This window comes from Streptomyces sp. NPDC047042 (assembly GCF_040644035.1).
In the GTDB taxonomy this organism is placed as follows: domain Bacteria; phylum Actinomycetota; class Actinomycetes; order Streptomycetales; family Streptomycetaceae; genus Streptomyces.
In genome coordinates, this window is the sequence record NZ_JBEYVP010000021.1 from 1 (window position 1) to 191,821 (window position 191,821).

At 69.9% G+C, this 191,821-nt stretch carries 182 protein-coding genes and 2 pseudogenes; 70 read left to right on the forward strand and 114 right to left on the reverse strand.

Going from position 1 to position 191,821, the window contains the following annotated elements:
- Nucleotides 1-96 precede the first annotated feature (96 nt).
- Entirely contained in the window at nucleotides 97-1,104 is a 1,008-nt protein-coding gene (locus ABZ855_RS24475; protein ID WP_360810131.1) for an SDR family oxidoreductase, read from the reverse strand.
- Nucleotides 1,105-1,293: 189 nt separating this feature from the next.
- On the opposite strand from ABZ855_RS24475, the gene ABZ855_RS24480 reads away from it, so the two are divergent.
- Nucleotides 1,294-1,842: a hypothetical protein gene (locus ABZ855_RS24480; protein WP_360810133.1), complete on the forward strand. Its 549-nt coding sequence runs from the start codon at nucleotides 1,294-1,296 to the stop codon at nucleotides 1,840-1,842.
- Between the two features lie 3 nt (nucleotides 1,843-1,845).
- Here the strand turns inward: ABZ855_RS24480 and ABZ855_RS24485 are convergent, their stop codons facing one another.
- Nucleotides 1,846-3,297 carry an alpha/beta hydrolase gene (locus ABZ855_RS24485; protein ID WP_360810135.1) on the reverse strand — a complete coding sequence of 484 codons (1,452 nt, stop codon included), beginning with the start codon at nucleotides 3,295-3,297 and terminating at the stop codon, nucleotides 1,846-1,848.
- 183 nt (nucleotides 3,298-3,480) lie between these two features.
- Entirely contained in the window at nucleotides 3,481-3,633 is a 153-nt protein-coding gene (locus tag ABZ855_RS24490) for a hypothetical protein (protein ID WP_360810137.1), read from the reverse strand.
- 719 nt (nucleotides 3,634-4,352) lie between these two features.
- Here ABZ855_RS24490 and ABZ855_RS24495 point away from each other — a divergent pair.
- On the forward strand, nucleotides 4,353-5,048 hold the full coding sequence (locus ABZ855_RS24495) for a response regulator transcription factor (protein ID WP_360810139.1): 696 nt from the start codon (nucleotides 4,353-4,355) through the stop codon (nucleotides 5,046-5,048).
- 14 nt (nucleotides 5,049-5,062) lie between these two features.
- Here the strand turns inward: ABZ855_RS24495 and ABZ855_RS24500 are convergent, their stop codons facing one another.
- Nucleotides 5,063-6,010: a hypothetical protein gene (locus ABZ855_RS24500; protein ID WP_360810141.1), complete on the reverse strand. Its 948-nt coding sequence runs from the start codon at nucleotides 6,008-6,010 to the stop codon at nucleotides 5,063-5,065.
- A 412-nt stretch (nucleotides 6,011-6,422) separates the two neighbouring features.
- A complete protein-coding gene (locus ABZ855_RS24505) occupies nucleotides 6,423-6,905 on the reverse strand; it encodes a MarR family winged helix-turn-helix transcriptional regulator (RefSeq protein WP_360810143.1) in 483 nt (160 codons plus the stop codon).
- 125 nt (nucleotides 6,906-7,030) lie between these two features.
- Between ABZ855_RS24505 and ABZ855_RS24510 the strand changes: the two genes are divergently transcribed.
- Nucleotides 7,031-7,855 (forward strand): NAD(P)H-binding protein, encoded by an 825-nt coding sequence (locus tag ABZ855_RS24510; protein ID WP_360810145.1) that lies wholly within the window; start codon nucleotides 7,031-7,033, stop codon nucleotides 7,853-7,855.
- Between the two features lie 213 nt (nucleotides 7,856-8,068).
- On the opposite strand, the gene ABZ855_RS24515 is transcribed toward ABZ855_RS24510, so the two are convergent.
- From ABZ855_RS24515 to ABZ855_RS24535, 5 genes are all read right to left on the reverse strand, one after another.
- Nucleotides 8,069-9,454 (reverse strand): FAD-binding oxidoreductase, encoded by a 1,386-nt coding sequence (locus ABZ855_RS24515; RefSeq protein ID WP_360810147.1) that lies wholly within the window; start codon nucleotides 9,452-9,454, stop codon nucleotides 8,069-8,071.
- Between the two features lie 186 nt (nucleotides 9,455-9,640).
- On the reverse strand, nucleotides 9,641-10,552 hold the full coding sequence (locus tag ABZ855_RS24520; protein ID WP_360810149.1) for an alpha/beta fold hydrolase: 912 nt from the start codon (nucleotides 10,550-10,552) through the stop codon (nucleotides 9,641-9,643).
- On the reverse strand, nucleotides 10,549-11,169 hold the full coding sequence (locus tag ABZ855_RS24525; protein WP_360810151.1) for an NAD(P)H-dependent oxidoreductase: 621 nt from the start codon (nucleotides 11,167-11,169) through the stop codon (nucleotides 10,549-10,551). The genes ABZ855_RS24520 and ABZ855_RS24525 overlap by 4 nt, the downstream gene beginning before the upstream one ends.
- Nucleotides 11,170-11,210: 41 nt before the next feature.
- Nucleotides 11,211-12,029, reverse strand: coding sequence for an NAD(P)H-binding protein (locus ABZ855_RS24530; protein ID WP_360810153.1), 819 nt, complete (start codon nucleotides 12,027-12,029; stop codon nucleotides 11,211-11,213).
- Nucleotides 12,030-12,088: 59 nt separating this feature from the next.
- Complete coding sequence (locus ABZ855_RS24535; protein ID WP_360810155.1) at nucleotides 12,089-13,816, reverse strand: hypothetical protein; 1,728 nt, start codon at nucleotides 13,814-13,816, stop codon at nucleotides 12,089-12,091.
- Between the two features lie 191 nt (nucleotides 13,817-14,007).
- On the opposite strand from ABZ855_RS24535, the gene ABZ855_RS24540 reads away from it, so the two are divergent.
- The gene (locus ABZ855_RS24540; protein WP_360810157.1) at nucleotides 14,008-15,495 is read left to right on the forward strand and encodes an MFS transporter; all 1,488 of its coding nucleotides are present in this window, start codon (nucleotides 14,008-14,010) and stop codon (nucleotides 15,493-15,495) included.
- Between the two features lie 39 nt (nucleotides 15,496-15,534).
- A complete protein-coding gene (locus ABZ855_RS24545; RefSeq protein WP_360810159.1) occupies nucleotides 15,535-16,278 on the forward strand; it encodes a TetR family transcriptional regulator in 744 nt (247 codons plus the stop codon).
- A 7-nt stretch (nucleotides 16,279-16,285) separates the two neighbouring features.
- Here the strand turns inward: ABZ855_RS24545 and ABZ855_RS24550 are convergent, their stop codons facing one another.
- From ABZ855_RS24550 to ABZ855_RS24625, 16 genes are all read right to left on the reverse strand, one after another.
- Nucleotides 16,286-17,302, reverse strand: coding sequence for an acyltransferase domain-containing protein (locus ABZ855_RS24550; protein WP_360810161.1), 1,017 nt, complete (start codon nucleotides 17,300-17,302; stop codon nucleotides 16,286-16,288).
- A 19-nt stretch (nucleotides 17,303-17,321) separates the two neighbouring features.
- On the reverse strand, nucleotides 17,322-17,516 hold the full coding sequence (locus tag ABZ855_RS24555; RefSeq protein ID WP_360810163.1) for an acyl-CoA carboxylase epsilon subunit: 195 nt from the start codon (nucleotides 17,514-17,516) through the stop codon (nucleotides 17,322-17,324).
- The gene (locus ABZ855_RS24560; protein WP_360810165.1) at nucleotides 17,513-19,057 is read right to left on the reverse strand and encodes an acyl-CoA carboxylase subunit beta; all 1,545 of its coding nucleotides are present in this window, start codon (nucleotides 19,055-19,057) and stop codon (nucleotides 17,513-17,515) included. Before ABZ855_RS24560 ends, ABZ855_RS24555 begins: the two co-directional genes overlap by 4 nt.
- A 1-nt stretch (nucleotide 19,058) precedes the next feature.
- Nucleotides 19,059-20,018 carry an ACP S-malonyltransferase gene (fabD, locus tag ABZ855_RS24565; protein WP_360810166.1) on the reverse strand — a complete coding sequence of 320 codons (960 nt, stop codon included), beginning with the start codon at nucleotides 20,016-20,018 and terminating at the stop codon, nucleotides 19,059-19,061.
- 38 nt (nucleotides 20,019-20,056) lie between these two features.
- Nucleotides 20,057-22,375: an SDR family oxidoreductase gene (locus ABZ855_RS24570; protein ID WP_360810168.1), complete on the reverse strand. Its 2,319-nt coding sequence runs from the start codon at nucleotides 22,373-22,375 to the stop codon at nucleotides 20,057-20,059.
- Nucleotides 22,372-23,601, reverse strand: coding sequence for an FAD-dependent oxidoreductase (locus ABZ855_RS24575; RefSeq protein WP_360810170.1), 1,230 nt, complete (start codon nucleotides 23,599-23,601; stop codon nucleotides 22,372-22,374). The genes ABZ855_RS24570 and ABZ855_RS24575 overlap by 4 nt, the downstream gene beginning before the upstream one ends.
- Nucleotides 23,598-24,941: an FAD-dependent monooxygenase gene (locus ABZ855_RS24580; protein WP_360810172.1), complete on the reverse strand. Its 1,344-nt coding sequence runs from the start codon at nucleotides 24,939-24,941 to the stop codon at nucleotides 23,598-23,600. Before ABZ855_RS24580 ends, ABZ855_RS24575 begins: the two co-directional genes overlap by 4 nt.
- A 71-nt stretch (nucleotides 24,942-25,012) precedes the next feature.
- On the reverse strand, nucleotides 25,013-25,228 hold the full coding sequence (locus ABZ855_RS24585) for a ferredoxin (RefSeq protein ID WP_360810174.1): 216 nt from the start codon (nucleotides 25,226-25,228) through the stop codon (nucleotides 25,013-25,015).
- A gap of 59 nt (nucleotides 25,229-25,287) precedes the next feature.
- On the reverse strand, nucleotides 25,288-26,472 hold the full coding sequence (locus tag ABZ855_RS24590) for a cytochrome P450 (RefSeq protein WP_360810176.1): 1,185 nt from the start codon (nucleotides 26,470-26,472) through the stop codon (nucleotides 25,288-25,290).
- A gap of 51 nt (nucleotides 26,473-26,523) precedes the next feature.
- Nucleotides 26,524-27,468: an aromatase/cyclase gene (locus tag ABZ855_RS24595; RefSeq protein ID WP_360810178.1), complete on the reverse strand. Its 945-nt coding sequence runs from the start codon at nucleotides 27,466-27,468 to the stop codon at nucleotides 26,524-26,526.
- A 42-nt stretch (nucleotides 27,469-27,510) separates the two neighbouring features.
- Nucleotides 27,511-28,293: a 3-oxoacyl-ACP reductase FabG gene (gene fabG / locus ABZ855_RS24600; protein ID WP_360810180.1), complete on the reverse strand. Its 783-nt coding sequence runs from the start codon at nucleotides 28,291-28,293 to the stop codon at nucleotides 27,511-27,513.
- Between the two features lie 37 nt (nucleotides 28,294-28,330).
- Nucleotides 28,331-28,591, reverse strand: coding sequence for an acyl carrier protein (locus ABZ855_RS24605; RefSeq protein WP_360810182.1), 261 nt, complete (start codon nucleotides 28,589-28,591; stop codon nucleotides 28,331-28,333).
- A 41-nt stretch (nucleotides 28,592-28,632) separates the two neighbouring features.
- Nucleotides 28,633-29,847: a ketosynthase chain-length factor gene (locus ABZ855_RS24610; protein WP_360810184.1), complete on the reverse strand. Its 1,215-nt coding sequence runs from the start codon at nucleotides 29,845-29,847 to the stop codon at nucleotides 28,633-28,635.
- A complete protein-coding gene (locus tag ABZ855_RS24615) occupies nucleotides 29,844-31,112 on the reverse strand; it encodes a beta-ketoacyl-[acyl-carrier-protein] synthase family protein (protein ID WP_360810186.1) in 1,269 nt (422 codons plus the stop codon). Before ABZ855_RS24615 ends, ABZ855_RS24610 begins: the two co-directional genes overlap by 4 nt.
- A complete protein-coding gene (locus ABZ855_RS24620; protein ID WP_360810188.1) occupies nucleotides 31,109-31,447 on the reverse strand; it encodes a TcmI family type II polyketide cyclase in 339 nt (112 codons plus the stop codon). The genes ABZ855_RS24615 and ABZ855_RS24620 overlap by 4 nt, the downstream gene beginning before the upstream one ends.
- A gap of 57 nt (nucleotides 31,448-31,504) precedes the next feature.
- Complete coding sequence (locus tag ABZ855_RS24625) at nucleotides 31,505-32,971, reverse strand: FAD-dependent monooxygenase (protein WP_360810190.1); 1,467 nt, start codon at nucleotides 32,969-32,971, stop codon at nucleotides 31,505-31,507.
- A gap of 487 nt (nucleotides 32,972-33,458) precedes the next feature.
- On the opposite strand from ABZ855_RS24625, the gene ABZ855_RS24630 reads away from it, so the two are divergent.
- Nucleotides 33,459-33,734, forward strand: coding sequence for a hypothetical protein (locus ABZ855_RS24630; protein WP_037678561.1), 276 nt, complete (start codon nucleotides 33,459-33,461; stop codon nucleotides 33,732-33,734).
- Nucleotides 33,731-34,138, forward strand: a complete 408-nt coding sequence (locus ABZ855_RS24635; RefSeq protein WP_360810192.1) for a PIN domain-containing protein — start codon at nucleotides 33,731-33,733, stop codon at nucleotides 34,136-34,138. The genes ABZ855_RS24630 and ABZ855_RS24635 overlap by 4 nt, the downstream gene beginning before the upstream one ends.
- On the opposite strand, the pseudogene ABZ855_RS24640 reads toward ABZ855_RS24635, so the two are convergent.
- Nucleotides 34,125-34,362: pseudogene (locus ABZ855_RS24640) on the reverse strand (transcriptional regulator); the annotation flags it as partial. The gene ABZ855_RS24635 and the pseudogene ABZ855_RS24640 overlap by 14 nt on opposite strands.
- Here ABZ855_RS24640 and ABZ855_RS24645 point away from each other — a divergent pair.
- On the forward strand, nucleotides 34,312-34,470 hold the full coding sequence (locus ABZ855_RS24645) for a hypothetical protein (protein WP_360810194.1): 159 nt from the start codon (nucleotides 34,312-34,314) through the stop codon (nucleotides 34,468-34,470). The pseudogene ABZ855_RS24640 and the gene ABZ855_RS24645 overlap by 51 nt on opposite strands.
- 380 nt (nucleotides 34,471-34,850) lie before the next feature.
- Here ABZ855_RS24645 and ABZ855_RS24650 read toward each other — a convergent pair whose 3' ends face one another.
- From ABZ855_RS24650 to ychF, 12 genes and pseudogenes are all read right to left on the reverse strand, one after another.
- Nucleotides 34,851-35,831, reverse strand: coding sequence for a hypothetical protein (locus ABZ855_RS24650; protein WP_360810196.1), 981 nt, complete (start codon nucleotides 35,829-35,831; stop codon nucleotides 34,851-34,853).
- Nucleotides 35,832-35,933: 102 nt separating this feature from the next.
- Entirely contained in the window at nucleotides 35,934-36,857 is a 924-nt protein-coding gene (locus ABZ855_RS24655) for an aldo/keto reductase (protein ID WP_360810198.1), read from the reverse strand.
- 137 nt (nucleotides 36,858-36,994) lie between these two features.
- Nucleotides 36,995-37,555, reverse strand: a complete 561-nt coding sequence (locus ABZ855_RS24660; RefSeq protein ID WP_360810199.1) for an SDR family NAD(P)-dependent oxidoreductase — start codon at nucleotides 37,553-37,555, stop codon at nucleotides 36,995-36,997.
- Nucleotides 37,556-37,717: a hypothetical protein gene (locus tag ABZ855_RS24665; RefSeq protein WP_360810201.1), complete on the reverse strand. Its 162-nt coding sequence runs from the start codon at nucleotides 37,715-37,717 to the stop codon at nucleotides 37,556-37,558.
- Nucleotides 37,718-37,730: 13 nt separating this feature from the next.
- Entirely contained in the window at nucleotides 37,731-38,162 is a 432-nt protein-coding gene (locus ABZ855_RS24670) for an SDR family oxidoreductase (protein ID WP_360810203.1), read from the reverse strand.
- Nucleotides 38,159-38,392 carry an SDR family NAD(P)-dependent oxidoreductase gene (locus tag ABZ855_RS24675; protein WP_360810205.1) on the reverse strand — a complete coding sequence of 78 codons (234 nt, stop codon included), beginning with the start codon at nucleotides 38,390-38,392 and terminating at the stop codon, nucleotides 38,159-38,161. Before ABZ855_RS24675 ends, ABZ855_RS24670 begins: the two co-directional genes overlap by 4 nt.
- A gap of 82 nt (nucleotides 38,393-38,474) precedes the next feature.
- Complete coding sequence (locus tag ABZ855_RS24680) at nucleotides 38,475-39,455, reverse strand: aldo/keto reductase (RefSeq protein WP_360810207.1); 981 nt, start codon at nucleotides 39,453-39,455, stop codon at nucleotides 38,475-38,477.
- A 137-nt stretch (nucleotides 39,456-39,592) separates the two neighbouring features.
- A complete protein-coding gene (locus tag ABZ855_RS24685; protein ID WP_360810209.1) occupies nucleotides 39,593-39,922 on the reverse strand; it encodes a carboxymuconolactone decarboxylase family protein in 330 nt (109 codons plus the stop codon).
- Nucleotides 39,923-39,963: 41 nt separating this feature from the next.
- A complete protein-coding gene (locus ABZ855_RS24690; RefSeq protein ID WP_360810211.1) occupies nucleotides 39,964-40,290 on the reverse strand; it encodes a hypothetical protein in 327 nt (108 codons plus the stop codon).
- Nucleotides 40,290-40,523, reverse strand: a pseudogene (locus ABZ855_RS24695) (aldo/keto reductase); the annotation flags it as partial. The pseudogene ABZ855_RS24695 and the gene ABZ855_RS24690, both read right to left, overlap by 1 nt.
- A 214-nt stretch (nucleotides 40,524-40,737) precedes the next feature.
- On the reverse strand, nucleotides 40,738-41,625 hold the full coding sequence (locus ABZ855_RS24700) for a helix-turn-helix transcriptional regulator (protein ID WP_360810213.1): 888 nt from the start codon (nucleotides 41,623-41,625) through the stop codon (nucleotides 40,738-40,740).
- Nucleotides 41,626-42,176: 551 nt separating this feature from the next.
- Nucleotides 42,177-43,265, reverse strand: coding sequence for a redox-regulated ATPase YchF (gene ychF / locus ABZ855_RS24705; protein ID WP_319213401.1), 1,089 nt, complete (start codon nucleotides 43,263-43,265; stop codon nucleotides 42,177-42,179).
- A gap of 188 nt (nucleotides 43,266-43,453) precedes the next feature.
- Between ychF and ABZ855_RS24710 the strand changes: the two genes are divergently transcribed.
- The gene (locus ABZ855_RS24710; RefSeq protein WP_360810215.1) at nucleotides 43,454-44,020 is read left to right on the forward strand and encodes a DUF6542 domain-containing protein; all 567 of its coding nucleotides are present in this window, start codon (nucleotides 43,454-43,456) and stop codon (nucleotides 44,018-44,020) included.
- Between the two features lie 80 nt (nucleotides 44,021-44,100).
- On the opposite strand, the gene ppgK is transcribed toward ABZ855_RS24710, so the two are convergent.
- Nucleotides 44,101-44,847 (reverse strand): polyphosphate--glucose phosphotransferase, encoded by a 747-nt coding sequence (ppgK, locus tag ABZ855_RS24715; RefSeq protein ID WP_360810217.1) that lies wholly within the window; start codon nucleotides 44,845-44,847, stop codon nucleotides 44,101-44,103.
- A gap of 29 nt (nucleotides 44,848-44,876) precedes the next feature.
- A complete protein-coding gene (locus ABZ855_RS24720) occupies nucleotides 44,877-45,911 on the reverse strand; it encodes a 4-hydroxy-3-methylbut-2-enyl diphosphate reductase (RefSeq protein WP_360810219.1) in 1,035 nt (344 codons plus the stop codon).
- A 227-nt stretch (nucleotides 45,912-46,138) separates the two neighbouring features.
- Here ABZ855_RS24720 and xseA point away from each other — a divergent pair, with 227 nt between their 5' ends.
- The 3 genes from xseA to ABZ855_RS24735 all read left to right on the forward strand — a co-directional run bounded on the left by xseA (nucleotide 46,139) and on the right by ABZ855_RS24735 (nucleotide 48,335).
- Nucleotides 46,139-47,347, forward strand: coding sequence for an exodeoxyribonuclease VII large subunit (xseA, locus tag ABZ855_RS24725; RefSeq protein ID WP_360810221.1), 1,209 nt, complete (start codon nucleotides 46,139-46,141; stop codon nucleotides 47,345-47,347).
- Nucleotides 47,348-47,356: 9 nt separating this feature from the next.
- Entirely contained in the window at nucleotides 47,357-47,596 is a 240-nt protein-coding gene (locus ABZ855_RS24730) for an exodeoxyribonuclease VII small subunit (protein WP_360810223.1), read from the forward strand.
- Between the two features lie 148 nt (nucleotides 47,597-47,744).
- The gene (locus ABZ855_RS24735; protein ID WP_360810225.1) at nucleotides 47,745-48,335 is read left to right on the forward strand and encodes a malonic semialdehyde reductase; all 591 of its coding nucleotides are present in this window, start codon (nucleotides 47,745-47,747) and stop codon (nucleotides 48,333-48,335) included.
- Between the two features lie 90 nt (nucleotides 48,336-48,425).
- On the opposite strand, the gene ABZ855_RS24740 is transcribed toward ABZ855_RS24735, so the two are convergent.
- On the reverse strand, nucleotides 48,426-48,956 hold the full coding sequence (locus tag ABZ855_RS24740; protein WP_360810227.1) for a DUF4245 domain-containing protein: 531 nt from the start codon (nucleotides 48,954-48,956) through the stop codon (nucleotides 48,426-48,428).
- 127 nt (nucleotides 48,957-49,083) lie between these two features.
- Between ABZ855_RS24740 and glpX the strand changes: the two genes are divergently transcribed.
- Complete coding sequence (gene glpX / locus ABZ855_RS24745; protein WP_360810229.1) at nucleotides 49,084-50,118, forward strand: class II fructose-bisphosphatase; 1,035 nt, start codon at nucleotides 49,084-49,086, stop codon at nucleotides 50,116-50,118.
- A 174-nt stretch (nucleotides 50,119-50,292) separates the two neighbouring features.
- On the opposite strand, the gene ABZ855_RS24750 is transcribed toward glpX, so the two are convergent.
- Together ABZ855_RS24750 and ABZ855_RS24755 are read right to left on the reverse strand one after the other, a co-directional pair.
- Complete coding sequence (locus ABZ855_RS24750; protein WP_319213410.1) at nucleotides 50,293-50,664, reverse strand: WhiB family transcriptional regulator; 372 nt, start codon at nucleotides 50,662-50,664, stop codon at nucleotides 50,293-50,295.
- Nucleotides 50,665-50,951: 287 nt separating this feature from the next.
- On the reverse strand, nucleotides 50,952-51,692 hold the full coding sequence (locus tag ABZ855_RS24755) for a DUF1707 domain-containing protein (protein ID WP_360810231.1): 741 nt from the start codon (nucleotides 51,690-51,692) through the stop codon (nucleotides 50,952-50,954).
- A gap of 231 nt (nucleotides 51,693-51,923) precedes the next feature.
- On the opposite strand from ABZ855_RS24755, the gene ABZ855_RS24760 reads away from it, so the two are divergent.
- The 4 genes from ABZ855_RS24760 (at nucleotide 51,924) to ABZ855_RS24775 (ending at nucleotide 58,621) form a co-directional block, all read left to right on the forward strand.
- Nucleotides 51,924-53,597 carry a fumarate hydratase gene (locus ABZ855_RS24760; protein ID WP_360810233.1) on the forward strand — a complete coding sequence of 558 codons (1,674 nt, stop codon included), beginning with the start codon at nucleotides 51,924-51,926 and terminating at the stop codon, nucleotides 53,595-53,597.
- A gap of 222 nt (nucleotides 53,598-53,819) precedes the next feature.
- Nucleotides 53,820-55,220 carry a class II fumarate hydratase gene (locus ABZ855_RS24765; RefSeq protein WP_360810235.1) on the forward strand — a complete coding sequence of 467 codons (1,401 nt, stop codon included), beginning with the start codon at nucleotides 53,820-53,822 and terminating at the stop codon, nucleotides 55,218-55,220.
- A gap of 73 nt (nucleotides 55,221-55,293) precedes the next feature.
- Nucleotides 55,294-55,986, forward strand: a complete 693-nt coding sequence (locus tag ABZ855_RS24770; RefSeq protein WP_360810237.1) for a DUF402 domain-containing protein — start codon at nucleotides 55,294-55,296, stop codon at nucleotides 55,984-55,986.
- A gap of 280 nt (nucleotides 55,987-56,266) precedes the next feature.
- Nucleotides 56,267-58,621, forward strand: coding sequence for a SpoIIE family protein phosphatase (locus ABZ855_RS24775; protein ID WP_360810239.1), 2,355 nt, complete (start codon nucleotides 56,267-56,269; stop codon nucleotides 58,619-58,621).
- Nucleotides 58,622-58,694: 73 nt separating this feature from the next.
- Here ABZ855_RS24775 and ABZ855_RS24780 read toward each other — a convergent pair whose 3' ends face one another.
- On the reverse strand, nucleotides 58,695-61,148 hold the full coding sequence (locus ABZ855_RS24780; RefSeq protein ID WP_360810241.1) for a transglycosylase domain-containing protein: 2,454 nt from the start codon (nucleotides 61,146-61,148) through the stop codon (nucleotides 58,695-58,697).
- A gap of 275 nt (nucleotides 61,149-61,423) precedes the next feature.
- On the opposite strand from ABZ855_RS24780, the gene ABZ855_RS24785 reads away from it, so the two are divergent.
- The 5 genes from ABZ855_RS24785 (at nucleotide 61,424) to ABZ855_RS24805 (ending at nucleotide 66,394) form a co-directional block, all read left to right on the forward strand.
- A complete protein-coding gene (locus ABZ855_RS24785; protein ID WP_360810243.1) occupies nucleotides 61,424-62,371 on the forward strand; it encodes an SPFH domain-containing protein in 948 nt (315 codons plus the stop codon).
- Nucleotides 62,368-62,649: a hypothetical protein gene (locus tag ABZ855_RS24790; protein WP_360810245.1), complete on the forward strand. Its 282-nt coding sequence runs from the start codon at nucleotides 62,368-62,370 to the stop codon at nucleotides 62,647-62,649. Before ABZ855_RS24785 ends, ABZ855_RS24790 begins: the two co-directional genes overlap by 4 nt.
- Nucleotides 62,650-62,841: 192 nt before the next feature.
- Nucleotides 62,842-63,366, forward strand: a complete 525-nt coding sequence (locus ABZ855_RS24795; RefSeq protein WP_319211361.1) for a PadR family transcriptional regulator — start codon at nucleotides 62,842-62,844, stop codon at nucleotides 63,364-63,366.
- Between the two features lie 11 nt (nucleotides 63,367-63,377).
- A complete protein-coding gene (locus ABZ855_RS24800; RefSeq protein WP_360810445.1) occupies nucleotides 63,378-64,067 on the forward strand; it encodes an ABC transporter ATP-binding protein in 690 nt (229 codons plus the stop codon).
- On the forward strand, nucleotides 64,064-66,394 hold the full coding sequence (locus tag ABZ855_RS24805) for an FtsX-like permease family protein (protein WP_360810247.1): 2,331 nt from the start codon (nucleotides 64,064-64,066) through the stop codon (nucleotides 66,392-66,394). Before ABZ855_RS24800 ends, ABZ855_RS24805 begins: the two co-directional genes overlap by 4 nt.
- 89 nt (nucleotides 66,395-66,483) lie before the next feature.
- On the opposite strand, the gene ABZ855_RS24810 is transcribed toward ABZ855_RS24805, so the two are convergent.
- The 4 genes from ABZ855_RS24810 to ABZ855_RS24825 form a co-directional block, all read right to left on the reverse strand.
- Nucleotides 66,484-66,897, reverse strand: a complete 414-nt coding sequence (locus ABZ855_RS24810; RefSeq protein ID WP_360810249.1) for a hypothetical protein — start codon at nucleotides 66,895-66,897, stop codon at nucleotides 66,484-66,486.
- Between the two features lie 23 nt (nucleotides 66,898-66,920).
- Nucleotides 66,921-67,319 carry a roadblock/LC7 domain-containing protein gene (locus tag ABZ855_RS24815; protein WP_360810251.1) on the reverse strand — a complete coding sequence of 133 codons (399 nt, stop codon included), beginning with the start codon at nucleotides 67,317-67,319 and terminating at the stop codon, nucleotides 66,921-66,923.
- Nucleotides 67,320-67,379: 60 nt separating this feature from the next.
- The gene (locus tag ABZ855_RS24820; RefSeq protein WP_360810253.1) at nucleotides 67,380-68,480 is read right to left on the reverse strand and encodes a MarR family transcriptional regulator; all 1,101 of its coding nucleotides are present in this window, start codon (nucleotides 68,478-68,480) and stop codon (nucleotides 67,380-67,382) included.
- A 172-nt stretch (nucleotides 68,481-68,652) separates the two neighbouring features.
- The gene (locus ABZ855_RS24825; RefSeq protein ID WP_360810254.1) at nucleotides 68,653-69,615 is read right to left on the reverse strand and encodes a LysR substrate-binding domain-containing protein; all 963 of its coding nucleotides are present in this window, start codon (nucleotides 69,613-69,615) and stop codon (nucleotides 68,653-68,655) included.
- Between the two features lie 99 nt (nucleotides 69,616-69,714).
- On the opposite strand from ABZ855_RS24825, the gene ABZ855_RS24830 reads away from it, so the two are divergent.
- Complete coding sequence (locus ABZ855_RS24830) at nucleotides 69,715-70,248, forward strand: carboxymuconolactone decarboxylase family protein (protein ID WP_360810256.1); 534 nt, start codon at nucleotides 69,715-69,717, stop codon at nucleotides 70,246-70,248.
- A gap of 175 nt (nucleotides 70,249-70,423) precedes the next feature.
- The gene (locus ABZ855_RS24835; RefSeq protein WP_360810258.1) at nucleotides 70,424-71,362 is read left to right on the forward strand and encodes a M56 family metallopeptidase; all 939 of its coding nucleotides are present in this window, start codon (nucleotides 70,424-70,426) and stop codon (nucleotides 71,360-71,362) included.
- A gap of 186 nt (nucleotides 71,363-71,548) precedes the next feature.
- Here the strand turns inward: ABZ855_RS24835 and ABZ855_RS24840 are convergent, their stop codons facing one another.
- The 4 genes from ABZ855_RS24840 to ABZ855_RS24855 form a co-directional block, all read right to left on the reverse strand.
- Entirely contained in the window at nucleotides 71,549-73,075 is a 1,527-nt protein-coding gene (locus ABZ855_RS24840) for an AI-2E family transporter (RefSeq protein ID WP_360810260.1), read from the reverse strand.
- 188 nt (nucleotides 73,076-73,263) lie between these two features.
- The gene (locus ABZ855_RS24845) at nucleotides 73,264-73,977 is read right to left on the reverse strand and encodes a transglycosylase SLT domain-containing protein (RefSeq protein WP_360810262.1); all 714 of its coding nucleotides are present in this window, start codon (nucleotides 73,975-73,977) and stop codon (nucleotides 73,264-73,266) included.
- Nucleotides 73,978-74,373: 396 nt separating this feature from the next.
- Nucleotides 74,374-75,699, reverse strand: a complete 1,326-nt coding sequence (locus ABZ855_RS24850) for a PhoH family protein (RefSeq protein WP_319211343.1) — start codon at nucleotides 75,697-75,699, stop codon at nucleotides 74,374-74,376.
- A gap of 335 nt (nucleotides 75,700-76,034) precedes the next feature.
- A complete protein-coding gene (locus ABZ855_RS24855) occupies nucleotides 76,035-76,811 on the reverse strand; it encodes an isoprenyl transferase (RefSeq protein WP_360810265.1) in 777 nt (258 codons plus the stop codon).
- Nucleotides 76,812-77,527: 716 nt separating this feature from the next.
- On the opposite strand from ABZ855_RS24855, the gene ABZ855_RS24860 reads away from it, so the two are divergent.
- The gene (locus tag ABZ855_RS24860) at nucleotides 77,528-77,884 is read left to right on the forward strand and encodes a DUF192 domain-containing protein (protein WP_360810267.1); all 357 of its coding nucleotides are present in this window, start codon (nucleotides 77,528-77,530) and stop codon (nucleotides 77,882-77,884) included.
- 338 nt (nucleotides 77,885-78,222) lie between these two features.
- Here the strand turns inward: ABZ855_RS24860 and ABZ855_RS24865 are convergent, their stop codons facing one another.
- Complete coding sequence (locus tag ABZ855_RS24865; RefSeq protein WP_360810269.1) at nucleotides 78,223-79,002, reverse strand: class I SAM-dependent methyltransferase; 780 nt, start codon at nucleotides 79,000-79,002, stop codon at nucleotides 78,223-78,225.
- 102 nt (nucleotides 79,003-79,104) lie between these two features.
- On the opposite strand from ABZ855_RS24865, the gene ABZ855_RS24870 reads away from it, so the two are divergent.
- On the forward strand, nucleotides 79,105-79,593 hold the full coding sequence (locus tag ABZ855_RS24870; protein WP_360810271.1) for a DinB family protein: 489 nt from the start codon (nucleotides 79,105-79,107) through the stop codon (nucleotides 79,591-79,593).
- Here ABZ855_RS24870 and ABZ855_RS24875 read toward each other — a convergent pair.
- From ABZ855_RS24875 to ABZ855_RS24905, 7 genes are all read right to left on the reverse strand, one after another.
- Nucleotides 79,588-80,097: a GNAT family protein gene (locus ABZ855_RS24875; protein WP_360810273.1), complete on the reverse strand. Its 510-nt coding sequence runs from the start codon at nucleotides 80,095-80,097 to the stop codon at nucleotides 79,588-79,590. The genes ABZ855_RS24870 and ABZ855_RS24875 overlap by 6 nt on opposite strands.
- Before the next feature lie 47 nt (nucleotides 80,098-80,144).
- Entirely contained in the window at nucleotides 80,145-80,723 is a 579-nt protein-coding gene (locus ABZ855_RS24880; RefSeq protein ID WP_360810275.1) for a dihydrofolate reductase family protein, read from the reverse strand.
- A 414-nt stretch (nucleotides 80,724-81,137) separates the two neighbouring features.
- Entirely contained in the window at nucleotides 81,138-81,797 is a 660-nt protein-coding gene (locus tag ABZ855_RS24885; RefSeq protein ID WP_360810277.1) for a hypothetical protein, read from the reverse strand.
- A 39-nt stretch (nucleotides 81,798-81,836) separates the two neighbouring features.
- On the reverse strand, nucleotides 81,837-82,430 hold the full coding sequence (locus tag ABZ855_RS24890; RefSeq protein ID WP_360810279.1) for a hypothetical protein: 594 nt from the start codon (nucleotides 82,428-82,430) through the stop codon (nucleotides 81,837-81,839).
- A 96-nt stretch (nucleotides 82,431-82,526) separates the two neighbouring features.
- Complete coding sequence (locus tag ABZ855_RS24895; RefSeq protein WP_360810281.1) at nucleotides 82,527-82,652, reverse strand: hypothetical protein; 126 nt, start codon at nucleotides 82,650-82,652, stop codon at nucleotides 82,527-82,529.
- 59 nt (nucleotides 82,653-82,711) lie between these two features.
- Nucleotides 82,712-82,834, reverse strand: a complete 123-nt coding sequence (locus ABZ855_RS24900) for a hypothetical protein (RefSeq protein WP_360810283.1) — start codon at nucleotides 82,832-82,834, stop codon at nucleotides 82,712-82,714.
- Nucleotides 82,835-83,052: 218 nt separating this feature from the next.
- Nucleotides 83,053-83,319 (reverse strand): GntR family transcriptional regulator, encoded by a 267-nt coding sequence (locus ABZ855_RS24905; RefSeq protein ID WP_360810285.1) that lies wholly within the window; start codon nucleotides 83,317-83,319, stop codon nucleotides 83,053-83,055.
- A gap of 155 nt (nucleotides 83,320-83,474) precedes the next feature.
- On the opposite strand from ABZ855_RS24905, the gene ABZ855_RS24910 reads away from it, so the two are divergent.
- From ABZ855_RS24910 to ABZ855_RS24920, 3 genes are read left to right on the forward strand one after another with little or no spacing between them, the layout of a single operon-like run.
- Entirely contained in the window at nucleotides 83,475-83,927 is a 453-nt protein-coding gene (locus ABZ855_RS24910) for a hypothetical protein (protein ID WP_360810287.1), read from the forward strand.
- Entirely contained in the window at nucleotides 83,924-84,124 is a 201-nt protein-coding gene (locus ABZ855_RS24915; protein ID WP_360810289.1) for a hypothetical protein, read from the forward strand. The genes ABZ855_RS24910 and ABZ855_RS24915 overlap by 4 nt, the downstream gene beginning before the upstream one ends.
- A complete protein-coding gene (locus tag ABZ855_RS24920) occupies nucleotides 84,121-84,489 on the forward strand; it encodes a hypothetical protein (RefSeq protein ID WP_360810291.1) in 369 nt (122 codons plus the stop codon). The genes ABZ855_RS24915 and ABZ855_RS24920 overlap by 4 nt, the downstream gene beginning before the upstream one ends.
- Before the next feature lie 47 nt (nucleotides 84,490-84,536).
- On the opposite strand, the gene ABZ855_RS24925 is transcribed toward ABZ855_RS24920, so the two are convergent.
- From ABZ855_RS24925 to ABZ855_RS24990, 14 genes are all read right to left on the reverse strand, one after another.
- The gene (locus tag ABZ855_RS24925) at nucleotides 84,537-84,914 is read right to left on the reverse strand and encodes a hypothetical protein (protein WP_360810293.1); all 378 of its coding nucleotides are present in this window, start codon (nucleotides 84,912-84,914) and stop codon (nucleotides 84,537-84,539) included.
- A gap of 108 nt (nucleotides 84,915-85,022) precedes the next feature.
- The gene (locus ABZ855_RS24930; RefSeq protein WP_360810295.1) at nucleotides 85,023-85,652 is read right to left on the reverse strand and encodes an OmpA family protein; all 630 of its coding nucleotides are present in this window, start codon (nucleotides 85,650-85,652) and stop codon (nucleotides 85,023-85,025) included.
- A 2-nt stretch (nucleotides 85,653-85,654) separates the two neighbouring features.
- Nucleotides 85,655-86,251, reverse strand: coding sequence for a hypothetical protein (locus ABZ855_RS24935; protein WP_360810296.1), 597 nt, complete (start codon nucleotides 86,249-86,251; stop codon nucleotides 85,655-85,657).
- A gap of 15 nt (nucleotides 86,252-86,266) precedes the next feature.
- Nucleotides 86,267-86,878 carry a pilus assembly protein TadG-related protein gene (locus tag ABZ855_RS24940; RefSeq protein ID WP_360810447.1) on the reverse strand — a complete coding sequence of 204 codons (612 nt, stop codon included), beginning with the start codon at nucleotides 86,876-86,878 and terminating at the stop codon, nucleotides 86,267-86,269.
- Nucleotides 86,875-87,075: a hypothetical protein gene (locus ABZ855_RS24945; protein ID WP_360810466.1), complete on the reverse strand. Its 201-nt coding sequence runs from the start codon at nucleotides 87,073-87,075 to the stop codon at nucleotides 86,875-86,877. The genes ABZ855_RS24940 and ABZ855_RS24945 overlap by 4 nt, the downstream gene beginning before the upstream one ends.
- A gap of 108 nt (nucleotides 87,076-87,183) precedes the next feature.
- Nucleotides 87,184-87,969, reverse strand: coding sequence for a response regulator transcription factor (locus tag ABZ855_RS24950; protein WP_360810298.1), 786 nt, complete (start codon nucleotides 87,967-87,969; stop codon nucleotides 87,184-87,186).
- Nucleotides 87,956-89,371, reverse strand: a complete 1,416-nt coding sequence (locus tag ABZ855_RS24955; RefSeq protein ID WP_360810300.1) for a histidine kinase — start codon at nucleotides 89,369-89,371, stop codon at nucleotides 87,956-87,958. Before ABZ855_RS24955 ends, ABZ855_RS24950 begins: the two co-directional genes overlap by 14 nt.
- Nucleotides 89,372-89,394: 23 nt before the next feature.
- The gene (locus tag ABZ855_RS24960; protein WP_360810449.1) at nucleotides 89,395-90,285 is read right to left on the reverse strand and encodes a DUF5936 domain-containing protein; all 891 of its coding nucleotides are present in this window, start codon (nucleotides 90,283-90,285) and stop codon (nucleotides 89,395-89,397) included.
- A gap of 17 nt (nucleotides 90,286-90,302) precedes the next feature.
- Entirely contained in the window at nucleotides 90,303-91,244 is a 942-nt protein-coding gene (locus ABZ855_RS24965) for a type II secretion system F family protein (RefSeq protein ID WP_360810302.1), read from the reverse strand.
- A gap of 112 nt (nucleotides 91,245-91,356) precedes the next feature.
- Complete coding sequence (locus tag ABZ855_RS24970; RefSeq protein WP_360810304.1) at nucleotides 91,357-92,709, reverse strand: CpaF family protein; 1,353 nt, start codon at nucleotides 92,707-92,709, stop codon at nucleotides 91,357-91,359.
- 1 nt (nucleotide 92,710) lies between these two features.
- Entirely contained in the window at nucleotides 92,711-93,112 is a 402-nt protein-coding gene (locus ABZ855_RS24975) for a TadE family protein (protein ID WP_360810306.1), read from the reverse strand.
- Nucleotides 93,112-94,740: an AAA family ATPase gene (locus tag ABZ855_RS24980; RefSeq protein ID WP_360810308.1), complete on the reverse strand. Its 1,629-nt coding sequence runs from the start codon at nucleotides 94,738-94,740 to the stop codon at nucleotides 93,112-93,114. The genes ABZ855_RS24975 and ABZ855_RS24980 overlap by 1 nt, the downstream gene beginning before the upstream one ends.
- 84 nt (nucleotides 94,741-94,824) lie before the next feature.
- Complete coding sequence (gene cpaB / locus ABZ855_RS24985) at nucleotides 94,825-95,544, reverse strand: Flp pilus assembly protein CpaB (protein ID WP_360810310.1); 720 nt, start codon at nucleotides 95,542-95,544, stop codon at nucleotides 94,825-94,827.
- 78 nt (nucleotides 95,545-95,622) lie between these two features.
- Nucleotides 95,623-96,519, reverse strand: coding sequence for a hypothetical protein (locus ABZ855_RS24990; RefSeq protein ID WP_360810312.1), 897 nt, complete (start codon nucleotides 96,517-96,519; stop codon nucleotides 95,623-95,625).
- 351 nt (nucleotides 96,520-96,870) lie between these two features.
- On the opposite strand from ABZ855_RS24990, the gene ABZ855_RS24995 reads away from it, so the two are divergent.
- Entirely contained in the window at nucleotides 96,871-97,146 is a 276-nt protein-coding gene (locus ABZ855_RS24995; RefSeq protein ID WP_360810314.1) for a hypothetical protein, read from the forward strand.
- Between the two features lie 61 nt (nucleotides 97,147-97,207).
- Here ABZ855_RS24995 and ABZ855_RS25000 read toward each other — a convergent pair whose 3' ends face one another.
- The 3 genes from ABZ855_RS25000 to ABZ855_RS25010 are packed head-to-tail and all read right to left on the reverse strand — an operon-like array spanning nucleotide 97,208 to nucleotide 103,026.
- The gene (locus ABZ855_RS25000) at nucleotides 97,208-97,630 is read right to left on the reverse strand and encodes a hypothetical protein (RefSeq protein ID WP_360810316.1); all 423 of its coding nucleotides are present in this window, start codon (nucleotides 97,628-97,630) and stop codon (nucleotides 97,208-97,210) included.
- Nucleotides 97,631-97,632: 2 nt separating this feature from the next.
- Entirely contained in the window at nucleotides 97,633-98,376 is a 744-nt protein-coding gene (locus tag ABZ855_RS25005; protein WP_360810318.1) for a hypothetical protein, read from the reverse strand.
- 21 nt (nucleotides 98,377-98,397) lie between these two features.
- On the reverse strand, nucleotides 98,398-103,026 hold the full coding sequence (locus tag ABZ855_RS25010; protein ID WP_360810320.1) for a DUF6531 domain-containing protein: 4,629 nt from the start codon (nucleotides 103,024-103,026) through the stop codon (nucleotides 98,398-98,400).
- A gap of 326 nt (nucleotides 103,027-103,352) precedes the next feature.
- Between ABZ855_RS25010 and ABZ855_RS25015 the strand changes: the two genes are divergently transcribed.
- The 4 genes from ABZ855_RS25015 to ABZ855_RS25030 all read left to right on the forward strand — a co-directional run bounded on the left by ABZ855_RS25015 (nucleotide 103,353) and on the right by ABZ855_RS25030 (nucleotide 107,086).
- On the forward strand, nucleotides 103,353-104,015 hold the full coding sequence (locus tag ABZ855_RS25015; protein WP_360810322.1) for a hypothetical protein: 663 nt from the start codon (nucleotides 103,353-103,355) through the stop codon (nucleotides 104,013-104,015).
- 92 nt (nucleotides 104,016-104,107) lie between these two features.
- Nucleotides 104,108-105,052 carry a hypothetical protein gene (locus ABZ855_RS25020; protein WP_360810451.1) on the forward strand — a complete coding sequence of 315 codons (945 nt, stop codon included), beginning with the start codon at nucleotides 104,108-104,110 and terminating at the stop codon, nucleotides 105,050-105,052.
- Nucleotides 105,053-105,184: 132 nt separating this feature from the next.
- Nucleotides 105,185-105,697: a SigE family RNA polymerase sigma factor gene (locus ABZ855_RS25025; RefSeq protein ID WP_360810324.1), complete on the forward strand. Its 513-nt coding sequence runs from the start codon at nucleotides 105,185-105,187 to the stop codon at nucleotides 105,695-105,697.
- Between the two features lie 75 nt (nucleotides 105,698-105,772).
- Entirely contained in the window at nucleotides 105,773-107,086 is a 1,314-nt protein-coding gene (locus ABZ855_RS25030) for a hypothetical protein (RefSeq protein WP_360810326.1), read from the forward strand.
- Between the two features lie 15 nt (nucleotides 107,087-107,101).
- Here ABZ855_RS25030 and ABZ855_RS25035 read toward each other — a convergent pair whose 3' ends face one another.
- The 3 genes from ABZ855_RS25035 to ABZ855_RS25045 all read right to left on the reverse strand — a co-directional run bounded on the left by ABZ855_RS25035 (nucleotide 107,102) and on the right by ABZ855_RS25045 (nucleotide 111,775).
- Nucleotides 107,102-108,472 carry an Nramp family divalent metal transporter gene (locus ABZ855_RS25035; protein WP_360810328.1) on the reverse strand — a complete coding sequence of 457 codons (1,371 nt, stop codon included), beginning with the start codon at nucleotides 108,470-108,472 and terminating at the stop codon, nucleotides 107,102-107,104.
- A 95-nt stretch (nucleotides 108,473-108,567) separates the two neighbouring features.
- Nucleotides 108,568-109,080, reverse strand: a complete 513-nt coding sequence (locus ABZ855_RS25040) for an ATP-binding protein (RefSeq protein ID WP_360810329.1) — start codon at nucleotides 109,078-109,080, stop codon at nucleotides 108,568-108,570.
- A 190-nt stretch (nucleotides 109,081-109,270) separates the two neighbouring features.
- Entirely contained in the window at nucleotides 109,271-111,775 is a 2,505-nt protein-coding gene (locus ABZ855_RS25045) for a LuxR C-terminal-related transcriptional regulator (RefSeq protein ID WP_360810331.1), read from the reverse strand.
- A gap of 288 nt (nucleotides 111,776-112,063) precedes the next feature.
- Here ABZ855_RS25045 and ABZ855_RS25050 point away from each other — a divergent pair, with 288 nt between their 5' ends.
- Complete coding sequence (locus tag ABZ855_RS25050) at nucleotides 112,064-113,428, forward strand: M14 family metallopeptidase (protein ID WP_360810333.1); 1,365 nt, start codon at nucleotides 112,064-112,066, stop codon at nucleotides 113,426-113,428.
- Nucleotides 113,429-113,496: 68 nt separating this feature from the next.
- Here ABZ855_RS25050 and ABZ855_RS25055 read toward each other — a convergent pair whose 3' ends face one another.
- The 4 genes from ABZ855_RS25055 to ABZ855_RS25070 form a co-directional block, all read right to left on the reverse strand.
- Complete coding sequence (locus ABZ855_RS25055; RefSeq protein WP_360810335.1) at nucleotides 113,497-114,024, reverse strand: hypothetical protein; 528 nt, start codon at nucleotides 114,022-114,024, stop codon at nucleotides 113,497-113,499.
- A gap of 91 nt (nucleotides 114,025-114,115) precedes the next feature.
- Complete coding sequence (locus tag ABZ855_RS25060; protein WP_360810337.1) at nucleotides 114,116-114,529, reverse strand: RidA family protein; 414 nt, start codon at nucleotides 114,527-114,529, stop codon at nucleotides 114,116-114,118.
- A complete protein-coding gene (locus tag ABZ855_RS25065; RefSeq protein ID WP_360810339.1) occupies nucleotides 114,526-115,296 on the reverse strand; it encodes an IclR family transcriptional regulator in 771 nt (256 codons plus the stop codon). The genes ABZ855_RS25060 and ABZ855_RS25065 overlap by 4 nt, the downstream gene beginning before the upstream one ends.
- On the reverse strand, nucleotides 115,293-116,375 hold the full coding sequence (locus ABZ855_RS25070; protein WP_360810341.1) for a sugar kinase: 1,083 nt from the start codon (nucleotides 116,373-116,375) through the stop codon (nucleotides 115,293-115,295). The genes ABZ855_RS25065 and ABZ855_RS25070 overlap by 4 nt, the downstream gene beginning before the upstream one ends.
- A 164-nt stretch (nucleotides 116,376-116,539) precedes the next feature.
- On the opposite strand from ABZ855_RS25070, the gene ABZ855_RS25075 reads away from it, so the two are divergent.
- Together ABZ855_RS25075 and ABZ855_RS25080 are read left to right on the forward strand one after the other, a co-directional pair.
- Complete coding sequence (locus ABZ855_RS25075) at nucleotides 116,540-117,892, forward strand: amino acid deaminase (RefSeq protein ID WP_360810343.1); 1,353 nt, start codon at nucleotides 116,540-116,542, stop codon at nucleotides 117,890-117,892.
- Between the two features lie 26 nt (nucleotides 117,893-117,918).
- A complete protein-coding gene (locus ABZ855_RS25080; RefSeq protein WP_360810345.1) occupies nucleotides 117,919-119,544 on the forward strand; it encodes a D-aminoacylase in 1,626 nt (541 codons plus the stop codon).
- 97 nt (nucleotides 119,545-119,641) lie between these two features.
- Here ABZ855_RS25080 and ABZ855_RS25085 read toward each other — a convergent pair whose 3' ends face one another.
- The 3 genes from ABZ855_RS25085 to ABZ855_RS25095 form a co-directional block, all read right to left on the reverse strand.
- On the reverse strand, nucleotides 119,642-120,529 hold the full coding sequence (locus tag ABZ855_RS25085; protein ID WP_360810347.1) for a serine protease: 888 nt from the start codon (nucleotides 120,527-120,529) through the stop codon (nucleotides 119,642-119,644).
- A gap of 128 nt (nucleotides 120,530-120,657) precedes the next feature.
- Nucleotides 120,658-121,233, reverse strand: coding sequence for a YdeI/OmpD-associated family protein (locus ABZ855_RS25090; RefSeq protein ID WP_360810349.1), 576 nt, complete (start codon nucleotides 121,231-121,233; stop codon nucleotides 120,658-120,660).
- A gap of 68 nt (nucleotides 121,234-121,301) precedes the next feature.
- Nucleotides 121,302-122,462 carry a hypothetical protein gene (locus ABZ855_RS25095; RefSeq protein WP_360810351.1) on the reverse strand — a complete coding sequence of 387 codons (1,161 nt, stop codon included), beginning with the start codon at nucleotides 122,460-122,462 and terminating at the stop codon, nucleotides 121,302-121,304.
- 250 nt (nucleotides 122,463-122,712) lie between these two features.
- On the opposite strand from ABZ855_RS25095, the gene ABZ855_RS25100 reads away from it, so the two are divergent.
- The 6 genes from ABZ855_RS25100 (at nucleotide 122,713) to ABZ855_RS25125 (ending at nucleotide 129,434) form a co-directional block, all read left to right on the forward strand.
- On the forward strand, nucleotides 122,713-123,924 hold the full coding sequence (locus ABZ855_RS25100) for a pyridoxal phosphate-dependent aminotransferase (protein ID WP_360810353.1): 1,212 nt from the start codon (nucleotides 122,713-122,715) through the stop codon (nucleotides 123,922-123,924).
- A gap of 94 nt (nucleotides 123,925-124,018) precedes the next feature.
- Nucleotides 124,019-124,453 carry a hypothetical protein gene (locus ABZ855_RS25105; RefSeq protein ID WP_360810355.1) on the forward strand — a complete coding sequence of 145 codons (435 nt, stop codon included), beginning with the start codon at nucleotides 124,019-124,021 and terminating at the stop codon, nucleotides 124,451-124,453.
- 404 nt (nucleotides 124,454-124,857) lie between these two features.
- Nucleotides 124,858-125,943 carry a substrate-binding domain-containing protein gene (locus ABZ855_RS25110; protein WP_360810357.1) on the forward strand — a complete coding sequence of 362 codons (1,086 nt, stop codon included), beginning with the start codon at nucleotides 124,858-124,860 and terminating at the stop codon, nucleotides 125,941-125,943.
- A 17-nt stretch (nucleotides 125,944-125,960) separates the two neighbouring features.
- Nucleotides 125,961-127,214, forward strand: coding sequence for a toxic anion resistance protein (locus ABZ855_RS25115; RefSeq protein WP_360810359.1), 1,254 nt, complete (start codon nucleotides 125,961-125,963; stop codon nucleotides 127,212-127,214).
- Nucleotides 127,215-127,216: 2 nt separating this feature from the next.
- Nucleotides 127,217-128,776 carry a substrate-binding and VWA domain-containing protein gene (locus ABZ855_RS25120; protein ID WP_360810361.1) on the forward strand — a complete coding sequence of 520 codons (1,560 nt, stop codon included), beginning with the start codon at nucleotides 127,217-127,219 and terminating at the stop codon, nucleotides 128,774-128,776.
- Between the two features lie 40 nt (nucleotides 128,777-128,816).
- On the forward strand, nucleotides 128,817-129,434 hold the full coding sequence (locus ABZ855_RS25125) for a hypothetical protein (RefSeq protein WP_360810453.1): 618 nt from the start codon (nucleotides 128,817-128,819) through the stop codon (nucleotides 129,432-129,434).
- A 111-nt stretch (nucleotides 129,435-129,545) separates the two neighbouring features.
- Here the strand turns inward: ABZ855_RS25125 and ABZ855_RS25130 are convergent, their stop codons facing one another.
- Nucleotides 129,546-131,393: a phosphoenolpyruvate carboxykinase (GTP) gene (locus ABZ855_RS25130; protein WP_360810363.1), complete on the reverse strand. Its 1,848-nt coding sequence runs from the start codon at nucleotides 131,391-131,393 to the stop codon at nucleotides 129,546-129,548.
- 326 nt (nucleotides 131,394-131,719) lie between these two features.
- Between ABZ855_RS25130 and ABZ855_RS25135 the strand changes: the two genes are divergently transcribed.
- Both ABZ855_RS25135 and ABZ855_RS25140 read left to right on the forward strand, forming a co-directional pair.
- Nucleotides 131,720-132,439: a hemolysin III family protein gene (locus tag ABZ855_RS25135; RefSeq protein WP_319211233.1), complete on the forward strand. Its 720-nt coding sequence runs from the start codon at nucleotides 131,720-131,722 to the stop codon at nucleotides 132,437-132,439.
- Nucleotides 132,440-132,473: 34 nt separating this feature from the next.
- On the forward strand, nucleotides 132,474-133,106 hold the full coding sequence (locus ABZ855_RS25140) for a TetR family transcriptional regulator (RefSeq protein WP_360810365.1): 633 nt from the start codon (nucleotides 132,474-132,476) through the stop codon (nucleotides 133,104-133,106).
- A 136-nt stretch (nucleotides 133,107-133,242) separates the two neighbouring features.
- On the opposite strand, the gene ABZ855_RS25145 is transcribed toward ABZ855_RS25140, so the two are convergent.
- Nucleotides 133,243-135,273 carry a thioredoxin domain-containing protein gene (locus tag ABZ855_RS25145; RefSeq protein WP_360810367.1) on the reverse strand — a complete coding sequence of 677 codons (2,031 nt, stop codon included), beginning with the start codon at nucleotides 135,271-135,273 and terminating at the stop codon, nucleotides 133,243-133,245.
- A gap of 227 nt (nucleotides 135,274-135,500) precedes the next feature.
- On the opposite strand from ABZ855_RS25145, the gene ABZ855_RS25150 reads away from it, so the two are divergent.
- Both ABZ855_RS25150 and ABZ855_RS25155 read left to right on the forward strand, forming a co-directional pair.
- Nucleotides 135,501-138,878, forward strand: coding sequence for a S8 family serine peptidase (locus ABZ855_RS25150; protein ID WP_360810369.1), 3,378 nt, complete (start codon nucleotides 135,501-135,503; stop codon nucleotides 138,876-138,878).
- 182 nt (nucleotides 138,879-139,060) lie between these two features.
- Nucleotides 139,061-142,303, forward strand: coding sequence for a tetratricopeptide repeat protein (locus ABZ855_RS25155; protein ID WP_360810371.1), 3,243 nt, complete (start codon nucleotides 139,061-139,063; stop codon nucleotides 142,301-142,303).
- Nucleotides 142,304-142,356: 53 nt separating this feature from the next.
- Here ABZ855_RS25155 and ABZ855_RS25160 read toward each other — a convergent pair whose 3' ends face one another.
- Together ABZ855_RS25160 and mca are read right to left on the reverse strand one after the other, a co-directional pair.
- On the reverse strand, nucleotides 142,357-142,599 hold the full coding sequence (locus ABZ855_RS25160; RefSeq protein WP_360810373.1) for a hypothetical protein: 243 nt from the start codon (nucleotides 142,597-142,599) through the stop codon (nucleotides 142,357-142,359).
- On the reverse strand, nucleotides 142,592-143,452 hold the full coding sequence (mca, locus tag ABZ855_RS25165; protein ID WP_360810455.1) for a mycothiol conjugate amidase Mca: 861 nt from the start codon (nucleotides 143,450-143,452) through the stop codon (nucleotides 142,592-142,594). Before mca ends, ABZ855_RS25160 begins: the two co-directional genes overlap by 8 nt.
- Nucleotides 143,453-143,598: 146 nt before the next feature.
- Here mca and ABZ855_RS25170 point away from each other — a divergent pair, with 146 nt between their 5' ends.
- A complete protein-coding gene (locus ABZ855_RS25170) occupies nucleotides 143,599-143,997 on the forward strand; it encodes a DUF4307 domain-containing protein (RefSeq protein ID WP_360810375.1) in 399 nt (132 codons plus the stop codon).
- A 186-nt stretch (nucleotides 143,998-144,183) separates the two neighbouring features.
- A complete protein-coding gene (gene greA, locus ABZ855_RS25175; protein WP_319211220.1) occupies nucleotides 144,184-144,681 on the forward strand; it encodes a transcription elongation factor GreA in 498 nt (165 codons plus the stop codon).
- Nucleotides 144,682-144,766: 85 nt separating this feature from the next.
- Here greA and ABZ855_RS25180 read toward each other — a convergent pair whose 3' ends face one another.
- From ABZ855_RS25180 to ilvA, 3 genes are all read right to left on the reverse strand, one after another.
- Entirely contained in the window at nucleotides 144,767-145,546 is a 780-nt protein-coding gene (locus ABZ855_RS25180; RefSeq protein ID WP_360810457.1) for an ABC transporter permease, read from the reverse strand.
- Between the two features lie 17 nt (nucleotides 145,547-145,563).
- Complete coding sequence (locus ABZ855_RS25185; RefSeq protein ID WP_360810377.1) at nucleotides 145,564-146,571, reverse strand: ATP-binding cassette domain-containing protein; 1,008 nt, start codon at nucleotides 146,569-146,571, stop codon at nucleotides 145,564-145,566.
- A gap of 229 nt (nucleotides 146,572-146,800) precedes the next feature.
- Nucleotides 146,801-148,039 carry a threonine ammonia-lyase gene (ilvA, locus tag ABZ855_RS25190; RefSeq protein WP_360810379.1) on the reverse strand — a complete coding sequence of 413 codons (1,239 nt, stop codon included), beginning with the start codon at nucleotides 148,037-148,039 and terminating at the stop codon, nucleotides 146,801-146,803.
- A gap of 164 nt (nucleotides 148,040-148,203) precedes the next feature.
- Here ilvA and ABZ855_RS25195 point away from each other — a divergent pair, with 164 nt between their 5' ends.
- The 3 genes from ABZ855_RS25195 (at nucleotide 148,204) to ABZ855_RS25205 (ending at nucleotide 149,604) form a co-directional block, all read left to right on the forward strand.
- A complete protein-coding gene (locus ABZ855_RS25195; RefSeq protein ID WP_319211214.1) occupies nucleotides 148,204-148,710 on the forward strand; it encodes a MarR family transcriptional regulator in 507 nt (168 codons plus the stop codon).
- 145 nt (nucleotides 148,711-148,855) lie between these two features.
- Entirely contained in the window at nucleotides 148,856-149,359 is a 504-nt protein-coding gene (locus tag ABZ855_RS25200; protein ID WP_360810381.1) for a sigma factor-like helix-turn-helix DNA-binding protein, read from the forward strand.
- Nucleotides 149,356-149,604 (forward strand): hypothetical protein, encoded by a 249-nt coding sequence (locus tag ABZ855_RS25205; RefSeq protein ID WP_360810383.1) that lies wholly within the window; start codon nucleotides 149,356-149,358, stop codon nucleotides 149,602-149,604. The genes ABZ855_RS25200 and ABZ855_RS25205 overlap by 4 nt, the downstream gene beginning before the upstream one ends.
- Before the next feature lie 7 nt (nucleotides 149,605-149,611).
- On the opposite strand, the gene ABZ855_RS25210 is transcribed toward ABZ855_RS25205, so the two are convergent.
- Nucleotides 149,612-150,766 carry a cystathionine gamma-synthase gene (locus tag ABZ855_RS25210; RefSeq protein WP_360810385.1) on the reverse strand — a complete coding sequence of 385 codons (1,155 nt, stop codon included), beginning with the start codon at nucleotides 150,764-150,766 and terminating at the stop codon, nucleotides 149,612-149,614.
- A gap of 132 nt (nucleotides 150,767-150,898) precedes the next feature.
- Between ABZ855_RS25210 and ABZ855_RS25215 the strand changes: the two genes are divergently transcribed.
- The 3 genes from ABZ855_RS25215 to ABZ855_RS25225 all read left to right on the forward strand — a co-directional run bounded on the left by ABZ855_RS25215 (nucleotide 150,899) and on the right by ABZ855_RS25225 (nucleotide 154,892).
- Nucleotides 150,899-152,017: a hypothetical protein gene (locus ABZ855_RS25215; RefSeq protein WP_360810387.1), complete on the forward strand. Its 1,119-nt coding sequence runs from the start codon at nucleotides 150,899-150,901 to the stop codon at nucleotides 152,015-152,017.
- A 197-nt stretch (nucleotides 152,018-152,214) separates the two neighbouring features.
- Nucleotides 152,215-153,777 (forward strand): M48 family metallopeptidase, encoded by a 1,563-nt coding sequence (locus ABZ855_RS25220; protein WP_360810389.1) that lies wholly within the window; start codon nucleotides 152,215-152,217, stop codon nucleotides 153,775-153,777.
- Entirely contained in the window at nucleotides 153,774-154,892 is a 1,119-nt protein-coding gene (locus ABZ855_RS25225) for a hypothetical protein (RefSeq protein WP_360810391.1), read from the forward strand. The genes ABZ855_RS25220 and ABZ855_RS25225 overlap by 4 nt, the downstream gene beginning before the upstream one ends.
- Before the next feature lie 36 nt (nucleotides 154,893-154,928).
- Here ABZ855_RS25225 and msrA read toward each other — a convergent pair whose 3' ends face one another.
- Nucleotides 154,929-155,441: a peptide-methionine (S)-S-oxide reductase MsrA gene (gene msrA, locus ABZ855_RS25230; RefSeq protein ID WP_360810393.1), complete on the reverse strand. Its 513-nt coding sequence runs from the start codon at nucleotides 155,439-155,441 to the stop codon at nucleotides 154,929-154,931.
- 132 nt (nucleotides 155,442-155,573) lie between these two features.
- A complete protein-coding gene (locus ABZ855_RS25235; protein WP_360810395.1) occupies nucleotides 155,574-156,239 on the reverse strand; it encodes an NAD(P)-binding domain-containing protein in 666 nt (221 codons plus the stop codon).
- Between the two features lie 102 nt (nucleotides 156,240-156,341).
- Here ABZ855_RS25235 and ABZ855_RS25240 point away from each other — a divergent pair, with 102 nt between their 5' ends.
- Nucleotides 156,342-156,725, forward strand: coding sequence for a helix-turn-helix domain-containing protein (locus tag ABZ855_RS25240; RefSeq protein WP_360810397.1), 384 nt, complete (start codon nucleotides 156,342-156,344; stop codon nucleotides 156,723-156,725).
- 97 nt (nucleotides 156,726-156,822) lie between these two features.
- Here the strand turns inward: ABZ855_RS25240 and ABZ855_RS25245 are convergent, their stop codons facing one another.
- Nucleotides 156,823-157,374: a DUF3455 domain-containing protein gene (locus ABZ855_RS25245; protein ID WP_360810460.1), complete on the reverse strand. Its 552-nt coding sequence runs from the start codon at nucleotides 157,372-157,374 to the stop codon at nucleotides 156,823-156,825.
- Between the two features lie 312 nt (nucleotides 157,375-157,686).
- Nucleotides 157,687-159,753: a restriction endonuclease gene (locus ABZ855_RS25250; RefSeq protein WP_360810399.1), complete on the reverse strand. Its 2,067-nt coding sequence runs from the start codon at nucleotides 159,751-159,753 to the stop codon at nucleotides 157,687-157,689.
- 353 nt (nucleotides 159,754-160,106) lie between these two features.
- Here ABZ855_RS25250 and ABZ855_RS25255 point away from each other — a divergent pair, with 353 nt between their 5' ends.
- From ABZ855_RS25255 to ABZ855_RS25265, 3 genes are all read left to right on the forward strand, one after another.
- Nucleotides 160,107-160,781: a class I SAM-dependent methyltransferase gene (locus ABZ855_RS25255; protein ID WP_360810401.1), complete on the forward strand. Its 675-nt coding sequence runs from the start codon at nucleotides 160,107-160,109 to the stop codon at nucleotides 160,779-160,781.
- An 85-nt stretch (nucleotides 160,782-160,866) separates the two neighbouring features.
- Nucleotides 160,867-161,562, forward strand: a complete 696-nt coding sequence (locus tag ABZ855_RS25260; RefSeq protein ID WP_360810403.1) for a 1,4-alpha-glucan branching protein — start codon at nucleotides 160,867-160,869, stop codon at nucleotides 161,560-161,562.
- 97 nt (nucleotides 161,563-161,659) lie between these two features.
- Nucleotides 161,660-162,649, forward strand: coding sequence for a DUF5829 family protein (locus ABZ855_RS25265; RefSeq protein ID WP_360810462.1), 990 nt, complete (start codon nucleotides 161,660-161,662; stop codon nucleotides 162,647-162,649).
- A gap of 88 nt (nucleotides 162,650-162,737) precedes the next feature.
- Here the strand turns inward: ABZ855_RS25265 and ABZ855_RS25270 are convergent, their stop codons facing one another.
- Nucleotides 162,738-163,781 carry an NAD(P)-dependent alcohol dehydrogenase gene (locus ABZ855_RS25270; RefSeq protein ID WP_319211189.1) on the reverse strand — a complete coding sequence of 348 codons (1,044 nt, stop codon included), beginning with the start codon at nucleotides 163,779-163,781 and terminating at the stop codon, nucleotides 162,738-162,740.
- Nucleotides 163,782-163,951: 170 nt separating this feature from the next.
- Between ABZ855_RS25270 and ABZ855_RS25275 the strand changes: the two genes are divergently transcribed.
- Nucleotides 163,952-164,908 carry a helix-turn-helix transcriptional regulator gene (locus ABZ855_RS25275; protein WP_360810405.1) on the forward strand — a complete coding sequence of 319 codons (957 nt, stop codon included), beginning with the start codon at nucleotides 163,952-163,954 and terminating at the stop codon, nucleotides 164,906-164,908.
- Nucleotides 164,909-164,986: 78 nt separating this feature from the next.
- On the opposite strand, the gene ABZ855_RS25280 is transcribed toward ABZ855_RS25275, so the two are convergent.
- The 5 genes from ABZ855_RS25280 to ABZ855_RS25300 all read right to left on the reverse strand — a co-directional run bounded on the left by ABZ855_RS25280 (nucleotide 164,987) and on the right by ABZ855_RS25300 (nucleotide 173,077).
- On the reverse strand, nucleotides 164,987-168,346 hold the full coding sequence (locus ABZ855_RS25280) for a S8 family peptidase (protein ID WP_360810407.1): 3,360 nt from the start codon (nucleotides 168,344-168,346) through the stop codon (nucleotides 164,987-164,989).
- A gap of 223 nt (nucleotides 168,347-168,569) precedes the next feature.
- Entirely contained in the window at nucleotides 168,570-169,253 is a 684-nt protein-coding gene (locus tag ABZ855_RS25285; RefSeq protein ID WP_360810409.1) for an ABC transporter ATP-binding protein, read from the reverse strand.
- Between the two features lie 261 nt (nucleotides 169,254-169,514).
- Nucleotides 169,515-171,002 carry an ABC transporter permease gene (locus tag ABZ855_RS25290; protein WP_360810411.1) on the reverse strand — a complete coding sequence of 496 codons (1,488 nt, stop codon included), beginning with the start codon at nucleotides 171,000-171,002 and terminating at the stop codon, nucleotides 169,515-169,517.
- A 168-nt stretch (nucleotides 171,003-171,170) separates the two neighbouring features.
- On the reverse strand, nucleotides 171,171-172,442 hold the full coding sequence (locus tag ABZ855_RS25295; RefSeq protein WP_360810413.1) for an Ig-like domain-containing protein: 1,272 nt from the start codon (nucleotides 172,440-172,442) through the stop codon (nucleotides 171,171-171,173).
- 284 nt (nucleotides 172,443-172,726) lie between these two features.
- Nucleotides 172,727-173,077, reverse strand: coding sequence for a hypothetical protein (locus ABZ855_RS25300; protein ID WP_319211178.1), 351 nt, complete (start codon nucleotides 173,075-173,077; stop codon nucleotides 172,727-172,729).
- A gap of 110 nt (nucleotides 173,078-173,187) precedes the next feature.
- Between ABZ855_RS25300 and ABZ855_RS25305 the strand changes: the two genes are divergently transcribed.
- Nucleotides 173,188-173,607: a cell wall protein gene (locus tag ABZ855_RS25305; RefSeq protein WP_360810415.1), complete on the forward strand. Its 420-nt coding sequence runs from the start codon at nucleotides 173,188-173,190 to the stop codon at nucleotides 173,605-173,607.
- Between the two features lie 50 nt (nucleotides 173,608-173,657).
- Here ABZ855_RS25305 and hutH read toward each other — a convergent pair whose 3' ends face one another.
- The 3 genes from hutH to ABZ855_RS25320 all read right to left on the reverse strand — a co-directional run bounded on the left by hutH (nucleotide 173,658) and on the right by ABZ855_RS25320 (nucleotide 177,322).
- Complete coding sequence (hutH, locus tag ABZ855_RS25310; protein WP_360810464.1) at nucleotides 173,658-175,196, reverse strand: histidine ammonia-lyase; 1,539 nt, start codon at nucleotides 175,194-175,196, stop codon at nucleotides 173,658-173,660.
- Between the two features lie 77 nt (nucleotides 175,197-175,273).
- On the reverse strand, nucleotides 175,274-176,437 hold the full coding sequence (locus ABZ855_RS25315) for a GGDEF domain-containing protein (RefSeq protein ID WP_360810417.1): 1,164 nt from the start codon (nucleotides 176,435-176,437) through the stop codon (nucleotides 175,274-175,276).
- A 78-nt stretch (nucleotides 176,438-176,515) separates the two neighbouring features.
- A complete protein-coding gene (locus tag ABZ855_RS25320) occupies nucleotides 176,516-177,322 on the reverse strand; it encodes an enoyl-CoA hydratase-related protein (protein WP_360810419.1) in 807 nt (268 codons plus the stop codon).
- Nucleotides 177,323-177,534: 212 nt separating this feature from the next.
- On the opposite strand from ABZ855_RS25320, the gene ABZ855_RS25325 reads away from it, so the two are divergent.
- Nucleotides 177,535-178,356 carry a hypothetical protein gene (locus ABZ855_RS25325; RefSeq protein WP_360810421.1) on the forward strand — a complete coding sequence of 274 codons (822 nt, stop codon included), beginning with the start codon at nucleotides 177,535-177,537 and terminating at the stop codon, nucleotides 178,354-178,356.
- Between the two features lie 285 nt (nucleotides 178,357-178,641).
- On the opposite strand, the gene ABZ855_RS25330 is transcribed toward ABZ855_RS25325, so the two are convergent.
- Nucleotides 178,642-179,751, reverse strand: coding sequence for an adenylate/guanylate cyclase domain-containing protein (locus ABZ855_RS25330; RefSeq protein WP_319211386.1), 1,110 nt, complete (start codon nucleotides 179,749-179,751; stop codon nucleotides 178,642-178,644).
- 212 nt (nucleotides 179,752-179,963) lie between these two features.
- Entirely contained in the window at nucleotides 179,964-180,854 is an 891-nt protein-coding gene (locus ABZ855_RS25335; RefSeq protein WP_360810423.1) for a biotin--[acetyl-CoA-carboxylase] ligase, read from the reverse strand.
- Nucleotides 180,855-180,974: 120 nt separating this feature from the next.
- Here ABZ855_RS25335 and ABZ855_RS25340 point away from each other — a divergent pair, with 120 nt between their 5' ends.
- The 4 genes from ABZ855_RS25340 (at nucleotide 180,975) to ABZ855_RS25355 (ending at nucleotide 183,691) form a co-directional block, all read left to right on the forward strand.
- On the forward strand, nucleotides 180,975-182,579 hold the full coding sequence (locus ABZ855_RS25340; protein WP_360810425.1) for an acyl-CoA carboxylase subunit beta: 1,605 nt from the start codon (nucleotides 180,975-180,977) through the stop codon (nucleotides 182,577-182,579).
- Between the two features lie 12 nt (nucleotides 182,580-182,591).
- Entirely contained in the window at nucleotides 182,592-182,801 is a 210-nt protein-coding gene (locus tag ABZ855_RS25345; protein ID WP_360810427.1) for an acyl-CoA carboxylase epsilon subunit, read from the forward strand.
- A gap of 105 nt (nucleotides 182,802-182,906) precedes the next feature.
- Nucleotides 182,907-183,035 (forward strand): hypothetical protein, encoded by a 129-nt coding sequence (locus ABZ855_RS25350; protein ID WP_319211166.1) that lies wholly within the window; start codon nucleotides 182,907-182,909, stop codon nucleotides 183,033-183,035.
- A 41-nt stretch (nucleotides 183,036-183,076) separates the two neighbouring features.
- On the forward strand, nucleotides 183,077-183,691 hold the full coding sequence (locus ABZ855_RS25355) for a nucleoside triphosphate pyrophosphatase (protein ID WP_360810429.1): 615 nt from the start codon (nucleotides 183,077-183,079) through the stop codon (nucleotides 183,689-183,691).
- 47 nt (nucleotides 183,692-183,738) lie between these two features.
- Here the strand turns inward: ABZ855_RS25355 and ABZ855_RS25360 are convergent, their stop codons facing one another.
- Nucleotides 183,739-184,248, reverse strand: coding sequence for a hypothetical protein (locus ABZ855_RS25360; RefSeq protein ID WP_360810431.1), 510 nt, complete (start codon nucleotides 184,246-184,248; stop codon nucleotides 183,739-183,741).
- A gap of 386 nt (nucleotides 184,249-184,634) precedes the next feature.
- Here ABZ855_RS25360 and ABZ855_RS25365 point away from each other — a divergent pair, with 386 nt between their 5' ends.
- Complete coding sequence (locus ABZ855_RS25365) at nucleotides 184,635-186,407, forward strand: biotin carboxylase N-terminal domain-containing protein (RefSeq protein WP_360810433.1); 1,773 nt, start codon at nucleotides 184,635-184,637, stop codon at nucleotides 186,405-186,407.
- 539 nt (nucleotides 186,408-186,946) lie between these two features.
- Nucleotides 186,947-187,522 carry a helix-turn-helix domain-containing protein gene (locus ABZ855_RS25370; RefSeq protein WP_360810435.1) on the forward strand — a complete coding sequence of 192 codons (576 nt, stop codon included), beginning with the start codon at nucleotides 186,947-186,949 and terminating at the stop codon, nucleotides 187,520-187,522.
- 24 nt (nucleotides 187,523-187,546) lie between these two features.
- On the opposite strand, the gene ABZ855_RS25375 is transcribed toward ABZ855_RS25370, so the two are convergent.
- Both ABZ855_RS25375 and ABZ855_RS25380 read right to left on the reverse strand, forming a co-directional pair.
- Complete coding sequence (locus ABZ855_RS25375; RefSeq protein WP_360810437.1) at nucleotides 187,547-188,551, reverse strand: DeoR/GlpR family DNA-binding transcription regulator; 1,005 nt, start codon at nucleotides 188,549-188,551, stop codon at nucleotides 187,547-187,549.
- A gap of 180 nt (nucleotides 188,552-188,731) precedes the next feature.
- Complete coding sequence (locus ABZ855_RS25380) at nucleotides 188,732-190,180, reverse strand: NAD(P)H-quinone dehydrogenase (RefSeq protein ID WP_360810439.1); 1,449 nt, start codon at nucleotides 190,178-190,180, stop codon at nucleotides 188,732-188,734.
- Between the two features lie 162 nt (nucleotides 190,181-190,342).
- On the opposite strand from ABZ855_RS25380, the gene ABZ855_RS25385 reads away from it, so the two are divergent.
- Both ABZ855_RS25385 and ABZ855_RS25390 read left to right on the forward strand, forming a co-directional pair.
- Nucleotides 190,343-190,780: a gamma-glutamylcyclotransferase gene (locus tag ABZ855_RS25385; RefSeq protein WP_360810441.1), complete on the forward strand. Its 438-nt coding sequence runs from the start codon at nucleotides 190,343-190,345 to the stop codon at nucleotides 190,778-190,780.
- Between the two features lie 116 nt (nucleotides 190,781-190,896).
- Nucleotides 190,897-191,721, forward strand: a complete 825-nt coding sequence (locus tag ABZ855_RS25390; protein ID WP_360810443.1) for a purine-nucleoside phosphorylase — start codon at nucleotides 190,897-190,899, stop codon at nucleotides 191,719-191,721.
- The last annotated feature ends 100 nt before the right edge of the window (nucleotides 191,722-191,821 follow it).

A 191,821-nucleotide genomic window follows, 5' to 3' on the forward strand; every position in this document is an offset into this window, starting at 1 on the left:
TGGAGGCCGAACCACGGAGCCTTTAGACCCTCGTGCATCGCGTTGAGCCACAGCGACACCTCGGCCAGCTCGACTGCGGTGTGGTTGAGCCGCCGCTCAGGCGGTCGTCGCGCCCCGGCTCATCCGGCGGCCGGCCGTCACCGCCGCTCCCGCCAGGGCCGCGACGGTGGCCGTCCTGCGCATCGCCGTACGCCGGCGGCCGTGCCAGCCGCCGTGCACCGCTCCCTCGCCGGGGGCGGGGACGTGCAGCACGCCGTGCGTGGCCGGGGCCTCCTCGTCGTGGTCGAGGTGGCCCTTGTCCGTCTGCCGTGCCATGGCCCGTTCGGCGAGTCCCGGCGCCATACGTGACTGACGTACCAGCGCGCGGCCCGCCGGGCCGACCACCACCTCGCGGCGGGGATGGCGGGCGAGGTCCACGACCGCCTTGGCGACCCGCTCCGGGCTGTACACCGGGGGCATGGCGATCACCTTGCGGCCGGTGTAGTTCGCCGCGTGCTCGAAGTGCGGGGTGTCGATGGTCGCGGGCATCACCGTGCACACGTGGATGCCCTTCGTGCCCTCCACCCGCAACTGCTGCCGCAGACTCTGCCCGAGCCCCTGTACCGCGTGCTTCGACATGCTGTACGGATGGCTGTACGGCTGCGAGACGGCACCCACGATGGACGAGATGTTGATCAGCGTCCCGGTGCCGTTCCGCCCGGCGGGGCCGTTCTCCCGCATGGCGCGCAGCGCCGCCCGGGCCCCGTGCACATAGCCCATGACGTTGACGTCGAGGACCCTGCGGAAGTCCTCCAGCGGTACGTCCTCGAAGCGGCCGAAGGCGTTGACCGCGGCGTTGTTGACCCAGACGTCGATCCGGCCGAACTCCTCGACCGCCCGCCGTGCCAGGTCGTCGACCGCCTTGACGTCCGTCATGTCGGTCGGCACGACCAGGGCCCGGGCCCCACGATGCCGCCTGCACTCCTGAGCGGTCGCCTCCAGCGCCTCCTCGCGGCGCGCGGCGAGCACGACGGCGCATCCCTTGCGTGCGAAGGCCTCGGCCGTGGCGCGTCCGATGCCGCCGGACGCGCCGGTCACCACCACGACCTGGTTGCGCAGTCCCATTCCGTACCTCCTCGGCTGCCGAGCCGGACGTCCTGTGTCCGCCTCCGTGGCGCACCGGGTACCCGCGAGCGCCCGATCGGCTCAGCGGAGAGCGACCGGATTCGGGGCAGTGGGACCGGCTCGCCGGGGGTACTCGGCCACCCGACTCCGTCGATCTCCGCTCGATTCCAAGGGAAAAGGAGTGGTCCCATGTACGACCGTCCGACCCCGACCGACACGGACCTGCTCGGCATCTACCTCAACGACCATCTCGCCGGAGCCACCCTCGGTACGGACCGGGCCCGGTCGCTCGCCGAGGCCGAGGCCGAGCGGGACCCGGCGCTCTCCGACGCCGTGGGGCCGATCGCCGACGAGATCGCCGAGGACCGCGCCGCCCTGCTGCGGATCATGCGGTCCCTGGACGTCCCCGTACGCCGCTACAAGCTCGTCACCGGCCGGCTGGCCGAGCGGATAGGCCGGCTCAAGCCCAACGGCCGGGTCGTACGGCGTTCCCCGCTCGCCCCCATGCTGGAGCTGGAGCTGCTGCGGCTGGGCGTGGAGGGCAAGGCCGCCGCCTGGCGGACGCTGCGCCGACTGGCCGACGCCGACGACCGCCTCGACCCCGGACGACTCGACGGCCTGCTCCAACGCGCCGAAGGGCAACTGGAGACGCTGGAGCAGCTGCGCACACGGCAGGTCACCGAGACGTTCCAGCCCTGGGGCGAGACCTCGGCCTCGCCCCAGGGGGCACGCGCCTGAAACCTACTTTTTGTACGAGTCGTGCGCCTTGTACGCCGAGGCGTCGCGGCCGACCGACAGGTTCGCCGGACGGTACGGGACGTACGCCGCCCCGTCCAGGCCGAGCGCGGTGGCCGACTTCTGGAGCGCGGCCGGGGTCGCCACGTCGTCCCACCGGCCGGTTTCGACACGGTGTTCGAGGGCGTGCAGGGCGGCCACCGTCTCGGCGGTGGTGAACACGCAGTGGCCCTGCCGCTCGACGTAGGCCTGCCGCAGCAACGCACCGTCTCCCGAGGCGCGCACACGGGCGGCGAAGCGGTTCTCCTGCTCCACCGGGACCAGGTTGTCGGCGGTGGTGTGGATGTCGAGCAGGGGCACCTCGAGCCCCTGGCCCGCGGAGGAGGTCCGTTGCGCCGTGCGGACAGCGGCGGGATCGGCGGTGATGGTCGCACCCGAGGTCAGTGTGCGCAGGTCGGCGCGCAGATCGAGGCCGGCGGCCCGGTAGAGGGCGTGAACCTGCGGCGCGTGCTGCGAGTCGGCGAGCAGACGGGCGTAATCCACCCCCTTGTTCCAGGAGTTGTTGCCGCCGACGGACTGCTCGATGGCGTACCGCCCGCCCTCGACGAACGTCAGGATGCCCTGCGCGAACCACGCGTACTGCTGCTCCTGCTGACCCGCCCAGTCGGTCGGGGCCGGCCGGTCCTTGCCCGGCGCCCAGGCGGGCAGGTTGAGGAAGGCGGCGGCCAGCGCGACACGGGCCCGGCCCTGGGGTGTGGCCTGGGCGGCGGTGACCGCCTTGGTGAGCAGATCGGCGGTGGCGGCGGCTTCGGCGGGCGTGCCGAACCGTACGAGCTTCACGTCCTGCTCGGGCAGCAGCAGGCGGGCGATCGTGTACTCGGCGTCCAGCTGGTAGTTCTCCAGGTCGTTCGCTCCCGCGACCAGCCCGCACTGGCCGAGCGCGCCGTCGATGATCCCGCCGCCGTCCCGGGCCAGCTGCGCGTTGACGAGGCCGCCCATCGACTGGCCGATGGCCAGCGTGCGCGTCGGCTCGCCGATCTTCGCGGCGACGGCGTCGATGGTGGCGAACTGGTCCCGTGCGGCGCTGTTCAGGGCCCACATCGAACCGTTCGGGTCGTACGACGACCCGGCCATCGCATAGCCCTGGGCGAGCAGCGCGGTACGTACGGCGTCGCTGGGGGCGTTGCGCGCGACCAGCGGGCCGAAACCGTGACTGAACACGAGCAGAGTCCCGTTCCAGTCGTCGGGCACATCGGCGACCCAGGTGGCGCCGTCGGAAAGGGTGCCGGTGAGGCGCCCGGTGACGGCGGCCTCCGGCTGGGCGGCCGAGGAGGGAAGCGTGGTGAGGGCCGCGGAGGTCAGCGCGACCAGGACGGCGAGGGCGACACGCGAGCGGGTACGGCTGGTGGGGCGGGTGAAGCTGGTGGGGCTGGTGGGGGGACGGGTGTCTGCGGGCATGGAGCGGCTCCTGGATTGGGGGGCGGGTTACGGAGCGGGACCGGACAGACGCTCAGTGCACTGAACGAAGACGTGCAGGAATGTAGGGCTTATTTCTTGCGGCCGTCAAGATAATGCACAACTTTGCCGGTGCAGCCCGAAGCACCGCGGGGAGAGGCAAGCGCCGCAGGGAGAGGCAGGGGATCAGTCGATGCCTCGCACGATGTGCGAGTCCGAGGCCACCGCCTCCTCGTCGTCCTCCCCCGCGAGCAGCAGGGGCGGGATCCGGTCCGGCTCGGTGACGGAAGCCTGCGCGGCGAGCGGCAGGACGCCTTGGTCGAAGACAGCAGTCATCATTCCTCCTCTGTGGGGCGGGGCGTCAGATGTCACGCGGATTACCGACAGTCGACGTCGAATTTCTCAGGCCTCAGACTCGCCCGACTCGGCCAAGAGCCTCGGGGTACAAGTGAGCCATAATGTGGTCCATATTCTTCGTTGCCCCCAAGCAGGTCAAGGGTGCCCACAACGGCCGGATCACGCCCTTGAACTGACCAGCCCACTGCGCACAGCGCAACGTCGGCCACTCTCATCCGCCGCCGGAGCGATCCATCAAAAGGTTACAAACCCGAGCAAGGCCCAACATGGCACCACGGAAGGTGATTCATTTTTTTCGCCAAATGACAGGTGGTAGTTGAATATACGCACGCCACTCACCAGAATGAGGCAGGAATGTTCGATGAAACGACTTGAAAGCACGCTGCCGCTGGTGCCAGCTGCTTGACCGATTGACACCAAAGGCTGAGGGTGACCTGTTCATGTTGATCTGCCGCGTTGCATCCGACGCCAGGACGGACATATGCCGGGGCGGTAGTCGCTCCACCCGCTCTGACCTGCATTTATCAGCCTCCTGTCGCTGACAGGGGTTGCGGACGGGCACAACAGCCCGAGCGGTTGACCATCTTTTTCATGGTCGGTGTCGATCTCGCCGAACATGCCTTGCCTGCGAGTTCCGGGAAATGTGGCCCATTCCCGCCCCCCCACACGTGCTGCGCTTCTGAACTGACGAGGGACTTTCCATGCGGGTACTTGTAATCGAGGACGAGGCGGCGACTGCGGAATCAATCGTGAGCGGCCTGCGTCGCCACGGTTTCGAAGCCGATTGGGTGGATTCAGGAAAACGAGCTCTCGAGAATCATCAGAAAGCCGATTTCATCGTGCTCGACCTCGGTTTACCGGACACCGACGGCCTGGAAGTCTGCCGCCGGATAAGAAATGTGAGCGACACCCCCATCATCGCCGTCGCCGAGAGACAGAACGAGTTGGAGCGGGTACTCGGACTACAGGCCGGATCCGACGACTGCATCGATCGTTCCTATGGAATACACGAGTTGGTGGCACGTATCCAGGCCATTATGCGGCGCATCAGGCCGGCGAACAGCACGGCGGGCGGCCTCATCACCCACGGCCCCCTGAGCATCGACATCTCCTCACGTGAGGTGCGGCTCCACGACGAGCCGATGTCCCTCACCCGCAAGGAGTTCGACCTGCTCCGCGCGCTCACCTCGCAGCCGGGCACCGTGCTGACCCGGCAGGACCTGATGGCCCAGGTCTGGCACGACACCTGGGCCAAGGGCCGCACCATCGACACACACGTCAACAGCCTGCGCGGCAAGCTCGGTTGCAGCGACTGGATCGTCACCGTCCGCGGCGTGGGCTTCCGGTTCGTCCCGTGGGAGGACGTCCACACCCGGTACGGGAGGGAGTCGGCGTAGCACGCGAGCCCCGGTCAGCTCTCCGGCGTACCACGGCGGGCCCGTCCACGACCGCGCTCGGCGAACGTGCCGCGCACGTCCTCCGCGTGGTAAAAGGTTCGCCCCGCCCGGCTGCGACGGCGCCAGCGCCGCTCGCTGGCGAGGCGGTAGACGGTGCCGGTGCTCACCTCCCACAGGCGGGCGATGTCCCCGGCGGCCAGCCACAGCACCGTGGCGGGCGCCGGGCCCGGCGCCGACTCGTCCACGGCGGCCGGGAGAACCGGGGTGCCGGTCGGGGCCAGCCGGGACCGGAGTGCCACCCATTCCCACGGCGCCCAGGCATGGCCGTCGTTCCTCGAACAGACGATTCCGGCACCCCGCCCCGTCCGCTTCCCCCCACCGTGCCCGAGCTCGGCGCCGGTCCTACGGGGGTCGTCACCCGCGGGACCTCCCGGCACCGGACCCCGCTCCCCTTCGCCGGCTCCCCCCGGGCCGTGGGCCACGAGCGTGCCCGCGCAGTCCTCGATGAGGCAGGGGCCGACCGGTACGCCCGGTGTCGGAGGGGGTTCGACGACCCCGCGCGCCCGCCGGGCCAGCCGGCCCGCCTCAGTGGTCAGATCGGCGACCGCGTCGTGCGCGGCCAGCCAGTCCACGTGCCGCAGCAGGAACCCGGTGAGTTCGGGGACCGTGCGCCGAGGCGCGGCCACGCCTCGTTCATCGACCACCAGTCCGCTCCATGACGCGAGCATCCGGAGCATGGCGGAACGCGCGTCCGCCGCAGCCGTGTTGAGCGGGATCCCCCGCAGGGCGCCGCCACCCGAGGGGCGTTCCTCCCACCGTCTGGTGCGCGTGCCGCTGAGGACCCGGCCGCACTCCTCGTACAGCCCTGGCAGGGAGACGAGCGTGGCGGTGAGGGCGAGCAAGCAGTCCCCGCACAGCTTGCTCCCGGGTATTCGGTCGCCGAAATCACGGGGTGCCTGCATCGCCTTTCCGGTGCAATGGGATTCCGCAATCCGGACCTGGCGGCCAGTTTCCGCGAGGGTAGCGGGTAACATCGACTGCTTTTTCTCGGAACACCACGCCCCCTCGCATTCGGCGCGCGTTTGTCGCCATCGGCTCGGCTGCTGCCGCATCGCCATCGCAGTTCCTCTCGGTGGGTACCGGGTGTACAGGGAAATCATGCGTACACGGGCTTCCAGCGAATCCTGAGGAGGCGTCTTGTGACGTGATTCTGGCGGTTCTCTTGGCTACGGCCGACTTCCTTGGCGGGTTACCTGCGGTTCACTGTTGCAACTGATGCGCTACTGACCATCCGCTCGCATTCTGGTCACGGATCTGACCCTCCCCTGACACGAGCAGAGCCGCGCTGACCGGTCCGGCCGCGCGACGGGCCGGTCAGCGGGACGGGGTCGCCGGGGGCTGCTCCTGGGCCACGGCGTGATCGAGGACGCGCCCCAGGAGAGCGGTCAGCTGCTCCCGTTCCTGGGGGGAGAGGGGGGCGAGCAGGTCACCCTGGGCGTCGTCCAGCGCCTCGCCGATCGAGCGGAGCCGGGCCCGGCCCTCCCCGGTCACGGTGACCGTGTTGCGCCGCCGGTCGGCCTGGTCGACGACCCGCACCACCAGGCCGGCGGCAGCGAGCTCATTGACCGCCTCGACGATGTAGCTGCGGTCGATGCCACAGCGCCGGCCCAGGTCGGCCTGGCTGGCGGGCCCGAACTCGTCGAGGGCCGCGAGCAGCGCGAAGTGGTAGCGGCGGGCACCGACGCCTGCCAGCGACTGGCTGACCAGCCGCGCGGCGCGAGTGGCAATCTGCGTGACGAGCCAGCTCGGCGTCGCACGCAGCCTGGCCGGGGCCTTCGAGGCAACTGTGAGGTCCACCTGGCCAAAATATCAGCTCTGTTGGCCTGACCCACGATCGTGCTACGTTGGCCTGACCAACGTTTGCGGGTCCGGGGGGCGCCACGGGTACCCGTACGCCTGCCCAGTAGGGAGCCAACTCCGCCATGATTCTCGTCACCGGAGCCACCGGAAATGTCGGACGAAATGTTGTCCAACAGCTTCTGGAAGCGGGAGAGAAGGTCCGGGCCGTCACCCGCAACCCGGAGAATTCTGGATTACCGGACGATGTCGAGGTGATTGCCGGCGACTTTTCGCGCCCCGAGACCCTGTCCGAATCACTGAAGAGTGTCGACCGCGCTTTCCTCTTCCCCGTCTTCGGTCAGCTCGGCGGATTTCTCGACGCCGCCACCGCGGCAGGCGTCGAGCACATCGCGATGCTCTCGTCGTCGGCCATCGAATTCGAGGACCCGGGCTTCATCGGCCAGGTGCACCTCGAGTGTGAGAACGCGGTGACGGGCTCAGGCATCTCGAGGACCTTCGTCCGCGCGGGTCTGTTCATGCTCAACGACCTCGGCTGGGCCGGGCAGATCAACAACGGCGGGGTCGTGCGGACCGCCTACGGCACCGCCGCCGCGGCTCCGGTGGACGAGCGGGACATCGCGGCCGTGGCCGTCGCCTCGCTCCTCTCCCCCGAGGACGGTGCGGTGCACAGCCTGACGGGTCCGCAGTCGCTCACCCAGATCGACCGCGTCCGGATCATCGGCGAGACGCTCGGCCGGCCCGTGGAGTTCGAGGAGCTGCCTCGGGAGGCCGCGCTCGGTCACCTCAGCCGGCACATGCCGCCGGACGCGGCGGAGTACCTGCTCGACCAGCTCGCCTCGTGGCAGGGCATCACCGCGGAGGTCCTGCCGACCATCGAGCAGGTGACCGGTCGGCCGGCCCACACCTACGCCCAGTGGGTCGCCCACCACGCGGCGGATTTCTCCTGAGTGGCTGATTTTCACGCATCGCCTGTCGTGTGGCCCGGAGCTTTTCATGCTCCGGGCGGCGCGGCGGGCCGCTCGTGCTGCCGCGATACAGAAAAGCGGCACACGGGGCGGGAACAAGGCACGCGGAGGGAAAAACAACCGGGCCGGATTTCCCCTGCGGATTCCACGGAATCGTATGGGGGAAATCTGACCCGGTCCTGTCCTTCGGCCGGTCTACGCCGTGGCCGGAGGAATGTTGTGATTGATACGGAAGATGTTCCCCGAGTCATACACGGCCTTGATTTTCCGTAGCCGTTCGTGGTCCTCCGGGCGGTAGCCGCGGGAAACGTCCTCGGGTGTGCGGTCCAGGCTGAACATGAACGTGGGCAGCAGCGCTCCCGTGTCCCACTTCGCCAGCCGGTCGAGCACCAGCTGCTCCGCGGCCCGGGAGCGCTCGGCGGCCTCTGTCCCGGGCGGTGCGGGCATGCTCATGAAGACGTGAAAGGCGCCCTCGGGCAGTCCCAGCGCGGACGGTACGGCCCCGGGCCGCGCCAGGGCACCACCCAGGTGACGGATCTCGACCCCGCCCGGCGGCAGCTGACCGTGGTCGTGACCTGCCACGTCGAGCAGCGCGGCGACCGCCTCGGCGTCGAGTTCGCGCAGCAGGGCCGTCCGGCACCAGGCATAGGTCGGCCGGAAGGGGTCGTGGTAGATCTCGCCGACCCGGGTGTACGGCATCTCGGCGACCTCGTCCCGCTCCGGGCCCAGCCCGCGCAGGGGGGCGACCAGGCGTTCCCCCTCCTCCTCCGAGCCGGTGAAGGCGATCCGCACATGGACGACGAACCGGCCCCGGTTCTGCTCCGGCACCGCCGGGTGGTCGGGGAAACGCAGCAGGATGATCGAGGAGTTCATCTCCTCCGGCAGTCCGTTCAGCCAGGAGAAGTAGGCGGGCACGACCCGGTCGGCCTCCTCGCCAGGGAAGAAGAACCCGCCGCCGTACAGCCGGGTGACGGGCACCAGATCGATCTCGGCCGCCGTCACCACGCCGAAGTTGCCACGCCCGCCGCGTACCGCCCAGAACAGGTCGGGCTCGGAGTCCGGTGTGACGGTACGCAGGGTGCCGTCGGCGGTGACCAGGTCGAACGACCGTACCCGGTGGGTGGCGAAGCCGAAGGTACGGCCGAGGACCGGCAGTCCCCCGCCCGTCAGGTACCCCATCACGCCGACGTCCGGCGAGGAGCCGTTGAGCGGAGCGAGGCCCGACTTCGCGGTCTCCGCGACCACCTGGCCCCAGCGCAGGCCGGCCCCCACCCGCGCGGTGCGCGCCTCGGGGTCCACGGTCAGTTCGGTCAGCTCACCGGTGTGGACGAGGACGGCCCCGTCGGCCGGCAGCACGGCGCCGTGGCCGGTCGACTGGACGGCGACCGGCAGATCGTGCGCGACGGCGTACCTGACGGCGGCGGCCACGTCCCGCGCGGAGGACGGGACCACGATCACCGAGGGCCGGTGGTCGACCGTCAGATTCCACCCGCTGCGCAGCTCGTCGAATGAATCGTCGCCGGGGAATAAGATCCGTCCGGCCACGGAGGAACGTAGCTCCTCGGCAGGGTTCGTTGGCACATCTTCGCCTTTCTCAGCGCACTCGTCGGCCCGTCCTTAAACGGGGCGCGCGACTCCCTTCGGGGAATCATCCATCAATAGTAGTGGGTGTTTGTTAAAGGCCTATAGCGGGTGTGCGTAATCATGGGGCTGATTTCCGGGAATCCGATCCCGACCCTTCCCGATTTCCACCTGAGACCGAAAGAATCAAGCCATCTTCGTCGGGCGGAGGGTGTCGCCCCAGAGGCACTCCTCCAAAAAGCCGAGCATCCTCAGGTGGTACGAGCGCGCGGCCCAGCCGAGGCTGATGTTGTGGCCCGCATGCGGCTGCCGCTCGGTGGAGACCACGGCCCTGGGGAACATCCCGCGCAGCTCGCCCAGCGCCCGCGGATCGTGCCGCCAGCGGCGTTCGTGCTCGGCGAAGGTGAACCGTACGGGCAGCCGTACGCCCGCCGCGAGTTCCGCCAACGTCCGTTCCCAGTAAGGGAGTTCGGCCACCTCGCGGGGCGGTGCGGGGGTGGTGAGGGCAGCGGCCAGCCGGAAGGTGTCCGGCGGGTACAGGCCCAGCGGCCCCCAGTTGTTCATGCGCGACGCCGCGCTCCACCGGCCGGGCGGGAGGCCCGCCGCACCCTGGGCGAAGCGGTGGCCGCAGCCGGAGACCGCCAGCCCGCGCAGCGGAAGTTCGCCGTGCCGGGCGGCCAGGGTGAGGGCGACCTTGCCGCCGTACGAGTGCGCCAGGACGAAGTAGCCGGCACCCAGCGGGTGGGTGTCCGCGAACGCGGCCAGGGCGGTGGCGAGCAACGCCGTCTGCTCGGCGAGGGGTAGGCCCTCCGGCAGTGCCCCCGCGGACCGGCCGTAGCCGGGGCGGTCGACGGCCAGGACCTGGTGGCCGAGGCTCGCGGCCAGGGTGAGCAGGGAGAGGTCCCGGTGTGCGGCGCCATGGAAGTAGCCCGCGCGCATCCCGCCGCCGTGGACGGCGACCACGGTGGCCCGGGGCGGGGTCCGCGGGTCCCCCGCGAGCAGCCCGGAGAGCCGGATGCCACCGCCGGCGTCCAGCAGGACCTCCCGTACGGAGGTGTCGGCGCCCGGGGCCGGGACGCTCGGCGCCGCCGTCCTCATCCGCCCGCCCCGCCGGTGAGCGCGGGCCGCGCCCCGTGCAGGTACGGATGGCGTGTCCGGCCTTCCCTCAGGACCGTTCCCCACCAGGCGAGCTGGTCGAGCAGGGCCTTCGCCGCGACGGCACACCCCTCCCGGTCCCGTGGGTTGCCCTCCGAGTCGAACAGGTCCCACACACCGTGGAAGCTGACCGTGTCGCGGACCGCCACGGCGTGGAGTTCGCCGAGGACCTGTCGGAGGTGTTCGACGGCGCGCAGGCCTCCGGAGCGCCCGCCGTAGGAGACGAAGCCGACCGGTTTGGCCTGCCATTCGCTGTCGTGCCAGTCGATCAGCGCTTTCAGCGAGGCCGGGAACGAGCGGTTGTACTCGGGCGTGACCAGCACGAACACATCGGCGAGGGCCAGACGCGGGGTCAGGTCGGCGAGTTGGGCGGCGACTTCGGGCGACGTGGCCGCCACCGGCTCGGCGGGCAGCGTGTACGCGGCCAGATCGACGATGTCCGTGCGCAGACCGCCGTACCGCCGTGCTTGGCCGGCGAACCAGTGAGCGACGGTCGCCCCGGTACTGCCCGGTCGGCCACTGCCGGCCACGACGGCCAGCCGTAGGGGGTCGTGCGCCATGGAAGCTCCCATCGGGTGGCGGGACATCAGGTGGCGGGACATCAGGTGAAGTCGGCGACGTGGTCCTCGGCCCAGCGGCGGAAGGTACGGCCCGGCCTGCCGAGGAACCGGTCCACGGGGGAGATCGGGTGCGGGGCGTCGACCAGCTGCGCGAACATCCGCAGACGGGCCTCGATCGCGCCCGGAGGGATGCCGACCTCGGCCATCTCCTTGCGCGCCTCGTCATGGGTGATCTCCTCGAACCTCACCGGCCTGCCGACCGCCTCGCCGATGAGACGGGCTCGGTCCGCGTAGGTGATCGACTCCGGGCCGCTGAACAGCGGCTTCGTGCCGAGCAGTTCGTCGGTGAGCAGTGCGCGGGCGCCGATCTCGGCGATGTCCCGCTCGTGCAGCGGGGCGGAGTGCGCGCGGGCGTACGGGCCCCGGGCCACGCCCGTCGCCCTGATCTGCTCGCGCCATTCGAGGGCGGTGACGGCCAGGCCGCCCGCCGGGTGCAGGGCCGTCCACTCCAGGCCGGACTCCTCGATCCGGCGTTCCAGGTCGCGGTGGCGCACGGCGATGAAGTTCTTCGGATCGTCGTCAAGGGCCGTGTAGGACGACAGGGCGACGATGCGCCGGACACCGTGTTCGCGGGCGCGGCGGATCAGTTCGGCGGGGCCCTCCGGGAAGGCGGCGAGGACGAAGAAGACGGCGTCGATCCCGTCGAGGGGCAGGTCTTCCGTACGTGCGGCCTCCACCCCCTCGGGCAGGCCGGCGCGGGAGGGGTCGCGGGTCAGGCCCCGTACCCGCTGTCCCGCAGCCAGCAGCAGATCGACGAGGGGGCGGCCGACGTGCCCGGTCGCACCGGTGACGAGTATCACGATGGGTCTCCCAAAGGGGCGTTCAGATGTCTGGGCAAGGGTGTGCGGTGCCGCGCGGGTCAGGCCGTGCTTCCCCGGGTGTAGTCGAGTGCCGCCGGTTCGAACTGCATGACGGCGTGGCTCGCGACCGAGCGGATGTCGCGCCAGAAACGCTGGAGCGGGTGGTGGTCCTCCTGAGCGCGGGTGCCGCCGGTGCGCAGGAGGAGGTCGGCCGCGTCGGTGAGGAGTTCCAGGGCCAGGGCGGCGTCCCGGCGGCTGCGCCGGACCAGGGCCGGGGTCAGCACCGCGCGGTCCGCGGTGTCGGCGACGCGTTCGACCAGGAGCCCGGCCGCGTCGACGAGGCCGGCGGCGCGGGCGTAGCCGACCTGGTAGGCCTGTGCGGCCTCGGCACGGGGGCCGCCCGGCGGGACGGAGAGACCGGTCGCCGCCGCGTTCAGCGCGCCGTGCGCGGCGCCCAGGGCCGGCGCGACGAAGGTCAGTCCGTTGACGGCGAGGGTCGGCAGCGGCGGCCCGGGAACACCGACGGTACGGCCCTGCATGGCGTCTGCACGAACGCAGGTCCGGTACTCGGGGACGAACACGTCCTCCAGGACGAGGGTGTGACTCCCGGTACCGCGCATCCCCAGGGAGTGCCAGGTGTCGCGGTACGAGAAGTCACTACGCGGCACAAGAAAGAACCGGGGCCCACCCTTACCACCCCCGGCCCCACCCGGTCCCCCGGCACCGGGCCCACCAGAGCCGAGCCCACCAGAGCCGGGCCCACCTGCCACGGCACCGGGCCGGCCCATGCCCGGGACACCGGCAGCGCCCGCGCCAGGCCCGGCTGGCGCGGCGCCGGGCCGGGCCGTAGCCGGGACTCCGGCAGCGCCGGCGGTGCCGGGGTCGGCCGGACCCGGCATCGCAGCACCCGGCATCGCAGGGCCCGCCAGAAGGGCCCAGTCGGCGTACTCGACGCCGCTCGCGAAGGTCCACTCGCCGGTCAGCCGCCAGCCGTCCTCCGTGCGTTCGGCGGCGCCGAGGGGTTTGTTGACCACGACCACGCGGGCGTCGGGGCCGGCCGCCCAGACGTCGGACTGGGCCTGCTCGGGGAGGCAGGCGACGTATCGGGGCCCGAAGGCGAACAGGGAGGCGAGCCAAGCCGTCGCGGAGCACTCCTCGCCGAGCGCGGCCACAGCCCGGGTGAGGCCGGCGAAGGTGCCCGGGTCACCGCCGTGGGCGCGCGGCACGAACCAGCGCGCGAAGCCCACGTCGGTCAGCGCCTGGATCACCTCGGGCTGCACCCGCCGTTCGCTGTCGGCCTTCTCCGCCTGCGCGCCCGCCAGCGCGGCGGCCTCACGCACTGCCCGCGGTGCGGACGCCAGCGGGGAGGAGCCGTCGGCCAGCAGGTCCGGCCAGGTCTCGGTGCGCAACTCCGCGCTGGTCTCGAAGGTGGTGCGGTGCACGACCGTGCCGTCAGGCGTGTGGACCTCCGCGGGTCCGGAGCCGGTGTAGATGCTGCCGGAGCGGCGGGCCCGTACGACGACCTCGACATAGCCCGGCCGGCCCGTCTCGGGGGCGAGCGTCTCCCTGAAGACGTACATGAACCCGTCCTCCGTCGGTTCCCAGGTACCCCGCCCGGTGCTGATGGGCGTGACCAGGGTCAGCTCGCCGTCGGGGGCGAAAGAGATCGTGAAGGTCTCCGTCCGGCCGTCGTGGACGGCCGTACCGGTCCAGAGGCCGACCGGCGTCGAATGCCCGAAATCGTCCCTCGCGGGCGCGTCCGGACCGTCGTTCAGAGGTGTGACCATTTTTCGTCCCTCCAGAAAAAGTGACCGTGTGCTTATTTGTGATCGCTTGTATATTTCTTGTGCCCCGGCCGGATGCGGCCGGGCTGAGGCCACCCCGCGTGAAAGTCCGGACCGGGGCCCCGAGCCGCTCCCCGTGCGGAGATCCCGCAGATCGCGCGACCCCACCGACCGCACCGTTGACAGGAGTCGTCATGTCCGTCGAAGAACGGCCCGTCGCCGCCAGAGGAGCGACGCCCTCCCCCGAACACCAGGGCCTCGCCCTGACCGTGCTCGCGACCGCCCAGCTGATGATCATCCTGGACAGCACGATCATGAACATCGCGCTGCCCAGCCTTCAGGAAGACCTCGGCATCGACAGCGGCCGACTGGCTTGGGTCGTCACCGCGTACGTGCTCGCCTTCGGCGGTCTGCTGCTGATCGGCGGCCGGGCAGGCGACATCTTCGGCCGCCGCCGGGTGTTCCGGGCCGGGCTCACCGTGTTCACGCTCGCCTCGTTAGTCGGCGGCCTGGCGCCCAACGAGACCGTGCTGATCGCCGCCCGCGCTCTGCAGGGCGCCGCCGGTGCCGTCGTCGCTCCCTCCACGCTCGCCCTGATCGTCGCCACCTTCGCCGAAGGACCCGCCCGCCGCCGGGCGATGGGGGTCTACGGCTCGATGAACGGCGTGGGCTCCACCCTCGGCCTGCTGCTCGGCGGCATCCTCACCGCGTCCCTGAGCTGGCGCTGGGTGCTTCTGGTGAACGTGCCGATCGGTGTCGCCGTCCTGGCCGGCACCCGACTGCTGAAGGACGCCGGCCACAATCCCGGCCGCCTCGACGTCCGCGGCGCGCTGACCGGCACCGTCGGCATGACGTCGCTGGTGTACGGCATCGCCCGGGGCGGCGAGGAGGGCTGGGGCGACCCGCTGACCCTCGGCACACTGCTGCTCGGGGTCGTCCTGCTCGGAGTGTTCCTGGTCCTCCAACGGAGCACCCCGCAGCCGATGATGCCGCTGCGCCTGCTGAAGGACCGCAACCGCGGCGGCGTGTACGGCGCCATGCTGCTCATCGGCGCGGGCATGTTCGCCATGTACTACTTCCTCACCCTGTACATGCAGCAGATCCTCGGCTGGTCGGCCCTTCGCACCGGGGTGTCCTATCTGCCGCTCAGCCTCGGCATGTTCGTCGCCGGCGGCTTCCTCGCGCCCCGTCTCGCGGCGCGCTTCCCCACCCGCGCGGTGACCGGTCCCGGTCTGGCCCTCTCCGTACTCGGGGTGCTGTGGCTCGCCATGCTGACCCCGGACTCGTCGTACGCGTTCCATCTGGCGCCGGCCATGCTCCTGACCTCGGTGGGGCTCGGCCTGTGTTTCGTCCCCCTGACCATCCGGGTCGTCGGCAGCGTCGATCCCCGGGAGACGGGCATCGCCTCGGGGGTGCTGCAGACCACCACGCAGGTCGGCGGCGCCCTCGGCCTGTCGCTTCTACCGGGTATCGCCGTCGGCGCGGCCGACAGCCGGCTCCCGGCGGCCTCCGAATCGTTCTTCCGGGCCGTGGCCGAGGACGACGGCGCTCTGCGGGCGCGGGCTGCCGACGCCCTGACCCACGGGTACGGTCAGGCGTTCCTGGTCGTGGCGTGCCTCTACGCGGTGGCCATGGTGACGGTCCTGGCCGCCGTGAACGCGACACGGCCCCGGCAGTCCTAGGCGGGGGTCGGTGTGAGCATGCGAAAGGAAGAGGTCGTCATGACGCACAGCCGAACGGGGCAGGCCGCTCCGGTCCTGCCGAGGCCGGACGGCAAGGGCGACCGCACCCGGCGCCGCATCCTTGTGGCCGCCCGCAGGACCTTCGCCCAGTACGGCTACGAGCGGGCGACGATTCGGCTGATCGCCGACGCCGCCGAGGCGCACAAGTCGTCGGTCATGCAGTACTTCGGGACGAAGGAGCAGCTCTTCAAGGAGGCCGTACGCTTCGACATCCCGATCGACGAGCTGACCACTCCCGACCCTGCTTCGACCGCCGAGAACTATCTGCGGACCATGCTGGGCAGGTGGGCGTCGAGTCCGGACAGCCCGATGGCGGTCCTCGTGCGAACCAGCATGACCAGCGAGGAGGCCGCGGAGGAACTGCGCACCCTGGTGACCACCCAGTCCGTGGACGCCATCGCCGAGCACATCGACCTGCCCGACGCCCGGATCCGGGCCGGTCTGTTCTCCGTGATGATGCTGGGCATCGCCAGCGGCCGCTATCTGCTGCGCGTGCCGGACGTCAGCGAGCCGGACCTGGAGGACGTGGTGCGGGTGGCGGCACCGGTGATCCGCGCCCTGATCTCGGGCGAGCCGGAAGGGCGGGGGTGCGCCGAAACGGCCCTCGGACAGGCGGAGAAGGCGGAGACGGACGATGCGGAACAAGGGGAAGGGGAAGGGGAAGGGGAAGGGGAAGTGACGGTGAAAGGGGGAGCGGGCGCGGGCGCCGGGAACGGCGGCTGAGCCGGCCTCATACGCGCGCCCCTCCTCCGCGCACGGCCTCCAGACGACGCAGGGCCGCCGTCCAGGTGGCCCAGCAGTCCCCCCGCTCCGTGGGCAGCATGCACACCACCTCGGTGGCCCCGGAGCGTACGGACCGGTGGCGGCGGGCCGGAGCCGACAGGGAGTTGCCGGGGCCCGTTTCGACCAGGACGTACTCGCCGTCGTCGAGGAGTCCCGCCAGTGCCTGCCAGTACATCACCGGCTCGGCCATCTGCCGGGCCCAGAACGCCGGATCGACCGCTTCCTCCGCCCGGACCGGGAGACCGGTGCGGGCGGAACGGACCGTGATCCTCGGCGGGGCCGGCGACTCGGCGGCGACGGCCTCCTCGAAGACGAGCGCGGCCTCGTCGAGCACGGGCGAGTGGAACGGCTCATGCGCCCGCACCCGCCGTGTCACCAGTCCGGCGTCCCTGAGGGCGAGGTCGACCGTGCCGAGCAGTGTCTCCGGGCCTGCGAGCACGGTCTGCGCGGGGGCGTTGACCGCGCCGACGACCAGGCCCCGCTCCATGAGGTCGGGGTCCAGCCGGGACTCCACGTGCTCGGGAGTGGCGGCGACCGCGAGCAGTCCCCCGGCGGGCGCGGTCTCCAGGACCCGGCAGCGGGCCAGCATGATGCGGGCGGCTCCCGGCAGGTCGAACACGCCTGCCAGGGTGGCCGCCGCGAGTTCGCCGACGCTGTGTCCGAGCAGCACCGCGGGTCGCAGGCCGCGCTGCTGGAGCAACAGGCCCACCGCATAGCCGACGGCGAAGAGCAGCGGCTGTGCGCGCCGTCCCGCGTCGATGGGGAGGAGAGGGTCCGGCCCGAGCCAGTCGGCCCGGATCCGTCGTCCCTCCTCCCCCATCAGCTCCAGGAACTCGTCAACGATCACCCGGAAGTCGGGCTCCCGCTCGTACAGCGGTACGGCCATCCGCGCGTACTGGGCACCCTGCCCCGGCAGCAGCAGGGCGACGGGCCGTTCGTCTCCGAAGCGGTCGGCATCGGTCATCGGTCAGCTCTCCTGGGGGTCATCTGCGCCAGCTGCGGGACGGGCTGAACAGGGCCTGCCGTTCGGGGCGGCGCCAGCGGACCCGGGAGCGGTTCGGGGGGCCGTGGTCGTCCGCCGCGCGGGACAGGGCTGCCAGCAGGACCGCGGTCACCGCGGCGATCTCCTCCGGGGCGGCACGGCCCCGTACGACCAGCACCGCACGCCGGTCGCTCATTGCGGCGGGTTGCCGTGCTTGCGGTGGGGCAGCTCGGCGTGTTTCGCGTGGAGCATCGCCAGGGAGGCGATGAGGACCTGTCGTGTGCGGACCGGGTCGATGACCTCGTCGACCAGGCCTCGTTCGGCCGCGTAGTACGGATGCATGAGCTCGGACTTGTACTCCTTGACCTTGCGGGCCCGCACGGCCTCGGGGTCGTCGGCCTCGGCGATCTGGCGGCGGAAGATGACGTTGGCGGCACCTTCGGCGCCCATCACGGCGATCTCGTTCGTCGGCCAGGCGTAGGTGAGGTCGGCGCCGATGGACTGGCTGTCCATGACGATGTACGCGCCTCCGTACGCCTTGCGCAGGATCAGTGAGATCCGGGGCACGGTCGCGTTGCAGTAGGCGTAGAGGAGCTTCGCGCCGTGGCGGATGATGCCCCCGTGTTCCTGGTCGACGCCGGGGAGGAACCCGGGGACGTCCAGGAGCGTGACGATCGGGATGTTGAACGCGTCGCACATCTGCACGAAACGCCCGCCCTTTTCGGAGGCGTGGATGTCCAGGACGCCCGCCATGCTCTGCGGCTGGTTGGCGACGATGCCGACCACCTGACCGTCCAGCCGGGCCAGCGCGCAGATCAGGTTGCGCGCCCAGCGCTCGTGGATCTCGAGGTACTCGCCGTCGTCGACGAGTTCCTCGATGACCCGGGTCATGTCGTACGGCCGGTTGCCGTCCTCCGGCACCAGGGTCAGCAGGGACTCCGTCAGCCGGTCGGCGGGGTCGTCGCAGAACACCGACGGCGGGTTCTCACGGTTGTTGGGCGGCAGGAGGGAGAGCAGATGGCGCACGTCAGCGATGCAGGTCTCCTCGTCGTCGTACGCGAAGTGCGCCACGCCGCTGGTCTCGGCGTGCACGTCGGCGCCGCCGAGGCCGTTCTGGGTGATCTCCTCGCCGGTGACCGCCTTCACGACGTCCGGACCGGTGATGAACATCTGCGAGGTCTCGCGGACCATGAAGACGAAGTCGGTGAGGGCGGGCGAGTAGGCCGCGCCGCCGGCGCACGGGCCCAGCATCACGCTGATCTGCGGGATGACCCCGGACGCCTTGGTGTTGCGCTGGAAGATGCCCCCGTACCCGGCCAGGGCCGAGACGCCCTCCTGGATCCGGGCGCCCGCGCCGTCGTTCAGCGACACCAGGGGCGCCCCGGCGGCCAGCGCCATGTCCATGATCTTGTGGATCTTCGTGGCGTGGGCCTCGCCCAGCGCGCCGCCGAAGATGCGGAAGTCGTGGGCGTACACGAAGACCGTACGGCCCTCCACCATGCCCCAGCCGGTGATGACACCGTCGGTGTACGGCTTCTTGGTGTCCAGGCCGAATCCGGTGGCCCGGTGCCGGCGCAGGGACTCGACCTCGTGGAAGGACCCGTCGTCGAGAAGCAGTTCGATGCGCTCCCGGGCGGTCAGTTTCCCCTTGGCCTTCTGCGCCTGGGTCGCCTGTTCGCTCGGGCCGCGCAGGACCCGCTCCCGCAGTGCGTGGAGTTCGGCCACTCGTGCAAGCATGTCAGGCCGCTCCTTCGGCTCGCAGGACGGCCTCCACGGTCTGCTGCACCTGCTGGGCGTCACCGCTGCGCAGGGTGGACACGCCCGGCGCGATCCGTGCGCACAGACCGCCGAGCGCCTTGCCCGGCCCGACCTCGATGAACCGGTCCACACCGTCGGCGGTCATCCGGCGGACGGCGTCGGTCCACAGCACCCGGCCGGTGAGCTGGCCGAGCAGGAGCTCCTTCGCGTGCTCCGCGCCGCGCACCAGGACGCCACCGCTGCCGGAGTAGACGGGCAGCTCGGGATCGTGGAACGGGACGGCGTCGAGGGCCTCGGCGAACGCGTCGGCGACCCGGCCCATGAGGCTGCAGTGCGCGGGGCCGCCGATCCGCAGCGCGATCACTCTGTCCGCCCCGGCTCCGCCGACGAGTTCGCAGAGCCGGTCCACGCCGGCGAGCTGCCCGGAGACCACGACCTGGGTGGGATCGTTGTGGTTGGCGATCTCCACCACGTCACCGGTCTCGGCCGCGGCCCGCAGGCAGAACTCCTCGACCTGGGGCAGGGTCAGGCCCAGCACGGCGGCCATCCGGCCCGGGACCTGCTCGGTGACCGAGGTCATCAGCTCACCGCGGGTGCGCACCAGCCGCAGCGCGGACCGCCAGTCGAGGACACCCGCGCACACCAGCGCGGAGACCTCGCCGAGGCTGTGGCCCGCCACGGCGTCCGGGGTCAGCCCGTGGTGGCGCAGCACGTCGAGCGCGGCCACGCTGCACAGCAGCATGGCCGGCTGGGTGATCCGCATGTCGGCCAGCGCTTCGGCCGGCCCTTCCCAGCACAGGGCGGAGAACGGGAAGCCGAGGATGTCGTCGGCGGGCCCGTAGTACGTGTCCTGCAGGTGCGGCCACTGTTTGACGAGATCGAGACCCATGCCGACGCGCTGCGAACCCTGGCCGGGGAACACGAAGGCGGTTCTGCCCATGGGAATCCCTCCTTCCTTGTCGGGGTGCCGGACCCGGCTCACAGGAGCGTGCCGCCGGTGGCGTCGAGGAAGGCGCCGGTGATCCAGCGAGCGTCGTCGGAGGCGAGGAAGGCCACCACACCGGCGATGTCCGCGGGCCGGCCCACCCGGCCGAAGGCGGACAGCTGCGCCATGAACTCCACCGCCTGCGGGTTGGCGAAGATCTCGCCTCCGTTGTCCGTGATGCCGGGGGCGACGCTGTTCACGGTGATGCCACGGCCGGCCAGGTGCTTGGCGTAGTGGCGGGCCAGGGTCTCCACGGCGCCTTTGGTCATCGCGTACGCGATCTCCTCGGGGTTGGCGAAGCGGGTGAGCCCGGAGGAGATGTTGATGATCCGGCCGCCGTCGCGCATGTTCGCCACGGCCCGCTGGATCACGAAGAAGGGGGCCTTGGCGTTTACCGCGACCAACCGGTCGAAGAGGTCGGGTGTGGTCTCCTCGGGGGTGACGCCGCCCATGATTCCCGCGTTGTTGACGACGATGTCGAGTTCGATGCCGCCGGTGTGCTCCTTCAGTCCTTCCTCGACGCCGTCGAACAGCGCGTCGACGTCGCCGGGCACACCGAGCGTGGCACGGACGGGGAAGGCCAGGCCGCCCGCCGCCCTGATGCCCGTGACGGTCTCCTCGGCCGCCTCCTTGTTCCGGGCGTAGTGCACGGCGACCAGCGCGCCCTCGGCGGCCAGCCGCTCGGCGACGGCCCGTCCGATGCCTCGGCTCGCGCCGGTGACCAGGGCGGTCTTGTTCGTCAGGGTTCCCATGTCGTTCCTCCTGAGGGTCGTTCGGGTCACGGGAGTGGAGCCTTCGGGGCGGGAGTCTTCGGGGCGGGAGGTGGCTCCGAACCAGCTCCGCAGTGCCTCCTCCAGCCCGTCGGTCGTGCCGGACTCGGACGTGGACGCCGTGTCTGCCCAGACCGTGTGTCCGTCCGGACGCACCAGCAGCGCACGGACCCCGGCGAGCGGGCCCTTTGTCGGGGCGTGTGCGATCACCACCCGCACCCGGTCCGCCCGGCGTGCCGCCCGTGCCCGCAGCTCCGTGTGGCCGGGCGCGTCCGGGTCGAGGTCGAGCAGCAGCCCCCGGGCCGGATGGAGCAGTCGCGCGGTGGAGAACGCCGTGCCGAGGCCGGTGCCCAGCTCCGTGATCGGCAGCCGGGCACCCAGCCAGGGCCGGCCGGGGTCTCCCTCCGGCTGGCGGACGTCCAGGCCGCTGATCATGTTCGCGAGCAGCTCCCCGGCCGAGTCGTGGCTGAGCAGTTCGCCCAGCACCGCGCGCAGGGGAGCCGTCTCCTCGCCGCCGAGCAGGACCGAGGCCTGGGCCGCGATGTTGCCGAGGACCCGGCGTCCGACCCGGTGCCGTTCGTCGTGGTAGCTGTCCAGCAGCCCGGGCGGAGCCCAGCCGCGGACCTCGGCGGCCAGTTTCCAGCCCAGGTTCACGGCGTCCTGCAGGCCGAGGTTGAGGGCTTGGCCGCCGACCGGCATCTGTGCGTGGGCGGCGTCCCCGGCAAGCAGCACCCGGCCCTGCCGGTAGCGTGCGGCCTGCCGGCCGGCGTCGCCGAAGGCGTTCACCCACAGCGGTGTGCCGGCCGAGAGGTCTTCGCCGGTGACCTCCCGCCATACGGCGGCGACCTCCGCGAACTCCGGTTCCGTGGCCCGGACCCGGGCGGGCCGTCCGAAGCGGTGGACCATCACCCGGGTCGCTCCGTCGGGGCGGCGGCCCGCGATGGCCAGGCCCTTGGGCAGCCGTTCGAAGCGGCGGTCCGGGATGTCGATGCCCGCGACATCCGCGCGCAGCAGCTCCCGGGTGGCGTCGTGGCCCGGGAAATCGATGCCGGCGAGCCGCCGTACGGCACTGTTCTCACCGTCGCAGCCCACGGCGTACCGAGCGGTCAGCCGGACCGTGCCGCGCGCGGCCCGTGCCGTGACCTCGACGCCGTCCGCCGACTGCCGTACGCCGGTGACCTCGTGGCCCGTGCGGACGTCGGCTCCCAGCTCGGTCGCCCACTCCAGCAGCAGCTCCCGCAAACGGGGCTGGGGCACCTTCCACTGACCGGGGTACGGGCTGTCGGTGGCGCCCAGGCCCAGCGGGAGGCCGCCGAAGTGGCCGCGCGGTTCGTTCGGGGGCGGTTGCGAGCCCAGGCGTTCCAACAGGCCGCGCTGATCGAGAAGTTCCATGGTGCGTGCGTGCAGGGTGGTGGCACGGGACTCCTGCGACGGTTCGGCGAGTTGTTCCAGGACGGTCACCTCGGCGCCGCCCAGGCGCAGTTCGCCCGCGAGCAGCAGGCCCACCGGGCCTCCGCCGACGACGATCACCTGTACGGTCACGGTCTCACTCCCACGGTCATGGCCGTCGCCTCGCGGCGGGCGGCGAAGTCCAGCGCCTCGCGCCAGCCGGCGCGGCGACGCAGCAGCTGCCGGTACTTGGTGGTGTCACCGCGCCGGTTCACCAGGAGCACTCCGGTGAGCCGGTCCCCCGAACCCGACAGCGCCACGAAACGGTGGCCGTCGACATCGCCGAAGATCTCGGTGTGCTCGGCATCCGGCACGCCGAGAAACTGGATCCGCACCCCGTACCAGTCCGACCAGAAGTAGGGGACGGTGGCGCACGTCTCGTTCGCGCCGAGCGCGTTGCGGGCGGCGATCCCGCCCTGTTCGGCGGCGTTGGTCCAGTGCTCCAGCCGCATCACACGCTCGAACAGCGGGTTGTACCAGCCGGCGGCGTCGCCCGCGGCGTAGACCCCCGGCAGGGAGGCGGCGAGGTCCGGGCCGCACACCACACCGTCGTCCAGGCGCAGTCCGGACCCGGCGAGCCATTCCACGGCGGGCCGCGCGCCGATCCCGGTGACGACCAGGTCGGCGTCGAGCGCGGTGCCGTCGGAGAGCACCACCCGGTCGGGCGCCACCTCGGCGACGCCCACCCCGCAGCGCAGGCCGGCACCGTGCGTGGTGTGCATCCGGGAGAGCAGCAGGCCGAGTTCCGGGCCCACGGCGCGGGCCAACGGGGTGGGCGACGCGTCGATCAGGGTGGTCTCGGCGCCCCGGGCGCGGGCCGCCGAGGCCACCTCCGCGCCGATGAACCCGGCGCCCACCACCACGACCCGGCGGGCACCGGCCAGCCGCTCACGCAGTGCGCGGGCGTCGGCCACCGTGCGCAGGCTCAGCACACCGCTTCGGTCCTCGGCGCCGGGCAGCCGCAGGGGCCGTACCCCGGTCGCGACGATCAGCCGGTCGTACGGCACCTGCCGACCGCCCGCCGCTACGGTGCGGGCCCTTGCGTCGAGCCCCTCGGCGGGCGCGCCGAGCAGCAGACGTACCCCCAACTCGTCTGTGAGCTCTGCTCGTTCGCGATAGTGCGGAACGGGAGGATCGAGGTCCGTGTGGTCGAGGAAGGACTTGGAGAGCACCGTACGGTCGTACGGCAGGTGGTTCTCCGCGCCGATCAGGGTGATCTCGCCGGTGAAGCCGGCCGTGCGGGCGCCCTCGACCGCGCGCAGGCCGGCCAGCGACGCACCGACCACGACCAGCCGTCGAATCCCGTGATGCCCCGTCACCGAGGTTTTCCCGCAAGGGCGTTGCTCAGGACGCGCAGCAGTATCCGAGGACGCAGCAGCGCGGTGCCCGGGTCGGCGAGGGAGAGCACCCGGATGAGAGCGTGGCTGACCACGGCGTCCTGTGCGGCGGCTCGCTGCACCAGACCGCTGTACGCCTGGATGAACCTGGTCTTCGGGGTCCGGTGGCCCTTCACCCCGGGAAAGCGCAGGTCGTTCACGGAGTTCGTGTCCCAGCAGGGGGCGATGGCCTCGCGGGCGAGGTCGCGCAGATAGGGCAGCGGGCGCGGTTCGGTCCCGTCGCGCAGATGACCGCGCAGGGTCAGGGCGCCCAAGGCGGCCATCGTCATCCCCTGCGCGTACACGGGGTTGAAGCTGCACACCGCGTCCCCGACGAGCAGCAGACCGTCGGGGAAGCGGGACAGTTTCTCGTAGCGGCGGCGCACACTCGCCGGGAAGCGGTGTGCCACCGGATCGCCCAGCGGCTCGGCCTGTTGGGTCACCTCGTAGAGGTCGGGTACCGGAAGGGACTTGGCGTACGCCTCGAACTCGCCGGGGTCGGTCGGCGGCATGTCGCCGAGCACACCGTTGACGGTGAGCTGGATCCGTCCCCGCTCGATCTGGGCGCAGATGCCGCCCCGCGGGTTCTCCGGCGAGGCGATGACGATGATCGCCCGTCCGTCGTAACGGGCCCCGGGCCGCACCCGGTACTCGCGGGTCGCGTATCCCACGCCGATCTCCAGCCTGTCCTCCTGGACCTGGGGATAGCCCAGCGCGGTGAGCCAGGACGGGGTGCGGGTGCCCCGGCCCATCGCGTCGACCACGAGATCGGCCTCGATCTCCCGCTCGGTGCCGCCTGTCGCCCGGTCGCGGACCCGGGCACCGTCGACCCGGCCGTGGCCGGGCGCGGTGGTCAGCGCGGTGACCTCGTGGGCCTCCAGGAGGGTCACCCCGGGCAGCTCCCGCACCCGTGCGCGAATGCGGGACTCCAGGAAGGGGCGGCTGGACGCCACCGTCACCAGGGTGCTGGGGGCCTTCCTCAACGGTCGGGCGCCGAAGAACCAGTCACCGCGCGCCACGGTGTCCTCGACCGGGGCGCCCTCCCCGGCCATCTGTTCGGTGAAGCCGGGGAACAGCTCTTCCAGAGCCTGCTGGCCCCGGGGCGACAGACCGTGGATCTGCCGCCCCTGCGGGACCCCTCGGCGTGGCCCCGGTCCCCCGGACAGCTCGTCGCGGTCGACCACGGTCACCCGCGTGTACGCCTCCGACAACACCCGCGCGGCCAGCAGCCCCGCGATACTGCCGCCCAGCACCAGGGCATGGTCGCCGACCCGGTCCGCCATGGCGGTCACCTCCTCGCTTCGCGTGTGGAATCCCGGGACCCGAGGGCCCGTTGTGGGCCCGACGGGCCCGGTCAGCCGGCCTGGGAGTGGTCGCGGCGCAGCAGCGCCCCGACGGGGCAGACCCGCACGGCCCGTTCGGCGGCCGGTTCCTGCCCGGACGGAACCTCTGCGGACGGGTCGTAGAGCACGACGAGATCGCCCTCGTCGTCGAGCCGGAACAGCTCCGGTGCGGCCTCCTCGCACAGGCCATGCCCCTCGCACCGGCCGAATTCGACAGACAGCTTCATGCGTCGGCGCTCCTCGTGATCATGTGTCGGCGCTCCTGTGCCGTGCGGGAGCCGGGTTCTCAGGGGTGCAGCACGACGGGCAGGGTCTCGATGCCGCGGATGGTGTTGTGCAACCGCCAGGTCGGCGCACCCACCTCGATTCGCCGCACCTTGCGCAGCAGCGCGTCCAGCAACGAGAGGCCCTCCAGCCGCGACAGCGCCTGGCCCACACAGCCGTGGATGCCGTGGCCGAAGCCGAGGTGCTCGGCGGCGTTGGGGCGGGTGATGTCGAAGGTCTCCGGGTTGTCCCACTGCCGTTCGTCGCGGTTGGCGGAGCCGTACAGCAGGAGCATCCGCGAGCCCGCCTTGAGCTCGGCTCCGCCGAGGACCCGGTCCCTGGTCAGGAGCCGGGTGAAGCCGCGCAGCGGGGATTCGCTCCGGACGATCTCGTTGAACGCGTTGCCCGCCAGGGACGGTTCCGCCTTCAGCAGGTCCCACTGGCCGGGATGTTCACCGAACAGCCACAGCATGCTGGAGAGCGCGCTGACCGAGGTGTCCATCGAAGGGGCGAGGAAGTCGCCGAGCAGGGCGGGCAGCAGCTCGCCCGCGATCTTCCCGGCCTGGGCGTCCTCGACGAGCTGCGCTCCCCAGGAACCGGGACGCAGATTGCCCGGCACCGACATCCGGTGCAGGAACTCGCCCATCTCCTTCAGCAGCGGGAATCCCGCCATGGTGCGCTCGTTGAGCGGGCCGAAGGCGTTGAAGCCGGCTGCCGCCCAGTCGAGGAGCCGCTCCCGGCCCTCCTCGACCGGCCAGCCCAGCAGGTCGGGCACGATGGCCAGCGGGAACGCCTGCCCGAAGTCGGTGACGGCGTCGAACTCCCCGCGTGCGATCAGCTCGTCGACCAGCCGGTTCGCCCAGTCCTCCACGTACCCCTGGACCTCGCGCAGCGCCTTCGGGGTCAGATGGCGGGCGACCAGGCCCCGCACCAGGTCGTGGTACGGCGGGTCGCTGGTGAGGCTGCTGCCGTGCTGGGCCTTGTTCAGCTGTTCGGTGATGCCGACGCCCTCGCCGGAGATGAACGACTCGTGGTCGTGCAGCGCCTCGTAGACCTCCTGGTAGCGGGCGGCGACCGACACACCGTACTGGTCGAGCCGGACCACGGGCCCCAGGTCGCGCAGGGTGCGGTAGGCGTCGTAGGGATTGAGGATCGACTCGTCGGTGTACGGATCGATGTCGGACGCGGGTATCTGGGTCAACAGCATGAGGGACTCCTGGTGGAGAAGCTCCTGATGAGGGGCTGGGGCGGCGGTGGATCAGCGACGGCTCTCGGCGTACGCCTTCGCGTGGCCGAGGGTGGCGCGGCTGTTGCCGCTGAGGGCCGCGCGGATGAATTCGTGTGCCTCGGCGATGCCCGCGTCGGGGCCGAGGATGGAGGCGATGTTCGCGGTGTTGACCGCGACCGTGTGCTGAGAGGTGGCGCGCACGCCGTTCCCGTCCTCCTCGAGAAGCCAGTAGCCGGTGTGCAGGGTCATCAGGGCCGGCAGGGTGGTCTGCTTGTAGACGATCCGCTGGTGCGGGAAGCAGACCCGGACGGAGGCGGTGGTGTGGGTCGAGCCGTCCTTGGTACGGGTGTCCATCTCCAGGGTCTGCAGGCCGGGCGCCGGTTCGCCGAGCCGGACCGAGGCCACGTGCGGCAGCCGCTCCTGCCAGAGATTCGCCTCGTTGAGAAAGTCGTAGACGTCCTTGGCCGATCCGTCGATCGGCACGCTGTCCTCGAACGACAGCAGGACCCCGCTGTCGCCGGCCACCAGTTCCACGTTGGTCTTGAGGGCGGCCAGCTCTGTCCGGGAGTTGCGGTCCACCGCCTGGTCGATCCAGGCGAGCGCCTCGGGGTCGTCGCCGACCGCCCGGTAGTCGTGCAGCAACCGGACCCGGCTGGTGTCGGCCGACAGTTCCTCGATGATCCAGCTGCCGCCCATGGCGGCGACGGGGGGTGCGGAGACCTCCTGCCGGAAGTCGATGCGCAGCGTGTCCGGATGGAGGGTGCGGCGCGAGGTCCAGTTCTTGGGCTCGCCGTTGGCGGTGGCCCAGATACGGATGCGTTCGTCGGCGCCGTGGCGTTCGAGCTGCTCGGCGTGGACGGTCGGGGGGAAGATCCGCGGCCAGTTGGCCACGTCGGCGATGAGCCGGTGGACGTCGGCGGCCGGGGCGGACACGGTGATCTCGTGTTCGACCTCGCGCAGGCCTTGCTGGGGCATGGGGGTTCGACTCCTCGCTGGGAACGGTGGCTGACGTCTGGCTCAGAAGTTGCCGAGGCCGCCGCAGACGTTGAGGGCCTGCGCGGTGATGGAGGCGGCCACGTCCGAGGCCAGATAGCCGACGAGGCCCGCCACCTCCTCGGGAGTGGAGTAGCGGCCGAGCGGGATCTTGGCCTGGAACTTCTCGAGGATGGCGTTCTCGGTCGTGTCGTACGCCGCCGCGTAACCGGCGCGCACCCGCTGCGCCATGGGCGTCTCCACGTACCCGGGGCAGACGGCGTTGACGGTGATGCCGGTGGGGGCGAGTTCGTTGCCGAGGGCCTTGGTGAAACCGACGACACCGTGCTTGGAGGCCGAGTAGGGGGCGGCGAGGACGACGCCCTGCTTGCCGGCGGTGGAGGCGATGCTGATGATGCGGCCGCGGTCCTTGTGGCGCATGCCGCCGGTGGTGAGGGCCTCCCTGGTCATCCGGAAGACACTGTTGAGATTGGTGTCGATGACATCGGCCCACAGCTCGTCGGCGAGGTCGGCGGTGACCCCGCCGCCGCTGCGGCCGGCGTTGTTCACCAGCACGTCGACCGTGCCGAAGGTGTCGACCGCACTCCGCACGAAAGCCCGTATGTCGTCCGCCGACCGCACGTCGCAGGCCCTGCCGTCGACGGTCAGGCCCTCCTCGTTCAGTTCCTTGACGGTGGCCGTGACGGATTCCTCCGTCCGTGCGCAGAGGTAGATCCGGTGGCCCTGCGCGCCCAGCGTCCTGGCCACGGCGAGGCCGATACCACTGGTCGCACCGGTGACCAGGGCGACCCGCTGCTGCTCGGTCATGTTCACTCCAGACTTCTCTTATGGGTGAGGGGGTGCCTCAGGCGCGGGTGGCCAGCAGCAGCGCGTTGACGGCGTCGACCAGACGGCGGGGGGTCTCGGCGTCGATGAGGGTCTCGTCCTCCAACTCGATGCCGTACTCGCGGCTGATGCGCGCGCCGGTCTCCAGCAGGGCCAGCGACTCGTAGCCGAGGTCCACGAACGTGACATCGTCGATGTCGCTGTCGAGGTCGAACTCCTCACCCGCGCCCTCACGGAGGATGCGGCGGAGGTCGTTCAGGGTGAACATGTTGGCGGTCATGAGGACCGGTCCTTTCGTCGAGCGGGTCGTCGGGCGTCGGATCAGTCGGCGGCGCGCACCAGGAGGGCCGAGTTGAACCCGCCGTAGCCACGGGCGATGACCAGGGCGGTGCGGATCGTGGCGGCGCGGGGGGCACCGGTGACGAGGTCGAGGCCGTACGCGGGGTCGGCGGTCACGTTGACGGTGGGCGGGATCAGACCGTCCCGGATGGACAGCAGGGCCGCCGTCACGTCGAGCGAGCCCGCCCCGGAGTAGAGGCGGCCGGTCATGGTCTTGGGTGCGGTCACCGGGACCAGGCCGGTGCCGAACACCTCGTTGATCGCGGCGGCCTCGGCCCGGTCCAGGTCGGGCACGCCGGCCGCGTCCGCGAAGACCAGGTCCACCTCGTCCGGCGCCACGCCCGCGTCGTCGAGGGCAAGACGCAGGGCGCGGGACAGCGCGGGCGGACGCCCGCTGCCGGGCCGGGGGTCGGTGGTCGCGCCGTAGCCCGCGATCTCGCCGTAGACCTCGGCGCCCCGCTCCCGGGCGTGCTCGGCGGCCTCCAGCACCAGCAGGGCACCGCCCTCGCCGGGCACATGGCCGCGCGCTCCGCGGTCGAAGGGCAGATAGGCCCTGCCGGGGTCGGTCGCGGTGCTCATCCGGTCGGCGGCCATCTGGGCCACCCACCCCCAGGGGCAGATGGAGCCGTCGACACCACCCGAGACCACCAGCTTGGTGCCCTTGCGGATCTGCCTGCGGGCCTGGGCGAGCGCGTCGAGTCCGCCCGCCTGGTCGCTGACGACGACCCCACTGGGGCCCTTCATGCCGTGCCGGATGGAGATCTGGCCGGTGTTGACGGCGTAGAACCAGGCGTACGACTGATAGGCGCTGACGTACTTGCCGCCTTTGCTCCACAGGTTCTCCAGCTCGCGCTGGCCGAACTCGAAGCCGCCGGCGGAGGCCGCGGTGATCACCCCGGCGTCGAATTCGGCGAGGTCTCCCTCCTTGACCCCGGCGTCGGCCAGCGCCCAGTCGGCGGCGGCCAGCGCGAGCCGGGTCATGTGGTCGGTCTGCGGGATGAGCCGGCTCTGCAGATGCTCCTTGGCGACGAAGCCGGGCACCTCACCGGCCAACCGCGCGGGGTACTGGGAGGCGTCGAACCGGCCGACCGGCCGGATACCGCTGACGCCCTGCCTGGTGGCCTCCCAGTAGGCGTCGGTGCCGAGGCCGTTGGGCGCGGTCACTCCCAGTCCTGTGACGACGACGGACGTGCTCATACGGTCCTCCTGTCGGGCCGAGCCAGGACCATCGCGCTCTGGAAGCCGCCGAAGCCGCTGCCCACGGTGAGCACGGAGTCGGTGCGCCACTCACGGGCGTTCAGCGGCACGTAGTCGAGGTCGAGGTCCGGGTCCGGGTTGTGCAGGTTGGCGGTCGGGGGCACCACGTTGTGCTCGATGGCCAGTGCCGACGCGGCGATCTCGACCGCGCCGATGGCGCCCAGCGAGTGGCCGATCATCGACTTGATGGAGCTGACCGGGACGCGGTACGCGTGCTCGCCGAGGGTGGTCTTGAACGCGGCCGTCTCATGGCGGTCGTTCTGCTTGGTGCCCGAACCGTGGGCATTGACGTAGTCGATGTCATCGGGGTTCATCCGGGCCTCGTCGAGCGCCACCCGGATCGCCTCGGCCATCTCCGCGCCGTCCGAGCGGAGCCCGGTCATGTGGTACGCGTTGCACCGGGAGGCGTAGCCGCAGATCTCCGCGTAGATGTGCGCGCCGCGCGCCCGGGCGCTTTCCAGTTCCTCCAGGACGAACCCGGCCGAGCCCTCGCCGAGCACGAAGCCGGTACGGCTGCGGTCATACGGTCGGGAGGCGTGCTCGGGGTCGTCGTTGTAGGTGGAGGTCGCCTTGATGGCGTCGAAGCAGGCCACGGTGATCGGCGAGATGGGGGCCTCGGTCGCGCCGGTGAGCGCGATGTCGGCGGCGCCCTCCCGGATCAGCTCGGCCGCGTACCCGACCGAGTCGATCCCGGAGGTGCAGCCGGTTGAGACGACGCTGCTGGGGCCCTCCGCGCCCACCGCCCAGGCGACCTCGGTGGCGAACGAGCTGGGCACCAGGTGGTTGTAGAGGTACGGCGGGGCGTAGGTGTGGTCGACGAGGGTGAGGCGGCCGTCGTCGCTGACGGCGCGGTACTCGTTCTCCAGACTGATGGTGGCCCCTACCGCACTCCCGATGGTGACCGCGATCCGGGCCGGGTCCACGGCAGCCAGGTCGATACCGCTGTCGGCGACCGCCTCGCGGGCGGTGACGACCGCGAACTGCGCGGCCCGGTCCATCCGGCGGATCTCCTGCGCCTTGAGGCCGTGCTGCGCCGGGAAGAAGTCCACTTCGGCGGCGACCCGGGACCGGTAGCCCGTCGGGTCGAACGAGGACAGCGTGCGGGTGGCGGTGCGCCCGGCGGTCAGCAGGGACCAGAAGTCCTTCGCGCTGGTCCCGCCGGGTGCCACCACGCCGATGCCGGTGATGACTACACGTCGGCTCACTGGGAATCGCCCTCCTTCGGGTTCCACAGGTAGAAGCGCCGGGCCATCGCGTCCGACGGGGTCTGCCACGCGGGGTCGTACGGGTCGATGAAGGGCCGCAGGTCGGCGCTGATCCGCTGGAACCGGGGGTCGGTCCTGGCTTCCTCGATCGCCTCACCACCTCCGTCGTGGTCGAAGTCCTGGAGGTGGAAGTAGAGGCCCTGGTAGGAGAAGAGCTGGCGACGCCGGGTCCCCATCCGGTGGGGCATCTCGGTGGCGTCGAACGCGCCGAAGAGCTGGGCCACTTCGGCGGACGATTCCGGAGACATCCGGGCGACGATCAGAGTGCTGTGCATCCGTGTCCTCTTCGTGTTGTCCGTCGGGAATTTCCTGTGGGGGCGGAGCGGAGCGGATCAGCGCGGTGCGCCGAACCAGCGGTAAAGCTCCCGGGAAAGCTCACCGGCGCCCGGCGACACCCAGGCGACATGGCCGTCGGGGCGTACGAGCACGGCGTCGGCACCCGAGAGGGGGCTGCCCGGCTCCGGCTCGTGCGGGCTGCCGCTGAAGACGTCGACGCGCCCTGCCCAGCCGGATGCCGTCCTGCGCAGGGCGGCGCTGTCGGCGAGATCGAACAGAACCCCGCGGGCGGACCGCAGCAGTTCGGTGGTGCTGGTCTTCACCCCGCCGTCACCGGCGACCAGTTCCTGATGCGGGACACGGCGACCGAGCAACGGATGCTCGCCGGGCCCCACCTCGTAACGGATCTCCAGACCGGTGACCATGCGGGCCAGCTGGAGGGCCACCTCGGGCAGCGCGATCAGTTCGCCGAGCACATCGCGCAGCGGCTGCACCTCCTCGCCGCCGAGGAAGAGCAGCCCCTGGGCCCGGGTGTTCATCAGCAGCCGCTCACCGACCGGGTGCCGCTCCCTGTGGTAGCTGGAGAGCAGGCCGGGCGGGGCCCAGCCGCCGACGACGGAGGCGAGCTTCCAGCCGAGGTTGACGGCGTCCTGAAGACCGACGTTCATTCCCTGGCCGCCGGCCGGCAGATGGATGTGGGCGGCGTCCCCCGCCAGCAGCAGCCGTTCCCTGCGGTAGCTGGAGGTCTGGCGGCTGGCGTCGCTGAACGAACTGGCCCACACCGGGGTCGCCCCGCTGATGTCCTGCCCGGTGATCCGCTGCCAGGCCGCCGCCACGGCCGGGAAGTCGGCGGGCTCGCCGCGCACCGGGACGCCGTGCTCCTTGACGATGATCCGCTGCACACCGTCACCCAGCGGTGCGGCCATGGCGACCCCGCCGGTCAGCCGCTCGCCGAACGGCCGGGCCTCGATGTCGCAGTCCTTCAGGTCGGCGAGCATCATCTCGTACGTTCCGGATGTGCCCGGGAAGTCGAACCCGCCGAGTCGGCGGACCGTGCTGCGGCCACCGTCACAGCCGACGACGTAGGAGGTACGCAGCGACACAGGGCCGTCGGGGCCGACGGCGCGGACCTCGACGCCGTAGGGGTCCTGCTCGATCCCCACGACTTCGTGGCCGCGCCGGATGTCGGCGCCCAGTTCGGCCGCCCATTCGCCGAGCACCTCCTCGGTGCGGGACTGGGGAATGCCGTGGGAGGTGCGGTGCCGGCTGTCGAGCGGGCCGAAATCGACGAGCAGACCGCCGAAGTGCCCCATCGGGCTGGTCTGCACCTCGCCGAACCTCGGCAGCAGGCCCCGCTGGTCGAGCACCTCCATGGTCCGCACGGTGAACCCGAGTGCCCTCGACTGCCCGGTCGGCCCGGCCAGCCGCTCCAGTACGACGACAGGCACGCCGGCCAGTCGTAACTCACCGGCAAGCATCAGCCCGACAGGGCCCGCGCCCACCACGATCACCGCGCTGTCCATACGTCTGCCTCTCCTTCGGGTCCTCGGGAACTCGGTCACGGCGGGCCCGGCCCCCACGGCGGCACGACAACAGCCCCGAACGGTGAGGACCGTTCGGGGCTGCGCGGGGTCGTATGTGCGGGGCGGAGATGCCGAGGGATGCGGCGCCGCGAGAGGGGGGCCGCGCGGGCTGCGAAGACACAGCACCGGACTCTGGTATCCAGCTTCTTCGCATCCGGCCCGGGATACAAGATCGGTTCCGTCAGGGATCGGGCAGGGCACTGTCAAGGAATTCGCACGAATGACAGGGCCACGCAAATTACGCTGCCGACGCTGCGGGCCGCACGGCACCGCGTGAAGGAGCCCGCGGCCGGGTCCCTGGTGCTCGACGCGCAGGCGTGCCGGTCCTCGTGTCGGCCCTGAGGGTGATGGAGGCCGTCTGCCGGAAGGGGTCAGACCCCGAAGAGTCGAACCCCCTATGTAATAGTTTCTGTACTAGACTGGCTGCATGAAGTCATCCCGCCCCGGCGGCACGGAGAACATCTCCGTCTCGATGCCATCGGAACTCCTCGGCGCTCTGCGGACGCGCACCGGCAAGCGCGGCGTGTCCGCGTACGTGACGGCGGCGGTCCGGCATCAGCTGGCGATGGACGGCCTCGCCGAGATCGTCGCGGCCTACGAAGCCGAGCACGAACCATTGAGCGAGGCCGAAGTCCAGGCCGCGCAGCACGAGTTGTTCGGTGACGCACCGGCGCCGTACGCATCCGGCGACAGCGCCGCATGAAGGCACCCGCAGCCAGGTCTCTGGTTCTGGACTCCCAGGCTCTGTCGCTGCTCCTGCGCAACGACCGCCAGATGGTCACCCGGATCGAGGCCGCTCGGCGTGTAGGCGTGCCTGTCCTCGTGTCACCCCTCACCGTGGTGGAGGCCGTCTACGGCAAGACGGACACCGCCCGGCTCCACTGGGTTCTCTCCCGGCTTCAGGTCGAAGGCGTCACACAGGCGGACAGTCTCACCGCGGTGCAGCTGCTGAGCGACGCCGGTGGCCTGCACGGCCACAAGTACGCCATCGACGCTCTCGTCGCCGCGATGGCGCTCCGCTCCCCGACGCCTGTCCTCGTGCTGACCTCGGACCGCGACGACTGGTCGAACCTGTGCGGCGACCGCGTACAGATCAAGGACGTCTGACCGAGCGCGCGGGTGCGGTGGCCCCCTGGGTGGCGGCCCAGGAAGCGAGCAGGCGCAGGCCCCTCCTCGGAGGGCGAGCCTGGTTCAGCCGTGTAGACGGTGAGGGTGAGGCCGGGTTCGGCGGCCATCTCCAGGCCCTCGAAGGCGAGGGTGAACTCGCCGACCGTCGCGTGGTGGAAGCGCTTTACCCCGGTGCCGCGGTAGCGGACGTCGTGGGCGGCGAACTCGACCGCCGCCAGGCCGAATCGGGCCAGGCCATCGACCGGATCGGAACCACCGATGAGATCGCCCAGGCCGTCCTGTGGCTGAGCGGCCCCGGCGGCATCGGCTAAGTCATCGGCGTCGCCCTGCCCGTCGATGGCGGCTACGTCGCCCAGTTACCACCCGTCATTGCGCCGCGCGGACACCCGCGGCGCACGCCCCCGCACCCCTCACGTAGCACCCATATGAACCACCCGAACCCGCTGCCGTACCGATGTCGGCGCCTCCCGTTCCGCCCGGCCCTGCTCATCGGTGCCGGCGCCGCAGCCTTCGCCGCGATCGCCTACGCCGACCACCGCCCCGCAACCACCCGACCGACCGGACAGTCGTGCAGGACCGAGTCCACCCAGCCGGTCGCCGAGCAGGTCTTCCAAGACCCCGGCCACCGCGCCGCGGCCCACGATCATCCCCGCAGGCCACGCCCTGTGAATTGCTGTGAGCTGCCGGGTGCTCAGTGTGAGAGCAGCGCGCCGAGGTCGATCTTCCCGCTCTGCACTTGCGCGTCGTGGGGCTCGTTGAGTCCGCCGTCGGTGATGTACAGCCGCTTTCCGCGCACCGCGGTGGCGGTGGGCGAGGCGAGGCCGTCCGAAGCGGTCAGCACGGTCCTGGTGGTGCCGTTCGGGTAGACGACCGCGATCTGGTTCTGCGTGTTCAGCGCGGCGAACACGACGTTGGAGTGATCGCTGAGGAAGTTGAAGTCATCGATGCCGGTGAGGCCGCTGGCGACGGCGTGGACCCGGCCCGCAGCTCCGGTGGCGGTGACGGGGATCCGCAGCAGGGTTGCCTTGCTGAGGTTGGAGACCCATACGGCGCCGTTGTGGAAACGGAGTCCGTTCGCACCGTACGGCACGGGCGCGGATGCCTTGATCGCGAGGGCCGGGTGGACCAGCCACGCGGTCGCAAGGCCGCCGGAGACCGGCACGGACCAGACGGTGCCCATCTGGCTGTCGGCGACGTACAAGGTGCGCCCGGCCGGATCGATGGCCAGACCGTTGGGGACTCCGCCCGCGGGCAATGCCGCGATGCGGTGAGGAGTGCCGCCGGGCGGCAGTTTCCACACTCCGTTGCGGGAGGCGTCGGAGGACCACACGTTGTAGTAGACGGTGCCGTCGTGGCCGCGGGTGTTGCCGGTGATTCCGTCGCCCTTTTGCCCGGTGACCAGCACCGTGCGGTGCCCGGACGGTGCGATCCGTACCAGTGCCGGCCGTTCGCCCGCGGGGGTGCCCACCATGGAGACGGTCAGTGAATTGTCCGGGGCGACAGTGATGTTCTCGGGCACGTCGCCGGTGGCGAAGTCGAAGGCGGCCACGGTCTTCACGTGGGTGACGGCGGGCTGCGCGTCCGCGTGTCCGGTCGCGGCGGACGCGTACGGTGCCGAGACGATGATGGCTGCGGTCGCGGAGATCGCCGCGAGCTTGAATGGCTTCTTCATGGATTTGTCTTTCGTGTTCATTGCGCTCTTTCGTTCCTTGCGTCGGTGCCGCACGGGTATCGAGGTGTTCCGGGACTTGGTGGGCCCGGCCGGAGTGGGGCGTCAGTGGCGCTGACGACGTGCCTGATCGGCTGGGAGCCCCTGGTCGGGGATCGGGAAGCCGGCGTTGTCCAGGTTGAGCGAGTCCGGGTCGGGTCCGCCGCGTACGCCGGTGTCGAGGGCGTCGATCGCGGCCACCTCGTCGGGTGTCAGGGCGAAGTCGAAGACGTCGAAGTTCTCGGCGATGCGATGGGCTTTGACGGACTTGGGGATCGCGCAGAAGCCGTGGTCGAGGTGCCAGCGCAGTACGACCTGCGCGGGTGTCTTCGCGTACTTGTCGGCCAGGGCGGTGATGACGGGGTCTTCGAGTGGGTTGGTGTCGGCGCCCCGGTAGACGTAGGAGCCGCCGATGGGCGACCACGACTGGGTCAGGATGCCGTGGCTTTCGTTCGCTGCGCGCCACTCGCCCTGGGTGTAGTAGGGGTGCACCTGAATCTGGTTGACGGCCGGCACGATGTCGGTGCGGGAGATGAGTTCGTCGAGCTGTTTGGGCGTCTGGTTCGACACGCCGATCGCACGGACGCGCCCTTCGGCGAGGAGCTTCTCCGCCGCCTTGTACGCCGCGATCGTCCTCTCGAAGTCGGACGGCAGCGGCTGGTGCAGCAGCCACAGGTCGAGCTGCTCGATGCCCAGCTTGCGCAGACTCACGTCGAAGGCCCGCAGCGCGGAGTCGTAGCCGTAGTCGCTGATCCACACCTTGGTCGTCACGAAGATCTCGGAACGGTCCACGTCGGAGCGGGCGATCGCCTCGCCGACCTCCCGCTCGTTGAAGTAGGCGGCGGCGGTGTCGATCAGCCGGTAGCCGTCGTGCAGCGCGGTCAGGACCGCGTCGGTGGTCTCCTCGGGGGCGCTCTGGTAGACGCCGAGTCCCAGGGCGGGAATCCGTACGCCGTTGTTCAGGGTGATGAGTGAGTTCGTTGCGGTCATGGTTCGGTCCAATCGTGGTGGGTGCGCGCAGCCCGCATGCGGACGCGAGGGGGACGCGGGCTCAGTCGGCAGAGACCGCTGTGGGCAGTTCGACGTCTGTGAGATCGGCGCAGTACGTCAGCAGCCGGTCCTGCACCTCAAGCGACTGCGTCGCCGGGTGCGGAGGGCGGGGCTGCTGGTGGTGGAAGTAGCGGCCGGTGACCGCCGCCGCGTCGTCGCCGGCCGCCGGCCAGGCCTGGGTACGCGTGGGAGCCTTGCCACGGCCGTGTCGTCCATTGCGGGTCCCGCAGTGTGGCTTCGCCGCTGTGGTGCATGCCGGAGCTGAGAGAGACGAGCCGTCGGGGCGGGGTGATCAGCGCCGTGAGGAGGTAGGGCGCCAGCACGTTGACTGCGAAGACGTCCGAGGGGCCGTCCTCGGTCTCCACCCTGCCTCGCCCGTAGTAGCCGACGCCGGCGTTGTGGATGACCGCGTCGAAGGTGCCCAAGTCGTTGACCTGGGTGGCAACATCGCGGGTCTGGGCGATGCTGGAGAGGTCACCGACGGCGACGCCCGCGTTGTCCGGGAGCGCGGCGTGTGCGTCGCGGGCCCGGGTGTCGTTGCGTGCGTGGAGCGCCACCGTGTGGCCCTGCCGCAAGAGCAGTTGGGCGGCCATCAGGCCGAGGCCGTCGGTGGAACCGGTGATGAAGATGCGAGCCATTCACGTTCGGGTGCGCGGCGTGTTCCGCGACGGCTTCGGGCGAGGCCCAGCGTCGACGATGTAGAAGGTGTCGGGCTCGTCCGACTGCTGGTAGAGGTCGTAGTAGAGGCATCCGGCCTCGGCGCAGATGATGTGGCGCTCTGCCGACTTGACCGTGGTCATGTGGATTCCTCCGTCAGTTCTGGCCGGCGTAGACGCGGGTCATGCCGCCGTCCACGACGAGGTCGATGCCCGTGATGTAGCGGCTGGTGTCCGAGGCCAGGAAGACGAGGGCGTCGCCGATGTCCTCGGCCGTCCCTACGCGTCCCGCCGGGATCTCCTTCGCGACGCGCTCGACGTAGGCGGCGATGTCGTTGTCGCTCAGCTTCTGTTCGTGGCTGTAGCCCTCGGTGGGCACCACTCCGGGGCTGATCGAGTTGACCCGGATCCCACGGTCCTTGAGGTCCGTCGTCCAGCTGCGGGCCAGGGAGCGTACGGCCGCCTTCGACGAAGCGTAGACGGCGAACCCGGGCAGCCCCATGTCGGCGGTGATCGACGCGTTGAGGACGATGGACGCGCCGTCGCGGATGTTGATGCCGAGCTCGCTGTCGATCTGTTCCTCGGTCAACTCGGCCAGGGGCGTGGCGTGTCCGCCGCCCGCGTTGCCGAAGAGTATGTCGAGGTGGCGGTGGCGGACGGGCCGAGGTTCTCCGCGGCGGCGTCGAGTACGTCCTTGCGCCGGCCTGTGACGTAGACAGTGGCTCCCTCTTCGATCAGACGCTTGGCGGCGCCCAAGCCGAGTCCGGTCGTGCCGCCGGTGACCAGGGCGATCCGCCCCTTGAGTGCCTGCGATTCCATGTGAACTTCTCCTGATGGGCAGGGCCTTTCTGACGAAGCGCCTCGAACGACGCTTCGTCAGGAACGGGCCGAAGCTGGTGACTTACCGGTTGACGGTCTTCTGCTGCGCCGCGGTGTACCGCTCGCCCTTGATCTGCACCTGGGCCACGGCCTCTTCGATGCGCTTGAGGTCCTCGGAGGTCAGTTCCACCGTGTCGGCGCCGATGTTCTCTTCGAGGCGGTGCAGCTTCGTCGTGCCCGGGATCGGTGCGATCCACGGCTTCTGCGCCAGCAGCCACGCGATGGCGGTCTGAGCCCGGGTCGCCTGCTTGGCGTCCGCGATCTCACCCAGCAGCGCGATCAGTGCGAGGTTGGCCTCACGCGCCTCTTCCTCGAAGCGCGGCAGCACGTTACGGATGTCGTTGGCCTCGAACTTCGTGTCCTGACCGATCGCGCCGGTGAGGAAGCCCTTGCCGAGCGGGCTGAACGGCACGAAGCCGATGCCCAGTTCTTCCAGGGTCGGCAGGATGATCTCCTCGGGCTCGCGCCACCACAGCGAGTACTCGCTCTGCAGGGCCGTGACCGGCTGGATGGCGTGGGCCCTGCGGATGGCGTCCGCGCCCGCTTCGGACAGGCCGAAGTGCTTGACCTTGCCTTCCTGGATGAGGTCCTTGACCGTGCCGGCGACCTCTTCGATCGGCACGTCGGGGTCCACCCGGTGCTGGTAGAACAGATCGATGCGGTCGGTCCCCAGACGCTGCAGGGACTGCTCGGCGACCAGCCGGATCCGCTCCGGCCGACTGTCCAGACCCGCCGTGGGGTTTCCGTCCTTGAACCCGAACTTCGTGGCGATCGAGACCTGGTCGCGCACCGGAGCCAGGGCCTCGCCCACCAGCCTTTCGTTCGCTTCTCCGTACCCCTCCGCGGTGTCGAAGAGCGTCACACCGCGCTCGGCGGCCGCCCGGATCAGCTTGATGGCCTCACCCGGGTCCGCGGCCTGGCCGTAGCCGAAGGTCATTCCCATGCAGCCGAGCCCGATCGACGACACTTCGAGCCCACTGTTTCCCAGTTCACGCTTCTTCATTTCGTTCTCCTTTCGAGTGGCCACGAGCGACGACAACGCCGCGGCCGGTGTGGGGCCTGATGGTCGTGAGATGTGCCGGACGTGTGGTCAGTCCGCGTCGTCGCATGGGGTGTTGCTCCCGGCGGGTCGGCGCGGGGTCAGCTCGCGTCGGCGCCCTCGACGATGTTCTTCAGCTGTGTGATCGCGGACATCGCATTGGGCCAGCCGGCGTAGAACCCGATGTGGGTGATGGCCTCGACCAACTCGTCCTTCGTCACCCCGTTCTCCAGCGCCTTCGGCAGGTGGAAGGCGAGCTGGTCGGCGCGGTAGAGGGCGACCAGGGTGGCAACGGTGATCAGGCTGCGGTCCCGCTGGGACAGGCTCTCGCTCGCCCACACCTCGCCGAACAGGACGTCGTCGGTGAGCCGGACCAGTTCGGGCGCGAAGTCGCCGAGCAGCTTCTGCGCGGCGGTCTGTTCTTCAACCATGGCGTTGAGTCCTTTCTATGTGTTTGATCTGTGTCCCGGAGTCAGGCCGCCTCGCGGTGGGCCTGGGCCTCGTGCGAGGTCTCCTCGTCCGTGGCGGGCAGGGACACTTCAGGCACGGCGGTCCGGGTGGCGCGCATCGCGGCGAGGACGAGCGGGGGAATCAGGCCCAGGCCGGCCATGACCGCGCCGACCACCTCCAGTCCGGTCACGCCCAGGGAGGTGTCCAAGGTTGTGCCCGCGAGCCAGGAGACGAGGGCGATCCCCGGGTTGAAGGCCGACACCGTCAAGGCGGCGGCGAGGGCGGGCGAGGAGTGTCCGAAGCGCACGGCCAGCGGGGTGGCGATCGATGTGATGCCCAGGCCCGTCACACCTTGGTGGTCACGAAGACCTCGCCGCGGTCGACGCCGGAGGCGACGATGCCCTCACCGACCTCCTTCTCGTTGCCGTAGACGGCGGCGGTGTCGATCGGTCGGTAGCCGTGCTGGAGCGCGGTCGTGACCGCGGTGGCAGTCTCCTCCGGCGAGCTCTGGAAGACGCCCAGGCCGAGCGAAGGCATCCGCACGCCGTTGTTCAGCGTGATCATCGTGCTCTTGCCGGTCATGGTGGTTCCTTGCATGAGCGGGGACGGACCGATACGAGGTTCGATACCGGTCGGCCCCAAAGCGGGGCACCAACCATGCAACCGGGAACGGACACGATGAGGGAGTCTCCGCTGTGAGGGGTAACAGCAGGGACCCCCAGCGGCATATGCGCAGGCCACAGCCCCGCCCTTGCTGTCGGCGGCAGCCGCAGGAGGCGGGGCTGTGGACGTCGGTTCAGTTCTCGGAGTCCGCCTCGGCGGCCTGCACATCCGCGGCCTCGGCCGTGGCGGACCAGCTCGCCAGCAGGTTCAGCGCGTCCGCGGCCGCGGAGCCGGGGGCCGCGTTGTACAACGCCACGACCAGCCCCGACCCGTCCGGCAGGTGCATCGATTCGAAGTTGAGCTCCAGCTCGCCGACGACCGGATGCCTGAGGCGTTTCGTCCCCTCATGGAAGACGTGTACGTCGTGGGCGCCCCACATCACGCGGAAGGCGTCGCTGCGGGTCGACAGCTCACCGATCAGGTTCGACAACTCGCGGTCGTAGGGGTTCTTGCCCGCCTCGATCCGCAGCGCGCCCACAGCGCCCCTGGCGATGCGTTCCCAGTCGACGTAGAACCGCCGGGCCGCGGGGCTGAGGAACACGAACCGCACGGTGTTCGCCCCGCAGACCGGATCGGCGTACATCTCCGAGAACAGTGCGCGACCGAGCGGATTGGCGACCAGAATGTCGAATCGGTGGTTCTTCACGAACGCCGGCATGCCCGGCATCCCGTCAACGATGCGCTGCACGCTGGCCCGCACAGCCGGCCGGGCCGTCCGGCGCCGCACACGGGCCGGCGTCGTGTTCGCCGCTCGGGCCAGGTCGTACAAGTGCGTGCGCTCCGTGTCGTCGAGCCGCAGAGCCTGGGCCAGCGCCTCCAGGACGCTGTCGGAGACACCGCTGAGATTGCCGCGCTCCAGACGCGTGTAGTACTCGACGCTGACGCCCGCGAGCGTCGCGACCTCGTTCCTGCGCAGCCCCGCCACCCGGCGTTGGCCGTACACGGACAGACCGGCCTGCTCGGGCGTGATCTTGTCACGACGGGACTTCAGAAACGCACTGATTTCGGCGCGGTTGTCCATGAGGTCAGGGTAGGTTCGCCGCACACGGGCTGAGAGACCCTGTCATTACCCCTCACAGCGGTACCCCCCAGCGCCAGCCCCTTCCGGTAGCGCGGAGTCGAAGGTCAGAGGGGTTCAGTGCAGAGGAACACCATCCGCCCGGTTCCGGACATCAAACCCCCTGGAAGCCGACCAGCAACAGCGGTGCCTCAGGCAGCCGACCAACCAACACGCTCCAGGCCGGATCAGCCCCGAGGGAGCCGGTGTGACGGTCTTCGGCGGTGAGCGCCGCGTCCCCGGGCTGCGCCGCGAGGAGGTCCCCAGCTCGCCGGCGTGAGCACCGTTTACTACGCCCGGATGAAACCCGGGAACCTGCGAGGCGTCTCCGGGAGCGTCCTGTGCTCACTCGCCCGCACCCTGCGCATGGACGAAGCCGAGACTTCTCATCCCATCCCAGCAACATCCCAGCACCATCCCAGCACGGGAAAGAATTAAGGGGCCCGCCCCCGAAGAGTCGAACCCCTTCTGACCTGCATGTTTTCCAGATCAGCGAAGTGGTGTTACGTCACCCGCTACACATTGAAGCGGAACTCCACCACATCCCCGTCCTGCATCACATACTCCTTGCCCTCCATACGCGCCTTCCCCTTGGCGCGGGCCTCCGCCACCGAGCCCGTTTCCACCAGGTCGTCGAAGGAGATGACCTCCGCCTTGATGAAGCCCTTCTGGAAGTCGGTGTGGATGACTCCGGCGGCCTCGGGGGCGGTGGCGCCCTTCTTGATGGTCCAGGCTCGGGATTCCTTGGGGCCTGCCGTCAGGTAGGTCTGCAGGCCCAGGGTGTCGAAGCCGACGCGGGCCAGGGTCGCCATGCCGGGCTCCTCGACGCCGACCGACTCCAGGAGCTCCATCGCCTCCTCCTCGTCCAGCTCGGCGAGGTCCGCCTCCAGCTTGGCGTTGAGGAAGATCGCCTCGGCGGGGGCGACCAGGGCGCGCTGCTCGTTCTTGAAGTCCTCGTCGGTCAGCTCGTCCTCGTCGACGTTGAAGACGTAGAGGAAGGGCTTGGTGGTGAGGAGGTGCAGGTCGTGGAGGAGTTCCTCGTTGCCGGAGCCCTGGACGATGCCCGCGGAGAACAGGGTGTCGCCCTTCTCCAGGATCTCCTTCGCCGCCTCGACCGCCGCGACCTTCGGACCGATGTCCTTCTTGATGCGCGACTCCCGCTGGAGACGCGGCAGGACCTTCTCGATCGTCTGGAGGTCGGCGAGGATCAGCTCGGTGTTGATCGTCTCGATGTCGTCCTTCGGCGAGACCTTGCCGTCGACGTGTACGACGTTCTCGTCCTGGAAGGCGCGGATGACCTGGCAGATCGCGTCGGACTCGCGGATGTTCGCGAGGAACTTGTTGCCCAGGCCCTCACCCTCCGAGGCGCCCTTCACGATGCCCGCGATGTCGACGAAGTCGACGGTCGCCGGAAGGATCTTCTGCGAGCCGAAGATCTCGGCCAGCTTCGCGAGGCGCGCGTCCGGGACGCCGACCACGCCGACGTTCGGCTCGATCGTGGCGAACGGGTAGTTGGCCGCCAGCACGTCGTTCTTGGTCAGGGCGTTGAACATGGTCGACTTGCCGACATTCGGCAGACCGACGATTCCGATCGTGAGCGACACGTTGCGACTTCCCGTACGAGAGGAGGGTGTGGAGGAGAGTGTGAGGGTGGAGACGATCCCTCAGTCTACGGGCTGCCGTGGACCCCGCCCGGCGCCGTATCGAACAGATGGCCAAGGTCTGTAGGTCGGTCTGTACGTCGGCGTGTCTGAGGGGCTGTCGGGTGCGGAGGCCCACCTAGGTTGGTCCAGTGGAGCAACACAGGATCCGACATCGTCCTCAGCAATCCGGCCCGGCCCGGCCCGGACGTGGCGCCCCGCCGGCCCCCCGCGGCGGCCGTACCGCAGGCCAGGTGCCCGCCGGATCCCGGCGCCCCGCTGCCACCGGCGGACGGCCCGTCCCACCCGTCGTGCAGACCCTGCGACGGATGCCGAACCCCCGGCTCACCGGTCTCGGCGCCGGCCTGTTCTGCGCCGCCGTGATGTTCGCGCTCGGCTGTCTCGACCAGTTGCTGTTCGGGGCGTCCGTGACGGCGTACGGAGTGCTGTTCCTGCCGGTGTGCGTGCTGACCGCGGCCTGGGTGCGCGGCGCCGACCTCGTGACCGCGCCCGTCGTCGTCCCCATCGCCTTCACCGTGGGCGTGCTGCCCCTGGCGGACGGCGACGGGATCCCCTCCCGCCTGATGGGCGTCGTCACCGCCCTCGCCACCGAGGCCGGCTGGCTGTACGGGGGCACGCTCGTCGCGGGCGTCATCGCGACCGTACGGAAGATCCGCCTGATGAACCGGCGGCCGGGACGGACCCGCACGCCCGCGTGAACCGCTGGGCCGGGACGGACCCGTACGCCCGTGTGAGGCGCCGGGTCCCACGGCCCAGGTCGCTTGCCCCCTGCTACGTGTTACGCCTTCTCGGCCGCCCGCATCGCCGCGCCCACGATCCCCGCGTTGTTCTGCAGCTGCGCCGGGACGATCTCCGCCCTGATCCCCTCGATCAGCGGCAGGAACTTCTGGGCCTTGCGGCTGACGCCGCCGCCGATGATGAACAGGTCGGGGGAGAACAGCATCTCCACATGCGCCAGGTACTTCTGGACTCGGTGCGCCCAGTGCTCCCACGTCAGTTCGTGGTCGTCCTTGGCCTTGGTGGACGCCTTGGTCTCCGCGTCGTGGCCGTTCAGCTCCAGGTGGCCCAGCTCCGTGTTCGGGACCAGGACGCCCTCGCTGAAGAGGGCGCTGCCGATACCCGTACCGAAGGTGAGGAGGAGCACCGTGCCCTTGCGGTCGCGGCCCGCGCCGAACTGCATCTCGGCGACACCCGCCGCGTCCGCGTCGTTCAGTACCGTCACCGGGAGGCCGCCCAGCCGCTCGCTCAGCAACGCGCGCGCGTCCGTGTCGATCCAGTTCTTGTCGACGTTCGCCGCCGTACGGATCGTCGAGCCGTCCGTGACCACGCCCGGGAAGGTGATCCCGACCGGGCCCGTCCAGCCGAAGTGGCCGACGACCTCCTTCACGCCGTCCGCCACCGCGTCGGGTGTGGCCGGGTGCGGGGTGAGCACCTTGAAGCGCTCCTCCGCGAGGTCGCCCCTGTCCAGATCCACAGGGGCGCCCTTGATCCCTGACCCGCCGATGTCCACGCCGAAGATGTGCATGGCTCTACGTTACGGCGTACGACTGACAGTCACTCACCCGAGGGGGGCGTAGCCGTCTTGACGGCCGTACCGGTACGGCCGGCCACCAGCTCCGCCGCCTCCGCGCGCAGGTCGCGGCGCAGCTCCTTGGGCAGCGAGAAGGTGATGGACTCCTCGGCCGCCTTGACGATCTCCACGTCCTCGAAGCCGCGCTGCGTCAGCCACTCCAGGACCTGCTCGACCAGGATCTCGGGGACCGACGCGCCCGAGGTGACGCCGACCGTCGACACGCCCTCGAGCCACGCCTCGTCGATCTCGTCGGCGAAGTCCACGAGGTATGCCGCGCGGGAGCCGGCGAGCTTCGCGACCTCGACCAGCCGGACCGAGTTGGAGGAGTTCTTCGAGCCGACGACGATCACCAGTTCCGCCTCTTCGCCCATCTGCTTCACCGCGAGCTGGCGGTTCTGGGTGGCGTAGCAGATGTCGTCGCTGGGCGGGGAGATCAGCTGCGGGAACTTCTCCTTGAGGGCGTCGACGGTCTCCATCGTCTCGTCCACGGAGAGGGTGGTCTGGGACAGCCAGACGACCTTCGACTCGTCGCGGACCTCGACCTTGGCGACGTCCTTCGGGCCGTCGACCAGGGTGATGTGGTCCGGGGCCTCGCCGGACGTGCCGATGACCTCTTCGTGGCCCTCGTGGCCGATCAGCAGGATGTCGTAGTCCTCGTTCGCGAAGCGGACGGCTTCCTTGTGGACCTTGGTGACGAGGGGGCAGGTCGCGTCGATGGTCGCGAGTTTGCCGACGGCGGCCTCCTCGTGGACGACGGGGGCGACGCCGTGCGCCGAGAACATGACGATGGATCCCTCGGGGACCTCCGCGGTCCGCTCGACGAAGATCGCGCCCTTCTTCTCGAGGGTCTGTACGACGTATTTGTTGTGGACGATCTCGTGGCGGACGTAGATGGGGGCCCCGTACTGTTCCAGGGCCTTCTCGACGGCGATCACGGCGCGGTCCACGCCCGCGCAGTAGCCTCGGGGGGCGGCGAGCAGGACACGGCGGCGAGGCGAAGCGGTCATGTGAACCATCGTAAGGCCGGGGTCGGGGTGGCGGTGATTGGGTGTATTTCGCCCCCGCCGCCCCTACCCGTCCCATCCTGTCCCTGGGGGCTGCACCCCCAGACCCCCCTACGGCCCTGAACGGGCCTTGTCCTCAAACGCCGGACGGGCTGGAAATGCGGGCCGGTGCCTGAAAGTGCGGGACGGGCTGGAGGTGGGCGCCGGGCGTTGTCGGTGGTGGCCGTTAGTCTCGCGGTATGGGTCTCAATACGTCCGCTGATGCTCCGCTGCCTGTCGGTGAGGTGTCGCGGCTCATCGGGGGGTGGATCGAGCGGCTCGGTGCCGTGTGGGTGGAGGGGCAGATCACCCAGTTGTCGCGTCGGCCGGGTGCCGGTGTGGTGTTTCTGACGCTGCGTGATCCCTCGCACGACATCTCCGTCGCCGTCACCTGTTATCGCCAGGTGTTCGACGCCGTCGCCGACGTGGTGAGCGAGGGAGCCCGCGTCGTCGTACTCGCGAAGCCCGAGTGGTACGCGCCCCGGGGGCAGTTGTCGCTGCGGGCCACCGAGATACGGCCGGTGGGGATCGGGGAACTGCTCGTCCGGCTGGAGCAGTTGAAGAAGGCTCTCGCCGGTGAGGGCCTGTTCGCCGCCGACCGGAAGAAGACGCTGCCCTTTCTGCCCCACCTCATCGGGCTCGTGTGCGGACGGGCGTCCGCCGCCGAGCGGGACGTCCTGGAGAACGCCCGCCGTCGCTGGCCGGCCGTCCGTTTCGAGGTGCGCAACGTCGCCGTGCAGGGCGTGCACGCGGTGTCGCAGGTCGTCCAGGCGGTGAAGGAGCTGGACGATCTCGAGGAGGTGGATGTGATCGTCGTGGCTCGCGGCGGCGGGAGCGTGGAGGATCTGCTGCCCTTCTCCGACGAGCAACTCGTCCGCGCGGTCGCCGCCTGCCGTACGCCCGTCGTCTCCGCCATCGGGCACGAGCCCGACCAGCCGCTGCTCGACTTCGTGGCGGATCTGCGGGCCTCCACACCCACCGACGCCGCCAAGAAGGTCGTACCGGATGTGGGCGAGGAGTACGAGCGTGTGCGGCTGCTGCTCGACCGGGCCCGGCGGTGCGCCCACGCCTTCGTCGAGCGGGAGGAGCGCGGGCTCGCGCACGCCCTCGCGCGGCCCGTCATGGAGGACCCGCACCGGATGATCGACGAGCGGGCCGACCAGGTCGCCTCTCTCGCCGACCGGGCGCGGCGCACCCTGGGTCATCTCCTCGACCGCGCCGACTCCGAGCTGTCCCACACCCACGCGCGCGTGGTGGGCCTCTCCCCCGCCGCGACCCTGCGGCGGGGGTACGCGGTGCTGCAACACGCCGACGGGCACGTGGTCCGGGATCCGGGTGAGGTGGCGGCCGGTGAGGCGTTGCGGGCGCGGGTCGCCGAGGGTGAGTTCACTGTCCGAGCCGATGTCTAGGGTGGGCGCATGACCAGCAACGTAAGTGAGGCGCTCGGCTACGAGCAGGCGCGGGACGAGCTGATCGAGGTCGTACGGCGACTGGAGGTCGGCGGTACGACGCTGGAGGAGTCCCTCGCCCTCTGGGAGCGCGGCGAGGAGCTCGCCAAGGTGTGCCGGCAGTGGCTGGAGGGGGCCCGCAAGCGGCTCGACGCGGCGCTCGCCGGAGAGGATGCGGAGGAGGCGGGGGAGGGTGGCGAGGAGGGGTAGCCCCCTCCCCTCCCCCTTCCCTTCTTCCTGTGTTTGTGAAGCGGGTCACCATCCCCTGGCATTTGTTGAACTTTGAACTTCATCTTTGTACTGTCGACTTCGTCAGCCGATCCCGCCGGATCCGACGTACGTCTACAGAAGGTTTGCCATGTCCCTCGTTCTTGACCCCGCCGCCCAGGACCTGCTGTTCCGCGAGGCCCGTACCGCGAACACCTTCACCGACGAGCCGGTGTCGGACGAGCAGATCCAGGCGATCTACGACCTGGTCAAGTACGGCCCCACCGCCTTCAACCAGACCCCCCTGCGCATCACGCTGGTCCGCTCCGCCGAGGCCCGCGAGCGCCTCGTGCAGCACATGGCCGAGGGCAACCAGGCGAAGACCGCCACCGCGCCCGTGGTCGCGATCCTCTCCGCCGACAACGAGTTCCACGAGGAGCTGCCGACCCTGCTCCCGGCCTTCCCCCAGGCCAAGGACCTCTTCTTCAGCGAGCGTTCCGCCCGTGAGAGCGCCGCTGGGCTGAACGCCGCCCTCCAGGCCGCCTACTTCATCATCGGCGTGCGCGCCGCCGGTCTCGCCGCCGGCCCGATGACCGGTGCCGACCTCGCGGGCATCCAGAAGGAGTTCCTGGACGACGACCACACCCCCCTGATGGTCGTCAACATCGGCAAGCCGGGCGCCGACGCCTGGTACCCGCGCTCCCCGCGTCTCGCCTACGACGACGTCATCACCACCGTCTGAGACACCGTCACGGTGTGAGACATCATCACGTGTGAGTGCGACTGAGGCCCCCGGCTCCTGCCGGGGGCCTCAGTCGCGTTCGCCTGGTATTTACGTCGTCCGCAGGGCCTGGGCCATCTTCGTCAGGCGGTCGAACGACGCCGTGCCCGTCACCACCGTCGTGGAGCCCTTCTCACGCAGGACGAGCGCGTCGTACTGCCCGCCCTCGTACCGCGTCCACGTCGCGTCCCCTATCCGCTGGGTGACCTTCGTCTCGCGGGCGCCCTGCGTCGCCTCGCCGATGAAGACGGACGGCTTCTGCGCGGACTGCTCCACCGCCACGTAGTCGCCCTCGGCGTCGTGGAAACCGAGGTGCCACGCGTCGAAGTTCGCCCCCGAGAAGCGCACCGAGGTCGCCTTCCAGTCGGCCGACAGGCCCTGGGGCGCGGCCACCGGATAGCTCGCGGCGCGGCGAGCCGTCAGCAACTCGACGCGGTAGTCGACCCGTTTGAGGTCGGGAGCGGAGTCGTCGTGCGGGAGGAAGAGATAGATGACTCCCGCCGCGAGACTGATGACGCCCAGGGAGAGAATCATGTCCCTGACCGTCTTCTGCTTGCCGTTCTTGCCGTTCGAACCTGCCACGCCCCCTATCGTCGCAGGTGCACCGGCCGCTCATCCGTGGGGCCCCCTGCTCATTTTGTCTGCCTAACGATAGAGTCGGGGCCAACACCCTCATCCGGCCGTCGCCGTATCAGAAAGGTGCGTCTCGATGACCGAGCATCACGATCTGCCGCCCGAACTCGAAGTCCCCTCCGAGGCTCCCGACCGCAACCTCGCCCTGGAACTCGTCCGGGTGACCGAGGCCGCCGCGATGGCCGCGGGCCGTTGGGTCGGCCGCGGCGACAAGAACGGCGCCGACGGTGCCGCGGTGCGCGCCATGCGCACCCTCGTCTCGACCGTCTCGATGAACGGCGTCGTCGTCATCGGTGAGGGCGAGAAGGACGAGGCACCCATGCTCTTCAACGGGGAGCAGGTCGGCGACGGGACGGGGCCCGAGTGCGACATCGCCGTCGACCCCATCGACGGTACGACCCTGACCGCCAACGGCATGACCAACGCCATCGCGGTCCTCGCGGCGGCGGACCGCGGGTCGATGTTCGACCCGTCCGCCGTCTTCTACATGGACAAGCTGGTCACCGGCCCGGACGCCGCCGACTTCGTCGACATCAACGCGCCCGTCGCCGTGAACATCCGCCGGGTCGCCAAGGCCAAGCGCGTCACCCCCGAGGACGTCACCGTCGTCATCCTCGACCGGCCGCGCCACGTCGGCATCATCAAGGAGATCCGGGAAACCGGCGCCCGCATGAAGCTGATCTCCGACGGCGACGTGGCCGGTTCCATCCTCGCCCTGCGCGAGGGCACCGGCGTCGATCTGCTGCTGGGCATCGGCGGTACGCCCGAGGGCATCATCTCGGCCTGCGCCGTGAAGTGCCTCGGCGGCACCATCCAGGGCAAGCTGTGGCCCAAGGACGACGCCGAGCGGCAGCGGGCGGTGGACGCGGGGCACGACCTCGACCGCGTGCTGACGACCGACGACCTGGTCTCCGGGGAGAACGTGTTCTTCGTCGCGACCGGGATCACCGACGGTGAGTTGTTGCGCGGGGTTCGCTACCGGTCGGAGACGGCTACGACGGAGTCGATCGTGATGCGGTCGAAGTCGGGGACGGTGCGGCAGATTTCGTCCGAGCATCGGCTCAGCAAGCTGAGGGCTTACAGCGCGATTGACTTCGATCGCGCCAAGTAACCCTGGTGCGCCAAGTAACCCGGTGCGGGGGAACTTGGAGTTTGTGGGTGGGTGCGGGTTCGCTGTGGCTTGTCGCGCAGTTCCCCGCGCCCCTATCAGGCGGTAAGGGGGCGCCCTCTGTGCGGAGAGGGGCCCCCTTCCCATGGCCATCTATGTGTATGTGGCCCTGTGAGGTCAGCCGGCCGCGGCTATCGTGCCGTGGGCCGTCTTCTTGAGCTCCATTTCGCGGCGGCGCCGCCTGGCCAGGACCACGCGGCGCTCGGCGGCGGTCAGGCCGCCCCAGACGCCGTACGGCTCGGGTTGCAGCAGGGCGTGTTCGCGGCACTCGACCATGACCGGACAGCCACCGCACACACGCTTGGCCGCCTCCTCCCGGGAGAGCCGGGCCGCGGTCGGTTCCTTGGAAGGGGCGAAGAAGAGACCCGCCTCGTCGCGCCGGCACACCGCCTCGGTGTGCCACGGGGCGTCCTGGTCCCTCTCTCGCACTGGCACCCGCTGGGGCGGAACGGCAGCGACCTGCAGGGACGAATGCGGCGGTTGCAGCACGGTCTACTCCTGACGACGGCTTCTTCGCGAGCTGGAGGGAGTCGTGGGGCCCACGTGGACCGGGGCGACGGGTCCGGGGCGTCCGGGACGTGCGATCGCAAGGTGCGCGCGTGCCGGGCGTACCGGGTTCCGCGTGAAGCCCACGGCACCCTCCAAGAGACGATGCAGCAAGCCCTACCCGCTGTGCGCGCGCCTATGCACTGAGTCCCCGACCGCTGGGGCTCCAGGCATGACCGAACCGTCGCGACCTGACCGAATCCCTTCGGGTGCGACCGAATTCACAACCGTCAACGATCCAGGTGCTTGCGCAAACTCCGGTCGACCTTGCGGGAGACCCGGTCGAGGATGTCCTCGACCAGCTTGCCCCGCTTGGGTTTCGCGTCGACGGTTCCGAGTATCGCCAGTCCGTCCACATAGACCACGGGCGCGTCGGGTTCGCCCGAGTCCAAGGTGCGTACCTCGAAGGTGCCGAGCACACCGCCGCCGGTGCCGCGCAGCGACACGTTCTCCGGGACGCGGATGTCGACGCTGCCGAACACCGAGATCGCCTTGATCACGACCTGCTGGTACTCGAACACCGCCTCGCTGAGGTCGATCTCCACACTGCCGAAGATCGCGTACGCGTGCACCCGGCGACCCGCGCGCCAGCGGCCCCTGCGGACGGCGGAGCTGAAGACCGCCACCACGTTCTCGTCGGGGTCGAGCGGGATCGCGCCCGGGGTGGGGCGGTTGGGCGCGGACGCGTGCCCCCATCCCGCGGCCCCGGACGCGTGCGGCCGGTAGGGCGAATAGGGCGGATAGGACTGCCGGCCGGCGGGCAAGTCGCGTACGAAGACCTCCAGTTCACCGACCGTCTTGGCGCTCAGCACCCCCTCGACGCGCTCGGCGTGCTCGTCGGGCGTGAGGCGTCCCTCGGCCAGCGCCTCGCGCAGGACGTCGGCGACACGGTCGCGGTCGGCGTCCGAGGCGCGCAGTTCCGAGGGACGGGGTTCGTCGACGCGCGGTTCGGTGTGCTTCTGAAGGTCCACGGAAACAGCGTACCCAAACGCGATAGATCGCGACTAGGGGTGTGGACGGACGAGTGAAGGGACCGGAAGGGAAGAGGGACGGAGGGGAAGAGGGGCAGGCGGCCTCGTTCGAGCCGCCCTCCTCTCAACTGAGTCATACCTAACAAGCTGTTCCCTCCCGCCAGGTCATACGCTGGTGGGCGCCCGCCATGACGGCAGGCCGCTGTCTTCGTCGAGTGAGGAATGGGCGAGATGCCTGAGTTCGCGTACACCGATCTGCTCCCCATGGGAGAGGACACCACCCCGTACCGGCTGGTGACCTCCGAGGGTGTCTCCACCTTCGAGGCCGACGGGCGCACGTTCCTCAAGGTCGAGCCGGAGGCGCTGCGCAAGCTCGCCACCGAGGCCATCCACGACATCCAGCACTATCTGCGCCCGGCCCACCTGGCACAGCTGCGCCGGATCATCGACGACCCCGAGGCGTCAGGCAACGACAAGTTCGTGGCGCTCGACCTGCTGAAGAACGCCAACATCGCGGCGGCGGGCGTGCTTCCGATGTGCCAGGACACCGGCACGGCGATCGTCATGGGCAAGCGCGGGCAGAACGTCCTGACGTCGGGCGCGGACGAGGCGGCCCTCTCCCAGGGCATCTACGACGCCTACCTGAACCTGAACCTGCGTTACTCGCAGATGGCTCCGCTCACCATGTGGGAGGAGAAGAACACCGGGTCCAACCTGCCGGCCCAGATCGAGCTGTACGCCACCGACGGCGGCGCCTACAAGTTCCTCTTCATGGCCAAGGGCGGCGGCTCGGCCAACAAGTCGTTCCTCTACCAGGAGACGAAGGCCGTCCTCAACGAGGCCTCCATGATGAAGTTCCTGGAGGAGAAGATCCGTTCGCTGGGTACGGCCGCCTGTCCGCCGTACCACCTGGCGATCGTCGTCGGCGGCACGTCCGCGGAGTACGCGCTGAAGACCGCGAAGTACGCCTCCGCGCACTACCTCGACGAGATCCCGGCGGAGGGCTCCGAACTCGGGCACGGCTTCCGGGACAAGGAGCTCGAGGAGAAGGTCTTCGAGCTGACGCAGAAGATCGGGATCGGCGCCCAGTTCGGCGGCAAGTACTTCTGCCACGACGTACGGGTGGTACGGCTGCCCCGGCACGGCGCCTCGTGCCCCGTCGCCATCGCCGTGTCCTGCTCCGCCGACCGTCAGGCCGTCGCGAAGATCACGGCGGAGGGAGTCTTCCTGGAGCAGTTGGAGACGGACCCGGCGCGGTTCCTGCCGGAGACGACGGACGAGCACCTGGACGAGTCCGGTGAGAGTGACGTGGTCCGGATCGACCTCAACCAGCCGATGGACGACATCCTCGCCGAGCTGACCAAGTACCCCGTGAAGACGCGGCTTTCGCTGTCCGGGCCGCTGGTCGTGGCGCGTGACATCGCGCACGCCAAGATCAAGGAACGTCTTGACGCGGGCGAGGAGATGCCGCAGTACCTGAAGGACCACCCGGTGTACTACGCGGGGCCGGCGAAGACGCCCGAGGGGTACGCGTCCGGTTCGTTCGGCCCGACCACGGCCGGGCGCATGGACTCCTACGTCGAGCAGTTCCAGGCGGCCGGCGGGTCCAAGGTGATGCTGGCGAAGGGGAACCGGTCGGCTCAGGTCACCAACGCGTGTGACACGCACGGGGGGTTCTACCTCGGGTCGATCGGGGGACCCGCGGCGCGGCTGGCGCAGGACTGCATCAAGAAGGTCGAGGTCGTCGAGTACGAGGAGCTGGGGATGGAGGCGGTGTGGAAGATCGAGGTCGAGGACTTCCCGGCGTTCATCGTCGTTGACGACAAGGGCAACGACTTCTTCAAGGATCCGGCGCCGGCGCTTACGTTCACGTCGATTCCGGTGCGGGGGCCTGGGCTGGCGTAGCCCCCTGCGGGCGGCGGGCGGATTGGTTTCGCCCCCGCCGCCCCTACCCGTCCCATCCCCAGGGGCTCCGCCCCTTCGACCCCGCCAGGGGGCTGTGCCCCCTGGACCCCCCTTCGGCCTAACGGCCTCGTCCTCAAACGCCGGACGGGCTGGAAGGCCGGACGGGCTGAAAACGGGAATACGTTTCTCCGGACCCACGCTGTCACCCCCGGAGGTACGACCATGACTACGCCCGAGCAGCAGCAGTACCGCATCGAACACGACTCCATGGGCGAGATCCGCGTCCCCGTTCACGCCAAATGGCGGGCCCAGACTCAGCGGGCCGTCGGGAATTTTCCGGTGTCGGGGCAGGGGATCGAGCGGGCCCATATCGAGGCGCTCGCCCGGATCAAGGGGGCCGCCGCCAAGGTCAACGCCGAGCTCGGGGTGGTCGACAAGGACATCGCCGGTGCTATTCAGGAGGCCGCCGACGAGGTGGCCGGCGGGCAGTGGGACGAGCACTTTCCGGTTGACGTGTTCCAGACCGGGTCCGGCACCTCGTCCAACATGAACGCCAACGAGGTCATCGCGACGCTGGCGAGCGAGCGGCTCGGCAGGGACGTACACCCGAATGATCATGTGAACGCCTCGCAGTCGTCCAACGACGTGTTTCCGTCGTCCATTCACATCGCCGCCACCGCCGCCGTCACCCGGGATCTGATCCCCGCCCTCGATCACCTGGCCGACGCGCTCACCCGTAAGTCGGAGGAGTTCGCCGACGTCGTGAAGTCGGGGCGTACGCATCTCATGGACGCCACGCCCGTGACGCTCGGGCAGGAGTTCGGGGGGTACGCCGCGCAGGTGCGGTACGGCGTGGAGCGGCTGCGGGCCTCGTTGCCGCGGCTTGCCGAACTGCCGCTCGGGGGTACCGCCGTCGGGACCGGGATCAACACGCCTCCCGGGTTCTCCGCCGCCGTGATCGAGGAGGTCGCCCGGGCTACCGGGCTGCCTCTCACCGAGGCCCGTGATCACTTCGAGGCCCAGGGGGCGCGGGACGGGATCGTCGAGGTCAGTGGGCAGTTGCGGACTGTCGCCGTCTCGCTCACGAAGATCGCCAACGATCTGCGCTGGATGGCCTCCGGACCGCGCACCGGGCTCGCCGAGATCAGCCTGCCCGATCTCCAGCCGGGGTCGTCCATCATGCCCGGCAAGGTCAACCCCGTGATCCCGGAGGCCGTGTTGATGGTCTCCGCACAGGTCATCGGCAACGACCTCACCGTCACCACCGCCGGTGCCGCCGGGAACTTCGAGCTCAATGTCATGTTGCCCGTTATCGCCAAAAATGTCCTGGAGTCCGTGCGGTTGCTCGCCAACGTCTCGCGGCTGCTCGCCGATCGGACCGTGGACGGGATCGTCGCCCATCGCGAACGCGCGCGTGAGTACGCCGAGTCCTCGCCCTCCGTCGTCACTCCGCTCAACAAGTACATCGGGTACGAGGAGGCCGCCAAGGTCGCCAAGAAGTCGCTCGCCGAGCAGAAGACGATCCGCCAAGTCGTCCTGGAAAGCGGGTACGTGGAGCGCGGTGATCTCACCGTCGAGCAGCTGGACAGCGCGCTTGATGTCCTGCGGATGACGCGCCCGTAACGTCATCCGGCCACCGGCGTGAACCGTGACACGCACCGCACCGTCGTATGCCCGGGGCACCTAATATCTCTCCATGACAGACGACGGAGCGGTGAGACGAGTGGAAGCGGGCGGATCAGCGGCGTACTGGTCCCCCGGGAGTCAGATCCTGTGGCGGTACCGGGAGAACTCCGGGGACCGCTTCCACATCGTGCGTCCCGTCACCGTCGTACGGGACGACGCCGAACTGCTCGCGGTGTGGATGGCTCCCGGCACCGAGTGCGTCAAGCCCGTACTGGCGGACGGCACACCCGTGCACGTCGAGCCGCTGGAGTCGCGGTACACCAAGCCCCGGACCGTGCAGCGCGACCGCTGGTTCGGTACCGGGGTGCTCAAGCTGGCGCGCCCGGGTGAGCCCTGGTCGGTGTGGCTTTTCTGGGAGCCGGGCTGGCAGTTCAAGAACTGGTACGTGAACCTGGAGGAACCGCTGGTCCGTTGGGCCGGCGGTGTCGACTCCGAGGACCACTTCCTCGACATCACCGTGAATCCCGACCGGACTTGGGAGTGGCGCGACGAGGACGAGTTCGCGCAGGCCCAGCAGGCCGGGCTGATGGACGCGCAACTCGCCGAGCGGGTAAGGAAAGCGGGGCGTTCCGCGGTCGCGGTCATCGAGGCCTGGGGGGCTCCGTTCGCGGATGGCTGGCAGCACTGGCGCCCGGATCCGTCCTGGGCTGTACCGTCACTGCCGGAGGACTGGGACCGTACGCCCGCGCACATGTCGTCATGAGACCCTTGATGCGCCCCCGGTGCGCAACCGTAGGATCGTCCTCCGCAAGGGCGCACAACCGTAACTCCCGGAACATGCGCTGAGCCTGACCATACGTCACCGAGGGGCGGCAGGACGTGAGCGAGGGGTACGAGGGCAACACCGGTCCGGGCCGACCAGGGCTCGCCGGTGCGTCAGGAACAACCTCTGACCACGCCGGTTTTCCGTTCCTGGGGCACGTATTCCGGGTATCGGGAAGTCGGCGGGACCAACTGCGTGCACAACGCGCAGCCCCGGACGGATGGATTCGACACGCGTGACGGAGCAACCCACCTCGCACGAGCACCGTCGGCCGGACAACGGCCGGCCGGACATCCCCGCGGACACCCGCGGGGCGCTTCTGCGTTCCCCGGAGGCGGCGGCCCTGCCTCTGCCGAAGCAGACAACAGGGCAGGCAGGGACGGCCGGTGGACTGGAGGCCGCCGCCTGCCCTGTGACAGGCTCGGACAGCCCCGAGACCGTCGGCGGCGCCACCAGGGCCGCGCACGACGCGGGAACAGAGGCGGGAACAGGCGCGATGGCATCCAGCTCGGGTACTGGAACCGGTACCGGTACGTCCGGCTCCACCGGCCCCGACTCCGCCGGTCCGCCGGCCACCCCGGGCCCCGAGCACTCGCAGCCCGACCAGCCGTCCTCGACCGAGCCCGACGCGCACCGACCGCGTCCGGCGCCGGACGGCATCCCGGTCCAGCCGGACGGTGAGACGGCCCGCCCGGGCGCGGAGAACCACGCGGCCGAGAACCACGCCGCGGACCTCCACGCGGGCGTGAGCGGCTCCGCCGACGCGCATGTGCCCCTGGACGGCGCCGAACCGGCCGCGGACGCTCTCACGGGCAAGGAGCGGCGTTCCGGGCAGGGCAGCCCGTCCGGTGCTCCCCTGCCGATGCGGCGCGACGGCGACCGGCTGCGGTTCGTCGGGGCCGCGACCCGGCGGATCGCCCGGGGCATCGACCTCGACGAGATCGTGATGGGGCTGTGCCGGGCCACCGTGCCAACGTTTTCCGACACGATCCTCGTCTATCTGCGCGACCCCCTGCCCGTGGGCGACGAGCGGCCCACCGGCCCCCTGGTGCTGCGACTGCGCCGCACCGACCGGCTGCCGCAGGAACGGGACACCGAGAACAGTTTCCTGGCCACGTCCGCCGTGCCGCAGCCGCCGCCCGAACCGTCCCCGGTGAGCGCGGAACTGTGCGAGGTGCGTCCCGGCGGCGCGCTCGCCGAGGTGCTGCGCGGCGTCCGCCCGGTCTTCGCGGACGCGCCCGCCGCCCGCGCCGCCCTGCCGGAACTGCTCGGCGAGACCTACGACTTGGAAGTACCGGACGGACAGCGCGCGATCCTCGCCCCGCTGCGCGGCCGGCGGCGGGTCATCGGGGCGGCGCTGTTCCTGCGCCGACCGGAGCGCATGCCGTTCGAGACGGACGATCTGCTGGTCGCCGCCCAGCTCGCCACCCACAGCGCCCTCGGCATCGACAAGGCGATGCTGTACGGCCGCGAGGCCTACATCGCCGACGAGTTGCAGCGCACGATGCTGCCGGAGACCCTGCCGCGCCCGACGGGTGTGCGGCTCGCCTCGCGCTATCTCCCGGCCGCCGAGACCGCCCGCGTCGGCGGTGACTGGTACGACGCCATCCCGCTGCCCGGCAGCCGGGTCGCGCTCGTCGTCGGCGACGTCATGGGGCACTCCATGACCAGCGCGGCCATCATGGGCCAGCTGCGGACGACCGCGCAGACCCTCGCCGGGCTCGACCTGCCCCCGCAGGAGGTCCTGCACCACCTCGACGAACAGGCCCAGCGCCTCGGCACGGACCGCATGGCGACCTGCCTGTACGCGGTGTACGACCCGGTGTCGCACCGGATCACCATCGCCAACGCCGGCCATCCGCCGCCCGTCCTGCTGCACCTGGGCGGCCGGGCCGAGGTCCTCAAGGTGCCTTCCGGCGCGCCCATCGGCGTCGGCGGTGTCGACTTCGAGGCCGTGGAGCTGGACGCGCCCGCCGGCGCCACCCTCTTCCTCTACACGGACGGGCTCGTGGAGTCCCGGCTGCGGGACGTCTGGACCGGCATAGAGCAGCTGCGCGAGAAGCTCGCCGCGACCGCCCAGCTGACCGGGCCGGACCATCCGCCGCCCCTCGAAGCGCTCTGCGACGAGGTCCTCGACATGCTCGGCCCGGGCGACCGGGACGACGACATCGCGCTGCTCGCGGCCCGCTTCGACGGCATCGCGCCGAGCGACGTCGCGTACTGGTACCTGGACCCGGAGGACGCGGCGCCCGGCCGGGCCCGCAGGCTCGCCCGGCGCGCCCTGTCCCGCTGGGGTCTCGAGGACCTGACGGACTCGGTGGAACTGCTGGTCAGCGAGGTCGTGACCAACGCGGTGCGCTACGCGTCGAAGCCGATCACACTGCGGCTGCTGCGGACCGACGTACTGCGCTGCGAGGTCGGCGACGACGTGCCGCAGCTGCCGAGGCTGCGGCAGGCGCGGGCCACGGACGAGGGCGGGCGCGGGCTGTATCTCGTCAACCGGCTGGCCCGGCGCTGGGGCGCGACCCGGCTGAGCACGGGGAAGGTGGTCTGGTTCGAACTGAACCGGACATGAGGGCGCGGGACGCGTACGAGGAGGGGCTCCCGGTGATCACCGGGAGCCCCTCCTCTTATGCGCCGCCTGCCGGCTACTGCCCGTCTTCCGGGGCGGGCGGACTGAAGGTGATGCCCCCCGCCCCGCCCGGCCCGCCCGTCGGGGTCGGCGTGGGAGTCGGCGTCGGAGTCGGGGTCGGCGTGGGCGTCGGGGTCGGCGTGGGAGTCGGGGTCGGAGTCGGGGTCGGCGTGGGCGTCGGCGTCGGAGTCGGGGTCGGCGTGGGCGTCGACGTGGGAGTCGGGGTCGGCGTGGGCGTCGGCGTCGGTGACGCCGTCGGCTTCACGCCCGCGCCCAGCTTGGTGTCCAGGTCGAACTTGGCCACCTTGCCCATCGTGCCGAACGTGTACGTCGCCCAGATCTGCGCCGGGTAGCCACCGCCGTTGATACGGCCGCCGCCCACCTTGATGAGGCCCGTCGCGCCCGTCAGGGTGACCTGGTTGTGGGTCTTGGCGTCCTCGCCGAACAGGCCGACCGAGGTGACCATATTGGGCGTGTATCCGGTGAACCAGGCCGACTTGTTCTCGTCGGACGTACCCGTCTTGCCGGCCACCTGCTGGCCCTTGCGGTTCTTCGCCTGGGCCACCGAGACGCGGGCCGTACCGTCGTTGACCACGCCCGTCAGCACCGACGTGACCGCGTCGGCGGCCTCGCGGGTGATGATCTGCTCGCCGAGCGGCGAGGGCATCTCGACCGTACGGTCCTTGTGCTCGGCCGACCCCACGATGGCCGGGGTGACCTTGCGGCCGTGGTTGTCGATGGTGGCGTAGACGCCGGCCATCTCCATCGGGCTCGCGCCCATCGTGCCGAGGGTCTGCGCGGGCACCGCCTGCAACCCCTTGGTGTCCAGGCCGAGTTCGTCCGCGACCTCCATGACCTGGGACATCCCGACGTCGACGCCCATCTGCGCGAACACCGAGTTGATCGACTTGTTCATCGCGATCTGGACGGTGACGTCGCCGTAGTCGGCGTCGTCCTCGTTGGGCGGGCCGAAGCCGACCTTCTTGCCGTCGGACACCACCTGCCGGCCGCTCGTGCCGTCGTAGATCGTGTCCGGGTTGATCAGGTCGCCGTCCTGTGTGCGTGCCTGCTTCTCCATGGCCGCCGCGAGGATGATCGGCTTGAAGGTGGACGCGGGCTGGTAGTCCCGCCGGGTCGCGTTACTCAGGTAGTGGTCAAAGTAGTCGACCCCGCCGTACAGCGCGAGCACTCGCCCGGTCTTCGGGTCGACGGACACGGCACCGGCCTGGACGTTGCCGTCGACCTTGCGCTTCTTCGCGTCGAGCTTGCTGGTGAGCTGGCTCTTGACGGCCTGCTCCAGCGCGACCTGCTTCTTGCGGTCGATGTTGAGCGTGATCGTCCAGCCGCCCGCGTCGACCTGCGCCTTGGCGTCCTCGGCGTCGTCGGCCGTGCCCTCCGCGACGAGCTGCTTGGCCAGCTCGCTCTTGGCGGCGTCGACGAGGTAGCCGGTCTGGCCCTCGAGGCCGGGGGCGCCCTTGGGGTCCTTCGGGTACGGGAACTTCATGGCGGAACGCGTGGCCTGGTCGAGCCAGCCCTCCTCGACCATGTTGTCCAGCACGTAGTTCCAGCGGGCGGTCACCAGCTTCTTGCCGGTCTCGGAGGCCACCGCCCAGTCGTACTGGCTCGGCGCCTGGAGCAGCGCGGCGAGGTACGCGCCCTGCTCGACGGTGAGCTTCTTCGCGTCGACGCGGAAGTAGGCCTGCGCTGCGGCCTGGATGCCGTAGGAGTCGCGGCCGTAGTAGTTGGTGTTGATGTAGCCGGCGAGGATGAAGTCCTTGGTCTTCTCGCGGTCCACCTTCAGCGAGATGACCAGTTCCTTCAGCTTGCGCGTGACGGTCTGGTTCTGGTCCAGGTAGTAGTTCTTGACGTACTGCTGGGTGATCGTCGAACCACCCTGCTTGCCCTTGCCGGACAGTGTGTTGATCAGACCTCGGGCGGTGCCCTTGAGGTCGACGCCGGCGTCCTTGTAGAAGGACTTGTTCTCGGCCGCGACAAAGGTGAGCTGGACCTTCTTGGGTACGTCGGACAGGTCGACGATCTCGCGGTTCACCGTGCCGGTGCGGGCGAGGACCGTGCCGTCGCTGTACTTGTAGATGTTGCTCTGGAGTTTCGCGGCCTCGTTGCCCGCGGCGGGCACGTCGATCATCAGGTACAGCACGATGAAGCCGCCCATGCCGAGCAGGACGAAGCCGAAGAACGCGCCGAGGATCTTCTTCCAGGTGAACAGCCGGCGGATGAAACTCTTACCTTCTTTTCCGCCCTTTGCGCCTTTGGCGCCCTTGCCGCGCGCCGCCGCTCTGGCCGCCGCCCTGCCCTGGGGCAGGGTCGCGGTCGCGGTGCCGGCCGCGGTCCCGCTCTCGGCTCCGGTCGTGTCGTCGGTACCGGTCGACACCGGCTGGGTCGAACGCTTGGGCGCCGCGCGGCGGCCACCGCGTTGCTGCCGCGCTCGTCTCTCGTCCGCTCGTCCCATGGGTCGCTTCGCTCCGGTTCCTTCTTGCGTTCCGTCTCGTACGGCACACAAGTTCGTGGGTCAGGTCAGCTCAGAAAAATAACACCGACAGATATGACGACGAGATTCCGATCCCGTCTTTCCGGGACGTGACAATCAGCACCCGTCCCAATGCAACCGACCACTGGAGGGTGCGGAAGGTTGCCGGGCGCGCTAAAGTGATATCACTTAGATAGGCCGCCGCTAGCGCCGCAGCGGTGCCCGGCGGCACCAGCCACGAAACGGGGGAACCATCCATGACCACGAACGACTCCACTCCGGCCACCGACCCCGGCATCGATCTGCCCGACATGCCCGAACCCCAGATCCGGGAGACCCCGGCGCACAGCATCGGCGGCGGACTCGCCCTCCTGCTGGGGCTGCTCGGACTCGCGCTCGGCGTCGGCATGGCCATCAGCGCGACAGCCGTGTCCGACGGCGCCGCCAAGGCCGCGCTGATCGTCCCCGGCATCCTGATCGGCCTGGCCGCCTTCATCGCCATGTGCGGGCTGAACATGGTCGCGCCGGGCGAGGCCAGGGTCGTCCAGCTCTTCGGGCGGTACCGGGGGACGATCCGGCAGGACGGGCTGCGCTGGGTGAATCCGCTCACTTCCCGCACCAAGATCTCCACCCGGGTCCGCAACCACGAGACGGCCGTCCTCAAGGTCAACGACGCCTACGGCAACCCGATCGAGCTCGCCTCGGTCGTGGTGTGGAAGGTCAAGGACACCGCGCAGGCGACGTTCGAGGTGGACAACTACGTCGAGTTCGTCGCCACCCAGACCGAGGCCGCCGTCCGGCACATCGCCATCGAGTACCCGTACGACGCCCATGAGGAGGACGGGCTCTCGCTGCGCGGCAACGCCGAGGAAATCACCGAGAAGCTCGCCGTCGAGCTGCACGCGCGCGTGGCGGCGGCCGGGGTGCAGATCATCGAGTCGCGCTTCACGCACCTCGCGTACGCTCCCGAGATCGCCTCCGCGATGCTCCAGCGGCAGCAGGCGGGGGCGGTCGTGGCCGCGCGGCGGCTGATCGTCGACGGCGCGGTGGGGATGGTCGAGGCCGCGCTCGCCCGGATCACCGAGCAGGACATCGTGGAGCTGGACTCCGAACGGAAGGCGGCGATGGTGTCGAACCTGCTGGTGGTGCTGTGCGGTGACCGCGCGGCCCAGCCGGTCCTGAACACGGGGTCCCTGTACCAGTGAGCGATTCCCCCGGGGGCCCGGCGCCCGAAGAGCCCGAGCGCGCCCCGCGCCGGCCGCAGCAGCAGCGCAAACAGGTGCTGCTGCGGCTGGACCCCGCCGTGTACGAGGCGCTGGCCCGGTGGGCGGGGGACGAGCTGCGCTCGGCCAACGCGCAGATCGAGTTCGTACTGCGGCGGGCGCTGGCGGACGCGGGGCGGCTGCCGGGGGACGCCGGGCCGATCCCTCGGCGCGGGCGTCCTCCGGGGAGTTCCGCCCCCGGACCACCCCCGTCGGCCTGAAGGGCACGCGCGCGAGTGCCGGACGGTTGGAGACACCCGTCCGGCCCCGACAAGGCGGCCGTGACAGAACCGTGACAATCGGCCCCCACCTGCGCACTCACCCGCCCGCCGCCCCCTTCGTCCCACCCTCCTCCACGACCTATACACGGCACGTATAAACACCACGTATACCCCGTGCGTATAGTCCTTCCCATGTCCATCGGTCACACCCTTCTGGGACTCCTGGAGTCCGGCCCCCGACACGGTTACGACCTGAAGCGGGCCTTCGACGAGAAGTTCGGGCACGATCGCCCGCTGCACTACGGGCAGGTCTACTCGACGATGTCCCGGCTGCTGAAGAACGGGCTCGTCGAGGTCGACGGGATCGAGGCCGGCGACGGGCCCGAGCGGAAGCGTTACGCGATCACCGACGCCGGAGTCACCGACGTACAGCGGTGGCTCGCCACACCCGAGAAGCCCGAGCCGTATCTGCAGTCGGTCCTCTACACGAAGGTCGTCCTCGCGCTCCTCACGCACCGGAACGCCGGCGAGATCCTCGACACGCAGCGCTCCGAGCATCTGCGGATGATGCGCATGCTGACCGAGCGCAAGCGCAAGGGCGGCCTCGCCGACCAGCTCATCTGCGACCATGCCCTGTTCCATCTCGAAGCCGATCTGCGCTGGCTGGAACTGACCGCCGCGCGGCTCGACAAACTCGCCCAGGCGGTGACGGCCTGATGACCGCTCCCATGGCCGCGCCTCCCGGTTCCCTGCTCGTCGCGACCGAGCTGCGCAAGACCTACGGTTCGACGAACGCACTCGACGGCGCCGACTTCTCGATACACCCGGGCGAGGTCGTCGCCGTGCTTGGCCCGTCCGGGTCCGGCAAGTCGACCCTGCTGCACTGTCTCGCCGGGATCGTGCTGCCCGACTCCGGGTCCATCGCGTACGACGGGCTCGAGCTGGCCGGGATGAGCGACACGCGGCGCAGTCAGCTGCGGCGCTCCGAGTTCGGGTTCGTGTTCCAGTTCGGGCAGCTCGTCCCGGAACTCACCTGCGTCGAGAACGTGGCGCTGCCCCTGCGTCTCAACGGGGTCTCCCGCAAGGAGGCCGCGCGGACCGCGCTGTCCTGGATGGAACGGCTCGAGGTCGACGACCTCAAGGGCAAGCGGCCCGGCGAGGTCTCCGGCGGCCAGAGCCAACGCGTCGCCGTCGCGCGGGCGTTGGTCACCGGCCCCCGGGTGCTGTTCGCCGACGAGCCCACCGGCGCCCTCGACTCGCTCAACGGCGAGCGCGTGATGGAGCTGCTCACCGAGGCCGCCCGCTCGACCAACGCGGCCGTCGTGCTCGTCACGCACGAGGCACGGGTGGCCGCCTACTCGGACCGCGAGGTCGTCGTACGGGACGGGAAGTCCCGGGACATGGAGCGCGTCGTATGAGCGTGCGACAGTCGGCACGGGACCTGGGCCTGGGGATCCGGTTCGCCTTCACGGGCGGACGCGAGGGCTGGGGGCGGGTCATGCTGACGGCTGTCGGCGTGGGGCTCGGGGTGGCGCTGCTGCTGCTGACGACCGCCATTCCGAGCGCGCTGGCGGCCCGGCACGAGCGCGAGAGCGCCCGTACGGACGTCGTGTTCGTCGACAAGCAGCCACCGAAGGCAGACAACACCCTGGTCGTCGCCAGAGTCGACACGACCTTCCGCACGGACGACATACGCGGGCGGGAACTGGAACCCGAAGGGGCACGGGCACCCCTGCCGCCAGGGGTCGACAGGTTCCCCGCGGTCGGGGAGATGTTCGTCTCCCCCGCTCTAGAACGGCTGCTGAAGTCCGACGACGGCAAGCTGCTGCGGGAGCGGCTGCCGGACCGGATCGTCGGCACCATCAAGGACAGCGGGCTCGTCGGACCGGCCGAACTCACCTTCTACCGGGGTGGCGAGGGGCTGTCGGACCATTTCTCCGGCGGTGTGGTGGCGCGGCTCAACCGGTTCGGGGATCTGAATCCGGCGATCGAGGGTATGGATCCTGTACTGATCCTGCTCACCCTCGTCGCCTTCGTGGTGCTGCTGATGCCGGTCGGCGTCTTCATCGCCACGGCCGTACGGTTCGGCGGTGAGCGGCGCGACCGGCGGCTGGCCGCGCTGCGGCTGGTCGGGGCCGACAGCATGATGACCCGGCGGGTCGCCGCGGGCGAGGCCTTCGCCGGTGCCGCGGTCGGGCTGGTCCTCGGCACCGTCTTCTTCCTGATCGGCCGTCAGGCAGCGGCATACATCTCCATTCTCAACCTGAGTGTGTTCCCCAGCGACCTGAATCCGGCGCCGGCGCTGGCCGTCCTCGTCGGGGTCGTCGTGCCGGTGGCCGCCGTGCTGGTCACCCTGTTCGCGCTGCGCGGTGTGGTGATCGAACCTCTCGGCGTGGTGCGTACGGCCCGGCCCCCGCGCCGTCGCCTGTGGTGGCGGCTGCTGCTGCCGCTGGGCGGGGTCGCGGCGCTGTACCCCATGATCGGGCAGGGCAACGACTCCGGGAACTTCAACGACCTCCTCGTCATCGTCGGTGTCTCGCTGCTGCTCATCGGGGTGACCGCGCTGCTGCCCTGGGTCGTCGAGGCGTCGGTCGCCCGGCTCGGCTCCGGCGGACTTTCCTGGCAACTGGCCGTCCGACGGCTTCAGTTGAGCAGCGGCACGGCGGCCCGCATGGTGAACGGCATCGCGGTGGCGGTGGCCGGCGCGATCGCGCTGCAGATGTTCTTCTCCGGGGTCTCCGGCGCCTACGAGACCCCGTCGAAGCGGAATGTCGAGCGGGCCCAGATGGAGGTCGGCGTACCCGAGAACGTCCCGCTCCTCCCGGCGGGCCGACAGATCGCTGAAACCGAGGGCGTTTCGAAGGTCACCGTTCTCTTCTACGGTTCGCTGGGCGAGAAGGCCAAGTCCCCGCAGAAGTACACCGAGGTGACCATCGGCGACTGCACGGCGCTGCGTGAGGTGGGCAGGCTCCCCTCCTGCCGGGACGGCGACGTCTTCGCCGTTCAGGGTGCCGACTACGGGACGGACACGGCCCTGCCGGTCGAACCGGGCCTGAAGGTGTGGATCAGCCCGCGCAGTCTGGAGTCCGAGAAACCGGCGGTCGCCTGGACGGTGCCGGCGGGCCTCAGGCGGGCCGACTCGCGCGAGGACCCGGCCGGGGGCGAGAACGGTGGCCTCCTCGCCACGCCGGGCGCCCTGCCCAAGGAGATCGTGGCGCAGGCCGCCGGACGCGTCTTCGTCAGCCTCGATCCCCGGGTGGCGGACGCCCCCGACCTGGTCCGCAACACAGCGGCGCGGATCGACCCCCTGGCGGATCCCCAGACCTGGACGGCCACCAACCGCACGAAGCAGTTCAACTCGATCCGAACCGGCCTGTTCGTCGGCTCCGCCTGCGTCCTGCTGCTGATCGGGGTGAGCCTGCTGGTCTCCCAGCTGGAGCAGTTGCGCGAGCGCCGGAAGCTGCTGTCGTCCCTGGTCGCCTTCGGCACCCGGCGGCGCACCCTGAGCCTGTCGGTGCTGTGGCAGACGGCGATCCCGATCGGGCTGGGGCTGCTGCTGTCGACGGCGGTGGGGCTGACCCTGGGTGTCGTGCTGCTGAAGATGACGAGCAGGTCGGTCGGCGTCGACTGGGCCGCCGTAGTCACGATGGCCGGCATCGGCGCGGGTGTCGTCCTGCTGGTGACGGCGCTGAGCCTGCCGCCGCTGCTGCGGCTGATGCGACCGGACGGCCTGCGGACCGAGTAGCCCTCCTCCCCCGCATCCGGCTTCCCCGGTGCGGCCGGCGCGCGGGCCCCTCTCCAGGACCTCGGTTTCCCGGGGAGGGGCTCAGTCGCTCAGAGGCTGTACTCCTTGACCACCCGCCGCACCTGGGCGAAGAGCATGCCGACGTTGACCGCCTTGCGGCAGACGACCACGGCGACGACGTCCTGCTGCTCGTTCAGCCGCACGAACAGGTGAGTGAGGTTCTCGCTGTTGACGAGAATCTCCTGGAAGAAGTGCTGGTCGCTCTGGGTGCCCCGGCGTTCCTTGAACACGTCCTCGATCATCACGACCGTGCGGCCCTGGAACAGGTCGAGGGTCGCGCCCGCCAGCAGGTCCAGCACCTCCGGCGGATGGTTGTCGACCGTCTCGTACGAGAGCAGCATCCCGGTGGCCATGTCGACCACCCCGGACGCGACACACTCGGGGGCATCGGTACGGAGTGCCTTGACCAGGCTCATGACCTGGTCGGAGAAGCCTGCGGTCATGCGTTTCGTCCCCATTCCTTCCTTCACACTCCTTCGGTCGCCACGGCCGGGTCCGGCGCGGTGAGGATCGTGCCGATCCGGCGCAGCGCCGGCTGGGTCGCCCGGTGCAGCCGCTCCAGGTCGACGCCCTCGTCGCCGAGTACGACCATCAGCGCGGTGTCCCCGACGGCGTAGAACGCGGCGCAGCCCTGGCTGCCGTAGGTGACCGTCCGGCGCAGGGTGCCCCGGCCGGTCGCCTCGGCGGCCCGGCGGGCGAGGCCGAGTCCGGCGGCGGCGATGGCGGCGAGGCCCTCGGGGTCGATCGACTCCGCGGTGTCCGCCGCTATGAGCAGTCCGTCGGTCGCGGCAATCGCCGTGTCGGTGATTCCGTCCACTTTTTCGCGCAGGTCGCGCATTTCCATGGCCAGCGCTTTGTGGTCCATGTACTCAACTCCCCTATGACTTCATGAACTTCAATGACTTCAATGAACTGCTACTAATTGCTACGAATTGCCATGAGTTCCGTTCCGCATGCGGAAGAACCCTTTCCAGCTCGCCCCGCGCTTTTCCGGGGCGAGAGATTCGGTGATGCCACTGGCGCCGGGTTCACGGCGGGGCAGTGCGGGAGCGGGAGCCTGCGGCGGGGGCACGGGACGCCGCACGGCCGGTGCGTCGGAGGCGAGGACGGCGGCCAGCGCGGTGACGACGGCCGGATCGACGCGCGGCGACGGAGGAGGGGGCGGCGGAGGCGGGGGCAGGGGCTGCGGGGGCGGCGGCGGAGGCTGTGGGGGCGGCGGCCTGCGCTGCCGCAACCCCTCCTCCGGCACCCGTACGACCGGCAGGGGCCCGGCTCCCTCGGCGCACTCCAGAAGCCCGGCCCCGACCATCCGCGCCACCTCGACGGTCACTGTGTACACCCCCCGACCGGTACGGAACGCGAGGTCACGAGCGGTCCGGCGGCCGTCGGCCTGAGCCAGCAACTCCTGCTGTACGGGGGTGAGCCGGCCCTCGCCGACCGCGACCGGCGCCGAACTCGGGCTCGGGCGCTCGCGGTTGGGGCGTACCGGGTGGGGCAGGGCGGCGAGGGCGGCGAGCTTGCGGTTGGCGTCCTGGAGGAGACGAACCGGCCCCTCGCCCACCGGGACGGGGGCCAACGGCTCGGCCCCGGGGTCGCGTTCACAGGCGTCCACCCGGCCCGCCACAATCGCGAAGACGGCGTCCCGTAACGCCATCATGCAGACGACGCGCAACTGGACGGCGCCCGCGTACCCGTGCCTGATCAGCTCCGCGCCCGGCCAGCGCGCTCCCCCCGCCTCCCGCACCAGCTCGGCCCACTCCTCCCCGCTGATCCGGCGCGAGCGCAGCAGCAGGGCCTCCGGGCCGGGGGCGCCCGGGCTCTCGGCGCCGACGACGAGACCGCGCCGGAAATGGAAGGTCCCGCCGGGACTGCCGGATGCGCGCAGCGCCCCGGTGAACTCCTCGCGCCCACAGTCGGCCAGCGAGTTCAGCAGCAGCTCGTAGCCGATCCGGCCGAGGGAATCCGGGGACCCGGAATCCGGGGTCAGGGAATCCGGGGAGGATACGGAATCGCGGATGACCGACATCACTCCCCTTGACCTTGCCCACCGGCATTTCGCACATACGCCTGACGCGTAGCACTGAGGGGGTATGTGTATCAGTCCGGGCGCATATTCAGGCGGGGGTCTTGTCACCTGACGGAAGTTGAGTTCTATCGCCGCCCAACAGTCGTTGTTCGACGCTCATTTGATCGAACAGTCACCTGTTCAGTTCGCCCAACACCCGTACCGGCAGCGGCCTCAGCGCCTCCCGCAGAGCCACCGCCAGCTCCTCGTACTCCGCGCCCCGCACGGCGCCCGCGCGCATCGCGAGGCCGATCCGGCGGGTCGGGGCCGGGGCGGCGAAGCGGCCGGTGCGGAGCCGGCCGTCGCGGCCCGCCTCGACCTTGACGGCGATGTGCGGCAGCAGCGTCACCCCGAGGCCCCCGGCCACGAGCTGGACGAGGGTGGACAGACCGGCGGCCGTCGCGGTGACCGGGGCGTCGGCGCGCCCGGCGTCGCGGCAGATGTCGAGCGCCTGGTCGCGCAGACAGTGCCCCTCGTCGAGAAGCAGCAGGTCGAGCTCGCGCAGCGCCTCGCGCGGGATGTCCGTGAGCCCGCCGAGAGGATGCCCGAGGGGCGTGACGAGCACGAAGTCCTCGTCGAACAGGGGGAGTTCGACAATGCCGGGCTGCCTGGCCGGTACGGCGATCAGCAGCAGGTCGAGCCGGCCCGTGGTGAGCCCGTCCAGGAGGCCGGCGGTCTGCTCCTCGTGGACCTGGAGGTCGAGGTCCGGGTAGCGGTCGTGGACCAGCCGCAGGACGGTGGGCAGGAGGTAGGGCGCGACGGTCGGGATCACCCCGAGCCGCAGGGCCCCGGTGAAGGGCGCGCGCACGGCCTCGGCCTCCTCCATCAGGGCGTCGACCGACTCCAGTACGGCCCGGGCGCGTACGGCGAGCCGCTCACCGGCGGGCGACAGCAGCACCTTGCGGGTGGTGCGCTCGACCAGGGTCACGCCGAGCGCCTCCTCCAGGGCGGCGACGGCACCCGAGAGGGCCGGCTGGCTCATGCCGATCGCGGCGGCGGCGTCCCGGAAGTGCAGCTGCTCGGCGACGGCGACGAAGGCGCGCAGCTGGGCGAGACTTGGCCGGCGGCGCCCGCCGGTGTTCCTGGCCGCGGCCATGCCGTACTCCCGACTCACAGTTTCGTTCAGGTTTGATAGCTTTCACAGATCAACATGGCGGAGTGTAGTGATTCTCCCGATCAATGGTGGTGACTGGGTATGGGCCTCGCCGAACTGAAGTCCGCGCTGCCGGACTACGCGGCGGACCTGCGCGTCAACCTGGGGAAGGCCATCGACGGCTCCGGACTGACCGGGCAACGGCTGTGGGGCACCGTGCTGGTCTGCGCGATCGCGTCCCGCTCACCGCGCGTACTTCGCGAGCTGGGGCCGGAGGCCAGGGCGCGGCTCTCCCCCGAGGCGTACACGGCCGCCCGCTCGACCGCCGCCTCGATGGCGGTGAGCAACGTCTTCCACCGCACCCGCCATCTGCTCTCCGACCCTGAGTACGGGCGGCTGCGCGCCGGTCTGCGGGCGAACCCGCTCGGTGATCCTGGCGTCGAGCGCACCGACGTCGAGCTGTGGTCGGTGGCGGTGTCGGCGATCAACGCCTGCGGCGCCTGCCTGGACGCCCACGAACGGGTGCTGCGGGCGGCGGGGGTCGACCGGGAGACGGTGCAGGCGGTGTTCAGGATCGCGGCGGTCGTGCAGGCCGTCGGCACGACACTGGACGCGGAGGCGATCCTCGAGGAGTAGAGGAGTAGAGGAGTAGAGGACTAGTGGATTAGTGGAGCGGGCGTCACGGGCCGGGCGGGTGACTGGACTCGGCTCGCGGTACGTCCGACAATGGGCCGACCCTCACCCCGTTCGTCGCCGCCTTCGTCGTACCGGCCGCGAGGACCGTGTTTCTCGTTCAGAGGGAGCCGCCCGCATGACCGTCGTCCTGGTGCTGATGGCCGCCGTCGCCCTGACGGCCGCCGCCGTGCTGCCGCGTGTACTGACCCGGGCCGGGTGGCCCGACCGGGAGCCGGTGCTGGGGCTGTGGGTGTGGCAGTGCCTGGTCGCCACCGTGCTGGTGTGCTGCCTCGCCGCGCTGCTGCTGGGTGCGACGGCCGCGTTCGGCACGGTTCGCGCCCACGCCTTCGCGCCCGCGCCGCCCTCGGTCACCGCCGCCTACCAGCTGGGGCGGGCGCCTGTCTGGCTCACCGTACTGACGCTGCTGCTGGCCTGCGGGGCGGCCTGGACGGTCGCCATGCTCGCCCGGGAACTCGCCGAGGCGCGCAGGCGGCGCCGGCTGCGGCGCGTGCACCTGCGGGAGCGGGCGCCGGACCTGCCCGCCGGTCTCCCGGCCGTCCGGGGGCCGCTGCTGGTGCTGGAGGACGAGTATCCCGACGCCTGGCTGATGCCGGGGCCGACACCTCAACTCGTCGTCACCACGGGCGCGTTGCGTCGGCTGTCGGACCATGAGCTGGACGCCGTACTCGCCCATGAACTCGGTCACGCCCGCGCCCGCCACGACTGGCTGCTGCATCTCTCGCAGGCGCTGGCCACCGGCTTCCCGCGCGTTCCGGTCTTCACGCACTTCCGGGACCAGACGCACCGGCTGGTCGAATTGGCCGCCGACGACACGGCTTCCCGGCGCTGCGGCCATCGCACCACCGCGGTCGCCCTGATCGAACTCAACCGGCATCGGGGGGTGTTGTCCTGCGCGTGCAGTCGGGGGCAGCTGGGTGACCGGGTCGAGCGGTTGCTTGCGCCTCCGCCGCGCGTTGACGCGCCGTACCGGGCGGTCGCCCTCCTGGCGGCGGGGGTGGCTCCGCTGATTCCGTTGCTGATCGCGTTGGGGCCGGCTCTGAAGGTGCTGAACTGAGCGTTGGGCGGGGTGGGTTGGTGTGCTCGCTGGGCGTCGGCTGCGGGCTTGCTGTGGCTGGTCGCGCAGTTCCCCGCGCCCCTGGAAGGGCCTGCGGCCCCTCGGGGGGTGTCCGTCCGTGCGCTGCGCGGCAACCGCGGGCTTGCTGTGGCTGGTCGCGCAGTTCCCCGCGCCCCTTGAGGGGGCCTACGGCCCCTCGGGGGTGTCCGGCTGCTCGGTGCGTTGTTGGGACTTGGTCAGGGCGATTTCTGCCGATGTTGCTCCGCGTGGCGGTGGGGTGTGGCGTAGGGCCGCTGTTTCCTGGGTGTGGGCCTGGGAGTACGCGCGCAGATAACCGACGACCGTGTTCGTCACCGCGACCAGCGGTACGGCGACCACCGCGCCGCCGATCCCCGCCACCATGCCGCCCGCCGCCACGGACAGCACCACCGCCAGCGGGTGGACCCGCACCGCCCGGCCCAGGATGAACGGCTGCAGGATGTGGCCCTCGATCTGCTGCACCGCCAGTACGACCGCCAGCACCAGCACCGCCGTGAGGACGCCCTGCGTCACCAGCGCCACCACCACCGCCAGGGCACCCGACGCGACCGCGCCGACCAGCGGGATGAAGGAGAACAGGAAGATGAAGACGGCCAGCGGGACGGCCATCGGCACATCCAGGAAGTAGATGCCGAGGCCGATGAAGATGGCGTCGATCAGAGCCACTATCACCGTGCCGCGCACATACGCCGTGAGTGTGCGCCAGGCTCGCGGGCCGGCGCCGGCGACCCCGGGGCGGGCCGCCGCCGGGACCAGCTTCAGCGTCCACTGCCAGATCCGCTTGCCGTCGTAGAGGAGGAACAGGGTCGAGAAGGCGGCCAGCAGTATGCCGGTCAGCCCCTCGACGATGACCGTGACTCCCTCCAGGCCGGCCGAGGTGATCTCGTCCGTGTTGGCACCGACCGCGTCGCGCAGGTTCTCGGCGATCTCGTTGATCTGCTTGTCGGTGACGTGGAAGGGGCTCTTGAGCAGCCAGTTGCGCAGCTCGTCGATGCCGTCCTGGATCTGGTCGGCGAGGTTGTCGATGTTCTCCATGACCTGCCAGGTCACGAACCAGCCGATGAGCCCCATCACGACGAACCCGAGGATCGCGGTGAGCGCGGTCGCGGGCCCGCGCGGCATGCCCCACCGGGTGAGGCGGGCGACCGTCGGCTGGAGCAGCGCGGTGATGAGCAGCGCCACCACGAAGGCGAAGACGACGAGTTGGACGGCGCTGATGACCCGCATCAGCACCCAGACAGTGCCCGCGAGCACCAGCAGCCGCCAGCCCGCCTCGGCCGCGACCCGTACGCCCCACGGGACGACGGAGGCGGGCTCGGGCCGGACCGCGACCGCGCCAGGACCGGTGAGGGTGGTGGTGGTCGCGGCGACGGGAGCGGAAGACTGCTCCCGCTCGGGCCCGTGGCCGGGCCCCTGGCCAAGCCCCTGGCCGGGCTCGGAGGACGGCGTGGGGGGTGAGGCGGCGGAAGTCGCGGAAGAAGTCGCGGCTGTTGAGGTGTCCGGTCGCCGCGGTGGCTCGGTGCCGTGCGGCGAGGCCACGTCACGCGCGTCGTACGCGTCATCCGCGACGTCCGTGTGCTCCTTCTCCACCTCGGCCCGGCGTGCGTCCAACCGCTGACCCATCTCGGTCAGCCGGGCACCGGCCCGGCCGAGCCAATGCGGCACTCGCGACATGATCCGCCCTCGTCCCCCGTCTCTCCCTCTGCCCACCGCTCTCCCCTACAGCTCGCGAGCCACAGGAGCAACGGTCCGTATCTGACCGTACACGGCCGAAGCCCCCCACCGAAGGACGGCGAGGGGCTCGGAAAGGTTGAGAGAACCGGGGCGCGAGAGACTCGGCGGACCCGGAAAACCCTGGAGGCCTAGTAGTAGTGGTTGGCCTGCCAGAAGTTCCATGCGCCGCACGGGCTGTCGTAGCGGTCGTTCATGTAGCTCAGGCCCCACTTGATCTGGGTGGCCGGGTTCGTCGCCCAGTCGGCTCCCGCCGAGGACATCTTGGAACCCGGAAGCGCCTGCACCAGGCCGTACGCGTCGGAACTGGGGTTGTCCGCCCGGTAGTTCCAGCTGGACTCGTGGTCCACGATGTTGCTGAAGCACTGGAACTGGTCGGCCGGGACGATCTGGCGCGCCATGTCCTGGACTTCGGCGATCGAGTACGAGGCCTGCTGCGGGAAGCTGGACGCGTCGCGCGTCGCGGAACGGCTGGCCGCCTCTTCCGCTTCCTTGCGCGCCTTCGCCTCGGCCTCGGCCTTCTCGGCGGCCCTCTGCTTGGCCACCGCGTCCTTGGCCGCCTGCTTGCGCGCGGACTCCTCGGCGTCCTTCTTGGCGGTGGCGTCGGCGGCGATGGCCTGAATGTCGGCCTGCTGCGTCAGGGACGCGGTCTGCACCTCGGCCTGGGAACCCACGGGGATGTCCGTGAGCAGCGTGGTGTCGCCCACCAGTGCCTCGGCGTCCTGGGGGGTCCCGGTCTGGCCCGAGGCCACACCCGTAACTGCGCCGACAGCGGTGACCGCGGTGGCCGAAGCCACTGCCAGTCCCCGGACCGAAATCCGGCTCACACGGTTTCCTTCCAGCATCGCCCGCTTCGGTGACCTTGGCGGACGCAATCTTGCCCCGAGACACTGGCCTCCCAACTGCGGGTCACGGGAGGCACGGGCCCGGTGGGCAACTCCCCTGCGGGGAGCGCCGCGTGGTGCGCGGGCGGCATACGGCGGCGGTATGGAGTTGAAGGCGGTGCTTCTGTGGTGCCGTACTACTGGGGATACAGATGTGCCGTATGCGGGGCCTGACAGGAGTGAGACTCTGCCGTAACCGGACGCCGGGTGGCAATTCTGAGTTGCGTGTGAAAGCTCACACCTCGTTTGTCCCCAGTGATTTGAGGAAAGCCGCAGACGCGGAAGCGCCGTCCGGCTAGGCTCTTCGCCTTTGCCGGACGGCGCCGAAATACCGACTCCCTATTCACCCATTGAGGGTCAGATGTGCCCGTCCTCCAGCATTTCGGTCACCAGGGCGGCGATCTGGGAGCGTTCGGACCGGTTGAGGGTGACATGCGCGAAGAGCGGGTGGCCCTTCAGCTTCTCGACGACGGCGACGACACCGTCGTACCGGCCGACGCGCAGGTTGTCCCGCTGTGCCACGTCGTGGGTGAGGACCACCCGCGAGTTGGCGCCGATCCGGGACAGCACCGTGAGCAGGACGTTCCGCTCCAGCGACTGTGCCTCGTCCACGATCACGAACGCGTCGTGGAGCGACCGGCCGCGGATGTGGGTGAGGGGCAGCACTTCGAGCATGCCGCGCGCGGTGACCTCTTCGATGACCTCGCGGCTGGTGACCGCGGACAGCGTGTCGAACACCGCCTGGGCCCAGGGGCCCATCTTCTCGGACTCCGAACCGGGCAGATAGCCCAGCTCCTGCCCGCCCACCGCGTACAGCGGCCGGAAGACCATCACCTTCTGGTGCTGCCGCCGCTCCAGCACGGCCTCCAGCCCCGCGCACAGCGCGAGCGCCGACTTGCCGGTGCCGGCCCGGCCGCCCATCGACACGATCCCGATGTCCGGATCGAGCAGGATATCGAGCGCGATCCGCTGCTCGGCACTCCTCCCCTTGATACCGAACGCCTCACGGTCCCCTCGTACGAGACGGACGTTGCCCTCGGACGTGACGCGCCCCAGCGCCTTGCCGCGCTCCGACTGGATCGTCAGGCCGGTGTGCACCGGCAGTTCGGCGGCCTCGGGGACGTAGGCGTGCCCCTCCTCGAAGAGGAGGTCCACCTGCTCACCGGCCAGGGTCAGTTCGGACATTCCGGTCCAGCCGGAAGAGCCCGTGATGGCCAGTTCCGCGCGGTACTCCTCGGCGAGGAGACCGACGGACGAGGCCTTGATCCTGAGCGGCAGGTCCTTCGACACGACGGTGACGTCGTACCCCTCGGCCTGCAGGTTGCGGGCGACCGCGAGGATGCGGGAGTCGTTGTCCCCCAGGCGATAGCCGCTTGGCAGCACGCTGGGGTCCGAGTGGTTGAGCTCGACACGGACGGTCCCACCCAGATCCCCGATCGGGATCGGGGCGTCGAGACGACCGAACCGGACCCGGAACTCGTCCAGCAGGCGCAGCGCCTGCCGGGCGAAGTACCCGAGTTCGGGATGGTGCCGCTTGGCCTCCAGTTCCGTGACCACGACGATCGGGAGCACGACTTCGTGCTCCTCGAAGCGGTTCAGAGCGCCTGGATCGGCCAGCAGGACGCTGGTGTCGAGAACATAGGTGCGCCGGTCTGGCATACGGCGCTTTGTGCTGGTCACCACGGAAGGACGTACCCCCTCGGATGAGGTCGGGGAGCGACGAAGGAGATCTGGACCGGTCGACGGCCGCTGTGCGCGGGCCGAGAACCGGCCCTCCGCCTGTTCGCCCGTGCTGTGACCACACGGTCGGGCTGGTGCAAAGGGCCTCCCGGGCGGACGGCCCCGTGCCGTCCGCTGAGATACGACACCCGTGGTTCGGGTGTCGACCTGCTTGGCTTATGCCCTCGAACATGCGCGACCATGCCACGCCGCATGGCGGCGCGCTGGTGAACTCCTTGTTACTTCCGCACCCTCGACCTCAGGGGCAGTACCGGTGAACAGCCCGCGGAGCGGGTCGCTCAGCCGCCGTAGCGCCGGTGGCGGGCCGCGTAGTCACGCAGGGCACGCAGGAAGTCGACCTTGCGGAAGGCCGGCCAGAAGACCTCACAGAAGTAGTACTCCGAGTGGGCCGTCTGCCAGAGCATGAACCCGGACAGCCGCTGCTCGCCGCTGGTACGGATGACGAGGTCGGGGTCGGGCTGGTCGCTGGTGTAGAGGTGCTTGCCGATCATGTCGATGTCGACGCTCTCGGCGAGTTCCTCCAGCGAGGTGCCCTTGTCGTGGGCGTCCAGCATCATCGACCGCACGGCGTCGGCGATCTCCTGTCGACCTCCGTACGCGATGGCGACGTTGACCAGTATTCCGCCCGTCACATGCGCGGTGGACTCCTCGGCCTCCTTGATCTGGGTCTGCAGCTGACCCGGGAGCAGATCGAGGTTGCCGACGTGGTGGACGCGCCAACGGCCGTCGGCGGCGAGGGAGGTCACGACGTTCTCGATGATTCCGAGAAGCGGGGCCAGCTCTTCCTGCGAGCGGGTGAGGTTGTCCGTGGAGAGCAGCCAGAGGGTGACGACCTCGACGTCCGTCTCGGAGCACCAGCCGAGGAACTCCTCGATCTTGTCGGCGCCGGCCTTGTGCCCCTGGGCGGTGGTGGAGCCCGCCGCCTTCGCCCAGCGCCGGTTGCCGTCCACGATGACGCCGATGTGCTTGGGCACCTGGTCGTGGTCGAGGTGACCCTCGACCCTGCGTGTGTAGACCCTGACCAGCAGCCGGCGCAGGTTGTCGCGCAGCTTCACGTGTTTGTCAGCCCCTCCGTACGGATCGGACAGGCGCGGCCGAGCGCAATCCCTGGCCCGCGGTCCCTGCCCGTGGCGGTCCTCGGGGGTGACGATCCCCGGAGGGGGAAGCGTACCGCTGCGCGGCGGGGGGTCTTGCGCGTGGGGGAAGGGGGCGGGGGGTTTGGGGTGGGGGGTTTGGGGTGGGGGTTTGGGACGGGGGGCGGGGTCGGAAGCAGGAGGCAGTCGCGGCGGGAGAGGCCGGAGCGGGAGGGTTCGAGAGCGGAGGGTTCGAGAGCGGGAGGGTTCGAGAGCGGGAGGGTTGGAGAGCGGTGGTATCCGGCTGGCTCGTCCGGGCACAAAAAAACGGGCCGGTCCGTGGGGGGGAGACGGACCGGCCCGAGGGGGGGTTTCCACCATAACCCTTCGTGAGTGATGCTGCGTGCATCAGCGCGGAACAACTACTCTCCGAAGTCGCCCGACAACGCGCGGATGGCCTCGGAACGGGGTTTTCATGGCTGGATCATGGCCGGAAAACAGCTGATTCCCAGGAAAAATCGCGGGATCCGAAGGGATCCTGAGGCATCTGGCACCTTTCGCCTCCCGATGCACACCCCTGAGCGCTACAGTGCCATTCGAGTGCCGGACAACCGCGGGCGGCGCCCGGGACAGGGCATCCCTCCCAGGGGCGACCCCGTCGCGAACGCCCGCTTGACGCCGTCGCTAACTTCGCAGTCATGGCCTCGTTCACCACCCCTCTGACCCCGGAACCGGTTCCGTTGGAGCTCGCCGAGTCCAGCCGAGCGCGCCGGCGCGGCCTCCTGGGCCGGGACGGCATCGAGGGCGCACTGCTCCTGAAGCCCGCGAGTTCCATCCACACGTTCGGGATGCGGTTCGCGATCGACGTCGCCTACCTGGACGCAAACGCGCGGGTCCGGACAGTAAGAACCATGCGCCCGGGCCGAGTTGGCCTGCCCCGCCCCTGGGTGCGGTCGATCCTGGAGGCGGAGGCCGGAGCCCTGGAGAGGTGGGGAGTTCGACGGGGAGTACGGCTTTCGTTCGACACCGACGACGCGCCGCAGGCGGACCGCTGAACAGGAGTGGCGCGACCCCCGAGAGCCCCGGAAGGGGTGGGCCTGGCACCGCGCAGGCCCCTCCTCTGCGCGGTACCACCCGCGCACTTTGCTCACGCGAATTGCCCTTTACTCAAATTTACGCGACGGCGACCCATGCTCACGAACACTCGCGATAACGATGTGGAAACCTCGTGAAGCCTTTTCGGGCATACGCACACATGTCTCGCGGATCGAGCGAGGACGCCGAGATTTCGCCAATATTCGGGCGCATTGAGATGAGCCTGAGCGATATCCGGATGTTTGCCCACAATAAGCCATGAAATGCCGCAAATATTACGGATTGTCCCGGAGACCTGTCAGACGGAACGCTTGCGAGCCTCGAACAGATGACGGCTGCTGTACGCCACGAACGACCCCTCGGCCTCGATCAGCTCGTGCAGGGCCCGGAGTTGGGGGCGGTACGCGTCCACGGTGAACCCGGGCACCATCCAGACCACCTTGCGCAGGAAGTGCACGACAGCGGCGATGTCGTAGAACTCCATCCGCAGCCGCTCGGCGCGCAGGTCCACGATCTCCAGCCCGGCCGCCTCCGCACCGGCACGCTCACGGTCGGGGTGGCGAGCGCTGTGCTGCTGGTCGGGCTGCGGTCCAAGGAAGTGCTCGACCACTTCGTACGCGCTGGCCGGCCCGACATGCTGGGCAAAGTACGTACCGCCGGGCCGCAGAACGCGGGCGATCTCGGTCCAGTGCGGCGCTACGGGGTGCCGGCTGACGACCAGATCGAAGGCGTCGGCCGCGAAGGGCAGCGGCGCGTCGTCCGGTACGGCGACGACGACCGCGCCGCGCGGATGCAGCAGGGCGGTGGCCTTGACGACGTTCGGCGGCCAGCCCTCGGTGGCGACGGTGAGCGGCGGCAGCTTCGGGGCGGTGTTGAGGACCTCACCGCCTCCGGTGTGCACATCGAGCGCGGCGGACACTCCGGCCAGCCGCTCACCCATGGCCCGGGCGTACCCCCAGGAGGGCCGAGCCTCGGTGGCCCGCCCGTGGAACCAGGAGAAGTCCCAGCCGTCGGTGGGAACGGCGGCCCCTTCGGCGAGGAGTTGCTCGAAGGTGGGCGCGGACGCGGGTACGGACATAGGGCTGATGTTCTCAGGCTGCTGTCAGTACCCGCTGATAATTTTCGGCACGGTCACAGCCGGGCCGTAAAGCGGATAGCGAAAACGGAGTTGGTGCGGGACATGTTGTACGCAGACGACGAGACGACAACATTGCGGGCGAAGCTCGACCAGGAACGGGACGCGGTGCTGTGGAAACTGGACGGCCTGGACGAGGAGCAGGTCCACAGACCGATGACGCCGTCAGGCACAAGCCTGCTGGGACTGGTGAAGCACCTCGCGTCGGTGGAGTACGGCTGGTTCGTGGAGACGTTCGGCCGCGAGCCGGAGCCTTTCTGGTTCGACCCGTACCTCGGCGAGGACATGACCGCGGGCCCGGACGAGACCATCGCCCAGATCACCGACTTCTACGCCCGCGCCCGCGCCGCCGCCGACCGCGTACTGACGGAACTCCCCCTGGACACCCTGGGCAAGCCGACATGGCGGGACGACGAGTGCTCGCTGCGCTGGGTCCTGGTCCGCATGACGGCGGAGACGGCCCGGCACGCGGGGCACATGGACATCGTGCGGGAGTTGATCGACGGAGCGACGGGCGAGTACACCCCGTCATGAGGGGCCCGCGTCCAGGACGAGCATGAGGTGTTCGTCGTCGCCGTGGCGCACCGTACCGCTACGACGGAAGCCGTGCTTCTCGAGAAGGCGGACAGAGGCGGTGTTCTCGGCGAACGGATCGGCGTAGAGGGGCCGATGGATCTCGCGCGACAGGAAGAGCCCGAGGGCAACACTGCCCACCCCCCTCCCCCAGTACGGCCGCCCGAGCCAGTACCCGATGAAGCGATCGCCGCCGACCCCCTGTTCGCCTTCCCACCACGCGACGATGCTGCCGGCGGGCTCACCGCGCACGGTGACCGTCTGCACGAACACGGTGCTGTCGCCGAGGATCTTCGTCTTCCAGTGCGCCATGAAGGCGTCCCGCGGCCGGGGCGTGAACCGCGACCGGCGTACGGCTTCCGGATCATGCTCGTAGGCGAGGAGAAACTCCAGATCGGCTTCGACGACATCACGGAGCTGTACGTCGTTGCCGGCCCTGCCGTCGGTCACGCTGTCGGTCGTCATGTCGGGAGTTTGGCAGCGGCCACTGACAATGACCGGCGGCTGTCCCTCTACTGGCCGCCGCTGACCCGCTCGTACCGCAGGAGTACGACGCCGTTGCCGAAGGTACGTGTCTCGACGAGCTGGAGCCGGGTGAGGTGGTCGGCGTCGGTGAAGAGGGGCCTGCCTCGTCCGATCAGCACGGGGTGGACGCAGAGATGAAACTCGTCCACGAGGTCGTGCCGCAGAAACTCGGCGGCGAGCTCGGCACCGCCGACCGCCATGTCCCCGCCGGCCTGCGCCTTGAGCGCCCGAATCTCCTCCGGGACGATTTCCCTCACGATGGTCGTGTTCCAGTCGGCATGCTCCAAGGTCCGGGAGAACACATACTTCGGCATGTCCCGCCAGATCCCGGCGAACTCAACCATGGGGTCCGCACTGTCGGCGTCGGCACCGGCATCGTAGGTGGGCCAGAAGTCGGCCATGAGCTGATAGGTGACACGCCCTTCAAGAAAGGCACCCATGGCCTTGGCCTTCTGATTGAAGTACCGGTGAAGCTCTTCATCGACGAGATGCCAGTCGATCTCACGGTTGGGCCCCTCGAAGTACCCGTCGAGAGAAACGGACATCATCAGGACGACTTTCCGCACGGCACACACACCTCACCTACGTCTGAGCAGTACTGGCGCGTTGACGGTACTCATCCGGCCATTCCCCGGGTCCTGTTGCCACGCGGGGTTTCACGTTGATGGCGTCTCGGGGCCCGCAAGGCCTTCGGGGAATCGGCGGGAGCAGCGGTTTCATCACGTCGTGGACGAGCGCCGAGTTGCAGGCCGTGTCAGGGACTATTTCCGAGGGCATGATCCGCCCTTTGTAGTTGGTCAGCCGGACAGGGCGAACCGACAGCCCCGTCATGCACTCACGATCGCTGAAGAATCGAGGTCAACGCCTGTTGCCACGTTCGCTTTCTCGGGACCGCCAGACCTGGCGCAAGGTCCGATCGCGCCGGAGAGGTACCGATCTCGGTCGGTTGCTTTGTGAACCCGAGGTTCTGGACCCTTTGCCTACGCTTCGACCAACGGCGATTCGAAGCTCGTGAGTTCAGCGATCTGCCGCAGGATTTCGCGGTACTGCTCGCGTCGCGCCACCGCCGTCGTGCTCAGCATCAAGACCGCCATGCGCTTGCAGTCCGGATGAGGCAGATATGCATAGATCTGGAGCATCGCGGTCGAGGGAAGGCCGGATTCCGGAGTTGGCGTACGCACCGTCTCGCCCATCGACGCAGGACCACTGGGCAGGTCCAAGTACTCGAGGTGGGAGTGCTGCCCCTCTGTGGCCACTGCCCGGGCCGCACTCACCGCCCGCGGTGACCAAGCGATGTCTCGCCAGGACACGGTGAAAAGGGAATGCAGGGTTTCGCCATTGCTTCCCGCCGTGTCGTCACGGTGGACGCCCAGGGAGCAGTGGACTGTGCCCACCTCGCGCAGGGCACGCAAGAGCTGCTGCCCCGATGCCAATTGGGCGATGAACTGCTGTCGGGTGACGCCGTCAGGAACGGCCTCGACCATGGGTGCCAGCGCCTTCTGGAGCCGGTCGGCCTCTGCAGAGGCGGGTGCGGCGAGAAGAATGTCAATCGGCAGCTCGGTGAAGCCTCCCGGTACGGCAAACCAGATGCCTGCACTGGGATCACTTGCCGAGTCATCGACGAGGACGCGGTATGTCATTTCCATAAGTTTTTTAAAGGCTTCGTGAGTGTCGGTGATTCAGGATCGGACAGGAACAATCCCGGCACGGCGACCGCGTTCGACGTCCTCGGCAGTGGCTCCCCAGTCTGCGACGGTACGACGCCCGCCGTCCGACCCCGTCTGCTGGTGAAGGAAGCGGAAGCGGCGCGGCATCGCCCCGTCAGACGTAGGTGCGGCGAGCACCCCGATGAAACGAGGGTCCCCGGCAAGCCATACCGAGCCGATCTGGGCCTTGAGTTCAGGTGTCGCACGAGGCGCCATGCGTCGGCTCCACCAGCCGACACCCCAATGCCGGGCGAACACCATGGGCAGTGACTCCTCCGGCCGGGCCGGGTTCGGAAACTCGAACCAGCCGAACTGTTTGCCGAAGACATCGGTCCGGTTGGCGAGGCCGTGCGGGGGTTGATGGGCCAGCTGCCACGGATACACGCGCAAGACGCGCCTCATCCGGAAGACGGCGGCAATGATGAAGAGCTGAAGGAATGCTCGGTAGAAGCTGTACACGAGGAACGGCGCGACGACGACCGCATAACCGGGTCCCAGGAAGACCGACAAGACGGCCAGCAGGGCAAACCACAACGCGATCCAGGCAACGAGAGCGACCACATTCATCGCAAGTTGCTTTGACCAAGCCCGCCGGGTCGGTGGGTGCTCCCAGGCGGCAGGGGGGCCTGTGGGGTTCATGTGCGTCCTCTCTTACCCTTCGGTTCAGAACGCGTACCGCGCGAGGTCGATCAGCGCGCCGCCGTCCAGAATGCTCCGCACACCGTCGATTCCTGTGCTGCCGTCCCCGACGATGTCGTTGTCAAGAAAATCAGCGGTGACGGGCAGCATGCCGCCCAATTCCAGCGCAAGCGCATACCGCCATGCGGCTCCCGGGCGGCGGCGAAGCCTCAGTCGCCCTGGCAGGCGCAGACCACGCATGCCAGTACGCGCAGGGTCGCGCGGCGCTTGGCGTCGCAGGCCGCCAACATGCGTGGGTGCGTATGCCGGGGGTGGGCATCGTGGAGGATCACGCGCAGCGCTCCGTCGCGATAGCGGAGCGAGACGTAGATGTCGCCGAGCGACCGTCGTAGACCGCCTGCGCGAAGTCCATCCGTCGGCCTGCGGCGCGGTAGGCGGGGTCGTCGCGATACTCGGTCGGGACTTCCAGCTGGTGCGGTATCCACTGCCCAATTGGGCCTCCCTACGTTGTCACGCGGGAGAAGCGAGCCCATTCGCAGGGTCGGCTCGTCTACTTCTCACCCGGGCCATCGCCGCCCCCGGAAGGGCGTTCAACAACGAACGATCCCTTGCCCCGCACCGTGATGATGAGCCCGCGCTGAATCAGGAGTTGGAGAGCCGCCCGTGCAGTCGGTCGCGAGACGTTGAACTCCTCGCAGATGGCCGCCTCGGACGGCACTCGACGGCGAGGAGCGTACGTGCCGTCTGCGATGCGCGAGCCAAGTATGCGGGCGATCTGCTCGTACAGCGGCTCAGGCCCCTCAAGGTCGACAGTCATATCTCGACCCTATTTGACCTGCGACGATGCATATCGTTAGCTGTAGTCACCTGACAACACCTTACAAGTTGGCGTAATGTCCCGATACGGCAAGACCCCCGCGACGGTGCGAACGTCCGGGGGCGCGGCCCACCAACTGTTAGGAGTTGATGAACATGGCCGAGCGTAGCGCTGCCGCGCTGCACTGGGTTGTGGTGACCCTGGTTCTCCGGGTCCTCACCCGCCTGATCCCACCGACCGGCACCCATCGGAAACCTCCCGTGCCGATGCGGACCATCGTGACCCGCAAGGACACCGGACGCCCTGCCGGTTTGGCGGTGCGGGTGCCTGCCTTGCGCCGGTCGCCGTACAGCACCGACCACGGCCCTCTGGACGGTTCCGCCTCCCGACTGTCACGGCCCTACCTGCCCAACACTCTCTCGGACCCACCTCCGGAGACGAACGCCGTCCCGACAGCCCGTACGTCTCGTGTACGTCCCTACTGGGCGGCGCGTGAGCGGGCGGTGCGGTTGCGCCGCCGGGCGGTCACGGTGCTGGCCGTGGACTTCGGCATCGACGTCGACACCCGAGACATCCACGCCGAGCTGAGCGCGGTGAGGCCCCGATGACCAGCGCCAGGGGCACCAGAGCCCAAAGCGCCGTACGAAAGGCCGAGTTGCCGATGTTGCGCGCCTACCGGCTGTGGTTCGAGCACGCCCGCAAGTGCACCGACTGCAAGCGCGTCACCAAGGCACAGGACGGATGCGAGAGCGGACAGGAGCTGTGGGGCGCCTACCGCCGAGCGTACGACGGAGGTACCACATGACAACCACCCCGACAGCCACGTGCCAGACGGTCCGCGCCTCACTGTTCTACCGAGCACCGATTCTCAGCGAGACCGGAGCATGCGTCCTCCCCAAGGGACACAAGGACGACCACCAGGACGCCAAGGGCGCACGCTGGTACGCCATCCCCCTTGTCGGCGGGACGGACCTCGGCCCTGGACAGGGGCGGACAATGACCCACACCCCCGAACCGGCCTGGACAGCGGAACCCCCGTTCCGCTCCCCCCGCTGCGTCCTGGGCCAGCACCCCGAGTGCCAGGACGCCGAACCTCGCGACACCGGCGTACCCGGAGTCCACTACCTCGTGTGCACCTGCACCTGCCACGGCCCGGTACTGGCGCGATAGCGTCGCCCTTCAGGTTCCAACCAACGGCCGCACAACATCTGATCCATTCAGATTGTGCGGCCATCGGGCAAGGTGTGCCCCTCATCTGCGCGTGCCCGGAGCGGTGCGGCGGTGCCCAGTCTCCGCCGGGCATCCAGCCACGCCCCCTCGAATTCCTCCGCTGAGATCGCCTCGGCGTGCGGCGAATCCGCCCACGTCCTGAGGCTGGCCTCGGCGACGCGGCCGTATCGCTGTTCGTACCGGCTCATGGTGGCGATGTCCGCGCGTTCCTGGAGCCGGAGGCCCTCCTCCCGGGAGGCGGCCGTCTGTGGGGTGCCGTCGACGCCTCGCACGTCCACCTGTCGGAGGATCTGGCCCTGCTCGTCCCCCTCGAAGTACTGCCACAGGTCTTGGGCCTCGTCGTACATGCGGATCCACATCACCATGGCGTCACGCTCGCGCAGGGAGCGGAGTCGCGCCGGTACGGCACGCGCTCGGGTGCGGACAGCTCACTCTGTCGCCGAGGGGCGGACCCATTCCGGGCCCGAGGTGCCTCACTTCTCGCCCCCCTTCTGGAACGTCACCTCCACGCGCCGGTTCTTGCGCCGGCCCTGTTCCGAGGAGTTGTCGGCGATCGGGTAGTCCTCGCTGTAGCCGCGTACCTGGAAGGTCACGTCCGGGCCCAGGCCGGCGGCCAGTTCGTCGTGAACCACCTCCGCGCGGTTCTTGGAGAGGGTCAGGCCGTGGGCGTACGAGCCGAGGTTGTCGGTGAAGCCGAAGACCCTGACGTTCGTGGCCTTCTGGGCCTTTATCTCGTCGGCGATCGCCTGGATACGGGAGCGGGCCTCCGGGTTGAGCTTGGAGCTGTTCTTGGGGAACAGGACCTCCGCCTGGAGTGCGAAGGTCACGCTCTCACTCGTGTCCACCCGGCGTTCCTCGCCGCCCATGTCCTCCACGACGGACATGATGTCGAGCACCTTGGACGGGGCGAGCGTGGCGCCGGCGGCCAGTTTCAGGCCGGGGCTGTTCGGGTCCACTTCGGGGGGTGGTGAGGTGGTGATCGCGCCCGGAAGAGCAGCGGGGTTGTCGTCGTCCGCGGCGGCGGGTGTGCCCGTCAGGGAAAGGGTGGCCAGTACCGCCAGGGCCGTGAGCACGGTTGAGGTGGAGCGGCTGGTGACGGCCATGGTCACTCGCCCTCGGAGATCTCGATCGACGCCGGAGGCATCGTGCCGACTTGGAAGTTCACCTGGTTGGAACCCTCCGGAGGAGCGGGGAACTGGGCGTACCAGTCGGCCGTCTGTCCCGTGTCCACGCCTCCTCCCTCGAACTTCGTGCACAGGCAGCGTCCAGAGGTGTCCCGGAGGACGAGGTACTTCTTCTTGGCCTTGCTGTCGACCAGCGACGCTCCGGCGAGAGAGGCGCCGTTCTTGAGAAGCTCATTTTCGTCACCGAGCCAGTCGCCCGGGACCCAGAACTTCCCGCCGTTGTTGGTGACCGTGCCGTTCACCGTCACGAAGCCACCCTGATCGCGGACGGCCGAGGTGACCGTGAGCGTGATGTCGCCGTTCTTCACTTCGGCCAGCGCGGGTTCGGCAGCCGGTGCCGGGGACTCCGTCTTCTCGTCTCCGCCGCTCTGGGTTTGGCTGGGTGCCGATGAAGACGCCTTCTCGTCCGTCTTGTCGCCGTCTCCTCCCCCACAGCCCGCCACCGTGAGGAGCAATCCGGTCGCGATCGCCACCGCGGTCACTGCCCTACGGCTCTTCATGGTGCGCCGAAACTTCATCGGTACGACTTCCTCTCACTCGACCAGATGCACAGAGAACAGCACAGACGCGTCGGGAAAGTCGTCTGGATTGAAATCACCGGGGTCGATGGTCACGGTTTCGCCGTCACAGTCCAACTCGAAGGGATCCAGGGGGTCGACGGGGGGTACGTTCTCGCAGCGCGGCTGGATGACAGCGGTCGCGTGGGCCTTGCCCCTCATACTTTCGGTGCCTGGAATGATCGAGTTGCCGACGGTGTAGTTGGTCTGGATGTTGACCCGGAATCCGGGATATCCGTCCCGTACTACCCGCACGGCCTCGCCATCGAGAGACGAGTCGTTGTCGGCTGCCAGAGCCTGCGCGGCGGCCTGGGCGCCATCGCCCACTGGCTTGTCACCGTCCAGCCAGTCGAGCCAGTCATCGTCGTCCGCCTCGATTGCGGCCACCAAGCCGTCCACCATTTCGTCCCGGGCGTCCTGTGCGGCCGCCAACGCCGCAGCGTCCGCCGCGGACTGGGCTCCGTTGCGGACGGACGCTGCTTGCGCGAACACGAAGAAGGCGACGGCGGCGAAGAGCAGGATTCCCGTCAGCCAGATGTAGATCGGCAGGGTCTGCCCACGGTCACTCAGAACGCGTGCGGCGGTCAGCCGCCGGTGACGCTGGTGACCGCAGTGCTGATCGCCCCCGAGATTATGCTGCCCAGATTGAGACCCCTGATCAGCACGAAGATCCCGGCGACGATGATCATCAGGCCGGCGTACTCCACGAACCCGGCCCCCCTGTCCCGCTGACCGCCCCGCATCCGGGAAACGACAGTCCACGTCCACCTGTTGAACCTGTCCACTGCGCCTGCCCTTCCGCCGAACGTCAATACCGACACGGCCACCGTACGTGAAAGACGGTCTACTCCGCGTGGGTCCGGGGACCCAACTTCCCTCCCCGGTACGCCTCATCACAGCCACCCCTCCCGAGCCGTACCCAGCCACCGGGCGATCGCTTCACTCCGGGTCGCACTCTGCAGCTTTGCGAAGATGCGATTGATGTGGTTCTTGACTGTCTTCTCGCTGATGAAACAGGTGGCGGCGATCTGCTGGTTGTTCACCCCGGCCGCGATGAGATCCATGACCTCCACCTCCCTTGAACTCAGGCCGAAGTCCGGTCGGACGTGGTCGCGGGCGGCGAGTGTCGTCACACGGCCGGGACGAGCCTCACGAGTCTGCCGCAATGGTGGCATGAATGGTTGCACATGCGAAGAGATTTCGTTCGGTTCGTAGGAAACGTCGAGCGAATCCGCTACGGCCGGGCTCAGTACGGCGGAGGTGTGCGGTGCCTTCGACGCGCGTGCCGTCACCCTCGTCCCCCTGCCCACCGCCCGTACCGCCTCCGAAAGTTCCTCCGCCGTGAAGCCTCCGTGGATCAGGTAGCCCGACGCGCCTCCGGTCAGCGCCTGCCGCACGGTCTCCGGCTCGCTGCTGTACGTCAGCATCATCACCGGGGCCAGCAAGGCCAGTTGGGGAAGAGCCGTGAGGCCGTCCGTGCCGGGCATGCGTACGTCGAGCAACACCACGTCAGGCCGTACGCGCTCCGCCTCCGACACCGCCTCGGCGCCGTTCGACGCCTCCGACACCACATCGATGTCCGGGTGGCCGCCCAGCAGTGCCGTCAGGCCAGCCCGTACTACGGGGTTGTCGTCCGCCACCAACACCCTTAGTGGCTGCGGCCGTTCATCTTCGGGCATGCGAGACGACCTCCTTTCGGGGCCGGGGCACGTAGTCGAGTGCGGGAGGCGGTCCGGGAGGCAGTCCGGCAGAGCTCACTTCGACGCGGATCTCCGTGCCCCCTCCCTCCCGTCGGCCCAGGTGCATCACCGCACCCAGCGACCTCGCCCGCTCCACCATGCCCAGCATGCCGAAGTGGCCTGATCTGGTTGCCTCTTCGAGGTTGAATGGCGCGGGGAGGCCTACTCCGTCGTCCGTGATACGGAGTGTCAGCCCGCCCCCTGACGGCGCCGCCTCCAGCGTCACCCTCGCCGCGTGCGCATGCCTGCGCGTGTTCTCCAGGGCCTCCGACACGATCGCCAGGAGGTGGTGTGCCGTCCGGTGCGGGAGGGCGTCGATCCGTTCGGTGGGCGCCTTCAGAGTCGTACGGATTCCTGTGGCCTGCTCGAACTCGGCTGCCTTCTGGGCCAGTTCGGCTACCAGGTCTACGTCCGGTGCCGTCAGGTCCGTGTGGTGGCGCAGGTCGGTGAGGAGTTCGCGGGACTCCGCCGCCGCTCGGCGGGCCGCCGAGGCGACCAGAGTCGCGTGACGCCGTACCGACTCAGGGTTGGGGTTCCTTCCGCCGTCCGCCGCTGACGCCAGAGCCTCCGCCGCCAGCGACAGGCCGTACAGGGTCTTGGTGACCGAGTCGTGCATCTCCCTTGCCAGGCGCGCCCGTTCGGACTCCACCGCCTCCGTGACCGCCAGCCGGGAGTTCGCCTCGGCCAGTGCCTCGCTCGCCGTACCGAAGCGGAACATCAGGTTGCGCAGGGTGACACCGATGATGCCGGCGCCGACGCAGAAGCCCGCTATGAGGAGGGTGCTCGTGCCAGTGCCCGGGTGCTGTTCCCAGGCTCGGTAGACCGTGAGGAGTACGACCAGTTGCAGGCCCGTGAAGACGCCCGAGCCCCGCCAGCCGTACAGGAGTCCGGCGAGGAGGGGGGTGCACGCCGTGGCGTACGCGAGAGGGGAGGCGGGGGACGCGGTGAGGAGGAGTATCGCCGCGAGTATCAGGTCGGCCGCCATCAGGGCGGGGTGGGCGAGGAGGCGGGGCGCCAGGCGGTCCCAGTCCCGGTACATCGCGTACGAGGCGGTGATGCCCAGGACCGCCGCCGCGAGGACCGTGTAGAGCGGGGGGCCTTCCACGGTGTTGGTCATGGCGAAGGGGGTGCCGAGGGCGATCATCGTCATGCGTACCGCGAATGTCTGGCGGCACAGGGCCTGCAGGGCGTTCAGCTGGAGACGGACGGTGGCGGGCGCCGGTGCGTCGTCGGCCAGATAGCCGGCTGTCGGGTCGTAACCCCGGACCCGGTCCTGGCCTCGGTCCCGGCCTCGGTCCTGGCCTCGGCTTCGGCCTCTGCTCTCGCTGCGCGTCGCCTTCATGGCTCTCATCACCCCCGTCGCTTTCAAGGTTGCAGAATCGAGCCGAAATTCGTACCCGAGCCGAGGAACATTCCCGTAGCGATGAGGATCATCGTGGCGGGGAGCATGAACACCAGGGTGACGAGCGTCGCCTTCGGAATCGTCTTCGCGGCCCGGCGGCGGGATTCCTGGGCGTCCGTGCGGCGCATGTCCGCGGCGATCTGGATCAGGGTCTCGGCGATCGGGGAACCGAGTTCCTCCCCTTGCTGGAGCGCCGAGACGAACTGGGCCACCTGTTCGCTGGAGTTGCGCTTGCGGAGTTCGTCGAAGGCCTGGCGGCGGCTGACGCCCATGTCCATCTGGCGGAGTGTGATGCGGAGTTCGTCCGCCCAGGGGCCCTCGTACTTGTCCGCCACCCGGTCCAGGGCCTGGCGGAAGCCGAGGCCCGCCGAGACCACGACCGCGAGTACGTCCAGGAAGTCGGGGAGCGTTCGGTCGATGACGTCCTTACGCTCCCGTACCGCCTGCCAGATCGCCACGTCCGCCGCCGTCACTCCGAACGCGAACGTGACGACCGCGAGGAGCAGTTGGCCGTTCGACAGGAAGATCAGGCCCATCAGGACACCGAAGGTGACGTAGACCGCTCGGCGGGCCGCGTAGCGGGTGATGGTCAGGCCGCCGGGGTTGCCCGCCATGTCGATGCGCAGGCGTTTCGCGTCGACCCTGGCGGGGCCCATCAGGCGCAGGACCAGGGGGGCGAAGCGCAAGCCCATGCGGTCCACCGCCGAGCCGGCCTTGGAGACCCGGCTGCCGCCCACCTCGAGGGCCAGGAGCAGGTCCGGCGGCAGCTTGGCGTCGGCCCGCATCATGCGGATGCCCAGGAGGGCGCCCGCGACGGCGAGCGCCATCAACAGGGCCAGCAGCAGTGGCAGCATCCGATCACTCACTCCCCTCAGACTTCGATCTTGCCCAGGCGGCGGATGACGAAGAAGCCGACTGTGTACAGGCCCAGGGAGAGAAGGATCAGGCCCTGGCCCAGGGCCGAGCCGGTCACCTTCTCCAGTGCGCCGTCGTTCGATGAGTTGATGAGGAGGAGGGAGCCGAGGCCCAGGCAGGGAACCGTGAAGGCCGTCGCGTTGACCTCCGACAGCATCGTGCGGACCTCGCGCCGCGTCTCCTTCCTGTCCTCCAGGGTCTGGGTGAGGTTGCGGAGCGAGTTGACCACCGAGCCGCCCGCCTTGTTGGACAGGACCAACGTGGTGACAAGTACGACCAGTTCGCGGGACGGGAGGCGCTCCGCCAGTTCACCGAGCGCGTCGTCGACCGTACGGCCGAGGCTCAACTGATCGGCCACGCGCGCCAGTTCCTCGCCCGCCGGTGCCTCCAGCTCCTCCGCCGCCATCGCCAGTGACGTACGCAGGGCCAGACCGGCCGCCGTCGCATTGGCCAACAGGCGTGCCACGTCTGGGAGTTGGTTGATGAACGCCTCGATACGTTTCTGGCGCTGCCAGTTGAGGAAGATCGCCGCGCCCCAGATCGTCACGAGCGCGGCGATCGGACCGAAGAAGGGGGCCAGTACGGCGGCTGCCAGCAACCACAGCGCGACGCCGACTCCGGTGACGTACGTGAAGAACTCGCCCGCCGTCAGGTCCAGTCCGGTCGCCGAGAGGCGGAGGTGGATCATGCGGCCGAGACGGGTGCGGCGCAGTCGGCGGTCGACGGTGGCGAACCGGCGTACGCGGCCGGACACCAGGTGCAGCGCCCCGCCGCCGGAGAGGCGGTCCTCGAGCGCCTGGCGCTGGGCGCGGCCGGTGGCGTACGTGTGCACGCCCGCGACCGCGAGGGTGCAGCACAGCACGGTGGCGCCCAGCGCGAGCGGGACCGAGTTGTTCATGGCTTCTCGCTCCGCGTGGTCGTATGGATCCCTGTAGTCGTACGGATCCTTGTCGTCGTACGGATCCCTGGCGTCGTACGGATCCCTGGCGTGGTCCTGGTCGTTCGCGTGTTCATCCGATCGCCTGCCTCGAGTCCAGTACGTCGAGGACCTCGGCCACTCCGAACGCCGGTGGCAGCGACTCGTTCGCCATGTACAGCTTCTCGGCGACCGGGCGGGGCAGCGGCAGGTGCTGGAAGTAGCCCTGGGCGACCCGGTCGGGGCCGGTCGGGCGGGAGACGTAGCGGGAGACGGTCACGATGCGGAACTGTTCGCGGCCGTGGGAGACGAGCAGGGCGATCTCCGCGACGCGGCGGGAGCCGTCGGCGTGGCGGGCCAACTGGACGACCACGTCGACCGCCGAGTTGATCTGGTCCTTCAACGCCTCGAAGGGGATCATGACTTCGGACATCGAGCCCAGGGTCTGCAGCCGCATCAGCGCGTCCTCCGCCGAGTTGGCGTGGACGGTGGCCAGGGAGCCGTCGTGGCCCGTGGACATCGCCTGGAGCATGTCGAGGGTCTCACCGCCTCGCACCTCACCGACGATGATGCGGTCGGGGCGCATGCGCAGGCTGTTGCGGACCAGGTCGCGGATGGTGATCTGGCCCTTGCCCTCCACGTTCGGCGGGCGGGACTCGAGGCGGATCACGTGCTCCTGCTGGAGCTGGAGTTCGGCCGAGTCCTCGATGGTGATGATGCGTTCGTGGGCGGGGACCAGGCCGGACAGGGCGTTGAGGAGCGTGGTCTTGCCGGTGCCCGTACCGCCGCTGACGATGACGTTGAAGCGGGCCCTGACGAAGGCCGCGAGGAGCATCAGCATCTGCTCGTCGAGTGAGCCGAGGCCGATCAACTCCGGGAGTGTGTAGGCGCGGGGGAAGCGGCGGATCGTGAGCGTCGGGCCGGTCAGGGAGAGCGGCGGGATGATGACGTTGACGCGTTCGCCGGTGGGCAGCCGGGCGTCGACCATCGGATTCGACTCGTCCACACGCCTGTTGACCGTAGAGACGATCCGCTCGATGGTCTGCATCAGCTGCTCGCTCGACGCGAAGCGCATGGGGAGCTGTTCGACGCGGCCGGCTCGTTCCACGAAGATCGAGTCCGGCCCGTTGACCATGATCTCGGTGATCGACGCGTCGGCGAGAAGCGGTTCGAGGACGCCCAGGCCGAGGGCTTCGTCGACCACCCGCCGGATGAGCTGGGAGCGTTCGGCGGAGGAGAGGACCGGACCCTCACGGCTGATGATGTGCCCGAGGACGCGTTCCAGGCGGACGCGGCGTTCGGCCGCCGCGAGGCTGGACATCTCCGCGAGGTCGATCTCCTCGAGGAGCTTGGCACGGTAGACGGCGACGAGGTGGCCGTCCTCGCGCGCGGTTCCGTTGCCGTTGCCGTTGTCGTCGGCGGAGGCTATGCGGGATCGCAGGCTCATATCAACCGCCGTCTTCGTCGTTGGGCATGGTGGCGGATCGTTGCAGTTCCCAGTCGTCGAAGAGCGGGATGATCGCGGGGACATGGACGGTCACGGTGGCCGTTGACGTGTCGCCCGCGCCCGGCGGCGCGTCCACGTCCGGGTTGAGCCAGTCGCTGACGGAAGCAACGCCCGCCGAGGTACCGTCGCCGCCGAGGGACGTGGCCCGGGCCGCCGCGCGGGCCCCCGTACCGGCCTGGTTGATGCCGTAGCCGATCAGACCGAGCTGGATGCAGGCCAGGCCGATGACGAGGAGGATCGGGAGGAACCCGGCGAACTCCAGGATGGAGGTACCGCGATCGTCGAGACGGCCGCGCGACCGGTCCCGAAGGCTCCTCACCCTCGTCCTCAGCCTCAGCCTCATCAGTGCTCGTCCCCCTCCAGCGCGGCCCCCGCCACGCCGTTCACCGTCCAGTTGACGTCGAACCCCGGGAAGAAGAGGGGTACTTGGGCACTGACGGTGGCTTTCATGATCTCGCCCTCGGTGCCGCAGTCGATGGCGGCGCCGTTCCAGGCGCCGGGGAGGTGCTCGCTGCCCGCGCTCTGGCAGGCGCCCAGGTAGTTGGATTCGTCGAGGGCGTACGCCGCTGTGGCCGCGCGAGCCGCCTCGTCCGCCGCGTTGCCGGCCAGCGAGTACGTGTAGCCGTACAGCACGCACTGCCACAGGATGCTCATCACGACGAGCAACAGCGGGAACATGCCCGCGAATTCGAGGGTCACGGCTCCTCGGTCGCCGCCCTTGTCCCCCCGCAGCCGCAGGCTCAGCGCTCCCCGGTCCGAGGACGACGACTTACGTCGCCTGCCCCCGCCGCCCTCTGGCACGACGACCAGCCCCAACTCCCCGGCCAGCGCCCACAATGCCTGCTTGACCGTCGACCGGGCGTCCAGGTCCTGGAGCCGGCCGGCGTCCACCACGCCCTGAAGTTCCTTGAACGCGGCGGGAATCGAGGCTCGGGCGACCTTGGTTCCGGTGACCTTCTCGACGAGGGCGGGCTGGATCTCCGTACCCTTGGACTGTCTGTTGACGACCGTCAACGTCTCCTCGGCCTTGCGGATCTGGAGGCGGTCCCAGAGGCGGACCATGCGTTTGGCGGCACGTACGGCGACGACGTCCGGGGTGACGAGGAGCAGGGCGTGGTCGGCCATCTCGACGGCTGCCGCCGTGGCCGAGTCCATACGGGCGCCGCAGTCGACGATCACCACGTCGTTGCGGGAGCGCAGGGCGGCGACGACCTGCCGGGTGACCCGGTCGGTGACCTCCTCGCCGCGTTCGCCCTCGGCGGGGGCGAGGAGCAGGCCGATGCCGGTGTCGTGGGTGAAGACGGCGTCCTGGAGGACGCGTTGGTTGATGTCGGTGATGGCGGCCAGGTCGGCGATCGACCTGCGGAACTGAACGTCCAGGTAGGAGGCCACGTCCCCCGACTGGAGGTCCAGGTCGAGCAGGGCGACGCTGTGGCCCGACGCCCTTGCGGCGAGGGCGAGTTGGACGGCCGTGACCGTGGCGCCGACGCCGCCCTTGGCGCCGGTCACGGTGACGACCGTACCGCCGGGTCCCGAGTACAACTCCGGTGCGTTGCTGCCCAGATGGCGCCGCATGCCCGACGACCAGGCCGCCGCCGCCTGCACCCGCTCGGCCAAGGCCTCGTAGGTGAGGGGCAGTTGGACGATGCCACGGGCGCCGGAGTCCATGGCGGCGGTGAGGACGCCGGTGCTGGGGTCGGCGGTGATGAGGACGACCCCGACGGCGGGGAAGCGCAGCACGAGGTCGCGTACGAGGTCGAGGGCCGGGACAGGTCCGATCCGCTCGTGTACGAGGACGACTTCGGGCAGCTCGTCGAGGGAGTCGGCGGCCAGTCGGGCCAGGGTGTCGAGCAGCGCGGTCGAGTCGGCGACCGGCTGGGCGGGTTCGGCGTCGGGGAGGCGGCTGAGGAGAGTGGTCAGGGCGCGGGCCGACTCGATGTCGGCGGTGGCGGGGAGGACGCGGATGGTCATCGGCGGCACACCCTCGCCGGGCACGGCCTCGACAGGCACGCCTGCGGCTGCGGCTTCGTACGTACGGACGTCATGGCCGGCCTCCTACTTGTCCTTGTCGAGGGTGTACGTACGGTCGGAGGGGCCGGGGACGGCCGTCAGTTCGCCGCCCGCGACCAGGGACAGGCGGACATGCTCGGCGAACGACTCGGCGTACGCGACGCGTTGGGCGTCCGGCGTCTTGAGCGCGAAGGTGATCGGGACGGCCTCCGTCGCCGTGCGCTGGCGCTCGTTGCTGGACTGTCCCGGTTCGAGGGCGGTGAGTTTGCCTACGTCGATGACGCGCGCGTTCGTGACGAGCAGCTTGGCCTCGTCGACCTTCTTCTCGCTGTCCTTCGACTCGAAGGTGGCGTAGATGTTGACGAGCGACCCCGGGTTGATCTTTCCGGCCACGCCGGTCGACGCGTCGATCATGATCGCGATCTCCTGCTCACCGGGGGCCAGTTCGGGCCGGTCGACGATCATGTCCGTCTGCAGCAGGGAGCCCTTCTCCAGCCGGGTCACCGCGACCTTCCCGCGGATCTGGGAGACACGGGTGACGGCGGTCTGGGACAGCCACCGCTTCGGCATGGAGATCTTCTCGAACTGGTCGGCCGTGAGCTCCTTGTAGGGCGCGATGTCGCTCTTGAGGCGGTACGCCGTCACCTCCGGGCCGACCTTGGAGTTCACGTCGCGGATCACCGAGAGCACTCCGGCGAAGGCGCCGACGGCGCACAGGGCCGAGAGGACCAGCAGGATGACGCCGCGGCGCTGGCGTGAGTTCATGACTCGGACAACCTCGATGGGGGAATGGGGACGGATACGTCTCGTTTGTCTTTAGGTCTCACACGTTTCATACATGTCTTACGTCGCACCTCGGGGCAGTGCTCGTACTGATGTTCCCGGTGCTCCTGCCGGGGTTCCTGCCCGCCCGAGGGCCACCGGAAGCTCCGAACGCGCAGCGAGTGGGGCGGCGCAGAATCCGCAGCGGTCGCCGATGAGCTCGAGGCCACACCAGTGGCACTGCTCCCGGCGTACGGAGGAGACCAGTTGGTAGAGCACGGAGACGTCGTGCAGCCCGGCCGCGAACTCCACGATCTTCCCGGTCCCCCACCAGCGCGGAGACTCCGCGGGCAGCGGAACGGGGGCGACTCCCTGCACACGCCAGGCGGGCGCGAGTGTCGTGTTGACCCAGTCGGAGGGCGCCTGCCCCTGCGCGACAATCAGCCGCGTCCCGAACTCGGGCCCGGCCAGCTCCTCCTGGCCCACCCGTACGAGCTGGGCTCGCGGATTGGCCAGTACGGCGAACTGCGCCCCCGGCACCCAGGACTTGGCGTGCGACTTGAGGGAGACGGGGACCCGGTCGAGCTTGGCGACGGAGCCGAGGTGGGCGCCGGCGTAGATGTAGTGGGCGAGCAGCCGGGCGGAGGACGCGAGTACCCCCGGGCTGAAGTCGCACATGGAGAGCTGCCTCAACTGCTGGGAGAGCAGGGCGAGTCCGAGGGGCGGCAGGTCGACGGGGAGCAGCGCGATCCGGTCGCTCTCCAGGACGGAACGCACGGTGTGCAGCCGCCGGATGACGGCCGCGTCCGTGGACGCCGGGTAGAGGGCGATGACGTACCCGTGCTGCTCGACGAGCGTGTGCATCCCCATGAGGGCGCCGTCGAGGCTGTCGAGTGACGGGACTGCGGCGGGCGGGGTCTGCCGGTCATGCGGTGGGAGCACCAGGTCCGCGCTGGTGACGGCTATCGCGGTCGGCACGCTGCACACCACCCCGTTCACTGCGGCGGGGTGGTCGGCCACCGCCTCAGATCGCCCCTGTGACGTCCTCTTGCATCAGCACCTTATCCACGGCATGGCCCGCTCAACACCGGATCTTCTAGATCAACTAACGGATGGTGGAGCCCGATCGACGCAGAGTGAGGCGAATATGCCACAAGTCGGGTGCCGGGGAGGGTAGTTGACGGGAGCGGCCGACCGGAGTCGGCGCACCGTTCACAGTCGGGTCTGCCAGAATTCTTCACACCTTCGACAACTGCGCGTGTAAACCTCACCACCGGAATTGTGGCCTCCATCACAGCACGCGGGGCTCGTGCCTGATCCACTGCCCCGATGATCGGTCTGATACTCCGCGTCCTGCCGTGGTACATCCGCGAGCCCCTGGCCATTTCCATCTGCCTCTTCTTCTGCGGCGCCGCCTTCTACTGGACCATCCAGGCCGGAGGCTGGGCCCGCTTCGGCTTCGGCGTCCTGTTTCTCGGCATCGCGGTCCTGCGGGGGTTCATCCTGAGAGGGGAGTTGAGAACTTGGCGGGCGGCGAGACAGGTTGGCGCTGCTCCTGCCTCCGCGCCTGCGGCTGCGCCTGCGGCGGGAGGGGACGGGAGCTGAGATCCCGTCCGGGGGCGGGCGACAGCTTCCATGATTCCTTGCCGGAGAGCGAATGAACCATCTATTCCTTATCCGAGAAGGGGTCAGAACACTCCCCCCAGTGAAACGTGTAGCCCCCTGCCCCCACACGATAAGCAGCGGACAAGCCGCGATCGGGAAGACCGAACTCCTCCCGGATCCAGCCGTCCATCGCCAATGCCGCCAACTCCGACCGGAAGTGAGCGAGCGGGAAGGCGAGCGTCGTGACCTCGGCTACCAGACCGGCCGGGCGGGTGACGGACAGTTCCGAGGCATGAACTGAGAGCCCGAATGAGAGCCACGCACAGTCACGCCAGTTGATCCCACCGGGCGGTTTCAACCAAACGTTGCGATATATCCGCAGGAGAGAATTTTCGCTCGTTTCAAGGGAGCGAAATTCCCCTGTCAAGTCAGCAGCCAGGCCACCGAAGGGGCCATTGAGGCGATATTTGAACGTACTGGCCATACTCAGACGGTCAGTCTCGCGATGGCGAGCTCGACGAGTTCATCGAGCCCGATCTCCCTCGGCGTGCCGCTCTGGGTGTTCCACTCGGCAACGAACCACGCGCCATGCCATTCGGCACGCCACACATCACCCTGCCGGTTCTCGAACTCTACGAAGCTCCCGGTTCCGCCGTCCATCAGCCGAAGCTCCTCCACGAGCCGCGCCGGCTCGGTGAGGCCCCGCCCCGGGTTCGTGCTCCTGCCCCGGGTCCGCGTGTTGGCGTACCGCATCTTCAGGAAGGGGAGCGGTTCGCGGTCGAGGTGGTTCAGGCGCAGCATGCGGTACCTGGTGACGGCCTCGTCGAGGGATTCCTCGCCGGAGAACTCGCAGGCGTACGCCGGGAACGTCAGCCGGACGTGTGGGGTCAGGTCCGGGTTCTCCACGCGGTAGAAGCGGTGGACCTCCGGTGCGATGCCCACGACCGCGTCGAAGCGACGGCCGGCGGGCGGTTCGAAGCCGCCGAGCGCACCCAGGAACGGGTTGCGGGCGAAGATCGCGTCCTCGTGATCCCGGGCGAAACGGAGGGTGCTGACAGCGAGGTCCTGGTCGTAGGAATCACGGCCGCTCAGCTGGAGCAGCCGCTTACCGTCGGTGGACAGCGCCCCCGCGAAGTCGATTTTGGGAGCCGGCGACCAGTGCCAGCTGTCGGGCAGGCCGGGAAGCGGCTCCGCCCCACGGAAGCCCGTCACTACGGCGCGAATGTCCATGAGTCCTCCGTGATCACGTGCTCAGCTGCATGAGTACCCGTCTCCGACTTCCTGGATGAACGTGTCCGTCATCCGCCCGCCTCCCCGGGAGTTCTCGCTCCACTCCATCGGTTCCAGATGGTCCGTGTTGTTGTAGAAGTCGTTGCGTGTGGGGCGGTCGGAGAATCGGCCTTCCCGGTTCCAGTGCTGGACGACGGGGTCGAGGTGCTCGTAGGTCACCGTACGGTGGAACGGCTCAGGGTTGTTGGCCCGGGGGTCCCAGATCATCTCGTCGTTGCCGTTACGCCAGGTCAGCTGGTCCCGTGGGATCCGCACGCCGTTGGAGTCGCGCGGTACCCCGCCGATCGCCCGGCCTTCGTCGGTGTAGTTCTCGACCATGTGATCGTGAGTGGGTGTGCGGTAGCCCGATGGGTACTGGTTGTCCCTCGTGTACGCGCGATCCCCGTCGGGGAGATCAGGGTCCCGCCCGAACCGCATTCCGTTACTCGGGTCCTGCCACGCCAGTCCGAGCGGGTCGCTCCACCGGTACGGGTTGGGGACATACGCACTGTCGTTTGCTGCTGGTGCGAGGCCGAGGGGGTCGGGGCTGGCGTACTGCCCCGTGAGCGGGTCGTAGTGACGCAGGAAGTTGTAGTGCCAGCCGGTCTCGTCGTCGACGTACTGTCCGGGAAATCTCAGCGGACACTCGACCTGGCCGGTGCCGCCGGTCTGCAGGGTGTCGGGCAGGCGGCTGCCCCAAAGAGTCGTCCGCTGCTGCCAGACCACTTCGCCTTCGGCGGAGACGAGTTCGGCGGGTGCACCGGAGAGATCGGTGACGATCGCGTGGAAGCGGGCGTCCCGGCCGGGCGCCGCCCGGTCGAGCTGAGCGACCGGCTCATGCGTACCAGGTATGTAGTCCCAGGTCGTGGCCGAGCCGTCCTGGGTGATCTGCTCGACCAGTCGGGTGCCGTCCCACACGAAGAGGATCTCGTCGGCGACGGATCCGTTGTCCGTCAGCCGCTGTTTCGCCACCCGGCGGCCCGCGGGGTCGTACCGGTACCGCCAGCTGACGCCGTCCGGGGTCGTCGTGCCGATGAGCCGGCTCCGGCTGTTCCACGTGTACGACCGGATCCGCCGCTGTCCGTTGAGCAGCCGCCGCACCGTGCGGACGATCCGTCCCTCCGCGTCCCGTTCGTAGCGGGTGCGCCCGGTGCGCTGGATCCGGGTGCCCACAAAAGATCGGTTCCTGTCGCCGTCCTCGACGACGGGGTTCGACGCCTGGGTCAAATTCCCCAACTCGTCGTACTGGTACCCCTCCTGCCACCCTCGCGCGTCCACGGCGGTGACCTGGCCCCTGGTGTCGAGCGTGAAGTCACGTGTCCCGGTGGTCAGTTCGTCGATGGAGGACAGCGCGCCGTCCGGACGGTACAGATAGGTGCGCCGCTGAAGCACCGCTTCTTCGCCGTGGGCGGCCGAAGTCCGTGCGAGCGTTTGGGCGGCAAGCCTGCTCGTCTCGTCCCAGGACTGACTGAGCCGGACACCGCCGGGGAGGAGACGGCTTATCTCGCGATCCCTGTCGTCGAAGCCGAACGTGATGCAGCGGCCGTCAGCTTCGAGCACGGCGGAGCGTTCCGTGTCGTCGTACGTCCATGTGGACTCGATGCCCGTGGGAGTGCGCCGTGCGACGCGCCGTCCGAGTGTGTCGTACGCGAACGTCGTCGTCCTGCCGTCGATGCTCTCCGACAGCAGGAGACCGTCCACGCTGTAGCTGCGCTCGACGGTGGCATCGGGACCGGTTTCCAGCGTTGGGCGGCCTTCGGCGTCGTACGTGCAGCTGACCGAGACACCGTCGTACCGTGTCTCGACCGCACGGCCGAGAGCGTCGCGGTGGAACGAGACCGATTCTCCGGCTCCGTTGACGCGGGACGCGAGCAGGCCTACGGCGTCCAACTCGTAGCTGAGCGAGCGCCCGCCGAAGTCGGTCTCGGACACCAGGCGGTTCGCCGCGTCGTACCGGTACCGCCAGGCACTGTCCTGAGGGTCTGTCACCTCGACCAGGTTCAGTTCGGTGTCGTAGATGAAGGAGTGCACGGTCCCGTCGGCCAGTCCCCGGGCGGCGACCTGACCGAACGGACCGACCTCGAACGTGGTCGTACGTCCCAGGCGGTCGGTCTGGGACACCAGGTGGCCCTCCGCATCCCACACCCAGTGCTCCTCGGAGCCGTCCGGTGTCCGGCGCCACACCATGCGGCCCTCGACCGTCGTGCGCCGGAGGGTGACGCGTCCACGCGTGTCCGTGAAGCTGCTGACCTGGCCCAGAGCGTCCCGCTGGATCCGGCTCACAGCACCTCGCGTGTCTGTGAACTCGACGGGCAGCCCCCTGTCGTCGCACTGTGCTCTGCTGGTCCGACCGACAGCGTCGATGAGGGTGACGAGGCCGCCGTGACGGTCGTACTCGTAGCGGGTCCTCGCCCCGGTCGGGGCGGTCGTGGCGACGTGGTTGCCCCTGCTGTCGTACGCGTGGCGCCACTCCGCTCCGGCGGGGGTCACCGCCCGTACCAGTCGGCACAGTTCGTCGTACTCGGCCTCGGTCACCGCCCCGTCGGGGCGGACCACCAGGGTGAGATTGCCTGCCGGGTCGTAGCCGTAGCGGGTGGTGCGCCCCAGGGCGTCGGTTTGGGCGAGAAGTCGGTCGAATCGGTCCCACTCGATGCTGAGGCTCTGTCTCAGCGCATTCGTCACCGAGACAAGCTGAAGCCGCTCGTTGTGCCAGTAGGTGGTGGTGTGGCCGAGGGAGTCGGTGTATCGCGTGCTGCGGTTCTCGTCCTGGTAGGCGATGGTGCAGTCCAGGATGCCTTCGACGCCCTCGCCGCGGATTACGCGATGGGCCTCGTCGTAGGCGTAGCGGTACCAGGAGCCCGTGCGGTCGGTCCAGGACGTGATGCGGTCGTCCGCGTCGTAGGTGAGCCGGTACGGCAGATCGCTGGAGTTGATGATCTCGGTCAGGCGACCGTTCTCGTAGCCGTAACGCATCAGTGTGGTCGGATCGTTGCCGGGATCCAGCAGTCGTAGCGCCGTGACCCGGGCGTCGGCCGAGTCGACGGCCACGTGGTACCCACCGGAGTGGCGCAGAGCGAGCGGGGCGCCGTCTGCGGCGTACTCGAAGTCGATGCGGTTTCCGTTGCGGTCCCATACAGCCCGGATGGGCAAAGTGAACGCGGTGTCGTGATCGGCGCTCTCCACGGGTGCGAAGAGCCGGGTGATGCCCGACACGGGGTCGGTGACCCTCATCCCGCCCGGCTGCTCCTCGTCGAACGACAGCGGCCAGCGCGGCCCTTCCTCTGGCAGCACCTCGCCGCCGCCCTGCGGCGGCGGATAGACCAGAATCATGCCGTCCGCTGTGGCGAACAGCACGCCCTCGTCGTCGAGTTCGAGCCGTTGGTCGAGTGTGGAGGTCCACGAGGGGCCGAACCAACGTCCCGAGCGGTAGGTGGAGACATGTGTCCTGGCCACGGCCAGTCGCAGTACGCCCGGAAGCAGGACGTCTGTCGCGGTCATCAGCATCTCGCCGGAGACCATGTCGACGGGATCGCCGTTCTTGCACCGCCCCGTGGCGGGCTTTCCCTTGGCTACGGCGTTGTCCGCCTCCTTGCGCAGGCCTCGTCTCCCCAGCCCCTTGGCCATGGCCTTGAGGCCGCCCTTGCCCAGCGACTTCATGCCTTTGGCAAGTCTGCCGACAGTGGTGAGGCCCTTGCCACCGGGTATGCAGTCGAGCGCGGCGAAGCCCACATCCCACAGGGACGCCTGCCCCTTGGAATACTTGTAGAGAGTGTCAGCAAGTACGACCAGGGCGGCCACTACCACGATCGCCGCGAGGATCGGCCCCCCGATGATCATCGCGACCACCCCGACCACGGCAACGACTATCTTGCACACGGCGACGATGGTGTCCCAGTTGTCGACGAACCAGTCACCGACCTCCTCCCACCAACTCCGGTTCTGGATACCGGCGTCGGAGGCCTGGTCGATCCTCCGCTTCGCCTCACCGGCCGCGTCCTCACGCATCCTGCGCGCGTCCTCGGCCATCTTCTTCGCCGCGTCCAACGCCGACTGCGCGCCGTTCACGTCCGACTGGGCGCTGCTCTGCGCGGACTTGGCGTGCTGGGCGTCCCGGGTGGCGGCCCGGACCTTCGCCTCGTCCGGCTTCTCGGCGGACTTGCTGCCGGTCGGGTCGTCCTTGTACTTGTCCGACTCCTTGGCGGCCCGGGTGACCCACGAATCGGCCGAGGAAAGGCGGGACTTGGCCGACGCCAGGTCCGCCTGCGCCTCCCGCCCCTTCGCCAGCGCCTTGTCCGCCAGGGCCTGCGCCCGCTCCAGCTTCGGCCAGTAGTCCACCAGCGCGTCACCGCACAGGTCGTACGACCGCTTCAACTTCTTCAGGTTCTTGGGCACGTCCGAGAACTCGTCCTGGAACACCTCAGCGGTCTTGCCCGCCCACTCCAGCGTCTCGTTCTCCGATGCCATCCCCTTGATCAGACGCAACGCGTCCGCGACATCGTCCGCGAAGTCATGCAACGTAAGGGCCAGTTGACGCACCCGGTCCGGATCACCGGGCGTCGGATCCTTGTCCAGGTCCAGCACATGCCAGTCCGCCGGCCGGTACCCCGCCATGCCGCAACCCCCGTCAACCGAACCTCAACGACAACAGTCGTACGCACACGCGAACTTACTGCGCACGGACGTTCGACGGGAAGTTGGGAAGGGGCACAGAACAGATCAGAAGCGGTGTGGGTCATGCTGTGCGACGGCAGAGGATGTGAAGATCACCTCCACGCTGGAACCGCCAGGTGCCAGCGTGGAGTGTCGAGCCCAAGGGGCACGCACGGCGATCAGTCTTTGCCGTTGTCACAGTGCAACCTTGGCAGCCTGGCGGAACCACCGGCCACACCGATAGCGTCTTGATTTTGCTAGCACACCTGTCTCACGGGGAGTCCACTGTGAAGCGCCGCTCTTTGCCCGTTGCTACCGCGCTCGTCGCGTCCGCGGCCCTGCTGCTGACCGCCTGTGGCGGCGACGACAGCGGATCGAAGGACAACGACAAGATCGCCGGCGCCGACACCGGGAGCGAGACCTCGGCATCGCCGACGGCATCCGCGACGGCCCCGGCTGCCTCCGCCGACCGGCCGAAGATCGAGCTGCCGTCGGATCTGACGTACACGTTCGAGTGGCCCAAGACGGGTGACGCGGACAAGGACGCGGTGCTGGCGGACAGCGAGCAGTCCATCAAAGCCGTCGATCTCGCGATCACGAAGCAGAACGCGCTCGACAAGGCGTACCTCTACTACTACGAGGGCGAAGCGGCCGCTGGCACAGAGACGTTCATCAAGAAGTACGTAGACGCCAAGGCAAGCATCACGGGGGCCTATCGCTTCTACGACCCGGACCTCAAGGTCGACAGCGACGGAACCGCTTCCCTCAGCTACTGCGAGGACCAGGGGAAGGCGTACGTCAAGTACCTCGAGACCAACAAGGTCAAGAAGACTGAGGTCAACGCAGACAGCTACGTCATCTACCACACGTCCCTCAGGAAGAGCGACAAGGGCGTCTGGCTCATCGAGAAGATGGTCTCTGAAGTGGGGAGTGCCAAGTGCCAGCCGTGACACGCAAGTCCTGGACCCCGTCGGCCGCGCTGGCCATCGCAACGCTTGTGCCCCTCCTGTCACTGCCCGGAGTGGCACACGCCAACGACACGATCGGCGGGAGCGCACAGAACCCCGGCACGACCGGACCGAGCGGCAACGCCAATGGCGACACCCTCTCCGCCACCGCCGGAGGCGTCAAGTACTACCCGCCGAGCAGCAGCAGACCAGCTTCCACCGGCGCGCTGAAGCCCATGACCTCCTGGACGCCGCCCGCCTGCTGGTACGCCCCGACCTATTCGCCCGCGGAGTTGCAGGCGGTCAAGGAGCCGGTCTGGGCTGCCGAGTCCACGGGGTACGAGTGGGATGCCGAGCAGCGCAAGGAGTACCTCAACGAGGACGATCACTCCAAGGACTTCAACAAGGACAAGACCGGCAAGGGCTACTGGTGGGGGCCCTACGTCAACAAGTCCTATCCGCCCGGCTGGGACTCCTGCACGAGGGACTACTTCTGGGTCGACACCGGCGCCGCACCACCCCCCGACATCGAGAACGTCATCACACCGGAGATCCTCGCCGGACTCGCGTACAACGAGATCCGCGTCCCCAGCACCAAAGTAACCCTCGCCCCCGCCGGCCCCACCAAAGTCAACCTCCCCACCTGGGCCTGGCTCGACTCCGCTCAGTTCAAGCCCGTTTCCGTCACCGCCTCCGTGCCGGTGCTCGGGATGCAGGCCACGACCGTCGCCGAGCCGCAGTCGCTGCGGATCGAGCCCGGTACCGCCGACGCCCAGGTCTACCCCGCGTCAGGCGTCTGCACGTTCGTCGACGGGCGTATCGGGGAGCCGTACGCCACCGGGAAGGCCGGGCAAACTCCGCCCTGTGGGGTGAAGTATCTGCGTTCCTCCGGCGACGGGACCTACTCGCTCCGCGCCACCATCACCTGGAAGATCCACTGGACCGGGACCGGGGTCAACGCCCCGCAGGCCCTGCCCGACGGTGAGTTCGGGGCCGAGCAGGCCGTCGTCGTGCAGGAGATCCAGGCCGTCAATCGTTGAGTCGGTGGGGTTGGGGGCGGCGCAAATAAGTCCGCCCCTCGCTGAAACATTTCCCCCGGTCCATCGCGTCAATGAGGTGAAGGCACTCCACGCGCCCGGGACATGAGCGCGACGCACGCACCAGGGGGACGTATGAGAAAGGTCCGCGCCGACGGTTACGCGGAGTTCGCGGCGGCGCGCGCGGGGCATCTGTATCGCTCCGCGTGTCTGCTCACCGCCGGGGACACGTATCTCGCCGAGGACCTGGTGCAGGAGACCTTCGGGCGGTTGTACGTCAACTGGGGGCGCGTCTCCCGGGCCAGCAACCCGGCGGGCTACGCGCAGACCGTGCTCACCCGGACCTTTCTCACGCATCAGCGGCGCCGCAGCAGCACCGAGCGGGCCACCGCCGTACTCCCCGACGTGCCCGTACCGTCCGCCGGAGCCGACGTGACCATGCGGCTCACCCTCGTCGAGGCGCTGGCGCAACTCGCCCCCAAGGACCGGGCGGTGGTCGTCCTGCGCTATTGGGAGGACCGTTCCATCGAGGAGACGGCCGGTGCGATGAACGTCAGCTCGGCCGCCGTACGCACCCGCTGTGTCCGCGCCCTCGCCCGGCTGCGCACCCTCCTCGGCGAGGAACTCGGCGAGTACGCAACCCGCTGAGCAGCCGGTCAGCCGGTCGGCGGGGGCACGCCTTCCGCACAATTTCCTACACGTCAGCAGAAGTGGTGGTTCGCCATGCCCATCGAAGATCGAGACGAACAGTTCGAGGACCGGCTCGGCGCCGCCCTGCGTAGCGCCGGCGACTCCTTCGACGCCGATCGCACCGCCCTCGTCTCCGGCGGCGAGTCCCGGGGACGCAGGCTCCGTATGCGACGTCGGACCGCTGTGCTGAGCGGCGCCGCCGCGATCGCCCTGGTGGGCGTGGGCGGCGCGCTGGTCACCCCCTGGGGAGGCGACGGCACCGGACAGCGGGCCGTCGGGGCCGGCGGGACGACCGTCGGGCCCGGTCACGCCACCGCGACCCCGGCCAAAAGCCCCACGGCCAAGCCCACGGCTCCCGTCTCCGGCGCCCAACTGCTCAAGACGCTCAAGGGGTTGCTCCCGGCGGGCCAGCTCACCCAGCAGTCCTCGCGCGGTACCGACTCGGAGCTCGGTCCGTACGCGTACGGCGTGTTCGACGACGGGAAGGGCGCCGCGGCGCTCTCCGTCAGCCTCGGCCGGATCACGCCGGGGAGCGACGCGGCCCGTGAGACGGCCGAGTGCCCGGACAAGGCGTTCGTCCCGTACGACGAGTGTGTGACGAGCCCGCTGCCCGGCGGTGCGTTGCTCAGGATCCTCAAGACGTACGAGTTTCCGGACCGCCGGGTCGACACCAAGCTGTGGACCGCGGACCTCGTCACCGCCGAGGGAGCACGTGTGTCGGTGATGGAGTGGAACGCCCCCGCCGAGAAGGGCGCCCCCATCAGTCGGCCCGAACCTCCGCTGAACAGCGCCCAGTTGAAGAAGGTGGTCACCGATCCGGCGTGGCTCAGGGCCGTCAACGCCATCCCCGTGCCCGACAAGGTCGAGACGCCGCCGCCGTCGAGCGCCCCCGAGGAGGTCGAGAGCGACGCCATCACGACGGCGCTCATCGGGCTGCTCCCGAAGGGGCTCAAGGTGGTCGGGAAGAGCAGGCCGAGCGTCGGGTACGGGTACATCGTCGTCGACGACGGCAAGGGCAAGAGCTTCGTCGAGATCAATGTCCAGCCCAACATGCAGGACGTCGAGGACGACCTGTTCGGTGAGGGCCGCGGCGCGGTGACGATGCCCGACGGCGTCAAGTACACCGTCCGTCAGGGACCCGGCGACGACAAGGGCAAGGGGCTCGTCATGCGGACCGCCGACGCGCTCTGGCCCGACGGTCTGCGGGTGGTCGTGAGCGCCTTCAACTCCGCCAGCCAGATCACCGCCCCGACCCGCGCCAACCCCGCCCTCACCCTCGACCAGCTCAAGGCGATCGCCACCAACTCGACGTGGCAGCAGCTGCAGCCGGTCCCCGACCAGGACTGAGTCCGGACGACCCGGTCAGAAGAACTCCGACCACGGCTGGTCCCAGATCTGCTTCACGCACAGCACCAGGAACAGCAGACCGGCGATCACCAGCATGGCGTTGCTCAGCATCCGGTTGCGCCACTCGGCAGGCGTACGTGAGGAGTTGAGCAGGACCAGGAGTGTGCCGGCCAGGAACGGGAGGAAGGCCGCGCCCAGCACGCCGTACAGGATGATCAGGCGGAAGGGCTGGCCCTGGAAGAGCAGGACGATGGGCGGGAAGGTCAGCCACAGCAGGTACGCGCGGAACGGCCACGACCGTTCGCGCGTGCCGGAGGCGACCTCCTCGCCCGTCGTCCGTGTGCCGCGGAAGCGTTCCACGAAGTCCGCGAACATCAGGCTCACCCCGTGCCAGACGCCGATGAGTGAGGTGTAGGAGGTGGCGAAGAAGCCGATCAGGAAGAATTTCGCGGTCGCCGAGCCGTACTTGTCCGCCAGGATGTCGCTCAGCTGGATCAGGCCCTTGTCGCCGCTCGCGATCGCCACGTTGGCGCTGTGCAGCAACTCCGCGCCCACGAACAGCATGGCCACCACGAAGATGCCCGTCGTCGCGTACGCCACCCGGTTGTCGAGGCGCATCACTTTCATCCAGCCCGTGTTGGTCCAGCCCTTCGCATTGACCCAATAGCCGTACGCGGCAAGGGTGATGGTGCCGCCCACCCCGCCGATCAGGCCCAGCGTGTTGAGGATCGAGTCCTTCTCGTCGGGCAGGACGGGCAGCAGGCCGGCGAAGGCGTCCGCGAGGTTGGGGGTGACCCGGATCGCGAGGTAGACCGTGACGACGAACATCACGCCCACCAGCACGGTCATGACCTTCTCGAAGACCTCGTACTTGTTGAACCAGACGAAGACCAGGCCCGACAACCCGCACAGGATCGCCCACCACTTGAGGTCCATGATGTCCGGGAACAGCGCCTGCAGCGGCAGCGCGCTCGACGACATCGCCGCCGCGCCGTAGACGAAGCCCCAGATCACGACGTACGCGACGAAGAAGTACGTCGTCCAGCGGCCGAGGCTCGCCCAGCCGTCGAAGAGGGTGCGGCCGGTGGAGAGGTGCCAGCGGCCCGCGGCCTCGGCGAGGGAGATCTTCACCAGGCAGCCGAGTACGGCGGCCCACAGGAGGGTGTAGCCGAAGTTGCTGCCCGCGATGAGCGTGGCCACCAGGTCGCCGGCACCGACGCCGGTCGCGGCGACCACGATTCCCGGCCCGATGTACTTCCAACTGGATTTGCGCGGAGTGGAGTTCGCAGGTGAGTCGTCCTGAGCGCCCGAGGAGCCCGGGGCGCCTGAGGAGCCCGGGGCGCCCGAGGCCCCTGCTGAAGAGGTGTTTCCTGTGGTGTCCGCCATGGAAGCAAAGAAAGCGCAAAGGGGTGGAGGCGCACAAGAGGGCGTTCCGGAGCCGGAGTTGGACAGCCGGGGCAACCGGCTCCGGAACAGGGCCGCTACGGCTGTCGCCGACCACAGCCGTCGGACCCGCATGTGCCGAGCTCGAACCACACGGTCTTGCCCGGCCCCTCCTGGTGACAGCCCCAGCGCCGCGCGAGCGCGTCCACCAGGAACATCCCCCGTCCGCTCTCCGCGACACCCGCGCACCGCACCCGAGGAGTACGGCGGCCGGTGTCGGTGACCTCGCAGCGCAGGACGCCGTGCGCGGCCCAGACCGTGAGCTTGAAGGGGCTCGCGGCGTGCAGCACCGCGTTGGTGACCAGCTCGCTGACGAGCAGTTCCGCCACGTCGAGGAGTTCGTCGGCGGGGTCGGTCAGGTCTCCCCGGCCGGCCAGGCCCCACTCCTCCAGCTGCTTGCGTATCTCCGCTCGGGCTTCGCGGACGGCGGTGGGGCACGGGTCGTACTCGACGCTCAGATGGCCCGCCCCCAGCGGGGGTTGGAGGTACGAGCCATACCGGGAGACGGGATCCTGGCCGTGTCCCCCGGGATCCCCGGAGAGTTGCAGCATGCCTTCAGCATCGCCTCCTCGGGCACCCCCGCGCGCGGGTAGAAATACCTGTTTCCGTACGCACAACACGTTGAGCGCGTTGAGCGCGTTAGGCACGTTGTGCGCGTTGCCGGAGGTGCGAGTGCAACTGCTGGCACTGGTGGCGCTGGCGGCGCTGGTGGCGCTGACGCGATCGGTGTTGTCGGTGCGGTCAGTGATGCGTCGCCACCCAGGCGGCGATCTGGGCGCGGTTGGCGAAGCCGAGTTTGCCGAGGATGTGTTCGACATGGCCTTCGGCGGTACGGCGGGCGATCACCAGGCGGTCGGCGATCTGCTGGTTGGCGAGGCCCTCGGCGACCAGCGCGGCCACCTCGGTCTCGCGGCGCGTGAGACCCGACGCCGGCGTTTCGGGACTCCGGTCGGGCGACCTGCCCTCCCCCAGCGCGTACTTGACGACCGCTGCCAGGTCGAGTGCGGCCCCGCGACGGTACGCCCGCTCGTACGCCCGCCTGCTCCGCCCGAGGCCCTTGCGGGCCCGTGTCTCGGCGTCCTGGCGTACGGCGTCGAAGGGAGCCGCCCGGACGCTGTCGGCGCCGCCGAGCAGCACGGCGGCGCGTTCGTGGCCGTGTTCCTCGCCATGTTCGTGATCGTGATCGTGGTCGTGATCCAGGCCGAGCTCGTGCTCGTGGCTGTGGTCGTGCCCGTACCCCGACTGGTTCTGGTGCTCGTGCTGGTGACGGTGGAAGGTCGCGATCAGGGCGAGGAGGTCGAGAGTAGGGGCGATGCCCAGGGTGTCGTGCAGGGCATGGCCGATGCGCAGGGCCTCTCGGGCGGGTGGTTCCGCGCGGTGCCAGTCCTCGCGGGCGGTGTGGGCGAGCGCCCGCAGAGCGCACGAGCGGACCCACTCCTCGCCGTACTCCTCGCACACCCGCAGGGTGTTCTCGCAGACGGCGACCCCCCGGTCCGTCTCCCCCAAGTCGGCCAGCACGCACGCGAGTTGTACGCGTTCGAGTCCGGCGAGAGTGGCATGGCCGCCGGTTACGGGTCCCCGCGCCACGCTTTCCTCGAAGTGCCGCAGGGCGGCGGCCGGTTCGCCGCCGGTGAGCAGACCGAGCCCGATGACGTACTCCGCGTGCGCGACCTCGGGGGCGTCCCCGAGTCGCCGGGCGAGGGCACGCGCCTCCTCGGCGCGCCGCCTGCCCCGGGCGCGGTCCTCCGCCGAGCCGGTGAGCAGCCCGAGCAGCCCGGAGACCCACAGGGCCCTGGCCCGCTCGCGGCTCGGCCCGGGGCTCGCTGCGAGGGCGCGGTCGAGCCAGTACCCGCCTTCGCCGGGTGCGCCGCACGCGTACCAGTGGAACCAGAGGGTGCCGGCGAGACGGAGGCCGGCGAGCGTGTCGTCGGGGGCGCCCCCGTCCGCCCCGAGGCTGAAGTCCAGTACGGCGCGCAGGTTGGCCCGGTCGGCGTGCAGGCGGGCGGCCAGCTGCTGTTGGCCGGGGCCGAACCAGGCCTGCTCGTACGCCGCCGCCCGGGCCTGCGTCCAGTCGCGGTGCCTGCGCCGGGCGGCGCGTTCCTCCCCGGGGCGCTGCCTCAGCCGGTCGAGACCGTACCGCCGGAAGGTGTGGAGCAGCCGGTACCGTACGCCGCCGTCCGGGCCGGGTTCCCGGCTCAGTACGGACTTGCCGACCAGCTCGGTCACGGCGTCCAGGATGTCGGCGACGCCCTCCCCGCACACGGCTTCGGCCGTCTCCAGGTCGAAGTCCCCGGCCAGGACGGACGCCCGCGCCCACACCAACCGCTCATCAGGCGTGCACAGTTGATGGCTCCGGTCGATCGTCGCCCACAGGGTGCGGGGGCGGCGGCGGGGGCGGGGGCCGGCGGTGGTCCGGGTCTCGTGATCATCGTGATCATCGTGATCGTCGTAGGTGGCGGCGAGCAAGTCTTCGGCGTTCAGGTCGGCCGGGTCGGTCATACGGGACGCGGCCAGCTCGATCGCCAGGGGGAGGCCGTCGAGGCGGCGGCACAGGTGGGCGGCGGTGGCTCGGTTGGCGGGGGTGAGTGCGAAGCCCGGGACCGCTGTCGCCGCTCGGTCGGCGAAGAGGGCGAGGGCCGGGTGGCGTTGGGGCGTGGAGAGGTCGCCGTCCGGGTCCGGGACCTGCAACGGCCGTACGTCCAGCAGGTGTTCCTCCGTCAGGCCGAGGCGGTGGCGGCTGGTGGCGAGGATCCGTACGCCGGTCGTGCGGTGCAGGAGTGCGGCGGCGAGTTCGGCGCAGGGCCTGTGCAGATGCTCGCAGTTGTCGAGGATGAGGAGGAGGCGTTGGGTGCTCAGGTGGTCGGCGAGGACGTCCGGGAGGTTGCGGTGTGCCGGTCGACCGTGGCTTGGGTCCTCGGGGCGGGTCGAGTGGTCGTACAGGCCCAACGCCGTTGCTACGGCCCGGAGTACGACGAGATCCCGGTCGTCGCGTTCGCCCAGGTCGCCGGGCCCGGCCAGCTGCACGAAACGGACGCCGTCCGGGAAGGCGCGGGTCAGGCGGGACGCGACGCGGGCGGCCAGGCGTGACTTGCCGACGCCTCCCGGGCCGGTCAGGGTGACGAGGCGGGCCCTGGCCAGGAGGGCGCGGACTTCGGCCTGTTCGGTACGGCGGTCGACGAAGCTCGTGGTCTCGACCGGCGCTTGAGCCGGTGGCCGGCGATTGGTTCGTGGCGCGGATCCGCCCATGATCGGTACTTTCCAACGGCTCCCGCAGGTCACACACGCAGGTCACTCGCACGGGTGGTCTTGCCGCGGAGCTCGCGACGGGGAGCACGGGCAGGCGTACTCTCCGCGCGGTCGGCCGGTTCACGCCATCACTCTTTATGCGGTCTTGACCTGCCCATGTCAGAGCCGCACCATGAGCCGCACACCCGCACCACACCCGCACCAGTCCGTCGCACCGAAGAACCACCCCCCGCTCCACTCCCCAGCGTCCGGAGATCCCGGAACTCCCGGAGAGAAACAGGAGACTTCATGCGACTTCGCATACGAGGCTCAGGTGCCCGCAGTGGCAGACGCTCCGCCGCCGCCGTCGGCCTGCTGTCCCTCGCCCTCGCCGTCGGCGTCACCTCCGCCACCCCTGACGCCACAGCCACCGCGACCAGCGCCGAGCGTCCGGCGGCCTCGGCGGACGACATCCGCCAGTACGAGATCAACTTCGCGAACTCCACGTCCGACGTCCGTACCGACATCATGGCGTCGGGCGTGACCGTGGACGAGGCCGACGAGGAGACCGTCGTGGTCTCCGGCCGCGCCGACCAGGCCCGGAAACTGGCCCAACGCGGCTATGAGATCACCCTGTTGGGCGCGGCCCCGAACCGCGCCGGCAGCGCCGACGACGTACGGCTGCTCGACTTCCCCACGGCCGACTCCCGCTACCACAACTACGCGGAGATGACGACGGAGATCAACTCCCTGGTCGCGGCCAACCCCTCCATCGCCAGCCAGCGCGTCATCGGCACCTCCTACTCGGGCCGCAACATCGTCGCCATCAAGCTCAGCGACAACGTCGGCACCGACGAGGCCGAACCCGAGGTGCTGTTCACCCATCACCAGCACGCCCGTGAGCACCTCACCGTCGAGATGGCGCTCTATCTGCTGCGCAACCTGACCTCCACCTACGCCACCGACTCGCGGGTCAAGTCGATGATCGACTCCCGTGAGATCTGGATCATCCCGGACCTCAACCCGGACGGCGGCGAGTACGACATCGCGAGCGGCTCGTACCGCTCGTGGCGCAAGAACCGCCAGCCCAACAGCGGTTCGACGAACGTCGGTACGGACCTCAACCGCAACTGGAACTATCGCTGGGGCTGCTGTGGCGGTTCCTCCGGCTCGACCTCGTCGGAGACCTACCGCGGTCCGTCCGCCGAGTCCGCGCCCGAGGTCAAGGTGGTCGCCAACTTCGTCCGCAGCCGGGTCGTCGGCGGCGTCCAGCAGATCAAGACGGGCATCGACTTCCACACGTACAGCGAACTGGTGCTGTGGCCCTTCGGGTACACCACCGCCAACACCACCACGGGCATGACCCAGGACGACCGGGACGCCTTCGCCACGGTCGGCGGCAAGATGGCCGCGAGCAACGGCTACACGCCGGAGCAGTCCAGCGACCTGTACATCACGGACGGCTCGATCGACGACTACCTCTGGGGCAGCCAGAAGATCTTCGCGTACACGTTCGAGATGTACCCGACGTCCAGCTCCGGTGGCGGTTTCTACCCGCCCGACGAGGTGATCGATCGGGAGACGGCCCGTAACCGGGACGCGGTGTTGCAGCTGCTGGAGAACTCGGACTGCATGTACCGGTCCATCGGGAAGCAGGCGCAGTACTGCTCTTGACGTCCGTCTGTCTGAGGTTGTGGGGAACTGCGGGCCGGTTGTGGCTGGTTGCGCAGTTCCCCGCGCCCCTATGGGGCGCTCTCCTCAAGGGCTTCCGCGTCTTCGAAGTAGGTGTCCAGGACCTTGTCCAGGGCCGTTTCCCACTCCTGGAACTGGGACTTCGCCTTCGCCTCGATCTCTACCGGGTACCAGCGGCGGTCCGGGGTGTGGACCGTCACCGTGAACCGCTTGCCGAAGCGTGAGGTCTCCGTCTCGACGGCCCCGATCTCGTCCCAGCGGAACTCGCACTCCTGGTCGTCCAGGAAGAGTTGTACGCCACGGTGGTCGGCGATGATCTTCGCCCGGCGGTCGGACGCCTCGAAGACGGGGCCGTCCGGGACCTCGGCGTCGGAGTCGGCCTCCGACTCGGACTCCGCCTCCGTCTTGGGCTCCGCTTCGGCCGCCGAGGTGGCCTCCTCCGGTGCGGACTCCTTCGACGGCTCCGGGACCCGGTCCTCCGGCTCGGCCGGCACGGGTGAAGTGAGCCCGGGGATGGCCGCCGGGTCTACCGCGGCGGTCTCCAGGGGCTTGCTGCTCGAACCTATGCGCTGCTCCACAGGCGGAAGTATGGCGGACATTGCTGTGTCATGGGACAGCAGGGGCCGGAGAGATCAGGAATGGCCGAAGGGCACGCCTGCGCCGACCGGCTCAGCTGTCCAGCACCGCCAGCGCGTCGATCTCGATGAGGAGCCCGGCGGGAAGGCCGACGTAGACGGTCGTACGGGCGGCCGGGGGCGCGGTCAGGCCCTGTTCCTCGAAGTACGTGTTGTAGATGCCGTTCATCTCGGCGAAGTGGTCCACGTCCGTCAGATAGACGCGGATCATCATCACGTCGTCCCAGGTCGCGCCGCCCTCCTCCAGGATGGCCTTGACGTTGGCGAGGGTCTGGAGGGTCTGCTCGGTCAGGGTCGGGCCGGCGGGCGTCGGGGGCTCTCCCTCGACGGCGGGCAGAAAGCCGACCTGCCCGGCGACCTGCAGAATGTTCCCCTTCCTCACACCGTGGGAGAACTTGGCCGGCGGAGTGGTGTGGGTCTTCGGGGTGAGGGCGATCTTGTCTGTCATGGACCGTTGTCCTTCGTTGGCGTGGGAGTCCTGCCGGAGTACTCGCCGCTGATGGCGTCCGCGGTACGGCGCACCAGTGGCAGCAGGGTGAGGAGTTCGTCGGCGGTGACGACGACGTTGGGGGCGGAGACGGACATGGCGGCGACCACGCGTCCGTCGGTGCCGCGCACGGGGGCGGCGACGCAGTTGATGGACTCCTCGTGACCGCCGAGATCGGTGGCCCAGCCCTGCTCGCGGACCTTCTCCAACTCCCGCAGGAAAGCGGGGGCGTTGGGGGTGGAGCGGGAGGTGTACATGGGGTACTCGAACTTGTCGGCGAGGGTGCGCCGCTCGGTCTCGGGCAGGTCGGCGAGCAGCAGCTTGGCGACGGCGGCGACGGTGATGGCGACGGGCTTGCCGATCCGCGAGTACATGCGCACCGGGTAGCGGCTCTCGACCTTGTCGATGTACAGCACCTCGCCGTCCTCGTGCACGGCGAGGTGGACGGTGTGGCCGCAGCTCTCGTTGAGGCGTACGAGGTGGGGGTGGGCGATCTCCCGGATGTCGAGGTTCTCGACGGCTTCCTGGGCGAGCGCGAAGAGGCGGGCGCCGAGCCGGTAGCGCTGGTCGGACTGGCGGTAGACGAGCCCGTGCTCGTGCAGGGTGCGCAGCAGCCGCAGGGCGGTGGACTTGTGGACGCCGAGCCGGTCGGCGACCCGGCCGAGGTCGGCGGGGCCCTCCGCGAGCAACGGCAGGATGCTCAGGGCGCGGTCGACGGTCTGGCTCATGGGGTGCGTACCTCCTCCGGGGCCTGCTCGGCTTGCGTCCAGCCGGGGCCGAGTCGAAGTGTCTCCCACGCGCGCTCGTCGAGGGCGGCCAGCCGGTCGGCGTGGTCACGGGCGGGCGGTGCGGCGAGGTCGCCGGGGACGGTGAGGACGGCGGCGGCCATGAGGTGGCCGTGCCGGAGGCGGTCCCGTACGGGCAGGCCCCGCAGGGTGGCGGCGAGGAACCCTGCGGCGAAGGCGTCCCCGGCGCCGACCGCCGCGACGACGTCGACGCGGGGTGCCGGGACGAGCACGGAGTCGGTGACACCCGTAGCGGCACAGGCGCCCCTGTCGAAGGCGACGGCTCCGCTTCCGCCCTGCTTGACGACCACGAGTTCCGGCTCGGGCAGCGCCGCCGCGATCTCGGCCGCGTCCCGCAGCCCCCACGCCTCCTCCGCCTCGTCGGCGCCCACGAAGACGAGGTCGGCGCGCCGCGCGAGGTCCAGCAGGACGCGGGGGCCCTTGTTGTCGGCCCACAGTCCCGGACGGAAGTTGACGTCGAACGAGACGAGGGGCCGGCCCGGCCGGGGCCCGGTCAGCTCCCACAGCAGGTCGAGACAGTCGCCGGACAGGGCTGCGGTGATCCCGGACAGATGCAGCACCCGCGCCGCGCGCGCCGCCGCCAGGTCCACGCTTTTGGCCGACATCGCGGAGGCCGCCGACCCCGCCCGGTAGTAGGCCACCTCGTGCGCGTCGGTGGCCCGGTCGCCCGCCGTACGGAAGTACACGCCCGTCGGACGCGCCGGATCACGTCGTACGGACGTCACATCGACCCCGTACGCGCCGATCGCCTCGAGCAGGTGGTCGCCGAAGGCGTCGTCGCCGACGCGGCTGATCCAGCGGGCGGAGTGGCCGGCGGCGGCGAGAGCACAGGCCACGTTGGACTCGGCGCCGCCGATGGTCCGGTCGAAGGACGGCACGTCGGCGAGGCGGCCGGGACGCGAGGGCAGGAAGGTGACCATGGACTCGCCGAGCGCGACGACGTCCACGACATCCACGGCATCCACGACATCGGGGGCGTCGCGGGGTCCGGTGCGGGTCACGATGGTCGTAGCTCCTGGCTGGTGGTGCGGGGGGACGGCGGCTCCGTTGACCCCGCGTTGGGCGAGATGTTAGACAGCAGTAAGCGGTATACGCAACGAGCGTTGCAAGTGTTGCAACACCGTACATCCCTCGTACATCCCTCGACGAGAATCAAGGAGGTTGCATGGGCACCGAGAGCAGTGAGACCGCCCAGGCGCACGCCGGGTTGGCCGGGCTGGCCGCCGAGCGCGTCGACGCCCGCTTCAAGGGCCTTCCGCCGGACGCGGACGGCCTGACGGTCGGCGAGCTGACCGCCCAGCGCCGCAACCTCTTCACCGGCGGCTTCACCACCCCCGTACTGACGCTGTCCGCCGAGCGCCTCACGCACAACCTGGAACTGATGGAGACGTACGCGGCCCGCCACGGCCTCGCCTTCGCCCCGCACGGCAAGACGTCCATGGCCCCCCAGCTCTTCCACCGCCAGCTCGACCACGGCGCCTGGGGCATCACTCTCGCGGTCCCCCATCAGGTGCGCGTCGCCCGCGCCTTCGGTGTCCAACGGGTTTTCCTGGCAAATGAGTTGGTGGATCCTGCGGCCCTGCGCTGGATCGCGTCGGAGCTGGCCGCCGACCCCGAATTCCGGTTCGTCTGTTACGTCGACTCCGTGCGCGGGGTGGAGCTGATGGACGCGGCTCTGTCGGGAACGGGAGCGGGAGCAGGGGCGGGGGCGGGGGCCCGTCCGCTGGACGTGGTCGTCGAACTCGGCGCCGGTGAGGGCGCCCGGACCGGCGTGCGTACGGAGGCGGAGTGCGCGGTGGTCGCGGACGCGGTGGCCGCCGTACCGACGCTGCGGCTGGTCGGGGTCGCGGGGTACGAGGGTGAGGTGCCGCAGGCCGATCCGGAGCGGGTGCGGGCGTGGCTGCGGCGGCTGGTGGCGCTGGCGGCGGACTTCGACAAGGCGGGGCGGTTCGACGGCACGTCCCTTGAGGAGATCGTCGTGAGCGCGGGCGGCAGCGCCTGGTTCGACGCGGTCGCCGACGTGTTCGTGGAGATCCCCGAACTGTCGCTGCCCGTACTGAAGTTGCTGCGCTCGGGGGCGTACGTCTCGCACGACGACGGCCGCTATCGCGAGGTGACCCCGTTCAACCGGGTCCCCGAGGAGGGCGCCCTGGAGCCCGCCTTCCGTCTGTGGACGCAGGTCGTCTCCCGCCCCTCCCCCGAGCAGGCCTTCGTGAACGCGGGCAAGCGGGACGCGGCGTACGACCTGGACCTGCCCGTCGCCCAGGTCGTACGGAGGGAGGGGGCCGGGAAGGGTGCAGGTGGGGACGCCGGGGAGCGGCCGGCCACCGGAGTCACGGTCACCGGGCTCTCCGACCAGCACGCCTGGCTGCACACCGACCCCGGCGCGGATCTGGAGGTCGGCGACTGGCTGGGCCTGGGCCTGTCCCACCCGTGCACGTCGTTCGACAAGTGGCAGCTGATCCCGGTCACGGAGGCGGACGGGACGGTCGTCGAATACATCCGTACGTTCTTCTGACTTCTGACTTCTGAGGAGGGCCCGGCGTGGATGAGCTGGTCATTCGGGACGCCGATGTCGTGGACGGCTCCGGCGGTCCGTCGTATCGCGCGGATGTGGTCGTGGACGGGGGCCGGATCGTCGCGATCGTCCAGGAGGCGGCAGCGGCGGGGTGCCAACGCCCCGAAGCGCGCCGGGAGTTGGACGCGGAGGGCCTGACCCTCTCCCCCGGGTTCGTCGACATGCACGCCCACAGCGATCTGGCCCTGCTCCGCGACCCCGATCACAGTGCGAAGGCCGCACAGGGGGTGACCCTCGAAGTCCTGGGCCAGGACGGGCTGTCGTACGCCCCGGTCGACGACCGCACGCTCGCCGAGGTCCGTCGCGCGATCACCGGCTGGAACGGTCACGGCGACGACATCGACTTCGACTGGCGTTCCGTGGGCGAGTACCTGGACCGCCTGGATCACGGCTTCGACGGCGAGGGAATCGCCGTCAACGCGGCCTACCTGATCCCGCAGGGCACGGTACGGATGCTCGCCGTCGGCTGGGAGGACCGGGAGGCGAAACCCCAGGAGCTGGACCGGATGCGGCAGTTGGTGGCGGAGGGGATGGAGCAGGGCGCGGTGGGCATGTCGTCGGGGCTCACGTACACGCCCGGCATGTACGCCAAGGACGCCGAACTCACGGAACTGTGCCGGGTGGTGGCGCGCTACGGCGGCTACTACTGCCCCCACCACCGTTCGTACGGCGCGGGCGCGCTGGAGGCGTACGCCGAGATGGTGCGGCTGTCGCGCGAGGCTGACTGCCCGCTCCATCTGGCCCACGCCACCATGAACTTCGGTGAGAACAAAGGCCGGGCGCCGGAACTCCTGGCCCTCCTGGACGAGGCGCTGGCCTCGGGCGCGGACCTGACCCTGGACACGTATCCCTACACCCCGGGCTCCACAACTCTGGTGGCGCTGCTGCCGAGTTGGGCGAGCGAGGGCGGCCCGGAGGCGATCCTGCGGCGTCTGGCGGACCCGGACACCGCCGAACGCATCCGGCACCACCTGGAGGTCGCCGGCGCGGACGGCTGCCATGGCGTGCCCATCGAGTGGGACACGATCGAGGTCTCGGGCGTGACCGACCCGGCGCTCGGCGACCTCGTGGGCCGTACGGTGCGGGAGTCGGCGCGGGCGCGCGGCGAGACCCCCTGGTCGACGGCCCGCCACCTCCTCCTGGCCGACCGTCTGGGCACGACGATCCTCCAGCACGTCGGTCACGAGGAGAACGTGCGCGCGATCATGCGCCACCGCGTCCACACGGGCGGCTCGGACGGCATCCTCCAGGGCACGAAGCCGCATCCGCGCGCGTACGGCACGTTCCCGCAGTATCTCGGGCGGTACGCAAGGGAGTTGGGGGTGCTCTCCCTGGAGGAGTGCGTGGCCCATCTGACGTCCCGCCCGGCGGCACGCCTTCGACTCCCCGACCGTGGCCTGGTCCGCGAGGGCTACCGGGCCGACCTGGTCCTGTTCGACGCGAAGACGGTGGCGGCGGGCTCGACGTACGAGGCGCCGCGCACACTCCCGACGGGCATCCCGTATGTGCTCGTCGACGGCCGCTTCGTGATCGAGGACGGCCGCAGGACGGACGTACTGGCGGGGCGGGCGATCCGCCGCACTGAAAACTGACCGCCCGCCCAACCCCCTGGGGGCGCGGGGAACCGCGCGACCAGCCACGACGGCGCAGCAGACGCCTCACGACCGATCCCGCCCCCCCACCTTGCGGCTACGGCTTCGGCAAAACGCACCCGCTCGCGCTCAGGTTCAGCTTATTGTCCAGGCCGAAGCAAGCCGGGATCTGGTAGGTCTCCTGCGCATAGTTGATGCCCGGACGAACAGTCACCGTCCCGTTCGCGTCGACCTCACACGGGTTGTTGTCCGTGCAACGCCCCCCGTCCTCGTTGCCGGTGTTGTTGACGGCGACGACCTTGCCGGTCGCGTTGTCGACGACCGGCGAGCCCGACGTGCCGCCGATGGTCTGGCACGCGGACGTGTAGCGGACCGAGTCCTTCCAGGTCCACGCGCCTTCCTTGAGCCGGTAGGCGAAGCCGTCCACGTTGCAGGCGTACGTCCGCTTCCAGTAGCCGGAGACGACGGTGATCGGGGTGCCGGCGACCGGGTGGGTGTCGTTGAGGGTGAGCGGGTCGATGTTGTACGAGCTCTTGATCGCCGCGTAGGTGGTCGTGAGCTGGTAGATCGACACGTCGGTGTCGGTCATCGTCGCGTACGCGATCTTGCTGGCGCGCAGGGTGGCGACGCGGGTGGCCGCCGCGTTGAGCAGCCCGAAGGTACGAGTGGACGCCTGGTTGACGATGACCTGACCGGCGGCCGGGAAGCCCGTCTCCAGGCAGTGCCCGTTGGACATGACCAGCGCCGGGTCGTCCGCCTCGGAGTTCGGGAAGCGGACGAGCGAGCCGGAACAGTTGGACAGCGAGACGGTACCGGCGAAGTTGACGGCCTGGATGGCGGGTGCGGCCTGTGCTGCCGGTGCCACCTTGGTGACGGCTCTCTTCGCGACGGGCGCGGCCGTGTCGGCCTGCGCGGCGACCGCGGGTGCCGCTCCCGCCCCGGTGATCACCAGGGCTGCGAGCGCGGCAAGGAGAGGCTTGTTCATGTGGGGGTCCCCTCGTACGAAGAAGCGACCGGAGGTTTTCCGGTCGCTCGCTTTTTGTCATGCGCATTGTGATCCGGGAGGGGCGACCGGGGCAAGGAATCGATTCCGGCCGGGGGTTGGCGCGATTGCTACGGATACAGCGTCTCCCCCTTCTCCAGCATCGCCACGAACTTCTCGATCCGGCGCACCCGCGTCTCCGCCCTCTTCGCCTCCTGGACGCGATGGAGGATCGCGAAGCGGTTCTGGCTGTTCAGGGTCGCGAAGAACTCCGCAGCGGCCGGGTTCGCGGCCAGGGCCGCCGCGAGGTCGGGCGGTACCGTGGCGTTCCTCGGGCTGTCGTACGCCGCATCCCAGCGGCCGTCCGCCTTGGCACGGTCGATTTCCGCCAGCCCCGGCGGACGCATCCGGCCCTGTTCGATCAGCGCGGCCACCTTGTTCCGGTTGACCTTGGACCACTTGCTGCGCGGTCTGCGCGGGGTGAAGCGCTGGAGCCACCACTGGTCGTCGAGCGCGGCCTTCTGGCCGTCGATCCAGCCGTAGCAGAGCGCCACGTCCAGGGCCTGGGCGTAGGTCAGGGCCTCGACCCCGGGGCTCTTCTTGCGCAGCCTGAGCCAGATGCCGGCCGGGGTGTCGTGATTCTCGGCGAGCCACGCCTCGAAGTCCTCGGCGGAATCGAACGAGATGCTCTCCACATCCTGAGTCATCCAGGCAGCGAACCACACGCCACTGACACTCGGCGTCCATGTGCGTTCTCATGCCTGCTCATGCGGGTTCAGAACCGCTGGAACAGTACGGGAATCAGGGCGGGTACCGCCGGGACCAGCAGATAGAGAGTTATCCCAGTCATGGCCTTACGGGTCGTGACCGGAAGCACGGGAACGGACCAGACCTGCGTTATCGCCGACTCGCGCGCGCCTTCGGGAAGCGTCTGGTAGAGCATTTTGACGTGATCCTGCTTCACGACCAACGCGGAGTGGTAGCCGATCGAGGACGGGTAGACGATCACCAGGATGTCCACCACCATCACCACCAGCACCACGAACACCATCCATGACGCCGCCGACAGCCAGACCATGAACAGCACCAGCAGGCCGATCAGATGGGCCACCGCGGAGCCGTAGGTCCACAGCATGAACTGGCGCAGGGGGCGCAGTCCCCGGAAGCCGTCGCTGTCGAACTTCATGTTCGGGGTCACCCCGAACCCGATCGCTTCGGACCGGTAGAGATAGATCGTGAAGACGACGCCCATGACCAGCTGCTTCGTCAGGAAGTAGAAGGCGTACGTGCCCGCCGCGCACAGCGCCACGGCGAGTTCGGGGTGGGTGTGCCGGTTGGCCCACCAGCCGTCGTAGACCGCGGAGCGCCAGACCGGGTCGGGAAGCTCGGTGGGGTTCCAGGTCTCCATGAGGCCATGGGTGTTGACGAGGCCGTACAGGAAGAAGGTGGCCGTCGCCATGGCCACCACGATGGCCGCCGAGAGGTCCCGGCGGCCGAGTGCGGCCAACCACTTGTTGGTCCGTCGGACCAGCCGGTTGTGCTGGGAGACCTGCCCGTCGGACAGCTTCTCCGCACCTCCGTTGCGCACGTTCATCTGTACGAAGTCGCCGATGGCCAGCACCTGCTGACAGCAGAAGACCGGCGTGACGAAGACGACCACCAGCACGACGAGGCCGGCCGGGTCCTGGAGCAGGGACAGGCTCACGCCGCCCAGTTCGGCGTGGTCGGTGAACAGGTAGCTCAGGGCCCACCGTCTGCCCGCCTCCGGCCGCGCCCCCAGCACTCCGCCGACCCCGGCCAGTATCAGCAGCGTGACAGCGCCGGCCAGGCCGAGCAGCCGGATCTTGGCCTTGGCCGTGAGCGGCCAGTACAGCAGGCGGATCAACCGACGGACGGCGTTCCGACGCGACGGCGGCACCCCGCGCAGCCGGCGCATCGCCCAGCGGTAGTCGACAGGTTCGGTGCTTTGGAAAACTCTTCCGATTCGCTGCGGCTGCAAGGCCTCGAGCTGTTGCATCGCGCCCCCGATGGCGACAACACCCGATCACTGTCATGGCCTGATCGCCGTCACGGCCTGATCACTGTCATGGCCCGATCGCTGTTCATGACCAGTGCCCTATTTTGCCCCGTCTCAAGTGGCGGAAAACACCACGCGGGAAGCGTTACCCGGCCGTAAGCTCACGGACATGCAGCTGATCCAGTCGACCAAGCTAGCCAACGTCTGTTACGAGATCCGGGGCCCGGTTCTCGAAGAGGCGATGCGGCTCGAGGCGGCAGGGCACCGCATTCTCAAGCTGAACACCGGCAACCCGGCGGCCTTCGGCTTCGAGGCCCCGCCCGAGATCCTGGAGGACATCCTCCGCAACGTGTCGTCGGCCCACGGGTACGGCGACGCGAAGGGGCTGCTGGCGGCCCGCCGGGCGGTCGTCATGCACAACCAGACCCTCGGCATCGAGACGGACGTCGAGCACGTGTTCGTCGGCAACGGCGTCTCCGAGCTGATCGTGATGGCGATGCAGGCCCTGCTCGACGACGGCGACGAGGTGCTCGTACCCGCCCCCGACTACCCCCTGTGGACGGCGGCGGTCTCCCTCTCCGGCGGTACGGCGGTCCACTACCGCTGCGACGAGCAGGCCGACTGGATGCCGGACCTCGCGGACATCGAGCGCAAGGTCACCGACCGCACCAAGGCGATCGTCATCATCAACCCGAACAACCCGACGGGCGCGGTGTACGACGACGCCATGCTCCGGGGGCTGACGGACATCGCCCGCCGCCACAACCTCCTCGTCTGCTCGGACGAGATCTACGACAAGATCCTGTACGACGGCACCACGCACACCTCGACCGCGAAGATCGCCCCCGACCTCCTCACCCTCACCTTCAACGGCATGTCGAAGGCGTACCGGGTCGCCGGCTACCGGGTCGGCTGGATGTCGATCTCCGGGCCCCGCGCGCACGCCGACTCGTACATCGAGGGCCTCACCATCCTGGCGAACATGCGCCTGTGCGCGAACATGCCGGGGCAGCACGGTGTCGTCGCCGCGCTCAGCGGACGCCAGACCATCAACGACCTGGTGCTGCCGGGCGGGCGGCTCAAGGAGCAGATGGACGTCGCGTACGAGCTGCTCACGCAGATCCCGGGCGTCAGCTGCGTGAAGCCGAAGGGGGCGCTCTATCTCTTCCCGCGCCTCGACCCGAACGTGTTCAGGATCAAGGACGACCGGCGCATGGTCCTGGACCTGCTCCGCCGCGAGAAGATCATGGTCGTGCAGGGTACGGGCTTCAACTGGCCCGAGCAGGACCACTTCCGCGTCGTCACCCTGCCCACGGTCGGCGACCTGCGGGACGCCGTGAACCGGATCGGCAACTTCCTGGACGGCTACAGCCAGCCGTAAACCTGCCGGGGAGCACTTTTCGCGATCGGGCTCAACTTTAGACTGGATCTAAGCTAGGATGGCTTCCTGTCAGCGCACAGGAGGCCATCTCCCCATGTACGAACCGATCCGCACCCCCTCGGTCCACAGCACCCGCACCGCGCTGGCCGGCACCGCCTCGGACTTTCCCCACAGGTCGCGTGAGGAGGAGCTGGACATCCAGCTGGCCGGACATCTCGCCGCGCTCCTCACCGCCACGGATGAGCTGCGCGCACTCGCGCCCTCGGCCGACCTGGACACCGCCGCGGAGCGGCTTGCCGGGGAGGTGAGCAGGTTGCGGGGTGGGCGTACGCCGGTCCGTGCTTCGGCGCCCGCGCAGGGTCAGGGTGGGGCCGATCTTGCCGTGCTGCATCAGCGGGCGCATGCGCTTGCCGGGCGGGCGCTGGTTGTCGCGGCGTCGCGGGCGGATACGGCGGCGGCGATTCTTGCCGCTGAGCGTATGGACGCGCACGCCGAGGCGGTCGAGGGCCGCGCGCTCGCGTCACGCTGAGCCCCCTTCGGGGCTCCCCTGACGGCCCCGGTCCGCGCGCTCCCGCAGCGACGCGCGGGCCGGGTGCCACGCACTGCGTTGGCTTGAGCAGGGCGCCTTTTGCAGTAGGGGGTTCGGTTGTTCGGCGAGTGCGGGTGCGTTGTGGCTTGTCGCGCAGTTCCCCGCGCCCCTTGGGGGGTGGGGGTGCCGTGAGTGGGTGGCTGCGGGCCCGGCCGTGGCTTGTCGCGCAGTTCCTCGCGCCCCTTGGGGGTGGGGGTGCCGTGAGTGGGTGGCTGCGGGCCCGGCCGTGGCTTGTCGCGCAGTTCCCCGCGCCCCTTGGGGGCGTTGCGTAACGGGACCAGTGGTTCACTGGCTGTTCATTCTTTTTGGCGGGGAACGTTGGATTCCGGGAGCACGCTCCCGGCGTGAGACGAATTGCAGGGATTGTCCTCGCGGTTCTGCTGATCGGTGGCGTGGTGGCAGCCGTCGTGGCGGGCCGGGACAACGGGGACCGGAGCACGGCAACGAAGACCGTGCGTGGAGTGATCGGGTCGGAGAAGGCCGAGTTCTTCGCCGACCCCGACGTGGTGAAGGCCCTCGCCGCCAAGGGCTACACCGTGCGGACGGAGACCTCCGGGTCGTGGGCCATGGAAGGCCTCGACCTCGAGGGCTACGACTTCGCCTTTCCGTCCAGTCAGGCGCCCGCCGACGAACTGGCCGCCAAGTACAAGGCACGGCAGCCCCTGCCGCGGCCCTTCTACTCGCCGCTCGTCGTCGTGGCCCACCGCAACGCCGCCGAGGTGCTCGCGGCGAACGGGCTCGCGACCCTCGACAAGGGTCAGCACCGCGGCACGCTCAAGATGGCCGCCTATCTGGACGCGGCCGACGCCGACCGCACCTGGCAGCAGCTCAAGGGCGCCGATAAATATGGGGAGTTGACCGGCACCCTCTACATCGCCTCCACCGACCCGGAGAGTTCCAGCTCCGGTGCCCTCTACCTCGCCGCGACCAGTTACGTGGGGAACGGTGGCCGGGTGGTGGCGAGCGAGGCCGATGTGCGGCGCACGGCGCCCCTGATGCGCAAGCTGGTCAGCGTCCAGGGCGCCCAACAGCCCAGCTCCGACGCCGCGTTCCGGGACTTCGTGAGCGGCGCCGGAAACCCGCTGGTGCTGGTGTACGAGTCGCAGATCGCCGCGCTGCTCGGGAACCGGGAGAGCGTCGGCGACCTCACCGTCCTCTACCCCGACACCACGGCCAACAGCGACCACACCGTCGTACCGCTGACCGAAGAGGGCCGTTCCCTCGGTCAACTCCTCAGCGACGACCCGGTGTTGCGCAAGCTCGCCGTCCGGCACGGGTTCCGGCCGCAGGGCGACGCCGCCGAGTTCGTCGCGGCCACTGCGGCCCACGCCGCCTACCTCAACCAGACACTGACCGGCGTCCGGCAGGCGCCCGTGCCCACCTCCAAGGTGCTGCACGAGATGGCGCGCCGGGCCCGGGGACAGTCATGAACAGGGGGACAACGCACATGAACTTTCAGAAGCCCAGCCGGCACCCGAACGCGAACACCAGCCAGAACAGCAGTCAGAGCGCGCCTCCGAGTGGAGCTCAGAGCGGTGACGACATCTTCACGCTCACCCCGCCCGAGCCCGTCGCCGCCGTCCCCCGTGAGAGGGCCGGCGGGCTCGTCCCCGTCGACGACGGTGTCCGTACCGACATGGCCCGCAAGGCCGCCGAGTACGTCGGGCAGCTCGCCGCCCTCGACGCCCGCTCGCCCGAGTTCGCGGGCCGGGTCGGGGAGATCACCGGACTCGGCGCCGGTGAGCTGCGGACGGCCGCCGCGCAGTCCAACCGCATGCTGGAAAGGGCCGTACGCAGCCTGCCGGGCAACGGCGGGGACGCCCAGTCGCAGGTGGCGGGCTCACTCGTCGAACTCCGGCGGGTGGTCGAGGACTTGGACCCGCGCGACCTGCCCGCCGGAAAGGGACGCAAGCTCCTGTCCAGACTGCCCGGCGGCAACAAACTGCGCGACCACGTCGCCAAGTACGCCTCCTCGCAGGCCACTTTGAACAAGATCGTGGGCTCGCTGCGCGGCGGACAGGACGAACTGCGCAGGGACAGCGCCGCGTTGCAGACCGAACGCGTCCGCCTCTGGGAGACCATGGGCAAGCTCCAGGAGTACGTCGTCCTGACGGAAGCCCTGGACTCCGCCGTCGAGCGGCACATCGGCGGCGTCGAGGCGGCCGACCCGGCTGGCGCCGACCACCTGCGCGCGGACGTGCTCTTCCCGGTCCGGCAGAAGCACCAGGACCTGCTGACCCAGCTCGCGGTGTGCGCCCAGGGCTACCTCGCCATGGACGTCGTACGCCGCAACAACGACGAGTTGATCAAGGGTGTCGACCGCGCGGCCACCACGACCGTGTCCGCGCTGCGCATCTCCGTGATGCTGGCCTCCGCCCTCGACAACCAGAAGAGGGTCATCGAGCAGGTCAACTCGCTGCGCGGGACCACCGAGGACCTCATCCGGGGCAACGCCGAGATGCTGGCCACCCAGAGCGGGGAGATCCAGCGCATCGCCGCCGATCCCGCCGTCGGGGCCGAGACCCTCAGACACGCCTTCCAGCAGATCTACCGCACCCTCGACACCATCGACACCTACAAGGTGCAGGCGACCGAGGCGATGGCAGCGACCGTGGAGTCCCTGACGTCCGAACTCCAGCAGGCGAGCGCCTACTTGGAGCGCAGCCGGTCGCGGGGCGCGCTGGACGGAGGACAGGTATGAGCATGAGCCTGGATCTCCCGAGACGCCGGCTGGCGGCGGCCGCCGTTCTGGCGCTCGCTCTCCTGACCGGCTGCACATCCCAGCAGGACCCCGAGCCGCCGTTCGGCAACGGCTCCCCCGAGCCCGGCACCCTCCGTGTCCTCGCCTCCAGCGAGCTGTCCGACATGACGCCCGTGCTCAAGCGGGTGGAGAAGGACACCGGTATCAAGGTCCGGCCCACCTACATGGGCACCCTCGACGCGATCGACATGCTGGCGACGGGCAAGACGGACGGCAAATACGACGCGCTCTGGCTGTCCTCCAACGACTATCTGCGGCTGCGTCCCGACGCGGCGAGGAAGGTCGTGTCCGAGACGCCCGTCATGTCCAGCCCGGTCGCCATCGGCGTCAGGGCGGCCACCGTGCGCAAGCTGGGCTGGCAGCCCGACCAGGTCACCTGGTCCCAGGTGGAGACGGCGGTACGGGACGGCAGGCTGACGTACGGCATGACGGATCCGGCGCGCTCCAACTCCGGCTTCTCCACGCTGATCTCGGTCGCCTCGGGGCTCTCGGGAGCGCAGTCCGCGCTGACCGACGCGGATGTGCAGAAGGCGTCCCCGCGGCTGAAGGAGTTCTTCAAGGGGCAGAAGCTGACGTCCAGTTCGTCGGGCTGGCTCGCGGCCGCCTACGACCGGCGCGGCACCGTCGACGCGCTGCTCAACTACGAGTCCGTCCTCAAGGGCATCCCCGGCCTCACCGTGATCCGCCCCCGCGACGGTGTCGTCACCGCCGACTACCCGATCACCTCGCTCGCGTCGACCGACGCCGCGACCCGCGAGGACGTCCGCCGGCTGACCGAGGCCCTGCGCACCCCGGCGACGCAGCGCCGCATCACCGACCTCACGCACCGCCGCCCGGTCGTCGCGTCCGTACCACCCGCGACCGGCCTCGACACCGCGCGCCGCCGCGAACTCCCCTTCCCCGGCAGCCGGTCCGTCGCCGACGGGCTGCTCGACGCGTACGAGAACAAACTGCGCCGCCCCTCCCGGACCGTGTACGTCCTCGACACCTCGGGCTCGATGGAGGGCGACCGGCTCGCCGGTCTCAAGGAGGCGCTGCGCGGTCTCACCGGGGACTTCCGGCACCGCGAGGAGGTCACGCTGATGTCGTTCGGATCGGACGTGAAGAGCGTACGGACCCATGTCGTGAGCCCCGCAGATCCGCAGAGCGGGCTCGACGCGATCCGCCGGGACACGGACGCGCTGTCGGCGGACGGCGGCACGGCGATCTACACCTCGCTGGAGAAGGCGTACGAACAACTCCGCGCCGACCGCGACACGTTCACGTCGATCGTGCTGATGACGGACGGCGAGAACACGGAGGGCGCGAAGGCGGCGGAGTTCGACAACTTCTACCGGCAACTCCCGGCCCGGCAGCGGGAGATACCCGTGTTCCCCATCCTCTTCGGCGACTCCGACCGCGCCGAGCTGGCGCACATCGCCGAGTTGACCGGTGGCCGTCTCTTCGACGCCCAGCAGGGGTCGCTCGACGGCGCGTTCAAGGAGATCCGTGGCTACCAGTAGACAGACGGGGCCCGCGGGTTCCGCGGGGTCCACCGGGTTCCTGGGGTTCCTGGAGTCGCGCAAGAACATCGCCGGCAGTGCGTGCGGGCTGCTGGGCCTGGCGCTGACCTTCACCGGTCTGGCGGGGCCGTACTGGCCTGTCGTCGTCGCCGGGCTGTACGGCGCGGGTGCGCTGATCGCCCCGCCGGAGCGGCAGCCCCTGCCGGACTTCCCGGACCCGTCGGCCCGGCTCTCCGCGCAACTCGACGAGCTGCGGGGCGACTTCGAGCGGCTGGAGGAGTATCTGGGGCAGGTCGGGCTGCCGCCCGCGGCGGCCGGGCAGGTGACCGAACTGACCGGGCTGGTCGGCGCGTTGCTGGAGCCCGGGTGGGTGACGGAGGTGCTGGCCCAGGACCCGGAAGGGGTGCATGTGCTGTCGCGGATCGTGCGGCAGGACCTGCCCGAGGCCGTCGACAGTTTCGTACGCGCGCGGTGGTGGACACGGCTGGCGCCGGGGCAGGAGCCGCCGGAACGGCATCTGGAGCGGCAACTCGGGCTGCTCCGGCAGGAGGCGGAGGGGCTGGCGGCGGGCCTCAGGGAGATCGAGGCCCGCCGTCAGGAGTCGCACACCCGCTACCTGGAGGGCCGGGGGCCCGGGAGCGGCGGGCTCGGCGGCTGACGTACACACCGCGCTGCCCGTGCTGTGAGAGGTTCACCGCGGCCGGCCATGACGACATCGCAGGTCAGGGCAAGTCCGACCGGCCGCGGAGTCGGGAAAGGATCCGTGGGCCTAGCCCAGACGCTGCACCAGCGCCCGGTACTCGTCCCACAGCTCCTTCGGGGTGTGTTCGCCGAACGTGTTCAGGTGTTCGGGGACCAGCGCCGCTTCCTCGCGCCACACGTCCTTGTCGACCGTGAGCAGGAAGTCGAGGTCGGACTCGGAGAGTTCGAGACCGTCGGTGTCGAGCGCGCCCTTGGCCGGGAGCACACCGATCGGCGTGGCGACGCCCTCGGCCTTGCCGTCCAGCCGGTCCACGATCCACTTCAGGACCCGGCTGTTCTCACCGAAGCCGGGCCACACGAACTTGCCCTCGTCGTTCTTGCGGAACCAGTTGACGTAGTAGATCTTCGGCAGCTTGGACTGGTCCTTGTCCTTCGCCACGTCGATCCAGTGCGCCATGTAGTCGCCCATGTTGTAGCCGCAGAACGGCAGCATGGCGAAGGGGTCGCGGCGCAGTTCGCCGACCTTGCCCTCGGCGGCGGCCGTCTTCTCGGAAGCCACGTTGGCGCCCAGGAAGACACCGTGGTTCCAGTCGAAGGACTCCGTGACCAGCGGTACGGCGGTGGCGCGCCGCCCGCCGAACAGGATCGCCGAGATCGGCACGCCCCTCGGGTCCTCCCACTCGGGCGCGATGATCGGGCACTGCGCGGCGGGGGTGGTGAAGCGGGCGTTGGGGTGCGCGGCCGGGACCCCCGACTCGGGCGTCCAGTCGTTGCCCTTCCAGTCCGTCAGGTGGGCCGGAGTCTCCTCCGTCATGCCCTCCCACCAGATGTCGCCGTCGTCGGTGAGGGCGACATTGGTGAAGACCGAGTTGCCCCACAGCGTCTTCATCGCGTTGGCGTTGGTGTGCTCACCGGTGCCGGGCGCGACGCCGAAGAAACCGGCCTCGGGGTTGATGGCGTACAGCCGGCCGTCCTCGCCGAAGCGCATCCAGGCGATGTCGTCGCCGATCGTCTCGACGGTCCAGCCGCCGACCGTCGGCTCCAGCATCGCCAGGTTCGTCTTGCCGCAGGCCGACGGGAAGGCCGCGGCGACGTACTTGGACTCGCCCTGCGGCGGGGTCAGCTTCAGGATGAGCATGTGCTCGGCGAGCCAGCCCTCGTCCCGCGCCATCACGGAGGCGATGCGCAGGGCGTAGCACTTCTTGCCGAGCAGCGCGTTGCCGCCGTACCCGGAGCCGTAGGACCAGATCTCGCGGCTCTCGGGGAAGTGCGAGATGTACTTCGTGGAGTTGCACGGCCACGGCACATCGGCCTCGCCCTCGGCCAGCGGCGCCCCGAGCGTGTGCACAGCACGCACGAAGAAACCGTCGGTACCGAGCTCGTCGAGGACCGGCTGACCCATGCGCGTCATCGTGCGCATGGACACGGCGACATACGCCGAGTCGGTGATCTCGACGCCGATCGCGGACAGCGGCGAGCCGAGAGGGCCCATGCAGAACGGGACGACGTACATCGTCCGGCCCTTCATGGAGCCGCGGAAGACGCCCTTCTCCCCCGCGAAGATCTCCCGCATCTCGGCGGGGTCCTTCCAGTGGTTCGTGGGTCCCGCGTCCTCCTCCTTCTCGGAGCAGATGAAGGTGCGGTCCTCGACGCGCGCGACGTCGGTCGGGTCGGAGGCCGCGTAGTAGGAGTTGGGGCGTTTGATCGGGTCCAGTTTCCTGAAGGTGCCCTTGTGGACGAGCTCTTCGCACAGTCGCTCGTACTCGGTCTCGGATCCGTCACACCAGACCACGTTGTCCGGCTGCGTCAGTTCTGCGATCTCGTTCACCCACGAGATCAGTTGCTTGTGGTTGGTCGGGACGGTGCCTGAGAGGAAGGTGTCAGGGGGAACGGGAGCCGCGATGTCGCGCGCCACGATTGCTCCTTGAATGAGGGTTTTTTGTTGACTGCCCCTTGGGGGCCGCGACCCGGATGCTTCACGGTGTTGATCTTGGCGCTCATCCGGTGCCGACCGCACTCATTTGATCATCCGACCGTAGCGCCCATCTGTCCAGAGGGCCTCACAGCTGAGCGACGTGACCATCGCCACTCATCCGGCACCCGCCCGGGCGTTTCCTCTGGGTCACCGCCTATTCACCTGGCGCATCCGGACGCCAACCCATATGAGAGGCTGGCCACTTCCGAGCCCCTCCCGCCTCGAACTGACGCGTAACTTACGGTTACGTAGGTACGATGGCCGCCATGACTGCGTCCGCCCCCGACGCGCCCCTGGACTCACCGGCCGCCGGCCGCGGTCCTGTGGCGCTCTCGCTGCCACATTCCGATGAGATCAAGCCCAAGCTGCGCGGCTGGTTGCATCTCGGCATGTTTCCGGCCGTACTCATCTCCGGTCTGGTGCTCACCGCGCTCGCCAGTTCGAGCCGCGCGCGCATCGCCTGCGGGATCTTCACCCTCACCGCGTGCCTGCTGTTCGGCGTGAGCGCGCTCTACCACCGCGGTACCTGGAGTCCGCGCATGGACGGCGTCCTGCGCAGACTCGACCATTCGAACATCTTTTTGATCATCGCGGGCACCTACACCCCGCTGACGATGCTGCTGCTCCCCGCCAGCAAGGGCCAGTGGCTCCTGTGGGGCATCTGGGGCGCCGCCCTGGCCGGTATCGCCTTCCGCGTCTTCTGGGTCGGCGCCCCGCGCTGGCTCTACACTCCCTGCTACATCGCGATGGGCTGGGCGGCGGTCTTCTTCCTGCCGGACTTCATGCGCGCCGGCGGCATCGCGGTCCTGGTGCTGGTCATCGTCGGCGGGCTCCTCTACAGCGCGGGCGGCGTGATCTACGGCCTCAAGCGCCCGAACCCGTCACCGCGCTGGTTCGGCTTCCACGAGGTGTTCCACTCCCTCACCCTCGCGGCGTTCGTCACGCACTACATCGGCATCTCGATGGTGGCGTACCAGCACGGATAGCCCCTGGGCGGCCGTTCTGCCGGAGAATGCCCGTATGACGGCCGCCGCACCCGCACCCACCTCACCGCTCGCCGACCGGCCCCGGCCGGGCCTGCGCGAGCGGAAGAAGATCAAGACCCGGACGGCCATCCGTACCGCGACATACGAACTGATCGAGCAGCATGGCTACGACGCCACGACGATCGAGCAGATCGCCGAGCGGGCCGAGGTGTCGCCGTCCACGGTCTTCCGCTATTTCCCCACCAAAGAGGACATCGTGCTCACCGACGAGTACGACACCGTACTGGAGGAAGACCTGCGCGCCCGCCCGGCGGACGAACCGTGGCTCGACTCCCTGCGGTACGTCCTGCGGAAGGCCATCGGGACGAGCGGGGCGGAGGAGCCGGAGGTGACCCGCCTGCGGAGTCGGCTGATGCTGGAGGTCCCGGCGGTCCGCTCACGCATGATCGAGAGCATGTCGGAGACGGGACGTCTGCTGTGCCGGGTGATCGCGGAACGCACGGGGCGCGACTCGGCGGACCTGGAGGTCCGGGTGTACGCGATGTCGCTGATCGGCGGCTTGGCGGAGATCAGCGTCCACTGGGCCCAGAACAACTACAGGGACGATCTGACAGACCTGGTCGACCGCACCCTGAACGTCTTCGACCGGGGCCTACCGGGCCTGTGACAATGTCCAGCGCCGGCCCGTCCCGCCCCCTCAGCCCGTCCGGCGTTTGAGGACAAGGCCCGTTCAGGGCCGTAGGGGGGTCTGGGGGCGCAGCCCCCAGGAAGGGATGGGACGGGTAGGGGCGGCGGGGGCGAATTCAACCCCCCAACACACCCCGCAACCGCTCCGGATCAGTGGTCGGCGCATCACAGGTGAAATGCTGGCACACATACGCCGTAGCCTCACCCCCGACAAGAACCCGCCCGGCAAGCAACGGCAACTCCTCGCTCCCCACAGCCCCCACCGCGACCACAGCCCCCGGCGCCGTCCCGAGAAGCGCCGTACGGTGCAGCACCGCCGTAGCCGGATCATGCAGGTCCGCCCCCACAACCGCCACCTCCCGCGGCCCATCGATCAACGCCTCGGCAACAGCCAACCCCCACCCGATGAACCGCGGCACCCGAGGCCCCAGCGCCTTCACAACCCCCAACGCCCGCTCGGCGGCGGCCCGATGCGGCTCGGCCCCGGTCTGGGCCGCGTACCCGAGCAACGCCCCGGCGGCGGCCGTCCACCCGGAGGGCACCGCGTTGTCGGTCGGATCCTGAGGCCGCCGAATGAGCTGCTCGGCGTCGTTCGCGGTGTCGAACAACGCCCCCGACTCCGCGTCGACGAACCGCGCGAGCACATGGTCGAGCAGGAACCCGGCGAACTCCAGCCACACCCCCTCCCCGGTCACGGAGGCAAGCGCGAGGAACCCCTCGGCGACATCGGCGTAGTCCTCCAGCACCCCGGCGTTCGCCCCGACCTGCCCCTCCTTGCTGGTACGGGCGAGCTGGGCCCGGTCGTCCAGATGAACCCGTACGAGGAGATCGGCGGCCGCGAGCGCGGCGTCCACGAGGTCGGGACGCTCGAAGTAGGCGCCGGTCTCGGCGAGCGCGGCGATAGCAAGCCCGTTCCAGGCGGCGACCACCTTGTCGTCCCGGCCGGGAGCGGGCCGCTCGTTCCGGGCGGCCAGCAACCGCACCCGAATGGACTCGACCTTCTCGGCGTCGAACACACCCTCGTGCTGCGGAAGCTGGAGGACGGAGGCGCCCTCCTCGAAGGTCCCCTCCGCCGTCACCCCGAAGTAGTGCGCGGCAAGCTCCGCGTCCTCGGCACCGAGCACCTCGGCGAGCTGGGCCGGCGTCCAGACGTAATAGGCGCCCTCGACATGCTTGCCGGTCCCGTCGTCACTGTCGGCGTCCAGCGCGGACGCGAACCCCCCTTCGTTCGTGCGGAGTTCACGCACCATGAAGTCGGCGGTCTCGAGGGCGACGCGCCGGGCGAGCTCGGAGCCGGTGGCACGCCAGAGGTGGGCGTACACGCGGCACAGCAGCGCGTTGTCGTACAGCATCTTCTCGAAGTGGGGCACGACCCACTCCCGGTCCACGGAGTACCGGGCGAACCCGCCGCCGAGCTGGTCGTAGATCCCGCCCCTGGCCATGCGCTCGCAGGTGTCCTGGGCCATCTGCAGCGCCCCTTCGGCCCCCGTACGGGCGCCGTGCCGCAACAGGAACTCCAGGACCATCGACGGCGGGAACTTGGGGGCGCCGCCGAATCCGCCGCGCTGGGCGTCGTACTCCCGGGTCAGCCCGAGCAGCGCCCTGGCCTGCTCCTCCTCGCCGGGCGCCTCGGGCGTGCCGTACTCGATCTCGCGTCCGGCAAGGTCCCGCACGATCTTCTGCGCGACCTCGGCGACCTCGTCCCGCCGGTCGGTCCAGGCGGTGTGGACCCCCTCGAGGACCTGCTGGAACGAGGGCATGCCGCTGCGGGGCGAGGGCGGGAAGTAGGTGCCGAAGTAGAAGGGTTCGGCGTCCGGGGTGAGGAACACGGTCATGGGCCAGCCGCCCTGCCCGGTCGCCGCCTGGACGGCCTCCATGTAGACGGCGTCGACGTCGGGGCGCTCCTCGCGGTCGACCTTGACGCTGACGAAGTGCGCGTTGAGGTAGTCGGCGGTGGCCTGGTCCTCGAAGGACTCGTGCGCCATGACATGGCACCAGTGGCACGCCGAGTAGCCGACCGAGAGCAGGACGGGCACGTTGCGCCGTCGCGCCTCCTCGAAGGCCTCCGGTTCCCAGGGCCACCAGTCGACCGGGTTGTCAGCATGCTGGAGCAGGTAGGGCGAGGTCACGCCGGCCAACCGGTTCATGCGGGCCAGCCTCTCACAGGGGCCGGCCTCGTCGGCGGGTCCCACACAGCCGAGGCATCACGCGGTTCGTGCCACACCCTGACAACTTCCTGATCTCCGCGCTCCACGCTGGCCCCATGCACGACGGAGGATCCACTCCCGGTGACGACCAGACCCCCCACCAAAACCCCCACCAGAAGACCACGAACCAGAAAAGAAGGGCTCAACGACCTGTGAGCAGGCATCGGTTGAAGTCGAACAAGAAACGGAAGGCCGCGCTGATCGCGGCGGCGGGGCTGTCCACCACGGCCCTGGTGCTGACCGTCCTCCCGGGCGGGTTCGCCGGCGCGGCCCCCACCGACCCGCCGGCCACCGGGAGTTCGCCCGGTCCGCTGAAGAAGGTCACGCTGGTCACCGGTGACCGGGTCATGGTGGACGGTGCCGGAAAGGTCACCGGTGTCGAGCGGGCGGAGGGCCGGGAGAAGGTGCCGTTCTCCGTCCGAGTGGTCGACGGACACACCCGGGTCGTGCCCGGCGACGCCGAACTGCTGCTGGCCCAGGGCAAGTTGGACGCCCGGCTGTTCGACGTCACCCAGCTCGTGGCCGACGGGTACGACGACGCGGGCCGCGGCGACGTACCGCTGATCGTCACGTTCAAGGGCAGGAAGGCGCCCTCGATGACTCCGTTCACCGGGGCCGGGGCGAAGCTCGGCCGGGCGCTTCCGGTGGTCAACGGCAAGGCGATGCGGTCCGTCAAGAAGCGCGGTACCGACTTCTGGGACACCGTGACCGACACCGGCGCCGACGCGTTCACCGCCTCGACCTCGGTGGAGAAGGTGTGGCTGGACGGCCTGCGCAAGGCGAGCCTTGACAAGAGCGTCCCGCAGATCGGCGCGCCCACCGCCTGGGCCGCCGGGTACGACGGCACCGGCGTCAGGATCGCCGTACTGGACACCGGCGTCGACACGACCCACCCCGACCTCGCGAGCCAGGTGATCGCCGAACAGGACTTCACCGGTTCCGCGTCCGGCACCGCCGACAAGTTCGGCCACGGCACGCACGTCGCGTCCATCGCGGCCGGAACGGGCGCCAGGGCCGGGGGCACGTACAAGGGTGTCGCACCCGGCGCGAAAATCCTCAACGGCAAGATCCTCAACGACTTCGCCAGGGGCTCGGACTCCGGGATCATCGCGGGCATGGAGTGGGCGGTGGCGCAGGGCGCCGACGTCGTCAACCTCAGCCTCGGCAGCACGGACTCGCCCGGCATCGACCCGTTGGAGGAGACGGTCAACCGGCTCTCCGCCGAGTCCGACGCGCTCTTCGTCATCGCGGCCGGCAACGAGGGCACCGAGGGCGAGTTCGGCGAGGGGACCGTCGGTTCACCCGGCAGCGCGGATGCCGCGCTCACCGTCGGCGCGGTCGACGCGTCCGACCAGCTCGGCGACTTCTCCAGCCGGGGCCCACGCGTCGGGGACGGCGGGGTCAAGCCCGACCTGACCGCGCCCGGCTCCGCCATCACGGCCGCCGCGGCCGCCGACAGCGTCCTGGAACGCTCGAAGCCGTCCCCGGCACCCGGCTACATCACGGTCGGCGGCACCTCGATGGCGACCCCGCATGTCGCGGGCGCCGCCGCCCTCCTCGCCCAGCAGCATCCCGACTGGACCGGCGAGCGCATCAAGGCGGTCCTGACGGGCTCCGCCAAGCCGGGCACGTACAGCTCCTTCCAGCAGGGCACCGGCCGTACCGATCTGGTGCGGGCGCTGGACCAGAGCGTCGTCACCGAGCAGGGGCCGATCAACTTCGGCGCGCAGCAATGGCCGCACGGCGACGATGTCCCGGTGACCAGGCAGCTCACCTACACGAACTTCGGTACGCAGCCGGTCACCCTGGACCTCTCCGTCGACGCCTTCTCGGTGGACGGCAAGCCGGCCGACGACATGTTCGCCGTGTCCCCGCGGCGGATCACCGTCCCGGCGGGCGGCGAGACCAGTGTCGACGTGACCGCGGACACCCGTTCCGGCAGCGCCGACGGCACGTTCGGCGGTTCGGTGTCGGCCGTCTCGGCCGATGACAAGGTCGCGGTGCGCACCGCCGTCGGGGTGCAGCGCGAGGCCGAGTCGTTCGACCTGACGCTGAAGCACCTCGACGAGAACGGTGAGCCGACGAGCGACGCCGCCACCACCCTGGAGGGCCTCGACAGGGACTTCTACACCACCTACACGGACGACGACGGTGAACTCACGGTACGGCTGCCCAAGGGCGAGTACGGCCTCACCGGTGTGATCCACCCCGACTTCGCATCCGCCACCCAGTCCGTGCTGATGCAGCCGAAGCTGACCCTGGACAAGGACACCACCGTCACCGTCGACGCCCGCAAGGCCCAGCCGTTGGACATCACCGTGCCCGACGCGGCGGCCGAGAACACCGAGGCCACCATCGCGTACCGCTACGAACGGGCCGCGGGGATGCCGAAGAACCTGAGCGGATACTGGCTCCCGACCTTCCAGGGCATGCGGTTCGGGCACCTCGGCCCCGAGGCGCCCGCCGAGGCGGCGCTCGCCCAGTACTCCGGCGACTGGACGTCCAAGGACGGCGACGGCAGGCCGGTCACCTACCACCTCTCCTGGGTCCGCCGCGGCGACCTGGGCGGCTTCTCCGCCGAGGTGAGGCAGGACCAGCTCGCCAAGGTCGACTTCCAGGCAGGCGCACCCGCCGCGAACAAGGACACCCAGGTCGCGGTGAGCCCTCTTATGCCCGACGGTGACCTCTTCGGCCGCTACAGCCTCCTGACGGGGGACCTGCCGCTGCGCACGACCGACTACATCCTCGACAACGGCGTCAAGTGGTCCTTCCTGATGCAGCAGAACAGCGACGAGGGCCCGTCCGAGTACGCCCTCCAGGGGGCACCCAGGACCTGGCAGGCCGGCCAGAGCTACACCGAGCGGTTCAACGTCGGCGTCTTCGGCCCGACCCTGGGCGACGCCCCGGGCTCCGTGGCGAGCGGGAATCTCGGTGCCGAGCGGTCCGGGAACGTCATCACGGCCTTTCTGCCGCTGTTCGGCGACGGCGCCGGACACTTCGACACCGGCGGTGGAACCGTCTCGGCCGAGAGCTCGCTCCAGGTCGACGGCGTAGAGATCCCGCTCAGCTCCTCCCCGGCCAACCGCACCACCGAGTTCACCGTCCCCGAGCAGTCCGGCGCGTACAAGCTGACCCTGGACAACTCCCGCGATCCGGGGCACTCGGCGGTCAGCACCCGGGTCCGGGCGGAGTGGACCTTCCGCTCCGCCAAGACCTCCGAGACCGAGCCGACCGCACTGCCGCTGTCGGTGATCCGCTTCTCCCCCCACCTGTCCCTGGCCAGCACGGCGAAGGCGGGCAAGCGGTTCCAGGTGCCCTTCACCATCGAGGGCGCGGCGGCCGGCACACGGCCCGCCAAGCTCGCCTTCGAGGTCTCGTACGACGAGGGCACCACCTGGCAGACCGCCCAGACCGTGAAGGGCACCCACCTGTCCCTCCAGCACCCGACCACTCCCGGCTCGGTATCCCTGCGAGCAAAGCTGACGGACACCCAGGGCAACACCCTGGTCCAGACAATCGAGCGCGCCTACCTGACAACAAACTGACCGCACATCTCAAGTTCCCCGCGCCTGCAGTTGCCTTTAGGGGCGCGGGGAACTGCGCGACAAGCCCCCACCGGCCCGCACCCGCCAACCAACCGCAACGCCCCCTCGCCCGATTCCCCCCTACGCCGCACACTTGACCAACGACAACAGAACAAGCCGTAGCTGCCAGAGGGGGACACACCATGCGGGACAGCCACCGCGCGGAAGCCGAGCGGCTGTTGGTCCGGGCCGTCGAGGAAGAGGTACGACGATCCGGCGGACGTACCGACGGAACCGTCCTCCTCACGCGGGCACGCTCCGCACTGGACGCCATGGCGCAGTCGTCCGCCGAGGAGTACGCGGCGTACACCCGGGCCCTCGACGAGGCGAAGGCCGGACAGCTCACCTTCGGGCAGCGGTACGCCCGGGAGGGTGCCGGAACTCCCCTGCTGGTGGCGGCTGTCGCCGCCCTCGCGGCGGGCGTCGCCGACATGGCGCTCGGCACCGGCACGGGCACCGCCGTGGGCGCGGCGCTCACCGTGGGTGTGGTGGGCGCCGCCGCGACCGTCCTCAAGGTGACCGCCTCCCACCTCCCCGCCGCCCATCATCGCGCCGGCGCCGTGAGCCAGCCCGGCGGACCCGAGCAGCTACGGCTCACCTGGCTGACGGCGCTCGAGGTACGCGGCATCCGTCCGTTCCTCGACCAGCAGCGGGTGCTCAGCGCGTCCACCGGGCCGAAGAAGACGGGGCCGAGACTGCGCGGCACCGACAAGAGCGCGGCGGCCCGCAGCCGCAGCCTGCTGGAGCAGTCGTTCGCTCAACTCCCCGATCCCGACGAGCCGTTCGCGGGCCGGCGGGAGGAGCTGGCCCGTATCCGGCAGTGGGTGCACGCGGCCCGCGCCAGTACGGAGACCCGGCCGACGCTGGTCGTCCTGCACGGCGCGCCCGGCAGTGGGCGCAGCGCGCTCGCGATCCACGCGGCGCACGATCTGCGGGACCAGTTCCGGGGGGCGTGCGTGGTGGATCTGCGCGGCGACAGCCCGGAGGAGGAGCCGCTGCCCACCCGCGACGCGCTGCTGCATCTGCTGAACCGGCTCGGCGCCTCCCGCGAGCAGTTGCTCTTCCGTGAGCGTTCGTCACCGGACCAGCAGGTCAGAAGGCTGAGCGAGCTGTACAACCAGCACCTCACCAGTGTCCCGGTGACCATCGTCCTGGACGACGCCAAGGATCCCGAGCAGGTCCGTACGCTCGTCCCGGAGCGCTCCGACAGCCTGGTCATCGTCACCACCCGGGAGCCCCTCGCCCTCTCGTCCGACCTGCCGTTCTGGGTTCATCAGCTGCGCGTCGAGGCCTTGGACGCGGCGGGCGCGGAGGAACTGCTGAACGCGTCCGCGCAGACGGAGCCGGGATCGAGACCGGGGTCAGGGGCAGGGTCGGGGGCAGATCCGTACGACGCCCAATCCGACGACCGGATACGGGAGTTGTGCGGCGGGCTGCCGCTTGCGCTGCGTATCGCGGGTTCCTCGCTCGGTCCGCGCAGCCGGCGCCGGCTGGCCACGGACCTGGGTGCGTACGGTCCCGTTGAGCCGGTCGAGCGGGTGCTGTGGCTGCGCTACACCGACCTGTCGGACCCGGCCAGACGGCTGCTGCGCAGGCTGGCGCTGGCCGGACGGGCCTCGCTCGGCGCGGCGGCGGCCGCGGCTCTGCTGGCCACGGACCGGACGGAGGCGACCCGCCAGCTGGACGCGCTCGCCCGCGCGGGCCTCGTCGACCACGTCCGGGGCAGCCGTTACCGCCTGCACGACCTGGTCCGGGCGTTCGCTCAGGCCCGTCTCCTCGACGAGGAGGAACCGGCGGAGCGCACGGCCGCGCAGGAGCGGCTGATCGTGAGCTACGGCGAGCTGGCCGACTCGGTGCTGCGTCTGGTCGACGGCAACATGTCGACCCGCTCGGACCGTTTCAGCCCGCACGGCTTCACCTCCCTCGACGAGGCGCTGCGCTGGCTGGACGACGAGTCGAGCTTCATCACGGCGACGCTGCGGCACGCGGAGGGCGTCAACCAGGCGGCCGTGCTCAATCTGCTGGGCGCCCTGTGCGACTACTGCCTGCTGCGCGGCGACCTCTACCGGCTCGGCGAGATCAGTGAGCTCGCGGAGTCGGTGGACCAGGGTCTGCTGGTCCGGTCGGTGCAGTGGCGTACGGGTATCGCGGCCCGTCAGCTGGGCGAGCTGGACAAGGCCCGTACGACGCTCACCTCGGTCGTCGAGCTGTACATGGAGGCCAACCACGACGCGGGCGCCGCCCGGGCGCTGTGCTCGCTCGGCATCACGCTGCACCACCAGGGCAACCTGGTCGAGGCGGCGGCGAAGCTCCAGGAGGCGCTGGACCTCCAGCAGGCCCCCGAACTGGCGACCGACCGCGCCTGGACGATGCACGCCCTCGCCGCCGTCGAGCGCGACCGCTCCCGGCTCGCCGAGGCGTGGGACCTGCTGCAGCGTTCGCTGGTCCTGCACCGCGAGGGAGAGTCGATCCACGGCGAGGCGTGGGCCCACTTCCAGCTCGGGCAGCTGGGCCTCAGGATGGGCGACGTAGCGCGCGCCGAGTCCGAACTGCGCACGGCCCTCGACCTGTACGGCCGTACGCGCGACGCCCGTGGCGAGGCCTGGGCGCTGACGCAGCTGGCCCGGGCCCGGCTGGTCGCCGGGGACGCGTCGGCGGCGGTGGACGGGCTGCGCCGGGCGGCGGCGGTCCACCGGGACAACGAGGACGCGCGCGGCGAGGCCTGGTCGGTCTACTACCTGGGCCAGTCCCTGGAGGAGACGGGCAACCTGGATCTCGCGGTCCGCGAGCTGGAACGTTCCCGCACGATGTTCTCCCGTATCCGGGACGTCTACGGTCTGGCCTGTGCCCGGCATCACTCGGCCCGCGTCACCCGCGACCAGCGGGCCGTGCAGACCGGCTCGCTGCGCAACTCCGGCTTCGCCCGCCAGCTGCTGGTCGACGCCCGCGCCGACTTCCAGCGCATCGGGGTGGCCCACGGCGAGGCCTGGACGTGCCTGGAGCTGGCGGTGGTCGACGCGGGCAACTCACGCGCCCAGCAGGCCCTCGCCCTGTGCGACGAGGCGATCGGCCTGTTCACCTCGTACGGCGACCGGCGCGGCGAGGACTGGGCACGCTTCCTGCGTTGCACCCTCCTGCCGTACGCGGCCCCCGGTGGCGTCGACATCGGCACGGCCGTGGCCCAGGAGGAGCTGTCCCAGCTCTCCCGCGGCCGCCACCCCTCCCGCGACGAGAAGCTCGACGAGTACGTCGACGCCTATCGGCTCCTGCTGGAGCGCGGAGTGGCGCTGGAGTCGGGCTGGCAGGCGTGGCGGCTGGGCATGGTCCCGAACCGGCACGCCCGGGAGGTCATGGGAGTGCCGGTGGCGGCGGCCGGCCGCCGGTAGGTCACTGGATCGGTGGAGGTGCGCTCACCGGGTGCCGGGCACCCGGTGCGGCCTCACTGCTTGCGGGCGGAGCCCGTGGCTGCGCTCGGCGCCTCCTCGGAGTCCGAGGTCTCCTTGAACTGGATCCTGCCCATCTGCTTGTTCATGGACTTCATCAGCCCCCACACCGCGAGAGCCATCACCGCGAACACGATGAAGCCGAGGACACCGGGGGTCACCTTGTCCTCGTCGACCTCCGCCGCGAAGGAGACGAGGTGCGTCATTGCCAGGCTTGCGCTTGCGCTCATGTCAGGCATTGTCGCGGATGCCCGCGAAGAGGTCGTCCTCGGGGAGGGAAGTGTCCACGAGCGACTTCGCCAGCTCGTACTCCTCCGTCGGCCAGACCTCCCGCTGAAGGTCCAGCGGCACCCGGAACCAGCCCCCGTCGGGGTCGATCTGCGTGGCGTGCGCGAGCAGCGCCTTGTCGCGGATCTCGAAGAAGTCGGCGCACGGGACGTGCGTGGTCAGGGTGCGCTCGGTGCGCTCGAACTCCGACCACCGCTTCAGCCAGTCCCCGTACGGCGACTCCATGCCGCGCTCGAGCAGCGCGTTGTGCAGTGCCTCGGTCCGGGGCCGGTTGAAGCCCTGGTTGTAGTACAGCTTCTGCGGCTGGTACGCCGGGCCGAACTCCGACTCCGGGTAGGTCTCGGTGTCCGCCGCGCCGTCGAAGGCGACCATCGAGATCTTGTGGGTCATGATGTGGTCGGGGTGCGGGTAGCCGCCGTTCTCGTCGTAGGTGGTGATCACCTGCGGACGGAACGCGCGGATCTGCTTCACCAGCTCCCCGGCCGCCTTGTCCACGTCCTCCAGGGCGAAGCAGCCCTCGGGCAGCGGGGGCAGCGGGTCGCCCTCGGGGAGGCCGGAGTCGACGAAGCCGAGCCACTCCTGCTTGATGCCGAGGATCTCGCGGGCCTCGTCCATCTCCTTCTTGCGTACCTCGTGGATGTGCTCCTCGATGTACTTGTCGCCCTGCAGTTTCGGGTTGAGGATGGAGCCGCGCTCCCCGCCCGTGCAGGTCACGACGAGCACGTCCACCCCCTCGGACACGTACTTCGCCATGGTGGCCGCACCCTTGCTCGACTCGTCGTCGGGGTGCGCGTGCACGGCCATCAGTCGCAGCTGGTCAGTCAAGACTCAATCCTCGTAGGTCGGCGCCCGGTGTGCGCGGGTGCGATGAGCGGCTTCTATAGTGACCGAACCGAGCGGCCAATAATTCCGGGGCCCGTCTTTCCAGGGCCCTCGCGGAGAGGACGATCATGAGTACGGCGACCACGCGCCCGCCCGAGGGACGGTACGGCCGCTCCACGGACGAGCGCGCCGACCGCAAACTCAAGATCGCCGCCGCCGTTCTTGGCGCGGTGGTGCTAGTCGTGCTCGGCTGGTTCGGCTACCACTACGTCGTCGGCAACAAGATCAGCGCCGAGATCATCACCTTCGAGACGTACGAGAACTCGGTCAAGGTCCATCTGGAGGTCCGCAAGGACTCCGGGACGAACGGCTACTGCACGGTCCGTTCCCAGGCCGAGAACGGCGCCGAGGTCGGCCGCGCCGACTTCCGCTTCGACGGCGACGCCACCCGTATCGACCGGCTCGTCACCCTGCGTACGACGTCCCGGGGCACCACGGCCGAGCTGCTCGGCTGTCACACCGACTGAGGCCGCCGGCAACCGACAGCGTCACTCTCATCACACAATCGCTGACCTGCGTTGACGTAATTCTGATGGCTTATGTCCTCCCCCTGCCGCCGCTGAATTGTTAGGCTCGTGGTTTCGCCCATCCGTGGAGGAACATTCTTCTAGGTAGGGCGATGCTTTGTATCCCAGTACCTACGAGGAGCACCTGTGACCCAGACCAGCGAGAACGTCACCTGGCTGACCCAGGAGGCGTACAACAAGCTCAAGGACGAGCTTGAGCACCTTACTGGTCCTGCGCGCACGGAGATCGCCGCCAAGATCGCCGCCGCGCGCGAGGAGGGCGACCTGCGCGAGAACGGCGGGTACCACGCCGCCAAGGAGGAGCAGGGCAAGCAGGAGCTCCGTGTGCGCCAGCTGACCCAGCTCCTGGAGAACGCGAAGGTCGGCGAGGCTCCGGCGGCGAACGGCGCGGTCGCGCCCGGCATGGTCGTGACCATCGCCTTCGACGGCGACGAGGACGACACGCTGACCTTCCTGCTCGCCTCGCGCGAGTACGCCAGCGCCGACATCGAGACCTACTCGCCGCAGTCCCCGCTGGGCCGAGGAGTGAGCGACAAGAAGGTCGGCGCGGACGCCCAGTACGAGCTGCCGAACGGCAAGCTGGCCACCGTGAAGATCCTGAAGGCCGTGCCCTACCAGGCCTGACCTCTGGATCCCGCCCGACCTGTCGGTCCGGCTCTTTGCCCTCGCGAGCCCCCGGCGCCCTCCTGGTGCCGGGGGCATCGTTGTGTCAGTTCTCCACGCGGCGGTACTTGCGGACCGCGAGCGTCCGGAACACGACGATGATCACGACGGACCAGATCAGCGACGCCCACACCGGATGCTGCATGGGCCAGGCGTCGGGCGCCTCGAACCCCGGGGGAAGGTTGCCGAACAGCTCCCGCGCGGCCTGGACGGTGGCGCTGAAGGGGTTCCACTCGGCTATGTGCCGCAGGAAGGTCGGCATCTGGTTCGCGTCCACGAACGCGTTCGAGATGAACGTCAGCGGAAACAGCCAGATCAGCCCGCCCGAGGTCGCCGCTTCGGGGGTGCGCACGGACAGGCCGATGAGGGCGCCGATCCAGGAGAACGCGTACCCGAGCAGAAGGAGCAGGGCGAAGCCGGCGAGCACCTTGCCGAGGTTCTCGTGCGTACGCCAGCCGATGATCAGGGCGACGACGGCCAGGACGACGAGGGTGAGCGCCGTCTGCACCAGGTCGGCGACCGTGCGGCCGGTCAGTACCGCGCCCCGGGCCATGGGCAGCGACCGGAATCTGTCGATGAGGCCCTTGTGCATGTCGTCGGCGATGCCCGCGCCCGCACCGGCGGTTGCGAAGGTGACGGTCTGCGCGAAGATGCCGGCCATCAGGAATTCGCGGTACGCCTGCGTGGAGTTGGACGAGCCGACCTGGATCGAGCCGCCGAACACATAGGTGAACAGCACCACGAACATGATGGGCTGGAACAGCCCGAAAATGATCATCTCGGGGATGCGGCCCATCCGGATCAGGTTCCGGCGGGCGATGATCATCGAATCGCTCACGGCGCTCACTTGGCCGTCTCCTTTTCGTTCTTCTCGCCGGTCACTTCACCGTTCTCCTCGTCCTTCACCTCGGCCACATGGCCGGTCAGGGAGAGGAAGACGTCGTCGAGGGTCGGGCGGCGCAGGCCGATGTCGTCGATTTCGATGCCCCGGGTGTCCAGTTCGCGGATGACCTCGGCGAGGAGCTTCGCGCCGCCGCTGACGGGGACGGTGAGCTTGCGCATGTGGTCCTCGACGGTGACTTCGCCCTGGCCCTTGCCGAAGGCGCTGAGCACCTCGGATGCGGTCGCTATGTGCTCGCGCTCGTGCACGACGACCTCGACGCGCTCGCCGCCGGTGCGGGCCTTGAGCTGGTCCGAGGTGCCTCGGGCGATGACACGGCCGTGGTCGACCACCGCGATGTCGTGCGCGAGATGGTCGGCCTCCTCCAGATACTGCGTGGTCAGCAGCAGTGTCGTCCCTCCGGAGACCAACTGCTTGATGACCTCCCACAGTTGCTGGCGGTTGCGTGGGTCGAGGCCGGTCGTCGGCTCGTCCATGAACATCACCGGCGGTGAGACGACGAGGGCCGCCGCGAGGTCGAGCCGGCGGCGCATGCCTCCGCTGTAGGTCTTCGTGGGTCGGTCGGCGGCGTCCTCCAGGTGGAACTGCTCCAGCAGTTCGGCCGCGCGGGTCTTCGCCGCCTTCGCCTTCATCTGGTACAGCTGCCCGACCATCTGAAGGTTCTCGCGGCCGGTCAGATACTCGTCCACCGCGGCGAACTGGCCGGAGAGGCCGATGGAGCGGCGGACGGCGTCGGGGTGTTTCAGGACGTCGATGCCCGCGACGACCGCCGAGCCGCTGTCGGGCCGCAGCAGGGTCGTCAGACAGCGGACGGTGGTGGTCTTGCCCGCTCCGTTCGGCCCGAGCAGGCCGAGGACCGTGCCCTCCGGGACGTCGAGATCGACGCCGTCCAGAGCTTTTACGTCGCCGAAGGTCTTCACCAGACCTTCGGCGTAGATGGCGCCTGGCATATCAGTTCTCCACGTCGTTGGGGACTACGACTGCCGCGACAAGCCTGGATTTATCTCCGTTGCCCTGCCCGGCGGGCAAGAGGAGGATGGGCGAGCACCCGAGCGGGCGGGGTGCAGCGGCGTGACACACACCATAACGCGATATATCGCGTCTCTCAATGCATTTTTCGCAGCGCCACTCGTCCGAGTGAGACCTCCGAGCGAGTTGGGCGAGCCGGCGGTCACGGACTCACTCGATGACGGTGTAGCCGGCCTCGCGCAGCGCCAGGCCGACCTCGGCGCAGTGCGCCGGTCCCTTCGTTTCAAGGTGCAGTTCGACCTCCGCCTCCGTGAGCCCGAGCCGTGGATCGGTCCGGACATGGCTCACGTCGAGGACATTAACGTCGACCACTGACAACACCCCGAGAAGCGTCGCGAGGGCGCCCGGGCGGTCCGTCAGCCGCAGCCGAACGGCCAGGTAGCGGCCCTGTGCGGCCATGCCGTGGCGCAGGATGCGCTCCAGCAGCACCGGGTCGACGTTGCCGCCGGACAGCACCGCGACGACCGGCCCCTCGAAGGCTCGCGGCTCGCTCAGCAGCGCGGCGACCGGGCTCGCCCCCGCCGGTTCCACGACGAGCTTGGCGCGCTCCAGGCAGAGCAGCAGCGCGGCCGACAGCTCGTCCTCGCTGACCGTGCGGACCTCGTCCACCAGATCGCCGATGATCCCGAACGGCACGTCGCCTGGCCGCCCGACCTTGATCCCGTCGGCCATCGTGGCCGGGTTGGCGACCGACACGGGCCGCCCGGCCGCCAGCGAGGGCGGATACGCGGCGGCGCCGGCCGCCTGCACGCCCACGATCCGTACGTCGGGCCGCACCGACTTCACGGCGACCGCGATCCCGGCGGCCAGGCCGCCACCGCCGATCCCTACGAGGATCGTGCGCACCTCGGGGCACTGTTCCAGGATCTCCAGGCCCACCGTGCCCTGCCCGGCGATGATGTCGGCGTGGTCGAAGGGATGGATGAACACCGCGCCCGTCCGCTCGGCGTGTTCCTGGGCGGCGGCCAGCGTCTCGTCGACGACCTGACCATGCAGCCTCACCTCGGCGCCGTACTCGCGCGTGGCGCTGATCTTCGGCAGCGGGGCGCCCTGCGGCATGAACACCGTGGCCCGTACGCCGAGCAGCGACGACGCCAGCGCGACCCCCTGCGCGTGGTTGCCGGCACTGGCCGCGACGACCCCGGCGGCCCGTTCCTCGGGCAGCAGCCCGGCGATCCGGACGTACGCGCCGCGCAGCTTGAAGGAACCGGTCCGCTGGAGGTTCTCGCACTTGAGGTGCACCGGCGCCCCCACCAGCTGGGACAGATGCCGGCTGCCCTCCATGGCCGTCATCCGCGCCACGCCCGTAAGCATCTTCTGGGCACCGCGCACATCGTCGAGAGTGACGGGCCGCAGGGAGTGCAAGGAGTCAGCCGTGCTGTAGCTCATGTCCCAAGTCTCGCAGTTCACAGGCGCGGCCTCGCGGTGTGACCAAGCTCCGAGACCGGTTTTCCCAGCGCCGGTACGGCCCGCCTTCCGGCCGCGTACCCTGTCCCCCAACCCAGCACCCCCTTTCATGAAGCGAGCCCCCGGCCATGCCCACAACACCTGAAATGTCGATGGACATGACGACCGTCGGTGACACCGGTCTCCTCGACACGTTGCAGCACGAGGTCGCGGTCTTCGCGCGCCGTGCCGAACAGACCCGGCTCGGGGGAGTCGGGCAGGTGCGCAACTCGATGGACCGCGCGGCGTATCTGCTGCTCAACCGCCTCGACAAGGAAGGCCCCATGGGCGTCAAGGCGCTCGCCGCGAGCATGGGCATCGACTCGTCGACGGTCACCCGGCAGGTGGCTCCGCTCGTCGACACAGGGCTCGTCAAGCGCACCTCGCACCCCGAGGACGGCCGCGCGGTGGTCCTGCAGCTGTCCCCGCGCGGGCTGTCGCGGCTCGAGGAAGTCCGTTCGTCCAGGCGCCAGTTGATGGCCGAGCTGACGCAGGAGTGGGCCCCGGAGGAGCGCGAGGTGTTCTGCACGCTCCTCACGCGCTTCAACACCGCGCTCTCCGCCCGCCAGGCGGCCCAGGGCATCCCGGTGGGGGAAGCGGAGTCCGCCTCCTGACGCCGGCGGCGAAACCGTCGCGTACGCGCGCGTGCCCGCTGCCGGGCGGACTGCTGTTCCCTGGCTCTTGACCGGCGGCTCCATCTGGCCTCAGATGAGACCGGGTCCTTTGTGACCGCGTCCTTGTCGTACGACGGGAGGCACGGTGCGAGAACGGCAGCCGTCCCGAGGTGCCGGCCCGGCCCGGGACTTCGAGGCGTTCGTCGCGGGCGCGGCGGGCCGACTGCTGCACACGGCCACGCTGCTCACGGCGGAGGCGCCGCACGACAACCCGCGCGCGCGGCGTCTGCTCACCCATGCCTTCACTCACACGTACGCGTGCTGGGACCGGATGCGTGGCGAGGACCCGTACGCCCGGGCCCGCCAGTACCTCGCCGTCCGCTTCGCACGCGAGGCCTGGCACCAGTACGGCGGCCTCGGCAGGGCCCGCCCGCATCCCGGCAGCGCCCTGGCGGTGCTCACCCCCCAGCAGCGGCTGATCCTGGTCCTGCGGCTTTACGAGGGGGTCGGCGAGGAGCAGACGGCGGCGCTGCTGGGCCTGCCCACGGAGCGCGTGCACGCGATCTGCGACCGGGCGACGGCGACGCTGCTGCACCCGCCGCGCGACAAGGCTCCGGCCGTGGCCGGGCGGAAGGTGGTGCCGTCATGAGCCGGCGCGACCGGGAGTCCGCCGCGCGGCAGGCCATGGAGGGCACGCCCCCTCCGGTCCCGCCGGACCTGTACGCGGAGGTCGTACGGCGTGGCAGCCGCATGCTGCGGCGCAGGCGGGCGGTGCGGCGGCTGATGTGGGTGCTGCTGTTCTTCGCGGTGGTCGTCTTCTCGGTGTGGGCGGCCACGGTCCAGCCCTGGGTGGAGCCGCCCTCGCAGGTGACTCCACCCGTGACGGGCTGGTGAGACCCCTCTAGCCGAGGGCCTGCTGGAGGTCCTCCAGGAGGTCGTCGACGTTCTCGATGCCCACGGAGAGGCGTACGAGGTCGCCCGGCACTTCCAGGGCCGACCCGGCGACGGACGCGTGCGTCATGCGCCCCGGGTGCTCGATCAGGGACTCCACGCCGCCGAGGGACTCGCCGAGCGTGAACACCTTGGCGCGGTTGCAGACCTCGACGGCCGCTTCCTCGCCGCCCTGGACCTGGAACGAGATCATGCCGCCGAACGCCCGCATCTGCTTGGCGGCGACCTCGTGACCGGGGTGCTCCGGGAGCCCCGGGTAGAGGACGCGCGTCACGCGCGCGTGCCGGGTGAGCATGTCGGCGATCCTGGTGGCGTTCTCGCTGTGCCGGTCCATCCGTACGGAGAGCGTCTTGGCGCCGCGCAGCACCAGCCAGGAGTCGAAGGGCCCGGCGACCGCGCCCATCGCGTTCTGGTGGTACGCCAGTTCCTCGCCGAGTTCCTGGTCGGCGGTGACCAGCGCGCCGCCGACGACGTCGGAGTGGCCGCCCATGTACTTGGTCAGGGAGTGCACGACGACGTCCGCGCCGAGGGCCAGCGGCTGCTGGAGGTAGGGCGTGGCGAAGGTGTTGTCGACGACGAGCCGGGCGCCGGCCTCGCGGGCGATCTGGGCGACGGCGGCGATGTCGGTGATGCCGAGGAGCGGGTTGGAGGGGGTCTCCACCCACACGACCTTGGTCTTCGGGGTGAGGGCCGCGCGTACGGCGGCGGGGTCGCTGGTGTCGGCGACCGACCACTCCACGCCCCACCGGGCGACGACCTTCGCGAAGAGGCGGAACGTGCCGCCGTAGGCGTCGTTGGGGATGACCACGTGGTCACCGGGGCTGAGCAGCGTACGCAACAGGCAGTCCTCGGCCGCCAGTCCGGACGCGAACGCGAGACCGCGGCGACCGCCCTCGAGGGCCGCGAGGTTCTCCTCGAGGGCGGTACGGGTCGGATTGGCGCTGCGGCTGTACTCGTAACCGCCGCGCAGCCCGCCGACGCCGTCCTGCTTGTAGGTCGAGACCTGGTAGATCGGCGGGACGACCGCGCCGGTGAGAGGATCCGCGGTGTTGCCCGCGTGGATCGCGAGTGTCTCGAAGTGCTGACTGATGTGCCTGTCGCTCATGTGGACCGAGGGTAGTGCGCTCGCGCGATTGATGCCGTCCACCGCTTGCGGGGTGCGGGGCCTGCGCGGGTTCCGGAACCTTTCCGGTGGACCGGTTGGCCAATTGTCAGAGGTGTCTGGTTCGCTTGAGGTATGGAGATTCTCTGGGTCCTGATGGCACTGGTCATGCTCGGCTTCGTGGTGCTGCCGTTCATGCGGCGCAGGAGTGCCGGTATTCAGCAGGTCGCCCCCGGTGACCCGGACGCCGCGGACCCGGCGAACTACGGCTTCGTCCGGCAGGAGGCGCTGGACATCCGCATGCCCGGCCCCGACCAGGACCTGCTGGACGTCCTCGACGTCGTACAGCGCACCCAGGACTACAGAGCGGCGGCCCAGCTGCTCGCCGGCACCGAGAAGGACGGCGAGCGGCGCTGGCAGCGCGTGCAGGCCTTCGCGGGCGCCGCGTCGCTGGAGCTGCAGCAGCGCCCCGGCGGAGTGAGCGAGTCGCCGGGCGGGCAGTGGCTGCGGGTGTGGCGGACCGAGGCGCCCAAGGACGCGGGCGGCGCGGCGGTGCACGCGGAGTTCCTGGTCCAGCAGGCGTGGCGGACGTCGACGCCGGGCACGGACGAGTTCCGGATCATCATGGAGGAGGCGAAGGCGGCGTGCGGCGACGCGGCGCTCCTCTCCCCCGGTGACCCCGTCCCGTACATCGTCGAGCTGTCGGTCGCGCGTGGACTGGCGTACTCACAAACGGAGTTCGAGCAGCTCTGGCTGAAGATCCTCGACCGCGCCCCGGAACACATGGGGGCGCATCTCGCGGCCCTGCACTACTGGTGCGAGAAGTGGCACGGCTCACGCGCGCTGGCGATGTCGTTCGCGGAAGCGGCGGCGGCCAGAGCCCCGCAGGGCTCGCTGCTGGCGGCGATGCCCCTGTTCGCGGTCTTCGAGCATCTCCCCGAGGTGAACCTGGTCAGCGGCTTCTACCAGAGCGAAGTGGTGACGAAGTCGATCCACGGCGCGCTGTTCGCGGTCCACGCGGCCCGGCCCGACGACCCGATGCTCGCTCACGTACGCCATCTGCTGATCTTCTTCCTGGTGCGCTCCGAGCGCTGGGCGGAGGCCATGAACCAGTTGGTGCACGTCGACGGCCATGTGGGCGCCCTCCCGTGGACCCTCACCGCCGATCCTGCGGCGGAGTTCGCGGTGTACCGGGCGCTGGCGGTGGCGGGGTACGAGGCGAACGGCGGGAGCCCGGCGTCGCTCCTGCGCTAGGCGGGGCGGGAGGGCGGGTCGCGCGGCCGGACATCGAGCCCCCGGATGCGTGATCAGCGGCTGGCATGATCATGCCTTGCTTGGTCCCCGGCCCGTACGCGATACTCCGCTTTCCCCCACCCGCCGGTCCTGACCCCCACCGCTCGGCCGCGCTCCCCTTCCTACCGTCCCCGTTCCCGTGGAGGGATCCCGGCCCGATGGGCTCGACCCTGCGCGCGCTGCGCGCTCTCGTACTGCTCGCCGGCTTCTATCTGCTCGGCGTGCTCCTGCTGGCGGTGCTCGCCGGCGCCGACTACCTGCTCTTCGCACACGCCCCGGCCGCTGCGGCGGCCAAGTTGGCCCTCGTCTCCGTAGTGCCGGCGATTCCCCTGGTCCGCGGCCTGTTCATGCTGCGCACGCCCAAGGGCGAGGAGCCCGCGGGCCTGCCCGTGACCGAGGCGCAGGAGCCGGAACTCTGGCGTACCGTACGGGAGTTGGCCGAACGGGTCGGCACCCGCGCCCCGTCCCGCATCGTCCTCACCGGTGATGTCAACGCCGCCGTCGGCGAGGACGCGCGTCTGCTCGGCCTCCTCCCCGGCCCGCGCCGGCTCTACCTCGGCGTACCCCTCATGCAGGGCCTGACCGAGGCCCAGTTGCGCGCGGTCATCGCCCATGAACTCGGTCACTACGCCGGCTCCGACACCCGCCTGGCCGCCCTCACCCTGCGCGGACGCGTCCAACTCCAGCGCACCATCGCGAACTTCGAGGAGCGCGCGGGCATCACCTACCGCGTACTGGCCCGGGTCTACACCGCGTACGCCGAGTTGTACCTCCGCACCACGCTCGCCGACTCCCGCCGCCAGGAGTACGCCGCCGACGCCTCTGCCGCCCGGATCGCCGGACGCGACGCCACCGCGTCGGCGCTGCGCGAAATCCCGGTCCTGGACGGCGCGTTCGGGTTCTATGTGCGCAGCTACGCCACCCTCGGCACCGACGCCGCGCTACTGCCGCCGCGCGGTGAGGTGTTCGGCGGCTTCGGCCGGATGCTGAGCGCCCGCCAGCTCGAACTGGCGGGACTGCGCAGCGAGTTGCCCACGGAGCCGACTTCGCCGTACGACTCCCACCCGCCCGTCGCCGACCGCGTACGCCGCGTCGAGCTGCTCCCCGCCGACGACCGCGCGGACGAGGCCCACGGCGCGGCCATCGCCCTCCTGACCGACGCCGAGGGCACCTTCGCGGCGCTGGAGGACGCCGTTCTGACGGACGAGGTACGGCAGTTGCGGCGCACCGCCGACTGGCAGGAACTCCTCGACGGCGCGATGGCGGCCAATCTCGCCGCGCTCAACACCCCGCTGCACCGCGCCATGGTCCTGTACACCAGGAGCCGGCCGACCCTGCCGGCCCTCCTCACCCTCATCGACGACGGCCAACTGTGGCAGCTGGCCCGCCGGTTGCCGTTGTCGGACGAGGCGGCCGCGGCGAACGGTCGCGCGTTCCGCGAGTTCGCCCGCCCGACGCTGCACAACTCGCTGCACAGCATGGTGATGGCGGAGTTCAGCGCGCGGTCGCGGATGAGCTGGGTGTTCTCCTGGGAGCAGCCCGCGAAGGCCCGCCTGCTGCCGGAGCCCGGCAGCGCACCGGACGACAGTCCCCCGAGCCTCGACGCGGCGATCGGCGCCGCCGTCGACAGGGCGCTCGCCGACGCCCCGGACACCGCCCCGCTGCGCGCCCTGCTGCCCCCGACTCCCCGCTCGCCCCGAGAAACGGACGCTCCCCGATGACCGTACTGCTGTGGATCCTCGGCATCCTGGCCGTGCCCACCCTGATCGCCGTGCTGTGGCTGGGCGGGGTGTTCGTCAAGGAGTTCGTCGCCCAGACGAGGGGAACCGGCGACACCGAGGACGCCGACGCCGGCGCCGAGGCGGCCGAACAGCTCGGTCTCCTCCCAGCCGAGCGGCAGAACACCTTGTACGCGGGCCCGCTTCCGCCCGGCTGGGAGGCGGCCTTCGCCGCCGTGCGCGGCGGTGACTGGAGGGCCGGCGCCCGGCTGCTGGACGGCATCGGGCGGGACTGGGACCGCCGGTCCATGGCGGTGGCACAGCTCGCCGAGCTCGCGGCGGACGAGGACGAGTGGCTGATCGCCTGGGAGGCCGCCGGTCCCGACGACCCGGACGCGGCCGTGGTCCGGGCGAGCAGCACGGTCATGCTCGCGGGCAAGCTCAGAGGCGCCCAGCGGGCCAGGCACACGACGCAGGAGCAGTTCGACGGCTTCCACCGGATGCTGCGGCGCTCCCGTGAGGAGATAGCCCGGGCGGCGGTACTGAACCCGGACGACCCCACTCCGTACATCTCGGAGATCGCGGTGGCGACCGGGCTCGGGTACGCCCACTCCGAGATGGACAGGCTGTGGGCGGAGATCACCGCCCGCGCCCCGCACCACTACGAGGCCCACTGGCGGGCGCTGCAGTACTGGTGCAAGAAGTGGTGCGGCTCGGAGCGGCTCGCGATGGAGTTCGCCGAGCGGGCGGCGTCGTCCGCCCCGCTGGGCAGCCTGCTGACGGTCCTCCCGCTGATCGTCCACTACGAGCACGACGACTCGGACGACAGCGCCACCGACCGCACCCCCGAGATGATCGCCCGCGTGAACGCGGGCCTCGCCGACGCCGCCGCGGCCGACCAGACCCACCCGCGCCTGCCGGAACTGCGCCACCTTCTGGCGTACTACCTGTCCCTCCAGAACCGCGACGAGGCAGCCGTCGAACAGTTCAGACTGGTCGACGGCTACGTGAACGCCCTGCCGTGGCGCTACCACGGCAACGGGATGACGGCACGCTACTGCCGCATCCGGAACCTGTCGGCGCAGGCGGTCGTGTCGGCGGGGAACGACGGGCCCTGAGCGCTGCGCGGGCGGGGGAGCGGGGGAACCCTTCGGTCAGCCCTCCGTGCGGGCGGGCAGTCGCCATCCCGGGCGCGGGAAGTGGCAGGTGTAGCCGTTCGGGTAACGCTGCAGATAGTCCTGGTGCTCCGGCTCGGCCTCCCAGAAGGGGCCGACCGGCTCCACCTCGGTGACGACCTTGCCCGGCCACAGCCCGGAGGCGTCCACATCCGCGATCGTGTCCTCGGCGATCCGCTTCTGCTCGTCGTCGACGTAGTAGATCGCGGAACGGTAGCTGAGGCCGATGTCGTTGCCCTGGCGGTTCTTGGTGCTCGGGTCGTGGATCTGGAAGAAGAACTCCAGGATCGCGCGGTAGTCGGTGCTCGCGGGGTCGAACAGGATCTCGATGGCCTCCGCGTGCGTGCCGTGGTTCCGGTACGTCGCGTTCGGCACGTCCCCGCCGGTGTAACCGACCCGGGTCGCCGTCACGCCCGGCTGCCGGCGGATCAGCTCCTCCATTCCCCAGAAGCATCCACCCGCCAGCACCGCCCTCTGCGTCTGCGCAGTCATCGAGGCTCCTCCACTTTCCATCAGCTCGGTCTCACGGGCCGCCCGGCACGCACATCACCGGCGGCCCAGGCCCACCCCCCTCAACGCTCGAGGGTTCCCGGCGATTCCGGGCACCGGGTCCGGCGAGCGGGGCTATCCCAGCACGCCGGCGCGCCTGTCGAGCGAGGGGACGCGCGGGACGGCGGAGTTCGGGTCGAAGCCCGCGAAAACCAGGCCGATGACAAAACCCGCCACCTCCTCCAGCTGACGGACGCGATCCAGCGCCCCCAGAGTCGCCGGGACCCCGCCGACGTCCCGGACCAGTTCACCGACGATGTGCAGAGCAGCCGGGTCGTCGCCGCACATCGCCACCGTCACACCGGGCCGGCCGTCGTCGGGCGGGCTCGTCCACTGGTCGGCGGCGAAGAGATGGAACGCCTTCACGACGCGGGCCCCTGGGGCGAGTCCCGCGATCCGCTCGGCGATCGACTCCCCGGGTCCGGTGAGCAACGTACCGACACCGTGTGTCACGGCGTTCGTGGGATCGATGAGAGGCATTCCGTCGAGGAGGCCGTCCGCCGCCCCCGCGAGATTCAGCATGTCCTCGACACCGTCCCAGGCCACGGCCAGCAGCACGGCGTCGCGCCCGGCGACCACCTCACGCGGTGGGACGGCGACCACCCCGTGCCCCAGCCGCTCGGCAAGCGCCTCAGCCTTCACCCGCGAACGCCCGCCGATCACCACCTCGTGCCCTGCCCGTACCCAGCCCTCGCCCAGGGCCGCCGCCAGTGTCCCTGTCCCCAGAATCCCGATGCGCATGGTCGCTGCCTCTCAAGCCGTGACGGGTCGAAGAAGAACGACGGTATGCAAGGCGATACGCACCGATCGGTGCGCGACCGACCAAGGATGATGGGCGACGAGATGACTGACCTCGATGACGACGCCCACTGCCTCGATTTCGTGGCCGACTGCCGGCTGCGCGCGGCCACGGATCTCTTCGCCCACACCTGGGATCCCGTCGTACTGGCGGCTCTTCGCACGGGCCCGCGCCGACGCCGTGAGCTGCGCACCGCGATCGGCGGTATCAGCGACAAGGTGCTCACCGACTCCCTGCGCCGCCTGCTCATCGCGGGACTGCTCGACCGCCACGCACACGCCGAGGCACCGCCGCGCGTCGAGTACGCCCTGACCGGCTTGGGCCAGAGCCTGGTGGAGGGCCCGATGGCGGTACTGGGCCGCTGGGCGCTGGAGCATGCCGACGAGCTTCTCGATGCCCAGGAGAGCGGTGACTCAGGAGGGCTGTGACCTGTGACCCATCTGTCACCCCACGAAATGGGCCCCGATGCCCGACGGCACCGGGGCCCATCACGAAGGAAGTTGACGAGCGATGGCTACTCGTCGACTACTTGGCAGGCTTGTAGAACGCATACGTGGCGGCGTACGGAACGCTCACCTGGTCGGTGCCCGTGCAAGCGGTCGCAGGGGCCACGCCGCCCCGTGTGTTGAGGCGCTGGATGTAGGAGACGTCGGCGAACGTGCCGGTGCCGCGTGTGGTGGTGGACTTCAGGAGGAGTTCGGGGATCGTGCCTGTCTTGGGGGAGTTGGCGACGGCGGCGGCGTTGACCGCGCTGCCGTCCACCGTCGACACCCAGACCGGGCCGCGGGAGTGGAGGGCGAGGGTACGGCGGGAGTGGTCGTTCTTGGCCCAGAGGGTGGCGGCGGGCTCCAGCAGCTTCCAGGCGCCGTCGGTGCAGGTGTAGGTCTGGACGCCTTCGGCGGAGAAAACGCCGGTCAGTCTGTTGCCGTCGGGGACCTTCAGCGCGGCGGGGGCGTCGACCGTGTGGCGGGCGGGCTGCGAGGCGGCGGCCTGGCCGACCGTCGCGCTCAGCAGCGTGCCGGCCGTGACGGCGGCGAGAGCTGTGGTGGTGAGGATGAGCCGCTTGGCGAGTTTCATCGTGCTGGTCTCCAAGACGTTTTCCGAAACGCTTCGATTCTTCGGGCACGCTAACCGCTCCAGGGCCGTGGACCCCGTGCTGTGCCGTGAAGAACGACAACGAGAAAGTGAACAAGTCGTGGGCTTCTCAAGGGAGTTGAGCGCGACGACCGCGGGGTCCTGGACCGACTGTGGCTGCCCGGCGGAGATCGTCACGTCCCACGAGCAGCGAGTATCCCCGTACGGCCCTCGGCTCGACGAGGGCCTGCGGGGCACGCGGACGGGCACGCCACCGCGTACTCGGGGCGTGCGACGTACCGTCCGGGCAGGCCCCTACTCCACCACGATGCCGAAGTCCCGCACGAGTTCCTCCAGGCCTCCCCGGTACCCCTTGCCGCCGAGGACGAAGTCCCAGTCCCCGTTGGACCTTCGGCGGAAGGAGCCGAGCACCAGGGCGGTCTCGCCGGGGCGCCCGTCGGACACCTCGAGGCGCCCGAGTTCGGCCATCCCCGGGTCGAGGAGCCGGATGCACGCGTCGGTGAAGCCGGACAGGTCGGCGTCCGGATTCACCTCCGGGTCGATGGCGGCCACGAGCACGAACCGGTCGGCGGACGCGGGTAGCCCGTCGAAGGCCACGCAGATCGCGGCCTTGTCCGGCGCGGCGGCGGGAAGGGCTCGTACGGCGCCGTCGGGTGTCTGGTGGTTGTTGAAGAAGACGAAGTGATCGTCGCTGAGCACCTGGTTGCCGGAGCAGACGAGAGCGCACACGTCCAGGGCGACGCTGCCGGTCCAGGACATGCCCAGGATGTTGTAGTCGGCGGGCAGCTGCGGGCCGGATCCGGCGGCGGCCGGTGGTGCCGCCGGGGCGGGGCGGCCGGCGCCGTCACCCAGTCGTCCGCGCAGCCCGTGCCGGTGCAGCAGGTCGACGAGTTCCGCCCCCGCGATCAGCTCCAGGGGCTTGCCGTTGGCGAAGGTGTGCGAGCCGGGGCCGAAGCCCGAAGTCGTCACGAGGACGCCCTTGTTGGCGCCGGCGTCCTGAACCGTGCCGTACAGGTCGCGTACCGCCGTGGGTGGCACCGTGTTGCGGTAGCGCTTCACCTGGACGACGATCTTGCCGCCGCGAATGGGCGTCGGATCGTGCGCGTCGACATCCACGCCGCCGTCGTTCGAACGCTGGGTGGTGACCGCCTGCATCCCCATGGCCCGGAAGAGTTCGGCGACCAGATCCTCGAACTCGACCGGGTCCATGGCGAACAGGTCCGGTTCCCCGTCGCCGCCGTGCGCGACGACGCGGTTCCCGACGTCCTGGGGCCGGCGGCTCGGCCGTACGGGGGTGAGCTGGTCCGGCCGTACCGAGAGCTGCCCTCGCAGTCCGTCGGTCAGGCAACTGACCGCGTCCACCTGGGCCAGGTGCAGTTCACGGAACGACGACGCCGAAACCATCGCCGTCGCGAGGAAGATGTGGCCGCGCTGCCCCGTCGTCGGGTCGTGTTCGTCGACGAACCCGTTCAGGGAGACGGATTCGAGCGCGCCCTGCTCATCGGCGGCGAACAGCTCATGCAGGACGAGCAGCACGCACTGCGCGACGACCTCGCGGTACAGGGCACGGCGCTGGCCCGCAGGGCGCGGGGCCTCCTTGTCCTGGTCGAGGGACGACACGTACCGCACGGACTTCGCTTCCGGGACCACCGAGAAACCGGGCAACTGCCAGTCCAGGACCAGATGTCGGGCCGCCGCGTCGTAGGCCGCCGATATCTGGCGGGGGAAGTCCTCCGGCCAGGTGCCCGACGCGTAGAGCGCGGCGGAGAAGTACTCGACCACCGCGTCGGGGTCCTTGCGCCGGACCCCGTCGGTCACCTGGCGAATCCCCGCGTTGTGCCGACGGATCTCCGCCAGCTGAGCGCTGGCCCACTGGTCGTACTCCCGCTGTGACGCGGCCAGTTGACGCAGGCGCTCGGCTTCCGCCGCCTGCGCCGCCTGCCAGTCCCGTTCGAAACGGGCCCGCGCTTCGGCCTGGGCCTGCGCGCGACGGCTCGCCGTCCAGCCGCCCTGCGCCTGGTACTGGTCCGCGCTCGGCATCGGCACGGAGTGGGCCAACAACCCGGCGGAGAAGGGCTGGACCACCTCGGGCCTCATGAGCGCCGAGGCGCTGAAGGCGGGCGCCCGGCAACCGGCGGCGAGGAGACCCTGCAAGGACGCGACCTGTACGTCCAATTCCTCCGTACGACGCTGCGCCTCGGCCTGGCGGTACTCGCGGTGACTCTGGGCTGCTCGCCTCTGGTAGGCCCGCGCCTGCTGTTCTTCCTGCCGCTGCCGTCTGGCCGCGGCTTCCGACTGGCGCTGCTGCTGCCGTTGCATCTCAGCCCAGATGCCGACGGAACCAGTAGAACGACGACTCATGTGCTGCGGGCCCTCCCCAGGACGTTGGCAGCCGAAAGACACTTGATCGTCCCCACAACCAAGTGTGACGAGACGACTCTATCCAGCAATCCCCCTCCCGCATATCCACTCGTCCACCCGCTCGTCGACAGCCGCCCGCTCCCCCATACCCGCAGGTCAACCTGACTGACGAGTAACCACTTCCGCCCCGGGCGGAATCAGGCGCAGCGACGGCGAACGCGGGCAGGCTCCCGACGTACGACCCCCACCCGACCCCCACCCGTGAGACGCCGGCCCGGGCGCCGAAGCCACGACCGACCCGGTCGGACAAGGCCGTCGGCCCCGGAGCCGACCACGACGTACCGGAGGAACCGATGGCGCCGACGGCGGCATACGACGAGATCGCGGACTGGTACGAGACGGAGTTCCTCGCCAGAGCCGCCGGAGCCGGCGACCCGCTGAACCTGGGTGGCCTGCTGCGCGACCTGCTCGGTGAAGGCCGTGGCACCTGCCTGGAGATCGGCTGCGGTACGGGCGTCCACGCGGCGCTGGTTCGCGAACTGGGCTGGACGCCGGTGGGCGTCGACCTCTCCGCGCGAATGCTGGAGCACGCCCGTGGCCGGTTGCCGGTCGCCCGGGCCGACGCCGAGCGGCTGCCCCTGCGGGACGGGTCCGTACCCGCGGTGATCGCGATGATGGTCCACACGGACATGCCCGGGTATCCGGCGGTGCTGCGTGAGGCCGCGCGGGTCCTGCGGCCAGGTGGCACGTTCGTGCACATCGGCGTCCATCCCTGTTTCTGCGGCGGATTCGCCGACTTCAGCGACCCGGAGGCGGCGGTCATCCGCCCCGGCTACCTCGACAGCGGGTACTGGACGAAGGACTCCTGGACGACCGACGGCGTGCGCGCCAAGGTCGGCGCGATGCACCGCCCGCTTCCCGAGCTGCTGCACGCGTTCCTCGACGCCGGTCTGCAGCTCACCCGGTTCGCCGAAGGCAGCGCACCGACCCCGATCGTCCTGGCCGTCAAGGCCACCAAGCCCGCGTGACGGGAGCAGGTGGGTACATATAGGCATACATGGGCACAGACGGGTACGCGGGAATGATCGGCCGGCGGACGAGGTTGCCGGAGGCATGGCTGTCATCCACCACACCACCATGACCCCCACCAAGCTGGAGCTGCTCACAGCCTGGCTGCCCACCCGCCCCTGGTACGTCGGGGCGGCCGGCGAGCCGGAGTTGGCCAAGGCCGGGGGTTTTCGGCTCGATGACCCGGAAGGTGAGGTGGGCATCGAGGTGATGGTGGTGACGGACACGTCCGGTGAGCGGCCGGTCTCCTATCTCGTGCCCCTCAGCTACCGGAGCGCGCCGCTCGACGGAGCCGAACAGGCCGTCGTCGGTACGTCCGAGCACGGGGTGCTCGGCAAGCGCTGGATCCACGACGGGACCCATGACCCTGTCGTCGTAGGGCAGTTGCTCGCGCTCGCCCAAGGTCGCGCGGAGGCGCAGGCACAGAGCGTGAGCGACGCTCCCGACCCGTCTGTCACCGGTCGTTTCACGGGGGCCGGCGTCTCCACCGAGGTCGCGTCCCTCGCCGTCACCGATGGCGTGGACGGCACCGACGTCGTGGTGGAGACCGTGGCGGACGAGGATCCGGCGAGTGAGCTGACCCTTCGGGTGACGGTGACGCGTGTCCTCCCGTCGCCGCAGCGGCAGACCCCGCCCGTCGACCCGACATCGCCCCGGGGAGAGATCACCGCCGGCTGGCAGCTGCCGGACGGCAGTGAACATCGCGCCCCGTTCGTGCTCATCGGCGACGCCGAGCACTGAGTCGCCCGCACCCGGCATGCGGGGGCCCGAAAACCGACAGCGGACGCAAATCCTCCGTCCTACGATCGCTCACATGCTGCTTCGAAGAACGTTACGGATGATCATCGTCATCGCTGTGGCCCTCGCAGCGGCGGTGCAGGGCGGTGCCGCGAACGCGGGGCCCGCCGAGGGCGACCAACCACCGCCGCAAGAACGGCAGTTGCTCTACTTCAATCACGCCTTCGGGGTGTTCGACCGGGAGACCGCCGACGCCATCGAGGACTCCGCCTATCTGCGGGAGTTCGCCAACTTCCAGGTCCGCACCACGACCGGGTCCGGCGGCGAGAGCTGGACCGGTCGTTATCTGTACGGCCGCGAGACCTACTTCGAACTGTTCGGCGTCGGTGACGTCCCCGGCCAGGACGGCCTCCTGGGCTCCGCCGGAACGGGACTGTCGACCGAGCACGCCGGTGACCAGGCCGCCGTCATCGAACGGTTGCGGACGGAAGGGGTCACCGACCCGGTCCTGTTCGCGCAGACGCGGGACTTCGGCGACGGCGTCCCGGTGCCGTGGTTCGACGCGGTCCTCACCACCCTCGAGTACGACGCGTACGACGCCTGGTCGATGGAGTACCGGCCCGAGTACTTCGCCGACCCGCGCGGCAACACCGAACCTGCCGCCTTCCCCGGTGACGTCGGCCGGGAACGCTACCTGTCCGACCTCTACCGCGACCACCTGATGCGCGACGTCACCTCGGTCCGCTTCGCGGTCACCGCCCGCGACCTCGCCGCCACGGTGCCGCTGCTGCGGGCCGGCGGCTTCAGCGTCCGGTCGGTGGCGAACGGCGGCATCGTCGCACGGGGCGGCGGCACCACGATCCGCTACGACGTCGTCTCGCGTGAAGCCGGCGAACACACGGGCCTGCGGCGCATCGAGATGTCCCTCAACCGGCCGGTGCCGTACCACCACGAGGAGCGAATCGGCCACTCGACCCTGGCCGTCGGCCCGGGCGCCCACGCGGTGTGGACGTTCGACGACACGGGCGACGACACCGGCGCCGGGACGGGGACCGGGACCGGGACCGGGACCGGGACCGGGACCGGGTGAACGACGAGGGCCCCGGCGTTCATCGCCCGCCAGGGCCCTCACCTCACGCCTCGACACCTCACACGCGTGTCGCTCTCACCCGGGAGGGTCAGATCGTCGCCGTGTCGATCACAAAGCGGTAGCGGACGTCGCTCGCCACGACCCGGTCGTACGCCTCGTTGATCTCCGAGGCGCTGATCAGCTCGATCTCGGAGCCCAGGCCGTGCTCGGCGCAGAAGTCCAGCATCTCCTGGGTCTCCTGGATGCCGCCGATGCCCGACCCGGCGAGGGTCTTGCGGCCCGCGATCACCGAGAAGAGGTTCAGCGCGACCGGCTCCTCGGGGGCGCCCACGTTCACGAACGCGCCGTCCGTCTTGAGGAGGGACAGGTACGCGTCCAGGTTCAGCGGGGCGGACACCGTCGACAGGATGAGGTCGAAGGTGCCGCGCAGCTCCTTGAAGGTGGCCTGGTCGCTGGTCGCGTAGTAGTGGGAGGCGCCCAGCTTCAGGCCGTCCTCCTTCTTGCTCAGGGTCTGCGAGAGGACCGTGACCTCGGCGCCGAGCGCGGCCGCGATCTTGACGCCCATGTGGCCGAGGCCGCCCATGCCGAGGATCGCGACCTTCTTGCCGGGGCCGGCGTTCCAGTGCTTCAGCGGGGAGTACGTGGTGATGCCGGCGCAGAGCAGCGGCGCGGCCACGTCGAGGGCCAGGCCGTCGGGGATGCGGACGGTGAACGCCTCTGCCACGACGATCTTCTGGGAGTAGCCGCCGTACGTCGGCTCACCGTTCTTGTCGAGGGCGTTGTACGTGCCGACGTTGCCCTTGAGGCAGTACTGCTCGAGGCCCGCCTCACAGTTCTCGCACTCGCGGCACGAGTCGACCATGCAGCCGACGCCGACGTGGTCGCCGACCGCGAACTTGGTCACCCCGGGGCCGACGGCCTCGACGACACCGGCGATCTCGTGGCCGGGGACCATCGGGAACATGGCCTCGCCCCAGCCCTCACGGGCCTGGTGGATGTCCGAGTGGCAGATGCCGGCGAACTTGATGTCGATCAGGACGTCGAACTCGCCGACCTCGCGACGTTCGATGGTGGTGCGCTCGAGGGGAGCCTTGGCGGAGGGTGCGGCGTATGCGGCGACGGTGGTGGTCATGCCGGAAGTTCTCCTTGGGGGATTCGCGCCCGGCCGCCTTCTGACCGGGTGCGAAGACCAGTCTGCCGGACGCTTCCGTCTTCACCCAGTCCCCGCTTGTGCGTACGCCCGCTGGTCCTACCACTGGCGGGGTCAGGCTCGTATGCGTACGACCAGGAATACTGGACCGTATGGACGAACATCCCGAATCAGCCGAGACGGCCGAGACAGCCGGATCGGCGTATCCGGCGGACGCCTCCCGCCGCGGGCGGAACCCCGGGGGTGCCCTGGACCGGCGTGCCGAGCTCAGCGAGTTCCTGCGCACCCGCCGGGCCCGGCTCAAGCCGGAGGACGTGGGACTGCCCGACCACGGCCGGCACCGCCGGGTACCGGGGCTGCGCCGCGAGGAGCTGGCCCAGCTGGCCGGGGTGTCCGTCGCCTACTACACGCGGCTCGAACAGGGCAACGGGCAGAACGTCTCCGCGGAGATCCTCGACGCCATCGCCCGCGCCCTGCGGCTGACGGGCGCCGAGCACGCCCATCTCACCCACCTCGCGAAGCCGAAGCAGCACAAGAAGAAGCCGTCGACGCGGACGCAGGTGGTACGCGGGGCGCTGCGGCAGCTGCTCGACACGCTGGACGGCGTACCGGCGTACATCGGCGGGCGGCGTACGGACATCCTGGCGTGGAACGCGATGGCCGCGTCCCTCTTCGGGGACTGGGCCGACCTGCCGCCGCAGGACCGGAACTGGGCGCGGCTGGTGTTCCTGCGGCCGGAGTACCGCGACCTGTTCCTGGACTGGGAGCAGAAGGCGATCGACATCGTCTGCGTGCTGCGCATGGACGCCGGCTGCTATCCGGAGGACCCGAAGCTGGCCGCGCTGGTGGGTGAGCTGTCGGTGAAGAGCGAGGATTTCCGCCGGCTGTGGGCGACCCACGACGTCAAGGAGAAGAGCTACGGGGTGAAACGGTTCCGGCACCCCCTGGTGGGCGAACTGACCCTGAACTACGAGTCGCTCAGATTCCCGGACGACAGCGACCAGTCCCTGATCATCTACAACGCGGAGCCGGGCTCCCCGTCGGCGGAGGCACTGCACTTGCTGGCCAGCTGGGGCCGGGACGCGACGAGGGCCGGTACCGGTACCTGACCTGGGAGAGACGCGGACGGCCCGCCGGGGGTGTCCCCCGACGGGCCGTCCGTCCATACGCCTGCGGCGACCTACGATCTACTTGCCGTAGTACGCGTTGTAGATCGAGATCGTCGACTTGTTGCCCTTCCTGTCGGTGATCTTCGCGTGGTACGAGATCGCCTCGCCCTTCTTCGGGTTCACGACGGTGATCTTCCCGTTCCGCACCGTCAGTTTCTTCCAGGTCTGGCCGTAGTCGTACGACGCGTACACCGTCAGCCTCTTCAGGTTGCGGCCGCGGGCCGCGCCCTCGACGACTACCGGGAACGTGACCCTCTTGCCCGCCGCGACCTTGTTGTCCAGGCCGACGGCCGCGTTGAAGCGGACCGTGGAGGCCGGGAGTTGGGCCAGGTCCGCCGTCTTCTTCGAGCGGAACGTCCAGCTCGCGTCGATCCGCGTGGACGCCTGGGCGACCTTGACGCTGCGTTTGACCGACGTCGTCAGCTTGTACGCGGCGTCGCCCGCCGGGACCCTGAACGGCTTCTCGGCGAAGAGCGGGTCGTCGGTCGTGGCGACCTTCCTGCCGTTGCGGTAGAGCGTCGTCGTCACCGCGGTGAAGTCGGACGAGCCGGGGTTGCCGGCCCCGTCGGCGAACAGTGGCACCAGTCCGTAGAGGTAGTCGCCCTCACGGAAGAGGCCGTACTCGGGCAGCAGTCGCGGGCCGAACACCGCGGTGTTGAAGGTGCGCGTGTACGTGCCGCCCCCGTTCAGTTTCTGCAGGTCGTTGACCGTGTAGTAGGCCTCGGGGTTCGGGAAGCCCTGGGCGTTCCTGCCCTTGAACTGGGTGAAGTCGAAGAGCCACTCAACCTTCTCACCCGTGCTCAGGTACGTCGTACGGGTGGCCGGCAGTGCCTGCTCGACGGGGGTGCCGAAGGCGAAGTTCTCGGGCAGGAAGGCGGTCGCGCCGAGCACACCCGTCCTGCCGGGCGATCCGGCACCGAGGCGGTGCCTCACCGTGGCGAGCTCGCTCGCCTTGAAGTGGCGGACCTTGTTCCCCTGGATCTTCTTGACCCTGGCGGTGGTGATCACGTCGTACTCCGCGCCCGCACCCTTGCTGAACTGGCCGAACCAGGTCTGCGAGAGACCGGTGACCTCGGGTCCGATGTGGGCCATCCGCAGGTTGGCGAAGGAGTCCACGAAGTCCACGCGGACGGCGAGGCCGGGGACGTCGTACACGTAGTCGATCATCACGTTCCGCGGCTTGGCGCCGGCGTCCGGCACCGTGATGTCGGCGGCCTTGGCGGTGCGCGCGTCGATCGTCACCGAGGTGTTCCCGGTGACCGTCAGCTTCGGCTGGACCAGCCAGTCGAGGCCCCCGCCGCCCAGGTCGGGCCTGGTGAAGTCCTTCGCGATCCACGCGTCCAGCAGGTAGGTGCCCCTGGGCAGACGCATGGTCGTGGTGCCGCTGGTGTTCGTCGGGACCTGGTAACCGCGGTCGGTGGCCAGCCCGCTGTAGCCGGCGAGGGTCGTGTAGTAGTCGCCCGTCGGCTGCCCGGCCTTGTCGATGTGCTTGACCGTGACGTCGTACGACTCGATCTCCCGGTTGACCGCCGCCGCCGTACGGACGCTCTGCGCACCGGCCGTCGCCGTCACGTACGAGGAGTACGCGCCGTCGAGGGTGCCGCCCAGCCTGGTGTTGACGGTGTAGCCGACCGAGGCCCTGCCGCCCGCCGGGACCCTCACGGTCGTCGCGGACAGCTTGAAGAAGCCGGCCGGAGCGGCCTGGCCCTTCGGGTTGGTCGCGGTCGCCGTCAGCTTCAGCGTGACGTCGGTGGTGCCGAGGTTGCGGTAGGTCAGCTGTTTGGTGACCGGGGTGTCGTCGGTGTGCGGCCACGCCTGCGTGCCGAAGCTCACCGACGCCGGGTCGGCGATCACGGTCTGCTTGATGGCCCGGTCGATCTGGATCCGGCCCGCACCCTGCTGGAACGGCGTGTACTTGCCGCCCTTCGCCGATCCGGTGAGCGCGCCCTTGATCTCGGCGTACGTCCACTTCGGGTGCTGCTGCTTGAGGATCGCCGCCGCGCCCGCCACATGCGGTGTCGCCATCGACGTACCGGAGATGGTGAGGTACCCGGCCGGCTTCTCGCCGACCTCCTGCTCGATGATGCTGCCCTTGGCGGAGGCGGCCGTGATGTCCACGCCGGGTGCGGTCACGTCCGGTTTGACGGCGCCGTCGCCGACCCGCGGTCCGGTGCTGGAGAAGTCGGCCAGCAGGTCCTTGTCGTCGACCGCGCCGACGGTGAGGGCCGCGTCGGCGCTGCCCGGTGAACTGATCGTCTCGGGACCGGAGTTGCCCGCCGCGATGGCGAAGAGGATGCCCTTCTCTGCGGAGAGTTTGTTGACCGTCGCCTCCAGCGGGTCCACCTCGGGGGTGTCCTGGCCGCCGAGGCTCAGGTTGACGATCTGGGCGCCCTGCTCGGCCGCCCACTCCATGCCGGCGAGGATGCCCGAGTCGTCACCTGCGCCGGTGTCGTCCAGGACCTTGCCGCTGATGATCCTGGCGCCGGGTGCGACGCCCTTGTACTTGCCGCCCGACTTGGCTCCGGTGCCCGCGGCGATGGACGCGACGTGCGTACCGTGGCCGACCTTGTCGGCGGTCGTGGCGGCCGTGGAGAAGTTCTTGGCGGCGATCACCTGGTTCCTGAGGTCCGGGTGGGTGGCGTCGACACCCGTGTCCAGGACGGCGATCTTGACGCCCTTGCCGTCGTAGCCGGCGGCCCACGCCTTCGGCGCGCCGATCTGCGGTACGGACTTGTCGAGGCTCGCCCGGCGGGTGCCGTCGAGCCAGATGTGCGCGATCCCGGCGGCGGCCCTGCCGCCGTTGGTCACCGCGTCCCAGAGTTCGGGAGTGGCGTTCCGCGAGGTCTGCACGGCGTCCGCGTTCAGGGACTTCAGCGTCCGGCGCAGGGTGCCCGCGTCGCGGACGTCGGCCTTGGTGGCGGTCGCCGCCCCCTGGTAGCCGACGATGACCTTCAGCCCCTTCTGCTGGGACCTTCGGGTCGTCTCCTTGTTCAACTCGGTGATGTCGAACAGCCGTTGGTCGAGCTTCCCGCCGGAGAGCAGTCGGGTCGCGTCGGCCGGGACGACGAGGGTGTGCCCGCCGGCCTTGCGGATCTGCACGGGTATCTTCTCGCGGCCGGCCGCCCGCTCCAGGCCGACGACGCGGCCCTTGGCGTCGACGGCGACCCGGTCACCGGTGATCAGTGTGATGCGATGCGTCGTCGGCCGGAGCTTCTGGGCGGCGCCGGTCAGTCGCTGCGGCGCCGCCTTCGCGTCGGCCCTCACGTCGGTCTTCGCGTTGGCCCTCACGTCGGCCTTCGCGGACGCCGGGCCGGTCATGCCCGCCGCGAGGGCAACTGCGGCCGCCGTGGCCACGGTTGCCGCGCATACCCTCTTCACTTGTTCGCGCAAGTCTCCCCCTGGAGCGCTGGCTGTGGTGCCGGGCAATTCCCCGTCGCCCGGCTGGGGGAGATGCGTACGCATGCGCGTACACCCCCCGACGGTGAAGTATGCCGAGGGGTGATCAGCCACTCAATAGACGGAACGATGACAATTCGCCCGTTACGGGGCAGCGTGTTCTCGCTACGCGCCCGTTTTTCGCCTTACGCGCCCGAGTTTCGCTTCACGCGCCCGCGTTCTCCTTCACGGTGATCTTCCCTTTGCGAATGGTGGCCACCCGAGGGGCCTTCTTCGCGATCGCGGAATCGTGCGTGACCATGATGAAAGTGAGCCCTAGCTCCTTCCACATGGTTTCGAGTACGTCCATGATCTCGTCGCGCATCGACTCGTCGAGGTTACCGGTGGGCTCGTCGGCGAGCAGCACCTTGGGCTGCTTGACCAGGGCACGGGCGATGGCGACGCGCTGCTGCTGGCCGCCCGACATCTCCCCGGGGAGGTGCCCGAGGCGCTCTCCGAGACCGACCGATTTCAGCGCCTCGGCGGCCCGTTCGCGCCGGTCCTTGGCCTTCACGCCGAGCGGTACGAGAGCGGTCTCGACGTTTTCCTGGGCCGAGAGGGTCGGAATGAGATTGAAGCTCTGGAAGACAAAGCCGATGTTCTCGCTGCGGACTTTGGTGAGGCGGCTCTCGGAGAGTTTGGCGAGATCCGTTCCGTCGAGGTCGATGGTGCCCTCAGTGGGGCGGTCGAGGCCGCCGAGCATTTGCAGGAGGGTGGATTTTCCGCCGCCGGTGGGGCCCTGGATGACCAGGCGGTCGCCGTCGGGGATGGTGAGGTTGATGCCGGCGAGGGCGTCGACTGTTTCCTTGCCTCGGGTGTAGCGCTTGGTGACGTCTGTCAGTTCGTACATGTGGGTGCTCCTGCGGTGGTGGTTGTCGGCTGCGGGCCCGGTGGGGGCTGGTCGCGCAGTTCCCCGCGCCCCTAAAAGCGGGCCCCGTGGGGGCTGGTCGCGCAGTTCCCCGCGCCCCTAGAAGCGGGCCCCGTGGGGGCTGGTCGCGCAGTTCCCCGCGCCCCTAGAAGCGGGGCCGGTGGGGGCTGGTCGCGCTCCGCGGCGGAGCCGCATATGAATGCAGCCCCGCGCGCCTGAAAAGCGATCAGCGAACCCCGCCGTTCACTCGACTCGCCTCAGCGCGTCCGCCGGGCGGAGCCTCGACGCTCGCCAGCCGCCGAAGGCGCCGGCTATCAGGCCGCCGGTGACTGCCAGGCCTACCGCGAGGGCGATGGTGGAGAGGGCTACGGGCGCGGTGAGCGCGACCGTGAGGGCCTTGGACGCGGCCTGCCGGCCGAAGCCGCCGCCGCCACCGCCGAAGCCCCCGCCGCCGCCGGGGCCGGTGTTGCCGCCCGAACGGCCCAGCTCCGCCTGGAGATCGGGGCTGATCGCGGTGACGACGTACGCGCCCGCCAAGCCCAGCGCGATACCGAGGGCGCCGCCCACCAGCCCGTTGACGACGGCCTCGCCGACGACCTGGCGGGTGACCCGGCCCGACTTCCAGCCCAGCGCCTTCAGCGTGCCGAACTCGCGCACCCGGCGGGACACGGCCGAGGAGGTGAGCAGGCCCGCGACCAGGAAGGCGGCGACGAGCACCGCGATCGACAGCCACTTGCCGACGCTGGAGGCCAGGTCGGAGGCGGTGGACAGGGACCCGGAGACGGTGTCCGCGAGGTCGGCGGAGGTCGTGACGGTCGTACCCGAGATGTTCTTCTGGATGGTCGACTTGACGGCGCTGATCTGCTGGGAGTCGGTCGCCTTGACGTAGATCGTGGTGACCTTGTCCTTGGAGTCGCTGAGGGTCTGGGCCTGCTTCAGCGGGATGTAGAGGTTGGCCGCCGCGTCGCCGCTGTCGGGGGTCGCGATGCCGATGGCCTTGTACGTGACGTTCTTGATGGTGACCGTGCTGCCGACCTTGAGCTTCTTCTCCTTGGCGTAGGAGGCGTCGACGACCACCACCTTGGCATCGGTCTCGGCGGTCGTGAAGGTACGGCCGCTGGTGATCTTCGAGGAGGTCAGCGGGCCGAGTTCCGGCTTGCTGACGTCGGTGCCGTACACCGAGTAGTTGTTGACGTCGAAGTCGGCGCCGCCACCCTCAACTCGCCCCTGCGGGGCGCCCGTTTCGCCGCCCCGGCGGTATCCGCCGCCCTCGTTGCCGCCGCTGCCCTGCTCCTGGCGGAACTCGCCCTGCCTGAACTGGCCGCTGATCTTGATGACTTGGAGGCTCAGCCCGCCGACGGCGTCCGAAACGCCCTTCTGCGTATCGACCTTGGCGACCGTGGACGCGGCCAGGGTCTCGAAGCCCTGGACGAACACCCGGTCGCTGCTCTGCTCGGCTGACGAGTCGTCACCGTCGGGCCGCGCGTTGAACTGGAAGCGCCGGCGCTGGGTGTCACCGGTGCCGGTCTGCGCCGGGGCGGCCTTGGTGACGGTCATGTCGGTACCGAGCCCGTACAGCGACTCAAGGACCTTGTCCTGCGCCTTCGACATGCCCGCGGACACCGAGGTGACCACGATGACCAGGGCGATGCCCAGCGCGAGCCCGGAGGCGACGACGAGTGCCGCTTTTCTGCGGCGGCGCAGTTCGCGCCTCAGGTAGGTGAAGAACATGGCCGCAAGCTAGGTACACCGCGTGATGACGCGATAAGCCCCGCATAAGAGCTGCATGAGAAGAGCGGGAAACACCGATGCCGCCGTCCGGACCCGGGGGTCGGACAGCGGCATCGGCGAAGGGCAACAGGGGCGGGATGCGACGGAGAGCGCGCGGGGCGCTCCGCGTCAGACCTTCGAACCGGCCTTCCAGTCCGCCCAGCTCATGTTCCAGCCGTTGAGCCCGTTGGCCGGGTCGACGGTCCTGTCACCGGTGTTCCGGACGTCGACGACGTCACCGATGATCGAGTTGTTGAAGAACCAGGCACCCTCGGAGTTCGGGTCGTTGGCGCCCTTGGTGTCGTTCAGACCGACACAGCCGTGGCTGGTGTTGACGTTGCCGAAGACGGAGTCGGCACCCCAGTAGTTGCCGTGCACGAACGTGCCGGAGGTGGTCAGGCGCATGGCGTGCGGGACGTCGGGGATGTCGTACTCGCCCTTGCCGTCGTCGTCCGTGAAGCCGACCGTGGCGCCGTTCATCCGGGTCTCCTTGAACTTCTCGGAGATCACCATCCGGCCCTGGTAGGTCTTGTTCTCGGGCGAACCGGCCGAGATCGGGATGGTCTTGATGACCTTGCCGTCCTGCGTGACCTTCATCGTCTTCGTCTTGGCGTCGACGATGGAGACCTGGTTGCGGCCGATCTTGAAGGTGACCGTCTTCTGCTGCACGCCGAAGACACCGCTCGCGCCCTCCACGCCGTCGAGCGCCAGCTTCAGCGTGACGGTGGAGTTCTCCTGCCAGTAGTCGTCGGGCCGGCAGTCCATGCGGGTGTCGTTGAACCAGTGGCAGACGATCTCCTGGCCACCGGTCGAGGTGACCGTGATGGCCTTCTGCACGGCCGCCTTCTCGGTGATCGCCTTGTCGAAGTTGATCGACACGGGCATGCCCACCCCGACGGTCGAGCCGTCCTCGGGGGTGAAGTAGCCGACGAAGCTGTTCGCGGCGGAGACCGTGGTGAACGAGGCGTTCTCGTGGGCGGCGCGGCCCTTGGCGTCCGTCGCCTCCGCCGTCACCTTGTAGGTGGTGGCGCGCTCCAGCTGGGCGCTCGGCTTCCAGCTGGTCTTGTCCGCGGATATCTCACCGGCGACAGCGGTACCGTCCGCCGTCGTCATCTGTACGGACGTGAGAGTGCCCTTGGTCACCGCCACCTGGGCGGCGTTGTTGATGGAGGCGTTGTTCGAACCGTCCCCGGGCGTGATCTTGATCTTGGCCTCGGACGCCGCCTGGGCCGCCGCCTCGTCGGCCTTGGCCTGCGAGGTGTCGCTGCCGCCGTCGCTCTTGGAGGCGCCTTCGCTGTCGCCCCCGCTGCACGCAGAGAGCACCAGCACGCCACCGAGCAGGGCGGACGCGGCCATCAGACCCTTGCGCCGCCTACTGTCCGTCATCACACGCTTCTCCATCGTTGCCGAAATCGTTGCCGTCCCCGAACCGCCGGGTCCCGCGCGAGTCCCCCGTGAGGAACCTACGAAGACCCCATAACAAGCTTCAACGCTACGACCGGTTCGTCCCGTTCCACATTCGTCTGATGTGTGGGGCACACCACGTCGCCTGGGTCACAGGAGGCTGTCCGCCCTCCCGAGCTTCACCGGGTCGCGTGGTGCCCATGCCGGTCACTGCTTCTCCTGAGACGACGAAACCCCGGTCGGCGGTTGCCGTCCGGGGCCAGAATTTCTCCCCGGCCGTCTCAGCCGTCGAGCCGTCCCCCGATCACCTCGTCGCCTTCCACATCATCCTCGTCCAGATCCCAATCCGGCGAATCCGGGTCGTAGTCGATCTCCTCGCTGCTCCACGAGGCCTGTGCCAGTTCGGTCCCCGGCACCTCTCCGATCAGATCGAAGGGGTCCACGAGGTACGCGAGGGCCTCCGCGGTGTCCTCCGTCACAGCGTCCTCGGCGTGCACCCGCTCCTCGGCCGGCATCTCGCTGTCACCGGCGATCCGCTGCAGCGCGGCCTTCGTCAGGGCGTCCACGTCGTCGACCTCGACGACCAGTTCCACCCGAAGTCGTACAAAACGTGATGTCTCTGATGTGCTCATGGTCGGAGAGCGTACGGCTCATGGCTCCCGCAACTTTCCCACGACCCGCGCCTTTCATTAGCATCGGGGCCACGGCCAATTCGCCAGCGCCACAAGGGGATCGATATTCCGTGTCAGCCGCACGTCGATCGTTGTTGACCGCCACCGCCGCGGGCACCCTGCTGGGTGCCCTGTGGTTCGTCCCGTCCGCCAACGCGACGGCAGAGAAGTCGGTGGAGCGGCAGCACAGAGCGGACACCTCGATGTCCACGATGTCGGAGTACACGCGCCAGATTTCCGTGACGAACACGCACACAAGCCCCAGCGGGAGCGTGCGGACGAGTACGAGTACGGACACGAGCGGGAGCGGCACGACCACCGCCACGTCCGCGTACACGACGACCTCGGACACGGCCGCCGACGACGGCACCCGCCTCGCGGACACCGGCAGTTTCGACACCACTCCGTATGTCGCGGGCGGCACGTTCTGCCTCGCTCTGGGCGCCGGTTTCGTGGTGTATTCGCTGCGTCGGGAGCGTTTGGGCTTCTGACGGGACGCCGGAGGCCAAGCTTTTTGGAAAAACTTGACCTCCTGGCAGCCTCAGCGCAAGGGCCCGGTCACCGGCTCGACCGCCGAGAGCACCCGCCCGCTCCGCACGAACGCGTCCGCCGCGGCGAGGTCGGGCGCCAGGAACCGGTCCGGCCCGGGTCCCTCGACCCCTGCGGCCCGTACGGCGTCGATGACGGCCTGTGACGCGGGCGCGGGCGTCAGCCCCTCCCGCAGTTCGATGGCGCGCGTGGCCGCGTACAGCTCGACGGCGATGATCCGGGCGAGGTTGTCGACGGCCGTACGGAGCTTGCGCGCCGCCGACCAGCCCATCGAGACGTGGTCCTCCTGCATGGCGGAGGAGGGGATCGAGTCGGCCGAGGCGGGTACGGCGAGCCGCTTCAACTCGCTGACCAGGGCCGCCTGCGTGTACTGGGCGATCATCAGCCCGCTGTCCACCCCGGCGTCGTCCGCGAGGAACGGCGGCAGCCCGTGCGAGCGGTTCTTGTCGAGGAGCCGGTCCGTGCGCCGCTCGGCGATCGACCCCAGGTCGGCGACGGCGATGGCGAGGAAGTCGAGGACGTACGCCACGGGAGCCCCGTGGAAGTTGCCGTTGGACTCGACGCGCCCGTCCGGGAGGACGACCGGGTTGTCCACGGCGGAGGCCAGCTCCCGCTCGGCGACGAGCCGCGCGTGCGCCATGGTGTCCCGCCCGGCACCGGCGACCTGCGGGGCGCAGCGCACGGAGTAGGCGTCCTGGACGCGCGGTGCGCCGTCCTGGTGGTGCCCGGTCAGCTCCGAACCCTCCAGCACGGCGAGCATGTTGGCCGCGCTGGCGCCCTGCCCCGGATGCGGCCGGATGGCGTGCAGTTCGGGCGCGAGGACCTTGTCGGTGCCGAGGAGCGCCTCCAGGGAGAGGGCGGCGGTGACGTCGGCGGACTTGTAGAGGGTGTCGAGGTCGGCGAGGGCCATGATCAGCATGCCGAGCATGCCGTCGGTGCCGTTGAGAAGGGCGAGGCCCTCCTTCTCGCGCAGTTCGACGGGCGCGATGCCGTGCTCGGCGAGAAGCTCCGCGGCCGGCCGTACGACACCGTCGACCCCCTCGGCGTCGCCCTCGCCCATGAGCGTGAGGGCGCAGTGGGAGAGGGGCGCGAGGTCGCCGGAGCAGCCGAGGGAGCCGTACTCGTGCACGACGGGGGTGATCCCGGCGTTGAGCAGGTCGGCCATGGTCTGCGCGACTTCGGGCCGCACCCCCGTGTGTCCCGAGCAGACGGTCTTGAGCCGCAGGAACATCAGCGCCCGTACGACCTCCCGCTCGACCCGCGGACCCATGCCGGCGGCGTGCGAGCGGACGATGTTGCGCTGGAGCTGGGCGCGCAGCTCGGGGCTGATGTGCCGGGTCGCCAGGGCGCCGAACCCGGTGCTGACGCCGTAGACGGGCGTGGGCTCGGCGGCCAGCGCGTCGATGATCCCGCGTGCCTTCGCGAGGGCGGCGACGGCCTCGCCGGACAGCTCGATCCGGGCCCCGCCGCGTGCCACGGCGAGCACGTCGGCCGCCGTCGTCCCGGACGTCCCCACCACCACAGTGTGCATATCCATATTCAGGAGCGTACGCAGTGAATTCGAAGATGTCACTACCGGGTGCCTGGTACACCCCTTACACCTTCACCTCACGGCCGACGCCCGCGGAAGCGCCGTCGCTCGACGACCCCGCCTTCCCCGGCGGGCCCGGAGTCGGCGAGCCGGACCACCGGATCGTCGGGGCCCTCGCGTCCCGCGACCACGGGCCGGTCCGCGTGCACCGCCTTCGCCCGGTACTGCGCGGCGTCGGCGAGCCGGAACAGCCGGCGGGCCGTCCGGACCGGCCCGATCGGGTCGGCCGTCGAGGCGATCCCGCAGGCGACCCCCTCGCCCAGCTCCAACTCGGCGGCGCGGCGGCACAGTTCGGTCGCCGCCAGCACCACGTCGTCGACCGGCGCGCCGACCACAAGGAGGCAGAACTCGTCACCCCCGAGGCGGGCCGCGAGCGCCCCGGGCAGCATGGCCCCGCACAGCGACAGCACCGACCCGAACCGTTCGAGGAGCCGGTCCCCGACCGCGTGCCCGAGGGTGTCGTTGACCCGCTTGAGCCCGTTCAGATCGCAGACGACCAGACAGACCACGGCGCCGTCCCGCCGGTGCCGTTCGATCGCCTCGTCGAGGTGGGCGTCCACGGCGCGACGGTTGGCGAGGCCGGTGAGCGCGTCGGTGAAGGCGAGCCGCCGGGCCTCCTCCAGCCGCTCGGTCTGGGCGATCCCGGCGGCGACGACGGCGGCCAGGACGGTGGCGAAGTCGGCGTCGGCCCGGCCGAAGACGGGGGCACCGGCGGGCCTGGCGACATACAGCTCGCCCCAGGCCCTGCCGTGCAGCACGACGGGGGCGACGACACAGCAGCCGCGCCCACGGCGGCGCAGGGCGGCGACACGCTGGTGGCAGTACCCGGCGCGCCCCGCCGACGGCCCGCGCGCGGGCCCCTCGGCGGTCTCGACCCAGGCGTTGGGCTCACCGCCGCCGACCCATCGCTCGTGCAGGAACTCGGTGATCTCCGGGAACTGGTGCACGGGATAGGCCTCCCCTTCCGGGAACTCCTCCTCGTCGGCACCCCGCTCCCCCACATTGACCAGAACCCTGAGCCGCCCCAGCTCCCGCTCCCAGACCGACAGCGCGGCGAAGTTGCCGGACAGCGCGTGGCAGGCCCCGAGAGCGGCGGCACGCCAGGACTCGCGGGGGCTGTGCGCGGCGGCCATGCCCTGCGCGAGCGTCACGACGGCGCGGAGCCGGCTTTCCTCACCCATTGATCCAGATTAGGAAGGTTTGGGAGGATTTGAGACATCGAGGGCTCGAAAGGGGCCGGACGCGATCAGCGCAGCCCCCTACTCCCCCGGCCAGGCCGGCGCCCGCTTCTCCGCGAAGGCCGCCACCCCCTCCGCGCGGTCGCCCGAGAAGGCGACGGTTCGCCATGCGGCGTCCTCCACCTCGAGGCCCGCCCGCAGGTCGAGCCCGAAGCCCGTGCGCAACGCCCGCTTGGCCGCCCGTAGCCCCACCGGGGAGTTCGCCGCGATCCGGGACGCCAGCGCCAGCGCCTCCTCCCGGGCGCGCCCCTCCTCCACCAGCACATCCACGAGCCCCAGGTCCCGTGCCTCAGCACCCTCCACCCGCCGTGCCGTGAAGATCAGCTCGGCGGCCCGGGCCGCGCCCACCCGCCTGGGCAGCAACTGCGTACCGCCGCCGCCCGGAATCACCCCCACGGAGACCTCCGGCAACCCCACGACCGCCGTGGGGTCCGCCACGATCAGATCGCAGGACAGCGCCAGCTCGAACCCGCCCCCCAGCGCGAACCCGTGCACCGCGGCGATCGTCGGCATCGGCAGCTCCAGCACACCCGTGTACGCACCCCGCGCCACCGGCCGCTGCCGGACCAGTTCGGCGTCGGACATCGAGTTCCGCTCCTTGAGGTCGGCCCCGACACAGAACGCCCGCTCATGAGTGGAGGTCAGCACCACCGCGCGTACGTCACGGTCGGCGGCCAGCACCGCACACGCACCGCCGATGGACCGGGCCATGGCGGAGGAGACCGCGTTCATGGCCTTCGGCCGATCGAGGACGAGCTCGGCGACATGATCGTGCCGCCGGACCACGACGAACTCCCCGAACCGCTCCTCGGCCCGTTCCTCGCCCATGACACCCTCCTGGTTAACGCAGGTTAACTACGACCGCCCGATCATCGCAGCACGCCCGCACGCAGGGGAAGGACAGGAAGAACAGACGGAGAGGGACCCCTCTCCTCATTCGGGTGACAACGCCCCGATCCCTCGAAATTCCTGCCCAAGAGCGCATAACGTGCGCTCCGCCACGGCGCACCCGGGGCGTGACGCAACGGGGAGGGATCGCGATGACGGACACAGCGACAAGACCGGTCGACACAGGCACACCGAGGCACGCCCCGTTCCCGCCGCAGGTCCAGCCGAGGGTCCCGCCGCAGGTCACCCCCCACTCACCACCGCCCATCCGGGCCTGGGCGCCACCCCCCGCACCCGAGACCCCGCCCATCACCCCCCTCGTCAACCGCCCCCGGGGCCGACACCGCAAGCCCCGCCCCCGCAAGGTGCTGCTCGCGGCGGGCGGCTTCGCGCTGGCCGCCGGGGTCCTGAGCCTCGTACGGCTGACGCCGGACGGCGGAGTGGACGGTGTCGGCAGGGCGCAGGCCCAGTCGGACCTGGACGTGGACACGAGCACGGGCCAAAGCGAGGGCACGTACGACGACACCTCGACCGACCGCACCGACAACACGGCGGCCACGGTGGGCGACGTCCCCAGGGCGACCCCGTCGGCGAGCGCCCCCATGGGCGGCGGCGCGACCCCCGCCCCGACCACGCCCCCGACCGCACTCCCGACGGACCTCCCGAGCGCCACCGGCTCCCTACGACGCCTGCCGCTCGACGCGCTCCCGACGCCCCTCGCACCCGCCGCCGACGCCACCACGATCCCCCAGCAGCCCAGCACCCCGGAGCCCGTCCCCACCCCCGCCCGACCAGGCCCGGCAGCCCCGCCCCCGGCCCCGGTGGCACAGCAGCCCCAGCCCCCGCAGCAGGCGGAACCGGCGCCCGCACCGACCCCGGCACCCTCATCACCGGCCCCGAAGGCCACACCGCCCGCCGGAGTATGCGTACCGCTGATCGGCCTGTGCGTGGACCCCCTGAGCCACCACCATTGACCCGGGGAATCAGTTACTGGCCCTGCCCAACAGGGCCGACTCGCCCGGCGCAGCGACCACGCACCACTCCCTCCGGAGCAACGACTCGGCAGCTGCGCCTCGCCCACCCACCCGCTTCGTCCGGAACGAAAACGGTGCGATGCGGTGCGGATGGGTGCGTCAAAGCGGGTCCCAGCCGTCGGCCCCAGCCCGCGGAGCGACGACCGGCGGCTCCACCTCGCCCACCCGCCCGCCTCCCCGCAGTAACCACCGGGCCTCAGCCCGGACTGCGGCGGAACCACCGGCCTACGCGCCGAACCCCGTCCGCCGCGTCAGCAGCCAAGGTTCCACCACGCCCAGCCCGCGCACCGGGCGCTGCCACATCGGCTGCAGCGCGAACCGGTACACCGGGGCCTCCTCGCCCTCCTTCTCGGCGGCGGCCGCGGCCTCCGCCGCCTCCGCCTCGGAGGCGGGGGCGTCCCCCGTGCGGATCAGCTCCTGCGCGAACGCCCCGTCGACGAGCACGGCATCCCGTGGCGCTATCGACGTCAACCGCGAGGCCAGATTCACCGTCGACCCGAACACATCACCCATACGGGTGGTCACCGTGCCGAAGGCCATCCCGACCCGCAGCTCCGGCATCGTCTCGTCGTGCGCCATCGTCTCGATCAGCCGCAGCGCGATCTCCGCGGCCACACCCGCGTCGTCCGCCGCGTACAGCACCTCGTCGCCGAGCGTCTTCACGAGCCGCCCGCCGTTCGCCGCCACCAGGTCGGCGGCCGTGGTCTCGAAGGCCTCGACGAGTTCGCCGAGTTCCTCCTCCTCCATGCGACGCGTCAGCCGGGTGAACCCGACGAGGTCGGCGAAGCAGACGGCGAGCCGCCGGTCGACCATCTCCTCGTCGTCGGCGGCCTGTACGACCCGCCCGGTCGCGGCGGCGAGCTGGCGCCGCCAGACGTACACGATGAACTCCTCCAGCTCGGGCAGGAGCAGTTCGATCAGCGGGTACGTCACCTCGGTGCGCGTCATTCCGGGCTCGGGCGGCTCGGTCAGCCCCTCCAGGAAGGAATCGATCTGCCACTCGGCCAGACGGGCGGTGGTCTGCCCCGTGGAGCGCGCCACCTGCACCGCCATCGCCTCGCTCAGCAGCCCCGCCTCGACAAGACCGGCGAGCCTGCGCAGCGCGAGGACGTCCGCCTCCGTCAGCGCCTTGGCCTGCCCGATGTCGGCGAAGCCCATCGCCCGCCAGAAACGGGACGCCAGTTCCATGGAGACCCCGGCACTGCGGGCCGCCTGAAAGGGGGTGTAGCGGCGCTCGGCACCGAGGATGAGCGATTCGAGACGCAGGGCGAGCGGGTTGTCAGCGGGGTCGACGTCCTGCGAGTCCACCCGGCTGCCCGCCGCGTCGGAGTCCATGTCGTCGACGGTCACGCCTGCTGCCCTTCCGATCTGTCACGGTCAGATATCGACCGCCCTCAACGATACGGCCTCACTCCGTCAGGTCCAGCAGGGACGACGCACCCGCTGGGTGTCTCAGCCCCTCCGGCGATTGAGGAGCGGGGGTTCGGGGGCAGCGCCCCCGAGGACGGATGGGACGGGTAGGGGCGGCGGGGGCGAGGAAAAGGCCCTCACGCCGGCCGCAAATGCACCACGTCCCCGGCGCCCACCGGCTCCTGCACGCCCTCCCCCGTGGCCAGCACCAACCTTCCGTCCCCGTCGACGGCCACCGCCTCCCCCACCACACTCCGGTCCCCCGGCAACTCCGCCCGCACCATCCGCCCCAACGTCGCGCACCCCGCCGCATACGTCTCCTGCAGCCCCGACGACACCGGATCCCCCTCCACCGCCTGCCACCGCAGGTACCACCGCTCGAGCGACCGCAGCACCGCCCGCAGCAGCGAATCCCGGTCCGTCCGCGTGGCCCCCGCCAGTGCCAGCGATCCGGCGGTCGGCACCGGCAGCTCGTCCTCGCGCAGGGTGACGTTGATGCCGATGCCGATCACCACGCCGTCCTCCCCGGCCCGCTCGGCGAGGATGCCGCCCGCCTTCCGCTCCTCGTCGCCCACGGTCACCAGCACGTCGTTGGGCCATTTGAGGGACGTGTCGATGCCCGCCGCGCGCGCCAGGCCCGTCGCCACGCCGACCCCGGCGAGCAACGGCAGCCATCCCCAGCGGGTCACCGGTACGCCGGCCGGCTTCAGGAGCACGGAGAAGAACAGCCCGGAACGCACCGGCGCCGTCCACTGCCGGTCCAGCCGGCCCCGCCCGGCGGTCTGCTCCTCGGCGAGCAGGATCAGGCCCTCCTCCGCCTTGCCCTCGCCCGCGAGGGCGACGAGGTCGGCGTTCGTGGACCCCGTACTGCGCACGACCTCCACCCCCGACCAGAGCCCGCTGTCCCGGACGAGCGCCCGGCGCAGCGCACCGGCGTTGAGGGGCGGCCGGTCGAGGTCGGACCAGCGCCCGTCCCCTCCCGTGGCGGGTTCCGGCTCGGTGTTGTCTGCGTCATCTCTCGGCGTCATGCAAGCCACACTAGATGTGGTAAACGCCGCACTGCCGATGGGTAGGCACCCCACTACGCTACGGATGAGTAGCCAGTCCCCCTTCTGAGCACGTCACACTTTGCAGGGAGCCGCATCCCGATGGCCGAGCCGGTACAGCCGCAGCAGATCGACATCCACACGACCGCTGGCAAGCTCGCGGACCTGCAGCGCCGCGTCGACGCGGCGACACACGCCGGATCGCAGCGGGCTGTCGAGAAGCAGCACGCCAAGGGCAAGTTGACGGCCCGTGAGCGCGTCGAACTACTCCTGGACGAGGACTCGTTCGTGGAGCTGGACGAGTTCGCCACGCACCGCTCGACCAACTTCGGCCTGGAGAAGAACCGCCCGTACGGGGACGGCGTGGTGACCGGTTACGGCACCGTCGACGGCCGCCCGGTCGCCGTGTTCTCCCAGGACTTCACCGTGTTCGGCGGTGCGCTGGGCGAGGTCTACGGCCAGAAGATCGTCAAGGTCATGGACTTCGCGCTGAAGACCGGCTGCCCGGTCATCGGCATCAACGACTCGGGCGGCGCCCGTATCCAGGAGGGCGTGGCGTCCCTGGGCGCGTACGGCGAGATCTTCCGCCGCAACACCCACGCGTCCGGGGTCATCCCCCAGATCAGCCTGGTCGTCGGCCCGTGCGCCGGCGGAGCCGTCTACTCCCCCGCCATCACCGACTTCACAGTCATGGTCGACCAGACCTCGCACATGTTCATCACCGGCCCGGACGTCATCAAGACGGTCACCGGCGAGGACGTCGGCTTCGAGGAGCTGGGCGGGGCCAGGACCCACAACTCCGCGTCGGGCGTGGCCCATCACATGGCCGGCGACGAGAAGGACGCCATCGAGTACGTCAAGCAGCTGCTGTCGTACCTGCCGTCCAACAACCTCAGCGAGCCCCCGGTGTTCCCGGAGGAGGCGGACCTCGCCGTCACGGACGAGGACCGCGAGCTCGACGTGCTGATCCCGGACAGCGCGAACCAGCCGTACGACATGCACACGGTGATCGAACACGTCCTGGACGACGCCGAGTTCTTCGAGACGCAGGCCCTCTTCGCGCCCAACATCCTCACCGGGTTCGGCCGGGTGGAGGGGCGTCCGGTCGGGATCGTCGCCAACCAGCCGATGCAGTTCGCGGGCTGCCTCGACATCGCCGCGTCGGAGAAGGCGGCGCGTTTCGTCCGTACGTGCGACGCCTTCAACGTGCCCGTCCTCACCTTCGTGGACGTCCCCGGCTTCCTCCCCGGCGTCGACCAGGAACACGACGGCATCATCCGCCGGGGCGCCAAGCTGATCTACGCCTACGCGGAGGCGACCGTCCCGCTCATCACGGTCATCACCCGCAAGGCCTTCGGCGGCGCCTACGACGTCATGGGCTCCAAGCACCTGGGCGCCGACCTCAACCTGGCCTGGCCGACCGCCCAGATCGCCGTGATGGGCGCCCAGGGCGCGGTCAACATCCTGCACCGCCGCACGATCGCCGAGGCGGAGGCCAACGGGGAGGACCTGGAGGTGGTCCGCGCCCGGCTGATCCGGGAGTACGAGGACACCCTCCTCAACCCCTACATCGCGGCCGAGCGCGGGTACGTCGACGCGGTGATCCTGCCGTCCGACACCCGCCGCCACGTCGTACGGGGGCTGCGTCAGCTCCGTAGCAAGCGCGAGTCCCTGCCCCCGAAGAAGCACGGCAACATCCCGCTGTAAGGAGCCGTCGTCATGACGATAAAGGTCGTACGGGGCAACCCGACCCCCGAGGAGCTCGCCGCCGCCCTGGCGGTGGTCCGAGCCCGCGCCGCGGCGACGCCCACGACGCAGAGCGGCGCGGCTGCCCCGACAGACGCGTGGGCGGACCCGGCAAGGATCGCGGCCCACCGGCTGGCCCAACCGGGCCCGACGGCATGGACCCGCACGTACTGGCCCGGCTAAACCCCTAAGGGGCGCGAGGAACCGCGCACAGAAGGAAAACTAAGGGCGCCGATTTGAGTACCCCTACTCAGGCGCCGACCGACCGCCAAGCCCCACGCTAGTGGCATGCTGTGGTCCGACCCCGAGAACGAGCCGCCGAAGGAACTGCGCGACGCGCAGCGAATGCTTCGGCGGCTCGGCTTTCTCATGGCGCTGGCCATGGTGTTCGCGATGATCGTCCTCGGCGTGCGCTAGCACCTGTCCTGGCCCGGCGGGCCGCCGATACCCTGATCCGCATGACCGATCAGCCGCGCCGCCGTCTCGTTCTCGCCTCCCAGTCCCCCGCCCGGCTCAATCTGCTGCGGCAGGCCGGGCTCGACCCCGAGGTGATCGTCAGCGGGTTCGACGAGGACGCCGTGACCGCGCCGACCCCCTCCGAACTGGCCCTCGCCCTCGCCGAGGCCAAGGCCGCCGTGGTGGCCGCGCAGCCGGGTGTGCGGGGCGCGCTGGTGATCGGCTGCGACTCCGTCCTCGAGCTGGACGGCGAGGCGTACGGCAAGCCCGCCGACGCCGAGGAGGCCACCGCCCGCTGGAAGGCGATGCGCGGCCGCGAGGGCATCCTTCAGACCGGGCACTGCGTCCACGACACGGCGACGGGACGCCAGGCCTCGGCCACCGCGTCCACCGTGGTCCGCTTCGGCGAGCCGACGGACGAGGAGATCGCCGCGTACGTCGCCTCCGGCGAGCCCCTCCACGTCGCCGGGGCGTTCACCCTCGACGGCCGCTCGGCGCCCTTCATCGACGGCATCGACGGCGGCCACGGCAACGTCATCGGCATCAGCCTGCCGCTCGTACGCGCACTGCTCGCCGAACTGGGCGTCGGCATCACGGAGTTGTGGACGCCCCGGTAAGACCGGGAGAACCGAACCGGGGGAAGCAGAGGCCGTCAGGGGGTGCGTCAGGGGGTGCTGGGGGCCGGCGGGGGCGTGAGGGGCGAGCCCTCGGTGTCGGTGGCCGGGGAGCCGCCATCCGGGTCGCTCGTGCCGTCCTCGGGGGTCTTGGCCGCCGCCGTGCCGTTGTGCCTGTCGTACGTCATCAGCAGGAGCACCACCAGCGCCAGCACCACGACCATCGTCAGGAACGCGGGCACGCCCACCAGACCCCACGCGAACGCGCCCAGCAGCGCGTGCACCACGGCGACGCTGATCAGCAGGATGCGGCCGAGGCCGGCCGGGGAGCGGTCGCGCAGGGCGACGAGCAGGGCCACCACGCCGCACAGCGCGAAGTAGGCGCCGAAGACCACGCCGCCGATCTTCGAGGACAGGGACATCACGTCGGGGTCGAGACCGGCGAGGGACATCTTCTGGTTGTCGACGACGATCCCGAGGAACCAGTTCAGCGCGGCGATGCCGAACGCCTCCACGAAGAGGACGACCGCGACGATCCAAGCAACCGGTCTGCGGACCACCGGCCCCCACCCACTTTCGACTGCCGCACGAGCAAGTCTGCTGTTGGCACTAGTACGTTCGATACATCCTGAACGCTACTCACGGGTATACGCGCGGACAAGGGTTCGGCGAAGGTTCATCGAGAGGCAAAGAATCACTGGGCCGTTCGTAGGGTCCCCACAAAGAAACCGAGTGGGCCGCAGCACGCTCTCACAGAGACCTTGACCACATCAGGGGACTAGGGTTTCCCGATAGAGTCCTGCGTACATAGGTGCGACAAGGGATTTCGTGGGTCGAGCAAGCCTCGCATCACGCTCCGTGTGGGCAAGCTCACCAGTGAGGACGAGTCGATGCGCCGTGTCGGCTGTCCCTAAACTCGGCTTGTTTCAAGGAGGGAGCCTCAATCGTGCGCAAGGTGCTCATCGCCAACCGTGGCGAAATCGCTGTCCGCGTTGCCCGGGCCTGCCGGGACGCCGGGATCGCGAGCGTGGCCGTCTACGCCGACCCGGATCGGGACGCTCTGCATGTCCGCGCCGCGGATGAGGCGTTCGCCCTGGGCGGTGACACCCCGGCGACGAGTTATCTCGACATCGCCAAGGTGCTGCAAGCCGCCAAGGACTCCGGAGCGGACGCGATCCACCCGGGATACGGCTTTCTCTCCGAGAACGCCGACTTCGCCCAGGCCGTCATCGACGCCGACCTGACCTGGATCGGCCCGCCCCCGCAGGCCATCCGCGACCTCGGCGACAAGGTCGCCGCCCGGCACATCGCCCAGCGCGCCGGCGCCCCGCTGGTGGCCGGCACGCCCGACCCGGTGTCGGGCGCGGACGAGGTCGTCGCGTTCGCCCGGGAGCACGGCCTGCCCATCGCGATCAAGGCCGCCTTCGGCGGTGGCGGACGCGGTCTCAAGGTCGCCCGCACCCTCGAAGAGGTGCCGGAGCTGTACGACTCCGCCGTGCGCGAGGCCGTGGCCGCCTTCGGGCGCGGCGAGTGCTTCGTCGAGCGCTACCTCGACAAGCCCCGGCACGTCGAGACGCAGTGCCTGGCCGACTCCCACGGCAACGTGGTCGTCGTGTCGACGCGTGACTGCTCGCTGCAGCGCCGCCACCAGAAGCTGGTGGAGGAGGCTCCCGCGCCGTTCCTGTCCGAGGCCCAGATGGCGGAGCTGTACTCCTCCTCCAAGGCGATCCTCAAGGAGGCCGGCTACGTCGGCGCCGGGACCGTCGAGTTCCTCGTCGGCATGGACGGCACGATCTCCTTCCTGGAGGTCAACACCCGTCTCCAGGTGGAGCACCCGGTCACCGAGGAGGTCGCGGGCCTCGACCTCGTCCGCGAGATGTTCCGTATCGCCGACGGCGAGGAACTCGGCTACGGCGACCCCGAACTGCGCGGCCATTCCTTCGAGTTCCGCATCAACGGCGAGGACCCGGGCCGGGGCTTCCTGCCCGCCCCCGGCACCGTCACCACCTTCGCCCCGCCCTCGGGCCCGGGTGTCCGGCTGGACGCGGGCGTCGAGTCCGGCTCGGTCATCGGCCCGGCGTGGGACTCCCTGCTCGCCAAGCTGATCGTCACCGGCGCCACCCGCGAGCAGGCCCTCCAGCGGGCCGCCCGCGCCCTGGCCGAGTTCCAGGTCGAGGGCATGGCCACCGCGATCCCCTTCCACCGCAAGGTGGTCGCCGACCCGGCGTTCGCCCCCGAACTCACCGGCAGCCAGGACCCGTTCACGGTCCACACCCGCTGGATCGAGACCGAGTTCGTCAACGACATCCCGGCCTTCGCCGCGCCCGCCGACATCGAGGTGGACGAGGAGGCCGGCCGCGAGACCGTGGTCGTCGAGGTCGGCGGCAAGCGCCTCGAGGTCTCCCTGCCCGTCTCGCTGGGCATGTCACTGGCCCGCACCGGCCTCGCCGCCGGGGCCAAGCCCAAGCGCCGCGCGGCCAAGAAGTCGGGCCCGGCGGCCTCCGGCGACACCCTCGCCTCCCCGATGCAGGGCACCATCGTCAAGGTGGCCGTGGAGGAGGGCCAGGAGGTCAAGGAGGGCGACCTGATCGTCGTACTCGAAGCGATGAAGATGGAACAGCCCCTCAACGCCCACAAGGCGGGCACCATCAAGGGCCTGTCAGCCGAGGTAGGCGCCTCCCTCACCTCAGGCGCCCCCATCTGCGAAATCAAGGACTGACCCCCACAACAAACAAAACCGCCCGGCGCCCTGAGCAATCAGGCCGCCGGGCGCCCCCATTCCTGACGAACAGGGCGCGCAGCGCAGTCCCTCAGGAACGCGGGGTCCACGCCTCTGACAGGACAGGGCGCGGAGCGCCCGCCCGTCAGGGGCGCAGGGAACTCCACGCCTCTGACAGGACAGGGCGCGCAGCGCCCGCCCGTCAGGGGCGCGGGGAACTGCGCGACAAGCCCCCACCGGCCGTCAGGGGCGCGGGGAACTGCGCGACAAGCCCCCACCGGCCGTCAGGAGCGGGGGAACTGCGCAACCACCCCCCACCCGCCCGTCAGGGGCGCGGGGAACTGCGCGACAAGCCCCCACCGGCCGTCAGGGGCGCGGGGAACTGCGCGACAAGCCCCCACCGGCCGTCAGGGGCGCGGGGAACTGCGCAACCAGCCCCCACCGGACCCGCACCCCGGCAAACCACCCCCCGCCCCCACGGCGCCACCCCGATGGCATGCTGAACCCCCGGAACAAGTACACGAAGGGCAGGTGAACCCATGGCCCAGCCGCCGGCAGGCCTCCGCGCGGACGCCCGCCGCAACTACGAACGCCTCCTCACCGAAGCCCGCTCCGCCTTCGCCGAACACGGCACAAACGCCTCCCTCGAGGACGTGGCCCGACGCGCCGGCGTCGGCATCGGCACCCTCTACCGCCACTTCCCCAGCCGCCCCGCCCTGCTGAGCGCGGTCTTCGAGGACGCGGTCAGCGACCTCCTGACCCGCTCCCGCGAACTGCTGACCGCCCCGGAGCCCTGCACCGCACTGGTCACCTGGCTCCGCGAGATCATCACGCACGCCGGTGAGTACCGAGGCCTCGCACGGTCCCTGATGGCGGTGTCGCACGACGCCGACTCGGCCCTGGCCAGGTGCAGCAACCCGATGCGGGAGGCGGGCGCGGCCCTGCTCGCCCGCGCCCAGCAGGCCGGCACCCTGCGCACCGACGTCTCCATCGGCGACCTGCTCCAGCTCACCAACGCCATCGCGCTGGCGGCCGAGGAGACCCCGGACGACCCGGACCTGGCCGACCGCCTCCTGACCCTGACCCTGCGGGGCCTGAAGGCCGTACCCCAGTAACCGTTACTCGGTCGTACGGCAGGGTCAGCGACGGCGGAGATCCGCCACCCGCGCCCGCTCCCGCTCGCGTTCACCCGGTCCGCCGGGCTGCTCGCCCAGCATCGTGCCCCGCAGCGGATGGCCCGCCGCGCCGCCGGGCAGCTGCCCCCGGCGCGGGTTGGGAAGCGGCATTTCACGGCGCTGCCCGCGCGCCGGGACCTGGTCAGCGCCCTGCACACCGTTTCCCGGGGAGCCGTTGCCCGAGCCGGTCGATCCGGCCACGGCGATCTGCACTCCCTGGTCGGCCAGGGCCTGGAGCTCCGTACCGGCGCGGTCGTCGTGGACGGGCGGTTCGTCGGTGACGAGGCGGGTGATCACATCCGTGGGCACGGTCTGGAACATGGTGTCCGAACCGAGTTTGGTGTGGTCGGCGAGCACGACGACCTCGGCGGCGGCCTGCACCAGCGCGCGGTCGACGGACGCCGACAGCATGTTGGAGGTGGACAGCCCGCGTTCGGCGGTGAGCCCGCTTCCGGACAGGAAGGCCTTGGACACCCGCAGCCCGTGCAGGGACTGCTCGGCGCCACTGCCGACCAGGGCGTAGTTGGAACCGCGCAGAGTGCCGCCGGTCATCACGACCTCCACTCTGTTCGCGTGGGCCAGCGCCTGGGCCACCAACAGGGAGTTGGTGACGACGGTCAGCCCGGGAACCCGCGCGAGCCGGCGTGCCAGCTCCTGCGTGGTGGTCCCCGCCCCGACCACGATGGCCTCGCCCTCTTCGACGAAGCTCGCGGCGAGGTCGGCGATGGCCGTCTTCTCGGCGGTCGCGAGATGAGATTTCTGCGGAAAGCCGGACTCCCGCGTGAACCCGCCCGGCAATACCGCACCGCCATGCCGGCGGTCGAGGAGTCCTTCTGCCTCCAGAGCGCGCACGTCCCGCCGTACGGTCACTTCGGAGGTCTGGACGACGCGGGCGAGCTCACGGAGCGACACGGCTCCATTGGCACGCACCATTTCGAGGATCAATTGGCGACGTTCTGCAGCGAACACGAAACTGACAGTAACCCCAACGACCGTCCGCTTTCAGCAGTATCCGCCGAATAACAGAAGTTGTTCGCATGGAGGTACGGGAAGTGGTATACGCGCCTATCCCGACCGCTTACGCCATGCCAATGGACGGTAATTGGACCTCAATCCCCCATGACCAGCGGGAAGTTGTCCGCCCGCCGGTCAGCCCTCGCCCGACGCCTTGCGGGTGTGAAGCTGCCGGGCGACCTCCGCGATCGATCCCGAAAGGGAGGGGTAAACGGTGAACGCGTTCGCGATCTGCTCGACCGTCAGATTGTTGTCGACGGCGATCGAGATGGGATGGATGAGTTCGGAGGCGCGCGGCGACACGACGCAGCCGCCCACCACAATCCCGGTGCCGGGGCGGCAGAACAGCTTCACGAAGCCGTCCCGGATGCCCTGCATCTTCGCGCGCGGATTGCGCAGCAACGGCAGTTTGACGACCACGGCGTCGATCTTGCCGCCGTCGACGTCGGCCTGCGTATAGCCGACGGTGGCGATCTCGGGGTCGGTGAAGACGTTGGAGGAGACGGTCTTCAGGTTCAGCGGGGCCACCGCGTCGCCGAGGAAGTGGTACATGGCGATACGGCCCTGCATGGCGGCGACGGACGCGAGCGCGAAGACGCCGGTCACGTCACCGGCGGCGTACACGCCCGGGGCGGACGTCCGCGAGACCTTGTCGGTCCAGATGTGCCCGGAGTCGCGGAGCCTGACCCCGGCCTCCTCAAGGCCCATCCCGGCGCTGTTGGGAATCGCGCCGACGGCCATCAGACAGTGCGAGCCGGTGATGACACGCCCGTCGGAGAGGGTGACCTCGACGCGGTCGCCGACCCGCTTGGCGGACTCGGCGCGGGAGCGGGCCATGACGTTCATGCCACGGCGCCGGAAGACCTCCTCGAGGACGGCGGCGGCGTCCGGGTCCTCGCCCGGCAGCACGCGGTCGCGCGACGACACGAGGGTCACCTTGGAGCCGAGGGCCTGGTAGGCACCGGCGAACTCGGCGCCGGTGACACCGGACCCGACGACGATGAGCTCCTCGGGCAGCTCGGTGAGGTCGTAGACCTGGGTCCAGTTGAGGATGCGCTCGCCGTCGGGCTGCGCGTCCGGCAGCTCGCGCGGGTGTCCGCCGGTGGCGATCAGCACGGCGTCGGCGACGAGGGTCTCCTCGCTGCCGTCCACGGCCCGTACGACGACCTTGCGGGAGCCGTCGACGCCCTGCAGCCCGTCGAGCCGTCCGCGTCCGCGCAGGACGCGTGCGCCGGCCCGGGTGACGGAGGCGGTGATGTCGTGCGACTGGGCGAGGGCGAGCCGCTTCACCCGTCGGTTGACCTTGCCGAGGTCGACCCCGACGACGCGGGCGGCCTGCTTCTCCGGTGGGGTGTCGTCGGCGACGATGATCCCCAGTTCCTCGTACGACGAGTCGAAGGTGGTCATCACCTCGGCCGTGGCGATCAGGGTCTTCGACGGCACGCAGTCGGTGAGCACCGACGCCCCGCCCAGACCGTCGCAGTCGACGACGGTCACCTCCGCGCCGAGCTGCGCTGCCACCAGCGCCGCTTCGTAGCCGCCGGGTCCGCCACCGATGATCACGATCCGAGTCACATACCCCATTGTCCCGCACGCCCCGCGCTGCCGACGCCCCGGGGCCGCCGTACGGGCCCGGGGCGGCATCCAGGGGCCTTGAAGGGGGCTGTGTTCCGCACGCCTGTGCGGGTGCGGGAGAGGCGTGTGCTGTCGGAGTGACGGCCGTGCTCGCTGCCGTACTCTCGATCCATGTCGCTCTACGCCGCCTACGCCGGCAACCTCGACGCGCGGCTCATGACGCGTCGCGCACCTCACTCGCCGCTGCGCGCCACCGGGTGGCTGACCGGCTGGCGGCTGACCTTCGGCGGCGAGCACATGGGCTGGGAGGGCGCACTCCCGACGATCGTCGAGGCGCCGCGCTCCCAGGTCTTCGTCGCGCTGTACGACATCGCCCCGCTGGACGAGGACTCGCTGGACCGCTGGGAGGGCGTGGGCCTCGACATCTACCGCCGGATGCGGCTGCGCGTCCACACGCTCGAGGGCGAGGAACCGGCCTGGGTGTACGTCCTCAACGGGTACGAGGGCGGCCTTCCGTCGGCCCGGAACCTGGGCGAGATCGCCGACGCGGCGGAATCGGCCGGGGCTCCGCACGACTACGTGATGGAACTGAGAAAGCGCCCCTGCTGAGCGTCGGGCTGGGCGTCACGCCGAGCGTCCTTGGTTGGAAACGACAAGACAACGATCGTCATCCCGTCGCCTCTCTCATCTACGCGCGTAGGCTCCGAGCCGATACGCTCAGGCGCGTGAACGCATCTCTTCTTCCGGACGACATCCAGGGCGACCCCTACTCCGCCGCCGACACCGCCGCCGCGCGCCTGCGAGAGCTCACGGGCGCCGAGACCCACGACGTCGCGCTCGTGATGGGCTCCGGCTGGGCACCGGCCGTGGACGCCCTGGGCGCACCCGAGGCCGAGCTCCAGGTCACCGAGCTGCCGGGCTTCCCGCCGCCGGCGGTCGAGGGACACGGCGGCAAGATCCGCTCGTACCGGATCGGGGAAAAGCGCGCGCTGGTCTTCCTGGGCCGCACGCACTACTACGAGGGCCGGGGGGTCGCGTCCGTCGCGCACGGGGTCCGTACCGCCGTGGCCGCCGGCTGCAAGACCGTCGTGCTGACCAACGGCTGCGGCGGCCTGCGCGCCGACATGCGCCCCGGCCAGCCGGTCCTGATCAGCGACCACATCAACCTCACGGCGACGTCCCCGATCGTCGGCGCGAACTTCGTCGACCTGACGGACCTGTACTCCCCTCGGCTGCGCGCCCTGTGCAAGGAGATCGACCCCACCCTCGAGGAGGGCGTGTACGCCCAGTTCACGGGCCCCCACTACGAGACTCCGGCCGAGATCCGCATGGCCAGGACGATCGGCGCGGACCTGGTCGGGATGTCGACGGTCCTGGAGGCGATCGCGGCACGGGAGGCCGGCGCGGAGATCCTGGGCATCTCCCTGGTGACGAACCTGGCGGCGGGGATGACCGGGGAGCCCCTGAACCACGAGGAGGTCCTCCAGGCGGGCCGCGACAGCGCCACCCACATGGGCTCCCTCCTGGCCCAGGTCCTGGACCGCCTGTAGAACTTGCTCGCCCCCGCCGCCCCTACCCGTCCCATCCGTCTCGGGGGCGCTGCCCCCGAACCCCCGCTGCGTATTCAGCCCGTCCGGCGTTTGAGGACGA

Bases quoted from the DNA above. Each gene is read 5' to 3' on its own strand.
- ABZ855_RS25275 (WP_360810405.1), top strand. From the start codon at position 163,952: ATGGACGAACATCCCGAATCAGCCGAGACGGCCGAGACAGCCGGATCG.
- ABZ855_RS24770 (WP_360810237.1), top strand. From the start codon at position 55,294: ATGACAGACGACGGAGCGGTGAGACGAGTGGAAGCGGGCGGATCAGCG.
- fabG (WP_360810180.1), bottom strand. From the start codon at position 28,293: ATGACCGAGCAGCAGCGGGTCGCCCTGGTCACCGGTGCGACCAGTGGT.
- ABZ855_RS24825 (WP_360810254.1), bottom strand. From the start codon at position 69,615: ATGGCCGCGGCCAGGAACACCGGCGGGCGCCGCCGGCCAAGTCTCGCC.
- ABZ855_RS24935 (WP_360810296.1), bottom strand. From the start codon at position 86,251: ATGAAGTTTCGGCGCACCATGAAGAGCCGTAGGGCAGTGACCGCGGTG.
- ABZ855_RS25340 (WP_360810425.1), top strand. From the start codon at position 180,975: ATGGCCGAGCCGGTACAGCCGCAGCAGATCGACATCCACACGACCGCT.
- ABZ855_RS25185 (WP_360810377.1), bottom strand. From the start codon at position 146,571: ATGCCAGGCGCCATCTACGCCGAAGGTCTGGTGAAGACCTTCGGCGAC.
- ABZ855_RS24620 (WP_360810188.1), bottom strand. From the start codon at position 31,447: ATGCACAGCACTCTGATCGTCGCCCGGATGTCTCCGGAATCGTCCGCC.
- ABZ855_RS25075 (WP_360810343.1), top strand. From the start codon at position 116,540: ATGGGCACCGAGAGCAGTGAGACCGCCCAGGCGCACGCCGGGTTGGCC.
- ABZ855_RS25100 (WP_360810353.1), top strand. From the start codon at position 122,713: ATGCAGCTGATCCAGTCGACCAAGCTAGCCAACGTCTGTTACGAGATC.
- ABZ855_RS24965 (WP_360810302.1), bottom strand. From the start codon at position 91,244: ATGAACAACTCGGTCCCGCTCGCGCTGGGCGCCACCGTGCTGTGCTGC.
- ABZ855_RS25215 (WP_360810387.1), top strand. From the start codon at position 150,899: ATGGAGATTCTCTGGGTCCTGATGGCACTGGTCATGCTCGGCTTCGTG.
- ABZ855_RS24775 (WP_360810239.1), top strand. From the start codon at position 56,267: ATGGATTCGACACGCGTGACGGAGCAACCCACCTCGCACGAGCACCGT.
- ABZ855_RS24605 (WP_360810182.1), bottom strand. From the start codon at position 28,591: ATGACCGCCAACATGTTCACCCTGAACGACCTCCGCCGCATCCTCCGT.
- ABZ855_RS24980 (WP_360810308.1), bottom strand. From the start codon at position 94,740: ATGACCATCCGCGTCCTCCCCGCCACCGCCGACATCGAGTCGGCCCGC.
- ABZ855_RS24845 (WP_360810262.1), bottom strand. From the start codon at position 73,977: ATGCTGGAAGGAAACCGTGTGAGCCGGATTTCGGTCCGGGGACTGGCA.
- ABZ855_RS24785 (WP_360810243.1), top strand. From the start codon at position 61,424: ATGACCACGAACGACTCCACTCCGGCCACCGACCCCGGCATCGATCTG.
- ABZ855_RS24675 (WP_360810205.1), bottom strand. From the start codon at position 38,392: ATGGAATCGCAGGCACTCAAGGGGCGGATCGCCCTGGTCACCGGCGGC.
- ABZ855_RS24875 (WP_360810273.1), bottom strand. From the start codon at position 80,097: ATGACGACCGACAGCGTGACCGACGGCAGGGCCGGCAACGACGTACAG.
- ABZ855_RS25105 (WP_360810355.1), top strand. From the start codon at position 124,019: ATGTACGAACCGATCCGCACCCCCTCGGTCCACAGCACCCGCACCGCG.
- ABZ855_RS24960 (WP_360810449.1), bottom strand. From the start codon at position 90,285: ATGCTGCCACTGCTGCTGGCCCTGTTGATGGCGCTCGCCGTCGCGGGC.
- ABZ855_RS25040 (WP_360810329.1), bottom strand. From the start codon at position 109,080: ATGCTGCAACTCTCCGGGGATCCCGGGGGACACGGCCAGGATCCCGTC.
- ABZ855_RS24840 (WP_360810260.1), bottom strand. From the start codon at position 73,075: ATGTCGCGAGTGCCGCATTGGCTCGGCCGGGCCGGTGCCCGGCTGACC.
- ABZ855_RS24810 (WP_360810249.1), bottom strand. From the start codon at position 66,897: ATGACCGCAGGCTTCTCCGACCAGGTCATGAGCCTGGTCAAGGCACTC.
- ABZ855_RS25005 (WP_360810318.1), bottom strand. From the start codon at position 98,376: ATGGACATTCGCGCCGTAGTGACGGGCTTCCGTGGGGCGGAGCCGCTT.
- ABZ855_RS24780 (WP_360810241.1), bottom strand. From the start codon at position 61,148: ATGGGACGAGCGGACGAGAGACGAGCGCGGCAGCAACGCGGTGGCCGC.
- ABZ855_RS25225 (WP_360810391.1), top strand. From the start codon at position 153,774: ATGACCGTACTGCTGTGGATCCTCGGCATCCTGGCCGTGCCCACCCTG.
- ABZ855_RS24735 (WP_360810225.1), top strand. From the start codon at position 47,745: ATGTCCCTCGTTCTTGACCCCGCCGCCCAGGACCTGCTGTTCCGCGAG.
- ABZ855_RS24560 (WP_360810165.1), bottom strand. From the start codon at position 19,057: ATGCTTGCACGAGTGGCCGAACTCCACGCACTGCGGGAGCGGGTCCTG.
- ABZ855_RS24625 (WP_360810190.1), bottom strand. From the start codon at position 32,971: ATGGACAGCGCGGTGATCGTGGTGGGCGCGGGCCCTGTCGGGCTGATG.
- ABZ855_RS24820 (WP_360810253.1), bottom strand. From the start codon at position 68,480: ATGTCGGTCATCCGCGATTCCGTATCCTCCCCGGATTCCCTGACCCCG.
- ABZ855_RS24525 (WP_360810151.1), bottom strand. From the start codon at position 11,169: ATGGCGCACGACCCCCTACGGCTGGCCGTCGTGGCCGGCAGTGGCCGA.
- ABZ855_RS24595 (WP_360810178.1), bottom strand. From the start codon at position 27,468: ATGCCCCAGCAAGGCCTGCGCGAGGTCGAACACGAGATCACCGTGTCC.
- ABZ855_RS24885 (WP_360810277.1), bottom strand. From the start codon at position 81,797: ATGACATACCGCGTCCTCGTCGATGACTCGGCAAGTGATCCCAGTGCA.
- ABZ855_RS24730 (WP_360810223.1), top strand. From the start codon at position 47,357: ATGACCAGCAACGTAAGTGAGGCGCTCGGCTACGAGCAGGCGCGGGAC.
- ABZ855_RS24865 (WP_360810269.1), bottom strand. From the start codon at position 79,002: ATGTCCGTACCCGCGTCCGCGCCCACCTTCGAGCAACTCCTCGCCGAA.
- ABZ855_RS25090 (WP_360810349.1), bottom strand. From the start codon at position 121,233: ATGACTCAGGATGTGGAGAGCATCTCGTTCGATTCCGCCGAGGACTTC.
- ABZ855_RS24535 (WP_360810155.1), bottom strand. From the start codon at position 13,816: ATGGTCACACCTCTGAACGACGGTCCGGACGCGCCCGCGAGGGACGAT.
- ABZ855_RS25265 (WP_360810462.1), top strand. From the start codon at position 161,660: ATGATCATCGTCATCGCTGTGGCCCTCGCAGCGGCGGTGCAGGGCGGT.
- ABZ855_RS25210 (WP_360810385.1), bottom strand. From the start codon at position 150,766: ATGAGCGACAGGCACATCAGTCAGCACTTCGAGACACTCGCGATCCAC.
- ABZ855_RS25030 (WP_360810326.1), top strand. From the start codon at position 105,773: ATGCCCATCGAAGATCGAGACGAACAGTTCGAGGACCGGCTCGGCGCC.
- ABZ855_RS25285 (WP_360810409.1), bottom strand. From the start codon at position 169,253: ATGTACGAACTGACAGACGTCACCAAGCGCTACACCCGAGGCAAGGAA.
- ABZ855_RS25010 (WP_360810320.1), bottom strand. From the start codon at position 103,026: ATGGCGGGGTACCGGCCGGCGGACTGGCATGTGCTGGACCTGGACAAG.
- ABZ855_RS25045 (WP_360810331.1), bottom strand. From the start codon at position 111,775: ATGGGCGGATCCGCGCCACGAACCAATCGCCGGCCACCGGCTCAAGCG.
- ABZ855_RS24760 (WP_360810233.1), top strand. From the start codon at position 51,924: ATGCCTGAGTTCGCGTACACCGATCTGCTCCCCATGGGAGAGGACACC.
- ABZ855_RS24830 (WP_360810256.1), top strand. From the start codon at position 69,715: ATGGGCCTCGCCGAACTGAAGTCCGCGCTGCCGGACTACGCGGCGGAC.
- ABZ855_RS24475 (WP_360810131.1), bottom strand. From the start codon at position 1,104: ATGGGACTGCGCAACCAGGTCGTGGTGGTGACCGGCGCGTCCGGCGGC.
- ABZ855_RS24550 (WP_360810161.1), bottom strand. From the start codon at position 17,302: ATGACCGATGCCGACCGCTTCGGAGACGAACGGCCCGTCGCCCTGCTG.
- ABZ855_RS25220 (WP_360810389.1), top strand. From the start codon at position 152,215: ATGGGCTCGACCCTGCGCGCGCTGCGCGCTCTCGTACTGCTCGCCGGC.
- hutH (WP_360810464.1), bottom strand. From the start codon at position 175,196: ATGCACACTGTGGTGGTGGGGACGTCCGGGACGACGGCGGCCGACGTG.
- ABZ855_RS24580 (WP_360810172.1), bottom strand. From the start codon at position 24,941: ATGGCGGACCGGGTCGGCGACCATGCCCTGGTGCTGGGCGGCAGTATC.
- ABZ855_RS25115 (WP_360810359.1), top strand. From the start codon at position 125,961: ATGAACTTTCAGAAGCCCAGCCGGCACCCGAACGCGAACACCAGCCAG.
- ABZ855_RS24835 (WP_360810258.1), top strand. From the start codon at position 70,424: ATGACCGTCGTCCTGGTGCTGATGGCCGCCGTCGCCCTGACGGCCGCC.
- ABZ855_RS24495 (WP_360810139.1), top strand. From the start codon at position 4,353: ATGCGGGTACTTGTAATCGAGGACGAGGCGGCGACTGCGGAATCAATC.
- ABZ855_RS25170 (WP_360810375.1), top strand. From the start codon at position 143,599: ATGAGTACGGCGACCACGCGCCCGCCCGAGGGACGGTACGGCCGCTCC.
- ABZ855_RS24970 (WP_360810304.1), bottom strand. From the start codon at position 92,709: ATGAGCCTGCGATCCCGCATAGCCTCCGCCGACGACAACGGCAACGGC.
- ABZ855_RS24910 (WP_360810287.1), top strand. From the start codon at position 83,475: ATGGCCGAGCGTAGCGCTGCCGCGCTGCACTGGGTTGTGGTGACCCTG.
- ABZ855_RS25235 (WP_360810395.1), bottom strand. From the start codon at position 156,239: ATGCGCATCGGGATTCTGGGGACAGGGACACTGGCGGCGGCCCTGGGC.
- ABZ855_RS25350 (WP_319211166.1), top strand. From the start codon at position 182,907: ATGCTGTGGTCCGACCCCGAGAACGAGCCGCCGAAGGAACTGCGCGAC.
- ABZ855_RS24720 (WP_360810219.1), bottom strand. From the start codon at position 45,911: ATGGTTCACATGACCGCTTCGCCTCGCCGCCGTGTCCTGCTCGCCGCC.
- ilvA (WP_360810379.1), bottom strand. From the start codon at position 148,039: ATGAGCTACAGCACGGCTGACTCCTTGCACTCCCTGCGGCCCGTCACT.
- ABZ855_RS24765 (WP_360810235.1), top strand. From the start codon at position 53,820: ATGACTACGCCCGAGCAGCAGCAGTACCGCATCGAACACGACTCCATG.
- ABZ855_RS25270 (WP_319211189.1), bottom strand. From the start codon at position 163,781: ATGACCACCACCGTCGCCGCATACGCCGCACCCTCCGCCAAGGCTCCC.
- ABZ855_RS24650 (WP_360810196.1), bottom strand. From the start codon at position 35,831: ATGAAGAAGCCATTCAAGCTCGCGGCGATCTCCGCGACCGCAGCCATC.
- ABZ855_RS24485 (WP_360810135.1), bottom strand. From the start codon at position 3,297: ATGCCCGCAGACACCCGTCCCCCCACCAGCCCCACCAGCTTCACCCGC.
- ABZ855_RS24665 (WP_360810201.1), bottom strand. From the start codon at position 37,717: ATGACCACGGTCAAGTCGGCAGAGCGCCACATCATCTGCGCCGAGGCC.
- ABZ855_RS24680 (WP_360810207.1), bottom strand. From the start codon at position 39,455: ATGAAGAAGCGTGAACTGGGAAACAGTGGGCTCGAAGTGTCGTCGATC.
- ABZ855_RS25025 (WP_360810324.1), top strand. From the start codon at position 105,185: ATGAGAAAGGTCCGCGCCGACGGTTACGCGGAGTTCGCGGCGGCGCGC.
- ABZ855_RS25325 (WP_360810421.1), top strand. From the start codon at position 177,535: ATGACGGACACAGCGACAAGACCGGTCGACACAGGCACACCGAGGCAC.
- ABZ855_RS24800 (WP_360810445.1), top strand. From the start codon at position 63,378: ATGGCCGCGCCTCCCGGTTCCCTGCTCGTCGCGACCGAGCTGCGCAAG.
- fabD (WP_360810166.1), bottom strand. From the start codon at position 20,018: ATGGGCAGAACCGCCTTCGTGTTCCCCGGCCAGGGTTCGCAGCGCGTC.
- ABZ855_RS25160 (WP_360810373.1), bottom strand. From the start codon at position 142,599: ATGCCTGACATGAGCGCAAGCGCAAGCCTGGCAATGACGCACCTCGTC.
- ABZ855_RS24895 (WP_360810281.1), bottom strand. From the start codon at position 82,652: ATGCTGCCCGTCACCGCTGATTTTCTTGACAACGACATCGTCGGGGAC.
- ppgK (WP_360810217.1), bottom strand. From the start codon at position 44,847: ATGCACATCTTCGGCGTGGACATCGGCGGGTCAGGGATCAAGGGCGCC.
- ABZ855_RS25255 (WP_360810401.1), top strand. From the start codon at position 160,107: ATGGCGCCGACGGCGGCATACGACGAGATCGCGGACTGGTACGAGACG.
- ABZ855_RS25300 (WP_319211178.1), bottom strand. From the start codon at position 173,077: ATGAGCACATCAGAGACATCACGTTTTGTACGACTTCGGGTGGAACTG.
- ABZ855_RS25035 (WP_360810328.1), bottom strand. From the start codon at position 108,472: ATGGCGGACACCACAGGAAACACCTCTTCAGCAGGGGCCTCGGGCGCC.
- ABZ855_RS24510 (WP_360810145.1), top strand. From the start codon at position 7,031: ATGATTCTCGTCACCGGAGCCACCGGAAATGTCGGACGAAATGTTGTC.
- ABZ855_RS24590 (WP_360810176.1), bottom strand. From the start codon at position 26,472: ATGCTGTTGACCCAGATACCCGCGTCCGACATCGATCCGTACACCGAC.
- ABZ855_RS24925 (WP_360810293.1), bottom strand. From the start codon at position 84,914: ATGGTGATGTGGATCCGCATGTACGACGAGGCCCAAGACCTGTGGCAG.
- ABZ855_RS24975 (WP_360810306.1), bottom strand. From the start codon at position 93,112: ATGAGGCTGAGGCTGAGGACGAGGGTGAGGAGCCTTCGGGACCGGTCG.
- ABZ855_RS24520 (WP_360810149.1), bottom strand. From the start codon at position 10,552: ATGAGGACGGCGGCGCCGAGCGTCCCGGCCCCGGGCGCCGACACCTCC.
- ABZ855_RS24930 (WP_360810295.1), bottom strand. From the start codon at position 85,652: ATGGCCGTCACCAGCCGCTCCACCTCAACCGTGCTCACGGCCCTGGCG.
- ABZ855_RS25315 (WP_360810417.1), bottom strand. From the start codon at position 176,437: ATGGGTGAGGAAAGCCGGCTCCGCGCCGTCGTGACGCTCGCGCAGGGC.
- ABZ855_RS24700 (WP_360810213.1), bottom strand. From the start codon at position 41,625: ATGGACAACCGCGCCGAAATCAGTGCGTTTCTGAAGTCCCGTCGTGAC.
- ABZ855_RS24585 (WP_360810174.1), bottom strand. From the start codon at position 25,228: ATGAAGCTGTCTGTCGAATTCGGCCGGTGCGAGGGGCATGGCCTGTGC.
- ABZ855_RS25320 (WP_360810419.1), bottom strand. From the start codon at position 177,322: ATGGGCGAGGAACGGGCCGAGGAGCGGTTCGGGGAGTTCGTCGTGGTC.
- ABZ855_RS25060 (WP_360810337.1), bottom strand. From the start codon at position 114,529: ATGACAGACAAGATCGCCCTCACCCCGAAGACCCACACCACTCCGCCG.
- ABZ855_RS24655 (WP_360810198.1), bottom strand. From the start codon at position 36,857: ATGACCGCAACGAACTCACTCATCACCCTGAACAACGGCGTACGGATT.
- ABZ855_RS24555 (WP_360810163.1), bottom strand. From the start codon at position 17,516: ATGAGCGACCGGCGTGCGGTGCTGGTCGTACGGGGCCGTGCCGCCCCG.
- ABZ855_RS24685 (WP_360810209.1), bottom strand. From the start codon at position 39,922: ATGGTTGAAGAACAGACCGCCGCGCAGAAGCTGCTCGGCGACTTCGCG.
- ABZ855_RS24480 (WP_360810133.1), top strand. From the start codon at position 1,294: ATGTACGACCGTCCGACCCCGACCGACACGGACCTGCTCGGCATCTAC.
- ABZ855_RS25085 (WP_360810347.1), bottom strand. From the start codon at position 120,529: ATGAACAAGCCTCTCCTTGCCGCGCTCGCAGCCCTGGTGATCACCGGG.
- ABZ855_RS24795 (WP_319211361.1), top strand. From the start codon at position 62,842: ATGTCCATCGGTCACACCCTTCTGGGACTCCTGGAGTCCGGCCCCCGA.
- ABZ855_RS24890 (WP_360810279.1), bottom strand. From the start codon at position 82,430: ATGAATGTGGTCGCTCTCGTTGCCTGGATCGCGTTGTGGTTTGCCCTG.
- ABZ855_RS24870 (WP_360810271.1), top strand. From the start codon at position 79,105: ATGTTGTACGCAGACGACGAGACGACAACATTGCGGGCGAAGCTCGAC.
- ABZ855_RS24860 (WP_360810267.1), top strand. From the start codon at position 77,528: ATGGCCTCGTTCACCACCCCTCTGACCCCGGAACCGGTTCCGTTGGAG.
- ABZ855_RS25050 (WP_360810333.1), top strand. From the start codon at position 112,064: ATGCGACTTCGCATACGAGGCTCAGGTGCCCGCAGTGGCAGACGCTCC.
- ABZ855_RS25240 (WP_360810397.1), top strand. From the start codon at position 156,342: ATGACTGACCTCGATGACGACGCCCACTGCCTCGATTTCGTGGCCGAC.
- ABZ855_RS24500 (WP_360810141.1), bottom strand. From the start codon at position 6,010: ATGCAGGCACCCCGTGATTTCGGCGACCGAATACCCGGGAGCAAGCTG.
- ABZ855_RS24805 (WP_360810247.1), top strand. From the start codon at position 64,064: ATGAGCGTGCGACAGTCGGCACGGGACCTGGGCCTGGGGATCCGGTTC.
- ABZ855_RS24635 (WP_360810192.1), top strand. From the start codon at position 33,731: ATGAAGGCACCCGCAGCCAGGTCTCTGGTTCTGGACTCCCAGGCTCTG.
- ABZ855_RS25245 (WP_360810460.1), bottom strand. From the start codon at position 157,374: ATGAAACTCGCCAAGCGGCTCATCCTCACCACCACAGCTCTCGCCGCC.
- ABZ855_RS24610 (WP_360810184.1), bottom strand. From the start codon at position 29,847: ATGAGCACGTCCGTCGTCGTCACAGGACTGGGAGTGACCGCGCCCAAC.
- ABZ855_RS24540 (WP_360810157.1), top strand. From the start codon at position 14,008: ATGTCCGTCGAAGAACGGCCCGTCGCCGCCAGAGGAGCGACGCCCTCC.
- ABZ855_RS24915 (WP_360810289.1), top strand. From the start codon at position 83,924: ATGACCAGCGCCAGGGGCACCAGAGCCCAAAGCGCCGTACGAAAGGCC.
- ABZ855_RS24950 (WP_360810298.1), bottom strand. From the start codon at position 87,969: ATGCCCGAAGATGAACGGCCGCAGCCACTAAGGGTGTTGGTGGCGGAC.
- ABZ855_RS24955 (WP_360810300.1), bottom strand. From the start codon at position 89,371: ATGAAGGCGACGCGCAGCGAGAGCAGAGGCCGAAGCCGAGGCCAGGAC.
- ABZ855_RS25205 (WP_360810383.1), top strand. From the start codon at position 149,356: ATGAGCCGGCGCGACCGGGAGTCCGCCGCGCGGCAGGCCATGGAGGGC.
- ABZ855_RS25370 (WP_360810435.1), top strand. From the start codon at position 186,947: ATGGCCCAGCCGCCGGCAGGCCTCCGCGCGGACGCCCGCCGCAACTAC.
- ABZ855_RS25355 (WP_360810429.1), top strand. From the start codon at position 183,077: ATGACCGATCAGCCGCGCCGCCGTCTCGTTCTCGCCTCCCAGTCCCCC.
- ABZ855_RS25260 (WP_360810403.1), top strand. From the start codon at position 160,867: ATGGCTGTCATCCACCACACCACCATGACCCCCACCAAGCTGGAGCTG.
- glpX (WP_360810229.1), top strand. From the start codon at position 49,084: ATGACCGAGCATCACGATCTGCCGCCCGAACTCGAAGTCCCCTCCGAG.
- ABZ855_RS24630 (WP_037678561.1), top strand. From the start codon at position 33,459: ATGAAGTCATCCCGCCCCGGCGGCACGGAGAACATCTCCGTCTCGATG.
- ABZ855_RS25195 (WP_319211214.1), top strand. From the start codon at position 148,204: ATGTCGATGGACATGACGACCGTCGGTGACACCGGTCTCCTCGACACG.
- ABZ855_RS25135 (WP_319211233.1), top strand. From the start codon at position 131,720: ATGACTGCGTCCGCCCCCGACGCGCCCCTGGACTCACCGGCCGCCGGC.
- ABZ855_RS24920 (WP_360810291.1), top strand. From the start codon at position 84,121: ATGACAACCACCCCGACAGCCACGTGCCAGACGGTCCGCGCCTCACTG.
- ABZ855_RS25065 (WP_360810339.1), bottom strand. From the start codon at position 115,296: ATGAGCCAGACCGTCGACCGCGCCCTGAGCATCCTGCCGTTGCTCGCG.
- mca (WP_360810455.1), bottom strand. From the start codon at position 143,452: ATGGCCGTGCACGCGCACCCCGACGACGAGTCGAGCAAGGGTGCGGCC.
- ABZ855_RS24660 (WP_360810199.1), bottom strand. From the start codon at position 37,555: ATGGCTCGCATCTTCATCACCGGTTCCACCGACGGCCTCGGCCTGATG.
- ABZ855_RS25295 (WP_360810413.1), bottom strand. From the start codon at position 172,442: ATGGAGAAGCGTGTGATGACGGACAGTAGGCGGCGCAAGGGTCTGATG.
- ABZ855_RS24490 (WP_360810137.1), bottom strand. From the start codon at position 3,633: ATGATGACTGCTGTCTTCGACCAAGGCGTCCTGCCGCTCGCCGCGCAG.
- ABZ855_RS25145 (WP_360810367.1), bottom strand. From the start codon at position 135,273: ATGAACCGGTTGGCCGGCGTGACCTCGCCCTACCTGCTCCAGCATGCT.
- ABZ855_RS25000 (WP_360810316.1), bottom strand. From the start codon at position 97,630: ATGGCCAGTACGTTCAAATATCGCCTCAATGGCCCCTTCGGTGGCCTG.
- ABZ855_RS24905 (WP_360810285.1), bottom strand. From the start codon at position 83,319: ATGACTGTCGACCTTGAGGGGCCTGAGCCGCTGTACGAGCAGATCGCC.
- ABZ855_RS25180 (WP_360810457.1), bottom strand. From the start codon at position 145,546: ATGATCATCGCCCGCCGGAACCTGATCCGGATGGGCCGCATCCCCGAG.
- ABZ855_RS25140 (WP_360810365.1), top strand. From the start codon at position 132,474: ATGACGGCCGCCGCACCCGCACCCACCTCACCGCTCGCCGACCGGCCC.
- ABZ855_RS25345 (WP_360810427.1), top strand. From the start codon at position 182,592: ATGACGATAAAGGTCGTACGGGGCAACCCGACCCCCGAGGAGCTCGCC.
- ABZ855_RS24545 (WP_360810159.1), top strand. From the start codon at position 15,535: ATGACGCACAGCCGAACGGGGCAGGCCGCTCCGGTCCTGCCGAGGCCG.
- ABZ855_RS24995 (WP_360810314.1), top strand. From the start codon at position 96,871: ATGATCGGTCTGATACTCCGCGTCCTGCCGTGGTACATCCGCGAGCCC.
- ABZ855_RS25290 (WP_360810411.1), bottom strand. From the start codon at position 171,002: ATGTTCTTCACCTACCTGAGGCGCGAACTGCGCCGCCGCAGAAAAGCG.
- msrA (WP_360810393.1), bottom strand. From the start codon at position 155,441: ATGACTGCGCAGACGCAGAGGGCGGTGCTGGCGGGTGGATGCTTCTGG.
- ABZ855_RS25380 (WP_360810439.1), bottom strand. From the start codon at position 190,180: ATGGGGTATGTGACTCGGATCGTGATCATCGGTGGCGGACCCGGCGGC.
- ABZ855_RS25335 (WP_360810423.1), bottom strand. From the start codon at position 180,854: ATGACGCCGAGAGATGACGCAGACAACACCGAGCCGGAACCCGCCACG.
- xseA (WP_360810221.1), top strand. From the start codon at position 46,139: ATGGGTCTCAATACGTCCGCTGATGCTCCGCTGCCTGTCGGTGAGGTG.
- ABZ855_RS25330 (WP_319211386.1), bottom strand. From the start codon at position 179,751: ATGGACTCCGACGCGGCGGGCAGCCGGGTGGACTCGCAGGACGTCGAC.
- cpaB (WP_360810310.1), bottom strand. From the start codon at position 95,544: ATGAACTCACGCCAGCGCCGCGGCGTCATCCTGCTGGTCCTCTCGGCC.
- ABZ855_RS25095 (WP_360810351.1), bottom strand. From the start codon at position 122,462: ATGCGCCGGCTGCGCGGGGTGCCGCCGTCGCGTCGGAACGCCGTCCGT.
- ABZ855_RS25155 (WP_360810371.1), top strand. From the start codon at position 139,061: ATGCGGGACAGCCACCGCGCGGAAGCCGAGCGGCTGTTGGTCCGGGCC.
- ABZ855_RS24815 (WP_360810251.1), bottom strand. From the start codon at position 67,319: ATGGACCACAAAGCGCTGGCCATGGAAATGCGCGACCTGCGCGAAAAA.
- ABZ855_RS25250 (WP_360810399.1), bottom strand. From the start codon at position 159,753: ATGAGTCGTCGTTCTACTGGTTCCGTCGGCATCTGGGCTGAGATGCAA.
- ABZ855_RS25385 (WP_360810441.1), top strand. From the start codon at position 190,343: ATGTCGCTCTACGCCGCCTACGCCGGCAACCTCGACGCGCGGCTCATG.
- ABZ855_RS25120 (WP_360810361.1), top strand. From the start codon at position 127,217: ATGAGCCTGGATCTCCCGAGACGCCGGCTGGCGGCGGCCGCCGTTCTG.